The sequence below is a fragment of the Flammeovirga sp. MY04 genome (genome assembly GCF_001682195.2).
In the GTDB taxonomy this organism is placed as follows: Bacteria; Bacteroidota; Bacteroidia; order Cytophagales; family Flammeovirgaceae; genus Flammeovirga; species Flammeovirga yaeyamensis.
On record NZ_CP003560.2, the window covers coordinates 4762844 to 4993529 of the forward strand.

The window sequence follows — 230686 nt, forward strand, 5'->3', positions numbered from 1 at the left end:
GGTAACACGTTTTAGTATTGAATTTAATTTAACAATGAACAAATATCTTATTTCGTTCGCTATCATCTTATTAACTACTGCAGCTACTTTTGCGCAAAAGGGAATCGTAAAAGGTACTGTAAAAGATGCCGATACCGGTGAAGAGGTTATCGGGGCAAGTGTTTCTCTAGAAGGAACAACAACAGGTGCATCTTCAGATGTATTTGGTAATTTCCAATTTACTGCTCCTGCAGGAACGTACAATGTCATTGCATCGTTCATTGGATACAAAAAAACAACGCAAGAAATTACAGTTGTTGAGGGACAAGAAACTGTATTAAACTTAACTCTTGCAATTGATGCTCAAGAATTAGAAGCAGTAGAGATTGTTGGTAAGGCCAACACAGAATCTGCTGGAGCATTAATGGTAGAAAGACAAAAAGCAGATGTAATGATCCAAGCAATTGGTGCTGAAGAAATGTCGGTAAAAGGTATTTCTGATGCGGAAGATGCAGTGGCAAACATTACAGGTGTAACAAAGGTAGAAGGTCAAGGTCTATTCGTTAGGGGTCTTGGTGATAGATATAACAACGCCTTTGTAAACGGTTTAGTAGTTCCATCTACAGATCCAAACAAAAAAGTAATCGATTTAGGTCTGTTTTCTTCAGATCTAGTAAGAAATATTGATATCAACAAAACATTTTCACCTTCTTTATATGGTGATTTCGCAGGTGCAACTGTTGATATTGTAACGAAAGATTATCCTGAAGAAGGATTCTTTAATGTAGGTTTATCTACTGGTGTCAACTCAATTGCTACAGGTAGCAACTTCAAAACTTTCCAAGATGGTGATGCTGAGTTCTTCGGTTTCACAGGAAATGGTAGAACTTTGCCAGACGAAATGAGAAACAGAGAAGTGCCTGATTCTTATGCAAACTCTTTCTCTCCATCATATATTACTGCAGGTCCAAACCTTAACGGTAAAATCTCAGGAGGTAATCTTTATGATGTTGGATCAGAATCTCAATTTGGTTTCATTGCTGCAGCTTCATTCTCTAACGATTACAGAATCGAAGAAGGTGTGAAAAACACTTACAGAGCACAAGGAACAACAATTAACAGTTATGCTTCTAAAGAGTATATCTACAGTACAAATACTACTTTAATGGGTAACGCTTTCTATAAGATCAACGATAAAAACACGATCTCATTCAACAACATCTTAATCAATGAATCTGAAAACTCAGTGTTAGATCTTCAAGGTAAGCACGAGGAGAAAAACAATAGAGAAGCACCAGTATTTAAAGAAAGAAATACATACCGTCAGAACACTGTGAATATTCACCAATTAGTAGGTGATCATAAATTTATGGAGGATGACAGATTGAAATTAACTTGGGGTGCAGGTATCTCAATGTCACGCAGCCAAGAGCCAGATAGACGTCAGATTACATATGATGAAATTGACTATACTGACGGAAAATTCACAGGTCAAATCTTTACAAACTCACCAGATGATTCACATAGATTCTGGAGTGATATGAGTGAGCAAACGTTATCATCAAGAATTGGTTTGCAGTACGGATTAGGTAATGCAGATGAAAATGGTAACTTCAGACATAACGTTTCAGTAGGTTACAACGGGTTCAATAAAGATAGAGATTTTGAATGGTGGATGTCATCATTAGTAGTATCAGGTCCAAGACCAAGAATTGATATCGACAATCCTCAACCAGATCTTGATCAGAACTTTGCTGACGGAGTGTTATCGTATGATCCTATCGTTAGATACGATACAAAATTCAATGCTCAGATGGGTGTGAATGCTTTCTATGGTGATTATGGTGTAGATATCATTCCAAACAAGTTCAAAGCAAACATTGGTGTTCGTTACGAAATTGGTCGTCAACAAGTAACTTACAAGCCTGAGAATACTACAGATCCTAATGTAGCTGATATTGTGAATGAGAAAAACTCAGAAAACGTATTGCCTTCATTAAGCTTGAAATACTCGTTAAACGAAAAGTCGAACATCAGATTCGCCGCTTCAAAGACATTAATTAGACCTATGATGTCGGAATTGATTCCATTCCGTTTCACATTCGCTAACGGACAGAAAATCGTAGGTAACCCAGACTTGGAGAACTCGGAAGTATATAACTTAGATTTGAAATACGAAATCTTCCCTAACGCAGGTGAATTATTCTCGGTAGGTGTTTTCGCTAAGCAAATTGATAATACAATCGAGTTAGTGACAAGAGCATCAGCAATTACAGAATTCTCTTATGTGAATGCAGGAGTTTCTCAAGTAGCCGGTGTGGAGATGGAAATCAACAAAAACTTAGGTAATATCTTCCAATCAGGTGGTAATTGGTTAAGCAGATCAAATGTTGGATTGAATGCAACATTATTAGCTTCCCAAACAGACTTATCAGGTTCTGAAGGAATGTTTACTAACGAGAAAAGAGCAATGTTTGGAGCATCACCTTATATGGTAAACGCTAACGTTTCTCACGAAGCCAACTTATTCTCACCAAATGTACAATCAATATTCACAGTAACTTACAATACTTTCGGCGACAGAATTGTAGCTGCAGGTTCTCAAGGAGCTGGTGATATCTACGAAAGATCTTATGGAACTTTAAATTTTGTTTTCAAGAACAGAATTGGAGAAAAAATTAGCCTTGATCTAACTATTAAAAACATCTTAAACCCGGACATCACTTTAGAACAAGAGTTTACAAACGGCACTACAGGTGTAGTTGAAACTTACAAGAAAGGGGTGAACGCTAAGATTGGATTTAAATATACTTTTTAGGTAAAAAAAGAAAAGAGCGATCAGAATAAATCCTGATCACTCTCTTCAAATTCAAATTTTCAAAAACAAATTACAACAATTAATCATGAAAAAGCAATTACGTCTAGTAGCTTTAGCAATTTTAGCTTCAATTTATTTCACATCTTGTGACTCAAACGAGGCAACTGGCCCAATCGTAGATTTAAACCCTGGTGATTCTACTGGTACAAATCCTGACGGTGACTTAAGATTAGAAGACGAAGCTTATGCTGCTGGTAAGATTGTAGCTAATGGTGCTGCTGTTGGTGCTGGCAATTTCCCTGCTTGGGCAAAAGGCTTAGATTATGAAGGTACTTCTGTTTCAGGTGGTTTCGATTTAACATTAACTGCTGGAGAATTAACAGATAGCCAATTGAATTGGTCGGGTAATGTTTCTATTTCTGGTGCTATTAAGGTTCCAGCAAATAAGACGTTAACAATTGCTGCAGGTACAATTATAGAAGCACAAACTACAGATTCTTATTTAATGGTACTTCAAGATGCTAAAATTATGGCTGAAGGTACTGCTGAAGATATGATTGTTTTTACTTCTGTTGTAAAAGAACCTAAGCAATGGGGTGGTTTACTTGTAAATGGTAGAGCAACTATTAATAACGGCGACAGTAACGGTGAAGCTTCTCCAGAAATCGACTCTAGCGTTAAGTACGGTGGTACTGTAGATAACGATGATTCTGGTGTTCTAAAATATGTAAGAGTTGAGTTCTCTGGTTATAAATTCAATGACGAGTCTGAGCACAACGGATTTACTTTCTCTGCAGTGGGTTCTGAAACGGAATTATCACACTTACAAGCGTTCAAAGGTACTGATGACGGGCTTGAGTGGTTCGGTGGTACTGTAAACGGAACTGATTTAGTTTCTGTAGGTTGTGAAGATGATTCTTTCGACTGGGCACACGGTTTCAGAGGTACATTGACTAACCTTTGGGTAATTCAAGATGCTTCAAGACCATTTGATAAAGGTTTCGAAATTGACAACAACTCAAGAAATAACTCAGCTGAACCTTATACTGAAGTAAGAGCAAGCAATATTACTATTACTGGTATCGATGGCGAAACTACTGCTTTAAGAGTTCGTGAAGGTGCTAAAGGTCACTTCACAAACGTAAAAGTAATCAACGCTAAGAAAGGTTTTGATATCGTAAACGACGTAACTGTTCAAAACGTTCTTGATAATAACTTAACAGTTTCTGCATACACAGTAGAAAACGTAGGCGAAGAAGTAGTTTACGTAGACGATTGCGAAACTTGTAACTAAAAAATAAAAATTAATATTAGCTCTCACTTCCCAAAACAGAGCTAATACTAAAACTCACGCTCACCAAATCGCGAGTACCCTAGGTAGTTTGATCTGCCTAGGGTTTTTTATTTTTAGGTAGCAGGTAGCAGGTAGCAGGTAGCAGGTAGTAGGTAGGAGTTGCTGAGTTTATGCTCGTTTTTAACTAATAACTTATAATTAATAACTAATAGGGATGACTTTCATATCATAAGAGAGGTGGTGAAACCCCTCGAACTAACGACAAAAAGTTATCGTTTCTTGAAGTGCCTTTTCTTTTCCATACTCCAAAAGCGACCATCTTCCCCAACGAGGCGGTGGAACCCCTCGTGAAAAGACTAATTACTTAAATGATATAAGGTAGTATACAGAATTGCCTAAAAAGAAAAACATAAACAACGTAATGAGGAGCAAACTATTAGAAAACCTATTAGTTATTACCTATTACTTATTACTTAAAATATCTTTTTGCAAACATTACTTCATCTGTCAATAAAAATCTCTCTACAACAAAAAAAGGCCCCTCATAAAAAATGAGAAGCCCAATATCTATTAAGTAGTTTGCAGACTACAATTTTCTACCTGCTACCTGAATCTAGCTCTTCATACCACCGTGGATCTCAAGAGTTTGAGCAGTGATATAAGTTGACATATCTGAGATTAAGAAGATACATAGATCAGCTACCTCTTCAGGTCTACCACCACGTTTCATTGGGATATCTGCTAACCATACGTCTTTTACTTTTTGATCTAGAGTTTCAGTCATTTCTGTCTCGATAAAGCCTGGAGCAACTGCGTTACAACGAACACCTCTTGCTGCCAATTCTTTTGCGACAGATTTAGTGAAACCTAATATACCTGCTTTTGATGCTGCGTAGTTTGCTTGTCCAGCGTTACCGTGAACACCTACTACAGAACTCATGTTAACGATAGAACCGCTACGTTGCTTTAAGAAAGTTCTAGTAGCTGCTTTTGTTAAGTTGAATACAGAGTTCAAGTTCACACGAATTACATCGTTGAATTGCTCTTCTGACATTCTCATCAATAGTGTATCTTTAGTAATACCAGCATTGTTGATTAAACCGTCTAGTGAATCGAAGTCAGTTGTAAAGTCTGCGATAAGTTTTTCTGCTGCTTCAAAGTTCGATGCATCAGAACGATAACCTTTTGCTTTAACACCGTAAGCTTCCAATTCAGCTACTAGTGCTTCTCCTTTTTCAACACTTGAAAGATAAGTGAATCCTATATTTGCGCCATGCTCCGCGCAACGAATTGCGATTGAACGTCCAATACCTTTAGACGCACCTGTGATCAATACGTTTTTGCCTTCCAGCAGTTTCATGGTGTGTGTTTTCTAATTATTGAAAAAATTTTTCAGGTTGCAAGTTACAAAAAAGATGCTAGTCACAAGTTTTATTCACATTTATCATCGAATTAATTAAACTTTTTTTACTTATTTATCGTCAACAAGTTATAGTAATAACTTTTAAATGAGTAAGATCCTCTTTTTGAGAATATCAATTACTATCTAAATCAGCATTAAAAGTTTATAATTGTATCTTTGAAAGATCATTTATAAGCATAAAAGACAATTAAACATATATAACATATCATTCATGGAAAACCTATTGGATAGATTTTTACGTTACGTGAAAATCGATACAGAATCTGTTCCGGGCATTGAGCAAATACCAAGTACAAAAAAACAATTTGATTTAGCGAACTTACTAGTAGACGAATTAAAAGCGATGGGCATGCAGGATGTCAGCATCGACGAGAACTGCTATGTAATGGCTACGCTTCCTTCTAATATCGATAAAGAAGTTCCAACTATTGGGTTTATCGCCCATGTGGATACCACTCCAGATCTAACAGGTAAAGATGTGAAGCCTCAGGTGTGGGAAAATTATGATGGTGAGGATATCGTTTTAAATAAGGAACAAAACATCGTTTTAACGACAGAGGAATTTCCTGAAATCAAGAAATATAAAGGACAAACGATCGTCACGACAGACGGTACTACGCTTTTAGGAGCTGATGATAAAGCAGGTGTGGCTGAGATCATGGAAGCAATGGATTATCTGATTAAGCATCCTGAAATTAAGCACGGTACCATTAAAGTAGGCTTCACTCCAGACGAAGAAGTGGGGAAAGGTGCCAACTTATTTGATGTTGAAAAGTTTGGTGCTGAGTGGGCGTATACTATGGACGGAGGTCCAATGGGAGAGTTCGAGTACGAAAACTTTAACGCTGCTTATGCTGAGGTGACTTTCAAGGGACAAAATGTTCATCCTGGTACAGCTAAGGGTAAAATGGTGAACTCTATGAATATTGCTGCGAAATTTGCCACAAAATTCCCTCAAAGCGAAACGCCAGAGCAAACAGAAAAGTACGAAGGTTTCTATCACTTATTGACTATGACTGGGTCTGTAGAGGAAACGAAATTACAATATATTATCCGTGATCACGATCATAATTTATTTATTTCAAGAAAAGATCATATGGAATCTTTGGTGAAAACTTTCCAAAGTGAATATGGTGAAGATAGAGTGAAATTAGAGTTGGTAGATCAGTATTACAATATGAAGGAGAAAGTTGCTCCAAATATGCATATTGTAGATTTCGCTTTAGAGGCGATGAAGGAATTAAATATTGAGCCAGACGTAAAAGCCATTCGTGGGGGTACTGATGGCGCTCAATTATCATTTAAAGGGTTACCTTGTCCAAATATCTTTGCAGGTGGACATAATATGCATGCTCGTTACGAATATGTGCCGGTACCAACTATGGAAGCAGCAACAAATGTAATCATTAAGATTGCGGAATTAGTGGCTAAGAAATAGTAAAGAAAAAAGTATAATTAAGGAGATTGTTGCAGTGAAATGTAGCAATCTCTTTTTATTTTAAATACTTTTTCCAATCGATTTTCGGACAAAAAGGAAGCAAACGATCATATTCCATAATTGACTCAATTTCGTTATCGTAAGATGTATTGTTTTTGTACAAAACCTCAATGTATGTACCGTCGTAATTGTACAATTCGATTTTCTTGCCTAGCCTAGTGATCGTACTAAGAAAATCTGAAAAGTATTGAACGATCTCAGCTTTCTGCACCAAGCTCAATTTGTTGAATGTAATGTGTTGTAAGTGTATCATTTGATAAGGTAATAGTTACGAAAATTATAAATACTCGGTTGGTATTTAAAGTTAAATGATATATTATTAAATAGTAAAAATATTATGTTATTTTTTAGTTATGGGTAGGTTACTATTATTGAGAGGGTTACCGGGTTCAGGTAAAACAACACTAGCACAATCGTTAGGAGGTTCCATCGAAGCAGACGATTTTATGGTAAACGATAGAGGCGAATATGAGTTTGATGTCCGCAAATTAGATTATGCACACAAAAGTTGTTTGGAGATGGCCGAAATGTGTATTCGAAGAGGACAGGAGTTGGTAATTGTTTCCAATACCTTTACCACCGAAGAGGAAATGATTCCTTATTTTAAAGTAGCTGAAAAATATAATTATCAAGTAAGTTCGGTGATTGTAGAAAACAGACATGACGGTATTTCCGTACATAATGTTCCCGATGAAAAAGTGGTGAATATGATGAGAAGGTTTGAGGTCAGGTTATAATTAAAAAGCCGAATGCGTAATGCATCCGGCCAAAACAAAACCAGTTCTATTTTGATAACTATTCAAATCAAAATACACTTATTAAAATTATAGCGGAACTACTAACTCAATACTGTTTGCTTTGATATAAAAAAGAAATCTTACTGAAACGAATAATAGTTAAATTCAGGTTTCGGATAATTATTTACTTAATTGATTCATAATTGCTGAAACTCCAAGACCCGTTCCCTTTTGTCTAGAAGGATATTCTTCCATACTTTTAGCGAACTTCATCAATGGTGCTGCGATTGTTGGTAAAATCCAAGTTTTTTCCTTCATCCATAAGAAGTGACCAGGTGTATCTAAAGACCTTTCGTAAGGATCTAGTTTGAGGTTGCAAATTAATCCTGCAGGCAGCTTTTCCGATTCTTTTAACCACTCATCTTTGATGGCTAAATAGATTTTCCAATGATCCACACGAATGGCCTGAAGTTCATTTTCGGCATAATAGAAGAACTCTCTTCTTCTCGATTTTTCCCCTTTAGTGAGCATCCCTAATTGATTGTAACCATCGATATGTACTTTATATTCTTTATCATTTACTATGGTCCAATCAAGTAAATCTTCTTTTACAGTAGTGTCTCCCACTGCTGCCATTAATGTTGGTAACCAGTCTTCAGCTGTGAATAACTCACCACTATATTCTCCTGCAGGAATGTGCTTAGGCCATCTTACCAACATTGGCACTCTGAAACCACCTTCGTAAGTTGTTCCTTTTTCACCTCTAAAAGAAGCAGATCCACCACTCGGCCAATGCGATAAGTTTACACCATTATCAGAAGTAAACATGACGATGGTATTCTCTGCTTCTCCTGTTTTTTCTAAAGTGGATAATAATTCGCCTACTAGATAATCTAAGTGAAGTAAACCGTCAGCATACGTGCTGTGCCCACTTTTTCCTCTCCACTTCTCAGACACATAGATTTCTTGATGCATCCTCGAAGGATTGAAAAACAAGAAATAAGGTTCATCTTTTTTACTTTTCTCTTTCATCCATTTTTGAGACGCTTCCAACACTTCATCATCAAATGTTTCCTGACGAAGTTTACCCAATTCGCCTCTATCCTCGATGACTTGTTTGCCTACCTTTCCCCATCTAGGATCTACAGTTTGATCATCTTTATCAGTGGCTTTACTGTAGATGACATTTCTTGGTCGACCGACAAAGTTTTTGTCCTTTGGGAATTCAGGTTGTTCCGGCATATCCATCATATTTAAATGATAAAGGAACCCGAAGAACTCGTCGAAACCATGGACCGTCGGAAGGTGTTCGTTTCTATCGCCTAAATGACTTTTCCCAAAATGAGCAGTATTGTACCCTTTGTCTTTTAGTAATTCGGCAATCGTTACATCTTCTGCTTGTAAGCCTAGCTTCGATCCGGGCTGACCTACCGAGGTTAAACCAGTACGAATAGGATATTGACCAGTTAAAAATGATGATCGACCAGCGGTACAACTTGGTTGAGCGTAATAATCGGTCAGCATCATACCATCTTTACCAATTTGATCGATATTTGGAGTATTCACCGCTCCGATTCCTCGATGATAAATCGAGATATCTTGTGGAGCGACGTCATCCGTCATAATCATAATAATGTTAGGTTTTTTCTGTCCGAAACAGTGTAAACCAAATAGCAATAATAAAAAGGTGTATGTTATTTTTTTCATCTCTTGTGTTATTTGATATGTACAAATGTAGACGCTCCACTCGATGAAATTCTCTGTAAAAACAGCATTTTGAGAATCTACGTGAATCACGTAGTTTTTATATGGCACAAAAAAAGTCCTCAAGACAAACTGCCTCAAGGACTTTATTTCTTTACCCTAATTTGTTATTGTTCTAATGGAGTAGGTATTGGGTTAACAATTGGATGTTCCGGTTTTTCTTCTGGCCCAACTTCTTGATTATTGTTGTCACACGATCCTAGTGTAAATAACGATAGTAGCAATGCGAATCCAATTACTACAGTAGACTTTAATGTTTTCATCCTCTTAAATTTTAAGTTAGTAATCTAATAGGGACTTATTCCCCTTTTGTGATGTTACAAATATCAAGGATGTTCTTTGCATTAAGCTACGCGGACCACTGACCTTCAAAAAATACGTGAATCCCTTAGTTTATAAATCATCGAATAATTTCCTTTCGATGGCGTATAAAACCAACCCAGCAATATTCTTTACTCCCGTTTTTTCCAATAGATTTCGCTTGTGGGTTTCCACTGTTCTTGCAGAGATAAAAAGTGCCTCTGCTATTTCTGTATTGGAATATTCTTTACATATCAAATGTAGGATTTCTGTTTCTCTGTTGGTCAACGGAATTTCTGTTGCCACTCTTTTCTTCAGAGTAGGCTGAGCGGTTAATCCCTGCATGATCGTCTCCGTCACTTCATCTGAGAAGAAAGTCTGACCATTCGCCACATTTTCGATGGCCTTTCGGAGATCATTTTGGGTACAATCTTTTAACACATATCCTTTCGCCCCCGCTGCCAACATTTTTTTAATATTGTGTCCCTCGTTCATCATGGTTAAAGCCAATACATTTAATGAAGGATATTTTTTAATAGCTTCTTTTGTTAAGTCGATACCATCCATTTCAGGCATGGTGATGTCAGTAACCAAAACGTCTACCTCTATATCTGATAAGAGTGATAATGCCTCTGTTCCGTTATTGGCCTCACCGACAATTTGATAATGCTCCTGATCAAGAAAAGACTTCAATCCCTCCCTTACCATTTGATGATCATCGACTAAAAGTATTTTTATAGTGGTTTCCATATTATAATGCTAATTCTAAGAAAATTTCTGTCCCTTTACCCAAATTCGAAGAGACTTGTAGGTAGGCACCGATCGCCGAAGCACGCGTTTTTAAACTATTGATTCCAAACGACTGATCCGTTTTTGAAGTATCAAAACCAACTCCATTGTCTTCAATAGTAAGCACCAAAAGGTCTGGATATTTCATAAGTTGTAGGGTACATTCTGATGCCTTCGAATGCTTCATCATATTATTGATACTCTCTTGAACAATCCGGTAGATACTAATTTCATAACTCAGCTTTAAACGTTCTTCGCCGATGTTTTCAAAAAATGAAATCTGAGTATCCGTAGATCCTTTCATTGCTGCAATTAAGGATTGAAGGGCAGGGACGATGCCATTTTCTTCAACGACTTTCGGCATAAGATTATGTGCCAAAGATCGACTTTCCTTTATCGATTTTTTTAAAAGGGAATACCCCAACTGAAAATGTTCTTCCGTATTTAATTCCGGTTGATGATGCCTCACTTTTTCTAAATGAAGCAGGGCAGTCGACATTGTTTGTTGCAAGCTATCGTGAATATCTCTAGCAATTCGACTTCTTTCCTTGTCCTCTGTTTCTAGTACTGCATTCACGATTTTTTCCTCCGCTTTTAATTCATCGGTGATATCCACAAACGTACCCACAATACGATTCAAAGCTTTGGTGTTTTCATCAAATACCGGCAGACCTTGACACCTTAGCCACCTAAGTTCTTTATTTTTTGAATAGAATCGAGCATCAAAAGCAATGGGTTTTCTCGTTTCTTTATGTTCTTTGATTTCCTTTTCAAAAAGGGATACATCGTCTTTATGGATATGGTCTTTTAAGAATTGAAGATCAGTTCCTAATTCCTCAGCATCATAGTCAAGAAAATCCTTTCCCTTCGGAAACCATTTGATTTTCTTCTGCTGAGTATCAAAATCCCATATTAATGCCTTACTTCCTTTTATGGCCAATTGAAAACGTTCATCGCTCTTTTCCAACTCATTCTTGGTTGCTTTTATCTCTTCAATATTTTCTTGAAGTTGAAGGTCTAATTGTTCCTGTCTCTTTACTCTTTTTCGAATTAAGATAAATGATATACAAGAGAACAAAAGGATCGACAGCAATAATGAAAGGGATACATAGAAGTAAAAATAGCCCTCTTCCGAACTTTTATTCCACTTGTTAGTGCTTTCATTTTCGATGTGATCATCAAAATCTTCGAGATGTTGTAAGAGTTGTTTTCTAGCTATTTGATATTCCTCTTCATTATCAGAAAATCGTTCTATAGCTGATGTTGGTGATTTTTCTTTGAATACATCAGCCTCTAGCTGACGCAAAAAATTATCTTTTTCTTGGGCAAGTTGAAGCAGTTGAATTTCACTTTCAGTTAAGCGGAACACCGTATCTTTGAGGTGATACTTTTGGTAATCGACCAATGCTTCTGAAGGCTCATTTTTAAGTTGTTGATATTGACTTTTCCAGTCAGCTTCTTGGGTGAGCAGGTATTGAGAAAACAAATAGGAGAGATCGTTATTCTTTTCGGCTATTTGATGACTCAGTTGTAGCTTCGCATGTTTTGTAAACTGCATTCTGCCAAAGCCTTTTCTGTTATCGAGTAACTTTAGAAAGACCGTGGTAGTAATTATTAGGGAGACGATAATCACTCCAAATAATAGTGTAAATGCAGTGCGTACTTTTATCATGGAAATACGTTTTGTGTATTACTCAATTTAATACGTAATAATTTGATAATGGTTAGATATCGTAACGAATATACATCTGCCATCTTTGTGCACCTCCTCTTTGTTGATCTTTATTGAATCGCTCACCATGAACGATACTTGTGCCAAACCTCATACGATCGAAAGGAAACCAAAATAAGTTTAAACTGGTGTAATAACTTCTTTCGAAAGTACTTCCCGGTTGGAAATCGGCATTGTCTATCCAAGAGAAACCTGTTACAAAATTGACGAATATATTCTTTCTGAAATAGTGTTCTAAAGCTAAATAACCACCCACGGTATAAGGAATAAAAAGATCGCCACTTGGGTTAGGGACAGCATCCAATTGATAATTAGAAAAAGCAGATATGTATCGAGTAATTCCTTTTCCTCCGATAGCTTGAAGGTAAATATGATTTCGAGTCTCTTTAATATCCAAATCGATCAACATACTGAGCATGGCTCCAAATCCCACATCAGTCACCACCTGCTCATCGCTATTATAACTTGATATAAATCGAAGCAAACCTGCCGATTGTAAGCTCAAATTATCGCGGACAAATTTATAACGACAAGCAAAATCAGGAATAAACTGTCTTCTGTCGATCGACACAGAATCGGTAAATGCCCGTGTGGGAGTTTCTATACTTACACCGAATTCATTTTCTGTATTGGCAATCTTTTTTTCATAACGGATTAACCCTTGCCTTGTGGATGAACCACTACTTGGTCCTTCATTATCTACCGTTAGTGGAGTAGTGGCTAAGTCGTTAAACGTCGTCCATGTCTGACCAACCGTTAGGTATCCGTAACTCACATAAGCATGTCGTAAACGGAAATTGTTGATCCCCGTTCCGCCTCCAGCAAAATCACTTTCTACATAGAATCTGATAAACCCTTCCTCAGTTTCTATTCGTGACGACCAGCCAATTCTCGACTGTCGAGCATCCATATGATACCCCACTTGATCATTTCTTTCACCCACGGGAATATTGTAAGGAGCAAAACCTCCTGTGGCTGTCAATCCGTTAAAATCTACCAACGTATTCATTTTAACATAGCCACGTATCCCTAAGAATGTGGATGCTTGAGCGATATCTTGTGGATGGACTTGTTCAACAATCTTTGTGGTATCGACCTTAATAATCTCTTTTAAATTGACGACCTCATTATGATGTTGCTCCAATACCACCGTATCTCTTTGATGCACGATCGGTTCAAGTTGAGCAATAATAACACTGTCTTGAATATCTATCTGAAGAATATTTTCGGAATGTGCTGGTAACCTTAACTCGCCCCAAAATGGAAAAGCACCATCTCGAGTCGTCCAAAATCCATGAGACCCCGGTTGTAGATTCAGTTTAATCGATTCATATGCTCTTAGATTATACGCATGCTGATTGATCTCCACCATAATGGATTGGTTCGCTTCATTTTCTATCCTTAAAATCGCCTCATCTCTCATAGAGTTATGGTCAGTCGTATCGGCCGTCAGCACCCCTTTCACCAACACATCTACAATCTGAATATCTTTTCGGGCCACATATCCTCTTTTCCCGGAAAGGTAATCCCAAGCACGAACATACAGAGAAGTCGAGTCCAAAGGCAGGGTAAGAATATCCCGACCAGGCTCAATCCTCATCAATACCGGACTATTGTAATCGCCACCACTTCGAAGGTAGGTGACACGGTCGACGTCGGTACGCATCCATTGGGCAGAAGAGAATAAGGGGAGGAGGAGGAAAAGAGGTAGTAGGTAGAAGGTAGAAGGTAGCAGGTTTTTTTTAGGTAGTAGGTAGCAGGTAGTAGGTAGCAGGTTTTGATGCTTTGGAGTATCAAAACTTGCGGGTTTACCGTGGTTTATACTATTTCTGCTACTTTTATTCATTTTATGTTTTTACTGCTTACCTAATGATCTGTTTAAAGAGTAGATCGACTCCATTTCGTGTAGCGAGGGGCCAATGCCATCTCGTTGAAGACGGAGAAATAACAAGTTTAAGGTTGAAGAAAATAACTCAAAAGAATAATTTTCATTAGTTATTACTTAAAAACGAGCGTTAACTTTGCTACCTGCTACCTGCTACCTGCTACCTGCTACCTGCTACCTGCTACCTGCTACCTGCTAATAGTTCGTGTATCGAGGAGTTTCACCCCTCGCTGTGGAAGATGAGAAAACCGAGAGATATGGAAAAGAAAAGGTTTTTAAGAGAACGATAACTTTTTGAGATTACTTCGAGGGGTTTCACCACCTCTCTTTAGTTAATAAAGTAATCTCCCCTTAGTTTCTTAGTTACTTAGTTCCTTAGTTTTAAACTCAGGTCGTTATCTCAGCAACTTATTAGTTATTACCTATTACTTCTTCCTTCTTCCCTTATATATCATATCGTATATACATCTGCAATCTCGACGCATACCCATGTTCCAAATTCTTATTCCTCCTTACTCCATAGATGTAGCCAACACCGAGTTGCATTCTGTCGAAAGCAAACCAGTAGCTATTCAGCGATCCATAGTAACTTGCTTGATAACTATCTTCGGGTTGCCACTCTGCAGTTTGCAGCCAAGTGATTCCCCCTGTGATGTTACTAAATAATTTTTCTGACCAATGATGTTCTAGAGAGAGGTATCCTCCGGCTGTTTGAGGAATAAAGATATCTCCGTTAGGACTTTCGAAAGCATCATAATTGTGATTTCTAAATCCTCTTACATATCGGCTGATGCCTTTTCCAAAGATACCTTGGAAGTAGAGAAGGTTATCTTCGCTACCTAATTCTCTTTTGCCACTAATGTTGAGACCAAAGCCGACATTATGAGATATTGAGTTCATGTTATTGTTGTAGGATAACACTCTGAACAACCCAGCTACCTGAAAGTGTCCATCTTTATAAGTGAGTTTATATCTTGAGATCACATCAGGAACAGGTTGTCGTTCGCTGATGTAAACGGAGTCTGAAAATCCTATGGTGGGAGTTTCTACAGAAACGGCAAATTCGTTATCGCCTTCTCCCACTTTTTTCTCGTATCGAATCATCCCTTGTCGGATGAGGACGGAACTGTTGGGTCCTTCTCGATCGACCGTAAGTGGAGTGGCTTCTAAGTCGGAAAAAGTAGACCATGTTTGTCCGACGGTGAGGTAGCCATAATCGGCGTACGCTTGCCTTAATCGGAAAAACATTTGGTTGGTTTCCCCTCCAGCAAAATCACCTTCTACGTATAGATTGAGGTAGCCTGTCTTGGCTTTTATTCGAGATGAAAAACCGATTCTCGATTGTCTGGCTCCCAGGTAGAAACCTCTATCGGTAGTGTTTCTCATATCACCAACAGGGATTTCTACAGGAATAAATCGATCGACATCAGACAGTCCATTAAAATCAAATATTCCGTTGAGTTGAACAAAGCCTCTAAGACCTACTTTCGACTTGGCTCTTTCTAAATCCTGAGGGTGTTTATTTTCAACAATTTTTGCTGTATCAATCCTCACTTTAGGAGTGACATTTACGGTATCTACATGATGATATTCCATGCGAACCGTATCTTGAGTGGTGATAATTGGAGTAAGGTGAGCAGTGAGTGTTTCATCAACAGAACCCACTTTAAATACATACTCAGCAGAATCGGCTAATTCGATATTGCCCCAAAAAGGGTAGGCACCGTCTCGACTGATCCACAGTCCGTGTTTCCCTTTCTTAATTCTTAAAGTAATTTCCTGATAAGGCTGAAGATGATAAGGAATCTGATCAATTTCCACATTGATATTTTGTGGATGTTCGTTTTCTATATGTAGGGTAGTTCCTCCTCGATGTAGCGTTCCAGCATTCGACAATTCAGTAATCTCGGCCTTTATCAAAGTATCTTGCAAGGTGATGAACCCGCGATAGGCGTATCCTCTCTTGCCCGTCTGAAAATCCCAAATTCGGATATACGTTTCTTCACCAATAGGTAAAGCCAACACCTGACGCCCCTTTTCCATTGACATGATAATTCTGGAGTTTTGATCAGCATAATCACGTAAATAGACATCTTTATTTACTTCGGCATTCATCCATTGGGCGGAGACCGAAGAAGTAAAAAGTAAGAGTGAAAAAATGAAAAAGTATTTTATTGAAGCAGACGTCATGTAAAGAGTTATAGTTCGAAGACGAAAGATTTAATAAAAATACATCATATTATTCTTAAATAGAAAATTTTGAGGTTGATAGATTGCGCTACAAATGGTATATTCGCAAAATCTTAAAAAATGGCTCCATAGTACAACGGATTAGTACGTAAGCTTCCGGCGCTTGAGATCTGGGTTCGATTCCCGGTGGGGCTACTGTTTTTTAAAAGGAAGAAGTAAGAGGTAATAACTAATAATTAATAGGATACTGAATTAATGACCTTTTTTTTGAGCTAAGGAACTAAGGAACTAAGGAACTAAGGAACTAAGGAACTAAGGGGAGATTCCTTCCTTATCCAAAGAGAGGAGGTGAAGCCCCTCGAAGCAATCATACAAAATTCTCGTTTTCATAATAATTTGTTCTTTTACATACCCTATCATTTACTCATCTTCTTCAAAGAGGGGTGGAACCCCTTGTTACAAGGATCTCATCATTTACATTTTATTAAATACTACTTTTTCTTTCACTAAAAAAAAAGCTATTTCCTATCCAACTAAATCAGTATTAGTTTGTATGGGACACCTATTCCACTATTATTTCTATTTTCATTGGTTGGATGATCAACATGTAATATGTTGGCCGAAGTTTTTTTTAATTGAGTTGTGGAGAAAATTTTAATTCGTAATTGTTAGTCTAAAGTATAAAATTGAAGAGTATAAGTTGGTATTCAATATAAAACGTATTACTTTTCAAGTTGCAAACAGCGGTTAAACTATTACTCAACTTATGTACGAATTCTTAGAAAGAAACAAAACTAGCCATACAAGAGATTACGAATCTTCTAACATAGAAATAATAAAAGATCCATACGAAGAACAACGTCCTAAACAACTAATTGAAGGTTATTTTTTCTTTGTAGACACATGTCTTTATTATGTAAGACAACAAGGGGAAGAAGAACTTTATTTCTCTAGTGCACTTAAAGTTCCTGTTCAAGTGAATAAGTACAGAAAAGATGTTAAAGTAGGAGAATTATCTAATTTTAACCAAGTCCCAATGTTTATATATAGGGAATTACTTTTTCATAGCTTAAAGGATCAAGAAACTTTTGAGAATGAACTAAAACAAGAGTTCGAAGGAGTGGGTGAAGAACTTGAACTGCTTAAAAAAAGAGCCCCAGAAGAGATTCCGAATAAACTTTATATCAAAAATGATAAGGTGTATGTTTCTGTTTTAGATAAAGAGGGGTTACATAATTCTCTTGAAATTACAGGTAAATTCTTGGAAGATATTACCCCGTTTAACCCTAATTTGGAGCGTCTATTTTTGGGTGATGAGACGTCTATTAAAGTCTGTTTAGGTGATTTGGACCACTTTTGTATGGAACAGGATTCTCCTTTATTACCTGTTCAAATTTTCAGTAGAGAGGAATTTTTTGAAAGGTGGAGTAGAATTCGAGATCAAAAAAAGATTACTCGAAAGAAAGAGGTTGCAGCATTACGTGAAACTCTTAAAGAACAGAAAGAGATTAATAATAGTGCAGGTCAGGTTCTAGTAGCCCCGAAGCTCAATGAAAATATATTTATTCATTTTGACTTTACAGAGGCCGACCTAGAAACATTAAAGGTAACAGTTGGTATAGGGTATCTCTCGGGTAAAAATAAAGGAAGTATTCTTACAAAGGATTTACAACATAAGATAGAGGATTTACTATTTAAAAAAATAGAGGAATGGGAGTTGTATCTATTGAATAATACTTTTTACTTTTTAGGAAATACAGCACAGTTACGTAGGGATGTTCCTATTGAAAATATAGACTTTGGTCGTCATTTACCTGAAAGGATATCTCTTGATTATTCTCTTCTCAAGAAATTTGAAAGCAGTTTATTCGATGGCAATCAAAGAGAAAATACACTTCTTCTAGAAGAAGAGTTTATGTTAAAACCGATGGTTCTAGACTATGGTAAATTAGTTGATGAAATTATTCAGCTTGACAAGGAGTTTAGTGAAATGAACCCTATTAAACACTTGACTAATATAGGTGCGACTGCTTTTGTTTATGAGTTTGCATACTTATACTACACCTTTGGGGAAGAAAATGGTCTTTTGTTTGGTAAGCAACATGCAGAACAATTTCTTCTTGATCTTGAACTGGAAAGGCTTCCTGATCTTAAAAAGATAAGAAAGCATTCCCCTTCCCTTGAAAAGCTAAAGAAGGTATATTCTGAAAAAGTAGGGGGCGATAGTGATCTGGTTTCTATACTTAAAAAACGGATGTATCAAAAAGCCTTTTTAATGAATCACCTACTGAGTGACAGTAACCTTTCCTCTACTGATTTTGATAAAGAAACAGTAGGTTCAGAAATCTATAAAATATCTTGTCAGGCCTACTATGACATTAATCATATCACGTTACCGAGTTCCAAGGCTATGGTCTATGATCGTGAAAAGTATTTAAGTACAAGTAAATCTTTGATTTTATATAGAGCGGCAGGTAAGGTACAAAAAGAATTAGAAAAGTTATCTTTAAATCCTGAAAAATTCAAACAACTGGATGAATATTGTATTGAGAAATATGATGAAAGTCTACAGGCATTATTGAAGAGAACCAGAGTATGGGATGAAGATATCATCTTATTTCCTGAGGGCGATTATGAGTTTGAATGGGTAACGGTGGACTGGAAGTCGGACTCCCTTCTTAGTCAGGAAGAATTTGATCAGGAGGAAAAAGAGAAAGACTCAAAACTGAATGGTTGGCTTGTGCAGGAGAAAGATGGGACGTTCTGTTACAAGCTGGGTAGTGGAGACACTGTTGATCTAGTAGCTAAATATCTGGAAGTTGATGCAGGAGAATTTCGGACAAAGAACGCTCTTTTGTCTGATAATACTTTTTCTCCCACAGGTGATAAATTTCAGGAGCATGCAGGGGAGTACCTTTTGTTACCCTCAGGTTATATTCCAGCAATTGGTAAGGAGTACTATCAGGTAACAAACTCAATTGAAGAGAAGGAGTATAGAAAGGTGGAAAGGGTGAAGGGTCAGTGGGTTCAGAAAATACACCTTAATTATGATAATCAAAGCAGTTTGTATGATGCCTTTTTAAATTATTTGCCCGGCAACTTTTTTGAGGATACCCTTCATACCAATTCTGTAGAGATGGAGTTGAAGATTCAAATCACCCCCTTTATAGTCGCCTCGATTCGTTTTGGGGTAGGTTTTGGTGAACATTTTTCTTTGGAAAGGGGTGACGATAGAAAAGTAAATGTTCGTCTTTCCCATTCTGTTGTTGCTGTTTTTAAAACCACAGGTCCTTCTAGCGAATTAGGAGCAACAGTGGAAGCAGGAAGAGAAGTTTCCTCAGATGTATTTAAAACTCTGAATGGGTCTTATGATTCTTACCGTCATTTTTTTGCATACTTGCAACTGGAAATCTTCAAAAAATTCGGATCACCTGATCCTGGGGAGGATACAGCAAACTTTCTTTTGCAACCGGTATTGTGGGACGAGAGTGTAAAAAGGGAGTTACTCAAGGGGTATCATCAAATAGACTCGGTGAAAGACAAGGTAAATGCCAATGTGAGTTTAGGTGATACGGCTAGTATTTCTGGGGAATTTTATGATATGGAGCAAACGACGACTTTTATTGAAGGTTTAAAAAGCAGTGATTTAAATAGTGGGAAAAGGCATTTGTATTATAATTCAAATGGAAAAGCAGTAAAAGAAACCTCAATAGAGAATAAGATCACTTATGCAGAGATAGATGTCAGTGGTTTTGACGGTGCCTTTGGCGTAGAGGGAGTTTATCAGAATATCGATTTCCATAGTGGCAAAGACAATATTGGAGAATATGCCACTCTTTCAATTATTTGTGGTTCAGGGATAAGTTTAGAAGGTATTTTAGCAAACAGGGAGTCTCATGTTCAAGATTTGGGTACGAAGTGTGTAGGTCTTGTTGAAGGAGTGAAAAATATTCCCTCCACAGATAGGCAATTAACGAAAGGTTCAGGATTAACGAAGTATCTTAATGGATGGTTCAAGAATATCAGCAAGGGTAATTCCTCAGAAGCGACCTCAAAAGGATATTTAAAGTTTACTTTTCAAATGATTTTTGAAGAAGACGGTCTCAATATTCAGTACCTTAGGGTTTTGGCGGGAGGTTCTTTTGAAGCAAAAGCCGATGCAGGCGTTGTCAGTGTGGAAGGGGGTGCTAAAATAGAAAAAGAGCTTTTTGAGATCTCTGGTAATTCCACTTTGAGTTATGTGAGTACTGTCTTTAATGCGATCGCCCAAAAGAAGTTGAAACAAAGCACGGAAAATGAGAAACTATCAGCCGTGATCGCTTCCCTTTCCGAAAGCGTCATTAAAGAAAAAGGTAAGCCTAAAAGGAATACGATACCCACTACAACAAAGTTCTTAACAACCTATGGGAAAAAGGGGAGCAATGATCGTTTTTTAGAGTTGAAAAATGAACTTTTTGATATCACCTATGAGCAATGGATGAGTCATATCAAAGGCAGTAAAGTATTTATGATCAATGCCCATAAGCAAATACAAGTACTGACAGAAACTATTCAGGGTGGCTTTAATAAGTATAAAATGGAAGGAGTCTATCCAGAATCGGCGACCTGGAAAGGCATGGGAGTGCAATGGTTAAGTGAGGAGCAGTGTAAAAATTATTTAGGAGATTTGAAGAAAGTACTTGAAGCTTATTATCTTAATTCTGAGCAGCCCTTTGGGGATAATGCCGGTGAAATAGCTTCTCAGTATCTGCAAAGTATCTTCAATGAAGAAGCGGATACAGATAGAATCCAAAAAGATTTTTTTGAAGACATATTATTTCCATTATTTATAGAAAGTCAAATTCATGAGACACTTACTTATTCTAATTTTTAGTTTTTGTACCTTATTTTCCTGTAGAGAAATGCCATCAAATCAAACACCAACAGAAGAAATCGCTTTAAGTGAAGCGTTCAAAAAGAAATACACTTACTTTGCGGTCTCAATAGATTCTAATGGGTATGTTAAAAGTATAGCATATAATGAATCAAATCATCCTCGATATAGATCTTTGGGAGAATTAATCACAGAAGTACCAGATGAGTTTCTTCAATTTAAACACGTTAAGCGTTTATATCTAGATCAAAACCAATTAACGTCTCTACCGGATTTTATTCAGGAGTTTGACAGTTTGGAAGAGCTTGATTTTCATGATAATCCCTTAGATGAATTACCTGAATGGGTAGGGAAATTAAAGAACTTAAAAAGGTTAGATCTCTCCAAAACAAATATTAAGACTCTTCCTAAGAGTCTCACTTCCTTGAAGCATTTGGAAGCGATTCGTTTTCGTCACACGCCCATAAAAGGCTTTCCGGAGGAATTATATTCATTTAAATCGACCTTGCAAGAATTATATATAGATGAATTGGAAGAGCTTCCGGAGGCGATTAGTGATTTTAAAAAATTAAAGTTCATCGGAGGTAAAATACATAGTTTTAAACATCTGGATAAAATACCTCAATTAGAAAAAATTTATATCAATGATAGCAAAGCTAAAAATTTCCCTGCAAACTTTGGTCCATTCACCACTTGTCTCATTTGCATCTATATGATTGTAAATACCTTACTAAGTTACCGATGAGTTTGGGAAAAGGAGAACACTTAGGTGCTAAACATTTTTTTTCGAGGTTGTCATTGTGGTTTGATGGCTGTGAAAAATTACAGGGTTTACCGATGAGCTTTCAGGGAAAAAAACTGAGTGGGCTTCATATAAATGGTTGTAAAAGCTTTAATTACATGCCATCAGATATGTATATAAGCACCTTTCAAGCACATGGTAATTTTTGGCACAATATGCCGAAAAATTTTTATAAGAATGATGTGAAGGATTTTGAAATGTATGACCACAATATCATAAGTCTGAGAGGTATAGGCAATTTTAAAAGTTTAAGGTTTCTAAAGCTAGCCAGTGGAAAAATACATAGGCTTCCTGATGAGATCTGTAACTGTAAGAAGCTTATGGTATAGATGTAAGTGGGAATCCTATAAAATATATCCCTGATTGTTTAGAAGACTTAGAAGAGTTGGAAAAAGTGTATGTAGAGAAGACTCCTTATTGGGATGAGCTTCAGAAATGATTGAAATAGCCTCGTACAGAACGTTGTGGGGCTTTTCCATTTTAAGTGCTGTAACAAAATATTTAATGCAAAAGAAAATACAGGAACTGACAGAAACTATTTGATAAAAGCAAATGAAATAGCTTCTAAGTATCTTCAATGAAAGAGAGGTTTTGATTTACAAGAAAAATACTTTTTTGCAGATATATTATTTCCATTATTTATAGAAAGCCAAATTCATGAGACACTTACTTATTCTAATTTTTAGTTTTTGTACCCTATTTTCTTGTAGAGAAATGCCATCAAACCAAATAACAACAGAAGAAATCGCTTTAAGTGAAGCGTTCAAAAAGAAAACACCTTATTTTGTTACCAAAATAGATTCTAATGGACATGTAGAAATGATAGCATACACTAAATCTAACGCACCAATTGTGAAAGGTTTAGGAGAATTAATCACAGAAGTTCCAAAGGAGTTTCGTCAATTTAAACACGTTAAGCGTTTATATCTAGATCAAAATCAATTAACGTCTCTACCGGATTTTATTCAGGAGTTTGACAGTTTAGAGGAGCTTGAATTCCATGATAACCCCATAGACAAATTACCGGAATGGGTGGGAAAATTAAAGAACTTAAAAAGGTTAAATCTTTCTAAAACAAACATTAAGACTCTTCCCAAGAGTCTGACTTCCTTGAAACATTTAGAAGTGATTTATTTTGATCATACACTCATACAAGGCTTTCCTGAGGAATTATATTCATTTAAATCGACCTTGCAGGAGTTGTATGTAGATGAATTGGAAGAGCTTCCAGAGGCGATTAGTGATTTTAAAAAATTAAAGTTAATAGGAGGTAAAATACATAGTTTTAAGCATCTGGATAAAATACCTCAATTAGAAAGAATTTATATCAATGATAGCAAAGCTAAAAACTTCCCTGCAGACTTTGGTCCCATTCACCATTTGTCTCATTTACACCTATATGATTGTAAATACCTTACGAAGTTACCGATGACTTTGGGAAAAGGAGAACATTTAGGTGCTAAACACTTTTTTTCGTTTGTGTCATTGAGGTTTGATGGCTGTGAAAAATTACAGGGCTTGCCGATGAGCTTTCAGGGAAAAAAACTGCTAGGTCTTCATATAAGTGGTTGTAAAAGCTTTAATTACATGCCATCAGATATGTATATTGATACTTTTCAAGCACATGGTAATTTTTGGCACAATATGCCTAAAAATTTTTACAAGAATGATATGGAAGCTTTTGAAATGTATGACCACAATATCATAAGTTTGAGGGGTATAGGTAACTTTAAAAGTTTAAGGTTTCTAAAGCTAGCCAGTGGAAAAATACATAGGCTTCCCGATGAGATCTGCAACTGTAAGAAGCTTATCAGTATAGATGTGAGTGGGAATCCTATAAAATATATCCCTGATTGTTTAGAAGATTTGGAAGAGTTGGAAAAAGTGTATGTAGAGAAGACCCCTTATTGGGATGAGCTTCAGAAATGATTGAAATAGCCTCGTACAGAACGTTGTGGGGCTTTTCCATTTTAAGTGCTGTAACAAAATATTTAATGCAAAAGAAAATACAGGAACTGACAGAAACTATTTGATAAAAAGCAAATGAAATAGCTTCTAAGTATCTTCAATAAAAGAGATGGTTTTGATTTACAAGAAAAATACTTTTTTGAAGACATATTATTTCCATTATTTATAGAAAGTCAAATTCATGAGACACTTACTTATTCTAATTTTTAGTTTTTGTACCCTATTTTCCTGTAGAGAAATGCCATCAAATCAAAGACCAACAAAAGAAATCGCTTTAAGTGAAGCGTTCAAAAAGAAATACACTTATTTAGCTACCAAAATAGATTCTAATGGACATGTAGAAATGGTAGCATACACTAAATCTAATGATCCAAGCCTAAGATCTTTAGGAGAATTAATAACAAAGGTTCCAGAGGAGTTTCGTCAATTTAAACACGTTAAGCGTTTATATCTAGATCAAAACCAATTAACGTCTCTACCTGATTTTATTCAAGAGTTTGACAGTTTAGAGGAGCTTGAATTCCATGATAACCCCATAGATGAATTACCTGAATGGGTGGGAAAATTAAAGAACTTAAAAAGGTTAGATCTTTCTAAAACAAATATTAAAACTCTTCCCAAGAGTCTTACTTCCTTGAAACATTTGGAAGCGATTCGTTTTCGTCACACGCCCATACAAGGCTTTCCTGAGGAGTTATATTCATTTAAATCGACCTTGCAGGAGTTGTATGTAGATGAATTGGAAGAGCTTCCGGAGGCGATTAGTGATTTTAAAAAATTAAAGTTAATAGGAGGTAAAATACATAGCTTTAAGTATTTGGATAAAATACCTCAATTAGAAGTAATTTATATCAATGATAGCAAAGCTAAAAACTTCCCTGCAGGCTTTGGTCCCATTCACCATTTGTCTGATTTGCACCTATATGATTGTAAATACCTTACGAAGTTACCGATGACATTGGGAAAAGGAGAGCACTTAGGAAGTAGATACTATCCATTTACATCGTCGATGTCATTGTGGTTTAATGGCTGTGAAAAATTACAGGGCTTACCAATGAGCTTTCAGGGAAAAAAACTGACTACCCTTAACATAAGTGGTTGTAAAAGCTTTAATTACATGCCATCAGATATGTATATAGGCAATTTTGAAGCACATGATAACTATTGGCACAATATGCCGAAAAATTTTTATAAGAATGATGTGAGGGATTTTGAAATGTATGACCACAATATTATAAGTTTGAGAGGTATAGGTAATTTTAAAAATTTAAGGTTTTTAAAGCTAGCCAGTGGAAAAATACATAGGCTTCCCGATGAGATCTGCAACTGTAAGAAGCTTATGGTTATAGATGTAAGTGGGAATCCTATAAAATATATCCCTGATTGTTTAGAAGACTTGGAAGATTTGGAAAAAGTGTATGTAGAGAAGACCCCTTATTGGGATGAGCTTCAGAAATGATTGAAAAAGCTTGGTACAGAACAATGTGTGACTTTACCAATTTGAGTTCTTAACGTAATATTTAATACAAAAGAAAATACAGGAACTGACAGAAACTATTTGATAAAAAGCAAATGAAATAGCTTCTAAGTATCTTCAATAAAAGAGACGGTTTTGATTTACAAGAAAAATACTTTTTTGCAGATATATTATTTCCACTATTTATAGAAAGTCAAATCCATGAAACACTTACTTATTCTAATTTTTAGTTTTTGTACCCTATTTTCCTGTAGAGAAATGCCATCAAATCAAACACCAACAGAAGAAATCGCTTTAAGTGAAGCGTTCAAAAAGAAATACACTTATTTTGCTGTCTCAATAGATTCTAATGGGTATGTTAAAAGTATAGCATATAGAGAATCAAATCATCCTAGTTTAAGGTCTTTAGGGGAATTAATAACAGAAGTACCAGAGGAGTTTCTTCGATTTAAACGCCTTAAAAAATTAAAGTTATATCAAAACCAATTAACGTCTCTACCTGATTTTATTCAAGAGTTTGACAGTTTAGAAGTACTTGATTTTCATGATAACCCCATAGACGAATTACCTGAATGGGTGGGGAGGTTAAAACACTTAAAATACTTAGACCTCTCCAAAACAAACATTAAGACTCTTCCCAAGAGTCTCACTTCCTTGAAACATTTGGAAGCGATTCGTTTTCGTCACACGCCCATACAAGGCTTTCCCGAGGAATTATTTTCATTTAAATCGACCTTGCAGGAGTTATATGTAGATGAATTGGAAGAACTTCCGGAGGAGATTAGTGATTTTAAAAAATTAAAGTTAATAGGGGGGGAAATACATAGCTTTAAGCATCTGGATAAAATACCTCAATTAGAAGTAATTTATATCAATGATAGTAAAGCTAAAAACTTCCCTGCAGACTTTGGTCCCATTCATCACTTATCTAATTTGCACCTATATGATTGTAAATACCTAACTAAGTTACCGTTGACTTTGGGAAAAGGAAAACACTTAGGAAGTAGATACGATCCATTTCCATCGATAACATTGAAGTTTTCTGGCTGTGAAAAATTACAGGGTTTACCGATGAGCTTTCAGGGAAAAAAACTGACTACCTTTAACATAAGTGGTTGTAAAAGCTTTAATTACATGCCATCAGATATGTATATAGGCAATTTTGAAGCACATGGTAATTTTTGGCACAATATGCCTAAAAATTTTTATAAGAATGATGTGAGGGATTTTGAAATGTATGACCACAATATTATAAGTTTGAGAGGTATAGGCAATTTTAAAAATTTAAGGTTTTTAAAGCTAGCCAGTGGAAAAATACACAGGCTTCCTGATGAGATCTGTAACTGTAAGAAGCTTATGGTTATAGATGTAAGTGGGAATCCTATAAAATATATCCCTGATTGTTTAGAAGACTTAGAAGAGTTGGAAAAAGTGTATGTAGAGAAGACACCATATTGGGATGAGCTTCAGAAATGATTGCAATACTTTCTTACAGAACAAAAGGCGTTGGGCTTTTATCACTTTGAGTTATTTAATGCAAAAGCAAATACAGGCACTGACAGAAACCATTTGGAAATAATTCTGGTGAAATAGCTTCTAAGTATCTGCAAAGTATCCTCCATAAAAAAAGGATACAGATAGAATCCAAAAATTCTTTTTTGAAGATATATTATTTCCACTTTTTTTATAGAAAGTCAAATACATGAGACACTTACTTATTATATTTTTTAGTTTTTGTACCCTATTTTTCTGTAGAGAAATGCCACCAAACCAAACAACAACAGAAGAAATCGCTTTAAGTGAAGCGTTCAAAAAGAAATACATTTACAGTATAATCTTAGATTCTATAAACACTAACTTTCATAAAAAATAAGTTATGAATAACGTTAAAAAACAACATTTTGTACCACGAGTTTATTTAAGAAAGTTCACCAATAGGAATAAGAGAATATTTGTGTATGACAAAGAGAAAAAAGATGTGTATTCTAGTAGTGTTGATAATGTTGCTTTTCATAAATTTTTTTACGATAATCCTGATAATAAGCAAGATACTGAAAAGAGTCTAGGGAAGATAGAATCTTCTTTTGGGCAAATCTTGATTAACTTATTTGACAAACTTAAATTTAAACACAATGTTCTAAAACTTAATGAAAAGAAAATAATGTTTGAGTTTGTATTTATTCAAATGATAAGAACAACCAGTTTTAGAAAAAGACTACCCTCTCAACATAAAGTACTTGTTCAGGCATTAAAAGAGAAGGTAAATATTGATTTATCCGATCCTGATTTTGATGCTAAACAAACTCAAAAATCTTTAATTTTAAGTGATAATTTACAAGAAATTTTATCATCAGTTTTTGACGATAAAATTTTTCTTTTTTGGAAAAATAATACTGATATACCTTTTCTAAGTTCAGACAATCCATCTATTGGGATATTCAACGACAATAGTATTGTTGACAATAAATATGAGATATATATGCCTTTATCACCTTATTATTCTTTGAGCATAGTAAGTAAAAGGTCATATCCTGAATTATTAGAATTAGATAATTCAGTTTTAGAAGTCAACCCTGAAAATGTGAAACATTATAATTATCAGATCATAAAAAAAAGTGTTAGACATATTTTTAGTAATAACAGAGATTTTCATACGATTCAAAACCTTTTTCAAAAATACCCTGATGGAAGATTTTTACTTTCTAGCATATAGAAAAAACAAGATTTAGAAAATAAATTCTTTTAACCCCAAAAGTTAATTATCACTTTGATATAATGGGTAAACAGTTTTAATAATATTATTTTTAATCACAAAGTTGACTTTTATACCACAATCAGTTATTGAATGAAAGATACTGGAGTCTGATTTGCATTGTTGTTTAACCCTATAAGCAGTGAATATTTTGAACATAAAAGTTGTTGGACACCATGATTTAGGAAACATTGAAGAGTTTTGTTTTAGATATAATTTATCTCTTTCCTTAGAATAATATTCAACATCAGCTATCCAAACACCATTTTTATCTTCATGTGATTTTTGAGTAATAGTTTTTATGTGAGGGTTTAAATCCGAAATAAGGTGAATTCCTGTTATTTCTTTTTTTAATTCTCCAAATATTGTGTGTTTAAGAAGTTTATAACTTATTTCATTAAACTCATTATCTAAAGGAGTCATAATAAAATGTTTTGAATAAATAATGAATTTTTTTTCACAAATTTTCATAGCAGATTTTTTATCTATTTGTGAATATTTTATCCAAGTTTCATCATGTTTTCTTAATTCTTTTAGAGTATTATGACCTTTTGCTCCTTTTACAATAGATGCAGTAAACGGGAAATTAATATCCAAGAATATAATTCTATACGGTTTACTTATATGTTCATTTTTGTTATCAGAACCTATACCTTCAACGCAATAGTATTTTCCTAAATTCGTCATTTTTTAGAATTTTAATGCCCAATGTTGATTCTCCAAGTGTCTTTTTTTAGTTCCTCATTTTCTTTACAAAAATCTCTAATTTAGTTTAAGAGTGTAACTCACCTTCGTTTTAATACACATAATTACTCCTAAGCTGTCTTCATAGGTTATTAATTTTCTTGTGATTATTCCATATTGTCTACAAAACTTCTGAACATGATAGTCCTGATCTTTCATAGGATTCAACAATTACAGCTTTTTGATCTGAAGAAAATTATCTTCTACCTCTTGAGGACAATCTAGCATTTTTAAAGATTTCTTCTACCATTTTCTTTCGTTTTTTTGCTGAAAAGTGGTCCAACTTTTAAATCAAGTAGAATCATAAAATTTCATTAAGGAAAAAACTTCTGTGATTATTCTTTCTTAGAATGTAGCAGAAATTGATTCTAAATAATAGGTAAATACCAATATTTAGTAGATATCAAACTTCCATCATTTATGATAGTCGAAATTTTATATATTTACTTTTGTAACATATTATTATTGACTTTATGCTAGTACCTACCGATTTCATAAAAGACCTCAAGAAACAAATATTACAAAGTAGATATGCTGTAGCAAAAATTGCTAATGCTGAGATGTTACGTCTATATTTTACTGTTGGGGAATTGGTAGAGATAGAGTTTCAAAATAATAAATGGGGAGCAAAAGTATTGGAGGATATTTCTTCTAAGCTTCAGCAAGAAGTACCTGGTTTAAGAGGGTTTTCTGCAGAGAATATTAAGAAGATGCGTCGTTTTTTTAATGAATGGAATATATCACCTTCAATTCGGTCGTCACTGACGACCAAATTGGAAAATAAAGAAAATGTGATTAGTTCGTCACTGACGACCGAATTGAGTGAACTCGATATAAAAGCATTTTTATCTATCTCATTTACACATCATTTTGAGCTTTTAAAACTTAAAGATGACAAAGAAAAATGGTACTACATCCACAAAACAGCACAAAACTTTTGGTCTGTTCGTCATCTTCGTACTGAAATAAAGAATCAATCCCATTTACAAAATGAACTACCCAATAATTTTGAACAAACCATGACGCAAGATTTGTCTAATAAAGCATTAAGGTCATTTAAAGATCAGTACTTATTAGATTTTGTGAATGTGGAAGATGCAGATGATGAAATTGACGAAAGGGTTTTAGAAGGAGAAATTGTTCAGAACATCAGAAAGTTTTTAATGTCTTTAGGTGCTGATTTTACCTTTATGGGAAATCAATACAGGTTAGTGGTTGAGGAGGATGAATATTTTATAGATTTACTTTTTTATCACAGAAGTTTACAGGCTTTGGTCGCCTTTGAATTGAAAAAAGGAAAGTTCAAGCCCGAATATGTAGGGAAAATGAATTTCTATTTATCGGCTTTAGATGATTTGGTGAAACAACCTCACGAAAATCCATCAATAGGGATTATACTCTGTTAAGAAAAAGAAAATAAAAAAGTAGAATACAGCTTTAGAGATTTATCAAAACCAATGGGTGTATCTACTTTCATAACATCAGAAACACTTCCTCAAAAATTCAAAGAAGCACTTCCTGATGCTGAAACTCTGAAAAAGCTTTTGTAAAAAACTAATACCCAACACAATTAATATCAACTCCGTAGTAAAAGAAGGAGGTTTAATAAATTGTATAACTTGGGTGAATTAAAAGAAATTATTGAAAATATATTAAATACAAAAAGTATAAATACCCCCCCAACAACATTATTTGTATTATATTAAACAATATATAGTACCATTTATATTTTGATATATTAAAATACAAAGGGAGAGGTATGTATATGTTAAAGCACCAAAATAATGTACTTAAAATTTCAATCGACGAACTATAAGGGAGAAGTAAAGTCCTTAGAAAATCTTCCTCACTAGTATATACAATTCCTTTATCACGTAAAATTTTCCAGAGTAGTTGGGCCCGTACTCCTGTAAATATGTAAATGATTGATAGTAATAGTAAACCCGTTAAAATATCTCCTATTTCTAAGTCCATTATTGGTAGAATATTAGTTTATTAAATTATTAATATACCATGTTCTTCCAACACTTCCTTCAATCTCCCAGGATAATCCGAAATAATGCCATTCACTTTTAGATCAATCATAGCTTCCATGTCTTGTGTTTCATTCACCGTCCAAGGAATAATCAGCATATTTTTCGCTTTGCATTTTTCGACCAATTCTTGATCAACCAATTCGAAATACGGACTATACACTTCTGGTATATAACCTAAAGTTTTCATGTTTTCTTCGAATGATTTCTCGTTTTCTATCAAGTAGACTGTTTTGTATTCGGGAGCAATTTTTCTGACTTCTTGTAAAGATTCCACATCAAAAGATTGAATGAAAATACGTTCTTTAAATGGATACTTTTTGATTTCATCCATCACCAACTGAGCAAATTCTTCAACACCGGGATGATAGATAGAATCATACTTTGGTTGCCTTTTGATTTCAATATTATAATAAGGTTTTTTCAATTGATGTTCTTTCGCATATGATTCAGCGTTTTCGATCACCTCACTTAATAAGGGTTTGTAAGTCGCGAACTTTTTTTGATGTGGGAAACGATCATGAGGTCTCGACCCGACATCATATTTTTTGATGTCCTCATAGTTGAGCGCATAAATATTGTGGTCGTGTTCTGAATCTTTTGTAATTGTGTCTCCTTGTGGGGAAATCGCTATTTCGTGAGAGAAAAACGGCTCATGAGACACCACTACTTTTTTATCTTTTGAGATCACCACATCCATTTCTAAAGTGGTTACACCAATTTCTAAGGCCTTTAAAAACGCCTCATTCGTGTTTTCAGGATAAATGCCTCTACAGCCTCTATGACCTTGTAAATCGATGGTCTGAGGTTGTTTTTTCTGACAACCAAATACGGTAAGGAGGATCAAAAGATAAGGGAATACGTTTTTCATGGAGTTTAGTCAAAAGGTTTAAATTGATGTAAAAGTAGAAAGAAGAATTGATGAATTTTGTAGATGGGGATCATGTTGATGTAAAATTAATATTGAAGTGTTTAATATATGATTGGAATTTAAATATGATCAGTTTTAAAAAACAACTTTAATAGTTAATATATTAACTATTTCATGTATATTTATACTATAATAGATAATATATTAGCTATGTATTCATTAAGCGATACCCCCAATTCCGTCATCAAAAAAATTGCAGATCGACATAAAAATCTTCGAAAAAGCATGAAAATTTCACAAGAAGAAATGGCCAAAAGGTCTGGTGTCTCTTTGGGAAGTTTGAAGCGATTTGAGCGAACAGGACAAATTTCTTTGGAATCTTTACTAAAGCTTGCTCATGTTTTAAATCGTTTAGATGAGTTTAATCAGGTACTTCTAGAAAAAGAAGATCTGAATGATATTATGAACCTATTTAGTGATGATGTAAAATGAAAAAGATCGACAAAATTAGAGTTCAACTTTCCTTTGATAAGGAGAATATCTTAGATGTAGGGGAGATTGTTACCCAAAATCAAAAATTCTACTTTAAATATCATACAGCATTTAAAAAATACCAACTTCAATTATCTCCATTCAAGTTACCTTTAACGGATAGTATTGTGGATATGTCTGCATTTCCTTTTGATGGAATGGCAGGTGTATTCAATGATTCACTACCTGACGGTTGGGGGAGGTTATTGTTGGATAGAATGTTGACAACAAAAGGGATCAATATTAATGATATTACTTTACTGGATCGCTTGGCTTATGTTGGAAATTTTGGTGCTGGAGCATTAGTTTATCAACCTGAGCTAGGGGAAGAGGAAGAATATTCAAATATTAGATTGGATGAGTTATTTCATCAATCAGAAAAAGTTTTGGAAGGTGCTTCTGAGGAAGTGATCGATGAATTATTTGATCTAGGTGGATCTTCTGGAGGGGCTCGACCGAAAGTGAATGTTATTCATAATCCTATCACAAATACATTATCTTCAGGAAATCAATTAGATGAAAATGACGAGCATTGGATCATTAAATTTCCTTCCTCTTTTGATGCCAACGATATTGCGAATATTGAATATGCATATTATAAAATGGCATTGGATTGTGGTATTGAAATGAGTGAATGTAAGTTGTTTTATGGTGCTTCTGGGAAAGCGTATTTTGGAACCAAACGATTTGATAGAATTGGACAAAATCAACGTTTGCACATGCATTCGGCTAGTGGTATAATGCATGATAATTTCCGATTAAGTAATATGGATTACGGTCATTTATTAGATTGTGCTTTTCAGTTGGAGAGGGATGTAGCAGCTTACAATAAAGTATTCCGATTGGCTTGTTTCAATATGTTTACGCACAATAGAGACGATCACAGTAAAAACTTTGCATTCTTGATGGATAAAGAGGGACAATGGAAATTTGCTCCAGCATATGATTTAACGTACTCCACCTCATCACATGGTTTTCATAGTACAATGGTCGCCGGCGAAAGTCAGCACCCTACATCAAAAGACCTTTTGAAGCTAGCAGCACATTTTAATATACAAGAAGCCAAGAATATAATTGATGAGGTGAAATCAGTAGTTGAAAAGTGGAGTAATTATGCTGACAAATATTCTGTTTCATCAGGTTCGAAAAATAAAATACAGAAATCGATAATCAAATTGATTGATAGCTAATATATTAACCAAAATACCCTAAATAAACTAGAAATAGTTAATATATTAGCTACTTTTTTATTTCTGTAAACATCAAATACTCATCTTCTACCTTATTGTATTATCTAAAGATGTTGTTGCGACTGTGTTGCATAAATTTTGATATTCACTCCTTTTTACTAAATTCATGAATACTAGATTAAAACATCACTAAATCCATTATTATGAAACAAAGACTATACGATGAAATTGTCCAAAAACATTTTCCAAATGCGAAAGACGCTAAGGATACTTCTATTCATTATTTAGGGAAGATGCAACTTGAACATCACTTAGATATTTCGAAAGTATTAATGGCCACATCGGTGTGTTCTGACGATATTAATGTTCCATCAACCACTTTCTTTAATGTGCTTTTTGGTCCGTTTAATATGGGTGGATTAGGTGGAATTCCGTTTGTAGGAAAAACAGGGATGACTGCATTTGCACATCATGTACCTGACGGTGGTAGTGCTTTTATTTTTTATGGACCACATATCGGAATTACGTTAGAGGGAGAGACAGGAAAGATGTACAGACCTCGTATGGAAGAAAAAGGAAATTCTTGTGGTGCTCTGATGTTGGCGTTAAATCGACTACAAGACGAAAATTACAAGCCTGTTAGAGCAGACGATGATATTCAGCAAATGTTGTTAGAGGAAAACCTCTTGCCTTATAGAGATAGAATTTTAGAAAGTAGTGATCAGGCAAAAGCCATTACCGAAGTGACTTACGAGATCATCGATCAAAAAATTCATGAATACATTAAAGCGTGTAAATCTGAATTCCATGTAGATAAGATTACTTTATTAGGTGGTATTGTTATTAATACAGAATTAGGAACAGACGATTATTTTGTCGCCAAAAACTTCGAAGTAATCGACTTAAATAATATAGTGTAGAACGTTATTAGAATATAAAGAAGAGGCTGTCTCAACATCCGATTAAATGGATAATGGAGACAGCCTCTTTTCATATATGGAGTTAAAAGTTAAAAATGAAGAATGAAAAACGTGAAATGTTAAGTTAACGCTCGTTTTACTCAGAAAGGTACACGAACTATTCACTAACTACGTTTTTCATTTTTAACTTTTCATTTTTCATTTAGATAAGTTTTAAAAACTCATTTCTAAGGGACAAATCATTAAACTCCCCACCATACTCCAACGTTACCGTCGAGCTTGTTTTGTCTTTTACACCACGAGAAGAAACACATAAATGTTCGGCATCAACTACTACGATTACACTGTCTGTTTGTAGTGCATTTTTTAGTTCGTTATAGACTTGAAGCGTCATGCGTTCTTGTACCTGTGGACGTTTTCCGTAATATTCAACGATGCGATTAATCTTGGAAATACCAATCACTTTCCCCGAAGAAATATAGCCTACATGTGCTTTACCAACGATAGGTAAGAAATGATGTTCGCAAGCAGAAGAGAAGGTAATGTTCTTTTCTACCAGCATTTTATTGTACTGATATTTGTTATCAAAAACGGAAAGGTTCGGTTTATTTTTAGGGTCAAGACCTGCGAATAATTCTTTCACGTACATTTTAGCAAAACGGTAAGGCGTTCCTTTCAAACTATTGTCTGATAAGTCCAAGCCTAATGTTTTCATAATACCCGCAAAATACTCCTGAATAATCTCGATTTTTTCCTCCTCTGATTTATCAAATGCATCGGGTAGCATTGGAGTATCCACACTCGTCATGATATGATTATCTCCCTCTGATTCTATTCTTAGTTTTTCTTCCTTTTTCATTTACTCCATTCCTTCTATAAATGACAATTTATTTTCTTCTTGATCGTAATTTCTGTAGAAACAGGCTTTACGATTTTCTCCATTTTTATCGAAAGTATGGCAAACGCCACTTCCCATTAATTCCACTTGATAAATGATGGCATCTTGATCGCAATCCACCATAATATTTTCAATTTTGAGATAGTTGCCAGAGGTTTCCCCTTTGGTCCATAATTCTTGTCTCGATGTGGACCAGAAAGTAGCTTTCTGAGTACGAAGTGTTTTATCAAATGCTTCTTGATTGGCGTACCCTAACATTAATATTTGTCCTGTAGATTTCTCTTGAACAATAACAGGTAGTAATCCACCTCTTTTATCAAATTGAAGTTGTGCCGATAAGCCTTCTTCTAATTCTATCTTAAAATTGTTTTCCATGCTCTTGGATAATTGATTCAATCGCTTTTCTATTACAATACATATGGTTGTATACGTATTTTACTTAAATGCGATGGTGTCGCAAAAATGAAAAATCAATTTGATTAATTCAAAATAAATAGAGAATACTTTGAGCATTTTGTAGAATGTTACTTTCGTTTTGTAAGCAAATAATAAAGCTCTATTCAAGACATTGCTTCCCGAATAGAGCTTTAAAGCATAAATGTTATTTACTTTTTACTGGAAAAAATCTACAAATTCATCGGAAAGAATAAAGTCTAATTTTTTGCCTGTATATAGTTGAGCTACTTTATTTTTATCTATTTTATTGTTGTTATTATCGGTATAAGTATCGTCAACACTTTCAATCACATTTCCTTCTTCATCTGTGACTTTGTACCCCGTTTTATGGATATTGAACAATAGCTCACCAGAAGTAGAATAAACACTATAGGTTTGAACTGGCACACTATCTAAAACCCAGATTGACTTTTCAATTTTACTTATTGGTGTTTGAGTATTGAGATCAGCTAAATCATCGAATTCAATCAGTTGATCAAATTTATTTTCTTCTTTATTGTAGACGAATTGAAACTCATCACATTCTTTAAATTGAAAGTTGGAAAAATGATCTTTATACACAAAACAGTGTTTGTAGGCCGGATTGGCTTGAGTGCCTTCGTACTTTGTCTTTAGGTAACCATCCTTATAGATATAGTGCTTCTTTTCGATACTAGGGAAAGTACCCGAAGATTTTAATATTAGGTTTCCTTCTGAGTCGTACACATAATCTGATGTATCGGGAGCATATCTGAAGTAATAAAATGGATCACCTTTTTGATGGAAAAAAGTACCAATATGAATACTTTCTCCTGTTCTTGCCTGATATCCACCACGTGCATCAATGGTATAATTAAGTTGTGTCGATTCTCCATCTTCTTTCGTAACCACAACTGACGTTATTTTGCCATTGAAATTGTAATCATAGTCAATTCTAAAGTTTAGAATTGTTTCCAGATCTTTCACTGGGTCATGATCATCAAAATAATACATATAGTATTCGTCTATTACATTCACGGCTGTAACTTCTGAATGCGTAATGACTCCCTGACTATTTTTTACATGATTAAATACAATTACTGAGTCGGCAAAGCCATTATAATTCGTGTATGACAAATAACTTTTCTCAACGTTTCCATCCTTTAATTGATGATCATATTTAATTTCCCAAAGGTCGTGCACATTAAATAATTTCTCTAAAGAATGTTGAAAATGCGACATGCTGAAACGTGTGGAGTCATTAATCTCAATATATTTTGTACTAGGTATTTCGATATCAAAATCTTCATTACAGCTAAGCATGAAGAATAGAAACAGGCTACTCATTACGAAAATATGTACACGGAATAATAGTTTGTTAATGTTGTGAGTTCTCATTGTTAATTGGAGTTATTGGAAGAAAGATAGGTAGTATACCTTGCCTTGCTTTAGTTATCTTTTGATTTCAATTTACTGAAACTGAGTCTTTGTTAATAGGAGAGAGGTTTAAATAAATCTTAATATATCTTTTGATAAATAAAAAACACTCTCCTAAAAAATTAAGAGAGTGTTTGTCGATCAGCTTATTTCAATGACTTATTACTGTTTGATAATCTTGAAGCTGTTTGTATAGTCACCTCCAATTACAGAGATGAAATATATTCCAGATTTTAAATGCGATACATCTATTTGAGATTGTCCCAAACCTAAGGTCATCGTTGCCATTTCTTTTCCTTCAACATTTCTGATAATCACAGTTTGTTGAGCGGTTGGCAAATCAATAGTTAAACTATTTGTAACAGGGTTAGGGAAGTAGTTTACTTGGTAATGATCTGTATCTAGTGAAGTCGGTGCATCTTCTACTAAAGTGATGTTTATTTCATCTGAAGCAGTGCCTCCATCATTATCGGTCACCATTGCTTTCACCACATACTCACCTGATGTTGCCGAAGACCATTTCATTTCAAACGGAGCTTCTGATACGCTTCCAATCGATTCGTTATTGATGAAGAATTCTACTTTAGCAATCGTTCCATCTGTATCTGCAACAGCAGTTTCAAATGTAATCTCATCATTTACTGTGTAGGAAGTAGCATTGTCCGAGGTACTCAATGTAATTGTTGGTAATTCGTTTTCAGGAATCACTTCATTCAATTGAATATTCATTTCATCAGATGCCTCACCACCTTCATTGTCGGTCGCCACAGCTTTTACTGTAAAAGTGCCTGCATTGCTTGATGACCATTTCATTTCATAAGGTGCTTCAGTTACGCTTCCAATCGATGCATTATTGACGAAGAACTCTACTTGGGCAATTGTTCCATCTGTATCAGAGGCTGAGGCTACAAAAGTAATTTCTGTGTTTACATCATAAGCAGTCTCACTATCTGATGTTGCAATAGACACTGTCGGAAGTTCGTTTTCTTCTTCATTTGCACAGTCACCAACAACGAAAGATTGAATGTCATCTGCTGTATTTCTTTCGCCTCCTTCAGGATGAGAATAGGTATAGTAAAAAGTGACAGTACTTCCATTCGGAGCATTCAATTCGAAAGGCTCGTTAGGTTTTGCAAGGTGACCAGGATAAACGCCTTCTTCTGTTGTTTTGTAATGTAGAATCAAGATCACATCACCAAGTCCAGGAATATTCGGAACAAAGGTTAAGGTAGGATTACTCGATGCATCCGATACAATATATCTAAAGTGACCATTGCTTACTTCGCCCTCTAAACATGATGTCGCAGATCGACCAATAACAGAAATTACTTTCGAAGTGGTTCTGTTACCATCATTATCAGTAGCTACTGCTTTGAGCTGAGAACCTCCTGTGGCTACCGTCCAATTCACCTCGTATGGTGCTTGTGAAACAACTCCAATAGAACTATTATCCACAAAGAACTCAACTTGTGCAACGGTACCATCCACATCAGAAGCATTCGCAGAAATAGTAATTTCAGTACCTTCTACTAACAAGTCGCCATCTTGTGGAGAAGTGATTTCTACAGACGGATAAGTGTTTTCAACATCGCTATTATCGCAAGTACCGATCACGTAGGTATTTGGATCTTCTGATGTATTTCTTTCTCCTCCTTCCGGATGAGAATAAGTGTAATAGAACGATACCATCTGACCTTCCGCGGCATTCACTTGGAAAGGAACATCAGCAGTCACAGAATAGCCTCCGTATCCGCCACCATCAACAGATAGATATAAAATACAAACCGATGCTCCCATACCTACTTGATTAGGAATAAAAGTAAGCGTTGGATTTGAGGCATCTTCTGAAAACTGATAATCATAATCGCCATTAACACTTGTCCCTCTACACGAAGGAATTGATTTTGACTCTAAAGTAATCACTGTAGATTCAGCCGTTTTATCGTCATTATCTGTGGCTACAACGTGAATACTGTATATTTTTTCTTCAGTAGGATTCCAAGCCAATTCAAATGGAGCTTGAGTAACTGAACCTATTGATTGATCGTCTACAAAGAACTCGACTTTGGCGATCGTTCCATCCTGATCGGTAGGATTCGTTTGGATGATGACCTCGTTGCCAATGTAAACTGTCGATTGATTTTCTGGTGAAGTGATGGATACTTTTGGAGGAATTTTGCCATCCTCTGTTACGGTAATTTTTACTTGATCTTTCCCCGTATATTCTCCATTGCTCACGCTTAATTCGAATAAATATTCTCCACCAATTAGATTTCCTAAAGTAGGAGAGACGCTCGATGTTTCTTGAATTGTCGCTACTGTTGGTCCGTACAATTGAACCCAAGTATAGGTCAATGCTCCATTGTCGGGATCATAACTGTTCGATCCATCCAAGACTACGGCCCCATCGGCTAATGCAATCACACGATCTTCACCAGCATCTGCGAAAGGTTGACTGTAAGGTAATTCTCCCGTCTTGGCAAATGTCATTTTACCAATATTGAAACCTCCATTATCAAAGGCTAAGCGAAGTATATGTTTTCCGGCGGTAAGGGGAACATTGTTGACAGTTGCGGTTTGCCATGTTCCCCATCCACCAGTAGAATTAACTAATATATTGTCTACGATTACTTCACCATCGGATAATAATTTAAAAGGACCTCCGCCTTCTCCAATACCCGATGCGTAGCGATACGAAAGATCGTACAATCCAGAAGTAGTAACCTGAACAGTGTATTCTAACCATTCTCCACCGTTGGTCCAACCTACAGTAGCTCCTTCTGTATTGTCTAAAACGTTGTCGACATATTCGTCTTTTCTGTAATTTCCTTCGTTGTATGTACTATTATCGTGGTAGGTGATTCCTTGACCTAAACCACCTTCGAAAACATCGTAATGACCCGCTTCGATAGTACCCGGAATTTCTGGAGTAACATCACCAAAAGCTACTTGGAAACCAGCTGTTACCGAAACAATGTTGGTAACATCAAATTTATCTCCATCATACATCTTAGCATAAAACTGATTTTGCCCTGCCGTGAGGTTATCCGCTTTAGCGGTGAATGGTGCAGTATCGATACTTCCAAGTAAAGTGCTTCCGTTATAAATTTCTACTTTAGTGGGAGTGATGTCCTTTACTTCAACTGTTAGATCAACTGATCCACCTACAGGTGCTTGAGAAAAGCTTGAAGTGATCGTTCCTTCAATTGAAATATCTTTATTGGTCGCCATTTTCCCTGCCGGAACCACTAACTGATAACCATCCGAGAAAGTCACCGTCTGTTCTGTATTGCTGTAGTTGTGTGCTACATAAGTCTTGTTCCCATCCTTATTAAAAGCAGCAGCTAAAGGAGAGTCAGCGGTAATGGAAATATCTACTTTACCTAGAGCATTCATGGCATGTAACCAATGATAAGTTTGTGCATCCGATACACCAAACTTAATGTTTCTACCCGGGTGGTCGTCGTATAATTCGATGGCTTTTGCGGGGTCAGAAAAAGCCAGATAACTCCACATCACATCATACCAAAGGTTAGGATTGTCCACTTTATCCAACACCTGAGTATTTTGAGTTATCTCTGCCCATAGCTTTTCTACATAAGCCACGTTATGTCCTAGATACAACGATCCACCATGAATTGGGTATAATTCAATATTGTAAGAAGCAGCAATGTCGGCCGTCCAGAATGTTCCATTATCGTAGCTATTTCCCCAAACTCTAGATACCAAGCTGTACTGTTGGTCGGGTTTGAAATTTCTTTCGTACATATCGAACCAGTATTCTTCTACCGCCGCCTGTTCCGTAGTGTATAAGTAAATACCTAAATCTCTAATTTCTTTATTACCTGATATTTCTCCCCAATGGATCAATGAGGAGTGGAATTGCATACTTTCTGAAGTCGATTCTTGATCGTTACCTTGTGGGAATGATGCGAATCCGTTGGCCCAACAGTGTCCTGCATACGGACTGAAGTTTCTTAAATAAGGGAATGTATCATCGTCTCGATTAGGTGATGATGCATCTCGAACTAACAAGTTGACCATATCTCCATATTGAGCGGCCCAACCAGGTTCGTATTGTTCCATAAATGCTGCAGCATGGATAAAATATCCCCAATGGAAGTGGTGATCGTTTAAGTTAGAATCTTGACCATGACCGGCAGGGTAGCCCAGCATCGCTGTCCAATCGCTATTGTAATAGAACAAGAAGGCAACCTCTCCGCTTTCTGCAGTTAACCAATCTTCCAATCGTTCTTTAACAGTGGCAATCATTAAATCTCTGGCTTCAATGTTTCCTGTTTGATCGGCGATTCTTGCCGTCTGAATCAAGCGGTTCATGACCTGACCTTCGTTATAGGAATCGGTCCAAGAAGATAAGGATTCGTTCTTCAATGCTTCGACTTTCTGATTTAAAGCCGAAGGATCAAAACTATCACTATAATTAGTCACATACGGAAGGTTCGGTAGAATACCGTGGAAAGTGTTTTCCGTAGTGAATGTGTTTCCTTCCAACATTTTTAGTGTACCTCTCACCGAAGTGTAAGAAACATCGTTGGGTTGTAATGAGGAAGCCGACAAGTTATCCCATTGGTGAGGCAATAACCCTAAAAGCATGGCATCTTCTGTACCTTCTTTTACGTCGACTTCCACATTGTACACTGTGGATAGGATGGAAGTTGATTCGTTATATGTCCAATCTGCAGTCGTATTCGTTGGGAATACGTAGGCGTACTTTTGGTAAGTAGTTGCTGCTGCAGCCACGTTGCTTGTCGATTGAGGCAACATGATTAAAGACCAATAATTTTTTCCGTTTAATGTGGAAGTATAAGTGGTTCCGTTTTGCTCCCAAACACTACCTGTTGGGGCGTAAATCACGAAACTAGCCCCATTACGAGCATTTTCCACCGTAATAATTTCGTCGGTTACAGTAACGGTACCCTGACTGATATCTACTTTTGCAACATCAGTATCTTGTTTATCAAAATAGACAAACGGCATACCTATACCCGATACTGCTTGGAAATGTCTTGTGCCATCATTCCAGTCCATAGTAACGGTCCAATCGGAATGATCGGCAATAGTGGTTTTAGTGGCATTTAGACTTTCTACTCCAACCGTAATTGGAGAAACATCATCAAGGACTCCCCATGGAATGTAAGTAACGACCAAACCTTCGTTGGTGGTTTTCATCGCCAAAGGATAATTGAATAAGTTGTTTGCGTGATCGCTTTGTAATAAAGTCGACCACCAATCGTTCGTAGGGACAGGTTTTCCTATAGCATTTTCGCTTAATTGAGGCGTTCCAGCGGGATAGGCATTTCTACCTGCCGCATCGGTACCGGGGAATGTAGTGGTATAGCTTCCATTTCCGACACCAACAAATTGAGCATAAGTTTTTAGTGGAAGAGAAAAAGTCAATAATGTCCATAGAACAACTATTAGCTTTGTAGTTGTTTTTTTCATCTTAAATGTAAAAGTTGGTTTCAAAAAAACTGAATAGGGACAGTTATTATTGATTGCCTACTTTCTACGTCTTGTGCACGAGTCGATAGAGTGTTAGTCAATGTAATAATCCATTCATTTGACAGACTGAGTATAGATTGAATACTGAGTCGCAATTCAAACATAGGTAAAGTAAGATGCTGAACCAAAAAGACTATTTGGGTGGTTATCATTTAAATAAAAAAATACAACACACTTAAAATGAGTGTGTTGTATACGTTGTTCTGAAAAGTGATTTTATATACAATCATTTAAAAAAACTCACTTTTAACATTATTCACGATGTATTTTGCTTTTATCTATCAGACTTTCTGATTTGAAATCACCATAGCCACGATACTTTGTTGAGGTAAAATGACCTTCTTTGTTTTTCCATTGATATGAATTCTGTAGACTGCTTCTTGCTGATCTGTATTCTGAATGATCACCTTCATATTCCCCGATTTATCTTTTACAGTAATCATTGGTCGCTGACTATTTGATGCCACTCGTACATCTCCCGGTTGGATAAACTTACTGATAATGTACATCGCATTATAGTCCGGATTGTATCGAATGGTTTTCTGTTTTCTATCGATATTGATCAGAGAGTTTTGAGGCCAATCCCAGCCACTTTCTGTCGTTTCATTCAAAATCATATTCCAATAGCAGAAATTGGAAACGCCACTGTTAATGTATTTCGCCACTTCCTCTAAACGGTGACCTGCTTCTTCTATACTGTTTTTACCATTGTAACAGTGCCCTTCGGTATGGAACATCATTAAAGAAGGGTTCATTTTAATGGCATCAGTAATTACCGAGGGATTTGTGTATTGAATACCCACACCTGCTAACTTATTGGCCTCTTTTAAAGTGAGGAACTCGATCAGATCCAATTGTTCAGCCGTTCTAAATGTACCCGCAAACACTTTGGTTTTCACTTTTTCCTTTTTGAAAGTAGGCAAGATGTATTTTGTGGATAACTCTATCATTTGTTGAGAAGGCATCACACAACTAGGATATTTAGTGTTGGCATCGTTCTCGTTTTGTACACAAATTCGATCGATATTTACCCCTGCCTGTTGATAACTCTTAATGTATTTCACAAAGTAGTTGGCATACGCCTGATATACTTTTTTATCTTCTTTCAGGTGATTCGGTGTTTTGGTCAGACCGGTCATCGACGCATTGGTTTTCATCCAAGCCGGAGGTGACCAAGGTGAGGCGAAGACTAATAAGTCCGGTTGAACATCAAGTGCTTTTTTGATATACGGAAGCACATATTTTTGATCTCTTTCGATGGAGAAATCTTTCATCTCAATATCGTTAGGAGTATTAGAATAGCTGTAAGCATCCAATCCGAAATCACTTGATCCTATGGCTGTACGACAAAAAGTGAATCCTGCATTTTTAGGATGGAAGAGATTTTCCATCACTTCTTGTTGTTGTTCTTCTGATAAACTCGATAATGCTTCCCCACCGATTTCATTAAAAGCACCTCCAATGCCCTCGATCGTTTGATATTCAATTTCGGGATAAATCGTAATCTCGTGTCCCCATTTTACTTTTTGATCTGTGTCTATTACCTCAAGGTTTTTGAGAGGTTGGGCTGTTCCTTGTTCTAAAGTCACATAATACATCTCTAAAGAATTGAGGTCTTGTGCCGACGCCAGAGAAGAGTATAATGCGAGGATTAGTACTATTATTTTTTTGTTCATTTCATTAATACTTTTTGTAAATCATCTTGTATCGAAAATCATCAAAAAGTTGGTGGAATGACGAATTTTGAATTCGTCATCAGTTAGCATGGGAATTTCTCCCTTCTATTTGGGAAGATTTAGACCTCATCAAATACAGAAAATCCCCACCCAGAAAATATCTGATGTGGGGAGTAGAAGGTAGTAATGCACTTACGAAAATTTATTTTATGAAAGGAAGTGGAGTCGCTTTTGTGAAATGTTCAGATACTTCGCCTGCATAAATTGCATCTGTATCACAATCCAAAGCTTTCACTTCTGCATTTTCTGAGAAATCAACTTTATCGAGATCCACCCAGAATATAGATGGTTTTAAAGCCGATTCGAAATAATATCTATTGGTTTGATTATCCGAAATTGTTCTCCAAAGTGTGGCAGAAATATTCGGACGGTCGGGATCTTCCATTCCTAAAGGCACACCAATAGCTCTCATCTGTGACATTACGGATGCAGTGGCCATATCATGATCTGTATATTTTGGCGATGATTCTAATGCATAGCTCAATCGTACAAAACGGTCGGCAGCGTTAATCGTACCTGGAAGCATTTTACTACCTCCAATTAGTTTCCAATATTTATCGATTGCGATTTGTTCCGAGTAAATCGGAGAGTTGGTCATTACTCTGTATTCTCTACTGTGGTTGATCACCAATTCCCCATCTAAAAATTCAAGAATTGCCGAGTCGCCCGAACGATCAGATATCGATAAGTGAACTGTTGCTCCTCTACCGTTTGGTAACATTGGAGCTGAGATAATAAAAGGAACATCTTGCATAGCATCTACTGCCTCTTGAACATTAGCAAAGTTATCTAAGAAGTATTGTGCCCAAGCACCAACAGATAAAGTAGGTTTGTTACTTGTTGCTACATCGCCATAATCTGATTCTGCTAAGTAAAGTAAGTTGGTAGTTAAACCTGCTTCGTTTAAACCATCAGCCGAACCTGCATTATAAAAGCTTGCAGCTACCGAACCATATTTTGATGTCCAATGAATAGGATTCTCACCAACACCTCCATCTTTTTTCATACCTCTAGGGTAGATCCATAATGATGTTTGTGCTGTTGGATCGTTCCAGTCCATTCCACGACCTACAATAAATTCTTGATTTCCTGTTTCATAAATAATTCTTGAACACATAATGATACTATTTTGAATGATAAATAATTAATTTTTGTAATCGTGGAGTTTTAGTAATTTTCTTTATTTCCGATTGATTACAATACAAAAGTAGGTGGTTTAATGTCGAACTATATTCAAGATTTGGTAAAGTAGTTACAAAATATCGGCAACTCGTTTTTCATCAAAAAAAGACCCCATTAATGAAAACTCATCAATGGGGTGAAAGAAGGATGTAATAAAAATCTTACATTCTATTATAGAAATGGAAATGCTGCTTTTGGAGTAAAGCTTTCCGATACTTCGCCTGCATAAATGGCATCAGAACAACAATCTAAAGCTTTCACCTCAGTGTTTTCGAAATCGATGTTATCCAAGTCAACCCAGAAGATAGAAGGTTTCACTGCAGATTCGAAGTAATATCTGTTGGTTTGATTATCTGCAATTGTTCTCCAAAGTGTGGCAGAGATATTTGGATGCTCAGGGTCTTCCATACCTAGAGGAACACCAATAGATCTCATTTGTGAAATAACTGAAGCTGTCGCCATATCTTTATCAGTATATTTAGGAGAAGATTCCAACGAGTAGTTTAATCTTACAAAACGGTCAGCGGCACTAATTGTACCCGGCAACATTTTGCTACCACCAATAAGCTCCCAATATTTATTGATGGCTATTTGCTCAGAATATACTGGTGAGTTAGTCATTACTTTGTAATCTCTGCTATGATGAATTACTAATTCTCCATTGTTTAAGTATTCAAGAATGGCAGAATCACCAGTTGAATCAGATAATGATAAATGTACTGTTGCTCCTCTTCCGTTAGGTAATAATGGAGCAGAAATAATAAAAGGAGCATCTTGCATTGCTTCTACCGCCTCAGCTACTGAAGCATAGTTATCTAAGAAATATTGCACCCATGCACCAACTGAAAGTGTTAGTTTATCACTTTTTGTGACATCACCATATTCAGATTCTGCTAAGTAAAGAGCATTTACAATAAATCCTTTTTCGTTCATACCGTCAGATGAAGCGATGTCGTAGAAACTAGCGACAATAGAACCGTACTTTGAAGTCCATTGGATTGAATGTTCGTCGGCACCACCATCTCTTTTCATGTTTCTTGGGAATACCCACAATGAAGTTTGGGCGTTTGGATCGTTCCAGTCCATTCCACGTCCTGTAATATACTCTTGGTTACCAGTTTCATAAATAATTCTTGAACACATAATTGTACTATTTTAAATGATAAATAATTAATTTTTGTAATCGCTAAGTCAAGCAGCAAAGATTGTTTTTTTATTGATTACATGACAAAAGTAGTTGGTTTAATATCGAACTAGTTTCACGAATTGTGCATTAGGTTGTACGTTTTCGTTAACTTAAAATCCTGTCGATTTTTTGATATAAAAAAAGACCAAAGTGAAAATTCACCTTGATCTTAATAGTGGATAAAACTGATTTACCTGAATACACTAAAACGTTATCTTTTAGAACTTACCTGATGAAAGCTATCGTACTTACTTTCGTTGGTAATGATATCAAATCGTTTTGCTAAGTCTTCTGTCTGTCTTTTTCTTACTGGACTTGCCAACCATTCATCAAAGTCTTCTTCTGAATTCCAGCCACAGATTACTACTAATTTGGAATCATCATTAGAAGAAAGCATTAATTCACCGTATTGGAAACCATCTATAGTATCAGCACATTCTTCAATAGCACGATGCTGTGTATGATAATCTGCCGCTTCTTTTGCAGAGGCATTCAATACTTTTACTTCTAATTTTGACCAGAAATTAATTAGTTTTTCGTTCACCATAATATTATTTATTTAAATGATTATGTCGCAAAACTAAAGATTGAAATATGGAATGATTAGTAAGATTTGGTACACCGTTTACACATTCTGATCAAATTTTATTGATCAGTTACTGTCTTGTATTTATAAATTTATTTGCTGTGTTTTTTTGAGTTTCTTAAATTAGAATAATCACATTGTTATATTAAACTCTTAAGCTCAATATCAATCAGAATGAAGCAAAAAGAAAAATATGTTTTTGATCCACACGGAGCACATCCTCACGATGCTTATGCACAGTTTGCAAAAGAATTAGGTGGAACTTGGGATGGACAAGAACTTAAGATTAAAACAGATTGGTGTAAAATAGAAGGATATTCCTTCGAATTCTTAAATGAGTTTATTATTGCCATTTTGGGCATGGAGTCTGATCGGCCTATAATGACTAGACATTCTAGTTTATCAAAAGAAAAAACCATCACTATTCGTTTAGGATTAGGAGCTACTTATAAAAGTAATGGAACAGTTAAAAAATTTAATAATGCGGGTATATTAATTTTGAACTCCACCCAAATACACGATTTTGAATTTCCAGCTGGAGAATGGAGTCAATGGGTTTCAATTCGTTTTTCGTTAAACTTCTTCAGAAAGTTTGCTGGCGATAAGAAGTTTAAATTAAAAGAACTTTTCGAGAACGATAGTCCATGGATCAATTACTATTCTCAGAATGCAGAGATTGAAAGTAGAGTAAGGGCATTAATCAAAAACTTAGATAAAGAAAATAGAAAGCACACTTTCTTTTTTACAAAAGCGATGGAGATTGTCGAATTGCTAAAAGGTAAGATTGAAAATGATGCAGATAAATTTAAAAGCAATATTCATCCGGAAGATTTAAAACTGATGTTGGAATTGAGAGATACGCATCTATCTGACTTTACAGAAATTCCGAACCTCACAGAGTTAAGTGATAAATACGGTATGAGCGTTTCCAAACTTAACCGACTCTTTAAATCGATATTCGATAAACCTATTCTTCAATTCTATAATCAGCAGAAATTAGAAGAAGCCCATAGACAAATTGTCTATACGAATAAAAGCCTTACGGAAATTGCGATAGATCTTAATTTCAGTCATGTTGGGCATATGAGTTCTTCTTTTAAAAATCACTTTGGATATGCACCTTCAGCATTAAAGGGGAAGCATATGGATTATTTGAGTTGATTATAACGTCACAATACGACACTTTTCGAAATCCTCTTCTTCAAAAGTATCTACAGTCCATTCACTTAGGGATTTTAATATAGGAAGCAGCCCTTCACCTTTTTTCGAAAGAGAATATTCTACTCTTGGAGGCAATTCTTTAAACTCTTCTCTAATGATCAACCCATCTTCTACTAACTCCTTTAATTGGTCTGTAAGTACCTTTTTAGAGATACTAGGGATAAACATCAATAACTTACCAAATCGCATACTGCCGTTGGCTAATAAGTAAATGATGATTGGTTTCCATTTCCCTCCAATAAGGTTCATTGCAAATACTAATGAGCACATATTGGGGTTTTCTATAATCTTTCTGGCCATAGGTTACCTTTTTGTTACCACTATTTTTACGAGTAAATCCACTAATAGTTTCTTTTTTAAACTAATATTAGTCTCTTTGTGTAACAAATATAAAACAAAAGAAAAAATGAAGAAAGTATTAGTTATTAACGGTCATCAATATTACCCATTTTCGGAGGGGAAATTGACAAAAACGTTTATTGATAAAGCAGTATCAATGTTCGAGGGAGAAGAGTTTGAAGTAAAGATGACCAATGCTCAAGAAGCATATGATGTTGAAGAGGAAGTTGAGAAATTCTTTTGGGCAGATGTTGTGTTTCTTCAGACACCTTTAAACTGGATGGGTGTTACATGGTCTTTCAAGAAATATATGGACGATGTATTTACTGCCGGAATGATGGGGAAATTATCAAATGGTGATGGTCGTAAAGAAGAAGCTCCAAAGAAAAATTATGGATTGGGAGGCTTACTTGATGGCAAGTACATGATTTCAGTATCAGCCAACGCTCCAAAAGAGGCTTTCAATAATAAAAACGAAACATTCTTTGATGGTATTAGCGAAGACGATTTACTTCTACCAATGCATCTTAACTTTAAATGGTTTGGTTTAAAACCTTTAAAGACATTTTTCAGTTACGATGTCATGAAGAACCCAGAAATCGATAATGATTTAGCACGTTTCGAACAACATATTCAACAAGAATTCATTTCAAAAATCTAATTATGAAACTTTCAGACGCATTAGCCCGCTTAAAAGATCAAATTGAAGGTAAAATGTCTTCAGAGTTTACATCAGTAATGCACCAAGCAACTGCTGATCTCATTGCTTCAGGTATTGGAGATCAAATTCTAAAAGAAGGTGATAAAGCACCGGAATTTTCTCTTCCCAATCAAGACTGTAAAGTAGTTGCTTTATCAGAACTAATTAAAGACGGTCCCGCTGTTGTTACTTTCTACAGAGGGGTATGGTGTCCTTACTGTAACACCGATTTAGGATATCTAAAACGTTATCAAAAAGAATTGGAGAAGTACAATGCAAAGCTGATCAGCATTTCACCTCAGATAGCAGAGAAAAACCAAGAGATCATCGATCGTCAACGTTTGGATTTCGACTTACTATCTGATAAAGGAAATGATGTAGCTGCAAAGTTTGGTCTTCGTTGGACAATGGAAGGTGCTCTGAAAGATTTATATGATAATAATTTCAATATTCATCTTCCATCTTATAATGGTGATGATTCTTGGACATTGCCTGTCCCTGCAAGATTCATTATCGGCACAGACGGAATTATAAAATACGCTGAGTTTTCAATTGATTATACTCAACGTCCTGATCCAGAAGTATTGGAAGGAGTATTGAAAACAATATAGATGAATTTATCATCGTGATAGAGTAAGAAGCATCGGACGAGAGTTCGGTGCTTTTTTTTGTATGGAAAGGTATATACGTTGTCTCATTCTTTTTCCAGTCCCATACTTTTCCCCATGGTTGAAACCATGGGTTTTTGAAGTGGATCTCTTACCCGAATGAATTCGGGCAAGAATGAAACCCTTACCTCTTACCTTTTCCCTCTTACTTTCAAATCCCAGCGTCAATTCAGAATCTCCTACTTCCTAATTCCTCACTCCTAACTCCCCCTTATATTAACACCTTAACATACCCATAACATACTGTAATATACAATCCCTCCTAAAATCAGCAACTTACCTATAACGAATAGACGTTTTAACATTAACAAACTTAATTCTATGTTGAGAACATTGTGTAGAATGGTGTTGATTTTTCATCTAAGATTCATTTTCTACTAAAATTCATGTGATTTATGGTGCCTACTTTTGCAATGCTAAAAAACAAAACCAACCAACTAATTAATGATGAAAAGAATAGTACTACTATCGTTGCTATTCATCACTTACTTTTCTTTGAACACACTAGCAGGAGGAATTAAAGGATCGGCATTCGGAGCGGATGGAGAGCCATTAATTGGTGCTGTAGTAACACTCGAACCAAGTCATACTCAATCGGTAATAGGCATGGATGGAAAGTTTAGTATGAATAATGTAGACAATGGAAACTATATTATACAGATACAATACATGGGGTATAAAACACTCCAAAGAGAAGTAGCTGTAAATAATGAAACAGTCTCATTAGAGTTAATACTTGAGTTAGACGCTGTCCAATTAGATGAAGCAGTTGTTTATGGTGCAAGAGAGCGTAAAACTTCTGAAAGTGCTCGTGCCACAGAACAAATGTCGTCTCAAGTAATGACAGTGATGTCCGCTCAGGATATCGAATTATCTCCAGATTTAAACGTGGCCAATGTAGTGCAACGTGTAGCAGGTGTATCTTTAGAAAGAAACAACTCTGGCGATGGACAGTTTGCTATTGTTCGTGGTATGGACAAGCGTTATAATTATACATTGGTGAATGGTGTGAAAATCCCATCTCCAGATAATAAAAACCGTTATGTGCCATTAGATTTATTCCCTTCTGACCTTTTGGATCGCTTGGAAGTAACCAAAGCATTAACTCCAGATATGGAAGGTGATGCCGTTGGTGGTGTAATTAATATGGAGATGAAAGACGCTCCAGAAAGTTACTCAGGCCAACTAAATCTTTCTATTGGTAATAACTTTTTATTTGGTGATGGTAATCCGTTTATGTCTTGGAATACTTCAGGTAACATGAACACACCACCAAGTTGGAATGGAGTGAATAATGCACAAGCAGGTGATTTTTCTGTGAATCATTTAGTGAATAATTATAAGAACTATGTTCCTAATATTGTGGGTGGCTTATCAATAGGTAACCGATTTGCTGATGATAAAATTGGAGTTATCGTTGCAGGTAGCTATCAACAAACAGCAAGAGGATCTAACAGTACTTGGTTTAGTACGGGTATGTTATCAGATGGTTCGACTTCTTTGGATAATATGGAAGATAGAAATTACTATCAATTGCAAAGAAGAGCAGGTTTGCATGCAAAGATGGATTATAGAATCAATGCAAATCATAACATCGATTGGTACAATGCTTATGTGTACTTAAGCAACGATCAGGTACGTGATGTAACAAGAACACGTACTTGGGGTAGCTACGATCCGATTAATGGAAATGCAGGAGAAATGAGTTACATTACTCGTTACCGTTCGACTATCCAACAGATCTTTAACTCTACGTTGAAAGGTACTCACCATTTGAATACTTGGATGAAAGCAGATTGGTCGGCAGTGTACTCAAAAGCATCGAACAATGTTCCTGATAACGCAAAGTTTACTCGTTCGGGAAGTATGACAAATTGGGAACATGCTCCAGAACGTATTGCAGGTAGATCGGCACTTACCAGAAGATGGGATTATAACGACGATCAAGACTTGGCTTTTTATACCAACTTTACTTTCTCTCCTGAATTGAACTTTGTATACGATTCAGAATTTAAAGCAGGTGGTTTGGTAAGGTTCAAAAACAGAAGTAACGATTTTGAAAATTACCGTTTTAATGCAGGAAACAGTGCTTTGGTAAAAGGTGAAGACTGGAATGATATTACAGATGTAAACTGGATTTTGGAAAACCCGACAGGGGTAAATTACTCTCCAAACAGATATACATCTCACGAAAATATTACAGCGGCTTATGGTCAGTTTAAACTGAATTTTAATCAGAAGTTAGAGATGGTAGGTGGTGTTCGTATGGAACACACTGATATCGGTTACTTCTTGCCTCAACCTACAAATGATTTGGCAGATGCAGGCTTGGACGAAATGAGTCAGACATATGTTGACTTCCTACCAAGTTTACATTTCAAATATATGCTCAATCCGAAAGCTAACTTAAGAGCGTCCTATTTTAAATCGGTAATACGACCTGGTTTCTCTGAGTTTGTACCAATTCAGAATGGAGATACAGAAGACGATTGGACGGAAATGGGTAATCCCAATGTAGAAAGAACTATCGGTCATAACCTCGACCTTCGTTACGAATTTTTCCCAAGAGGAATGGACAAGTTTATGATCGGTGGTTTCTACAAAAAGTTACACAATCCAATCGAATACTCATTGAACAGAGAAGCAGGTTACATTATGCCTGATAATTATGGTGATGCTGAAAATATGGGTATTGAGATTGATATGGTGAAGTACTTTAACAAGTTCGGTATTAGTGCCAACTACACCTATACTCACTCCAGAGTAACTACAGAAAAAGCCTACTACGAGAGAGAAATACCAGGTGATGATACTTCAGACATCGTTATCAAGTCGGCTTTAGAAGACCGTCCGTTGCAAGGTCAGGCAGCACATATCGCTAACTTATCCTTCTTATATAAGAATTCAGAAAAGGGTATCGATATGCAATTGGCTACTGTGTATACAGGCGATAGAATCCACAGTTTATCGGCATTCTACGGAAACGATATGTGGCAAAAAGGATTCTTCCAAATGGACTTCTCAGCAGAGAAGAGAATCAATAAAAGTACGTTGATCTACCTAAAAGTGTACAACTTATTAGACAATGCTTATGAGGTAGAGATTCGTCAGCCGATAACTTACGCACAGTCTTTCTATCCTAAACAAGGGAACGAAGGAGACAATGTGTTAGTCCGTCAAGATTTTTACAGACGCCAATTTTTAGTGGGTCTTAAATATAATTTTTAAGCTTCAACAGAAGCAACCATTATTGAACTACAACTTAATTAAATATTAAAACCAAAATCATGAAACGTAATTTATTACTAAGATTATTAGCATTAACAATGCTTGTATCAGGTGCATTTTTCGCTACTTCTTGTAACAAAGAAGAAGTTGAATCAGGTAATGATACAGATAGACCAATTAACGAAGGTCAGCCAGAAGGATCTATCAGAATTGGTGGTAATATGGAAGAAGACCTTACTTTAGAAAAAGGAAACGAGTATTGGTTAGAAGCTAACCTAAACATGAGACCGGGTACTACTTTAACGATCGAAGAAGGTGTTACAGTTTGGGTAAGCCCTTACAATAATCCGGAAATCGTTATCCACGGTAATATGTTTGCATGGGGTACAGAAGCAGCTCCAATCCTTTTCACATTACCTGAAGCACAACCAGAATTCTTCCAGTATGGTACTGTAAACTGGGGTGGTATTAACGGAGCAGAGGTACCAGAAGGTAGCGAGCGTCCTGATCAAGAAATTGGTATGACTTACGTAACAATCCAATACGCAGGTGGTCCAATGAACGAAAACTCAGAAGCAGTAAGAGTAGATAAATTAGAGCCAGGTGAGTTGGGATATTCTGTATTCTTCAACAATAACAAAGGTAAATTGTATATGGAGAACTGTACTGTAGAGCACTCAGGTGGCGACGCAATTTATATCGAAAGAGGTCAGATTGCTTTATTCCATAATACGGTAGCTTATGCAGGTACTACAGAAGACGAAGCATTTAACTTCAAGCAAGGAACAGTGGGTGACTGTGGTTTTAACTTGATGTACTCAGCAGCAACAAACGGTATCAAAATCAACAACTCTAAGCCAACAGGTTCAGATTCTCAGACAAACGTGAACATGTATAACAATACAATGGCGTACTGTGGCTGGAGACGTGATGGCGAAAGAGGCGGATCGATCAACATCGAGAAAAATGCCAAAGGTCGTATCTTAAACAACCTTATTGTTAACTCTAAATTTGGTACGAAAGTAGATCCATCTACAGATATCGCAGGTGAAAATACAATCGTAAAAGGTAACTACTACTTCGGTCATGTAGAATCTAACGCTACACAAGGTAATGGTTACTTACCTCACCACGGTATCCAACCATACGATGGAGAGGAAGATGATACTCACGTAGGTCATGAAACATTCTGGAGAGTATTCAAAGGTACTTGTAACTTCTTTACAGAAGCAGGTGTAAACGAGTGGACAGACGAATTAGAAGATCCTCAATTTGCAGAGTTTGCAGATGTAACTCCAAATGTAGATGGTACTCCTTCACAAGAATTGGATTACAAGCAGATGGACTTCCGTTTAAAGTCAACTTCTCCAGGTGTTGATTTCGGAACAGACGACGAAACTTTATTGATTCCTCAAGTAGTTACTCAAGTTGGTGAAGTGACAGTAAATCGTCCTCAACCATCAGCAACAGTGGGTGCATTTGGATCAAACTAAGAGACATATTTTCAAGTTTTTAGTATTATGATAATATCTGCCCATATCTTTTGGTATGGGCAGTTTTAAACCTGAAATGAAAATGAAACAAAAGACGTCCTTACTTGCACTATTTATTATTGGTTTATTGTTTTCGTGTCAGAAACAAATTGCCTATCAAGAAACAGATCAATTTAATCCATATTTAGGTTCTAAGCAGCAGTACCTATCACCCGAAAAAATTACCCCACTACCAAACAATAGTAAGTTATTATTTGTGAGTACAGTAAACAGACATGGTTCTAGGTTTATGAGTTCTCAGAAAGATGATATTGCCGTTTGGACATTACTAAAGCAAGCTAAAAAACAAAACTCCCTCACTCGAGAAGGGAGAGTGTTGTATGTTCAAATCAATAAATTGATTGAACTTCAAAAAGGGAACTACGGATTATTGACTACGACAGGTAAGAATGAATTGAAAGGTATGGGTGAACGTATGTATCAGCTCAATCCTCAATTCTTTGATGAAAATAGGGACATACAAGCCAATGCAACTTTCAAAGAAAGAACTCAAGATTCAAGAGATAATTTTTTAAGTGGCTTGAACAAAAAGAATAGTTTAAAGATCGAATTGTATAATGGCGAAAAAGGGTCGGATTATTTATTACGCTTCCATAAATCAACGCCAAGTTATTCGATGTATTTAAAAGAAAAAGGATGGGAGGCTCAGTACAACGAGGTATGGAATAGTAAAAGTATGCAAGAAATGGAAGACAGAATTCTGAACAAACTATTTGATAAAGAATTTGTCCTGCATTTACAAAGCAAGGACTTTGAGCCGATTCCAACAGAAGGAGGTTACACCATGTATCACTCAAAAGATTTTGTCAACAGCTTATTCGAATGTTATAAAATCTCTAAAGCTTTTACACCACAATTACAGCCAAAATTAGATAACATCTTTACGGTATCAGAAAAGTCGACTTTATCTTATTTGGCAGATATAAAAGCTTTTTATCAAAAAGGACCTGGTTTCGAAGGGGAGTCGATGAGTTATTCCAATGCAGTATCACTTTTATCGAAAGTTACATTGGAGCTAGAAAAAGCAGTAAATGGAGAACAAAATAAAAGTGGATATTTAAATTTTGCTCATGCGGAAACGACTTTGCCGTTAATCACTTTATTGAATATCAATGACTGTAACGAAGCGCAAGACGAGTTGAAAAAAGGAAGTTGGAGAGCTTCGAAATGGGCATCGATGGGAACCAACATTCAATGGTTTGTATTAGAGATTGATAGTAAAAAATATATTCACCTTCGATTCAACGAACAACCTGCATCATTACCAATCGACTCGAAATCGAAAGGTACTTTTCTGTGGGAAGATTATAGTAACTATGTTAAAACATTGGTAGCTGATTATGATGTGGACTACAAAGACACCAATTATAAAAAGATGTTACTTCAGCTATAATGAATTTAGCTGTTTTTAGATCTTGGTTTTTTTTATTAGCAATATACCATCTTGGGTATAGTTTTTTTAACTAATAGAGGCTGATACATTTTTGTATCAGCCTTCTTTCTTCTATTAAAGTTATAGTGAATGTGTATTATTTTAAGTGATTAACGATAGCATAAAACCCATTCAAGTCCATCGCATTCAACACATCATCTTTAGATACAGGTTGAGAAGATTGTTTGATAATGGCAATTTGATGTTCGATATCAAGGTATATCCACTGACCGTGAATACCGATAGCCATTACTGCTTCCTGACCTTTTGTATGTTTGATCCACCACTGAGCTCTGTAACTCCATTCGCCTTTTGGCATAATAGTATCATGAGATTCCGATCCGTTATCAAACGCTTTGATGTTACCACCTTCCTGCAACTTTTTGATGACTGATGGAGCAACTACTTGTTGACCGTTAAATTTACCATCGTTAATCATCATCGTTGCAAAACGAGCCAAGTTATATGGAGTAGCATTTAAACCACCACCAGCAACTAAAGTAGCATTGTTGTCTAACAACACATAGGTATCGCCTTCAGTACCTACTTTCGACCATAATTGGTCATGCATTGCTTCTTGGAACGATTGATTGTTTACACGGTTCGTTACCCAATTGACTACATCTGTTTTAGGCGTGTTGTAATTGAATTGAGCACCATGTACTAATCCTTCTTTCTTTTCAAGAGTCTGTAAATAATCATATAAATTGTCTTTGTATTTTATTCCCTCTACTTTTTCTGTCCAACCTAATACCGCTCCATATTGACGAATACCAGAATAAGGATCGGCATAGTCTTCATTAAAATCCATTGAGTTGGTCATATCCAATACATGTTGAAAAGTAGCATCGGCAAAAGAAGATGATTTTTTTAATTCAGGGATGTGATCAGAGACCAAATCATTTTCTGAAAGTTTACCTTCTTCAACAGCCAATAAACCTAACAATCCACCAAAAGATTTGGTTACTGACATCATTTGATGAGGTTGATTGGGATGCATTTCGTTATCGTATCTTTCGTAAACAATTTGATCACCTTTTACCACCACTAGGGCATCTGTGTAGGTGTGTTTTAGGAAAGTATCCATAGAAATGTGCTCTTCAGTTTCTGGATGAATGACTTGAATTTCATCTAAGCTCATATCAATATTCGATTTTAAATCGATACCTTTTTCTGCGGCTTTAATTGGAGCTGAAGGGTAGATTTCTCTCATATGTAAATACGACCATCTATTGTATGGGGGAGTTAATAAAGCATTCTTTTTTGTGACTTGTTTTTCTACTGCCGTAGGGAAACCTTCCATTAAACCAATTTCCTTAGCCGTAGCATATTTTTCGTATTGAAGTGTTGGTTTAGTTTCCACTTTTGGATCAACACCTTTGAAACTAGCATTAAGAATAAATAATGAAGTAACTGCTGATGCAATGAAACCGATAGATTTTACGTGCTTTTTCATATTCGTACTTTTTTGTAATTGATGATTCACTCATAGTAGGGCAAAAGCAAAATGAAACCCCTATACCATTGATAATTTTTTTTATACAACTATTGAATTGAGTAATGTCTTAAGGAAAGATTGTTTGAGTTTAAATTTTTTTGATGCCGTGAATAGGGTTTTACATGATTATCATCCCTTGTAAAAGTGAAGTACGAAAAAACAAATACGAATATGATCTTATTTAACATCAACCCTAGGCATGCCTATGGAAGTAGGCGTTGGCCTACCACACTTTTATTTCTTTTTATTCCTTTATTTTTGTTACAAAATAAAAGCTACGCTCAAGAGGAAGAAAAGATAGATAACTCAAAACCTACCAATCTCTACCGAAGGTTAAATGCGGTGGTAGAATCTAATGAAGACGGCAGGGTAGGTGCTCGATTAATTTACAACGGCACCGTAGGGAGTAACATTCTCTATAGTGTAGAATTACCCGTCTTCTCCACAGAAAATAAAGAAACAGGACAACGGTCTTATGGAATTGGAGATGTAAGAGCTCGATTTTTCCATGTGACACATAAGAATTATGAAAAAACACTTGGAACATTTGGTTACTCTGTAGATGTTTTTGTGCCAGGTCAGTCTGGTATAGGAAGCGATCGATGGATGATCTCTCCAGGTGTTTTAGTAGGTGTTATTGCTACGGATTGGATACAGTTTTTCCCCATTGTTTCTTATCAATACCGACATCATATGACTACAGGGGCCGTAAGTCATGGAGCTAGTTTCCAAGTGATCACTCCAATTAAATTTAGTGATAAAAGCTTCATGAGAATCACTCCAATCTGGCAGATGCCCGATTTCAGAAACCCAGAGGTCTCTACTGCTTTAGAGACTCAGTTTAACTATTTCATCAGTAAGAAAGTACAATTGCAGCTTTTCCATATGGCTCACGAAAAATATGGTAATACAGTACGAATAGGAACAACTATCTTTTTTTAAAACATGAAAAACATTTTAATCACACTATTTATTTTAGGGGCTGTGGCCTTTAACTCATTGGCACAAGATCATCCTAAAGGATATTTATCGATCACCACTTCTGGGTCGGGAGTGCTACAAAGAAATGCTCATTCATTTGTCATGAGTGCCGATTATAATCACTATGTTTCCGACCGATTTATGATTGGTATGTCGGTGATTGGCGATTGGGAAAAAGAGTACGCAAAACTAGAAGGAGGTACACAAGTAAACGACAGCTTTAAGAGTTCAGTCGCTTTCTATGGCACTTACCTATTTGGAAAAAATAGACAATGGGGCCTTGGAGGAGGGTATTCTAAAGACATTCTAAAAGGCGATACATTTAAATTAGGAAACGATTATGTAGATGCCTTTGTCATGTACTTTATACCTGTAGGAAATTTAGGTTATATCTGTCCTAGAGTAGGATATATACATGATTTTCAAGGGAAGGAACAGAGTATTTCTGCTGGATTTAGCTTTTCCGTCCCTATTAACTAAAGGCGTAATATTTCTTCATTTATAAGCTATTGTGAAGTCATCGTTTCCTAGATTCGATGACTTTTTTATGTATTATTTCTATCGGTTTGTATCAGAAAATTAATTACGAATTCGGAAAATTCTTTAGTTAAGTGATTTCAATTCCCAAGCAGTATTTTCTTTTTATAGATCTTTGCTGCATCAGGTTAATCAACTAATTCACTAGTAAAAACTATCACCTAATAATGACGAATCATCCAAAGGAAATACAGAAGCACTATTATAAAAAGCAATGGTACAAAGACATCGAATTTAATATTGAACCTATAGAAGATGTATTTGATAAAGTAGGGGAAAAGCTATTCCATCCACATCGATTGGATTTTCATCAATTTATTTTGGTGACCGAAGGAGGTGGAGATCACGAAGTAGATTTCAATCATTTAAAATTAAAAAAGAACTCTATCGTTCCGTTGATCATTGGTCAGATTCAATCCTTTAAAAAGCAGCAAAACATTAAAGGTTATGTGATTGTATTTACATCAAATTTTCTGGTACATGAAAAGGTGGATCAGAAATATTTGTACGACTTCCTTACTTTCAACACACTCATCCAACCTTTTTTACTTGATAGTACCTCGGAGATCAATCAGTTGGTCGAAATCTGTTATCAGACTTTTCAGAATAAGGAGGTATTCGAATACGAAGAGAGTTTAAGGTCTTTATTGAAAACCATTATTTTAAAAATAGAGCAAGAAAAAAGAAGATTTGTAAAGTTCCAACAATCTGAATTGGTTGGTCTTAGCATGAAGTTTAATAAAACATTAGAAGAAAAAATCAGTTATAAAACAAAAGTAAGTGATGTATTTCGTGAGCTAACGGAAGATCCTAAGAAAATATCGTTAGCAGTGAAAGAAACCACTTTGAAAACACCAAAACAACTATTAGATGAACGGATTGTATTAGAACTAAAAAGACTGTTGTCATATACAGATTTATCCATTAAGGAAATTGCCTTTCAATTAGGATTTGATGAGACTTCCAACTTTACTAATTATTTCAAAAAACATACTGATCTCACTCCTTCTGAGTTTAGAAACATGATGGTAAAATCCTGAAATTTATAAGTATTATCCCATTATTTATAAGTCGTTTTTTCTGTTTAATACCCTCCTTTGCATTTACAGTATTTGTATTTATATTGTTGATGTAAGCACCCTGATACAAAAGTCAATCATCCTATTATCAAAGAAGTAAACATCAACATAACCCCATAAATAAACATTTTATCTAATTAACATGGAACACAATTCACAAAGCTCAGGCGAATGCCCATTTCATTCTACATCCAGCAAAGAAGCCCACGGAGGTGGAGGCACACAGAATGCAGATTGGTGGCCAAATCAATTAAAATTAAGTATCCTTAGACAACATTCCTCTTTATCGAATCCCATGGATGAAGGCTTCAATTATAAAGAAGCTTTCGAAAGCCTAGATTACGACGTCTTGAAGAAAGATCTTCATGAGGTAATGACAGATTCCCAAGAGTGGTGGCCAGCAGATTTTGGTCATTACGGTCCTTTCTTTATTCGTATGGCTTGGCACAGTGCAGGTACCTATCGTATTGGAGATGGTAGAGGAGGAGCAGGTGCAGGACAGCAACGTTTTGCTCCATTGAATAGTTGGCCTGATAATGCCAACTTGGACAAAGCGAGAAGGTTACTTTGGCCTGTGAAACAGAAATATGGTCAGAAGATTTCTTGGGCTGACCTGATGATCTTAGCAGGAAATGTTGCCCTGGAATCTATGGGTTTTAAAACTTTTGGTTTTGGCGGTGGACGTGAAGATGTATGGGAACCAGAAATTGATGTATTCTGGGGAGAAGAAACAGAATGGTTAACCGATAAAAAGCGATATGATAATCCATCAAAAGATTTAGACAATCCTTTGGCTGCGGTGGAAATGGGATTGATTTACGTCAACCCAGAAGGTCCAGGCGGAAATCCAGATCCATTAGCTGCTGCAAAAGATATTCGTGAGACCTTTGCTCGTATGGGGATGAACGATGAAGAAACTGTTGCTTTAATTGCAGGCGGACATACTTTTGGTAAATGTCATGGTGCCGGCGATGCTGCCAATGTGGGGCCTGAACCAGAAGCAGCAGCAGTAGAAGAGCAAGGTTTAGGTTGGAAAAGTACATTTGGTTCGGGTATAGGAAAAGATGCCATTACCAGTGGTATTGAAGTGATTTGGACACAAACACCAACTAAATGGAGTTACTATTTCTTCGATAACTTGTTTAAATACGATTGGGAATTAACCAAAAGTCCGGCAGGGGCAAACATGTGGGTAGCGAAAGATGCAGAGGAAGTAATGCCTGATGCCCACGAGCAAGGAGTAAAACACAAACCTACTATGTTGACTACAGATTTGTCTCTGAAGTTCGACCCTGCTTACGAGAAAATTTCTAAAAGATTTCACGAATATCCATTAGAATTTGCTGATGCTTTTGCAAAAGCTTGGTTTAAATTGACACATAGAGACATGGGGCCAAAATCAAATTATTTGGGACCTGAAGTACCAAGTGATGATCTAATTTGGCAAGATCCAGTACCCACTGTAGATCATGATCTAGTGAAAGAGGAGGATATTGCATCATTAAAATCTCAAATTTTATCATCTGGCTTGAGCCTATCTGAATTAATCAGTACGGCTTGGTCATCTGCTGCTACCTACAGAGGATCTGATAAAAGAGGAGGAACAAATGGAGCAAGAATCGCTTTAGTACCTCAAAAAGATTGGGCAGTTCATCAGCCGGAACAATTAGATAAAGTTCTAGGAAAGCTAAAAGAGATTCAAGAACAATTTAATGGCAGTGGCAAAAAAGTATCTTTGGCCGATTTAATTGTGATTGCAGGCAATGCAGGAATTGAAAAAGCAGCAAGTAATGCTGGTAAATCTGTGAAGATCGATTTCTGCCCAGGAAGAACTGATGCACTTCAAGAACATACAGAGGTGAATATGATTTCTTTAATGGAACCGGGTGCCGATGCTTTCATTAATTATTATAATCCAGAAGTACCTGCTTCTCCAGAGAATCTATTATTGGATAAAGCTAATTTGCTGACTTTAACGCCTCCAGAAATGACAGTTTTATTGGGTGGTTTACGTTCTATGGGTGTCATTCATGGAGGTAAAAAGCACGGTGTCTTTACTACCAAAGAAGATACTCTTAGCAATGATTTCTTTAAAAACTTATTAGACATGAACATCATTTGGCAGAAAGACAAAGAAGATGAAAACGTGTTTTTAGGTTATGATAGAACTCAACATAAAATTGTTCGTTCGGCTACAATCGTTGATCTAATCTTTGGATCAAATTCTGAGTTGAGAGCACTAGCGGAGGTTTATGGATCTGCAGATGCGGAAGATAAATTTATCAACGATTTCCTTAAAGTTTGGACGAAAGTAATTCATTTAGGACTATAATTTCATCAGCTATAGATTTATAAATTAAGCCATCTTAATGATTGAATTAGGATGGCTTTTTTATTTTCTGAAATGTTAATTCTGAGATTGAGTCAACTATTTTTTTCTCTTTTGTGTTAAGGTGATAAGTTAATTATAAAGAACTGATTTTTTTTTCTTTAATTATCTAATATTATGTTGTAACAAATTGATATTGAGACTCTAAAACCAATTCAGATCATTTGATTTTAAATCATTTTTTTTAAATTCTAGATGATAAATTAAAGCTCAAGATTCAACAATTATCCCAAAAACTTGTAACTGATTTTACCCTGATTAGCTATGTACTCACTGCGATCTATTAAAATCCTCACTACCCTATTTTTAATAAGTAATGTAGTGTTTGCCAATTCAGAACGACCATCCAAAGTAGAAATTGCTAAAAAAGTCTACTCACTCGACGTTGTGTCTAAACTTAAAGAATTGGAAATGTATATGCCCGAAGAATTAAAGGGGCATACGGAGCATATTATTAACGATGTCCTTTCTTCTTATGCCCGCCTGTCTGAACATCAAAAAGATCTTTTGGTGCAGATGAAATGCAGTATGCGTGTTTTATCAAAAGAACAAAATACGACAGACTATGAGTTGGTGCATCAGAAGTTAAGCAAAGCTTTAAAGTATTTACGATCAAAATCCACAGAAGAAAAACAGTTTGCCTTTGTCGGGAATTTATCACGATCCAATGTTGGTGGCCAAAAAGGTTATTTGGTAGACATGAAAACGGGTACATTAGTAGAAGTGGATATATCTTCAGCTTGGAAAGGTATCGGTTTTAAGAACGAATCAGAAAAAAGTCCTTTAGGCTATTTTGAGGTGGTAAACCATTACGATTTAGAAGGATGGCAAGCCAAGACCATTACCTCACCTTTCTATAAAGTATTCCACAAAATCAAAGGGCAATCCTATAAAGGTGAAGTGAAATACCTGTATAGAAAATCGACTAAAATTGAGCGAGCGTTTATCACTTCCAATCAATTTGGTTTGATAGGTAAGAATGATGGAAATGAATACATCGATTTATCGGCAAGAGATTATTTACGTAACCATCGAGAGAATTTAAACTATATCGACAACAGTAATTCAAGCAAGCGCTTGATATACATTCATGGAACCAATAGAGAAGATCAATTGGGGTATGAGTTGTCTGGAGGCTGTATTCGTGTATCCAATATATTTTCTTTTCTGTTTAAAGAGGTCTTGGAAAGTCAACAAAGCATTGATGTGTTTTTAGATGCCGCTGCATTGTACGAACCTCAACCTATAGATATTCCTGGTTTTGATCCTATGGACTTAGAATCGATTTATAGAATACAGACCATACAGTTGAACCGTTGGAATTTGATGGATTCCATGAAACTCAACAAAAGGTTATTCCAACATATCCTGCCTAAGGTTTCACATCAGTTAGCCGATAAGATGACGAAGGTGAAGGACAGTCAGGTGAAAGTTTCGATTACCATGACAGTTCCATTTCCTGAATCTGCTATGAAATATTGGATTCCTATCATGCAGAATGATTTACACGAGTCGAAAGCGATTTTTCAGAACCGATTTGGATTAAAAGGTCAGTATGTCAATTCCTTAAAAGAATCCATGCATAGCTCGTTTTATGGAGCATATTCACCGGAGTTTTTAGATATCTATTTTCAGTCGCGGATGCAAGAGTTTCGAAGAGTACTTACCGGAACATTGGCGTATTCTATGAAGCAAAAAGAAATGGATACCGACTCTTTAGAGAACATTTTAGAAATTACAGAACAAGAATATACCGATCATTATTTCACAGAGAAAACGAAGTCTGAATTATTTAAATTTTATTCTATTTCTGATGAACGAAAACGGGTACTGCACTATATGGAAGTGTTGGATTCGGTAATTGTGCATCATCCGGAAATGATTGAGGAATTAGAACATTTGAGTTGGATGAAAGAATTTGTGAACCAAAGGGAACACGGTATTTTCGAAAATTCTGATGTGCCCGATTATTATGATGCCTTGTTGGTGCAATCTTATTTATATGCTTTAGGTGAAGAAGAATTGTATCATATTCAATTGAGGTTACACGAAAATTCTTCCATGAATGAGAGTAAGATTGAGGGCGACCTGTTAAGTAAGTATGGGTTATCAAAGACACTGAATATATTGGATGAACAGGGTCTTTGGTATCTGTTTGAATTTTCAAGATCATCTGAAAATTATATTAAGATGGGAATGGAAAGTGCACATCAACCCAAAAGAGATATGATGAGGGGTATACTGTTGTTAGCAGAATCGTATTATAGTCAGTTTAAATGGCAATCGAATACCTACATGATTACCACTGAGGTAGATGGCGATTATGCCGTACTGTCTGATTAAAAATATATAAAGAGAAATGGAGGTGACTATAAAGCCACCTCTCTAGTTAGATGAATAGAGTTAAAAAAGATCAGGAAATATTCTTGGTCTTTTTTTTATGATTGAGTGTCAATTTGTAATTGGTACCAGTTGATTTTTCGGGTATAGAACATGGTTGCACCAAGTATTATTGTAAGACCAATTCCTCCTAACAGTAAAGCATAATCCACCATTTGTAGCGTAGTGAATAGGAAACAATAAATGCCAATTAGAATAAGGGAGAGCATTAAGCTTAGTTTTTTGTTTTTAAATAGGGTGAGGGAGTAAAGGGAAATCATACCAATAATGCCTACACTAGAAATTCCAAAAGCAAAATTGAAATTACTGTGCTCTGAAATGGAAACTAAAAGGATATAAAACAGGCATAAGGCCAAGCCAACCATAGCATATTGCAAAGGGTGGATTCTCGTTTTATTCATGATTTCCACAAGGAAGAAAATAAGGAAAGTCAGGGCGATCGTCATAATTCCATATTTAGAAGAACGCATGGCTTTTTGGTAGTCGTCCAAAGGCACAATTAAGTCCATTCCAAAACGCGATTGATCCATGTACAATTGATGATTATTGGCTCTATCGTCCAACCATTCCTGAGGGAAATTTCTATTCAATTGAAGCACCTTCCATGAAGCAGTAAATCCTTCGCTGCTGATTTCTCTGTTATCCGGAAGGAAGTTTCCGACAAAACTAGGTGCTGTCCAATTGGAAGTAATGTCAACGTTGGTTGTTGCTCCCAAAGGAATAAACGAGAGATTCTGACTTCCCTGAAGATCCATTTTTAGTTTGAAATTGTAATCCTCTCCCTGTTGTATTTTTACAGGAACAGTTACCCCTTTCTTCACTACACCTTGAATCTGACTACCCGGTTGCGCTAAAATAGCCTCATCATTCCAGTTTAGTTTTAATTGATTTTTGATCCCTTTTAAATCTGATACTCCGATGGTAAGAAAGGCATTGTCATAATGTATTTCTTTAATCTGAGGTTCATTTAAGTGCTTGTTCAGATCAAAATGTCCATTCAATTCAATGATGGAACCATAAACAATCACCTCGTAAATACTTTTCTCTAGCGACTTAGAAGAAACGTTCCCTTTAATATTTAATTGATCCGGAAGGATGTACCAATTTTTCTCATAATTGAATACTTGTCCTTCTTTATCTATGGTTTGAAAAGAAACAGGAATGGTTAGAATCGGTCCTTTAATTTCTTGCTTATCTGCCCACTTGGAAGAAACATGTTCGGTCACCAATTCATTTTGTGATTCCCTTTCAATGATGATCGATTTGATCATGGATACAGGGATCAAAAGCAAGAGTATCATGACTATAATGATAGCTAATTTGACCATAACCGGATTAAAGTTCGAGTTTTTCATTTTATCTATTTGTTCCATTTTGATGAATTTTAAAAGTACTTTGAATTTCAAAGTGATTGAGTAAATTTTTTTAGATTAAAGCGTTTTTAATATCAAGTCGATGCTTTTATTGATAATTCTAGATTTTAGTCTCAGGTATTTTCTTTCGATAAAATAGAAGGACTGATAGACTAAATAGAAAACGAGATGCATATATAACTTCATAGTATTTGATGTTTAAGAGGCTTTATACTCCTCATTTAACTTTTTGATAATAGGACGAGCATTGATTTTCTTTTCTCCTTGAATGACGCTCTTTACAGTCTCATCATCTGCTTTAGAATAATTGACTTTCGATAAAATGGATTCAAGGAGAGGAAGCATATTGTTGAGACTTCTTGATTTAATAATGAAGTTCCAAAGTGGCTCAAACTTTTTCCAGCCTCCACTGTACATAAGATGTTTTACCTTGTGTTTAATAGAGTCGTGACTCATGCTAGCCGTGTAAATATTCGACCATGAATAGAATTCTTTGTAGGCCCAATCGTACCCATCTTTTAATTCTTGTGCCGTTAATTTGTTGGTTTTGTACACTACATTTCGGGTATCGTATAAGTCCCAATTTTTGGTCATTATTCTTCCTTGGGATTCCATATCAGAAAATAGTTTTGTTCCCGGATAAGGAGTAAGTACATGATAGGTCGAAGTGGTGATTCCATTTTCAACGCCCCAATCCACTGTACGTTTAAAAACATCCTGATCATCATCGTCCAAACCAAAAACGAAACTTCCGTTAATCATTATGCCCAAGGAATGTAGACGATTTACTGCTTTGATATAGTCTTTTTGAAGGTTCTGTTTTTTATTACTTTGCTTTAAGTTTTCTGGGGAAAAGGTTTCAAAACCAACAAAAACACTTCGTAAACCCGCTTCTGCTGCTTTTTCTATCAAATTGCCTCTAAGAATTGAATCGACAGTGGCTGCTCCTTGAAAGACACGATTCATTCCTTTCATGCCATCAAAAAGTTGGGTAGCAAACTTGGTATTCCCTAAAAGATGATCGTCGAGAAAGTACAAATGCTTACCAGGAAGTCGATCAATTTCGGAAAGGGCATCATCCACTCGTTGGGTATAAAACCCTTTACCACCTTGGAAAAAAGCATCTTTATAACAGAAGTCGCAGTGATGCGGACACCCTCGAGTAACCACAATAGAGTTAGGCACTAAGTAGCGTTCTCTCTTAATTAAATCTCTACGAATGGGAGGGATGGTTTCCAGCGTTCTTATAGAGGAACTATACCTTTTTTTCGGTCGCTTATTCTTAAAGTCCTTAAGAAATTGTGGGAAGGTTTCTTCACCAGGACCCAAGAAAATAGTATCGGCATGTGGTGCCGCTTCTTCAGGTAGGGAAGTGACATGTAGCCCACCCAATAACACATAAGCTCCTTTTGCTTTATAATGGTCGGCTATTTTATAAGCACGATAAGCATTGGTGATGTACACTTGTATGATCACTAAATCTGGAGAATCATTTAAATCTAATGTTTCTACATGTTGATCCTGTAAATCAATTTCGTCATCATCCGATAAATAAGCAGCTAAAGTAGCCAAACCCAATGGAGGAAATAGAGAGTATTTGATAGGTCTCCAGAAAGGACTTTCTGCTTCCGCTAAAGCAGGTAGGATCATTTTTACTTTCATAGTATTTCTATTTTTTGATTTGCAACAATTATAAGATCTTCATGTTTTTTAAAAGTACTTTGTATTTCAAAGTGAATGAATAAAAAAATTATTTCAATAAATCTTCAATGGCCTTGATATGCCTTTTAAAGGCAATTTTACCCATATCAGTGGCAGAATATTTTGTATTGGGTTTACGGTTTAAAAACTCTTTTTTGACAGAGACATATTCCACTTTCTCCAAGTTTTTTAGGTGTGAGGCCAAATTCCCGTCTGTTACACCCAGTAGTTCTTTTAGGGAATTAAAGTCCAAGTACTCATTGACAACAAGAGCGGCCATAATCCCCATTCGAACCTTATTTTCGAAAGCTTTATCTAAATTATTTAATAAGTCTTTCACTATCTGTTATTTGTAAAGTACATGTATATCCCGTAAGCGATGTGCAATACACCGAATCCGACAGCCCAAAAATAGATACCAAAACCTATAAATTGAGTAGCTAACAAACCTAATACAATTTCGAGAATTCCTAAGCTTTTTATATCAGAAAATGTGTACTTGCTTCCGTTAACTAAAGCTAATCCGTAAAAGATTAATGTCAGCGGAGCGGCCAACCCTACAAAACCCTTTGCTACCAGAATTAAGGTTAAAATACCTCCAGTTCCCAAAGGAATCAAGAAACTACCTACGAGACGTTTTACCTGCATATCCCACAGCTTCTGTCCATTTTTCTTTGCTTCAATATGTGTAAAGAAAAAAGAGGAAACCACAGCAGACGTAAAAGTAAGTGCACCAATTAAAATAAGATAATTGACATTAATCGATGCCAATTCGTTTCGCTCATAGCCAATCTTATACAAATGCTCATAAGCAAAATAAGCCCCAATTAAAGCACAAATCCCTGCACTTACGCCAGACAAACCACTCAAAGACATAAATCGAGTAGAACGATTCATAATGTCTTTGATCTCCTTAAGGTCGTTGATATATTCTTGTTGATTCTCCATTTGAAAAGTACTTTGTATCTCAAAGTAAGTGAAATAAATTAAAAGTTAAAAATGAAAAATGAAAAACTTGAAATGTTGAGCTAACGCAAGTGCCAAAAATAAATCTCCTTAATACTCCAAATCTACCCTAACTAACTACGTTTTTCATTTTTAACTTTTAATTTTTCATTTCCCCCTAAAAATTCGTCCTCATCTGATTCGGCGTCAGCCCCGTATTCTTTTTAAAGGCATAAGAAAAGTGAGAAGCATGTTGATACCCTACTTTTTCAGAAATATAGGAGATACTAAAATTGGTGGTAGTGAGTAGTTTTTTGGCCAATTCCATTCGTTTTCTATTGGCATATTCGAATATGGTTTCTTCGTAGGTTTCCTTAAAGTACTTTTTTAGATAGGAGGTATTGATGCCTACAGATTTGGCTAAATCTGAAATGGAGTATTGTATGTGTAATTCTTCGTCTATGGTCTGTTTTACTTTTTCTATTTGTGCTTTATATTGATGCGTACTTTTACTCTCTGTGTTGATCAATTGATCTGAAATGATAGAGAGTAATTCGAATAATTTTCCATTTAAAAACATCAACTGACAAACGCCTCTTTTACTGGTAGAAAAGATTTCTTCGATCAGCTTTTCAATATCTTTTTTGATTTGAAAAGTAGGGGGAAAGTTAGATTTGAATAAGGACATCATCATACTTTTTAATGCAGGATGAAAGATGCCTTGATCAAAATATTGATCATCAAAAAATAGAAAAATTAGAGAATGTTGACCTTGTTTTAAGTTCAATAGACAATCATCTTTACCAAGAAATATACCTTGATTGATAAGCGGAGAAGAGTAATTAATAATCATAGAATTTGATGAAGGATGAAAAAGAACACCCATTTTCCCTTTTGGTATTTCTAATGTCAAAGGAGCATCAAGATCTAAGATAAATTGATGAATACTAAAGTGTGTAAACCTAATTTTTTGATAATTATTTAATCGGTCTTCGATGAAAAGAGTAGATTTTAGAATATGTAATCCAAACTCCTCTTTGTCGTATATAACACTTGAGAATTGACTAATAAATTGATTTAATGCGATAGATGTTTGACTATCGACCATAGATATTGTTGATAAGTTAAATTGGAAAAATATGCTCAAATTTATGTTTATTTAGATTGAATAAAAATAATATTCAACCATATTTTTAAATTTTTCCGATTTCGATAAATGTTTCTCTTTTCGTAATTATTGATTTACAGTTAATTATGTTTTTTCCTTATTCGTAACAATCATTTCCGATTTCGATAAACTTTCTTGAAACGATGCCTCTACATTTGTGATGTTATTTAGATTAATTACAAATAAGAAGATGAAACTTTTCAACACACTAATACTTTCACTTATCCTTTCGCTAGCATTTTTTTCATGCTCAGAAAATAAAAAGAAAAACACTGAAACAGCAGAAAACGTTGCTGGAGAAAAAATCGGAGTTTTACTAGTGAACCATGGTTCTCACTCAAAACAATGGAGAACGATGTTAACAGATATCGAAATGGATGTTAGAAGTGATATCATGAAAAGCGGTGAGATTACAGATGTAAGAACTGCTTTTATGGAGTACACGGAACCTTCTATTGCGACGCAGATGAAGAAATTTGATGAGGAAAACTACGATAGAGTTATTGTGGTGCCTATCTTTTTAACGATCTCATCGCACACAAGTAACGATATTCCTAACATTGTAGGACTAACAAATGATCCTAAAGTAAAGGAATCTTTAAAGGAAGAAGGAATTGAAACTTATGCCTCTAAAGCTAGAGTGACGGTAACTCCATTATTGGATTACCCTACTGTATTGAAGAAAAATATTACGCGTAGAGCAAAAGCATTATCAAATGGTTCGGGCGACGAAGGTGTGGCACTAATTGCTTACGGAGATGCTGAATTCAACCAGCAATGGGAGAAAATGGTAGAAGATATTGGTCGTTACCTCAAAGCACAAACAGGTATTGGTTCTATCTCTTACGGATGGTGTGGTCACTTGGTAAGATACTCATCAGAACCAACGAAAAAGGCGATTGATCAGATTCTGGAGTTAGAAGAAAGAGCAATAGTGATCCCAGTATTGGTAGCAAACGATGAGCATTTCCAAGGAGAAATTATCCAAAATGGTGTTGATATGGTAGAAGATCAAAAGAGAGTGGTGTACAAGCAAGATGCTATTCTTCCAGATGCCAATATCAATAAGTGGGTAGTTAAAATTGTAGAAGAAACAATGGCTGACCTTAGAGGAGATAAGGAAGTCGCTACAAAATAATATACATCTCAGGTAATTAGTACGGAGAAAGATCACGACATCATTTCAGAATGAAATTAAAAATAGACTACCGTAAAACTTCCATCACTTTAGTGATTCTATCGGCCTTCCTATATTTTGCTATTGAAGGACCGTTGGAAAGAAACGATCTACACCAGAATATTTCTACTATCGAAAATGAATTTTTTGCTCCTAAATTGGTGACTGATTTTGTGAAGTCAACTACTAAGGAATCAGGTTTAATTTCGGAAGGGAAAAGCTATGTGTTGGGAGAATATGGATTGGTGAGAGCTATTCCTAAAAAAGTAGTGAAAGCATCTGGAATGATCTCATTTTCTAATAATATGGGCGAATCCCTTCATAATAAAGAATGGGCTGAAGCCATGTCGAAACGATTAAAAGCATCGCATGAAGATGCAGAAATCGTGATCAAAATGCAGGAAGAACTATGTTATGCGGAGATTTATCAAAGCGGTCGATTATCGTCTTTATATTTCGAAAACATGATGCATAACACCGTACAAGGTTTCTCCGGACCGATTTATATGGGAATGGAAACTTCTCTTGGAGGAAGTCTTAGAGAAGTTTCTTACATCACTTCTAAAGAAACAGAAAGTTATTTGAGAAAGATTTTAAGAAGTGGATATCTGGACCAATATCAAGGACTTTCTTTAGAGGAAACAGCACAAACTATCGACGCTATTTCTGGTGCTACTATTACGACTAGAGCAATGGCTGAGGGGGTAACAGAAGCATTTCATACTACTGCCCCTCAGATTTTAGCGAGTTATTATGATAAAAATATTGAAGCTTTTAGTGTTAAAGCTGAGCTGACATATTGGTGGATTTTTAACCTATTTGTGATTGCTTGCATCTTTGGTTATGCTATGATTCCACAGATCAAAAAGACAAAGAAGAACAGATTGTTTGTCTCACTATTTACAATGGCCTATATCGGGTTTGGGATGAATAGTTCTTTTACCTACATCACTTTCTTGATGCCGTTTATGGGAACTGAACTTTCTTTGTTCTTAGCATTATATGCCTTACTAACATTATTCTCGGCAATTTGGGGAAAGAACGCTTACTGTTCTTATGTGTGTCCTTTTGGAGCAGCCCAAATGCTTACTTTAAAATACTCTCCCTTCAAATCAAAGAAATTGATAATCACAAACAAACAAGCAGAGTATATCAGATATGCAATTACTGTTGTATTGTTTGGGGGATTCGTATATGGTTATAAGAAATTCGGAAACTTTGAATTGTTTCCCGATTTGTTCAGCATGGAGCTCTCTTCTTATTGGCTGTACATCTCGATTGCTTTTGTCATCATCTCAATGCGATTCCCTATGTTATGGTGCCGTATGGCCTGTCCGACCGGTTGTGTTTTGGATAGTTTAAAAATGGCATCAGAAGGCAAACTAAAGAAGACAAAAACGAAAAAAATAAATCAAAAGCCGAAAGTAGTTCGTGCTTAAAACCTATCAATGAGAAAATTAATTTACATACTATTTTTCATCTTCCCATATAACCTATGGGCACAACAGAATATTGAAATTACTGTAGTAGATGATGATCGATTACCATTGCCTGGAGCCAATGTTTGTTTGCTGACAGAGTCTGGTGCTAAATCGTATTTTGTCACCAACGTGGATGGTCAGACGAAAGTGTCATTATCAGAAAAAACGTTCTGTACGGTATCTTATATGGGATTTAAAACTGCAGAAGTAGAATTAGGCCCATCCTCTCAGAATACCACGGTGAAGATGAAGTTGGATTTACTGATGTTGGATCAGGTGGTGAAAACCGCTTCGGTACAACCTCAAACAGTGGACGAGTCTATCTATAGAATTCAAGTAATTGATGGTAAACAGTTAGAAAAAATTGGCGCCCAAACAGTGCAGGATGCGTTAAGATTTCAACCGAATATCAACCTTGCTCAAGACGGCGTATTAGGATCGAAAATCATCATGCAAGGATTGGAAGGTCAGCATGTAAAAATACTGATTGATGGAATGCCCGTAGTGGGTCGACAAGGTGGTGACATCGATTTAGGTCAGTTAGATGTATCTTCTGTAGATCATATTGAAGTGATTGAAGGGCCGATGTCTGTGATCTACGGATCCAATGCTTTGGCGGGAACAATCAATATCATCACTAAAGAAAATAAGTACAAGACGCTGAATGCATCGGCTAAAACTTACTACGAATCGGTAGGGTTATTTAGTGTGGATGCCAATGTTTCTGGAGCAAAAAATCAACATAAATGGGGAGTGAATACAGGAACCAGATTGTTCAATGGTTTTAATCCTGATGAGTCGACAAGAGCGATGTCTTTCAATCCAAAAGACCAGTACAATGCAGATGTCTATTATGGATATAAATGGAAAGGATGGAACACAAAAGTAGGTGGTCGTTTCAGTAGAGAAGACCTTCAGATTGTTGGAAATTATACCAATAATGCCAATCCGATTCGAGCATTCGACAACTATTATACAACAGATCGAGGAACAGTGTATGGTCAGTTTAACAAGAACTTTTCGAACGGAGATGCTTTCCAAGGGATGATCTCTTACAATATTTACGATCGTACCGGTCAAACTTATTTCCTAAAGTTAGATGAAGGTATAAAAGAACAACAAGGTGATGATACCTACGACGCTTTCCAAACTTGGAATGCCCGAATGTCTTACGAAAAACGATTAAATGATTGGTTTAAGTTTGATGCAGGTTACGAATTCACCGACGAAACGGGGCAGGGTTCTAAAATGAAAGGGGACGAGCGTTTGACAGAAAACTCTTTATGGACGCAATTAAATATTGAGTTGAATGAAAATTGGTCACTACAACCCGGAGCAAGATTTATTCATCACAATCAATTTGATGCTCCTTTGATTTATTCTGCCCACGTAAAGTATCAAAATGAAGCTCGTTGGACAGGTCGCCTTTCTTTCGCAAAAGGTTTTAGAGCTCCATCACTTAAAGAAATGTACATGCATTTTGTGGATGCTAACCATGAAATCTACGGTAATCCAGATCTAATTCCAGAGACGTCTTACAGTGCAACTGCCAACCTGAATAAAGATCTTGATCTATCATCAAAGTCTGTTTTGAGATTTGAAGCAACAGGGTTTTACAACCACTTATTTGATGTGATTGATATGGCCCAAGGAGAAGGCAATTCTTTTGTGTACATGAACATCTCACAGAAGAAAACACAGGGAGGAACATTTAAAGTATCCTACAATTTTAATAATCAATTGAAAGTAGATGGAGGGGTGACGTTAACGGGAATCAGCTATGATTTGGAAAACAACCGAAACTTCGATTTTAGATATTCTACCGATTTTGTTTCCTCACTTTCTTACTTCTGGCCATCGATTGATTTATCGACTAGACTGGATTACAAATACACCGGAAAACGTACGCAGTTGTTATTGGGAACAGACGAAGACAATAATTCAGTGGTGAATGAAGGGTATACAGATGCCTACAGTATGCTGAACTTCTCTACTACCAAAAACTTTAAGAATAAAAGGTACTCGGTTTCTGCCGGGGTGAAAAATATTTTGGATGTCACCAATGTAAATAACTCTGCTAGTGGAGGTGCACATTCAGGAGGATCATCTTCTTTGATCGCATGGGGGAGAACGTATTTCGTCTCTCTAAAAATCAATTTAAACAAAAAGTAAACGAGGCCAACACCTCACTAAAATTAAACTTATAACAATGAAAAAGTTCATTACATTCCTATCAGCTATTGCTATCTTATCTTCTTGTAACAGCGATGACCATACAGAAGCAATCGTTCCTGAAGATACATCTTCTCACGATTTACAAGTATCACTTTATGGAATGCCAGTAGTTGAAATTGAGAAAGAACAATATCCAGGAGGACCGGTAGTTACTACTGAGTTAGATTACAACCGTCAGGTATATATAAACTTGGATGCAGCTTCTGCAGATGCTAACGCCGATACAACAGGGGTACATTGGAACGACGTAGAGTATTATACATTTGATATTCCAGAAGAGAACACAACAGGAGCAGGTCCAGAAGGTTGGGATATCGTAATGACCTATTACCACGGTATCACTTATGATGACCAAGGAACAGCCACTCCTTATTATATGACAGGTGGTTTAATCAATACATCAAATGTGAAAGCTATTCGATTAAATAAAGAAGAAATTGAAGGTGAAGGTCAGACTTTCGTGTCTTATGATGATATTACATTCGAAGAAGCATCAGCTATTACTTTATCATCAGATGCAGCATCAATTGGTTCAGATTGGAAAGCGTTGGACTTCGCAACATTTACTTATAAGATTGTAGAAGATCAGTATTACATCATCGAATCATCTGATAAAAAATTATACAAATTAGTATTCACTGACTTCTACGATTTGGACTCAGGAACGAAAGGTTTCCCTATGTTCAAATTCCAAAGAATCATCGCCGAATAATTAAAAGCATGATGTGGTTATATGAATCGAATCAGTGTATATTGATGGTATATAAAAAAATAACTGGCGCAGGTCTCCCGACCTGTGCCCGCGTCATGAGGAGCGAACCATAAGAAGGCCAGAATAGAATCATACCAATTCATTTTTTTTTGAATTATAAATTATTTCACGACATTCATAAAAGTGAAGCACATCACTTCACCATAAAACACTTTTAATTCTACTAAATTCAATGAAACAACTTCTTTTATCAGTAATTCTCATCATAAGTTCTTTTACGGTGAATGCACAATTAAAAGCCTATCAAATTTTTGATAAAGAGGGAAAAGAGGTAACATTCGAAGAGATGTCGGCTCAATTGGAAAGTTATAACGTGGTTTTCTTTGGAGAATTGCACAATAACCCGATTGCCCATTGGTTACAATTCGAATTATCTAAGTCTCTAGCCAAAGCAAAAGACAACCAAGTGATTTTCGGGGCAGAGATGTTCGAAAAAGACAATCAGTTGGTATTGGATGAGTATTTAAAAGGGTTAGTAAAGGAAGCCGTTTTAATTAAAGACGGAAAAGCATGGGACAACTATAAAACAGACTATGCACCTTTAGTAGATTTTGCCAAAGAAATTAACGCTCCATTTTTTGCAACCAATGTGCCAAGAAGATATGCTAGTCTAGTCGCAAAACAAGGCTTGGATACATTAAAGACATTGGATAAGAAAGCACAAAAATTAATGGCTCCACTACCTATCGAAGTGCCGTTCGATTTACCATCTTACAAAGAGATGGAACAAATGATGGCCGGTCATGGAATGAAAGGAAAAGCCAAAAACTTTGTTTGTGCACAAGCCATCAAGGACGCAACAATGGGATATAGTATTGCTAAAGCAGTAAAGAAAAATAAGAATAAAATGATGATTCATTTCAACGGTAACTTCCACTCAAAAGATCACGAAGGAACAGTTTGGTATGTGAATCAATACTATAAAAAAGCCAATTGTGCAGTCATTTCTTTTGTTCAGCAAGCTGATTTATCGAAGTTAGACGAAGCGAACAAAGGAAAGAATGAGTTTACGATTGTCTGTAACGAGAACATGACAAAAACATTCTAAATGTTATTTGACTGATTATAGAAATTGGATCAATATAATCACAAAAGATGGGTGTAACCCATCCGATAATACAGTAATTACTTACTCAAAATAAAAAGTATTATTTATAAAGTGATTAAACACATCCAAGACTATAAACTCAAAATATACCACCATACACAAGGAGGGGTGCAACCCCTCCGAATTGCATGTGGATAAATAACTCTAACCACACATAAGCAAAGAACAACCTCTCCTAATCCCCAAACTCCCATGAGCTTCGAATTCTATAATTTTGAAATGATCGGCAAACCCATGATTGGAACCTCTCTATTCCAACCGCCCTTTAAAGCCAATGCGACTTTACAGGATGAGGCCCGTTTTGTCAAAATTATTAATGGTTCGACGAATTTATATGTTCCCGATCATCACCTCTCGTTATCATCAGGTGATATGTTTATCATGAAGTGCGATAACTTCGTAAATATTTGGGACGAGAATGAAGATGCTTCCAAATCACAGGTTTTTGTTGCGAACTTATCACCAGAATTTCTAAAGGAGATTTACGATGATGATATTCCATCCATCTTTCATCAAAAAGAAAGTAAAGACCACAAGGCTATACTGAGTATTGAGCCTAACAACGCTATAGAGTTGTTTATCTCTTCTATGTTATTCTATTTCGAAAATAAAGAAATGATGACGGAGGAATTACTCAAACTCAAGATGAGGGAATTGATCATGATTCTTTTAAATTCAGATCAAGACGGAAGTATCAAATTGATGTTGAAAAGCTTATTCCAAACCAAGGAATATGACTTTAAGGAAGTGATTCACGCCCATCTTTACGAAGATTTGAGCATACAAGATTTGGCCTTCTTTACGGGATTGAGTTTATCCACTTTTAAAAGAAAGTTCAAGACTGTTTTCAATACAAGTCCAAATCAATACATCAAAACAAAGCGTTTGATGAAGGCTGAGAATTTACTTCGTGTGACTGATCAACGTATCTCAGACATTGCTTACGATTGCGGTTTTAACGATATCGGGTACTTCTCTAAATTATTTAAATCGGAATACAATATCTCTCCTTCCGATTTCAGAAAGTCACTAACGGTTTAGAATTTCCTTAGCCGTAATCGATGGATTTTCTAAAGGAAGTAAATGCCCATAATCGGTAATTTCCACAAGGTTTAGATTAGGATTTAGCGACTTCCAATACTTTCTCACTTTCTCAGATAAGAAGAGAGAAGGTTTGCCTGCAATAATCTTCAATGGGACTTTTACGTTTTTAATAATTTGATCTAGGTTGACAGGAAGTCCATAATTCAACATCTCCCAAGAAGCAGGAAACACCAATTCTGAATTGGTATTTAAGCTACGTTGTGCCAATAAAAACAACTGTTGATCGTCGAATCTTTTGTACCCTTGATTTTCTCTCAAGTATTCAAAAAATGTGAGCGTATCTTCCCATTTTTCTTTTTTAGCTAAAGTAGCAATCATGGGTTTCATCTTCTTTTTGATCCATAATGGAAGAGGATGAAAAAGAAGTTGAATTAATTTTGATACCGAAGCAGGTTCAATTAATATCAACTCTTTAAACAATTCCGGCTTTTTGATGTAGGCCAATAAAGTAGCCGTCGCCCCTTGAGAATGACCAATGCCAACAATGGGTTCATCATAATTTTGTTCGATAAATTCAATCAAATCGTCTGCATACACTTGCCATTTTACCTGACCTTTTGGAGTAGGAATATCATCCCAACAAGCTCTGAGCAGAAGACTTTTTAATGCAAAAGTTCCGCTTAATTCATTCAGCAATTCTTCATAAACATGAGAGGGGAAACCGTTCGCTCCATAAAAATGAGCAGGAGTACCTTCAGAAGAGATATCAAAAAAAGAAGCCGTTTGATTTTGTAGTGTTGTTTTATGTATCATATAGGTGGCAGGGCCAGAAGAATAAAGTAAAAAATGTGTTGTTGATTGTTATGTATCAAAAGTTTATCCAAACTTAACAGAGGAGGCTAAAACCATTTTTTGATGAACTTTTTTATTATTCTGTTTACCAGGAATCCATTTTCCTTTCATCAATTTTATGAATTCTTTTATGCTTTCTTCAGTTATTGATTCAGAGCAACATAAATTCCTAACTTCACCATTTTTATCAATAATAAAGCTGAAATAGAATTTTACAGCCCCTCGTTGTTTCATTTCATCAGGGAAGGTTAAAGTTTGTCCTATTATTTTATAAAAACTTCGCATACCACCTTCAAAAGAAGCAGGTGCTTCTACAATGTCATACACAGGTTCACCATCTAAAGAATCAAGGTTACAGGGATATCCTTCTTGTTCATAGTTTATAACCATTATGTCATAAAGTCCTTGACTAAACGAATAGAATGGTAATAGAATTAGGGAGATGTGGATTAGAAGTTTCATATTTTGTAAATTATTGATCATCTACAATTTAAATAATCCAATTAATATTTTCTGTATTTCGTTGATAAAGCTTTAGCTATTCTTTACATTAGAGATAATTCTAAACAAGCAAACAAAAAACTTCTGATTGATTCATGAAAAACATAACCATACTCTTAGGTGGACTATTTTTAATTATAATTATATCACATTTTCCCAATATATATGCTTACTTTACTTCAGATGAAACTACAGCAGAAGTTGTTAATTATGAACTTTATAGTGGTGGAGGAGGAACTAGTAGATATCGCAAAGGTACTGTTTACTATATAACAGTTAAACTAAACGAAAATTATAATTCTCGAAAAGAGACATTGATGGAGTACGTGCCTTATTATGAAGGAACACAACTTGATGTATTAGTTAATAGTTCTTCAGGAAGGGTTACAATTTTTAGCTTTTGGTCTTTTTGGTGGAAAAATACAATTTTTGCTATTATCGTTGGATCATTATGGTTTGTTGGGTTTGTAAAGGTGGTTTATCTAAAGGATTAATAGATTTTATTGATTCCAGTTTTCTCAATCCCGGATCCTAGATCATAGTCCCCAATCACAAGTTCCCAGAATAAATTCTGGGGCTAGTGATAATTATGCCTTTTCAGGACTAAAGTCCTGAAGGCTTGGACGAGTAATTTTTCAACACTAAATTGTTGCTTTGTGAATAGCAGTACACATCAAAATTGGTAAAGACTTCAGTCTTTACCAATCTAATTATTTCCAGCCCCATACTTCAGTATGGGGAGAAGATATTTGTTATAAATCAAAGACACATCAACAATGAAAAAAACAATAACTTTCTCTCTAATTTTTATTTTCTCTTGCGTCCTTTTAACAGCTTACCTCGTAAAGCTTTATCTCCAAATTCCTAGTGACTGGACAAGCGAGGGTATAATAAAAAGGGAACTTCATTCAGAAAAATTAGTTACCAAATTTCATATTGATGAAAAGGCAATTCACCCATATTCTAGGGAATTAATCATGAAGGGAAATATTGACGGTAAGGGGCTATTGTATATTGGAGTTCCTGAAACTTATGTCAAAATGGACACCATCCAAAATGAGTTCGAGATAAAATATCATGGAGACTGGTATGGAGATACTTGTTATGTAAGCTTTGAGCCAATAGACATGACGAAAGGGGAATTATTGATAGATTACAAAATTCATTCAAGTAAAAAATGAGTTGTTGATTCTTATTTTTCAAAGAGTTAACAAAGAAATTAGGAAATATTATTTGATCTTGCATAAGATAAAATATAACATAATACATTTTGTTTTCATTAGCTTACAGGCTAAATTTGTGATATGCAAACACCAACTAACTTTTCGATTCAAAAAACTAAAGAGTTTGAAAAATGGTTTTCTAAACTTGAAAAAAAATCACTAAGAGCTTTTGTCGCTATTGATTTAAGAATACGGAAGTTAGAAAGAGGAATGTTTGGTGATGTTAAACCTATTGGAAATGGATTACATGAGCTAAGATTATCAATTGAAAAAGGTTATAGAATATACTTTACAAATGATAATGGTAAAATCATCATATTACTTGTAGGTGGTGATAAAGGTTCACAAAAAGCCGATATCAAAAAGGCATTTGAATTAAAACAAAATCTTTGAATGATGAAAACAGAGGTAACCCCATATAAATCACATGAACAAATCTCCAATGTAAAAACAGCTATTTACATGTTAAGGTACGCCATGGCTGAAGGGGATAGCATCGACATTATTCATGCCGTGGAAACACTTGTAAAATACATTGGCGTAAAGAAGGTTTCTGAATTAACAGGTTTACATAAAAATAGTTTGTATAAAACAATATCTGGAAAGACTAGTCCTAAAATCGAAACCATCATTAAAATAATTCGTGCAATTGAAGCGGAAACGAATATGAAAACTATTGAGGTTTAATACATTTTTTTAATTAAACTTTAGTATAATTAAAAACCTACTCCAATTGTAATTGAAGTAGGTTTTTACTTTTAAAGAGTAATACATCAATCACTCGCCGCCTTAAACGCATTCCAAGCCTCATCCACCTGCACCAACTGATGGTCTTTTTCGTATTGTTTATAAATACCCAACATCTCTTTATAGCGACCCGGCATTTCTTTTTCCAAAGGTTTACTTTCTGATGGATCTTTTACGACATCGTATAAATGCCACTCTCCATCCCCAAACATACCTTTACGGACTTTAATCAATTTATAATTTCCTTTCATGATATAGGCGTTACCGAACAATTCGAAAGCATACCATTGATTATCATTTCTAACAATATCCGATGACCCATCTAAGAAAGCACGAGCACTGATCCCACTTGGAGCCTGTACTTTTTTGCCTTTATAAGTATCCCCAGGGTGTTTGATACCGGCATAATCTAAAATAGTCATAGGAAGATCTTTTACAGACATCACTGCATTCGACATTTCTCCTGCACGTTTATAATTTTCTTTTGTAGCACCTGGAGGAACGATAATCATTGGTACCCGAACACCACCTTCACCGATAAACCATTTCCACCAAGAAAGTCCACCTGTTGCCGCATTGGCCCAAGCCGTACCGATGTAATTACTAGAATTGGCTGTACCGATACCTTCAAAAGAGGTGTCGTAATTATTGGCAATCCACTCACCAAATACCTGATTTCCTGTATTCGGATTTTCGGCTTCCATTCCTTCAGGCCCATTATCAGAAAGGTAGACGATCATGGTATTTTCTAACTGTCCAGATGACTGTAGGTAATCTAAAATCTGACCAATTCTATTGTCTTGATCTTCAATTTCAGCAGCATAAGTAGCAAATACTTTCGCTTGGTATTTCTTTTCATCATCAGAAAGTTGATTCCATTTTTTTACCAAATCATTTTCAGGTGCAGGAGATGCATCATGAGAGATCAATCCTTTTTCTTTTAATCTTTTATACCTGAACTGCTTCAAGCCTTCATAACCATGTTTTAAGTAAAAGTCGAAATGTTTATCCACTAATTCTGGTGGTGCTTGAATTGGGAAATGAGCTGTAGTAAACGCCATCCAAGAGAACCATGGTTTCCCATTTTGATGTGCCTCCTTAATAAAATCAAGCATCTGATTAGTATATAACTCTCCTGAATATACACCTTCGGGACGGTCATATTTCTTACCATTCAGTGTCCAATGTTCTTCAAATTTTTTGTGCATGAAATCAGGATCAGAGAAAATAGGCGTCATTCTCAAATTATTCCAGTGGTTTGATCCACCCGATAGGATACCAAACTCTTTGGTAAATCCCCAATGTAAAGGTCCGTAACCACCTGCTTCTTCACCTCCTAAATGCCATTTTCCTACTTTAATGACTTCGTAGCCCTCATCATTAAATAGTTGAGACATGGTCACTGCATTTTCGGTAAGGTAGCCTTCATATCCAGGTTTTCCTTTTGAGGCAGGGTAGAAAGAGTAATCAAAAGATCCCAAACCAATTTCGATATTATTACAACCTGTCATGAGCATCGATCGGGTCACAGAACAAACAGGAGAGGCGTGGAAATTGGTAAATCGAACACCCGATTCTGCCAAACGATTAAAATTAGGAGTATTGATTTCAGAGCCATAAATACCTAAATCACCAAAGGCAATATCATCACCAATGAGTAATAATACATTAGGTTTTACATCAGCTTCTTTTTTTTCATTTGATGGGGATGAACAACTAAATGTAATCATCAACATCAGTAGAATGCTTATATATTTCATAGTTAAGTAATGGGTTTCTCATATAAATTAATCAATCTTTTCAGGCTATTTGATGACGTTTGGAGGTTTCTTTCTCAGATTCATCAATAAATCCCTAAAATTCTTGAAATAAAAAAAGAGCCCAACAAAGTTCGGCCCCTTAATAGCTTAATCTTAACAAATATACTATATCTTTTACCTTGTAGTTTTGTGTTTTACAAGGTTTTAGTCAGTAAACCTGACTTTTCATTTTTAATTAAAATGATTAATAATGGTGATCTTCTTTATTTTCTACTCTGCCTTAACGGTCAAGTAGACTTTATAAAAGCTCTATATTTTTATTACTGTTTTGATTAAACAGTAAGATGTTTCTTTATAAAAGGATTGTATGGTGTTATGAGTATAACACAACGATCAGTTAAAGTAGGTTTATTATAAACTATACTCTTTTTGACCCATTTTTTGAATTAAACTGATAGTGGTAGAGATGATGAATATTAATAACATAACAATGAATTTTTTCGAGTGAGATTAATTATTTATACGGAGACCTTTTTAAGAAAGATTAAGTTTTAATGAGAACAAATGTTAACGTTGGTAGGGTGAGCTACTTTTCGATTGTTGAACCAATTTTCCAATTCTTTGAACCAATCGACCAATTGATAGTAAGGCGAATACATCACCTTTGTATTAGACAAAAACAAAACATGTACTCTGGCTTAGGCCATTAAATTCTAATACTATGAAATCAATATTTTTCGCATTGGCTATTTTATACACATTCATCACTTTAGGCCAAGATAAAAAAACACAACACATACAAGTTTCAAGAGAAATTAAAGCTCCAGCGGCGGCTGTTTGGAAAGTGGTTGGGGAAGAGTTCGGTGATGTTCACAAATCACATCCATTCGTTGTCGATTCCAAATATTCTCAAGAAGGAGTATCAGAAGGGTGTGAAGGAGCAGAAAGAATTTGTTCGATTACATTGGATGGAAAGAAATATGTAAAAGAGAAGCAAGTGAATTACGATCCTGAAAACATGAAGTTTAAAGTGCAAATAACTCATATCCAAGGTTTACCACTCATTCCTGAATACTCATATGGAGTATATCATGTAGTAAAAGTGGATGATAAAACCTCAAAATTGGTGTTCACTTTCGATTATAGAACCAAGCCTGCTTTTATGGGAAGCTTGGCTAAAGGAAAATTCAGAAAGCAGTTAGCTGATTACATGTTAGCCGTTGATCATTATGTGATAACAGGGGAGGAAGTTAACGGAGAAAATTTCAAAGAAATCAAGAAACAATACGAAACAAAGTAAAGTAGAGGAGGGTAAAATAGAACAGTAGTTCCATTATCAATCAAGGTCACCTATTTAGGTGGCCTTTTTGGTGTTGTAAATAATGCTAAATCGCTGACGATCATCATCAAAAGTACTTGATACAACTAACTAATTTTGCATTTATAAACAGACAACTGAACGTAGTAATCATCAAAAATTGATATACAATACTACTAATCAATTACAAATGAAACACACTTATACCGTCTTCTCAATAGTACTCATACTATTATCATTTTCATCAATTACCTCAAAAGCATCTGATGATAAACCAAAAAAAGAAAAGGACGAAGTTGTACAGACGGAGTACAAGCCTTTAAAATTAGACCTTTCAGATGATGGTCAAAAATACATCCGTTTTATCTTATGGAATCAATTCCAAATTGCGGATAACAATATGGCCGATGATTCTGGGTTTGGTCTAAATATTCGTCGTACACGTATGTTGGCTTACGCCCAAATTTCAGAGCGTTTTATGGTATTGACTCACTTTGGTGTCAATAATGTAAATGCCTACAATATGGATCCATTGGGAAATAGAAATACAACTGATGGTACGGTAAATACAACCCAGATTTTCTTACACGATGCTTGGGGTGAATTTAAAGTATCCAATAACGAAACTTTGTTTATTGGTGCAGGTCTTCACTACTGGAACGGTCTAAGTAGAATGTCCAATTCTGGAACGTTAAACTTTATGACGATGGACAATTATCGTCAGTCATGGGCATCATTAGGTTTGTCAGATCAATTCGGTCGTCATGTAGGTGTGTATGCGAAAGGTTTTTTGGGTCGTTTAAGATACCAAGTATCTATTAACGAACCTATAAGTAATGCATTAGGATCTGCCGAGCAAGATGATTTGGAAAACGGATCAGTGACTTACTCTGGTCGAAGAGTTTTAGGTAATGATGCGAAACTAGTTTTACAAGGATATTTTGAATATAACTTCTTGGATAAAGAATCGAACAAACTTCCATTTAGAACAGGTTCTTATTTAGGAAAAAAGAAAGTATTTAATATCGGTGCAGGTTTCTTCAATCATAATAATGGTGTAGTGAAAATGCAAAATGACCTTCCTGAAGGAGGAGATGTGAATCACTTCGCAGTGGACTCGTATTATGATGCACCTGTAGGAAATGGAGCCATTAATGCTTATGTAGCTTACTATAATTTTAATTATGGTTTTGATGAGTATCACTACGGAACAACATACGGTACAGGTAACTCGTTCTATGGACAATTTGGTTACTTATTACCTTTCACAACAAAGCAAGGTAGAATGATGCCTTACGTTGCATACAGTACTAGAAATTTCAAAGCGTTTGATAATGCCGGCGACGGTGTGCAATTGGGTGTCAATTGGTTTATCAACGGACATAATGCGAAGTTGACTTTAGAATATGCTAATACACAACCAAACTGGTCGGGTGAACGTCCGGATCGTGTACATGGTTTGGTTTTGCAGACACATATATTCTTATAAAAAGTACTTTATAAAAATAAAAAAGGTGAAGAGAGGGTTAACTTTCTTCACCTTTTTTTATTTACTATGAGATTTTGACATCAATAGGTGTACTTTCTTTGGGTATATATGTTTTGGTAAAAGTATTCTTAGCCCTTTTAGAATAAAATATATATGGAATCCAAATTGTACAGGCACTTAAAGATTTAATAACTTGTGATGACAGTTCTTTACGGTCAGCATCAGTGAATTCTTCGAAAATTAAATAATAAAATCCATTATCGATAAGTGGGAAAATTAATCCTGTTATTAATAATGCGGAGTAAAAATACTTTGTGCTTGTTCTTTTATTGAAAGCTAAAAACAAGGTTAATATACTTAGAACAAGAGTAAAAGAATTGATAGCAAACTCCAATATAACTAATAAAAATAATTGAATACTGTTGTCAGATGATTGTAAGTTACTCCAGAAAAAAGGTGAAAAATAATCTGTTGAAACGACATCATATAATACTCTTAATGGGGAGAATAAGATGGCGAATAAAGGTAGTATCAACCAGCCTCCAAACTCCCAACTTTCTCCAGAACCCAAAGATGGAGGATTAAAATTGAAATAGATCTTTCTAGCAAAATAAGCAAAGATCATAGAAAAGAAGAGGAATAGAAAAATACTTGCATAGCTTACTTTACTATCACTTTCAACCTCGACATTATCATTATCCTGTCCTACATTATAAGTAATTGTGTATTCAGCATTATCAAATGCATTTTCTCCATCTTTTATTACTTTCTTAGCAATCTCTGCATTCACATAATTAGAGTCCTGCTTATAATCATAAATAACAGAATATTGATTGCTTTTATTTCCTTCTTTGACCACGTAACGGTAACTAAAGAACTCATTCTCTACAGGGGTATCGTATTCATTCAAGCCCCATTCTATAGGTAAATTTACCTTAGTTTCTTGATGATAATCTATAGGTTCGCTTATATAATAAGGCGTTTTTCGTTGATGTACTTTATCAAAAGAGACTTCACTATATAAAAGAAAAGGAGAAACCCTGAAAAGAATTGTCATACTGTCAGTAGTTCCTTCCCAAACACTATCTGTATGATAAAATTCCTCAATGATGATCTTTCCAGTAGTATTTTTATCGTTATCTAAGAATTTTACAGGTTTAACTGCGGTAACTCCTTCATATAAATTGGCATAATACTTTTCATATTTATCAGTGATAAATTCACGGTCATTTCTTGAGAAATACGCTCTCATATCATCTGCTTTTGGCCCATAATATTCTGATCGAATAGTAATGTCAGCACCTCCTCCAATAGAATCGAGATCAATTAATTCTTGAACATCCATTTTCGATATGATACTCCTAGGAAGCTTCGTTAATGTGTCATTTCCTTCCTTAATTACTAAACCCCAATAATAATTTGGAGTTGCAAAATTAGGAAGGTCACCCCCTTGATTATTCATAGTAGGATCGATATAATACTCTTTTCCTTTATAAATTAACTGAACAATACAATGGTTAAATCGGTTAGGAGCAGGAATTTTTTGATGCATCAATTTACCTCTAGTATTGACTAACATTGGGTAAGCTTCCACACCTTCCTCTCGAAGTAAGGCTGTAAGTAAAAGAGATTTATCTTTACAGTCGCCATAACGCTGATTATACACTTGAGTGGGGCTATGAGGTTGAAAAGCGTTAATGCCATTTTCAATACCCATATATCGAATTTCATCTTGTATGAAATGTATCCAAGAAAGAATTTTATACTGTTTTGTAGTGCCTTTTAATTTAGTTTTTTCCTTCTCCCAGATCTTTCTTATTTCATTTTTATTGTATTTATACTTTGGTAAAGCCCAATTTACTACTTCATTCCAGTTTTGATACGTAGAAAATTGAACATATTTAAATCCATTGAACCAAGCAGTTTCATTATCTTCATAAGTGTAATCTTCCATACCACTTCCTCTTTGAGTTAATATCTGCAAGTTCCCTTTTACTTCCTTTTTAAATGGAGTAGCTTGATTATATACTTTTTCAATAATTTTTTCATCCTTTGAGAGGATAAGCTTTGTGTAAATTGTAGCTACAGGGGTGGAGTGATTTTGATAAAAGGTATATCCAAATTTCAGCCTATGGAACGGATGAAATCCTTTTCGAGTATAAGCATAAGAAATGATATCACCTTTTCTAACATCTTGCAATTGATGTATCGCCGACATTGTGCCGTTGTAAAGGTAATTTTTTAAATCCGTTTCCTGTCGGATCACTTCAAACTTACGAACATCAAGTTTATTGATTGTTTTACCATTTCGAATAATCTCCAACTTGTGGATATGAATAGATTCATATGAAGGATCGAAAGAAATGTTGAAATTGGAAGAAGATTGTACTGCTTCAATATCAACCACCTTATAAGCTTGTTCGTAATATGATTCTTGTGTAAGTCGGTTGGTTTGATCAGAGATTAATAAATACTGAGTACTGATACCTTTTTTATCTTTAAAAGCATCATCACTAAATTCGATCTTATCCACCCAATTAGGAATAGGTGTTTTCTTAAAGTGTTTATTTTGGCTGTGTAACGAATAACTAAGTAAAAAAAATAAGCCAATTAAAAGTTTGCGCATGAAATTGATTGTTGAAGTTTACCTTGAATTGTAAATATATAGTAAAAGAGTAGATTATAAATATTTTTAGACCTTTTTCCGGTATCAAAAACGCTAAAGTTATTTTGATTTAAACAATTGTCAATCCATTTAAAATTTATAAATTCGCACTCAAATTCATGATGACTCAAATAAATGCCTACTTTCAAAAAATACATTTTAAACCTAATTCTACTGCTAAATTTTATTTCCTTTTCTGTTGATGCTCAAGAAAAACATCCAGTAAAAAAAGATGTGGTCAATCAGCAACTGTGGATGGATCTTTATTTTCACCTTCAAACTTCCGAACGTTTCAATTGGTTATTTGATTTTGGATATGAAACCATTTTCTCTGATAATTATTGGAATAAAATCTATCATGAAACATCAGTAAATTATCATTTAAGCAAAACGTTTGATATAAAAGGAGGAGTAGCTTTTTATTATCATTTTGATCAAGCAATCGATAACCGGTTTGAACTTAGACCATGGCAAGCAGTAGTCATCAAATTCATAAAAACTGATTTTTACTCTTTAAACTTTCAAATTAAAAACGAACAAAGACTTTCATGGCTACTCGATAAATCTTATAATTTTGATTTTAGATTAAGATCAAAATTATTTGGTTCATTTACACCTTTTCGAAAACATAAAAATGTTTACTTACCTTTTGTAGCAGAGTATTTTTATCCAATTAGAGATAATATCCCAGAAGTTTTCCATAATGTATCAAAAGTGGGTATTGGTGTAGGGAAAAGATTTAATGATCAAATGGATGGGTCTTTCATGGCCAATTGGCAATATTCGAGATCGGGTCCGAATGATGAGTATAGAGTGTCGGATTTTGCGTATCAGTTTCAAATCACGAGGTTTTTTTAAATTAAAAATGAAAAGCGATTTATAAATTAAAAATGAAAAGTTAAAAATGAAAAACGTGATTAGTGATGCTAACGCTCGTTGGGGAAATTGGAAATTTCCAGTGAAGAGTGAAAAATGAATTGTGAAGAGCGATTAAAAAAACTCCTAGTTCCTAGTTCCTCACTCCAAACCTATAAGTTATTCCTTATTAGTTATAACTTAAAAAAACAAACGTCAACTTTGCTACCTGCTACCTGCTACCTGCTACCTGCTACCTCAAATCCCCCCCCTCTTCTTGTTATCAAAAAATATTTTTCCCAACTTTAAGAAATCATCGTTTTCTTCATCAAACACACAAACGATTCATGGAAGACTATTCATTACCTGAGTTGGTTTCTCGGTATGTAAATACCACAAATTGTAACTTATTTCTCACAGGAAAAGCCGGAACGGGCAAAACAACTTTACTAAGATCATTAAGAGAAAATACACATAAGAATGTGTTGGTTTGTGCACCTACAGGCATTGCTGCGATCAATGCAGGAGGGGTGACTGTGCATTCTTTATTTCAATTGCCTTTTGGGGCTTTTATTCCTGATGAGCAATTGGAATTACCCGAAAATGTGACAACTGTAGCACATATAAATACGTCGAAATCTTTATTTAAAGGCTTTAAAATGAACTCCAAGAAGAGAGATATTCTTCGTAGTATGGAGCTGTTGGTGATTGATGAAGTCAGTATGCTAAGAGCAGATATGCTCGATGCCATCGATAGAGTTTTGAGGCATGTTAGAATTCGAAAGGATTTACCTTTTGGAGGTGCACAGGTATTGTTTATTGGAGATATGCTTCAGTTGCCTCCAGTAATTAAGCAAGATGAGTGGATGTATTTAAGAAATTACTATCAGAATGGTTATTTCTTTAATGCACAAGTGCTACGACAATTCCCACCAGTGCATGTGGAATTACAGAAAGTCTATCGTCAGTCGGATCCTGTTTTCGTCGATATTTTAAATCATTTTAGGGAAAACAAGGTGACTACTAACGATGTGAAAGTTTTGAATACGCATTATGATGCAGATTTTGAGCAATCATCAGACGATGGGTACATCCACCTCACAACACATAATAAAACCGCCGATGAGAAGAATCAAAAGTGGTTGAAAGAGTTAAAAACAAAGGAATTTACCTATTCAGCAGATATAGAAGGCGATTTTCCAGAACATCAATATCCCAATGCAGAACATCTAAAAATTAAAGAAGGCGCACAGGTGATGTTCATTAAAAATGATTACTCCGGTGAATCGAAATATTTTAATGGTAAAATAGGGAAGGTCACACAATGTGATTCTAAAGATGTTTGGGTAAAATTTGATGATGGCACTCCAGAATTTAAAGTAGAAGATTACGAGTGGGAAAATAAAAAATACGTCCTCAATAAGGCTACAGGAGAAGTAGAAGAGCAATTGATAGGTCGATTTATTCAATATCCTATCAAGTTGGCTTGGGCGATTACGGTACATAAGAGTCAGGGTTTAACCTTCGAAAAAGCCATTTTAGATGTTGGAAAAGCCTTTGCTCCCGGACAGGTGTATGTGGCATTATCAAGATTAACTTCTTTAGATGGGTTGGTTTTGTCGACGCCAATTAATGAAAGAGGAGTACCGATTGATGCCACATTAAGTCAGTTTACAAAATCATCCATGAGTATTGAGCAACTGACGCCTCACTTACAACAAGAAGCACATACCTTTATATATAACACTTTATTATCTGCTTTTAATCTTAGTTTTCTTGTTCAGCATTTAGAAGAGCATTTGATGACTTACGATAAAACAGAGAATCTATCCTCAAAGCAACGATTTAAGCCTTGGGGTAAAGAGATTTTAGAGCAGGTGAGAACATTAAAGAAAGTAGGTGATGGTTTTAGAAATCAGGTGGCTTCTATTTTATCAAAACAAGAAGAAGGATATATCGACTTTTTATACGAGCGTACTCAGAAGGCACAACAATATTTTGATGCAGAACTAAAGAAGGTACATAAAAACGCGACAGATCATTTGGAAGATCTGAAAGGCGAACGTTTTGTTTTAGGCTATACCGCAGAGGTAAAAGATATTGCTGCTCGTGTTTATGCTACCGCTCAGAAAATGATAAGAGGGGAGAAGTTAGTGGAAAGCTACATCAAAAAGTCTGATTTGAAGAAGGATGAAATTGGAAAGCCTAGCTTTAAAACAGATCATATTAAGGAAGAAAAAATCAGTTTAACGGCAAAACCAAAATCAGAAGAGAAGAAGAAATATTCACCTCAGACTACAGCATATGTTTTATTTAGACAAGGTAAAGAGCCTATTGCTATTGCAAGAGAGATGGGGGTATCCAAAGTTAAAGTTGAAACATTTTTGGCAAAATACATTGCTCAAGGTAGAATTGATGTGAAAGAGTTAGTTGATTCTGAAAATCAAAATAAAATTAAAAAAGTAATTGAAAGTCTTCAGACTAAATCGATTACAACTATTAAAAAACAAGTAAAAGGAGTTACAGATACAGATATTAGATATGTTTTAGCAGCTTTAGAAGCACAATACATATAAACATCATTAAGTATTTTTAAATGTGGGGATTATTTGTTTATTTTCGTATGACTAATTTTTTAATCTTTACTATAAAATGAAAAGCTTAAGACTAATCTCTTTCTCACTATTCTTAGTATTAGTGACACTTGCGTATAATGCATACGCAGCAGTATCTGTTCGTTATGAGAACAAGGATTCACAAGACCATACTTACACTGTAGAAATCGGTGGAAGTACTAAAAAGGTAACTTTTGGTAAAAGTAGAACAGCCACTTACACAATTCAAGGTGGCGGAAGCTCAGCTGTAATTCACACAAGTTGTGGGAAAGTTACTGTAAGAGATGGTGCTAGAATCACTATTAAAAATGGGTGTATCTCATTTAATTAATCTCTAAAAAATGTACCTCAAGAAGTAATTTTCTTGAGGTATATTTTTGCCTAAACTTTAGTATTTAAGATAATTTAATATATATCAATTAAATGAAAACAACGATCACCTTTTAAAATCCTTAATTCTTAATTCTTGTTTCTCAATTTTTTATAACTTTGCCATCTGAATTTGACAAATCAATATTTAAAACGTCTTTTTGAAACAACTTAAAAGACATAAATAGGAATAGAGATGATTATCGAACCTAGAACAAGAGGTTTTATCTGTTTGACGGCTCACCCAACTGGTTGTGAGCAAAATGTAATCAATCAGATTGAATATGTAAAGTCGAAAGGTGCTATCGATGGTGCTAAAAAAGTATTAGTTATTGGTGCATCAACTGGCTTTGGTTTAGCTTCAAGAATTACATCTGCTTTTGGATGTGGAGCATCAACTATCGGTGTATTTTTAGAAAAAGGACCATCAGCAGGTCGTCCAGCTTCTCCAGGTTATTACAACTCAGCAGCATTCGAAAAGCATGCAGCAGAAGCGGGTCTTTACGCAAAAAGTATCAATGGCGATGCTTTCTCAAAAGAGATCAAGCAACAAACTATTGATATGATCAAAGAAGATTTAGGTCAGGTAGACTTAGCGATCTATTCTTTGGCATCTCCAGTGAGAACAAATCCTAACACAGGAAAAAGACATAAATCAGTATTAAAGCCAATCGGTGGTGTTTTCTCAAACAAAACAGTTGACTTCCATACTGGTAACGTAACTGAGGTTTCTATCGACCCAGCAAACGAGGACGATATCGCTAACACTGTTGAAGTAATGGGTGGCGACGATTGGGAAATGTGGATCGACGAGATGAAAGCTGCTGGCGTTTTAGCCGACGGTGCTCAGACTTTCGCTTACTCTTATATCGGACCAAAATTAACGGAGCCTGTTTACAGAAAAGGTACTATTGGTGCTGCGAAAGATCACTTGGAAGCAACTGCTTTCAAAATCCAAGACAAGTTAGCTGATATCAACGGTAAAGCGGTTGTATCTGTAAACAAAGCATTGGTTACTCAAGCTTCATCTGCAATTCCTGTTATTCCATTGTACATCTCTTTATTGTACAAGATTATGAAAGCAGAAGGTATCCACGAAGGTTGTATAGAGCAAATCCAACGTTTGTATGCTGACAGAATTTATGCTGACGACATGCAATTGGATGAGAAAGGTAGAATCAGAATCGACGATTGGGAAATGAGAGAGGATGTTCAAGCTAAAGTTGATGAGCTTTGGGCAATCGCTACTACAGAAAATCTTTCTGAAATCGGTGATTTAAAAGGTTATTCTGATGATTTCTTCAACTTATTTGGTTTCAAAGTGGAAGGCGTAGATTACGCTGCAGACGTGAACGAAATCGTTGAGGTTCCTTCATTAAAAAGCTAATTTGATGATCTACGAGAGTGGGTCAATCTAAATAAAATAAAGGCTTATCATATCATTAATAACCCAGGAATGAATTCCAGGGCTGATGATACGATAAGCCTTTTCATTTATTAAAATACTTTTTCAAAGCAATCAAATTGTCCTTTTCGGAAAGTCACCTCTCCAAGAACTTTGTACCCCAACTTTTGATACAATTTTCCTGAAATAGGGTTCTTTTTAAATGCATCAAACCGTAAGGATTTAATATTTTGTTTCTTACATAATTCCTCTCCAAAAGCAACAAACTGTTTAGCAATTCCTTTTCCTTGATGCTTTGGAGAAACACATAATCGGTGCATCACTATAAAACTATCAGAAGTATTTAACCATTCTATAGTATTGTATTCAACATCAAATAGTTGATTGAAAACAGCATAACCTACAAGTTCTTCTTTTTCGAAATAACCATAAGCACTATTGTCCTCTATATCTTTCTGAAGATCGGTTCGATGTGGGTATTTTTCATCCCATTGATCTAGACCCAATGCGGTTAAACCGATTTTCACTTCATCAAATAAAGAAACTAATTGATTAAGATGTTGGATCGACAGTTGTTGAATCATTTTCCGATACGATTAAGTGGTCTTTATCCAATTCCAATTTGATAGGCATAATGTATTTGTGATAATCACCTAACAGAGAATCTGGTAGAGGATCTGAAGAAGGAATTTCTTGTCTTCTAGGATCCACTTGTTTGCCATTTTTCCAGAATCGGAAACACAAGTGAGGACCTGTGGCTAATCCGGTTTTTCCAACAAAGCCAATCACATCTCCTTGCTTGACCATAACGCCACGACGAATACCCTTTTTAATTTTATTCATATGCAGGTATTGAGTGGTGTACACAGAGTTATGTCTTACTTTAACATAATTGCCATTGTACTTGGAATAGCCTGCGGCAACAATTTCACCGTCGCCAACGGTATGTATAGGAGTGCCAATAGGAGCTGCGTAATCGGTACCTAAGTGGGCTTTATATCTTTTTTGTACAGGATGAAATCTTTTGTACGAGAAAGAAGAAGATATTCTTGAAAAATGAAGTGGTGCCTTTAAAAATTCTTTTCTTAAGCTATTTCCAAACTCATCGAAATACTCATTTTTATCATTATATAAGTAGTCGAATGCATAATAATCTTTTCCTTGATGGGTAAATAGCCCTGCTTCGATATGATCAATACCTATTACTTTTTCATCAACAATTTTTTCATAAAAGATCACTTTAAAAGCATCTCCTTTTTGAATATGGAAAAAGTCGATTTGCCAAGCGTAAACATCAGATAGTAAGTTGACCAATAAAGGAGATTCTTCTTGGTCGACTAATGTTTGATACAGAGAAGCTGTAATCACACCTTCTACCTCTCGCTTGTTTAATGTTACGGGCTTTTCGCCAGTAAATACATTATTACTGTCAGCTAAATTAAAGACCACATAATTGATATCGTCGATATCATATATAAAGTAGTCGAGGGTCTTTGTACTATCCTGTTTAAACAGAAGAGTGTAATTGTTCCCCACTTTAATCTTGCGAACATCAAATATTCCTTTGGATTGATTGGCTAACTCAAAAATTTGAACGTTGGATACTCCTTCATCTTTTAAGATATCGGATAAATTCTGATTTCGTTTTACCTTATTCTGTTCTACCTCAAGGGTATCAATATTAATGTTATATAGGTAATTTGTTGTATCAACTTCGTAGCTTATTTCCTCACCAACTTCTTCTGTGTTAGCGTCTTTGTTTTTCTGTTGATCGCAAGACGCAAAAACAGAAAATAGCGCTAATGCACATCCTAATTTTAAAAACTTCATCTAGGCTAATTTCTTTTTGTAAAATCACACTTGATTTACATAAGGCATAAATGTAATAGCTAATGATTTGAATCCGAAATTTTTAAAAAACAATTTAAAAGATTTAAGAAGTAGTTTTTTATTACTTAAATGGGTTTTTAACAATATAATGAAAGATTTAAGGTGAAAATGAACTATTATGATGAATAATTTGTTAAATTTCTTTCGTAAATACATTTATTTATAAATATTTTATAAATTCGACCTTATTATGCTGTTTACTTAAGAAGTAATTTTACTGATTGATTGTTACATTTTCTCTGTGTTTATTTACCTGGTTCATAAGTACCTAACTTATTACTACTAATATTTATTGAACTAAACTTCACTCGAAAATACGCTCCCACAATCTTTAATTTTCTTAAATAAACATGTACTCTACTAAATAATGAACTATAAACCTGTTTGTATGTACCGACATATTACTTCAATTTACAATTTCTGTTTGCTAATTACTTTACTATTTCTATCCCAAACATTAATAGGGCAAACAAAGTGGTACACCGTTAATAATGGTGTAGCAGTAAAAAACTGGAACGATCCCACCTCTTGGACTTTAGAGTTTGATGGATCCGTGAATAATCCAAGCAACAAAATTCCAGAAGATGGAGACGAGGTATTTATCAAATTTGATAATACCATTATCTTCAACACCGATGTTGTTGACAAAGATTATCTATTACTAGATTTATCTTTGGGATCTTCTTTATCTATTCCTGCAGCTCAAACTGGAATTAATTTTGACGAAATTAAAGGAGAAGGAGATCTTATAGTAGAGATTGAAGAAAGTATCCCAACAGGTAGCTATACCAATGTGGATAGAGGATTTTCTAATCAAGGTCAAGGTACTTTGATTATGAATAACGCTTCTGATATCACTTTTGCAAGTGTTTATACTTTTTCTTCATTTACCAAAAGAGGAGCAGGAGATTTAACTGTTTTAGGCCTTACACTTTTAGATCATTTAAAAATTGAAGAAGGGCAAGTTAAACTGGATAATACCTCTCCTTTAGTTATAAACGGTGATATTTATATTGCAAATGGAGCCTCACTTATGGATAATGGTAGTGATCAAGAAATTATCACACTATATGGTAATTTAGAAAACAGAGGTACATTTGATTTAGGAAGCTCAACTCTACGATTCCGAGGAAGTAAGTCACAGACAATTCAAGTAAACGTTTTTGAAGGAGGTGTTTCGTACGGATATTTTGAGTTGAATTACTTTGATACTGAAAAAGATTTAAAGCAACATGAAGTAAGAATTAATGGTGGTGAAGGAGGATTAACTAACTTCATTTTAAACCAAACGAGCACTGACTTTATTCCTCATTTTAAAAAGGGAACTTTTATCATTGGTGACTATATTCAATTTGATCTAAATACTACTCAAACAACTAATAGAGATCTAGATGGAGATGCCATTTTAATTTTGGATAGCCCTACTTGTAATGTATTCATGAAGCAAGGAAATGCATTGACATTATATGGTGAAATCATCGTAAGAGAAGGTAATTTCTTTATAAATCAGGGTATGGATGGGACAGGTGTGGGACCTCAAAATGGTGTTACACTTAGAGAAACTGGTAAATTCAGTATCGAAAAAGGTCGTGCTGAAATGAGACAATTTAGAACGTCTATTTTAGGAGTTGGACATCAGGGGGCCTTTTCGATGACAGGTGGAGAATTATATATTAAAAACTTTAATAATAAATATCAACCATTCAGTTTACCATATTCTACTACTTCATTTACAATGACAGGTGGGACGATTACATTAGATGGCACGGGTTCTTCTAGCCCTGATTCAGGCGTTGGAATGTTAATTGAATCTGGAGATGGTAATTATAATGTTAGTGATAATGGTAAAGTAGTATTTATTACAGATGTCGGACAAGAACTTCATATTGCATCTAATGCCCCTTTACCAAATGTTGAGGTGAAAGGTAATGGAGCAGTAAGTTTAAGACCACTTACATTTACTAGTATTACTGCAGAACACGATTTAAAGGTAAACGGAACTCTAACAATTGATGCTCCATTTTATGCAGGAACACATAAAGTAGACATCGGTCATGATTTATTTATTAATAAAGAAGATGCATTTTTCTATGACCAATCAGTCTCAGGGTATAAGAAAAATGATTGCACAATAACTTTCAACGGAGAAAAAACGAGTACAATTCATGTTGATTATTCTTTAGCAGGTATTGATGATGCAGAAGATGATGAATTGATTTTTTATAATGTGATCATTGATAAAGATGAAATTTACGACTTCTCTCCTTCGACAAGTAAAGCTATTGTAAGGGTTACTTCAGGTAATGATACTCACGTTAAAGCTTCTGATACATCTTACAGTGGATCAGATGCTGTAGATCAAAACGATAGTAATATCCTTAGAATTGCCAATGAACTTCATATCAATAATGGTTTATTTTATCAAGGCGATTATTCGATTAGAGCTTTTGGACCTACCGTAAATATTGGAGCTACAGGACAATTTGGTTACTACGCTGAAGGAGGAACACCAAGAAGTGCATTAATCAAATTAAAATCAGATGCCCAAACAATTTATGTCGAAGATGGCGGACGATTTGGTAACCTAAAACTAAATGCAGACGAGAATCAACTGACTTTCATAGGGAATACTCATATTGAAAGAGGGTACTATAGACATGGAACGATCTATATTGGTCGTTATCAAATGAAGTTTGATAAATTAGAGTTAGATGGTAGTTTTGGATCTTATAATGATGGAGGAATTGATTACAATAACTTCTTCATGACAGATGGTAACGATTCTGATGGGGGTGTAGCTATAAAAATTGACCAATATACTGTGAATAACAATAGCAGTAATGTAAATGTAGAAATAGATTACCCTATTGGTTTTCTGAATGATTTAGGAGAGAAAAAATACACACCTTTTAAAACTGTAGTCGGTTTAGATGGAGGTAATAGTATGCCATCAGTAGAAGATGGAGGATATATTTCTGTTGCACCTGTAAATTCTATTTTATCCACTGCAAATACAGTAGCGGGTACTTTAATAGATTTGTATTGGAATGTACGTCGAATCGATTTGGATGATTTAAGTATTCCAAATTACCCGTTAATGAAGTTTAGAGGATATTTACCAAAATCTGATTACACTGTAGATACTGGAGCATTGTTCCCCGGTAAAGTATTGAACGGTGATCAATTAACTGTAGATCGTCTGAACCCTACATTGGATCCTGATATTTCAATTTATGAAAGAAAGGCGTTGACGTTCGGAATTACTGAGACAAACCCTAGTAATTCAGGTAATTATTCAAGTGGATCATTCTACGAAGTAAAATATGTTGAAGATTGGGATTTAAATAATACGTTTATCCACCCTGAAAATGCCAGTTTAACCGTAGGTAACGCAGCAGCGTTTAGTGGAGAAACTAGAGTATTCTATTGGAAACTTGCAGGTACAAATGAAGATGGAGATAAATGGAACAATCCAGACAATTGGCTTTTGGTTGAAGGTACAAATAGAACAGACCCTGCTCCAGATTATCCAAAAGCAGGAGATGTAGTTTATTTTGATGATAGCGAAATGACAGGAGACTTATCTAAAGTTTCTGGTATTCATATCGACGCCAATGAAGATATGGCTTGTAGTAGAATTGTATTTGCAGAAACGAATACTGCTCGTCATAGAATTCATGTAAAAGAGAATGCAACTTTAACGGCAGATGCGGTTATTGGAGAAGGTATCTTTATGGTGTATTTTTACGAAAATGATGCTAAAAATGCCAACTTATTAGGAGATTTTGGTGATTGGGCAAAAAATACTGGCTCTCAATTAAATGTTCGTTTAGCAGAGAATACTAGTAAACTTATTAAGTTCACAGAGTTAGACGGTGTTAACTTCTACCCTAATGTTTATATCAATTCTCAGGGAGATGAAAGCTATACTTATTTAGGTTTTGATAATTTTAAAGCCTATTCATTTACGGTGGCTAATACAACTAACTTTATTGTTGGAGAAACAAATGAAAACACTTCAATTGAGGTTGAAAAGACTTTTCAATTAGGAGCTTACAGATATGGTACTCTTATTTTCAAAAACAAAGGAGGTGTTAGTGTAGATATTTCTTGTGAGAACTTTGTGATTAATAATTCAAACACACCATATGATGATGGCGGTTATAGTACTTTTGTTTATGATAATGCTCTAGCAGATGTTGATCATACTATGACAATATCAAATGATATTACTGTAAATAAAAATACGGGAAATGCATCGAATACTTATATCGATTGGAGTTCTGCAAATGTTAGAGTAAACACTTCTTTTGTTGGTAATGAGAATTCAGTAATTTCTCATGATTTAGGAGATGCTAATCAATCTATCAAATTAGGGAAGGTAGTTGTTGAAAAAGACAATTTGACTGACTTAGTTGATTTTGAGTCTAACATTGGTTTCTTAAATCCAACAGCTACTGACTTAACAAGCTCAGAAAAGTACTTCTTATTAAATAAAGGTACTGTTCGATTATTAAATGCAAACATTGATCTAAATGTAAATAATGCCAGTGATGTAAAAGGATATGAATTTGTCATTCCAACAACTGGTAAATTACAGGTAGCAAATGGAGCTACAGTAAGAGTAACGGGTACTAGAGCAGGTATTCAATTAAAAGGTGAATTGGAAATTATTGGAGGTAATGTGTTATTAAATGCTGATCCTTCATATTATAATTTCTTAGAATATGGTACATCAGGAGATGCAGTAATTTCTATTGAGAATGTTTACAGTGGAGATGGTTCAACTGTCATAAATCTAGCAACATTGGATATTGGTTCTCATTTAAGAACGGATAACTTCTCCAACGTAGGTATATTAGAATTTAATCATAATTCAGGCGTAGTAAGTATTGGTGGTCAAACAATCATTTCTGATTTTAATGATCAAGGAGTACTTTACTTATTTGGTTCTGCAGATTCAGAGTTTAACTTAAACTTCGAATATATTGATGGAGTAAATAGTTTCACTTTAAAAGGAGGTAAAGGCTTAGCCTCAGATGCTTACTTTATTAATGCCGATAAATTCAATGTCAACCGTTTTGTTTACAATGAGAACGCAAGAATAATTATTGATACTCAGGAAACAACAGACTTCCAAGCTTATATCACTCACTTACCATATTTAGATCTACGCGATGGGTCGATTGAATTTGTAGTAGATACAGAGATTAAAGGTGGTGCAAGTTTAGCTTCAGGAACTATTTTAGATCAAGGAGCAACTCAGATCGCAATGTTCGATGCGGAAGAGTTGATCAATAACGGAGAATGGAAAGCAAGTGCAGGAGCAACTTTTGCTGTAGATTACACAGAAGGTTCTGAATCTACTTTAGTTTACTCAGGTAATGATGTTAACCACGAGTTTAGAAACTTTTCTATCCTAAGTGGTAATATGCAATTTGATGACAACTTTGTAAGTTCAAATGTAAATATTGAAGAAATGCTTTCTATTGACGCTAACAGTACATTAGACTTAGATGGAGCAACTGGCGGAATAAGTATCAATCTAATTGGAGCCAACCAGGATATCTCTGGTAAAGTAACTTCTCAAAGTGGTTATTATGTTGTTTTTGATGCTCCTGTGGGAATTACTCAATACTTAACCACAGATGTTGTTGAATTCGATTACATGGAAGTAAGTTCACCAAATGGACTTTACTTAGATGATAAAACCAACTCAAGTGTTTTCTATTCTGTTAGAATTAATAATGATCTAAAACTAACAGACGGTTTATTCCATATTCAAGAAAAGACACTTTATTTGTCTTCTGCTTCAACTATTACAGATGGATCAATGGGTGGTGGATTTGGAACAACAAGAATGATTGTAGCTAATGGTCAACAAAGAGATGGTGGCATTATCAAACAATTTGTAGGAACGGATGTCGCTTCTTACACTTTCCCAATCGGTACTAATATCGAAGGAAATCCAAAATACTCACCGGTTGAATTAGACTTCACAGGAAATGCAGTAGCAGGAGGTACAGAATACTTTATCAAAGTTCTTCCATTGGATTATTATTACCCAAGTTTGATTAAGTCAGATGTTGTAGGTACACCAAGAGTATTAGATTATACTTGGTTCCTAAGTTCATTGGATGCAAACGGTAATGATGTAGAAGTACCTGATGGTTTTGATGCAACATTGATTCTGAATTATCATGATGAAGATATCCTTCAAACCACTGCTGATGAAGTAGATTATACAAGTGTTGTATTCTACGAAGGAACATTAGCTTGGCAACAAAAAACAGGTATTATCACTCTCGCAGATAACAATGTAGCTTTCGATATATCTAAAGCGAATGTATTAAGTAAATTAAATGGTGGTCAATTAAGTGGTATTTATACTATTGGCAATCCAGATGATATGGCCACCGGAATCAAGAAATTTTATACTGCATCTGCACTTTCAACATCAACTGAACATGAGTGGGAAGATGATATTTGGGAAGTAGTAACTTTAGTAGCAGATGGAACTGAAGATATCGTAATCGGTTCTGAGACCATTACTTTTACTAAATACAAAGAAGGAGCAAGAGTTGATGCTCTTGGTGAATTCCCAGAAGATGGTGCTATTGCTATTATTGAATCTAATAAAAAAGTATTAGCAGGAGATGCAAGAGACCGTGAATTATCAGAAGTTCAAATTAACGGTACTGTGATTTTAGATACTAGAACAGGAAATGATTATTCTCAAGGTGACTTTGGTATAGTTTCAGGTGTTGGTATTTTAGAGATGAGAGCAACTGCTCAAAAACCTTCTGGAAATTGGTCTGCTTTCTTTAATAAAACAACAGGTGGCGAAGTAATGGTTAAGTTACCAAATGACGATACCAACTTTACCGGGTCAAGTGAGGCTGCTGCTTTATTAGCTTCAATTTTAGAAGGAGGAACAGAACTTAAGGCATTAACGCTAACCGTAGATGATAAAGGTAGTGGAGATCCAATCAAGTATATCTTGAAGAACTTAAATTATTCTTTTGGTTCTTTCATTGCAGAAAATGGTGCTGAAGTTTATTTCGAAAACAATATCATTACAGTTGATAGAGATATTTTAATCAATAATGCTTACTTATCAACGGATGCGAATTGTACATTAACTACATCGAAATCTTTTGTTGTCGATGGCGGTAGTACTGTAGATTTAGGAGGTAACTTAATTATCTATGAAAACATTGAAGTGGATAATGGAGAAGCCAATAAAATTGTCGCAACAAATTCATCTAAGGTAACATTTACTGGTGCTACTTATCCAACTCAAAATGTATTTTTGAATGGAAGTAAGTTAGCTAATGTATATATAGATAAACCTAATGTGGATGATGTAGTTGATTTCAGAGATGCATCTTATATTACAGAGTCTCTTGAATTTAATTATGATGCTTACGGTAAAGTGAGATCAGGTTCTAGAAGTAAAAAAGGGGCTAAAGTAACAGGTAACCTTACAATCGAAAGACCAAGAAATATCTACAACTACTCTTTTGATCGCTACATTTATGGTCATACTAAGTTTGTGATGAAACAAGGTGCAGCTACTGAAGTTGTCTTCCCAATTGGTAACGAAGATCACATCTATCCAATCGGTTTAAGTACAACTAATTTGGAACACGATGTAGTTTGGATGGCCGATTATGTAGACCATGAAGATAACACAGATCCAACGACAACATTACCAGAAGTTGGTGGTGAGTTTATCCAAGATGCCGAGAAAAAGAAAATCATTGGTATGCAAAAGAATGGTCGTTGGTTATTAGAACCAATATTAAATGATGCCGAAGAAATTAATGTGAAAATTTTACAGTTTGTCAATAAAGCACAGTTAGAAAATACAGATTTTGATAATGCCTCTTTATTTAGAACTATGTTAGAATCTTCAACTATTAGTTCAGACGAACAACATTCTTTTGGTATCATTGGTGGTAGTACAGAACAAAGAGAAGTAAGAGATTCTAAAGATATTGTTCAGTTCTACATGTATGAGTCATCTGAGGCAATAACTTATCAAGGTAAAGGAGTTTTTGATGCTGAAATTGTGATAGATTCAGATCGTTTTAGCAGTGGTAGAATGAATATGACTTCAGGTAGAATTGCTACACCAACTAATTTTGCAAACGGTGGTTTCCGTTGGGCATATGTAGATGATGAAGCAATTACACCTCCAGAATTACCTGTTGAGCTAATCTCTTTCACAGCAGAAGTGACACCAACTAACGAAGTGGAACTAGAGTGGATCACTGCTTCAGAAGAAAACAACGACTTCTTCTTAATCGAAAAATCAATCGACGGAAGAGTGTGGTCACAAGTAGCAGAAGTTGAAGGGGCAGGGAATTCAAACGTATTATTAAAATATAATCATACAGATTCTAGACCTTTCAACGGAACATCTTACTACAGATTAACGCAAATCGATTTTGATGGTCAATTCGAAATTTTCGAACCTGTATCAGTAACTGTCAATGGTCAAGGTCAAGCGTTTGATGTAGTTGTTTATCCTAACCCTGCTTTAGATTCTGATTTGAATATTCAAGTCATTGGATCAGAAGGAAGAATCCAAGCTGTATTGTACGACCAATTCGGTAAAGTATTGAAATCATCTATTGAAGATGCACAATTCTTCAAGTATGAAACACAAAACTTGCCAAGTGGAATGTACTTCTTAAAAGTGATTCAAGGATCGCAACAGCAAATAGAAAAGGTAATTATTAAGTAATATCAGTTACTTAAGATATATAAAGGGTTGTTTCTTCATTGGAACAACCCTTTTTCTTAATTTTGCGTTTGGAGTGTTTCCTCAAAATCAAAAAGTTATATGAGTCTCATCAATGTAGATAAATTCGAGCAACATCTTCAGGATAGCTTGAAAAACAATACTTTCGTCAAAATCACTTTATCGAATAAAAGAGATAAGCAAAAGGACCTTAAGACAATCAATGGTAAATTGGTAGAGTTGAAAAAAGGTATGCACTTATCTTGTTTGTATCGTTACCCAACAAACGATATCACCAAGAATTATCCTGTAGATGAAGTGGTAACAAGAATAAGTAAGTATTTGGAGAATGATTTCTTCAATGCTGATTTATATACATTAGAGGCAGATTATCATTTATTGATTACCCCAAAAGGTTCTGCAAAATTAAGAGTGAAAGCGGCTACTACTAAGGATAAACCAAAGCTATCTCACGATAAGCAAAAGAATCGTTTGATAGACACGAAAGACAAGGTATATCTGCAGGAATTGGGTGTAACGACTAAAGAGTTCAAAGTAAAGAACAACATGCAGGACAAGTACCGTCAACTGAACAAATATGTTGAGATTATTGATGGTATTTTGAAGAATGTGAATTTTGATAGCTCATACAATGTCGTAGACATGGGCGCAGGAAAAGGCTACCTTACTTTTGGTTTGTATGATTACCTCACCAATGTTGCTCAACAAAAACCGCATGTTATCGGTGTGGAAATGCGTAAAGAGTTGGTGAAGAAATGTAATGGTATTGCCGAGCGTTCTAGCTTTAATGATTTGGAGTTTGTAGAAGGAACGATCAAAGAAGCAGAACTTCCACATATCGACCTTTTGATTGCACTTCATGCATGTGATACAGCCACAGACGATGCTATTTATAGAGGAATTCAGTCCAAATCTAAAGTGATTATTTGTGCACCTTGTTGCCATAAACAAATCAGAAAACAATTATCTCCTGATGATGCTTTGGGAAAAATCACACAGTTTGGCATTCTTAAAGAACGTCAGGCAGAGTTGCTTACCGATGGTATCCGAGCATTAATCATGGAAGCTTACGGGTATAAAACGAAAGTCTTCGAATTTATCACAACAGAACATACACCGAAGAATGTACTGGTAGTAGGAGTTCAAGACGAGGTAAGAGATACGCCTAAGCAAGAAGTAGTAGATCAGATCAATGAAATTAAGAAAATACATGGTATTAAAACACATCATCTAGAGCATCTTTTAGAGATGAATGCGATTAATTCTTAATTTTGTAGCGACCGATCAGAATAGACATTTAAAATATAATTTCTTGAAAAAAGAATTTCATCATATTAAAGCAGAAAGTGATAAAGCACCAAGAGCCGTTTTGGTAGGGGTATCACTTAAAGATCAAAAGATAGAAAAAGCTGAGGAATACCTAGATGAATTGGCATTCTTGGCTTCTACTTTAGGGATCAAAACAGAAAAAACTTTCATCCAACGTTTAGACCATCCCGATAAAAGAACATTTGTTGGTAAAGGTAAGTTGGAGGAAATTCTCACTTATGTGAAAGCGGAAGGTATCGATACCATCATTTTTGATGATGATTTATCGTCTGCCCACGCGAGAAACTTAGATAGAGAAATTGAAGATGTAATGATTATCGATAGATCGTTATTGATTCTTCAAATTTTCGCAATGAGAGCCAAATCTGCTCAAGCAAAAACTCAGGTAGAATTGGCACAGTATCAATACATGCTTCCTCGTCTGACCAATCTTTGGACTCACCACTCGAGACAAAGAGGTGGTGTAGGTATGAAAGGTCCTGGTGAAACAGAATTGGAAACGGATAAGCGTATCATTCGTGATAAGATTTCCTTATTACGTAAGAAGCTGAAGAAGATTGAAACACAGTCGGATCTAAGAAGAAAGAATCGTGATAGAGAAGTACGTGCCGCCTTGGTAGGTTATACCAACGTTGGTAAGTCGACGATTATGCGATTACTTTCTAAGGCGGATGTATTTGCAGAAAACAAGCTTTTCGCCACAGTAGATTCTACGGTGAGAAAGATTACCATGAACAATGTGCCTTTCTTGATGACCGATACAGTAGGTTTTATCAGAAAGTTACCAACAACTTTGATCGAATCTTTTAAATCTACCTTGGATGAGATCGTCGAAGCAGATATTTTGATTCATGTTGTTGATATCTCACACGAATCTTTCGAAGAACACATCGAAGTTGTGAATAAAACGTTGCTAGAGATCAAAGCAACGGATAAACCAACATTATTAGTGTTCAATAAAGTGGATAACTATGTGGATAAAGAGTATCCTCCGTTCGAGGATCATCCACCGGCCACTTTAGAAGAGTGGAAGGAAAGTTATTTAGCGAAAGAATACAATCACATTTTCCTTTCTGCAATTAAGAAAGAAGGAGTGGATGAGTTAAAAAGAAAGATTTTCGAATTGGTATCCGATCGATTCTATAAGATTTATCCAAACCACCATTCTTTCGCTTATAACCAATTATGGTTAGAACATGGAGGAGAATGGCCAATGTCTGAAGAAACAGGTGATGATGATGAATAGTTTCGTCAAATCCTTTTAAAATATAATTTAGGTGATGTGAATTTTTATAGATTTGCATCACTTTCATTTTTTATGGAGTTTCATCAAATGGTCTTTTGGATGCAGAATTCTACCCCACTTTTTGATGTTGAACTCTTTTTATTTTAACCAATTCAAACTCATGAAAAATCTTTTTATCATCATCGCTTTATTTATTACTCAATTTACTTTTGCTCAAAAAGTAGATAAGGATTTAGAAGCCATCAAAGAGACTTTATCACGTCAGGAAAAGGCGTGGAATACCGGAAACTTGGATGACTTTATGAACGGCTATTGGGAGTCGGATAATTTACTTTTTATAGGTAAGAGTGGAGTGACCAATGGTTGGCAAGCGACTTTGGATAATTATAAAAAATCTTATCCTAATACCGATGCCATGGGGAAGTTGACATTCACTCTAATTAAAGTGGAAAAACTCTCTAAAAATGTAGCTTTGGTCATAGGAAAATGGCATCTTAGTAGAACAAAAGGCGATTTACAAGGACATTTTTCGCTGACTTGGAAGAAAATTAATGGTAAGTGGGTGATTATTGCTGACCACTCCTCATAACAAAAATAGATAAGACTTTAAGAGCTAATGAAATTAGATATTTTAGCCATTGTGGCACACCCAGATGATGTAGAATTAAGCTGTTCTGGTACCCTTATTAAAGCGATTCAACAAGGAAAAAAAGTAGGGATAGTAGATATGACTCGTGGCGAAATGGGAACGAGAGGAACACCCGAACTAAGAATGGAAGAAGCGGCAAAAGCCTCTGAAATTATGGGTTTATCGGTAAGAGAAAATTTAGGGTTTGCTGACTTTTATTTCACAAACGATTCTAAGCACCAAGAAGAAGTTTCGAGAGTGATAAGAAAATATCAGCCTGAAATTATCATTACCAATGCCATAGAAGACCGTCATCCAGACCATGGAAAAGCTGCACAGTTGGTAGTAGATGCCTGTTTTATGAGTGGTTTAAGAAAGGTGATTACTAAAGAAGACGGTATTGATCAACAAGCTTGGCGACCTCAGAATGTATTTCATATGATTCAGTCAAATTTTATGACTCCTGACTTTGTAGTGGATGTAACTGAACAATGGCCAACAAAAGTAGAATCGATCAAAGCTTTTGCTTCTCAATTCTTTGTAGGTGAGAAGGATGCTGCTCCGGGAGAACCTCAAACTTTTATTTCTACCCCTCAGTTTATGCAGTTTTTAGAGGCCCGAGCACGAGAGTATGGTCAAAGAGTAGGAGCACAGTTTGCAGAAGGATTTGTGAAATCTGCACCTATCAAAGTAGAAGACTTATTTCATCTAATTTAGAATAATTCAATATAAGAATTAGTGTTAGTGTTATTTGTTGATTATTAGTGAGTTAAAGTTTGATTTTTAGAGTATATAACTAAATATTATTTAGTCTTAGATATTATCAATAGGACAATTCGTTAATAATTAACTACATTTGTAATGAGAGAAAATGTTCAAACCTTATTATGCAGCGTTTAGAATCTTCTATAAAGAACTTATTAAATCAATCACAGACAAAACCTTTATCGGGTTTATGTCCTTATCATAGACAAAGAATTTCAAAGTCTTCACAAGATGCCTTATCTGAAGTGAAAGAGATTTTGATGACTTTTGTTACTGGTGAGATGGATCGATTTAAAAAACAGATACCAGAAGAATCAAAAGGTAAAATTCAAGAGATTGCTGAGCAATATGTATTATCTGTTTTAAATGTTATCGAAGAAAACATGATGAACGGAGGAGAGCATTATAATACGGAAGAACTAATTAATGGAGCAGTGAGAATCTTTAATGTTGAGGATTGTCCTGTTTTCCATACAAAGTAGAGATACATATTCTAACAATATTTTAATACAATATATTTAACGAAATAAGGAGTTAAGTATATTGTATTTTTTTATACACACTAACTAATTTTTATTATTTCATATAAACCTTTTTACTCTTTCATCAATGCTATAATACCATCCATTTATACAACATTTTTTTCATTCAACTTTAAGTAGTCATTTGTATAAAATTAAATCAAAATGATAATTTTATTATCAATGATTTTTATTTAAACATTTATTTGTTTACTTTTGATACATCATAAAAACAAAGATACACATGAAAACTATTCTACATGGAAAGCTATATGATGTAAGGAATGAAGGGGAGTATGCTCAAGCAATTTTAAAATCTGATGATGGATTAGTCACTCTATTGTATTTAAAACCAGTAGGTTTAAATATTTTAAAAGGCTATGAAGAACGCTCTTATACAGTAAGGGTAAAAGGATGGAATGCGGAAAGTGTTCAAAAGGGAAATAGTTTTTATGTCACAAATCTTACCGGATACTTTAAAGTATCTGCTTAAAATTTAATCAAAGAAAAGTAGTATGTTCTTAGGGGATAAGAATATATACCTATATAGAAAAAGCGGATCATGTTATGATACCGCTTTTCTTTTTATGATGTGTATTAATATAATTTTTAGATCGTTTTTCTATGATCAAAAAGATCTATTACAATCTAAACGTCAATCCAAATTGACCACCAGAAACGGTACCTCCACCAAATTGAAGATTAAGACCTATCACATCTGTAATAAACCATCGACCTCCAATCTGTATTCCTCCACCGAAGCCGGTAGAAGCGTGACTGTACCCGTAGAATCCTACATTAGCACCTGCATAGACATCCCATTCTGAGGTTAAGTTAAGTAACCTATTGAAATGATAATTACCTATGGCAGACACAGTCCAAGCGGTACGGTGTTTTGTATTGTCCCAACGGTTATGGTAAGAAAATACACCACCCACTGAAATATCAGGATGAAATCCATTGTATTCACCTCCAATATAAAAAGGAACACCATGGTTACTAAAGCCAAATCCTGTATTTAAAAACCATGCATGGTTTCCTGAATGACTTCCACCACTTTTAGATTTAGTGTTTTGTGTATTTTTCTCTTGAGAAAAACAAAGTGATGAAATAAATAAACCAGATAATAATAGCAGTACATATCTGATATTTGTTAGTTGAGTTTTCATAATAGGTTTAATTGTTGAAATTGGATACAAAGAAAAGGCTAAAGAAGACAAGTTTATGTTAATTGAGTCATAAGAAAATAAAAAAACAGTGATGAAAAAATATCACCACTGTTTTACATATATAAATAAATGAGAAATAAATCGAAAAAGTATTGTATTACAATTGGAAATGTAGACCTAATTGAGCTCCAGATCCAATGATTAATTGTAAACCGATTTTTTGGTTAAAGTGGAATTTACCGCCAATACCTAAACCAATCCAAAGTGGAGAGGTAGATGAATGACTATTTGGGTCACTACCAGGACCTGTGTATCTATGGCTCCAGATTGAAAAACCAATATCACCATTGGCAAAAACATCCCACTTAGGGTGAGAGATGTTTAAAACTCTATCAGCATACCATCTAAAACGGGCACCAACTCCAAAAACTGAATAATTGTACCAACTATCACTGTAACCTGCATAGCTTAAGGATGGACCCACGGTAAAATCTCGACCGAGATTAAATTCATAATCAGCTTGAAAACCTAAAGAACTATTGTACGACCAATAAGTACTTAAACCAACATTTAAGTTACCTGGACCAAGGTAGTTACCACCACCTCCTCCGCCTTTTTTGTCACTTTGACTGTAGGCAGAAAGAGAGAAGACTAATAATAGACAAGTAAAAAGACTTGCGAAATAATTGATTTTGGATTTCATTTTTGAGTATTAAATAGATTGTTGTAAAGGATAATAAATGTGTAGTAAATCTATAGTATTGTTAAAATTAAAAAAAAAAATCCTCTTTATTATCTATAAAATAGAAGACATTCTTTTTATAATACAAAAAAGTCTGAGGATTTCTCCACAGACTTTTTTAATGAATATATCGTTATTATTCTATAATTGGAAAGTTACACCAAGTTGTGCACCAGATCCAATGATTGCTTGTAAACCAAAAGCTTCACTGATGTGGAATTTACCACCAATACCAATACCCCACCATAAACCGTTAGGACCATTAATATTGAAGCCGATATCACCGTTTGCAAAAACATCCCACTTAGGGTGAGAGATGTTTAAAACTCTATCAGCATACCATCTAAAACGGGCACCAACAGCGAAAGAAGTATCACCATTATCGTTTTTACCATCATTCCAAGATTGGAATGCAACTGAAGCACCAACAGTAAAATCTTGGCCAAGTTGAGCAATTTCATAATCGGCTTGTACACCAAGGTAGTCGCCAAAACCAGAAGTAAGACCAATGTTTAATACACCTGGACCTTGATAATTACCTCCACCTCCAGATTGTGCAAATGCTGAAGTACCAAAAGTTAAAGCGGCGATCGTTAGGAATAGACTAAATAGCTTTTTCATTAATTAAGAATGAGTTGTGTTAAATTTATTTTGATGAATTTAACGAATTTTAAATTGTAATAAGCTATTTAATTGTGTTAAATAATGTTAATTAAAGTCTGATGGTCAAACCAAAGTTACCTGCAGTATACTGAGTTCCCCCACCAAACTGAAGATTAAGTCCAACTTTTTCAGTAAAGAACCAACGTCCACCTACTTGGATTCCAATACCTATACCATTATGATATTTTCTAATATCATCATAATATATATCGCCTTTTTTCTCGGTATAGTTGTAGTATCCAATATTAGCTCCAGCATAGAAGTCGAAATTATTAGGAATATTCATGATTTTGTTAAAGTGATAATTCACATTAAATGTCACGTTCCAAGAACTATACTTATGGTAGTGATTGTGATGTGTTTCTTCCCAATTGTTAATACCGAATGATCCTCCTAAAGAAACATCTGGGTGAACTGCATTATAATCAAGTCCTAAGTAGAAAGGAACACCTCTACCATTAAATCCTACACCTCCGTTTAAATAAAAATCAGAACCGTTTGAAAAATTACTACTTACTGAATTAGCCTTTTTAGTTTGAGCAGAAAGGCTAAATACAGAAAGAGTGAATAGTGAAACTAAAAATAGAAATTTGTTCAATTTCTTCATAATATGAGTTTGTTAAGTTCAAGTACAATACCAATCGAATGATTGAAAATTGAGGCAAATATATAAATATTTCATGATTGAATATAAAAAAGGGACAACTTTTAATTGCCCCTTATTGTACTTAGTATATCTGATAAAACAGATTAATATCCATACTTATGAAATTTCTTATAGACCAAAAGTAATCCCGATTTGTGCTCCTGTACCTATAATTGCATGTAAACCAATTTTATCATTAAAGTGGTATTTTGTACCAATACCTAACCCCCAATAAATTGGAGAAACAGAACTCCCGGAAGGATGGTGATCGTACCCATTATGATAATTTGAATTTGTAATTCCAAAACCAACATCACCTGAAGCAAATACATCCCATTTATTACTTGTAATACCTAAAACTCTATCAGCATACCATCTAAAACGAACACCTACACCAAAAGTATTGTATTTAGCATAATAGGTATCCCAACCATAGTATGAAACTGCTGCTGCCATTGTGAAGTCCTGACCAAGTTGTAAGAATTCGTAATCAGCCATAAATCCAGCACTTCCATAGTTAAAGCCAACTCCTAAGCCAACATTTAGTTGACCAACTCCTTTATAGTGTCCACTATTACCATTAGAAGTATTCGTGTTGTCTTGGGCAAGAACCATTGTGGAGAATGATATAGTAATTAATAATAGTAGTGTTTGAATGAAATTTTTCATTTTGATTTAAATTAATTGTTTAATATTGAACATTTAATTCAGACGACAACTTTATAATTTGGTTATTGAATCAGTGAAGTGATATGTTAATGACTTTTCATAGGTAGTTTGATTTAGGAAGAAGTTTAAAAAGAATTGATCTAGGATAATAAAAACCACTATTTGATGTCAATCTTAGGCATAAAAAAACTCTCTGAATCCTTAAATATAAAATTCAGAGAGTCTATTTGATGTATGATATAACTTATTGCATCCCCTTAAATGTTCTTACTAATTTGTTAGAGAATAAGAAATCTCTTAACTCTTTAGGTTCGGCATCAAGGATAGTATCTTTATTTCCTTCCCAAATTTTTAGACCTTTATACATAAACATGATATACTCTCCAATTTCCATTACTGAGTTCATATCATGAGAAACAATCACGGTAGTTAAATTGTACTCTTGTGTGATTTCATGAATCAACTGATCAATCATCCAAGCGGTTTGAGGATCTAAACCAGAGTTGGGTTCATCACAGAATAAATATTGTGAGTTCATAACTATCGCTCTTGCAATACCCACACGCTTTTGCATACCACCACTAATCTCAGAAGGCATTTTATGAGCAGCTTGTTCTAATCCTACTCTTTTAAGACAAAAGTTTACACGGTCATCTTTTTCACTTTCAGACATATCAGAATGTACATTCAATGGAAAACGTACATTATCTGCTACTGTAAGTGAATCGAAAAGGGCACTGCCTTGAAAAAGCATTCCAATTTCGCTTCTAATTATTTTTTGTTCTCTTCTATTGGAGGTGTGAAAGTTTCTACCGTCATATAAAACAGCACCAGCATCAGGTTCAAATAGACCTACAATAGTTTTAAGAAGTACACTTTTACCTGTACCACTTGCCCCAATAATCATATTCGTTCTTCCCGGCTCGAATGTCGCACTAATATCAGATAGTACTGTTTTACCCTGAAAAGTCTTTTGTATATTTTTTATTTCAATCATTTCAATTAACTCAATAGGGTTTGTGCAAGAATAAAGTCGGCAGCAAGAATAGCAATACAAGAAGTGGTTACTGCATCTGTACTTGCCTTACCTACTTCTAAAGCTCCTCCTTTAACATTATATCCTTTAAAGGCAGAAATTGAAGTAACAATAAAGCCAAAAACAAAGGCTTTAATAATGGCAAAATTGACTTCAAAAGGAACGAACTCAGTCTGTATACCATAGATGTAATCTTCCAAAGGAGACAAATTTCCAAAGATTGTAGCTAGCCAACCACCCCAAATACCTAGGGCTCCAGATAGAATTGCTAATGCGGGAAGCATCGTCATACCAGCAAATATTTTTGGCAAAACTAGATAAGAAGCAGAGTTAATACCCATTACTTCGAGTGCATCAATTTGTTCTGTAATACGCATTGTTCCAATTCCGCCTGAGATTTGTGAACCTACTTTACCCGCAAATACAATCGCTGATAATGTTGGGGCCATTTCTAAAATCATCATTTCCCTTGTTGCCAAGCCAATGATGTATTTTGGTAAAAGAGGACTAACAATATTGTATGCCATCTGAAGGGCAATTACTGCTCCTACGAAAAGTGAGACAAAACCAATTAAGAATAAAGAATTGATTCCTATGGTGACACACTCTTGAAAAAACAGTTTGAAATATGTGGAAAATGATTCTCTGTTGGAAAACATTTTCCATAAAAAGATGAGGTATTCGCCTAAACGTCTCATTAAATAATTTTATATCAAAAAAATATAGTTCTAATCTAAATACTTGATGTTGACATCAAACTTTCTTGCTTACATCAAGCCCGTAAGTACATTTTCTATTATAGAAAAGCGATACTTATCTACAAATATAAAGAAGTTGATCACTTATTATACCGATCCTAAAAAATACACTAAATATGATGTTAAATTTTTCCAAATAAATAGTTTTTTAAAGGTCATTTACGTTTAAATAAATATATCAATCTAAAGCGACTATGGGATTTATGGACAGTGCAACCAAGGTGTTGCAAAATAATAGACGAGAATTAAAGCATGCTACCTCACCAAAGTTTAAATCAGATACTAAACACATTAGGCATTATTCTTTGGAAAAAATAGCCAAGAAACGATCACAAAAAGAAATTGATCAATACAGAAAAAAACTAATTGGCTATAAAATAGTAGAGCATATCAAAGAGAAAATTGTGTATATAGTTATTATAGCCTTGTTAGTATGGGGTATTGATTTTATAATGCACTTTTAAAAAAGAAAAACGAGGTAAACTCAAATTAAATTGAGCTTACCTCATTTTTTATATTTATAAATACAGTAAGTCAGTATCGAATTATAATTTCTCTCCGAAACATAAATCGCCTGCATCTCCTAAACCAGGAATGATATACGATTTATCATTCATTTCAGGATCAACAGCTCCAATCCATAAAGTACTAGGAACATTAATGTTTTCTAAAACATAATCTACACCTTGCTGACTACTAATTGCAGCTAAAATATGAACATGTTTTGGTGTGCCATTTTTTAGTAATCCTTCTAAAGCTAAAAGTAAAGATTTACCTGTAGCAAGCATTGGATCTGCTAAAATAACTACTTTACCATCCAAATTTCCAGATGCTACATATTCCATATTGATCTCTACTTCATCGGTTCCAGAACTAGAACGGTAAGAAGCAACAAAACCACTATCTGCGTGATCGAATACATTTAATACCCCTTGGTACATTGGTAATCCTGCTCTAAGAATAGTAGTGACTACTAATTCATCTTTTACTCTTCTAGATGGAGAAGTGCCTAATGGAGTAGTAATATCTACAGACTCATAGTCTAATGTTTTACTTAATTCATAGCTAAGTAACTCACCAATACGCTCAAGGTTTCTTCTAAATCGGGCACGGTCTGTTTGAATATTTACATCACGTAGCTCGTTAATATAGGTTGAAGCAACATTTGCTTCTTGATTTAGGATAAATGTATTAGACATATATAATTCTCATTAAAATTGATCTGAATTTGATGTTGTCCCCCTGTAAATTAATCACATAGGATCCTAAAATGTGAAAGTAGTGAATAATCTGTTAGGGACTTCTCTAAAATACTTAATAATAAATAATTGTGGGAAAAAGTGATGAAATAATAATAGAAAAGAAAAGTCTATAAAAACAAAAAAGCAAACATCAAATGATATTTGCCTTTTCCAACCAATTCAATTATTTAAACTTTATCTTTACGTTGAGGTGAAAACCTCACGATATTGATCACTTTTGTCTTTAGTTATGCCAAAAATACCCCAAATATTGTAACTAACTGTTTTGTAGTAAGTTATATATTTTGTTGGTTTTTTGATATTGTGCGAAAATGAACAAATAAGGGGTTTTGTGTCCGATAAAAGAAAAATTACTCTTCTAATCTTGGTGTAGAGGTAGAATCTCCGTCCCCTAAAGTGCGTTTGATGTCCCAATCGGGTTCTGTAACAATGGTTTCAATGTTCTCTACACGATCTTTGAGTTGTTTATTCTCGATTTTAAGATTTTCTAACTCTTCAAGTAATCTTTGATAATCTTTTTTCTTGAGTTTTCCTTTACTGTTAGCTAAGATGGCAACAATTGGTATACTCAATGCCATTAAAGGTATTAAAATAGCGAAATCCATAATTTTTTATTTATATGATATATTTTTTGCTCCTAAAATCAAGCTCCTCATTCCTGTTAGAATACTTGTACTAGGAATATCTCCTCCTAATAATTCTCCTTTTTTAGAAAACACATAGTAAGAAGGAATCTTTTCTTGTTGAAAGTGAGAGGTCATAAAACAGTCTTTGCAATAAGGGGAGGAGATCGGTAGGATGTAGGTGTTATTCAAGCTGTTATCTAGTTTTGGAGCTCCGTATTCTCTTAGAAAGTTCTCCCAATTATTCTGTACATCTGCAACAGCATAGATAAAAGTGACTTCTTTTCCCCATGTTTCTTTTTGTAAAGATTTCAGTTGATCAAAATCTTCTAGAAACTTTAAACTCCACGAACTGCTGATGACTAAAACGAGTACCTTTCCTCTAAAATCAATCTTTCTTATTTTCTCCCCTTTTTTATTGATAAGTAAGAAGTCCGACTTTATATCCCCACTTGTTTCATTCTGTGCAAAAGAGGTGTGCACGAAAATGAACATCATTAGAATCAAGAGTAAGCTATATTTCTTTTTTTGATACATTATATCAAATATCATTTATTGAGATTACATAAACCCAAACGGTTTATCACCCGATGTTTTCTGAGAAGCTTTTGACAATGAACTTCCTTTTCCATCCATCATCATCATATCCAATCCATTTGGAGGAATAGCAAATTCAATTTCCAATTCATTGGCTGTTTTGATTACACTACGGATAATCTCATGTCTAAAATGAAGTTCATCACCCCATGTAGGCGCCTCGAAGAAAATATAGAATAAAATATCGAATGAATAGAGCCCTATGTTATTTAGATTAACCACATAGAAATCTTTTCTGGTATGAGGATGCTTTCTAACTAATTCTTTTAATCGATCCACAAACTCATCGATTTTTTCTGGGTTAGTATCGTACTTGATTCTAATGTATGTTTTGTATCTTCTAAAAACACGCATACCCATGTTATCAATGGTAAAATCGGCCATTCTGGAATTTGGTATAGAAACCAATGAATTTTCGAATGTTCTGATTCTCGTTGATCGAAGTCCAATTTGTTCGACTGATCCACTAACGCCATCTGCCTTCACCCAATCGCCAATAACAAAAGGTCGGTCCATGAAAATCATGATCGATCCAAATAAGTTTTTGATAGTATCTTGGGCAGCTAAGGCTACGGCAACACCACCAATAGAAAGACCGGTTAATAAGCCACTAATTTCATATCCTAAAGCACTTACCGTAAAAACAATGCCTACTAAAATAACAATCAGCTTGGCAGTCATACCAAAGAATGGAGCGAAACCTCTTTGTATTTGATCTTCCCTTTCATTGGCCTTTCTCAACCAAATCGCCACCCAAAGGTCAGTTAAACTGTAGAAGAAACGGACCACTTGGAAGATACTGTACACTTTTAGTACAATGATCACAAATTGAAGTTCCTGAATGGAGAGTTCCAAACTCGGAGAAATCATTCTGTACCAATAGCATATGGCAATGGTTAATGCAGAACTAAACATTCCTCTTATATAGCGTCTTTCTTCTTTTGATCGAGAAACAAACCCCATAATGAACATGATCGTTCTGGAAAGAAGTATAATGGAGAACCATGCCCCTAAGAACATCACTGTTAAACTGGTTACCTGCCACAGTTCAAGGCCTAAAAATTCTTTTCGAGCATATTTACCCAAAGGTTTTCTCAAGATGCTACCTACAGTTTCTAAGCCTTCCGTACCAATAGGGAAAACTTGTCGGTGTTTGTTTTCAATTAGTTGAATACTAGCCTCAGAGAACATCCATTTTTTTCCGAATTTCTCTAAGTAAAAATCTGGTAGCTGACGGTCAAGGACATAAATTTCTTTATTGTGTCGAGTGGTATCAATAAAGTTTTCCTCTTCTGGAATATCTTCTAATTCAATCCAAAGTCCAAGTCCATCGTAAATTTGCTTTAGCTTCATGGCCAAAGTAATACGATCTTCAAGGCTCAATTGATTTAAAGATTCTAATGTTTTCGCTGCTAACTCAGGGTGGTAATTATCATCTTGTTGAAAAACAAAAAAAGTAGTCACTGCTGCCTTAGGGTTACTTAAATCTACTTTTGCTTGTTCTTTAACAACGATAGGTTTTTCTGAGGGAGCCGTTTTTTTAGGAGCAGGCTTTTTAACAACCACTTCTTTACCCGATGAATCCTTCTCAACAACATCTATGGAATCGGGATTTACATTGACATCTTCTTCTTTTTTAGGTCGTTTTGGAGGTAAAGCGGCTGGGTAATAACGTCTAAAAACTACATTAATTTCGCGAACAGATTTGGGTGAATAGACCCAGTTTGAGTTTTCACGAATCATGTATATTTCTGGAATATCTTCGAAAACGGTGAAAATATAATCGCCATCCTCATTTCTATAATTTCTTCTATTCGAAATATCGTCAACATCCAATCCTCCATGTTTATCAAATACTTGTTTTAGTTTGATAGCCAAAGCAATTTTTTGTTCTATCGAATAATCATCACCTCCTAAAGTTCTTGCCGCAAGTTCAGGATTATAAGAACCGGAAGCAGGGCTCAAAAAACCTATGTGAGAGACCATTGTCTTATAAGGTGTTTTTGTGCTAAACTTTATATTCGAATATTGTGCGCTTACCTGTGAATAAGTAAGGAAAATTACAATACCTAATAGTATCGAAGTTATATTTGTATGTGAAAAACGACTTTTAAAGTTCATAAAGAATGTCTAATACTCCTTTGTTGACAGTAATATGTTTGTGTTTTAATCATGAAGGGTTCGTAGAAGAAGCATTGAAATCGATTAAACAACAAACTTATACTAATATAGAAATAATTATTGTAGATGATGCTAGTAATGACCGATCTGTTGATCGTATTAAAGAATCATTACAAAAATATAGAATTGAGGCTACTTTTTTAGCATTAAAAAACAACATAGGAAACTGTAAGGCATTCAATAAAGCATTAGCAATTGCAAAGGGTGAATTTGTGATTGATTTTGCTGCTGATGATGTATTGCTACCTCATAGAGTTGAAGACGATGTAGCGTGTTTTATAAAGTATGGTAAGGAATACGCCTGTGTTTTTTCTGATGTTGAGATGATAAATGAACAAGGGCAGAGCATTAAAAAATCTTATTTCAAAAGAGACCTTGATGGTAAATTATTAGAAACAGTAATCACCGGAGATGTTTATGAAAGAGTATTGAGTAATCCACCTTTATTTTCTGCACCAACTATTACTTTTAGAACATCGGCATTACGTCAAATAAGAGGGTATGACGAAACGCTAGCTTACGAAGATTTTGATGTGTGGATACGTCTATCAAGAAACAATAAGTTCGCATTTTACGATAAGATAAATACTCTAAAACGAGATTTGCCTAGGTCTTTGGGAAAACAATTTTATTATCAGAGAGGGAATCAATTACTCAAATCAACATTAAAAATATGTTTGAAGGCACATCAAATGAATACCAAAAAATCGGAAGATATTTCTTTGAGTAATTCGGTGCGTTATCATGGTAGGATAGCGGCTTTTACCGGAAATAATTTTTTGGCCAAAGGTTATTATCAGTTATATAAAAAACTAAACAAACTCTCCTTTTTAGATAAACTGTTATTATGTTCCATTCGATTCAATATAGATTGGTCGAGGCTATATATTTGGTGGTTACAGCAACGAAAAATCAGTTAAGGGAAAAATATTTTTATCTTATTTTCGAGAAGGGGAAATTTCAAAAAAGTATTTCTATTTTTGCAGCATGAAACACAAACAAAACATCACTTTATTCGCCCTTATTATCTCAGGATTATCTTTCTTTTCTTGCTCACCATCATCGCAAGAATTAACCAATCAGGGAAAACAGAAGCTTTCTGATAGTAAATTTAAAGAAGCGATTTCATTATTTGATGCCGCCTTAAAAGAAGACAACCAAAATGCCGATGCCTACAATGCGAGAGGTGTCGCTTTTATGTCGTTAGAAGAATATAGTCAGGCCAAAAAATCGTTTACCTTGGCCATTAATGTATATGAGAATTCTGAAAAGGATTTTCCTAAAGCATATCAATATTTTTATAACAGAGGGAATGCCAACCGTTTTCAAAGAGATCATGAAGAGGCTATTCTAGATTATACAAAAGCGATTCAATTGGATGATACAATAGCTGATATCTATTTGAACAGAGCCCTTGAAAATGCGGAAATCAATGGAGTAGATCAGGCACTTACAGATTTTGATAAAGCCATAGAATTATCCAAAGGAAAAGACAAAAGAGCGTTCTTACATAAGGCTAAGGTACTTATTGCAGTGAAACAGTTCGATGCAGCCTTGAAAACCATTGAAAATGCTATTAACTTAGACAAAAAATATGGCGAAGCTTATTATTTTAAAGCATTGGCTTTAAGTGGTAAGATTGGGAAAGCCAACGATGAAGTGTGTGACTTATTAGCTTCTGCGGAAGTTTTTGGTTATCCATATGCTGCTACTGAAATACAAAAACATTGTGAATAAAAAGGGTCTATGAGTACATCCAAAAGGTTTAAAATATTTGCTTTGGAGGACAATGCGGTGTTCTCAAAAATGCTGAATTATATATTAAGCATGGATGATGAACATGAAGTGGTAATGTTTGAGAAAGGAAGGGATTTATTAAACTCTTTGGACCAAAAACCTACTTTAATTACCGTCGATTACTCTTTGCCTGATATGACAGGAGAAGAGGTGATCCAAAAAATTTCTATGCGAATGCCTAATGTTCCTGTGATTGTTATCTCAGGACAGACGGATGTGAAAATAGCCGTAAAACTATTTAAATATGGAGTTTACGATTACATCACGAAAGATGAGGACATTCGAGAGCGTTTATTAAATGCTATCAATAAGATAAAAGTAAACGAATCTTTAATTGAAGAAGTAGAACATTTAAGGGAAGAGCTTTCTCATAAATATGAATTTGATAATTCTATTATAGGGAACAGTTTGCCAATGAAAAAAGTGTTTCAACTTCTTCATAAAACATCTGATAATGCCATTAATGTTTCGATCACAGGAGAGACAGGAACAGGTAAAGAAGTAGTAGCAAAAGCAATTCATTATAATTCTAATAGAGCAAAGAAACCTTTTGTCGCCGTCAACATTGCTGCTATTCCTACATCACTTTTAGAAAGTGAGTTATTTGGTCACGAAAAAGGAGCATTTACTGGAGCAATCTCTAAACGAATTGGAAAGTTTGAGGAAGCCAATGGAGGGACGATTTTTCTTGATGAAATTGGAGAAATGGAAATGAGCTTACAAGCCAAGCTTCTAAGAGTAATCCAAGAAAGGGAAGTAGTACGAATTGGAGGGAATCAGATTGTAAAATTAGATGTAAGAATAATTACAGCTACGCATAGGGATTTATCAAAAGAAATGATGGCGAATAAATTCAGAGAAGATTTATTCTACAGATTAATGGGAGTGCCAATTTACCTTCCTCCTCTAAGAGAAAGGGGGAATGATGTAATTCTCTTAGCTAAACACTTATTAGAACAATTTATAGCACAAAATCAGTTAGAAAAAGTAACGATAACATCAGAAGCAAAGCAAAAATTGCTTGACTATCAATATCCAGGAAATATCCGTGAATTGAAGGCCATTATAGAATTAGCTGCAGTAATGTGCGAAGGAAATAAAATCCAAGCAGATGATCTTCAGTTTTCTACTTCGTCTGATTTAGAATCGGTGATGTCAAAAGAAATGACACTTAAAGAATATAATTTTGAAATTATTCAGCGATTTTTAAAACGATATGATGATAATGTGGCAAAAGTGGCAAAAAAGTTAGACATTGGAAAAGTGACAATTTACCGATATCTGAAAGAAATAGAATTGTCCAATAAAGTAAACTAACATTCTGTAGAAATAGATCTTGTTCAAATGGAAAAAACTAGAATTGACTTAACCTATCTAGAAACTTTCTCAGGCGGTGATAAAACCTTTATTGCCGAAATGATGGAACGTTTTTTAATTGATGCTCCTATTCAACTTAAAGAGATAAAAGAAGGAATTGATAGAGCAGAATGGAAAGCGGTTTATAAAAGTTTGCATAGTTTTAAATCATCTGTCAATTTTATTGCGATACAAAAAATTAAAGATAAAGTTCTTTCGATGGAAAAAATGGCGAAAGAAGAAAACCAAGTTGAAAAACTACCACTTGAGTTTGAAGAGTTATCTACTGAAATTGACTTTCTAATTAGTGAATTAAAAATAAATCTGGTTTAATTGAAATTTCTAGGTTGGGGAAATCCCATGATGGACATCATGGGTTGAAAATATGTTCAACCTAATTTTGAGAACACTTTAGTGTTTTCAAAATCAGCCTATCACAAACCCACGATTTTAATCGTGGGAAGTTCGAATGACGTTCAAGTGACATTTCGTTCGTAGATCGTTCAAGTGGCATTCTTTAGTGAAGCCTTTCATTGATGTTTCAATAGTCTTCATCAAGTATGATGAAACAACAACCTACACCGGATAATCATCCCCAATCGTCAACATCGATTTCTCCTGAATCACTTCTTGAACCGTTCGTTTCTCAATTTTTCCTTCTAGCCAGGAGATAATATCAAAGTACATGAAAGGGTGAGACTCAAACTTATCTTTTTCTAGAGGCTTCAATACTTCTTTCAATTGAATAAAGGCTTCCATAAGTTCACTATCATTCATATTTCTAGACAGCTTCTTCAAGAATGCCATAATGTATTTCTGGAACTTGAATAGGTTGTCTTTTCTCAGCATGAAACGATAGGTTGATTTCACATAGTAATCGACCAAGTCGGTATTTCCCATTTCATAATGACAAATCAGATTGACGATTCTAGCATAGACGTGAACATCCTCTCTCACATCCATTTCCAAAGCATCAGAATTGATAATTCTATTGAGCCATCTCGATGAAAGTCTAAAATCACCTGCTCCAAAATAGAGACAAGCAATTTTGTAATATAAAATAAGTCTAGAGTGCTTGTTTAATTTAGTGATGAAGAACTCGATATTACTTAATAGAGCATTGAGTCGTTGAATACCACCCGTGAAATTACCTAACATGAATAGACGGTTAAACTCATGTATGTAGGAGTATTTCAACAATTTCATTTTGATATTCTCACTTAGTTCTACTTTCTTCATTGTTCTTATTTTCCTAAACAATGATTTAGTTTTCACAAAGTCTTTATATAAATGAAGTTTGTATTGTCCGTGGAGTACATTATTAATTACACTAATGTATAAGTCCAGTTTTGGAGGAATAATATCAGGTTGTTCCTCAAATACACTTAAACATTTGAGTGCATAGCTTAATCCCTTTTCTACTTCGTGAGTAAAGTAGTAATAGCCAACGTATAAATTGTATAAACTTAATTTCTCTTGAACTGATAATTTAGTTTCATCTATATCAAAAACATCATCCTTAACCAACGCTTCTGCTTTAGAGAGGTCTTTTGGACTTTTTACATATCCTGTTTTTAAATAGAAAGCATTCAGCTTAACACTAATGTTAGTTAGTCTGTTGATTAAGTTGATTCTATCATTAACATCTTGAACTTCTTGAATGAGTTTATTTACTCTTTTCTGATTGTGTTTATCCAAGGTGTGAGAAAGTAAGCTTTTCTCCCATCTTAAGATTTCCAATAGAAGTTCTAGGTGATCATTTTTTTGCGCTTTCTTTTTACACTTTCTAAGAATATCTGCACACTGATCGTACAATCCTCTGTTGTAGAGCAGCTCAGAATGATCAATCATTTCTCGAATTTCAGCATCTTCCATTTTTGTTAAATGAAACTGTCTAAGCGACTGTAAAATACGCTTATACAAATGTGCTTTCATGTTCGAAAACTGAGACGGTTTTAACTCAGGGGTCGAGCTTAATAAGATATCTTCATCAAATTCTTCCTGCTTATCGATTAAGTCAAAAAGCAACATAAATTTTTTGGAGGAAGCATTCGTTGATTCGGTAGATACCAACTTAAAATACCGCTTCTCACTCCTTGACATTGATTTGATTAACTGATATAAGTGATTCGATCTTTCTTTAGGCATCGTAATTATCCTTGCGTTTGAATGTGTAATTATCCTATAAATTTACGTTCTAATCCGAATAAATCTAAATTAAACATCGTAAAATGTATATTTTTTAGTTTTTGATGCTCTAAGTCACCATTTACATTTGAAGATACATTACAAATGTAATGAGGTATTATTCTAATTATTAGTTATTCAAACACCTAGAGTGTTTAAGCTTATGAGTGATAAAGTATATATTTTCGACACGACTTTACGAGATGGAGAACAAGTGCCAGGTTGCCGCTTGAATACAGAACAAAAGCTAACAATAGCTCGTGCTCTCGAAAGTCTAGGCGTAGATATTATTGAAGCAGGTTTCCCTATTTCGAGTCCAGGTGATTTCGAAGCAGTAAACCGTATCGCTAAGGAAATTAGAAATACTACAGTTTGTGGACTGACTAGAGCCGTAAAAAAAGATATTGAAGTTGCTGCAGATGCTTTGAAGCCAGCTGCTAAACCAAGAATCCATACAGGTATTGGTACTTCTGATCAACATATTTTCACAAAGCTTCGATTGGATAGAGACCAAGTACTAGAAAGAGGTACTGAAGCAGTGAAGTTTGCAAAGAAATTTGTTGAAGACGTTGAGTTCTACGCTGAAGATGCAGGTAGAACAGATAACGAATACTTGGCACGAGTCATTGAGTCGGTGATTGCTGCTGGAGCCACAGTAGTAAATATTCCCGACACCACAGGCTATTGTATTCCTCAAGAGTACGGTGCGAAGATTCAATATTTAAAAGAAAACGTTAAAAATATTGATAAAGCAATCATTTCTACACACTGTCATAACGATTTGGGTATGGCCACAGCCAACTCACTTTCTGGTGTAGCAAATGGAGCAAGACAAATTGAGTGTACAGTAAATGGCATTGGCGAAAGAGCCGGAAACACTTCTATGGAAGAAGTAGTTATGGCAATGAAAAAGCATGGAATGCTTGACTTCGAAACAGCTATACATACTCAAAAAATTTATGAGATCAGCCGTTTGGTTTCTGAAACAATGAACATGCCTGTTCAACCTAACAAAGCTATTGTAGGTGACAATGCATTCTCTCATTCATCAGGAATACACCAAGATGGTGTGATTAAAAACAGAGACAATTACGAAATTATTGATCCTGCTGAAGTAGGAGTTTCAGAATCTTCGATTGTCTTAACTGCAAGAAGTGGTAGAGCAGCATTGTTCTACAGATTGCAAAAATTAGGTGTTACTCTAGATCATGATGCTTTAGAAGTAGCCTACCAAGAGTTCTTAAAAATGGCAGATAAACTACAAACTGTAGAAGATCCGCACCTAAAAGAACTACTTCAGTTTGTGAAAGTTGCATAACTCGTTCACAATTGTTACATTGAATTTATGTTTATATGTGTTTATATATGGTTTAAAACCATTTATGGTTAGTATGTGGTAAGTGCGGCTTCCGTTTGGAGGCCGTTCTTTTTTTGTCCACACTTTTTTGACAGCTAAAAATCAGTCAATAAAATCAAAAAATAGGTCAATAAATAGGGTTAGTGAAAACCTGCGAAATCGCAGGTCATTTTATGGTGTAAAAAAATAGGTTTGTGTGGTATATACCATAAAACAACTATTTAAAACGTACTACATTTGTAATGTAGATAATAAAAAATAAACAATTTTCATTTCATACTTACTAAAGTCAAGTCATAATAGACATTTATTTAAACTACTTCATCAATAAATAATTATTCTAACCTAATTATTTTACATACTGGGAATCTCGATTCCTACAACCAATTCAATATTTGAGACACATTGAACATTGTTCCAACATAAGTATTACCAAATAACAATGACATCCCCTTTTCTGAAGAGGATGTCATTTTTTTATGTTATAAAAGTGGTTTAATTAAACATTCAACCAAGTTTTGGCTCTACTACTATCATTATAGTTAAAGTATTCCATGTTGACGCCAGGTGTAAAAATGTCACTTATACGAGTAAGTACATCTGCCCAAACATTGTCTTTGCCAACAATGGCCACCTTCTTAATTTTTCCGTAATACTTTAATCCTGTCTTTAAATCATCTTTCACAGCAGCGATGTTACTGTAACCCTTAAAGTCCTCAAACTCAAGGTATAAATTGATCTGCATTTTGTCAGCTGATAAACGGAAGAAATCATTGTTTATCATAGAAAATTCCTGTGATGCAATTTTTCCTTTTAGTCTGTATGCCAGGAATTTATCATTGTGATCTGTTTCAATTTTGAAGACACCAGGGTCTAAAATTTCATTTTGTTTTAATAGCCATTCAAGCGCTTGATCTCTATCCTGAAGTGTAAAGCTTTTAATAGGAATAGAAGAAACCATAAAATCGGCAAACCCACTTAAATGTTTCAACCATGTGTAATCGGCCACAATAGCATATCGCTCAATTTTTTTAGAGATGATATACTTTTCTTTCATCAATTGATAGAATTTTTTGTAGTGCTCAAAGCCTTGAATGTTTTCAATTTCTCCGAGTAAACGTACAGGGCCATTTTGAGCTTTTGCTTCAATAGCTGCAGTTAATTGATCGATTTCTGCTAGATCGATTTTTTGGGATAATGTGAATCCTATAATTTGACTTCCTAGTGTGTTATTAATGTTAATCATAAGTTGTTTTTAATTAGTTATACTTCTGAGTTCAAAGAATAAAGAACTATCAGTTTAGGTAGATTTTTATTTTCGGTTTACTCAGTGAATGATTTTATTTTTTGTAATTGTTATTTAACAATATACGAGATTTTAAGTATTAAGGATTTGAAAAAAGGTGTTTTTTGCTTCTTGTTTTTGTAATTTCAGCAGTCAATAAACGTAAATCAGAAAATGAGAATTGGAATTGTTGGAGGAGGAATCTCCGGTTTGTATGCAGGTAGTATTTTAAAAGAACTAGGACACGAGGTGATGATCTTCGAAGCATCAGATCGTTTAGGAGGGAGGATACATACCCATACAATAAAAGGAAAGAAAAAGTTTGTTGAACTTGGAGCAGCAGAAATACATGGGCGTAACGCGCTCAACTATGAAATGTTATCCCATTTAGGTCATCGTTTAGAACCTATTAACGGGAATGAATATTTGTGGTTGGATCAAAAGCTTAAAGACTTAGATAAAAAAGAAGAACTACCAGAGAATATACATTCTTTATTTACCTATTTTGCCAATATACAAAGGGAAGAATTTGATGGGAATATCACTAGATCTCTAAAGAATCTTGGGATGTACGACCTTTCAATTCGCTCTATTTTAGATGGTATTACAAGTGAATATTCAGCCTCTCCAGATAAAATACATGCATCATCTTTAGGAGAGGAAGAGTGGAGGTGGACTTCGGGGCATCGTAATTTTTTCTCTTATGGAAAATATGCTGATGCTATCGATTTTTTTGAAGAAAAACTTAAAGATAGTATCACTTTAAATGCTCCGATTATGGATGTTAATTATAGTGATGATGGGGTGATCTTACTTTCTCGTGATGGAAAAAAGAATCAATTTGATAAGGTAATTCTAACGACATCATTAGGTGTATTGAAAAAAGAAAAAATCAATTTTACACCCTCATTACCTGATACACATTTAGAGGCTATTCAAAAATTAGGTTTTGGGAAAGGTAGAAAATTATTTATTCGATTTGATAAAATCTTCTGGGAACCTGAAACAAGTGAAATCATTGGTGGAAAGAAATGTCCATTGTACTTAATTCGTCCTGCACAACCTAAAACTATTTGTGCTTATGTAATGGCAGATGCCGCTAAAGATTTTAATCAAATGTTAGATGAAGAAGTGGCAGAAATTCTTTTACATGAATTGGATGAAATGTTTCCTGATGTTAATGTAATGATGCATTATAAAGATCATTACGGTAAAGATTGGACCTCTGATCCCTATTTTTGTGGTACTTATTCCTATTCTAAAAAAGATAGCTTAAAGTATAGAAAACAATTAAAGCAGCCTATACAAGATAAGGTGTTTTTTATTGGTGAAGCATTAAATGATAATGGACATGCTTCTACAGTACACGGGGCAATGGAAACAGCAGAAGAATTAGCTAGACTTTATTTTAACGATAAATAATGTTTAAAATTAAAGAATAGTATAATTTTTGAACACTAAGCGATAAGCATTAGCAAGCATTCATTCTATTAATTAACGAACACATGAGAAAAGCATTTTTATATATCTGTTTGATTTTGGTTTGCCTAGCTATAGGTGGATTTATTTTTAAAGAGGTAATGATTACACAAACTAAAAAACATAGTCCTCAAGTCGAGGAAGTGTATAAAGAGGATGGTAATTATATAACAATCAATTATTCTTCTCCTTATAAAAAAGGAAGGGTGATTTTTGGTAATCTTGTTCCCTACGGTCATGTTTGGAGAACAGGTGCGAATGAACCGACTGTGTTTAATACAAGTACAGATTTAGAAATTGATGGAAAGACTTTGCCTAAGGGGAAATACACATTGTGGACAATTCCAGAATCGGACAATTGGACTATCATTTTTAATAAAGAATTAAACGATTGGGGAGTTAGTTTTGGTGGAAAAGCAAGCAGAGTTATAGAGCAGGATGTATTAAAAGTGAAGGTACCCGTAGAACATCTCTCTAAAGCTGTTGAAAGCTTCTTAATTGATGTTTCCAAAGGAGAAGAAAGTAAGAGTATGTTCTTAGTATTTGAATGGGATAACGTACGAACTAAATTAAAAATGAAGACCAAAGAATAAGTGGTAAACTTATGTTTGTGTCAGCTTTTAGGAGTAATTGTTCTTTTTTTTAACATAAATGAGGAACAATTACTCTTTTTTTGTGTTTTTAATGAAGTTATGTTTATATTATTTCATGATTTTAAGCCGAAAATACCGTATGGACGAACTTTCAATTGTATTTTTGGAACTTAGAGTTTGATGTTAGTATCAAAAGTCAAAAACTTTTTGATACAATAACGCAAACTAATAGACAATTAAACCAACGTATATAATATAAAGATGACGAATTCTAAGGTGACACTTGAAGAGTACCTAGAAAATCACGAGTGCAAATTTATGCGCTTACCAAGATTTTTTAAGGAAGGGGCGAGAGTTCTTGGATGTATGTGGGAGGCTATTGAAGGCCCAGAAGAGTTTCAAGTAAAAGGAGATCCTGATCAGATCTTTATAACGTTGTTTTTTGTCGAAGAAGAGAAAAGCATCCTAATTCAAGAAACAAGGTACGCCATGTCGATGATGTTTCCTGTACAGATTGAAGATGGATGTGTTCTAATTGACACATTAGATCTTATTTCTACTTTAAGGAAGTTCTACAACAAACTACCTGTAGAAAAAGAGCCATTACCTGAAATATTGGAGTTTCTTCTATATTCCAGCTATTATGGTTATAACACCCAACAAGCGCAAACATTATCCGAATTGATAGTGAATGCAACCTATTTAAGTGGTAGAGGAGAAGTAGATGAAGAGGAGTTTAATACAATTGTAGATTCGCTCTACAATCCTCCAAAGTCATTCTACACCGATAAATATATTGATCAAGAAGTAATTGATACAATTGAGGTACAAGAAACAGTATACGATTTACTACCAACAGTACTTTATTTGTTGAGAAAACATCTTGTTCAAGACCAACATCAACATAAATAAATGCTTATGCTAGAATTTTCTAAGAGAGAAAAACATCTGAGTTTAACGATTGCTGATCATTTAATTAATCATCAGGGAGTGACATCTGAAGAAGATGTCGATCAACTTTCTGAAGAGTATTTAAGTAATGTAATTACCGAAATTGCTTCTAATTATGATGGTCCAATCAATACATCAGATGTTTTTATAAAGACCTTTAGAGGCATACTTAAATTTGACGTTGCTTACTTATTACGTTCGAACAGGTGCTGTTCGTAAATTAAATTAAAGTTTAATCCATTACACTAATTACTGTAGTATCAGACGTGATGTTTGAATACTATTGTTGCTATCTACGGCCCTAATAAAATATACCCCTCTGCTCCATTGTTGGGTATTTTCTACTTTTATACTTTCACCTTTTATAGTAAACCTATCAACGTATTGCCCTAGATGATTATATATAGTAATCTGTAAATCATTATTGGTTGTGTTTCTTAGTTTCACCTCTTGTGAAGCAGGATTGGGATAAACAGATAGCACACTTTCATTAAAACTGTTGTCTGGAATGGATAAGGGCTGATCGTATTCATCAAGGGTTGCTATTGTGATACCACCACTTTCTGAACCTGTTATCAAATAGTTATTTAGTATTACACTATTTAATCTATTTCCATATGTGTAGGCATTAAATTCGTTATCAATCGGAGAGAAAAAAGCACGACCTTGGTACTCGGGAGAGTCACTTTTAAAGTCTCTCCAAATTCTAGGAGTACCGGAATCATCCCAAACCAAGAGGTCTAAATTTCCATCATTGTTAAGGTCATAAATGAATGCCGATGGATACTTTCTAAGAATATCACCCGATACCCCTAAATAGGCCTCATCTTCTAACTGAAATGACCCATTTCCTTGTTGTTGATGATACTCTAGGCTACCCGAAAATTTACCATGCAATAGATCTGCTTTACCATCTTGGTTGATGTCATAAAAATAGACAACATCGTCTGGACGATGAGCATAAATAAGTTGCGGTGTCTTATCGGAAGAATAATCAGTAGCAAAATCAAATAGATAGGCTCCGGCTTGATTGCTGTTAGGTACTGCACCACTGATAATGAGGTTCAACTTTCCATCTCCATTCCAATCGACTATTTGAGGATAAATATCAATCATTCCCCACTCGATAATATTTAAATAATTATCGGTCACCCATTCGAAAGATGGATTTTCGTTACTTCCAATGTTTTTATAGTAAGTAATTCCTCCACCAATTGGATTTTCATCAACATCATAAGCATTTCTGTAACCTATGAGTAAATCGAGTGTCCCATTTTGATCTACATCATATAGAGCTGGACGGGAACGTTGCCCAACATCAATGCCTGTATTTTGTAAGAAATCCTCTTCTTGAAGCGTCCATACCGTGCTAGAAGGAGTACCTGTATTGGTATATCGCCAAATGTATTTTGAGAAATCAGTCAGGTTTAATTCGTTTTCATCCACATTCGGAGCGATGATCATGTCCTGAACTTGATCGTTGTTTGTATCTATGAAATAAGCGGCAGGGAAATCAGGAAATAGTATAGGATGATTATCAGGGAAATTAACTGTTACTTCATCAAATACTGCTTCTGAGGCAGTGCCTTTGTTGGGAAGAAACACCAAGTTGTTACACTCTTTTTCTCCAATTATTAAGTCGTATAAGCCATTACCGTTTACATCATGCAATGTTATAGAAGCACCCAAGTGCATTATTTTCTGATTAGAAGGACACTGTTCGTTGCCAAATATATAGGTAGCACAATCTCCACATTCTTGGAAGTTCCCCCAAAAGTCGGTGGTCTTCTTAAAGGTAGGAACGCCATTTTCAATTCCTTGATTGATGTGTGATTCCACTGTTCCACCCAATCCTTGTACAAAGGTGACAAAGTCTACAAGGCCATCGTTATTGACATCTACGATAGCCGGGGTATCTGATAAGGATGAGGATAGAGGAGTAGAGTTACCCGAGAAGGTCGTGGAGAATAATTGCTGAGGAGTTTTATCAAAAGCTACTTTACTCCCAGTAGAAGTGTTTTTGTATAAATAGATGCCATCCTCTTCTCCAATAATTAAATCTTTTGTTCCATCTTGATTAAAATCAATCAATTGCATCCAAAAGCGAACGTTTTGAGGAAAGATCAATTCATATTCTGGAGCATGTATCCAATCGTCCGATTTCCATAAAAAAGTGTAGACTTTTCTTGAGGTACGATCGAATATTACTAAATCGTTGTTGCCATCTAAATCTAGGTCTAGATTAGAAAATTGAGGAGCATTCAATCCACCAAAGAAGGGATTGATGAACTCCTTTCCATCTTTTGATACCTTTATTCCTTCAGTAGAAGGAACAATTCCAATGTTTTGGGCTGAGATTGATAAGGTATTAAATAAAATAAGCAGTGTTAGTATATAGTCTTTCATTCACATAAGGTTTATTCTACTATAAATCTACTTGAAAATCCAAGTAAAAAGCAATAGCCTCGCGAATAATCTCATTTTCAGTACGTCCTTCTTTCTCTGCCAACGCCTTAATTTTACTTTTTTGCTTATCTGTAAGTGCATTTAGCTGAGAAGAATTTTGAGGTATGACCTTTGCTGCAGGTGTTGCTTCTTTTTTTGGAACTTCCTTTTTTTCTTCGTTTTGATTATTTGATGAAGGTGCTCCCCCTAAAAGAGAGTCAAGTCCTCCAGAAAAACTTTTTTTAGCCATGATAAAGAGATTTCGGTGTAAATTTAAGGTAGTCTTTGAGATACTTCTTGGGCAAGCTCCCAATAATCTAACGCTCCATTACTCTTAGAATTGTATCTAAAGATGTTTGTTTGCTTAGAAGGAGCTTCTGCAAGTGCCACATTATCACGTATTACGGTATTGAAGAGCGCATCACCAAAATGTTTTTGAATCGCCTCTCTAACGTTTCTATTCAATACTTTTCTTTTATCGAATTGTGTGATAAAAACACCACCAATTTGCAGATCTCTATTTAATCGTTGTTGAACTTTCTCAATTACTTCCAATAGCTTTTTAAGCCCTTGAGTGGCTAAGAACTGTGCTTGAAGAGGGAAGAAAACTTGAGTGGAGGCAGTAAAAGCATTAATCGTTAACAGGCCAAGACTTGGAGGACAATCAATTAGAATATAATCAAACTGATCGCCAACTTTTTCCAAATGATCTTTTAAAATAAACTCTCTTCCTGCTTCCATACTTAATTCCAATTCAGCTCCAGATAAATCTAATTCTGATGGAATTAAACATAAATCCATTTCGAGTTCATTCATTGCCTCATCTATAGTACAGAAACCTCTTAAAAGAGAGTATACAGATTTTTCGGGTTCGAAAACACCTAAAGACTGACTCAAATTTGCTTGAGGGTCCATATCGACCATCAAAACACGTTTGCCCATTTGATGTAGCGCCGCACCTAAATTGACCACAGATGTGGTTTTGCCTACTCCTCCTTTATGATTACTGATAGATATGACTTGTGCCATTGTTAGTATAATTAAAAAAATTAATGCTTTTAGTAAGAACGTTTTTATCTGTATTTTATTTAGCAATTAGCGTGCTTTCTTCCTTTTTTCCATCCACTTTATGCTTAAACCATATAAGATTGGTACTAAAATAAAGGGAAGTTGTGTGTATTCGACAAAGAAATAACCTAAGCACAATGAGAATAAAGAAATACAGGGTTCCATCCAACTATCGCTACTAATTTTATCTGCAATGTCTTTATCAATATGTTCTTTTAATAAATGGTCGTTTTTACTTGCATGTCGCCAAGCAAAGAATGCTGTAGAACCAATAAGAAATACATTGATACAATAGGCCGCTTGAGCAATATAATACTCAGGAAAAGCGGTTGCTAAACTATTGGAAAAAGGTAATAAAGCCACAAAAGCAAGCATAAAAAGGTCGGTCCACATATAAGTAGCATCCGCACCTTTCATTAATCGCGTTGTGGCAGTATGCTTTAACCAATAAACAGCTAAAAGAACAAATGTGGATAGAAAAATACCAAGTATAGGTAGTTGATCAGAAAAGCCTTTGATTAACTCTTTATTTGAATTGATATCTTCCACTCTAGGTAAGTCGATTGCTAATAAAAGCATCGTCATAGAAGTAGCAAATATAATATCAGCTAATCGGCATATTCTCCCCAACCAACTTTTTGATATAATCACATTGTTCTTTTTACTTGTCATTTTATTCTACTTAATTCGATAACATCGTTTTTAAATAATGATCAGAAAAGTCCAGCAAGCGTTGTTGTGCAGCTTCACTGTAAGGATCTTTTAGGGTGTTAAAATATACCCTTTCCTCTCTGATGATGTAATCGTTTAAAGTATTGATCAAAAAGGAAACTATTAATTCTGAATCAGCATTTTTATTAAATGTGCCATTTTTCTTCCCTTCCTCTATTTTATCGACAAAAATATTGGTAATAGATGATCCAACCTCATCAGATTGAGAGATGACTTCTTGTCTCATCTCCATCATTTCTTCTACCATTAAAACACGTGCTAAATCTCTATTTCGCATTCCTATATCAAAAAATTTACGACTAGCTAGAGATAAAAATTCTAATCCCTCCAAATTTGAATGCACAATGCTCTTTATCGTATTGTTTATTTGTTCCTGATAATCGTTGATAATTTCCTTCAATAATGCCTCTTTAGAACCAAAGTAATAGTTAATCATTCCTTGACTTACTTTGGCTGTCTGAGCTATTTCTCTAGTAGATGCACCATCAAAACCTCTTTGTGATATTAATTTGGTAGCGACTTTTAAAACGTGTTCTCTGTTATTTTTCATGGATTATTATTTGATCGAATGAATAATGCAATTTAAATATACACAAGATCGTCGAAAACCGTTGTTCGAAATCAAATATTTTCCTTTAATGCCCATCATATTTGATAAAAATTAAAAGTAGATTTTATGATTTAGGAAATTTTTGATTCGCTTTTTTATCCATTTCTTTTTATTGTGGCAACTTAGAAATAGACTATTATTTTTTGTCAAAAAAGGCTTTAAATGTAAATAGAAGTAAAGATTGAAAAGTAAAGAGTTATATTTGTACGATTATGATAATCTAATTGATTTAACCATGAAAAACTTTTTATCAAGTGCGCTTACTTTTCTACTTTTAATTACATTTATGGGTTCTTTTTCTGCATTTGCTCAAGAAGCACAGGAAAAGCCATTAACTGAAAAAGAACAACGTAAATTAGCAAGAAAGAAAGCCAAGGAAGAAAGAAAAAAAGCAAAAGAATTAGCTAAACAACAAGCAAAAGCCGAAGAGCAAGCACGTTTAGCAATGGCAAAACAAGCAATGCAAGATCAGCAATTTGTTTTGCAGGCCAATCAGGTATACGACCGTTATGGTAATGTTGCCCAAGTAACCAACAACATCAACTTTATTAAAATGGAGAAAGAAAACTGTGTTGTACAGTTGGGTTTTGAAGGTATTGTTGGCTACAACGGAGTAGGAGGTATTACTTTAGATGGTAAAATTTCTGAGTTGGAAGTTAAAGAAAATGAATATGGTGGTTTGAGCATGGTTTTTAATGTTCAAGGATCAATAATGCAAGCAAGAGTAAGAATTAATTTAAATGGTGGAGATAACTGGGCAGATGCTTCGGTACGTTCTCAAACAGAAAATATTGAGATTAAGTTTAGAGGAAATATAGTTCCAACAAACTTGTCTAGTGTTTTCCAAGGGGCAACTCCATACTAGTCAGTAGCGTCGAATATGTGGCAAATTTTTTCAAAAGAATTAAATAGTTTTTTCAGTGCCGTTTTAGGGTATTTAGTAGTTTCTGTCTTCTTAGTGATGATGGGATTGTTTGTATGGGTTTTCCCTCAAACAAGTGTTTTAGAAGGGAGTTATGCTTCTCTAGATACACTTTTTAATATAGCACCTTATGTGTTTATGTTCTTATTGCCAGCGATTACCATGAGGGGATTGGCAGAGGAAAAGAAAACAGGTACATTAGAATTGTTATTTACCAGACCCTTAACGGATACTCAGATTGTAGTTGGTAAATTTTTAGCAGCTTGGGCTACAGCATTAATTGCTTTGATCCCCACAATAGTTTATTACTACTCGGTGTATGAATTAGGTGCACCAAAAGGAAATATAGATACGGCAGGGGTATTAGGATCTTACGTTGGATTAGCCTTTTTAGCTGGAGGTTTTGCAGCTATTGGTACATTTGCTTCCTCGATCACTTCAAGTCAAATTATCTCCTTTATTGTAGCTGTAATGATCTGCTTTGCCTGCTACGATGGTATATCTTCTGTGGCTTCTATTCCAGCTTTATCCGACTATGCTTACAGTATAGGATTGTGGGGAGTAGACTTTCATTACAGATCATTAAGTAGAGGATTAATAGACTCTAGAGATATTCTGTATTTTTGCAGTCTGATAATTGTGGCATTAAGCATGGCAAGGTTATCAATTAGTAGCAGAAAATGGTAATTTGTCCCTTCTGAAAACAAAATATTTTTTTGATAGTTGTAGAAAAGTTGGTCATGACCTTCTTATAAAACATATACAATGGCATCATTCGACTTAAAAGAGGCAGGTCTTTTACTTGCAAACAAACTAGAAGAACAACGTTTTGGCGAAGCACCCGAAACACTTTATGAACCCCTTCGCTATATTCTAAAAATTGGAGGCAAACGTTTGCGTCCGGCTTTAACCCTATTGGGAGCCTATCTTTTCGATGAAGATTTCAAGAAAGCTTTATCACCTGCAATGGGTGTGGAGATTTTCCACAATTTTACCCTTATGCACGACGATATAATGGATGAGGCACCACTTCGAAGAGGACAGGTAACTGTTCACGAAAAGTGGAACCCTAATGTTGCAATTCTTTCTGGTGATGTGATGTTGGTGAAAGCCTACGAGTACATCATGCAAGTAGATGATAAAATCCTGCGTCAAGCCATTAACCTTTTTAATAAATGTGCTGCAGAAGTCTGCGAAGGACAGCAGTTTGATATGGACTTTGAGGAAAGAGATACAGTGGGAGAGGAAGAATATGTAGAAATGATTCGCCTAAAAACAGCTGTACTCATTGGCTTTGCTTTACGTCTTGGTGCTTTAATCGGAGGTGCTTCTGATGAACAATCTTTAGTAGTTGAAGAGTTCGGTGTAAATGTTGGTTTAGGTTTCCAACTTAAAGACGATATCCTAGATGTTTATGCTGATCCAGAAAAGTTCGGTAAACAAGTAGGAGGAGATATCATATCCAACAAAAAGACTTTGATGTTGATTAATGCTTTACAGCAAGCACAAGGAGATGATGCTAAAGAACTGAATGCTTGGATTGAGGCAACTAATTTCGATAAATCTGAAAAGGTGAAAGCAGTGACTGATATCTACAATAGATTAGGCATTAAAGAATTGGCTACAGCAAAATCCAACGAATACTTTGATAAAGGATTTGCAGCTTTAGATCGTTTAGATGTTCCTGAAGAAAAGAAACAATTATTGAGAGAATTTGGGGTGTATCTTTTGAATAGAGATCACTAAAAAAATTCTTGATACGATATAAAAAATGAGGGAAGCAATGTGCAACACACATTGCTTCCCTTTTTAGTAGGAATTTGTAATAGATAAATAGCAATGAGAAATAGCTATGAAATCCTGTCTGTGTAATTTTTAATCATGAATTCTTCGCAGTTTTTTTAGTAAACATATTTTTAACCTATTTGTACTTTTCTTATAATCGAGTTGGGAGTTTATTTCTTTTTTTTAATTGTCTTAGTAAATGCTGAGGGAACCCTACCCCCAGCATTTGTTTACCTTAACTAGTACTGAAAAAAAATAGTACTCATAAAAAAATAGTAGTTAGTTATCATGTAATTATTAAAGCCTACAAGAAATTATAAAAGTTTGTATATAGTAGTTCAAGTACCCCATCATAAATACGAAGTTGAAAGTTTATTTCTGCTTAGAAGATATATTTTATCAATGGAAATTTAAATAATTGAACTGGCTAACTATACCATTATGTTATTCTATAACAATGTTGTGCAATGGCACTGTATAAATCATTTTGGATGAATTTTTTGTCATAATAAAGTAGCGTAATAATCTCTGTTTTTTTGGGATCGACCTTTGTTGTCGACTGATACAAATGTGAGGGATTGTTGACTGAAAACCTCAAAAACAGGGGGGACAATGGGGGGACAAGCAGAAAAAAGTGGCTTTTTTTTTAAAGATCATTTAAAATATTTAGATTCATAACACTTTTTACTATGACATTACCACATCTATTTTATGAACTTTATTTCTAAGCTGTTTTTTACTTTTGCTTTTTTATTTATTTCAAGTGTTCCTAAAAGTGTTTCTGCTTCTAATACATCAGATACTACTAACATAGAAAAACTATGGTTGTTGGATTCATTACAAAAAAATAATGAAAACGAAAAGGTAGATAAAGGATTGAATGAACTTCGGTCAACTATAAATGATCAGACTCCTAACACTGAGCAGGTATTATTTTATGCTCTAGAAGGTGAACGCTTTTCGAATCAATTGGATATGAAGGGGGCCATTCGCTCTTTTGAGAAATTATTGGATATTCCATCCAATAGTCTAGATCGAAAAGTTGCACTTATCCAAGCGAAAGGCATAAATGATTTAGGAATAGAATATATGCACAATGGTGAATTAGAAAAAGCTAAAAAAGCACATTTCAAAAGTCTGGAAATTTATCAAGCCTATGATGATCCTCAAGGAGGTTCATTTAATTATGGTAACCTTTCTATTATTTATAAGGAACAAAAACAAATAGATTCTGCCATGTATTACCTCAGCGAGGCGACAAAAATGGCGATTCTAGCAAAAGATACTTTGGGAATAGCTTATCATTCTTTAAGTCATGGAATTTTATTGATCGATAACCACGAACCGATAAAGGGTTTGAAGGAGTTGAGTAAATCAAAATATCTTTTTCAAAATTTGAATAATGATCATATGATTCATTATACCAATAGAATAATGGCCGGTGGATATAAATCGATAAAAGATTATACCAAAGCAAAAGAACTATTAGCTACCTCAAAAGATTATTACGAACAGACAAAAGATTTAAAGCGATTAGGTCAAACCAATTTAACTATTGGTGAAATGTATTTCGAACTTGATCAATTAGATAGTGGGTATTCTTTTATTAAAGAAGGTATTATTTGTTTTGAAACTTCACGTTATGTAAAAGGTTTAGTCAAAGCGTTTCATTTGTCTGGAGAGTATTTCGCGGAGAAAGGAGAATATGATAAAGCTATCGATTTATATCAACGATCATTATCACTTTCAAAGGGGAAATATAAAGGAATGACCTCCAATTCAAAGTTAGCTTTAGCGAGAATAAATTATCATCAAAAGGATTATCAAAAAGCTTATCAGTTAACGGAGGAGGCTTATAAAATATCTAATGGTAGTCTGAATGAGGGTACGGAAATGTCCTATTTTAAATTGATGTATGAACTAAATGCACAATTTGGTAACTACAAAAAGGCCTTGTATTATTTAGAACAACTTGATAAAAAGAAATCAGAAAGTTTTATACAAGAAAGAGCAAATGAGGTCGCACGAATAGAATACAATGCTAAATTGATGTACGAACAAGAACGTTTTCTACTGAAACAAGAGCAAGAAAGAGCATTATTTCAGAATCAGTTAGAAAACGAGCGATTGATAAAGTATGTGGCTATTTTGATCACGGCATTAGTTTTAGTGATATTGCTTGCTCTTTATCGTTCTTATCAGCAAAGAAAAAGAACAAACGTTGAGTTGTTGAAAAAGAATAATGAAATAAGTGAACTACGTTTATCTGAAAAAGAGTTAGCGGAAGAAACACTAGCTTTAAAAGAAAGAGAATTAACAACTATCACAATGTTATCACACGAACGTAACACTTTATTGGATCAACTAAATAATCAAATTAGTGAGCTTTCTGGAAAAGTAGATGACGAAGTGATTCCAGATATTAAAGACATAAAAAAGACCATCAAACTCAATTTAAGTGATGATAGTTGGTCGGATTTTACCTATCAATTCGAAAAAGTGCATCCGAGATTCTTTGAGAAATTGAAAACAAAATACCCATCACTTACACAAAGAGATCATAAGATATGTGCTTATTTGAGAGTAGGTATGGAAAGAAAAGAAATTGCTACAGTTTCCAACATGACGCCAGAAGCGGTGAAGAAAACACTTTACAGAATTAAGAAGAAAATGGACTTAACCGCAGACGATAACTTGAGAGAGTTAGTCATGGGGTTATAAAACGAAAAGGAGGCTATCTCATTCTAAATGAGATAGCCTCCTTTATTATATTGAAAGTTTCCTTTCTAATTATTTCGCAGCTGCAAAACGCTTAGATACTTCTTCCCAGTTTACTACGTTCCAGAATGCTGAGATGTAATCCGGACGACGGTTTTGGTAGTTTAAGTAGTATGCGTGCTCCCAAACGTCAAGACCTAGAATTGGAGTTCCGCCACACTCACCTTTCATAAGTGGGTTATCTTGGTTTGCTGTAGAACATACTGAAACAGCACCGTCTTTTACGCAAAGCCATGCCCAACCTGAACCGAAACGAGTCGCTGCAGCGTTAGCAAATTCTTCTTTAAATTTATCGAAAGAACCAAATGCAGAGTCGATAGCTGCAGCAAGATCACCTGTTGGAGCTCCACCACCATTTGGAGATAAAATAGTCCAGAATAAGTTGTGGTTGTAGAATCCTCCACCGTTATTTCTTACGCCACCTGCAAGGTTGTCAGCAGATAATAGGTCTTCGATAGACTTATCAGCATCTGCAGTTCCTTCGATTGCTGCGTTTAATTTTGAAGTATAAGCAGCGTGGTGCTTAGAGTGGTGGATTTCCATTGTGCGAGCGTCGAAATGTGGCTCTAATGCGTCGTACGCATACGGTAATGATGGTAATTCGAATGCCATTTTAAAAAGTATTTTTATTGTTTAAAGATTATGTTTAAAAGCCGGATAAAGCGATAAAAGCTAAATGATGAGCTAGATCACTTTTTTGATATCGCAATTAACACAATTCAAATCAAAAAGCGAATCTTTTACCCCATGAAAAAATCTATTGATGTATAATTTTTAGTTATATATAAATAAATATGTAAAGACTTTGCATGTGTACGTACATTGCTAAAGAATGTACATACATATGCTAAATGTCAATTTAAATGATCGGTTTGTAATTTTCTTTCTCTACTAATTCTACAATCTCAGAAGTACCAGACGATAAATCGCCATTGGTCCATTGCCATTCTTCTTTTAATCGTATTGCACCATCGGGGTCGATACTAGGTGTAGATTTACAGAAACCAGTCATGATTTCTTTGTTTAAGTTGACGTGTTGATAATTAAACTCCAACGTTCCGTCTTCTTTTATCAGACCTGTTAGTGTTCCCATTCGGATATTAGGTCCGTGATAAGTGGCCCAAATCACGTCTCCACCTTGTCGGTAGTGAAAAAAAGTTTGATCGTCTACTTCTCCATTGTCAGAGTTAACTACTGCTCGAAATCGTTTGTTGTGGTAATGTATTTTTTTCATAGTGCTGAGTTTGTTTCACGATTTACTTAAATAATTATTCAAAATCAGTAACTCTCTAACCATAAGTTTATTACAGTGAATAATCATTCAGTATTCTCATCGCGAAAAGTATAATTCATCTTAAGTGTAAATTAAGACGAATATACTATTTGCCCTGATTTTTTACCTATCAGAATGCTATTTTTTAACTCACCACCTACTGCATCTGGGTATTGACTTGCAGTTTTGAAAATATATCTAGCTTCTCTAAGTCTTTGGTTTACAGCTTCCCAAACAGAACTTTTTGTTTCTGTTGGAGGATCTTCCTCATAATACGATTGGAAATCTTTTTGTTGATAAAAGATAGGGAACAACATCAAATTGGTATTTTTACTAATCTGATTTCTTCTCACGTAAGTGAAGGAGTGTCCAGAATGTAGCCATAGATAGTTGGTGATAATGTTTCTATCATGGTTTTTATTACTTTCCGTTTTTACCACACAAACTTCAATCTCATACGATCGTTTCAGCTTATTTTTCAATTCCCACTCAATGTACTTTTTCATCGATGCAGGTTTATCTCTTAAATCCACTCCAACCAGTGTTAACTGATATGTTCTAGCATCTAGTTTTTCTGGAAGTAATGCATCTAACATTGGAATTAAGTTCTCTTCCATCTCTCCCAAATCTTTCAAAAGATAGTTATCGATCACAATCATCGAATTGTGAGGGTGACGGAAGCGTTCCAACTGCGACCATTTTTCGAATCGTTTTACGGCACCACGGTCTTTTGTGACATTGTACAATGACCAATTGAACATGAATCCCGCTTTGTAACGTACTCTTGTTGGGTTTAAAGTGATTAATCCATATTGATTTTCAATCTCCTCACATTCCTTATTACTCTTATCTAAGAAGAATAAAGTTTGAGGCATACTTTGTTCACTTACTTTATCTAAGTGATCGAATGCCTCTTTTTCACATCGTAAAGACGATCCTCCGGAAGAAGCATTTTTCAACATCTTTTTAATATAGGGGTTGGTCTTACTCATCATTGAAAGTTGAGTAGGATCTACATCTAATCTTAAATCAGCTTGTTTGTTGATAAACGAATAGAAATCCATCCACGATCGGCTCCACTCCATATCGTCCAATTCATCTTCAATAGATGGTCTCTTTGCAAAAAAAGCAGTCAGTGAATTTATATTTGCGTAGGTTGTTATTCTTTCCATGTTAATCTTGTTTTGGATAAAAAGTTTAGAAAACTCTTCTCCTTTCTACATTTGTTTTAAGTGGAAAAGCTCGATAGCAATGTTGTCCGCCTCATCGAAGAATCCTTCTCCGAACTCGTTATCCAACTCTCCGTCTTGCTGTATGTTGAGCAATTGCACTTGAGATTTCCCTTCCGGTACTTTCTCCGGGTTATATAAGTAGTACACCTTCGACTCGTAAGGGGTAATCTTACGTTTAGCCGTCCAGTATTGTAATTTTCTAATTAAATATTCTGAATGAGTTTCCAATAGGAAGCTCGTTTGATATCTGTAAGAAGCGTCGATAATTAAATCGGCCAATTTCGATTGCATCTTCGGATGAAGATTGGTCTCCGGTTCTTCTATCAGTAGCGATCGGTGATTGTTTAAGGCAATTTTTAAAAGAATGGGTAGTAACTGAGAAATACCGTACCCTAAATCGGCCAAATCCAAGGCATGCCCTTTTTTATTTTTAATGACCACATCAGAAGCAATACCTTTTACAGAGTTGATTTCGATTTCATTACCAATCTCAAACTCACGAATCCAGAAGTTCACAAAGTCTTTGGCTTTTTGATCGGCATCTTTGGCAAAATCAAATAGTAACTGACTGAGAACACTCGATTCTGTATGTAACATAATTCGTTTTGTGCTACCTCTTTGTGCTTCTAACAGCCCAAAATTAAAGAGCTTTCCACAGCTTTTAAAGATGTGTTTTACTCCTTTCATTCCTTCCTCAATAAAGTGGAGGAATCCCTTTTCAAGTACTTCATCGATATTAATTTCAAACAGCTGATGAAACTCTTGTGAACTCAATGGTAGTTCTGGCAATTGATCCAATGCCTCCATGTTATTTTCTGAAGGTGAGATCGCCAAAAGTTTGCGATCTTCTGTATTGAGTAATGGAACATCTCTTAATAAAAAGCCAAGTGAGGCTAATTTAAAGCCTGAACCATCTTCTTTTCTTTCACCAAAAAACTTTATCAATTGGTCTGCTGAGAAGAGATTTATTTTTTTGATTTTGGATTGATGTTCCGTCATATAGGCATTCAAGCGAGTACCCAAAAGCAATAATACTCTCTTATGAATCACTTCTTCTATAGCCGAAACTTTAGCTTCATCTTCCCAACCTGTCTTTTCCTTTAGTTTTTTTCTATCAATACTAAAGAACTTTTTGATAGGACTATCCAAATGAAGCATTGCCCCATATTCATATAAATTCTGAATGTCGAAGAAACTTGTGAATACAGGAATCTCTCCATCGGTTTTATAGTATTCTCCTCTTTGTCCGGCAGCTAAAAGATAGGAGTTACCGTTTTCGCTACCTACATAGTGTAAGGCACCGTTACTTAAAGGAGTATATAGTAATTTTCTTTTTCCGGTAAATCGTTCTGAATAGGATAAACTAATGTTACAAAGTTTTCCTTCTACACTATCGTATTTAATTTCTAAGAATAAGCGTTCAGTAGTATTTACCCCAACAGGTTTTACAGAATAAACAATGTCTTTGTCTTTGATATTTAGAATATCTCTAACTAAAGAAGACATAGGAATATCCATTTCCAACCATGAAACTAAAGCAGATTTTAACTCTTCTACATCAGTGACATTATTCTTATCGATAAGGTTTCTCCAACGTTCGTTATTGATCCTTGTTTCTTCTTCGTTTCTTTTAGGTGTTGGTTTAGCATCTGTTAAGTGTACCAACTTTCTAATACCAATAAGTTCGTGTGCTCTATGCTTTTTGTACCATGCTTTTTTGATGATATCCGAGAAAAAAGCTCTGTCTATGGTTGGGGGAATGTGTTGTGCTACATCAATTGGAATATCCAAGTTCTGTAAGTGATTCACCACCTTGGCCGCCTCTCCAAATAGCTTTTCGATATTATCAACAGTAATTCTATGCTCGAAAGCAATGTTTAGAAGCTTATGAAGAATTGCTTTTATAGTTCCCGAATACTCAATTTCACCATTTCTTGTTAAGTGCTGAATGTGGCGAATCATATCTTGGGAACGGTTGATAAGTACCCCTCTTAGGAAGTACATCCAATTTTTCCAATTGGGTTTTTGCATTAAATCAGAGAAGGATTCTACACCTTCCAGATCTGTGTATGCAATAGAAATTTCCCTTTGACCTAATTCAAACTTTTTAAATGGGGCTACTCCAGGTTGAGGAGCAAACTCCAAAGTAAAACTTATTGGTTTAGAAGGATCAGTATCGTGGTTTCTAGCTTTATCGATATTACCTAAGTTATGGTAAGGTCCTCTAAAGTCTAGTTCCTCTAAACGGTTCTTTTTCCCATTGTCCTGAAGCAATAACAATGCTTTAAACAAAGAACTTTTACCGCTACTATTTGTACCAGTAAGTACATTGATAGGGGAAAAATTAAACGTAGTACTTTCCTTAAAAACCCTGAAGTTCTCTAAAGTAAGACTTTTTATATTGGCCATAGGTTGGTTTATTAAATCAGTTTAAAAGATATGCCTATTTGGGTTTGTAAGGCATACAACGTGAAAAAAGATCTGCAGCTATATTCTATTGCATTAGGTTTCTTCAGACCTCAAAGATAACTGAATAACACATGTTAAACAAATGTAAATCTTTAATTAATTCAATAAATTATACCTGCAGTATTCTCTCTTTTAATCTGCTGTAAATCCAATCTTTGTGTGGCTTCCGTCACAATAAGGTTTGTTTTCTGATGCTCCACATCTGCAAAGTGCAATTTGCTTATTTGACATGTTTTCTGTTTTTCCTGCAATTGATACCTCTAAGTTTCCTTTTACAAGTACAGGTCCATCTTTAAGTACAGTAATCTTTACATCACCTTCCTTAGATTCTTCTTCCTCTCCAACCAAAGTTAAAGCTCCCGAAGGACAGGTCTTGACTGTTTTAATGATTTCTTCTGTGGCTGCTAAAGACAAATCAATCCAAGGTCGGTTATTTGGATTGAACACTTCGGGTAGTGCCTGACATTTTTTTGCATGAATACACGCATCAGGTTTCCAACGTACTTTTACTTCGTCGGTACTATAAATTTTACTTTTTGATGATTCGCTCATAGTAGTTTTTGTGTTGTTTTAAAATAATTTATGTTTATTTGATGTCGAAATGATTCATCTACATAATTTAACTGATAATAATTTCTTATTCAAGCTATTTAATGACTAGAGTTTTTTGAAACTATTCCTCTAGACAAACGTATCAAACACAAAATTTTGACTAAAAATTAATGAGCGAAAACAATCTCAATGGGTTCGTCAATGCTTTTAGAAAACTAGCTGTTGACACTCTAAGTATCAGAGAAGGATCCGACCCTGCTGCCACTATTGAAGGTATCAAGAAAGATATGACGTTTAAAGGTCCTGGAGCATGGATTTTAATTTTTTCCATTCTAATCGCTTCTATCGGATTAAACGCCAACTCTACTGCAGTAATTATTGGAGCCATGTTAATTTCTCCATTAATGGGACCTATTCTAGCTATAGGAACTGCCATTGGAATTAACGATTTGGAGATGATGCGTCGTGCCCTCAAAAACTTAATGATAGCCGTTGTTATTAGTTTAATTACTTCAACAATCTACTTTTACCTTACCCCCCTTAATGTAGAACAATCCGAATTATTGGCTAGAACTAAGCCCACAATTTTGGATGTCTTTGTAGCTATTTTAGGTGGTTTCTCGGGTATTATTGCGGGTTCACGAAGAGAGAAAACTAATGTAATTCCAGGGGTAGCAATTGCCACTGCTTTAATGCCTCCTTTGTGTACTGCGGGCTTTGGTTTGGCTAATGGAATGTATCACTATTTCTTTGGCGCATTTTACTTGTTCTTTATCAACTCGGTATTTATCACTTTATCGACCTATATCGTAGTAAAGTTCTTACGTTTTCCTGTCAAGAGTTTCATCGATAGAAGAAAGTACAGACGATATCAGTTTTTCTTTGCTGTATTTATTGCAGTAGTCATCATGCCATCTGCAGTTATTTTTTATCAAATGATTCAAGAGACTCGCTTTAAAATATCGTCAGAGAAATTTATTCGTGAGAACACTGAATTCAAGGGTAGTGAATTGATTACTCAAAAGATTATTTATACCGACTCTCTATCCACAATAGATCTTTATTATATGGGTAATCCTATCTCAGAGGATATGGAAATTTTCCTAAATGATAAAATCAAAAGCTATGGTTTAACGGCCAATATTGATGATTACTTCCCAATGACCAGAAAGACAGTGGTGAAAATTCATCAACAAAATATAGGTTCTGATTTTGATGAAGGGGACGCGTCTAAAATGATGGAGGCCTACACCAAAGATCTTCATATTCAATTATTGAAGGACATCTACACTAAAAATGAAAAGGTGATTGAAGACAAGGATGCTAAGATCAAAATTTTAGAAAAAGAGATTTTTCATTTGACTCAATCAAAAGGAGATACCTTACCAATACATCAAATTTCTAAAGAAGTAAAGACTTTATATCCTGAGATTTCATCATATGGTATCTCCAAAGTTCAGGTACAAGAGTGGAAAGCAGATTCTCTGATGATGAAGGAAAAGCCTATCTGTTTTGTGAAATTACCAAGAAGATTACCGAAAAAGAGATCCACTTACTTGAACGATTTTGAGAAATGGATTCGAGTAAGATTAGATAATAAAGATATAGATGTGAAGGAGATTTAGGTCTCCTTACAATTTTTTCACCTTCAATTTTTTAATTAAGATGGACTATTTCATGATCGCTTTTATAGTGATGATCATGGCCTACTATTTTGCTAGAATCATCATTGACAAAGCCAATAAAAAACTGGATCCAGAAAAAAGGGCAGAATTATTCGATATCTTTTCTTCTGGCAATAAACTGACAATGATAACCACAGTGATTATTATTGGAGGGTTCTTTTTGTCACTTCGTTTTCAAGTATTAGACCCTTTGGTCACCTATATTATTTATATGTTAGCTTTATTTTCATTTATGATATTTAAGGTGATTAACGGACATAAAAAGCTTCAAGAGTTTGCTTACCCTAAGGAATATATCTATTCATTTTTATTCTCTTCTGGAATTAGATTCTTTGGAATCCTATTCTTTTGTGGATTAATCATGATGGATGTGTTGGGGTAAGTTTATAGTGTTATTAAATAGAGAAACTCTCTATCATCAATATTTTAATTGATCATAGAGAGTTTTTAATACATCATTATTGGATAAACTAATCTTTATTGGCCATCAACTTCTTTTTGTAATCAATTTGATTGATCATGTAATCTTTGTCTTTTTCGTTGGCCACTAAGTGAAAGAGGTTTGAAAAACGGTTCATGTGACTGGGTAATTCACTATGAGGTTTAATCCTAATAGTAGAAGGAAAATGCCACACAGAAAAATTGATAGATAGATATTTGATCATCTGAACGTTATCTTTTTGTTCATAGAAATGTTCAAACACATCTGGCTGATTGAAAAGAAATGCATATTTCTTTGACATCCAGTAAAAATAATCCGCCCAACTCTCGATGGGGTAATACTTACCTTTGGCTTCATAGTAATCGAATACCATATTACTGTGTGATAAAGAGTCGCTTAATGGACCTCTGCCAGTAATATGAGGAGATGCACTTTTCGAAAAAGCTTCATAACTCCCAAATTCTTTTACGTCTATTTCTACTAAATCATATTTTTCTTGAGCGTAGATAGTAGTAACAGTAGCCATCAGTAACAATAGAGATGATAGTAATCGCATGAGATAGTTAATTGTAAATTGTTAATGACTTTTAACAATATCGTAAATAATTGAGATATTTAATAGAGAAATGTGAAAAAAAAAGAAAACATCCTATTGATAATGAAATCATTAGGATGTTTTCTGGAATTATTTTTAAAAGTTGTGTTTAATGTTAAGCTACTTGATAGCCGTTTTAGATATCTTTAGGAAGTACCTTGTTCAACAAAACACCAACAAAAGCGGCAATACTTAAACCTGAGATACTTATTGTATTCCAAACTGCTACTTCTTTTATTCCAATACCCAATACAAAAATTAACGCAGTAATGATTAGATTTCTAGAATGAGCGAAATCTAATTTTGCTGAAATCAAAGTTCTCACACCAACTGCGGCAATCATACCAAAAAGAATAATTGATATACCTCCCATCACAGGCACTGGGATAGTTTGTAAAATAGCACCTACTTTTCCTATCATGCTTAGTAGAATGGCAAATACGGCAGCGATTCTAATAACGGATGGATCATATACTTTAGTTACGGCAAGTACACCTGTGTTTTCACCGTATGTTGTATTGGCAGGGCCACCAAATAAACCTGCAAACATCGTTGCCAATCCATCGCCTAACATCGTTCTGTGGATTCCCGGATTTTTTAAAAAGTTCTTACCCACAACGGCTCCATTAGTTGTGATATCACCAATATGCTCAATAAATACAACCAAGGCTACAGGAGCAATGGCAAAAAATCCTGAAGCAGTAAACTTAGGAATAGTAAGTACCTGATCGATGACCTCTCCAGAAAAACCAAACCAATGAGCATTTACAACCGGATCGAAATTGACCATCCCCATAAAATAAGCAGAAATGTATCCTACAGTCACCGCAATCAAAATAGGCATCATTTTAAAGAATGAATGCTGAATGATAGAGGAGATTACCATGGTGGAAATAACGATTAATGCTATAATTAAGCTTTTAGAATCGAATGCCCCGTCAGAATATCCTGCCATTTCTAAAGCAATAGGGCTTAGTCGAAGACCAATGACCATAATTGTTGGGCCAATAACTATAGGAGGAAAGAAAGATTGTACACTCTTTACTCCAAACTTTTTTATCACGCCGGCCATGATTACATACACCAAACCAGCTCCAATAATCCCTGCTTTTACTTCTGCTAATCCTTCATTTTTTAATACAAATGAAATTGCACCAATAAAGGCAAATGAAGATCCTAAAAATACAGGGACGATTTTCTTAGTAACAGAATGAAAAATTAATGTGCCGGCTCCAGCAGCGAATAATGCAATAAGAGGATGAAGTCCGGTAAGAAATGGAACTAGCACAGTCGCACCAAACATGGCCAAGACATGTTGCATTCCTAGTAGGTATTTTGTTTTACCAGTGATTTTTTCCATGTGGATAATGAATATTGAATTTTGGCAAAATTAATATTCAGGTTGTTGTATTAAACTGTCGAAAGTCAGTGTTTTAGAATTATTTTAAGATTTGCTGTGCTTTCTAATTATTTGATGTTATCATTGAGGAATGAGTGAATTAAAAAATATCTCTACATTGTTATCTTAAGCTAACTTTTATGCATAGACTATGAAACTAAACAAGTATGAAATTAATCTATTTATGTATCCTCTTTTTATGTAATTCTTTTGGATCTTTAATTCTTTTAGATAATCCATTAGATAAAATGAATCATCTAAAAGAATTGATCCTTTACAGCAAGATGAAATCTTCTGTGATAGAAGAAGAAAGATATACCTTCACAGTTTACTCTCATTCTGAAGGTTTTGTTGTGGAACATTATAATAAAACCCAATCGTTCGATGATTATGAATATTTTTATCAACTATTTTATTCTTCAGAAAGTGAATTGATTGGGTATTGGAAGTACATCAATATTTTTACTAATGACTGCATGAGTGAAGATGTTCATATTATCATGAAATATTCATTACCTCAAAATATATTATTGGAAGAATCCATTTTAGATGAATCTGGAAAAGTTTATAAAAAAGAGAATTGTTTAGATAAATTCGAATATTTGGAGAGTATGGATACAGTGATTTTAAAGTGTAAGGAAACGCTACAAAATAGCTTCGATTAATATGAAAAATAGAAGAAGAAACAAGCAAGCTATACCATTCTATTTTTTCATTATCGTTTTATTATTGGGATGTGAACAGCGAGAGAGAATTAATAATGATCTATTATTTCAACATGATTGGTATTACTATTTGGAGAATGAGAATTCTAATGATTTCTTATTTAACGGGGGTATTCTTAAACCTCAAGTAGATGAAGATAACTATAGCATAACATTTCTGAACGATCAGAATCAATTATTCATTAAAGAAATTAATGAGAATGATGGGGATCAAAATAATTGTGAGGTTTTGAGGTTATCAGAGGATACTTTAATTCTTAAATTGAATACTCCGTTAGTATTATATCTTAACAATACACATCTACCAATAGCTTTAGATACGCTTAGATTTTCAAAAGAAGCCTACTTTGGCGTAATAGATGAGTTAGATGAAAATGATCTTTATGACTTTAATTATATAAATATACATTATGCTTCACGTATAAATAATCATACAATTGAAGTTCAAAAAGATGGTACCTTTCTGGTTAAAAGTATTGAATTTGGAGTTAAGGATGATGTTTTAAAGAAAGGAAAACTATCGAATGATCAACTATTAAAACTTAAGCGAAAATTATATATAGCTACTTTTGATAGAATAGGTCGTGAAAGAGTATTTTATCAACCCACCCAAAGTTTTTATTCAGAACATACGGAAAAACTAAAGGTGAATATCGATTTTTTTGATGATCAATTAAATCCAGAAAGTTTGAAAAGTCATTTGAATAAGGTGAAAGTGGTTGGAGGAAAACCTTTCTTAGATTATAATTTAATTCAATTGTCTGATTATATAGATCAATTATCAACTGAAATTGAATTAAAAAAATACGGATAGAATTAAATACCAATATCAAAAAAACTAATTTATTTCTTACTCAGTAAAAAATTAGTTTCAACTAAATAAGCAACTATACCCCCAACTGTATAACTCACCATATCACTCCATAAAAATCCATGTCCAAGAGTTAAACTACCGATCTTCGTATTTCTAAAAGCAACTAACCAATCATAGGAGAGCAATTGCTGAAATTCTATCAAATAGCAAATGGAGACGCTAATTATTAAAATGAGTTTTGGTGATTGATCGTTCAATAGAAAAGCGATGATAAAATAGAACATGACGGCGTAGAAAAAATCACCTAAATAAGGGTAGATGAACTCAGGGATAAATCGAGTCCTTGATGCTAAACCGAGACATATCACCAATAGGATATAGAATAAATAAGTCAGTCGACGACGAGGCATAGGTGGGATAGTTTGTTTTAAGTTCATTTCATAAAGATAAAAAATAGGCCCATTAATTATAATAATAACTATTGGGCCTATTTTTATTTTTAAGCATTTTGCTCCTTAGATCTCAGAACGATTTCTGTAATCTCAGGATCCATTCCAATACGACCGGCATAAGCATGGTAACCAAAACCTCTGTTGACGTACAGCTTTTGTTTACCTTCTTCATATAAACCTGCCCATCTTGGATATTTATACTGTACAGGACTCCATTTAATACCCGGAATCTCAATACCGAATTGCATACCATGAGTGTGGCCCGCAAGTGTAAGGTCAATATCTTTATGATTTCTCACCTCAGCATCCCAATGCGATGGATCGTGGGAAAGAAGAATCTTGAAAGGTACATCACTTAAGTTGGCTTTGGCAGCATTGATATTCCCATGCTGAGGGAATGGAGGTAAGCCCCAGTTTTCAACACCTACAATACCCAACTTCTGACCGTCTTTTTCAATGACTCTATTTTCATTCAATAAAAGATCAAAACCGATCGCTCTATTGGCATTTTTTACATTGTCTAAATTGGCTACTTTTTCGGTCTGACTGTTCCATTGTACGTAGTCACCATAATCATGATTACCTAAAATAGAGTACATGCCATGTTTCGCTTTCAATTTCTTAAAGACCTCAATCCATCCGTCTGTTTCTGCTGCATAGTTATTGACTAAATCACCTGTAAAGAAAATCACGTCAGGATTCTTGCTGTTGATGAGCTCAACTGCTTTTTCTACCGATCCATGACCTTTAGGGAAACTTCCTATGTGGATGTCAGAAATATGAATCACCTTTAAACCATCGAATGCCGATGGAAGATTATCAAAAGCCAATTCTTTTCTGATAACTCTAAAGTTGAAACGCCCTCTAGTAAATCCGTAAGCAAATGCTCCTAAAGGAATAGTAGCTAAACCTGCTCCAACCAAAGTCAGGAACTTCGCTCTACTGATTCCTTCACCAGGAAAAGTAGTTTTTGATCCAAATACTTTTGAAATCAAATAGGTGATATCATCAGCACCATGGAAGATATTAAATACCAACTTGGTCACGAACGACATCAATATTAAAGCATTAATGGAGAAAATGATATTGGTGTACTCCGGTAATCTGAACTTATCAATATTGAAAATGAGCCAAACCAATGCGGCATAGACAGCTACATTGAATACCCAAAAACTACCAATGGAAATTTGTCTGTATAATGGTCTAATATTTTCGGTGATTAATCGAATCCCTTTAAATGCATAGAGGTCGATGGCAATCACAAGGGAGATCAAAACTCCCATAAAAATCAGCAATCTACTGTTCATCGTATATTTTTTTAATTGACACGTGTCGTTGTTGAAACAACTATTGTGCGAAAAGGTTTTTGCTGACAGATTGTCGTGAAAGTAGAAATTGTTTAAGATTCCTTAGCATTTGATGGCGTAGTAATATGTGTTTTATTACCATACACCCTCTTGAAATACTGTTTGAAATAATCCAAACCTTGTACTTTTTTATAGCTCTTTTGAGTGAAAACCTGAAGTTTTTTTGATGGATTATTGGGATCATTTTCTAGTTTCATTTCATAAACGAAAACTATTTTTCCTTCTCCTTTGCCTTTCCATCCATCAAAGCTACCAAATCGTAGATCGTTGATGTTATACGTGTGGTCATCCACTTTTTCAATAGTGTAATATCCTTTAGTGATATACAATAGATCTTTTAATTTTTCGGTTTGTTCCACTTCTTGCAGGAGTTCGTGATGTTTCTCCAAGGATTGAAAATTGACGTTTTTATCTCTATCAAAAATGGAATAGAAACCTGTATAGTATTTATCTTGGGAGTCAATACTTGCTGACCAAAGGAAAATATTCAAAGGAGTGGTTTTTACGATCATTCGGTCCTCACTAAAAGGAATACCTTGTTCCGTTAGGGCTTCGGTAAAGACTGTTCGAGCATGTTGTTGAAATATAAACCCTAATAATAAATAAGAAGTACTTACAATAATTCCTATATAGTTTAAGAGCGTTCTTTTGTAATTATCTTTTGGTAAAAACATGGCCCAGATCAGACAAACCATAAATGGAAGTGTATAGTGTGGGTCGACGACAAACACGGAATAAGTAGCAAAGCCATAATGACTAAAAGGCCAAAATAGTTGAGTTCCCCATGTAGTACAGGTGTCCAATAAAGAATGGGTAGTGAAGCCCAAGAAAACAAGTAACGTCCAATCTTTAAATGTATCTTTATTTTTACCATTCATCTTGTAAAAAAGATAACCAAAAAGTGGAGATATAAGTAGTTGTATGATTAATGAATGAGAGATACTTCTATGAAAATGAAGCTGTTGTACGGCATCTAAAAAAGGGTTAGCAAGTACATCTAAGTCAGGAATTGTTCCTGCAATTGCTCCATAAATAGGTGCTTTATTACCAATTTTTTTACCTAATACAGCTTCTCCGACAGCGGCTCCAAGTACAATTTGTGTGAGTGAATCCATTAATTCAGTTAAATAATATTAAAAAATAAGACGAAAAATAGGCAAAAATCTAATAACACATTGCACTTGTACTACATCAATAAATTGGATAAATTATTGTATAAATGTAATTATTAAAAGTCAATTTGATCTGTTTCCATCTTTAACCAAAAGTAATAAGAACAGGCAATTTTTTCAATCTAACTATAACTAATAAGTCATGAAAATTCGTCACATCATTTTAGCATCAGTATTTTCTTTCGCAGTAATTTCTTGTGCTCAAGAGCAAAAGAAAGAGCAAGCAGAGGAAGTTGCACAAGAAGTAGTAGTAGAAGAAGAGGTAGTAGTTGCTGCTGATTCTACTGTTGCTGTTGAGGTAACTGAAGAGGTTGTTGAAGTAGAGGCTCCAGCTGAAGGAGAAGCTACAGAAGCTAAAGAAGAAACTGTTACTGAGTAATCTTAACAAATTTCCAAAAAAAAGAGGTGATTTCATTGAAGTATGGAATCACCTTTTTTTATTTCAATTGATTTATATCGTATCGAAATTACCATTCGATTTTTTCTTTATTTAAAAAAGCAGCAATACCTTTTTTGCAGTCTTCAGAACTTCGAGCCTTTGCATTTGCTTCGACCGCTTTGTCTAAAGCTTCATCAATGGGTAAGTGCCAAGTGGAATGTACTAAATTTTTTGTGTTGGCTTTGGCTTCAACAGAAGTTTCTTTTATCAATTTCTTCGCAAAAGAAAGCACTTCCTCTTCCAATAGTTCTTCCTCAGTAATTCCATTTATTAAACCATAGTCCAAAGCCTGTTTGGCTTTAATTATTTGACCAGATAATAATAATTGCAATGCTTTACCCTCCCCAATTTTTCTTGTCAAGAAAATGCTTACAATAGCGGGAATAAAACCAATTTTTACTTCAGAGTAACTAAACTTTGTACTGTCTGATGCAAAAGCAAAATCGCATAAAGTAGCCAAACCACAACCTCCTGCTATAGCGGCCCCGTGAATTTGGGAGATGATAATTTTAGGAAAAGTATAGATCAAATAAAACAATTCTTTAAGTTGATTGGAATCGGCTAAATTTTCCTCGTAAGTGTTCTTTTGAAGTTGCTGAATATATTGTAAATCTGCTCCAGCGCAAAATACTTTTCCGTTTCCTTTTAAGATGATCGCTTTAACTTCTGCATCTTCTTTAATTTGAAGAAGAAGTTGCGTTAATTCTTTGACCATATGATCGTTAAGTGCATTTCGTTTATCGGGTCGATTTAATTGTATTATACCTAGTTGTTCTATTTTATTATAAATAATTGTTTGGTATTCATTCATGTCTTTGAGTAGATTTGAGTGTATTATTTTTGACTAAAATCACATACACAATATCAATTATTTGAAGACATAATCAAAGTATATTTCGTCAGATTATTGGTAACCTATACATACTAATCGTTCACATGAAAACAGATATCCAAATTGCTCGCGAAACAGAATTAAAAAAGATCAGAGAAATTGCTGCATCGGTAGGAATTTCAGAAGACGATTTAATTCCATACGGTCACTATATGGCAAAATTGCCTTATGATGTGATCGACGAGAAGAAAGCAAGCAATAGTAAACTAATTTTAGTAACTGCTATTACTCCAACGAGAGCTGGAATTGGTAAAACGACTACCTCGGTGGGTTTAGCATTAGGTCTACAAGAATTAGGTAAAAATGCCATTCCTGCATTGAGAGAACCATCATTGGGAGTGTGTTTCGGTCTTAAAGGTGGAGCTGCCGGTGGAGGATACGCTCAAGTATTACCTATGGAGGATATCAATCTTCATTTTACAGGTGATTTTCATGCCGTGACTTCTGCGAATAACATGATCTCTGCTTTGGTCGACAATCACCAACACTTTAACAGAGCGGAAGGTAAGCAACTAAAAAATGTACTTTGGAGAAGAGTACTTGATGTAAACGATAGATCCCTTCGTTCTGTTGTAACAGGTTTAGGTGGTTTCGTTAACGGAAAAGTATCTGAAGCAGGATTTGATATTACTCCTGCATCAGAGTTAATGGCCATCCTTTGTTTGGCTAAAGACAGAGAAGACCTACAAAAAAGAGTAGGTGATATCTATCTTGGTTACGATTACCAAAATGAACCTGTTTATGTTAGGGATCTAGGTATCGAAGGAGCAATTGCTGTATTAATGAAAGATGCAATTCACCCGAATTTAGTACAAACTACAGAAAATACTCCAGCTTTTGTACACGGAGGTCCTTTTGCCAATATTGCTCACGGTTGTAACTCAGTTTTAGCGACTAAGATGTGTATGAACTATGCTGATTACACGATTACTGAAGCAGGTTTTGGAGCTGATTTAGGAGCAGAAAAATTCTTCAATATCAAATGTCGTAATGCAGGTTTAAACCCGGCATTAACGGTAATTGTAGCGACTTCTCAAGCATTAAAATTACATGGTGGTGTTGAACTAGAAGACATCAAAGAGCCAAATCTTGAAGGTTTGAAAGCAGGTTTACCGAACTTGAAACGTCATATCGAGAACATGAAAAACTTTGGTCAGACAGTAATGGTTACTTTCAACCAATACGCATTTGATACCAAAGAGGAAATGGATTTTGTTGCAGGATGGTGTAAAGAGCAAGGTGTTGAATTTGCCGTAAACAATAGTTTTGTTGAAGGTGGAAAAGGTGCTACTGAATTAGCACAAAAAGTAGTTGATTTGGTAGAGACTAATCCTTCTAAACCTTTAGAGTTTACCTACGATCTTGAAGATTGTATCGAAACTAAACTAGAGAAAATCGCCAAGAAAGTATATCGTGCCGATGGAATCAAATTAGATAACAAAGCAAGATTGCAACTGAAGCGAATTAAACGTTACGGTTTAGATCACTTACCTGTTTGTGTTGCGAAAACACAGAGCTCATTTACAGATGATGCTAAGGTTTTAAATGCTCCTGAAGGAGGATATGATATTCATTTCGAAGATTTGATTATCAACTCAGGCGCTGGATTTATTGTCGCTAGAGCAGGTAGTATCATGAGAATGCCAGGCTTACCAAAAGTGCCTCAAGCAAACAAAATTAAGTTTGTGGATGGTGAGATTGAAGGCTTGTCGTAATGAGATAAAACTTCCTTTTTGAAGGAGAAAATATAGATGGAGTTTAACTCAAAAGAAAACCCACGATGTTTGTCGTGGGTTTTTATTTTTAGAGAGTATTTGTTGACTCTTCATTAAAATCAAATAGCTTATGGCTGTTGCTTAGTTGCTGCTAAAACAATTTCTCTTACATTCACCCCTTGCGGCTGATTGAAAGCATACCAAATTGCATTGGCAATATCTTCAGCTTTTAAAATACTACCCATTTCGTCTTTCCAAGATTCATATCCATCTTTGATTTCTTGATTTGTAGTGTGCGATAAAAGTTCGGTTTCTACAGCACCAGGAGCGATTGTTACCATTCTAACGTTATCTAAAGCGGCTTCTTCTCTGGCATTTTCAGTAATGGCATGTACCCCAAATTTAGTACCGCAGTAAGCCGCATGATTACCAAATGTCTTTCTACCTGCAATTGAACTGATGTTGATGATTGTTCCGCCTTTTCTTGCTCTCATCTGAGGTAAAACGATTTGCATACCGTTCAACACGCCCATGATGTTTACATCAAACATTTTTTTCCATTCTTGAGGATCTTGAACTGCCATATCACCTAAAAGCATCATACCTGCATTGTTCACGATAGCTTCTGTTGGACCGAATTGTTTTTCAGCTTCAGCGACAGCATTTTTAAAAGCATCGTAATCTGTTACATCCACTTTTTTAATTAAAGTATTTGGAAGGTTTAATGCTTCCATTTTTTCTACTCGTCTACCTAAAAGCAAAAGAGGAAAACCTTGGTTCGAAAACAGTTGAGCTGTAGCAGCGCCAATTCCAGAACTTGCACCTGTGATAACAATCAGACCTTTATTTGTTGATTTCATAATGAGAAGTATTAGATTTATTTATGATTGATATGTTTTATTTAACTGTTGATACAAAGGTATTTACTGTGTTATTGTGATCAAAATACTATTTTTGTATCGTTATCATAAGTTTTTATTATGGATGAAAGATTACTCCGTTTTTTTGTAGCGGTATACGAAGAAAAAAATATTTCTAGAGCAGCTGAAAAGTGCTTTGTTTCTCAACCAAATATCTCCAATGGTATCAAAAACATTGAGGAATTATTGGGGAAAGAACTTTTTGTGCGACATAAAAAAGGAGTAACAATAAAGGAAGAAGGTCATCAATTATACCCTATTGCGAAAAGAATATTAGGTGAGTTAAATGAGATTCCTGAACTGTTTAAGCAAAGGGATTTTAAGCAAAAAGTAATTCTTGGTGTAGCCGATAGCTTGCCTCAATCTCTAAAAAAGAAGTTCTTTCTTCAGATTGATGAGGAGGTATCAAATATCGAATGGGATATCAGGGAGATTGGTCGTGATTGTGATCTGAATCTGTTGGTAAGGGAATGGAAGTTCGAAGAACATTTATTTCTACCGCTATGGAAGGAAGATTATGTTTTATGTATTCCAGATCATCATCCATTATGTGATAAAGACGAAATAGAAATAACAGATCTAGAAGGCGAACCGTTTATTCATTGTCCTCCTTGTGAGGCGCATCAGCAAAGTTTATCGATTCTGAATGATTTAGGAGGGAAGTGGAAAACAGTAGCGAATTGTGCCACAAAAAACGATGTGCTTACGCTATTGGTATCTGGGCTTGGAATTACATTTTTACCAGAATCTTTTGTTCGAGAGTGGAATGGGTTTCAGATCAAGAAATACAAGGGACCTGTATCTTACCGGGAAGTGGGATTATCCTATCCGAAAGACAGTTTGAGTAATCCTGCTGTGGCCGAAATAGTGAAGTTGTTTTCAAATAATAATCAGATCAACACTACCGAATAATCTTATCATTTCTATTGCTCATCTCTTTAAACTATCTAATCAAATGCACGAATTACTAAAAGAAAATATTGACAAGCATGTTTCATTTTCAGCAGCTGAATTAGAAACATTTGGTCAATATTTTCATCAAAAGACCATTCAGAAGAAGGAATTCTTATTGAGGCAGGGGGAGACTTGCAAGTTCGAAGGGTTTGTATTGGATGGCTGTTTTCGGATCTTCACTTTTGATCAAAAAGGAAATGATAATACGCTTTACTTTGCTGCAAGGGATTGGTGGTTGATGGATAATGATAGTTTTATGCATCAGAATCCTTCTCATCTTAACATGCAAGCTTTAGAAGATAGCGAAGTCTTGCTCATCAAAAGAACAGATAAATTGATGTTGTACGAGACTTTACCAATTGTAGAAAAGTTGTTTAGGGTAATGTCCCAGAAAGCATTGGTGGCTTGGCAACGTCGATTAATTCGAAATCATTGCGAGACGGCCAAAGAGAGATATCAAAACTTTATTGATACATACCCTTCGATCGCTTTAAAAATAACGGATAAGCAGTTGGCAAGTTATCTTGGTATCACTCACGAATTTTTGAGTAAGATAAAAAAGCGATAGTTTTTTGGGAGAATTGAACTAGTTCAACTTTTTTTAGAAAAAGGTTATTGAACTTTGTCATTAAGTTGAATAACCAAACTACGATGAACAAATTATTACTCTCTTTAATCGTCTCTATCTTTCTTTCAGGAGAATTGTATGCTCAAAATGCCTATGATATCACTGATGAAGAAGCCCTTAAAGTTTTATTATCTGCCAAAACAAAAGCAGAGGAAATGGATGTGCTTGTAAATATAGCTGTTACCGATGCTGGAGCAAATTTGAAAGCATTTATTCGTATGGATGCTTCTTATTTGGGAAGTATAGATGTTGCCATTAAGAAGGCAAAAACAGCAAGATATTTTAATATTGATACAGGTGAATTGGGTGAAATGACTCAGCCTGGAGGAATAGTTTATAATATTGAGTTATCCAATGGGGGATTAATAACCTTTCCCGGTGGATTGCCCATTAGAAACAAAGATAATGTGATTATTGGGGCGATAGGTATAAGCGGTGGAACTATTGAACAAGACAGAGTTATTGCGATTGCCGCAGCTCAATCCATTTTAGAATTATAATGTACGAGTGAAATGAAAAACAAACGATATATACTATTACTCTTATTCTCGATTTTTCATCAGATACTCTGGGCACAAGAGGAGCAAAGCTTGATGCTTGAGAGACAAGATTTCAAAAGTATTTCAGCAAAAAATACAGTAACGATCACTTCTTATCAAAAAGGAGAAAAGCACTTTGTATATGTTGGTGGATTCGGAAATATTGATGTTTTTGGCTTAGCAAAAAGTGGACAACTAACTCCTATCAGTAACCATGAATTGTACAAACAAAAAGGGCCTGCTAGAGGAATGGTGGCCGATCGGATTGATGGAACGGACTTCTTGTTTGTGGCAAACAAATATGGGAACGTTATCGAAACGCATAAGATTTTAAACAATGGTGCTTTGGAAAGAGTGGCGATAGTAGAAGATACGGAAGAAACACATATTGGAGTGGCCATCACTTTGCAGGTGGTACATATGAAAAAAGCAGCTTATCTATTTGTTGGTGGTCTGGAGGAAACTCCTGGTTTAAGTTGTTTTAAAATCGAAAGTGATGGGAAGCTCACCCATATTCAATCGTTAAAAGACAATGATGAAATTCATACCGATGGCATAATTGGAATCTATACTCATAAAATTGATGGGAAGACGTATTTATATACGGGCGGTTTTCAAGACAATGGCGTAAGTAGTTTTAGAGTTTATGAAAACGGACATTTCAAGAATATCAACAATATAGATGATAATGATACGGACCGCTATTTAACGGGTACTTATCCAGTTACTGGGGTGCAATTGGGAGAGAACAACTATGTGATTGTAGGACATCGACATCATAAATATTACAAGCGAAAAGGGTTTATTAAAAAGACCGATTTTGTGTATCATGGAGACGGGGTATCTGTGTTTAAGGTCGATAAAAAAGGTGCTTTAATTCCCCATTTCACTTTAAAAGATACGGAAGAAACTAAGTTAAAAGGACAAACAAGAATAGAAGTGGTTTCATCAAATAGTGAGGAAGCAATTATAGCTGTAGGAACTAGAGACGATGAAAGCATTCAGCTGTGTCGATTAAATAAAGAGGGCGAGCTTTCTCCCATCAATTATCTAGGAACAGGTTATTCTATTTATTATGGATTAAGAGCTCATGAAATTGAAGGAGAACATATTTTGATTGCAGGATCTTTCAGGTTTGATTTAGGAAAAGTGGTGACGTATAAATTGCTGCCACAAGTGGAAAGAAGCAACAAACAAATACAACATATTGTAAGCATAAAATACAAGTCTGATGCCACTAAAGAACAGATTGATTTGGCAGTGAAAACATTCGAAAACTTAAAAAATAAAATTCCTGAAATATCTCGTCTGGAATGGGGCGTAAATGATAGTACAGAAGGGTTAAGTAAAGGTTTTACACATTGTTTTACGCTCACTTTTAAAGATGCTTCAGCTAGGGAAATATATCTTTTTCATAAAGCACATTTAGATTTGGTAGATAAGATAGGTCCAATAATAGAAGACGTTTTTGTGATGGATTATTGGGTGAAAAATAATAATTATGAGTTTGAAAAATAAAAAAGCGATCATTACCGGTGGAGGTAGAGGGCTAGGAAAAGCTACGGCTCTAGAATTCGCTAAAAAAGGAATTGATGTTGCAATTACCGGTAGAAATGAGGAAGTATTAAAAGCGACCATTTCGGAATTAACAGCTCTTGGAGTTAAAGCTATTTACGAAGTCTTTGATGTATCAAATTATAATGATGTTCAAAGAAGTATCAAGAAGATCGTTGAACAGTTAGGTACTGTAGATATTCTAGTAAATAATGCCGGCATTGCAGCAGTAGGTTCATTTAATGAAATGGAGGTGGCCGAATGGGAAAGAGTCATTCAAACCAATGTTATGGGAATGTACTACGTCACCAAAGAAGTATTACCCTATTTAATTGAAAAAAAACAAGGCGATATTTTTAATGTAGCTTCTACAGCAGGTCTAAATGGCAATCCAAATATTTCAGCCTATTCGGCTTCCAAATTTGCAGTTATAGGGATGTCGGAGTCGTTAATGAAAGAAGTAAGAAAGAATAATATTAGGGTGATAACACTAACTCCAAGTACTATAGAAACAGATATGACGGTTGGGTTGGGGATTACCAAAGAAAACTCAGAAGAACACGTATTACAACCAGAAGATTTTGCACAATTGATTTCATCAGCTTTAGAACTACCCAGAAGAGCAATGCTAAAAAGTGCAGCATTGTGGTCAACAAACCCAATTTAGGGTTTTAAAAAAGGCAGTTTCTTCATATTCTTATGATAGAAACTGCCTCATTGTTAAACTATAGTTTAATTCTACAGCGTCTAACTATATTTTATTTGAAGGTAAGTAATCGTACCTTCAATATCTTTTGCGTGTATAGGTTCTCCTAAAGCTTCAAATTTCCAGTTACCTTCAATTTTATATAATCTTCCCATAATCATGGATACATAACCCGAATAGTCATTATTAGAAGACATATTAAATGTGGCTAAAACATCATCTTTAGTGTAGATTCTCACCTCAGAAAAAGGGATATCAGAAAAATCTTGCTTTTTGTAAGAGTTCAAATAAAGGAATATTTGATCGATATCATCTTGCACCTCATTCAAGTGAATTTGAATAATTTCATTATCTAACCCATCATCTTCTCCTTGGTCACCTGCTAAATCATCACCTGTATGCGTAACGGCTCCATCGGGAGATTCTAAGGCGTTGTAATAGACAGTATAAATCTCATTCATTTCTTTGTCAAAAGCACTCATCGAGGCATCTAAATCAACATTGATGTTTCTGTCAATTAACCCAAATAAAGCTTTAGAATGAATAGCCCCCCAGTTAACACCTACTCTGATGTAATCTAAGCTACCACCATCATCTTTTAGCAAAGAGATTTTACTACCTTTTTGAAGAGAAATACCAGTTCCTTTACTTAAATTCATGTATTTGCTATTGTTTATTTACCCTGTATACTGATCAACATAACCTTGTAGACCAATATTCGATCCAATACCTGAAGCTTCGAACGTCCATTCATTATTTATTCTTTTCAGGCGTCCAAATTCCATATCTGTAGATTTGTCGAAATTCTTTTTGTCGAGATCGAAGCGACAAATTTCTGTTTGAGTATCAATATCTACAATTCTGATATAGGCATTTTTCAACATCCCGAAATGATGTCTTAATACTTCGGCATTATGGATAGTAGCTACAAAAATCAGTTCATTAACAAAGTCAGAAATTTTGGATAAATGTGCTAAAATCATTTCATCATCACCATCACCCTTGCCTGTTCTGTTATCACCGGTATGTTCTATGCTATTGTCAGGTGATTTTAAGTTATTGAAAAAGACGAAAAATTCATCTGCTGGAATTTTATTATTATCTCCAATCATAAATACAGATGCATCGAGATCCAAAGAGTTACCAGGAATTAAATCCCATCCTAATCCTAGCATTATTTTGTCTAAAGAATTAGCGCTTTTTGTTAGATTAATTTTTCCGCCTTTCGTTAGATTGATTCCCATGAGTGTCAATTAATTTTTGATATTCGATTTTTAAACGTTTGTGAGTAAGAACTTATTGTAATATAATACTTTACGACCCTTTAAAAAAGCGATCTATTTTGGATTTGTTTTCTTTATTAAAAAATTCTTTCTTTTTTTCTTCAGTTGATTTCTCTTCCGAAAAGAAACGATCAAATGTCTCTTTTTGATTGGAAGAGATCACATTATTGTTATCAGATTGTTTGTCTTTTTTAAAGAAACTCTTCACATCTTCTTTCTGTTGTTCTTTGTCATCTACATAAGAAAGCAAATGATCAATTTTTTGAGTTAACATTTCATCTTCATGATTTGTCTGTTCGATTGCTTCGTGATGAATATCAATCAGAAAGTGTTCCACATCGAAAGAATCGGTGGTTAAAGTTGGAGAAAGAAGTAGGATTTTTGTTCTTATTTTTTCAATCTGATAAGCCATCTGAGAAGCTTGAAGTTCAGAGTGAAGCATTTCTTGTTTTAGTTCCTGCATCATCTCTGTATACGCTTTCAGTTCCTTTTGCAAAGAAGAAATATATTTTTGATGTTGAAGCGTTTTCAATTCATCGTCTTTGAAATTATCGTGTTCAAAGTGTAGCTTTTTTAGATGAATTTCTAACTGCTTGATCTTCTCGTTTAAATTATTCCATTGAGATTTGAACCTAAAAAAATGATCGTGTAGCACTTCTTTTTCAAGCTCTAATTGTTCCACAGCTTCTTTGAGCAATGGAATAGCTAAAGTATGATTTTGAAAGTGCAACAGTTTTTTCAGGGATTCAAACATAGTTTAAACAGTAAGTTTTTTTCTTAGAGCATATAAAGCTTCTTTGTGTTTATCAGCTTCTCGATAACCAATATCAACAATGTCATATAGTTTGTCGGGCTGAGTATCAAAAGTACTAAATTTAGTCAATTCTTGAGGGAAAATTGCAATATCACATTGATTTAATTTCTGAAGTTCAGCTTTATCACCTTTTAAAGACATGGCTCTATAGGCTATTTGTTGTGCATTTTGTAAATCTTCTTTTCCATAAGTACGGATAGGAGAAACATAAACACCTATCACATATTCGCATTGATCCCTGATCACATCTAATGGAAAATGGTTTAAAATACCTCCATCACTGTAAGTTATACCATCGATTTCTACGGGGGTAAAGATAAACGGATAAGCACTTGATGCTAATACTGCTTGAGAAATACTACCGGAATGAAACACTTTTTCTTTGGCGTTTTCCATATCTGTAGCCACGACAAATAAATCCATTTTAGTTTTAGAGAAATCATCATGAATCAATTTCTCTTTAAGCTTTGGAGCAAAATTTATCGTATCTACAATCCCTTTAAATTTTATAATATGTTTCCAGAAAGAGGAGTTATTCCATTGAAATAAATCAGTATCATGAAAGAAATCTTGAATTTTTCCTAAAGAGGTACCCGAAGCATACATACCTCCAACCATAGAACCTCCGCTTGTTGCAGCAACAACATCGGGTTGAATACCTAATTCTTTTAAATAGTACAGCACACCAATATGAGCAAGACATTTTGCTCCACCTCCAGATAAGACTAATCCTAGTTTATATTTTTTGTCCACAGTTGCTTTGGATTTAAATAGATTATTCCATTTTACTTTCTCAAACATATCAACAAGTTGTGAATAAATGAATGGTTTCTCACTTATAATTTAATAAAATTATCAACAATTAAGTTGTTGTGAGTAGGTTTTTGAGAATTTTTAGTGTTTAATCAAGAATAATAAATAGAGTTATTCACAAATAAATAAACAAATTATAATTAATGTTGATAAGTGAGGTAATGTATTAATGCTGTACATTCAGTATTTCAAAGATTTCTTTAATTTCAATTTCATTTAGCTTTTGAATGTATTTACCATTCGCGTTAAACTGATCAATTTTTTTGAGTTTGCTAGGACCTGGATCGCTACCAACCATGACCATATTGGTTTGACCAGAGATATTGGTATTGATTTTTGCCCCCAATCTTTTGAGAATGCCTGCCAATTCATAACGTTCCCATTGGTTAAATAGACCAGTAATGACTACTTTCTGTCTAAAAAATGGACTTTCTGGATCTGCATTTTCGTAATCAGGTTTAAGAATATCACCGGTGAGTTGAGTCCTAAAGGGAGACCCACCTTTTTTCTTTTTATTGGGGTTTTTAAGTATTTCGGGAAATACTCTTTCACGATGAAGTTCTACATATACCTTAGCACAAGCTTCAGCATCTGCAAGGGCATCATGGTGTTTTAAAGGCCATCCAAATGTATAACACAAATCGTCTAGAGCAGCATTTGTCGCTTTGTATGTACAATCGTATTCAAAAAATGGAACATTTAGATCGTACAATTCCAAAGCTTGTTGCATGGCTCCAATATCAAATTGTGCATTGTGAGCTACGACTAACTGACCTTCGATAAATGGGAGAATATCGTCCCATACTTGGTGAAAACTTGGAGAATTCTCAGTCATATCAGCAGTAATACCATGTATAGTGGTATTAAAACTATTGTATCTATTATCAGGAGGGCGTACCAAAGACTCATAACGATCGACAATCTGACCGTTCTTAACTTTAACAATACCTACCTGACATATACTCCAACGTGCATTGTGTGCCGTTTCAAAGTCTATTGCTGTGAATTCCATATTTAGTTTTTACTGAACTTACAAAGATGTATATTGTCTATGGAAAAATAAAATGATATGGATTCTCTAATTCTTATTGATCGTTAAGAAGAAAAAAAAGACCCTTATTTCTAAGGGCCTTTCTTTCTTTATCATAATTTCTCAGTTCTTATAAATAGAACTAAGGAAAAATTATGTTATTGTTTTACAAATCTAGTAGATACTTTTTGAGAGCCTGAGCGAATCATCAAGAAGTAATTACCCGGTTGAACATCTAAGTGTCTATTCAAGTCGTAGATAAATGAATTATTTTCAGAAATTGAGTTTTCTGCAAATACTACTTTACCTAATTTATCCAATACTGTGATCTCAAATTCCATACCTTCTGATATTCCAGATAACTGAAGGTTTAATTTGTCAACAGAAGGGTTAGGGAAAATCATAACCTCTAAATTTCTTTGTAATCCTTTAGGATACACAGTTAATGGTCCAAAGATTTCTGATTTTCCATCAAAATCTACTTGTACTAAACGATAGTAACTTACTGCATTTCCGAATTCATTATCGGTGAAAGCATAACTTTTGATAGTAGTAGAGTTTCCAGCAGCATCAATTTTACCAATTTCTTCCCAATTTGAGTTGTCTGAAGATTTTTCAATAATAAAATGTGATGCATTAAATTCTGATGCTGTAGACCAATTTAAATCAACACTATTATCATTTACTTTGGAAGTAAAAGAGATTAGTTCTACTGGTAAGTCTGCACCATTTTTAATAGCGTCTACGATTGTTGCAATATTATCAGGTAAATTAGAAACAGATTCAACGCCATCTGTCCCTGAATCATCTACAGCGTCATCGACTAAATTACCTGTAATTTGTGGACTAACATTTCCACTTTCAACATAAATTGGTACATTTTGGCTACCATTACCTGTTTTGGTATTTGTTGTAATAGAACCAACTCCATTTACATTACCTAAAACAACCAAGTAAACTGGTTTGGATGTTCCATTTCCAGAACTGTAGGTATAATTAATACTTCCATGATCTAAGATTAAATCACCTGTAATTATTAGTACTGAAAACTCACTAATATTAATTGAAGCGTTTGAAACAGTTAAGTTTCCTTGAATCACAGAATAAGATTCTGGAACTTCGTCTTTGGTGTTTCCAGTGTTGTTAATAGTCACAACAGGATCACCACCAATAGCACCTTCATTGGTTATTTCACTATTATTTACACTGTATTCAATATCACAAGTTTCACCATGAGTTTGAGATGAATTAATAGTCTCTTGGTAAGTGTCACATTGTGCTTTTGCTTTTGAAAAAGTGAAAAAAGTTGCAGCAAGCAATAAAAAGGTATAAAGAATGTTTTTTTTCATAATTTTATTAGTAGAGCAGTAAAAGCGAGGATGTAATGTTTTTTTTAGTTATTACGGTAAAATTAGAAATTATGTTTGTTAATATTATAAAATAGTGGATTATTGAAATAATATTATAAGAATAATGCAATTTATGAATGAACTTTTTATTAAACAATGTTGTTTAACGAAAAAAATCCAAAATGTAATAAAAAGTTATTTATTTATCATTTAAAGTAAATAAATAAAAAAAGGCTCTAGTTACTAGAGCCTTTTGAGTCAAACTAAAATTTGATTTATTGAATGATAAACCGTGAAGTTTTTGTTTGATTACCTGATTTTATATGTATAAAGTATTTTCCTGTATTTAGATTTGCTTTACTATTCAAATCGTAAAGCATTGCATTTTCATCTGATATAAATGCATCTTTAAAGACAACCCTTCCTAATTTATCTAATACTGTAATCTCTAATTCAGTTGATAAACTTAATCCATTGATTTGTAAATTTACTTTTTCAGAGGAAGGGTTTGGAAAGATAGCTAAATCCATAAAAGGTACATTTAGTGACACTTGCAAAGGTCCAAATATCTCAGATTGACCATCAAAATCAATTTGTACCAATCTATAATATACTACTGATTGAACAGTGTTATCATCAGTAAACTCATATTCTTTTAATGTATTAGAGTTACCATGCGCTTCAACCGTACCTATTTTTTGCCAATCGTTTTTATCAAATGACTTCTCAATATCAAAATGAGATGCATTAATTTCTGTAGCTGTAGACCAATTTAATTCAACATTATTATTGTTGATTTTTGATGTGAAAGAGATTAGTTCTACGGGTAAGTCAGTTTCCCAATTTGTGACTTCATAATCTAGAATAGATCGGACATCAGCTTCACCTATATTAAGTGGGGTATCGATAGATCCTGTACCTGTAACTGTTACATTAGGGTCAAAAGAACCTCCAATGTAAGCAGGTAAAGCAATTGAGCCAGTACCAGTATTTACATTTCCAGTTCCTACAACGCTTCCCATTACCACAAAATATCCTTGGTTTTTAAATGTAATGTCACCCGTTACATAAACATCTCCCTCCACTATAAATAGAACACCTTGCTCTATGTCAATTTCTGTATTGGCATCAATATATAAATCGCCTGCCACAACCACATAATCTGAATTACTTGGATCAATAGCATCATAGACATAATCTAACCTAACATCTAATAATGGATTATTTCCACCTGTGTTGTCGAGTCTAACATCACCTAAACTTTTGTGAAGTCCATTATCTGTGGATTTAATAACATAATCTGAACTAATATTAGCAGGGAGAGTAATTAATGCTGCATATAAAGAAAGATTACATGTAAAAAGGATTGTAATAAGCAGTAGAAATTTTTTCATTTAAGCAATAGGATTTATAGAGTGAATAATGTAAGATTTATTTTAGGTTCACACTTTCAAGGATTAGGTTATTAACAATTTTAGTAGATCCTTACAATTTTCTTATTTGTTTCTGAGAAAAATACAATGTTTGAGTGAACTAACTTTAGAACAACAATGTTGGGTGTAAAAGTTCTTAAGAGTAAGTTAATATACTTAAAGTCAGATAAATAAAAAACAAATCACCTTAATTACATGTGATATTAGGGTGATTTGTAAATATTTAGATTGTTTTTTTATTATAATTAATGAATTACAAAGCGGTTAGTAATGGATTCACTAGCTGATGAAATGATTAAGAAATAGTTACCATTATGCAGGTTACCTTTTTCTTTAAGATTGATTAATAAAGATTGATCTGTGGGTTGAATGATTTCTTTATAAATTACTTTTCCTAATTTATCAAGAATAACAATTTCTAAAGTGGACTCTAACTTTATGTTGTTAAGCTGTAAATTCAATTTATTATATGAAGGATTAGGAAACACATTTGCTCTTAAGTTTGAACTTAAAGAAGAATTATTTACTAGTAATGGACCAAATATTTCTTTTTGGCCATCAAAATCTTCTTGAACTAATCTGTAATAAATAGCTGATTGAACTGTGTTATAATCAGTAAACTGATATTCTTTTATTGTATTTGAATTACCATTTGCCTCAACCTTACCAATATTTTCCCAATTGGTTTTGTCAGTTGATTTTTCAATGGAAAAATGTGAAGCATTTATTTCTGTTGCTGTCGACCATTTTAAAACTATTGCATTATTATTTGTGTGTGCAGAAAAGGAAATAAGTTCTACAGGTAAATCTGTTTCCCAACCATTTACTTCATAATCTAAAATTGAACGAATTTCTGAATCGCTAATATTTAAAGGGGTGTCACTTGTGCCATCTCCAACAACAGTAATTGTTGGATCAATTGATCCACCTATGTAAGCGGGTGTTGCAATTCCTCCTGAACCGGTATCAATAGTTCCGGTACCTGTTACACTTCCCATAACCACAAAATAACCTTGATTTTTAAAAGAAATATCACCATTTATTTGAACGTCTCCTTCAACAATAAATAAGACACCTTGTTCGATATTCAGTTCAGAATTTTCATCAATTATTAAATTACCTGCAACAACAACATAGTCGGAATTACTTGGATCTAAAGAGTCGTAACTAAAATCCAATCTAACATCTAAAAGGGGATTATTTAAATTAGTATTATCAATTGTCACATCCCCAGAACTTTTATGAATACCAAAATCAGTAGATTTTATTGTGTAATCAGAATTTATAGTTGTGCTGAGAGGAACTAAGCCAGCATAAACAGAAAGATTACATACGTATAGAAGTGTAATAAGTAGTAGAAAATTTTTCATTTAAGCAATAGGATTTATAGAGTGATTAATGTAAGATTTATAAAAGGTTCACACTTTCAAAGATTAGGTTATTAACATTATTAGTAGTTTCCTTTTAATTTTCTTATTCGTTTCTAAGAAAAGTACAATGCTTTTGTGAACTAACCTTATAACATTTTTGTACGGATCAATAGTTCAAGTAAGTAAGTTAATATGTTTAAAATCAATTAAATAAAATAAAAAATCACCTTAATTAAATGTGTTATTAAGGTGATTTTGTCAATTTTAAGACTGTTTTTTGTATTAAATTAATGAATTACGAAACGACTAGTGATAGATTCCATACCTGACGAAATGATTAAGAAATAGGTACCATTATGAAGATTGCCTTTTTCTTTTAGGTTAATTAATAATGAAGGATCTGTGGGTTGGATGATTTCTTTATAGACCACTTTTCCTAATTTATCTATGATAACAAATTCCAGTGATTTCTCTAGCTTTACATTGTTAAGTTGTAAATTCAGTTTATTGTAAGATGGGTTTGGAAATAAATGTACACTTATGTTTGAATTAGAAGAAGAACCATTGACTAGGATAGGGCCGAATATTTCTGTTTGGCCATCAAAATCCTCTTGAACTAATCTGTAATAAGTAGAGGTTTGTATTGTGTTATAATCAATAAACTGATATTCTATTGTAGTAGTCGAATTTCCATTTGCTTCAACTTTACCAATATTATCCCAATTGGTTTTGTCTGTTGACTTTTCAATTGAAAAATGTGAAGCATTAATCTCTGTTGCTGTAGACCACTTCAATACAATATTATTATTAATAATATGTGCTGTGAAAGAAACTAATTCAACTGGGAGGTCATTCTCCCAACCACTTATTTCATAATCTAATATTGCACGAACTTCTGGCTCGGTAATATTTAGTGGTGTATCACTCGATCCATCTCCTACAACAGATATGGTTGAATCAATGGACCCTCCTATATAAGCAGGAGTAGCAATAATTCCAGATCCTGTATCTACTGTACCACTTCCGATTACACTTCCCATGACCACAAAATAGCCTTGGTTTTTAAAAGAAATATCTCCTAAAATAATAACATCTCCCTCGACAATAAATAAAACACCTTGTTCAATGTTAAGTTCGGAATTTTCATCAATTATTAAATCACCTTCAACAATCACATAATTAGAATTAGTTGGATCTAAAGAGTCGTAACTAAAATCTAACCTGACATCAAATATGGGATTATTTAAATTGGTATTATCGATTGTCACATCAGTAGTGCTTTTGTGAATACCATAATCAGTAGACTTTATTGTGTAATTGACATCTATAATAGAATCAAGTGGTACTATGCCTGCGAAAACAGAAAAATGTGTGAAAATAATAGTAACGAGTAGTATATATCTTTTCATAAAGTAAGTTATTAGGTATGGGTAAATAATAAATAAATGTTTTATTTAAAACATTTAGATTAATCTATTTGAGTTATAATAAGCTGTAAACGAGTGCTTTCATATAGCTGTATAATTTAAATATACCCAATTTTGTACTTGATGATAAACTGAGTGAGGTTACCTATGAAAATTAGACGTTTATTAATATTGATATATGTGATTTTCTATCTTTTTTCTCAAATTACATTTTTTAGATAATGGTGAAAACGAATAAAAAATAAAAATATTCATGAATAAAATTGCATTATTTTTAGTTGTTTTGCCTTTTCATATCAATTTGATAATTAGTTTTTAAAAGTAAGCTTTAAGGAATTTTTTAATTTATTTAGCTGTAATGAAAATCGAGAAATTTTCTAAAATTAAATGAAATAATTGTTTTTCAGTATTTTCTAAATATCAAGTTTTATGGATCAAGAGCAAAAAAAACTCTGTACCGAAATACAGAGTCTCTTTAGTAAAAATGTATTTTATCCTAAGCTTCATCATAAGCCCATTCAACACCTTTTTTAGTATCCTTAGCTACAACTCCCATATCTTTCAATTGAGCTCGAATAGCATCTACTTTATCATAATCTCTTACTTCTTTTGCTGAAGCATAATCTTTAAGGATATATTCTAAAGCAGGAATAAAGTGGTTTGGAACTTCTTCTTTTAAGCCTAAAACATCTTCAATAAATGTGATATAAGCATTGATCATATCGTTGAATGCTTTTTCACCCAATTGAGCAGCAGGAATATTTCCAGCATGAACAGCATTGATTTTCTTTAAAAGATTGAAAATACCTGCCATTGCAACTGCTGTATTGAAGTCATCATTCATACCTCTGTAAATAGAGTTGATAATGCTTTCAATATTTTTGGCTTGTTTTTCATTTACTTCAATGCTATCGTCTGCAACGAACTTCATACTTTTTGCCAAACGTAGACCGTTCATCACTTTTCTGTATCCTTTACGAGCAGCTTTTAAAGCATCATTAGAGAAGTCTAAAGTTGATCTATATTGCGCTTGAAGAATAAAGAAACGGATAGTCATAGGTGAGTAGGCCTCTTCTAGTAACTCGTGCTTACCCTCAAAAAGTTCTTCGAGTGTAATGAAGTTACCAAGAGATTTACCCATTTTCTGACCATTAATAGTGATCAGGTTGTTGTGCATCCAGTATTTTGCTGGAGTAACATGATTACATGCATGTGACTGAGCAATTTCTGCTTCGTGGTGAGGGAATTTTAAATCCATACCACCTCCATGAATATCAAAATGTTCACCCAAATATTTGGCTGACATTGCAGAACATTCAAGGTGCCATCCAGGGAAACCTACCGACCAAGGAGAATTCCATCGCATGATATGCTCAGGTTCTGCTTTTTTCCAAAGTGCAAAGTCTACTTGGTTTTTCTTGTCACTCATCCCGTCAAGGTCGCGAGTTCCCTCAAGCATTTCTTCAATGTTACGACCAGATAGAATACCATATTCTTTGTCATTGTTGTATTTTACAACATCAAAATAAACTGATCCGTTACTTTCATATCCGTAGCCAGCTTCAATGATTTTTTCAATCATTTCAATTTGCTCTACAATATGTCCGGTAGCTCTTGGTTCTATGCTTGGAGGCAATACATTCAGGGCATTCATATCATTATGATAGCGATCAGTATAAAACTGTACCACTTCCATAGGTTCGATCTGCTCTAATTTGGCTTTTTTAGCAATTTTATCTTCACCTTCATCAGCATCACCTACAAGGTGACCAACATCGGTGATATTACGTACATAACGCACCTTGAAATCTTGGTGCTTTAGATATCTAAAAATGACATCAAAAGTAATAGCAGGACGTGCATGACCTAAGTGAGCATCACCATAAACGGTTGGTCCACAGACATACATTCCTACGAAAGGAGGATTAAGAGGTTCAAAAAGTTCTTTCTTTCTCGAAAGTGTATTGTAGACTTTTAGTTGTTTTCTTAAATCTGGTTGCATGTTCGCAATATTTATAAAATTGATTTTACCAAGATGACGCAAATATGCAAAGAAAGATGCACATTAAGACATACTTCCTCCATCATCTAGAGTAAAAATTAATAACAAAATAAAATTTTTAGGGAATAGGTAATTTATCCTGCACAGAAAGTGAGGATTATGGTAATCAACAACATCGAGTGGAGTTGATATTGATTATAGCGGTATGTAAAATGCTTTTCATAAATTACCTTTGATTAGATAACCAAAATTAGAAATAATAAATAGGAATTGAAAATGAATAAAGCACTATTTCAGTGGAGTGGTGGAAAAGATTCTTCTTTTGCCCTTTATAAGGCATTAAAAGAGTGGGAAATTACTGGACTCTTTACTTCTTTGTCTAAAGAATACAAAAGAATAAGTATGCATGGAGTGCGTGAGGAATTATTAGATCTTCAGGCAGAATCAATTAGTTTGCCATTGCATAAAATGTATTTAGAAGAAGATGCAACACACGACACTTATGATAGAGAGTTGGGCAAACACCTTCAACCTTTTGTAAATGAGGGAATCAAAGATTTAGTTCTTGGCGATATCTTTTTGGAAGATTTACGAAAGTATAGAGAAGACCAAATGGATAAAGTAGGGCTGAAATGTCATTTTCCTTTGTGGGGAGGAGATACACATCAATTGTACAAAGATTTTGTTGCTGCAGGATTTAAAGCCATTACTGTTGCAGTAAATGAAAAATTAGGGGATGACTTTAATGGCCGTATCTTGGATATGGACTTTTATAATGATTTACCTGAAGGAGTTGATCCATGTGGAGAAAATGGAGAATTCCACACTTTTGTATTTGATGGACCTATTTTTAAAAATCCAGTACCTTTTACGGTAGGAAATAAATTAGTGAGAGAATACGAATTTAAAGATGCCGATGGCAATATGATTCATTCTAAATTTCATTTCTGCGATTTAGAATTAAAGTAATTTAGGTCAAAGAATTTCCCAATTTAAATTAAAAGGTATTCTTTGCTTGATCGGGCATTAATACAGAGAGATTACGCATTATAAATTCGTTTAATCGCCTGGGTGGTCTCCCTGTTAATGCTTCGAAAGTATTCGTAGGAGTGGGGGCACCCAAAATAAAGTAATAAATAGATAGAATAGTAAATACTAAACGATCTATTACAGGTAACTTTTTGATAAACTTAGGTAACCCAACTTTGTACTGAAAATCCTGATTGGTCGAGGCACTCAATTTTGCAGTAACTTCCATAAAATCACGATTTTCTAAACCTGTAATTTCTACTGTTTTATTTAATAAGAAGTCGATATCATGCATCGCATTTAATAGGACCTTAGCAACATCAGAAGCATCAATCCAATTCACCTTTACATTAAAGTTGGGGATATTGACTTTTTTTTGGGTCTCAATATCTACTTGATAGTACCTTAATATATTTTGCATGAAAATAGTACTACGGACAATAGAGTAATTTAGAGTACTATTTATAAGTAACTTTTCAACTTGTTGCAAAGGCATAAACCAAATGGAATTGGCTTTATGTACTGACAATAGAACTACTTTTTTTACACCTGATAATTTACAAGCTTGTAAAAAGTTCTCATAGTTTTCTTTTTTGAATGTCGAAAAATTTTCTGGGACTGTTAGGAAAACAAAATCAATATTTTTTAGGGCATCCTTAAACGTAAATGTCTGATGAAAATCTAATGTTCTGTACATCACATTTTCTCTAGACATATAGTTACGTTGGCCAACATATACATTGAACAACTCCTCATTGCGAAGAGCTCTATGAATCATATTTCGGCCAATGATACTTGAAGGTGCAGTTATCAGTATATTTTTTTTGTCTCGAACCATTATTACAGTTGTGTCAGTCAATTGTTAATGCAAAAGTAAGAGATACTTTCATTAAAAAATCAATGTATTAACGCATATATACAAAACCTTTTCAGTCTTTTAAGTAAATAAATATCAACACTATATTTTTGATATTTATTTTATAATAATATGTTCAATTCTTAACTAGTTTGTTGTTTTTCAGGTAAAAGAAAGAGGAACAAGTCCTCTTTCTTTTATATAAATATTATGTAATATGTTATTTAATAGCATTTAATAAAACCTCGACAGGGTGTAAGGCATCTCTGTCTGTTCCATCTTTAATTTGATGTCTACAACTTGTTCCTGATGCTGCAACAATCACATCATTATCCAAAGCTCTAACCGTAGGGAAAAGTACTAACTCTCCAACATTCATAGATACTTCGTAATGTTCTTTCTCATATCCAAAAGAACCTGCCATACCACAACATCCCGTCGGGATAATTTGTACTTTATAGTTTTTAGGTAAACTCAACATTTGTTTACCCGTGACTTGAGTACCCGTTGCTTTTTGCTGACAGTGTGTATGTAGCTTAATTAGTTTTTCTTCATCAGTAAACTGATCTTCTGAGATACGACCTGCTTTCATTTCTTTGGCAATAAACTCGTCAATCATCAACGCATGTTTTGCTAATTCATTTGCCGCAGGCTTTAAGTGGTCATGTACGATATCCGGATACTCGTCTCTAAAGGCCATAATAGTTGATGGTTCGATACCTATTAATGGAGTTTCCTCAGAGATGTAATCTTTCAACATCGATACGTTTTTACAAGCTAGGTCTTGAGCTTCATCCAAGAAACCTTTTGATATGAAAGTACGACCACTATCTACGTGTGGCTGATAATGTACTTCATAACCTAGTTTTTCTAATAATTCTATCGTTTTTAAACCAATCTTTGTATCATTAAAGTTGGTAAACTCATCACAGAAAATATAGACTTTTCCTTTTGCTGCAGGTTTAGAAACGTATTTCTTCAACCAGCTTTTAAAAGTAAACTTATGTACTTTAGGTACTGATCTTTCTTGTGCAAAGCCAGTAAACGATTTAAAGATGCTTCCTGTAAGTGGATTACTGATCATTAAATTGAATAAACCAGGAGTTAACATCGCCATTTGCGTTAACTTAGGGAAGTAAGCAATTAATTTTGAACGTAAAGGCGCACCATTCGCTTTATAATATTGATGTAGGAATTCTGCTTTTAGCTTGGCAATATCAACATTAGAAGGACATTCTGATTTACAACCCTTACAAGAAAGACAAAGGTCCATTACTTCGTAGATCTCCTTATGATTAAAACGGTTAATTTGATAAGGTGCTCTTAAGTATTCTCTTAATATGTTTGCTCTAGCGCGAGTTGTGTTTTTCTCGTTTCTAGTAGCCATATATGAAGGACACATTGTTCCACCTGTCACCTCTGTTTTACGACAAGCACCCGCTCCATTACAAAACTCTGCCGCACGTAAAACACCATGTGCTGCACTAAAGTCTAGGGTCGTTTTAATTTCAGGAGTATCGATACCCGGCATAAAACGAAGACTTTCGTTCATTGGAGGCGTATCGACAATCTTGTTAGGGTTAAAGATATTATTTCCATCCCAAGATCGTTTTACCGCTTCGATAAGTTTAAAGTTTTTCTCACCTACCATAAATTCGATAAACTCACCTCTCAATCGACCGTCACCGTGTTCACCACTTAGTGATCCTCTATATTTCTTTACCAAATGAGCAATCTCATCGGCAATTGTTTTAAACATTTTATTTCCTTCTTCCGTCTTTAAATCAAGAATTGGACGAAGGTGAAGTTCACCTGAACCAGCATGTGCATAATGCACACATGTCAGATCATATTTTTTAAGAGTGATATTGAATTCTTCGATATAAGCAGGAAGATCTTCAACATCAACAGCGGTGTCTTCAATCACAGGAGCAGCTTTTGGGTCGCCAGGAACATTTGATAATAAACCAAGTCCTGCTTTTCTAAGGTCCCAAACACGTTTTACATCAGCACCTTCCACTAGCTTAAAGAAAGTACCCATTCCTGCTTCTTTATAAGCAGCTTCTAAATCTGCGGCGGCTTGTCGCATTTCTTCCTGAGTATCTCTAGCAATTTCTGTCACCAAAACTGCAGCAGGATCGCCATTTAAGAAAAATCTATTCTGACTGTGCTCAATACTATTTTTAGTACAATCCAAAATGTATTTGTCCATCAACTCAACCGCAGTTGGATTAAATTTTAGGGAAATCAAATTGGCTTTTAATGATTCATCAATTGAATCGAACTGTGCACAAAGCACACCTTTATATTTAGGAGGAGTTGGATTACAGTGAAGTTTAATTTCTGTAATGAAGATCAAAGTACCTTCAGAACCGGCAATCAATTCACAGAAGTTGAAAGGTTTTCCATTAGGGTTGAATGGCTGCATCAGTGCAAGCAAATCGATGGCATAACCAGTATTTCTTCTCGGAATAGATGGTTTAGGAAACTCTTTAGCAATTTCTTCACGCACCTCTTCAGGAAGAAGCATTTCTTCCACTTCTTTATATAAACGACCTTCCAAGTTATCTTGGGCAGCTTTAAGTTTGAATTCTTCAGGAGTAACCTCTTTAAAAACAGCCTCGCTACCGTCACTTAGGAAACCTCTAACTTCTATTAAATGATCTCTAGTCGATCCATACAATACAGAGTTCGATCCGCAAGAGTTGTTACCAACCATACCACCAATCATTGCACGGTTAGCAGTAGATGTTTCAGGTCCAAAGAATAAATCGTATTCCTTAAGGTGTTTATTCAATTCATCTCGAATAACACCCGGCTGTACTTTTACCCAACCTTCTTCCTTATTAGTTTCTAAAATTTTGGTGAATGTTCTCGATACATCCACAACGATGCCGCTACCTACTACTTGTCCTGCCAAAGAAGTACCTGCAGTTCTAGGAATAAGTGAGGTATTATATTCGTTAGCAAATTGAATAAGTGTTTTAATATCTTCCTCATCTCTCGGGAAAGCTACTGCTAAAGGAAGTTCTTTATATGCAGACGCATCAGTAGAGTAGAGTGTTTTCATCACATCATCAAAATGTAATTCCCCTTTTAGCTTTTTTTGGAGATTTTGAAGATGCCTGCTGTTTATATTCAATTTTGCTGTCATTCTAAAAATATTATTGGTGTAATCGCACCGGATCGACAAATATTGTAATAGTATAATTCCTTGTTTGCAAATATAATAGTCACAACCGAATATTGATTCACATTATTCAGTGATTTTTTATCTATTTAAAAAAAAGATGGTTGTATATTTGGCATAGTTTTTCGATTTTTTGTTTATTAGGTGAAGTGACATTGAAACACTTTATCTTATATACAAGTATAATAACTTATAAGCGTAGTATTATTTTTTTAAACTTTATGGGATTGAATGTCAAAATATTAAGGTATTTATTTTTCATGTTCCTTTTATTTGGATCCACCTTAGCCCATGCTCAATATTATGATGATGAGCAGATGATTGAAGATCCATTAGTTAAACCTCACATATGGTCTCAACTAAAAGAAAACCCAACGGATGAAAATTTATGGGTAATGTATTTTGGTAAAGATTTGTTTGATATCACTGCTGAAGAATATCAACTTTATGAAATTCTTAAAAAAGATCTATTAAATGCTGATAAAGATTTTCAAGCACAACAAGAGCAAGCTAAAATAAACAGAGCATTATCTCGTGCTCAGGTAACACAAACTGAATACGAAGATTGGACAAGAAATATAAATCTTAATTTCGGTCAAATTGAACTGTACTTTACCGATAAGTTTTCAGAACTCGGTAGTGAATACGTTCCTTACTCTGAACTCTACGAAGAAGGAGAATATAATCTAACTCAGTGGGTAGATGAACACGAATCCAGACTCAAAGAGTTGCAAGATCTACAAGCCATCAATAACGGTGATTATTAAACTATCGGTATTGATAAAAAAATCCCATCAGTTGATAAGCTGATGGGATTTTTTATTTATTGTTTGATGATTCTCTTCTTCATCACTTCTCCTTTTACATATACGTGGAGGATATATACTCCAGATTCAATATCAGATAGTTGAATGCTATTGGTAAATCCGTTAATAACACACTTTCCATACATATCAAACAGTTTAAATTGCTCTATTTCAGTAGTACTTCTAATAGTCAATCGATTTGATGTGGGATTGGGAAATATAGAAATATCTTGATGTTCCAAACGATCCACAGAAGTAATATCTTGAGTTTCTCCTACAATATAAAATTCAGCAGCCGCTGTAAATGGTATATCAGGATCGTTTTGGGCTTCTGATAATGCCACCAATTTCATGTAACGTCCAGTAGCAGGTTCATCCAAAATAATTTTTTGAAGAATTTTATAATTCTCAACTAAATTATCTCCCCAGACGAGAGTTCCTTTTGCAACAGGATCTCCCCATTCAGAAGAAGAATTACTGATGTAGACCTCATAATCTCCAATCGCTCCATTTGGACCATAAACATCTTGTCGGTTGTAATAATGTACTTCTTCAATGTGATACTCCTGCTTCATATCAATTTGAATTTCGTGAGGAAGTGCCGTTTTTTGATCTCTCCATTCCGTATGCCAAAAGGTTTCCATATCATCATCAATTGCATTTTCAGCAATACCATTGGTGTCTTCGCTGTCAACATAAATAATTTCCCAACCTGTTTTAAAAGGATAATTATATGTTTTTTGATCAAGTTGTATGGTACCGAATTTTCTTGTGTCTTCTTTGGCTAGATTTTTACCAGTACTGTTTGCCCAGTTTAACTCATTTTCTATAAGAAGATTGGCATCTCTATCGATAACAGAGATTTCAAATCCCATTTTTCTAAGTTCAAGATTAGATACATCAGTAAGAATTCCATTCCAAGGAATTTTAGCTTCCAATAAATAACCAGAGGCATTCGTGGTACTTGTATATTGAATGTTGTCGTCATTTTCGGCTTTCCAATTCCCAATTTTGAAGTTTTCGTTGTTTTCTGCTCCATATTGTAAGCGAATCATTAGATCATCGTCATATACACCGTTTTCTTGATGTGTATTATTAGGGTTGAAGTACAGTTCAATAGCATCTCCATTTTCTTTATCCGATGAAGGGTTAAATACTTTAGGGAAATCATCGGTGACTTCTGCCAAGAGATACAAGTATTCTAAATCATAAGCTAATTTGAAAGTGTAATTTAGATCGCTTACAGTAGAAATTGCATTTCCATTTACTTCGTAATTTCCTTTTTCTGCTTCTACATAATCCCAAAGGGTCTCTACTTCACCATCAATTGTAATAGGAGTTTCTAATTGCTTGATTTTATATTCCCTTTTGGCCGCATAATCTTTAAAAGACTCATCTTCACATTCCAATTCAGCTGCAGGTGTGTTAATGTTCATAGCGACATTACCTTTGTCAGCTTGGTACAAAGCGATTCTATCGATTGGATGAAATTTAGATCGGCCGGCTACTTGAATTTCGTAAATTCCAGGGACTTCAAAATATGCATAAACATTCATGCCGTTGACTCCATGATGTTCCCCGAAACTATTCCAAGACCATTTATCAAGATCTTGAATCCACATTTTAATAAAATGATTACCATTCACCACTTTAGCACCAGTGCTGGCTTTAATACCGTAATATTCTGTGGCTTCCACTTTTATCCAACTGTCGTTTTCTTCATCAAATTTAACGGCATTTTTACCATTTCTAGATCGCCATTTTACTTGATAAGTTCCCGGATTAGAGATTTGAATTTTGTATGTGATAATACTTTCTTCAACAACACTGCCGTAACTATTTTGCCCTTGAAATTCTATATGGCCATCACCCAATGCGTCTTCATCAAAGGAGTTGGTAAGTAGCCAATAGTCGTTTAGAGTGGTGTTTTCTGCCTCAAAGACAACATATCCGTCTCGTTCAACGAATACGTTTTTTTCGCATTCTTGAATAGTGGTTTGAGCATGAAGAGGAGTGGACAAAAAAGCGAATACCATGCATCCCCAAAAGATGAATTGTAGTTTTTTATTCATAAAGTTAAGATTGAAGTAGCTGTAGTTAAGTAAGCAATTATCTGATTAGTTAAGTTAGTTCAAATGCTTCATTTACAGCTTTTTTAATAATTCATTTCGGTGATAAATTTAATAGGGTAATGAGGGTATTTGCGGAAAATTTTATCGCTAAATAGTGGGGGATAAAAATTTATATTTCTACAGGAAAAGAGGGGGAAACAATGATACGTCCCCCATTTGGATCCATAAAAAAAGGATGAAATTTTTCAACTTCATCCTTTTTAATTATCTCCATTCGACTACACTTCCCCTTTCACGGGTGAGCATTTCTTTAGGAACATTTTCTTTTATAGTTTCTTCTAAAACTTTGATTAAACTGGCTTTGGCAAAGTTTCTAGCATACACTAAACTGACTTCTCGCATTGGTCGTTCCTCTGCAAAAGTCCTGATCTGATCTTTTCCATCTTCAGGAAGTAAATCAACGGCCAATTCAGGAAGTAATGTAAAACCTCCTTCTTTATCGACCAATCGAATTAATGTCTCCAAAGATCCGCTTTCATAAGAAATAGGTAACGAACTGTTCATTTTATTTGTACGCTGATAAGAACAAAGATTAATCATTTGATCTCTAAAACAGTGTCCCGCCGAAAGTAGCCATATATCTGGAGAAGCCACATCGTTTAAGCTGACTTCTAACTGCCCCTCAAATTTGTAATGTGGATTGGTGTACACCATAATTTCCTCATATAATAGAGGAAGCTCATGTATCCCATTTTCGTTGATAGGAGTGACTAACAATCCGACATCAATTAAGTCTTTATTTAACTGACTTATGATTTCTTCTGTTTGAAGTTCCTTAACGATTAATTTGAGGTTAGGGTATTTTCTGGATATATCACCTACAAATAAAGGTAAGAGATATGGTGCTAGCGTTGGGATAACACCCAATTTTAGTTCACCACTAATTTCACCTTTGTGCTGAAGAATTATATCATCAATTTTTTTAGATTCTTGAAGTACAATTTTTCCTTGTTCGATAATTTTTTTTCCTATCTCGGTAGGTATAATGGGCTGTTTACCTCTATCAAATATGACAACATCAAGCAGTTCTTCGAGCTTTTTGATTTGCATACTTAAAGTAGGTTGAGTGACAAAGCAAGCTTCGGCTGCAGCCGAAAAACTTTGGTACTGATCAACAGCTATTATATATTCTATTTGTGTGATTGTCATATGATCATTAATTTGTCATAAAAATACCAACTTAAACACTTCAATTGAAAAAATTAAAAAGTCATTTTTTAAAAACATTTTATTTTTTTGCTTGTTATGCTTTATGTGAAGAGGATTTAACAATCATTTAGATCAGTTTCTAATTACTAACCCCTGTTGCAACATCATTTGTGATAATGTTCGTAAACTTATCACATTTGAATTTAGGTAATTAAAGCTACTCTTGTAACTTTGTGACTTCCTTTATGGTACGCTTTTGAAATTGGTCAGAAACGATCTAACATACTAATTAATGAAAGTAACAGTATCAAGGACTGCACATTTTAATGCGGCTCATCGCTTACACAATCCAAACTTGTCGGATGAATTAAACAAAAAGATATTCGGCAAATGTAATAACCCGTATTATCATGGACATAACTATAACCTTACCGTTAAGGTAACAGGTGAGATCGATGAAGTAACAGGCTATGTTATTGACATGAAAATTCTTAGAGATATCATTCAAAAACATGTTCTTGATAAATTCGATCATAAAAATTTAAATGAAGAGGTGGAAGAATTTTCTTCTTTGAATCCAACGGCAGAAAATATTTGTGTTGTGATTTGGCAACTACTGAGAAATCAGTTGGAAGAAAAATTTGACCTAAAAGTAATATTATATGAAACAGAAAGAAACTTCGTGGAGTACCCATCAATCTAAGGCAATTGCCCAGAATGGTATGGAGGTCTACAGAGAATCAGATATAGATGAAATTGGGGATAATCATGTTGGTACATCTTACGATACACCAATGAAAGAAGATGCCTTTGAATTGTCTGATGAAGAGAAAATAAATAAAATTTCAGGTCATTTTCGTGAGATTATGGATACACTTGGACTAGATCTAACGGATGATAGTTTAAGTGGAACTCCTAATAGAGTTGCGAAGATGTATGTGAAGGAAATATTTAGTGGTCTTAACCCAGAAAATAAACCTGACATCAAGCTGTTTGACAATAAGTACAAATATGATGAGATGTTGATAGAAAAGAATATTCATTTCTATTCTAACTGTGAACATCACTTTGTACCTATTATTGGATTCGCACATGTTGCTTACATTTCTAATGGTAAAGTGATAGGACTTTCTAAAATCAATAGAATTGTTCAGCATTATGCCAAACGTCCTCAAGTACAAGAGCGTTTAACAGTACAAATTGCGGAGGAATTGAAAAGAACATTAGGAACAGAAGATGTTGCGGTATTAATTGATGCGAAACATTTATGCGTTTCTATGAGAGGTATTGAGGATACTTACAGTGCTACTGTAACATCTCATTTCTCTGGCAAATTTAAAGAAGCTGATACTAGGAAGGAGTTTTTAAGTTTAGTACCAAAAACTTCTGAATAAAATATATCAAATAATAGAAGAAGAGATGATTACAATAGTGGTCATCTCTTTTCTTTTTAATGAAATCCTATTAATTTGTATAACACAATAATTCTATACTAAAAACTTAGTGCTCTTCATAAACCTATGAAAAAATTCCTGTTACTTATATCGTTTCTATTTTTGTCTACTTTATCATTTGCTCAATTCCATTTTGGAATAGGAGGAGGTGGTAGTCAAGGAGTAGGAGATCTATCGCCCTTTTCTAACTTAGGTTACAGTGCCTATTTGGAGTTAGGTTATAATGCAGGTGAGAAATGGGATGGAATACTTTCTGGACACGTAAATGCTTTTGCAGCAGTTCCAGTCGACCCTTCACTTACTCATGTATGGTATCAAGTTCCTATTATGGCATCTGGTAGATATTATATTATCGGAAAAGAGGGTACTTTGTTTCACCCTTATGTCCAAGGAGGAATTGGAGGTGTAAAAACTTATTTTTTAAATATACGAGGAACAGGTCAAGATCCTGAGCTTATCGATGACTTTTGGAGTTTTGGTATAAGAGGAGGTGTAGGAGCAACTGTAGCCATATTTAATCTTCAGTTAAACTATTTGTATTCGGGGCAATATCAAGGATATACTCTAGGTGCTGTAGATTTTACAGTTGGATTTTATTTCTAATAAAAAAACAGTCCCTATAGAATAGAAACTGTTTCAAATTTTCAGTTCAATATGTAAAACTCTTTTAATAATGGGCTGAGAATAAATCTCAATATCTTGAGTTCGCTTTTCAAGTAATTTTAATATATATCACGTATTATATTTATTTGAGTTCATTGCGTTAAGGAATATTTAAAAAAAGCTTCATTCATAAATTGAATGAAGCTTTTTTTGATGAACTATTAATGTTGGATAATCACCTCTTTTTTAAAAATGGACTTCCCATCTTCATTTACTAAAAGTACATATATTCCATTTTCTAATTCTCTTACATTAAGTTGCTTATGGTACTCATTTGATTCCCGTTCATGAGTGACCGGAATTTTTTGTCCTGTTGATATGTGAACTAGTTCAACATCCATTTGTTCATTTTCAGCCAGGTCATCAATTTCTATATGTAAAACATCAGCACAAGGAACGGGGTACACATTCAGTATTCGTTCATCATTAATATGAGAGGAGATATGAATTATTTGTGACCAGCTTTGTTCTTTGCCATCTAAATCTGTTTCAATTAACCTGTAAGTCGCAGTACCAAATTTTACATTTTTATCAGTGTAATTGTATTTAATACTAGTATCAGAATTACCAGCAGCCTTAATTACAGTTACATTTTTAAACTTCTTTCCATCATAAGAACGGGTAATTTTAAATGATTTAGAATTGATTTCGGTAGCTGTTTCCCATTCTAAAATAACGTTATTTTCCTCAACTTTTGTTTTGAAATAACTCAATTCAACAGGTAAAGCTATGCCTGCCATAGAGTTTGGAGCATGGGTTTGGATAAGTTGTTGAATATTGGGTGGTACTTGATTTACATTGTCAGGAGTGATTTTTACCACATGATTTTTATTAAAAAAAAGTTCTTTTACTTGAGTAGAGGGACCATAGTAACTGTTACCATTATTTGAACCACCTACTTTATTATCTATTGAAGCCCAACCATGTCTTCCTCCAAAAATATTATTTGATGAAATAATATTACCTAATACTATTAAATTAGAATTAGGACCAGAATGGTAATTAACGGCACCTTTAGTTTGAAGGTTATTTTCAACTAAAAGATCACCATCAACATGAAATGGTAATTTTTTATAGTTATTACTTGGAGGTCCATGTTTACTAACGTAAGTGACATACCCATTAATTGTTAAAGTGCCATGTATAATAAGAGTACCTTTATTCTCAATAATAAAATCTTGATGTGGTTTGCCATTTGAATAAAAACTTTGGAAGTGACCATGGCTTCCTTCAATAGTTAGATCTCCATTTACAATTACTTTATCTCCACTAGCTACATAGAAATTCCTATAATGTCCACCAGCAATTGTTCTTTCAGTAGTAAACCCCTCTAAATATATAAATGATATTATGAGAGTAATAATTATTCTTAAGTGCATAGTATTTCTTTTAGGTTGTTTATAATCAATTATTTAATTCTTGATAAAGAATTGTTGTTATTTAATATATTAACTGATAACCGAGTACAATAATTCTTTCTACTTCATTAGTTGACTAGAATGATAGTAAGGATAAAGTAGAAAAGATAGCTTTTAGGTTCATGTCAATTTATTCTTCTTCGATAATTATAGCTTGACTATTCTTTAAGTTGCCTTTGCTGTTGGTAGCATAAATAACCACATTTCCAGAATAGATCAATTGTTCTTTATTTTTTACTTTAAGTATATAGTTTCCGGCAGGGTAGTGATGTACATTAAAAATTCCTTTGTTGCCTTCTATAGTAGGTTTAATATCCCAAATACTTTCATTTTGAGTATGATGTAATTTAATATCTAAAGACTTTGGATCTTCAAACTCTAGTTGAAGGATTAATTTAAAGTTGGTAGGGTTGGGTGAAACTTTTGCGACACCAAACTCTTCTCTATCATTTTTTCCTGCTGGAAGATGTCTTACCCAAATAAATTCTTCTAAATCTTGTTGTACAGTTCTAAGGCGATAATAATTTTCTTTGTTGGTATCAAAATTCTTGTCTTGTAGTTCGTATGGAGATATTTCTCTAACATTTACCGCTGCGGGAATTTCTCCAATTGAAACATAGTCTACTCCATTTTCAGATTTTTCGACAATGAACTTTGAGCAATTTTTTTCCCTGAGCGTTTCCCAATAAATAAATGCTGTTTGATTGTTCACTTCGATATCAAAAAAGTCGACAATCGTAGGCCTTCTCAGTCTATTAGATTTAATTCCTTTACATATTGCTTCATTTCCTTCACATTCAAAAGAAGAAATCTTTTTGATATCTCCAGTAATATTGTCTTTGAACTTATTTCTTATGTAAAACTTACTTTGAACATCAATAGAAGCATTATTCCCAAGAAGTAGACTTCCTTTTTTACTCACAAAGCCAATATCGATATATGTACTTGAAATCTGACCTCTGATATCTGCAGTATAATCATCAATTTTTAAAAATATTTCGTGAGCATCTATAGTACCTGTTTCCTCTAAAGTAAACTCTCCTTGATGTGCAAAAATATTTATCTTCTGAGCAGTTAATTTACCTTCAATGATTAATGCAGCTTTATTGTTAATGGTTAATACATTGTTGACTAGTAAATTACCTTGGTTGGTAATCGTTAATTCACTCCCTGCAGGGACGTCAATACTACCTACAGAAACATGATAAGATCTTGTATTAAAATCGATTATAAAGAATTTTTCTTTTACTGAAATAAAGCTGTTTTTATCAGGAACTACTTTTGGGGACCAATTATTTGGATTTTCCCAATCATCGATTGAAGTATAGCGTTCTAGTACTGGTTTTATATTTTGAAATGTGCTCTCAGCAAACCCTTCAAAAGCAAAGTATAAGAGAATAGAGAGTAGGAAAGTAAATCTCATATTTAAAGCAATAATAGTATTTGGTAGTTCGAATATTTTATAACAATAAGATACTAAAATATTACTAATAAATTTAGGATAGCTATAAAATTCCCTCGTCAGCAAAGCTAAAATATTTCTCGTTCCCAAAAATTAGGTGATCGAGTACGGGTAATTCCATAAACTGACCTGCAGCTTTTACTTTTTTTGTGAGTGAAATGTCTGCCTGACTTGGCTTTACATTTCCAGAAGGATGATTATGTGAAAGAATTATAGAACAGGCATTTTTCTCCAAAGCTTTTTTGAATATTATTTTAGGGTCAGCCACTGTACCTGTCATTCCCCCCATAGAGACCTTTTCAGTTCCTAATACTTGATTACCACGGTTAAGGAGTACAATCCATAATTCCTCGTGATTAAGATCTAATAGGTGTTCGGAGAGTAACTCGTAAATATCTTTCGAACAGGTAATTCTAACTTTTTCTTTGGTTTCCTGAAGTTTTCTACGCCTTCCCAGCTCCAATGCTGCTGTAATTGTTACCGCTTTTGCATCTCCAATACCTTGAATTTGTTTAAGGTCTTTAATACTAAACCCCGCTAAAGTGTTTAATTGATTGTTGGCAGCATTTAATAAAAGCTGAGCTACGGTAATTGCAGACATTTTTGGTGTTCCTGAGCCAATTAATAAGGCAATAAGTTCTGCGTCGGATAAAGCTTGACGCCCTTTTAATAGCAGCTTTTCTCTTGGACGGTCTTCTTCTGCTAAGTTTTTGATACTTAGATGTAAGTCAGTTTCTGTGTACATAGTATTAAATCGTTAAGTTGAGCAATAAGAATGTAATAATAGGAAAGTTTCTTATAAAACAAAAGAGGTTAGCACTGTATGCTAACCTCTCCAATAAAGTATGAAATGAAATGAATTATTACTTATATTTTTAACTATTTGATGATTGAGAATGAATCTGAGTAAGAAACACCGTCGATAACCATCTCTGTAGTATATGTACCTTGAGGCAATGTTGATAAGTCAAAACGCTTTACATTTTTAGCACCTGCTAAGAATTTTGTAGAGTAAACTGACTCACCATCTTCTGTTCTAAGGTTTAATTTTACAAAACCTTCTACATCATTACCGATGATCAAGTTTAATTGATCTTCAACGATTGATGCTTTGAACTTTTGATCTGAAGTAGCTAATTGATAGTTCATCATTACTGCTGTTTTATTTGAAGTAATGTAAAACTCTCTAACTAACATTTTGTCTTCGAACTTTAATTTGAAGTTATATTTTCCTTCTGGTAATGATCTAAAGTTGATATCCTCTTTTACTTTTCCAGAAGCAATAACTGTTTTTTGCATAAATACTTTGCCTTCTGCATTAGCTATTGAGAAATTAACTTCTTCACCTTCTAAATTTTCTAACATTAATGTAGCTGAAGTTCCATTTGTTGAAGCTTTGAAGAAATAAGAGATTCCGTTAAATGGTAAGTAAACTTCAGTAGCAAATGAACTTAAACTTAATAATAACGCTGCAATGATTAATGATAACTTTTTCATGTTTTGATATATTTTGTTGTGTGTATATAAGTTTCAAATTTTTGTTGTACTTCCCGATTGAGTACATGACAAAGGTGTAGGATTATTTTCTTTTGTCAAAACTAAAATCAAAGAAATTTTATAAGTGTATTTTGCCTATTTAATAATTTAATATTTCGTTCTAAATACACTTTATTCTTTTTTATTCATTAAGTGTACTTTGATCCTATTAGAATCTATTACATATCCTTTCTATATCAGCTTATAATTTTAAAAGTGTACGCGCTTACACTTAAAAGAAAAAAATAAAATTTTATTGTTAATGAGTGTTAATGGTATTTTTTATTTCAATTTTCATCTAGAAAGTCGACTAAAAAATGAAAAAAGAAGAGATTTAAATCTTCAGTAAATCTTATAAAAACACTGTTTTTAAGGGTTTTAACCTGCGTTTTGACAGTTTTTTAATAGTTTGTAATACATTTATTGATTTTACTGGAAATGATTGTGAACTAATATTCATTTTTAGTTTTTAAACAGTTCACACTAGGTTAATATTGTAAATTGTTTGAAAATGACCATGAATAGAATATAGGGTGTTTTGAAATTTGATAAAAAATACATGGGGTATTTTGACACTTTTTATTTTGCCATAAGGAAAAAGTGATAACAGAAAATAAAGAGGAAATATAATTCTGATATAAATGGAGTATTTTTAAGTTTAACTGAGAAATAAAAAATGAATTATAAAAAATATGGACAACAAAAAAGAGGTTACCACTGAATGATAACCTCTCCCAATAAAGTATGAAATGAAATGAATTATTACTTATATTTTTATCAGTCTTAAAGACTGTTGATATCTTAATCTTTGTTTGTGAGCAACTCTTTTCCGTTGATCACATTACAAATATGGGGTATTAATTTATTTTGTCAAAATTATTTACCACAAAATTTTATAAGTGTATTTTAACACTTAATATCTATTTATTTTGTATTGACTACACTTAATACATTTTGATTCATTAAGTGTAAGTTTATCCTATCTGATTATTTTTATATTGATGAATATCTCTTCATCTTTATTCGGTAAGGTTATAATCTACACTTATTAATTTTTTTTCATTTTTTTTAAAAAAAACTTTTATTTGTCTCTATATCTTTGACAAAAGTCATTGATTTATCCTTACTTACTCATAATAAATGCATTATAAACATAACTCTTCTAACCATATTTTAATGGTAAGACCTGCATCCTTTGGTTTTAATAAGGATACAGCTGTGGATAACAAATTTCAGAACTTCGACGAGATTAAAAATCTGGATAACCTTGAAGAAAAAGCACTATCTGAATTTGATAACTATGTGAACTACTTAAGAGAAAATGATCTTGATGTTGTTGTTGTAGACGATACTCCAGATCCTTATACTCCAGATGCTTTGTTTCCTAATAATTGGTTTACAACTCATAAAGACGGAAGAATCTGTCTTTATCCAATGAAACCGCTAAATAGAAGGTTAGAGCGAAGAACAGATGTGATCGAAATGCTAGAAATGTGCTTTCATGTTTCTGAGGTGATCGATTTATCGAAAAACGAAGAAAATGATATTTTTCTAGAAGGAACAGGTAGTATAATTTTCGATAGGGTGAATAAAGTAGCTTTTGCTTGTCGTTCTCATAGGACAGATGAAGTTTTATTTCGTGATCATATGGATAATTTGGGTTATGAACCCGTATTATTTGATTCGGTCGACGAAGAAGGTACTCCAATTTATCATACCAATGTGATGTTGTCGATTGCATCAGATTTTGTGGTGGTATGTGGTGAATCTATGCCAGATCCAAAGGAAAAAGAACAGCTTTTTGAAAAGTTCAGGAGTTTAGGGAAAGAAATAATTGATGTTACCTACGAACAGTTAAAAGGTTTTACCTGTAATGTACTGGAAGTGACTAATTTAAAAGGAGAAAAAACATTAACGATGTCAACAAAGGCGTATCATGCCTTTACTGATCAACAAAAAGAAGCAATGTCTAAATATGTAAAACTTCTGCATTCCTCATTAGATACTATTGAAATAGTTTGTGGAGGTGGTAGCCGTTGTATGATGGCTGAAATATATTTAGATGAGCAACTTTATGTCTAATCAACTTTTCTTCTTTGTTCTAGTATTATAAGTGATATATGTGTTAGTGTACTTAAAAATAAAATTTTGTAACGACTTAAAGATCCAAGATTAGGACTAGCAATACCCATAATACCTATAAAGAAAAGAGTACATAAAATTGAAAATATAAACGCTCCTATCAAAAAGGGGCGTTTTTTTATGTTTTCTATTTTTGTGAATTGGAAGATAGCAGAAGCAAATACGATCAAGACAATCAAATTTTCTATCAAAGAATACCATTGAAATAGTGTTTTTGATGAATTCCAATTACTTAATTCAAAAGCACCTATTAATGCAGAAGGAAAGGAGATGATAAAACCACTTAAACTGCCATCAAAATAAGGAAGTTCAATAGCAGTACCGTCTTTAGAAGTACTATATAATTTAATGTAATTTGTTTCTAACGTCGTTAAAAGTCTCTGATAATCAAAATGATAATGAATTTTAGGTAATAGTAGTAGTATAAAAATGATAAGAACAATAAAAGCAAAATATGTTTTTATGTTCACTTTACTATTTGATGTATTATTTCTAAACATAAATTGATTTACACTTAGCATCAAGAATAGATATAAGAAATAATAAAACTTGATTTGCAATAATAAAAAGGCAAAAAGTAAGTGAATAAAAAGTAGAGGCCAATTGATTCGTTTTTCTTTTTCAGTTTTCACCCAAAATCCTGCAATTGAAAAACAAATACCCATACAAATGGATTCTTTTATAATACCGCTGCTCCAAAAAGCAAACGATGGAAGAACGATAAAGGGAAGAATTAAACTAAAATGTAATTTTGGGTTATACTTTTTAAGGGTATTTATATAGAACCATATTCCCATAAACGAAAAAGTGCTGAAGAATAAACCACTAATCCAATAATTATTATTGGTGAATATATTTATCAAACTGAGCAGAATACAAAAGATAGAAGTAGAGGCATTACTTTTTAAAAGTTGACTTTGTATATGTTCAGGGTAGTGGTAGGGTCTACTAAAAATATAATTGATATACTCCGAGGGCTGGTTTATTGCTAATTCAGAAAGAAATTTGGCGTCATTAAACAAAGCAAACGTATCTCCCCCTTGATAATAATAGGTATAAATAATACCGACCATACTACCTAATAAGAGTTTAGTCAGTAAAAATGGAAAATATAATTTACGAAAAGCCGATTTACTTGTGAATTCCGATTTCCAATGAAAGTAAATCAGTATAATGAATAGAAGTATGCCAATCCAAGTCATAAAAAAAGCAATCACCCCTTTATGGAATGATTGCTGAAATATAGTGATATTTTGATATTCTAGAATATAGCTTCTGCAATATCTTTTACAGAAGTAGATCTACCCATAGAATAATAATGCATACTAGGTACACCAAATTCCATTAGTTCTTTGGCTTGCTGAATACCGAATTCTATACCCAATTGCTTTATAGCTTTATTGTCTTTACACTTTTCGGCTTCTTTAATCAGTTCCTGAGGGAAATCTAACTTAAAGATATTAGGTAAAAGTGTTAACTGTCTTTTTGTCGTCAATGGTTTTAGACCTGGAATAATAGGGACTGTAATACCAGCCTCACGACACCTTTTTACAAAATCAAAGTATTTTTGATTATCAAAGAACATCTGAGTGACGATGTACTCAGCACCTAAATCAACTTTTTGCTTTAAGTATTTTATATCCGTATCTAGGTTACTTGCATCCATATGTTTTTCAGGATAACCCGCAACACCCATACAGAATCCACCTTTAAAACCAGATTCAGCATACATGAATTCACCTTTATTCAATTGATCTACATGTTCTACCAATTCAGAAGCGTATTTATATCCTTTTGGATGAGGAGTAAATGCAGCTTCTCCTTTAGCAGCATCACCTCTAAGTGCAAGGATATTTTCAATTCCTAAGAAATTCAATTCAATAAGAATATTTTCCGTTTCTTCCTTAGAAAAACCACCACAAATAATATGAGGTACGGTGTCTACATTGTATTTGTGCATAATTGCAGCACAAACAGCAACTGTTCCGGGACGGTGTCTCTGAACAGATTTTTCAAACAATCCGTTAGGAAGTTCTTTATAAACATACTCCTCACGGTGATAAGTTACGTCCACGAACGCTGGATTGAATTCCATTAGAGGATCAATAGCATCAAATAATGATTGTATACTTTTACCTCTAACAGGTGGGAGTAACTCGAACGAGAACAAAGTTTTCTTCTCCCTTTCAGCTTGAATTAAACGATCTATAACTTTCAAAGGCCCTTTATTTAATGTTTGTTTGAAACAGTAAGTAGAAGTTACATAGTATGTATAAAATGTTTTCTACTCAATCGGACCGTAAATTTATTTTTAACATTCGCTATTCCCAAATAGATGGTGATAAATTTCATCAAAAGCATCAATTATTTTAAGAAATTCACAAAAAAGGATAGTATTTCTTGAAATATGTTATAAAAAAAGAGAAGCATAAATGGCTTCTCTCTAAGTATCTTATATAAACTATAGATCATCAAATACCTATTTGATAGAATATAAATAGCGTTTTATTCAAAAGGATTAGAAGGAATGAATTCCCCTTTATCATTTTTAAAATATTTTGTTTCTATCTGCTGTCTTAGGTTGATATAAGTGGCATAATCTCCTTCAAATTCGACTCTTTTATCGATGGTTTCATCAAATCGATCTAAAAGGCATAAAGCCACTTCAGAAATTTCTCTCACTGCATTGTTGTTGCCTGGATTTCCTGTGATATAATCACAATGTCCATTCATTCTACAGTATTCAGTAAAGAGAGGACTGCCGTCACGGCCAATCATAAATCGAGCACCTACTGCTTTTGCTAAAGATATATCCAAAATATCATCAAAAGTAAACATAATTTCTTCTGGCTGAACACCAGAAAGTTCGTCTACCAATGGCAATACTTTTACTTTATCTTTTACTAGATAGCAAACAGCATCCAAATGTTCTCTTTTTGCCCATTTAAAAGCCGCTTCGTTGTATTCTCCTGTAACAACGGCTGTGAAAGGTATTTTACCATGTTCCAAAAAATAGCCGAAACGTAGCATATTTACACCCATAGAGTCCACTTCGGAGAAAGGACTTGGCATATTTCCACCTTTAACGCCATTATTAAAAACGCCATCCCAATCGAAAATTAGGCCTTTTACGTTTTTCAATTGCTCTAAAAGAGAAGAGGAGGGTGCTACGAACACTCCTCCTCCTTCAACAAATAATTCTTCTCTCATAAGAGATTATATTATTTTACGATATCTTGAACGTCTAACATACCAATAGCTTTACCGTCTAAAGTAACTACTAGTTCGTCAACTTGCTTTTCTTTAATCAAGTTATGCGCAGCGAATAACAATTCGTGAGCATCGATAGAAATAGGAGCAGTAAGTCCTAATTCGTTTACTTTGATACCAGAAACGTCACCACCTTTCTCAGTTACTAAACGACGAAGATCGCCATCAGTAAAGATTCCGATAGGGTTTTTCTCAGCATCAATTACTGTAACTGCACCAGTTTTGTAAGTAGTCATAGCTACTAAACAATCAGCAACTGTAGTTTCAGCAGTTACCGTAGGGTTTGTTTCAGAAATCGCATCACCTACGCGTTCAGTCATTAAACGAGTATCGTTGATGAACTGATCAGTACCGATTTTCGTGAAGTGGTTATCAGTTAACTGTTTCATGATTTTCCAAGGTACAGTAATCGTGTGAACACCAAGTTCTACAGCATCACGGATGTGTTGGATTGTACGAACTGATGAGAACATGATTTTAGTATTGTAACCGTAGTAGTTTACAGCTTCAACACATTGCTCTACTAAACCAAGAGCGTCGTGACCTTGATCTTGAAGACGACCTACAAGTGGACAAACGTAAGTTGCACCAGCTTGCATAGCCATATATGCTTGTTGTAAAGTATATACTAAGTGAATATTTACTTTAAAGCCTTCTTTAACCAACATAGAACAAGCTTTCAAACCTTCCATTGATACTGGAATTTTGTAAACTGTTTTGTCGCGGTCAAGACCTAAAGCTTCTTGTCTTTTTGCTTCTGCAACAATTTCCTCAGCTGTATCACCTAAAGCTTCGATTTGAAGTACAGGTACAATTTTAGAAAGTTCTACAATAGTTCCATCGATGTCTGTAATACCATGACGCGCCATGAAAGTAGGTGTCGTAGTTAATCCAGTCATGAAAGGTAACTGTTGGAAACTTGATTTGATCTCGTTGATCTCAGCAGAATCTAAATATAATTCCATTCTATAAGTATTTTACTATTATTTTATCTTAATGATTAGGGCTATTTCTATAGCTTAATTCAATATTATGAATTTCAATTAGTGGCTTTAAGAATTCCTCTAATTGTGTTACTTCTAATTGAGAAGCGGCATCACAAAGTGCTTCTGAAGGACATGGGTGAGTTTCGATAAATAAACCATCAACACCTGCAGCCACACCTGCTCTTGCCAAAGTACCTAAGTATTGACGAGCTCCTCCGTTAGGATCCGCAGAAGGAATACCATATTTACGGATAGAGTGAGTTACATCAAAAACAACTGGGTAATCTGTTTTTCTCATTTCGTAGAAAGAACGAGGGTCAACGACCATATCGTTGTAACCGAAAGTGAAACCTCTTTCTGTTAAGATGATATTTTTGTTACCTGTAGATTCTACTTTTTGAGCTGGCTTGATCATGTTCTCAGGAGCCAAGAATTGACCATGCTTGATATTCACTACTTTACCTGTTTCCGCTGCAGACACTACTAGGTCTGTTTGCATACATAAGTAAGCAGGGATTTGAATGATATCCAATACTTCAGCAGCAGGTTTCACCTGATCTGGGTAGTGAACATCTGATACCAATGAAAAACCGAATTCGTCTTTTACTTTTTGAAGTATACGAAGACCTTCCTCAATACCAGGACCCCTGTAGAAATCTACAGAAGAACGGTTATCTTTTTGGAAAGATGCCTTGTAGATCATAGGAATGTTTAGGCGTTCCGTTACTTCTTTTAACTTTTCAGCAGTTTTTAACATGATGCTCTCGTCCTCGATAACACAAGGTCCAGAGATCAGAAATAATTCGTCGGCTCCACAATTGATATCGCCAACTTTTACTATGTTTTTACTCATTTGTATTCGATTGCTATTTATAGTGGAATACCCAAAAAAAAGAGGTGTATTCCAACAAGCCGCAATTTAAAATTTTTTTGAATTAACGACCAATGATTAACGTTAGGTATTTGTAAATTTTATACTAACTCTTGCATAATATTCCTCACTCGTTCCAAATCTTCTTTTGTATCCACAGGAATACTGTCGTGTTCTGTAATTCCGACCTTAATTTGGTAACCGTGTTCTACCCAACGAAGTTGTTCTAAACTCTCTAATTTCTCCAATGTTGTAGGAGTTAAAGTAGAGAACAGTTTTAGGGCTTCATCGGTATAGGCATATAATCCTAAGTGCTTGTAAAAAGTAGTATGTTGCATCCACTCACTACGTTTTTTCCCTCTAACCGTAGGAATGACTGCTCTACTAAAATAAAGTGCATTTTTATTGTGATCGAAAGTCACAAATACTTCACTATCGTTTTCTAAATCTTGCTGATGTACCACAGGAGTTACCAAAGTGGCAAAGTTGGTTTCATCATCAAAACTATTGACTAATTCTGTTAAAGTAGAAGGTTCCAATAGTGGTTCATCACCTTGGATATTGACTACGGCATTGAATCCCGCAGAAGTTTGTTTGTTCACTAGTTCAAGCGCTTCAAGACATCTTGATGTTCCATTTTCGTGATTTGCCGAAGTCATAATCACTTTACCGCCAAAAGACTCTACAGCATCAACGATTCTGTGATCATCAGTGGCTACATACACATCTTCAATCGCGACTTTAGCTCGTTCATACACGTGTTGAATCATCGGTTTACCGCAAATATCTGCTAGAGGTTTTCCCTCTAAACGCGATGAACCGTAACGTGCAGGAATAAGTCCTAAAAACTTACGCATACTAAATATTTGGTTCTTATTCTATTAGGCTACAAAGGTAGCACTTTTGCAATAAGTGATATCATTTAGGTTGTAAATAATAACACTATTTTAATCAATGGAGATCTTCCAGGTGTAACTGCCTCCATTTGCTTGCCCTCTGAGTAGATAGGTTTTTGAAGATAGATGCTGAGGAAGATAAACAGTATATTTACTTCCATCCATCACATAAGGTACATGGGCCTGAATAAGTGAACCATCAACTTGAAGTAGATCAAAGGTAATTTGACCAATACTTGATGGAACAGTAATATTCACCCAACCGTTTTTAATTGGATTTGGATATAAAATACTATTCTCCAATAAAGAGACCACTGAAGAATTAGGGTTGTCAAGAAAAACTTCAATTTCTTTTGTGACAAAATAAGTACACCCTGCTTCGTTGGTAGCAGAGAGTCGGATTTCGTGAGTACCCTGTCTACTAAAGTTGATGTCTACACTTGCTTGATCGTTGGCATTTAGTAACTCTCCATTATGATACCACTGCCAAGAAACGGCATCGTCTGTTTGTGCTAGAGTGGCAGTAACAGCACCTCCAACATAAGAGGAATTCTCTGATAATAGGAAGTTATTAATACTATTTTTAACAAGTACATCAATACGTAATGAATTATCTATACTGTTATTGACTGCACAAGTTACATAGAAAGTGGTGTCTCTTTCTAAATCTTCGAGAATAAGAGATGAACCTGTATATACCGGCGAAATCATAAGTGGGTTATCGTAGAAATTAAATGTACTACAACCATTAGGGGAAACAATTACTTTAGTATTTCTACAAACATTCATTGGAGTAGTTGCAGAAAGATAAGGGATAGCATCTCCAGTTAGTTGAACTAAGTCACCATCATATACAAAGCGTCCCTGTGATTGTACATAATAATAATCGATACTATCAATAAGTACTTGGAAAAGTCGGCCTCTACCTTTTAACACTTTAGTATTGCCTTCCAATTTGTATAAAGCTAAAGAATCGAATGTTGTCGTTCTAATGTTCACCATTTCACCTTCATTCGCTACTTGATGAGCTATTGAAGGAGAAGGTCCTTTTAGCCAATATTCAGATGCTTTTTGTGCGGAATCTAATTGTGTTCTTATTACATCAATACTTTCTCCAACAACAAATAAAAATCCTACATGTACAGTTTCATTTAGTTTCACATCTGCTAATGCTGTTCCTAGAGCGGTGGCAATATTTGTCCCTCCAATAGTACTGTATCCAAGTACTTCGGTACCAATGCCGTTGGATAGAGTGGTTATTTTTTCTGCGTCTGTATAATCATTACTAATATCGATTTCAGAGTTGATAGGACGCATAATATCCATATTTTGAAGATGGACAGTCTCATTTCTATTTAATAAACGAATGGCACCATTCAAGAAATTATTAGAATGAAAGGCGTAAACTGTTTGCGTTACCGGATCATAATAACATCTGGAACTGTCTTCCTGGAAAGGTAGATCATTACCTTGATAACTAAAATTCCAGTCTGTAAATAGCCCGATTGCTAAAGAGTCTAAATCCCCAGTACCATTATTGGTAATTTGATACTCGGTAAAAATGGCTCTATCACGGTTGGTTTCGAATTTGCCAAATAATCTTTGAGTGATATTTAATCCAATAGGATCAGTCGCATTACCATCTTCATATTGAAATAGATATTCAGAATAAGGATAAACAGGATCTGTAGACGATGTTGTTACTTGTTGTATGGTATTAGTTCCTCTAAAATCAGACGATCGAATATTGTTATCACTATCAGTATAAGCTACATCAACTACTTTGTTGTTAGCTACTACCATAAGACCTGTAGATTTAGTCATTGGATGAGAACCAAAGTTTAATCCATGAGCAGTACCTAAAGTACCGTCAGGTCTAAAATAACCGTTGATATTATTGAGACTGATGTATTGCTGTAACGTGAGGTTGATTTCTATATTTTGCCAATCGTAATAGTTATTTGCTTCATCATAAAATTCTATTTTGAAATAATGATTTTCATGAAGATTGGTTAAGAGTCCTAACTTAAATACAAAAGGATTAGGGTTGTTGGTTATTTGGGATTCTAATATTTGGCCAATTGTAACTTCATTAGAAACTGCAGTAATATTTGGGTCGTATGGAGTGAGTTTTACTTTGAGGTTGCTATTCCCATTGAATATATTTTGAATATCCATGTTGATTTCCATGGAGTCTCCAGCAGCTAAAAAGATATCACTAGAGTTCAATTTGTTGTAACGAATATTACTTGCTCGAGCTACGTGTATATTATCTTTTCCGGTTAAAGCTCGATGAGCATCAACAACTCCATAACCTTGTAAATATTTTAGACCATTATTCGCAGCAACATCGTAAAAAGTAGTATCTGAGGTATATCGAATTAACTCAGCCACTTGATAAGCCTTTAGATCAGGAAATTCTGAACGAATCAATCCTGCAATACCTGCAACCGTAGGAGAGGCGTAAGATGTTCCAAATTGATTGGCATAGCCAGAATTATGTGTTGATAAGGACCCATCAGCAGCTGCAACATCGATTAAATACCCTCTAGTTCTACCTGTATTTTCTCTATTTTGATTGACTCCTGTTACTGATAAAACATTTTCATAAGAAGCAGGGTAATAATCAGAAGGGACATTACCATGAGGGTCATTACCTGCAGCAGCAATAAAGAGAATGTCATATTCAGGTGTTTCAGAATAATAATTAATCACTTCTTGATAAGAAATTTGATTACTACCTCTACTACCCCAAGACATATTGACAATCTTGACATTGTTTTGCTCACAAGTGTATACTAGACTACTTAGGCGGCTTCTAACGACGGGTAAATACGTACAGTTAAAACCACTACCAATAACACCTAGATTATTATCGCCAGTAGCAGATGCACTTCCAGATACATAAATACCATGTGCGGTACCAGTTAAATCATTGGAGTTTCTTTTAAAGTTCCATCCATGTATATCATCAATATAGCCATTATTATCATCATCAACTCCATCAAAACCATTTGCTTCTGCTTCATTTACATAAAGATTACCCATGAGATCCTCATGCGAAGTATTAAAACCGGAATCATGAATACCAATGACTACATTTTCATCACCTCTACTAATGTCCCACGCTTCTGTAAGATTATGTAATGGTATAGAAAACTGTTCACCACTTCTAGTATCATTAGGAGTATATAAATCGTTTACATATTCTTCTATTTCTACATATTCAACTAGTGGATGTTCTTTTAATTTTTTTATAGCGTTTTCTACACTGCTTCCCGGCTGTAATTCAATTTCTAAAATATCAGGATAGGGTCTTGGAAAAAAATGTTCAGTAGAAAGGTTTCTTACTCTTCTTTGAATAAGGTGCATGTAAAACTTAGGTTTAAGCATTTTGGCGGGCTCATCTTTATCCGATAAATAAGATCGAGACCATGGACCTAAAACTTCATTTTGATCGCTTTTAAGCTTTACATAAAGGACTGTATTTAGATTATCTTCAGAATTTTGTGCAGATAGAATAGTAGGAAACAATGTGACTCCTATAAAAAATAAGAAGATATGTAGAAATCTCAATAATTTCATAAATGGGTTCTATAGATAGTGATAAGCAGTTTTACAACTGGGTGTTATTGAAAAAATATATGTATAAAGTAGCGTCTATCAATCCATTAACCAATTGATAGCTTCACAAATATACTATAATTTATGTTGTTCTTAAAAATAGAAGAAGTCTACAGATTGATGAAGTAACCTATTTTTGGTTTTTAAACTTTCTTAGCTGAATAACTTTTTCGATCAATTCAGTATCATCCGCTAATTTTTTTAAAAGAATGTCTGCTTTTTGACGTCCATTTTTTAGATATTCATCTTCTCTTTCCCAGTCTAAACGAAACAATTTTCCTTTAGATATTTTACTTACACCAATTACTCTAGCTATTGGAGCTTGAATAGGAATATTATAAAAAGAAATCTGACGATCGAAATCATTTCTTAATACTTGATTTTCGAAGGCTCCTTTAATAGTTCTAGAAGTAGTTTTTAGGTCCATTACGACTTCTCCCTCAATAAATAGATCGGGTTTAGCTTTACACTCTAAACCTGTAACGGGATCTTTCCAGAAAATACACTTTTCTACCTGAGCATTTGGGTGAGAAAGCATTTCTTGCATTAACGGATAGTTTCTAGCTGTTTGAGCGATTCTATTGATTCGATTGGCTTGTTTTTCGGGTACTTTTCTTTGAATTCTTACCCATTCTTCAGGTTCTAAAATTGCTGAATGAAGGTAAGTTCCTTCTCTTAGCGCTTTTTTGGGAGTGTGAGGTTGTTTTCCTAATAAAATAAGTTGAGCATTTCGAATATCTGTATTGGCAAGGGCAGGGTGGTTTCTGTAATCCGTTTCCTCCATTTCAACAATATCAAAATTAACTTTACTCATCTTATTTTATTAAATGTATTTGAACAATAAAACACAAAGATGCAATAGTTAAAAAGGAGGTGCAACTTTGATTGAGATATGTTCAATGAATATTTCTACGGTTTGATGATCTTTCTCTTATTTATCATCAAATGATGAATATCTTTTTAATAGGGTACAAAAAATATGTAATTTTAAGCAGAGATTTAATTATCTATTCGATAGAACACACAGAATATCTCAAACTTATCACTTAGACCGAATTGTAGCGTATGGCCATTATCAGTAAGAAAAAAGTACCTTATCCTGTCACTGAACCATTAGAATATTTTTTAGATCAGTACGATCGATTATCGCCTATATCCATAGATTATAATGACCTTTTGCGCTTTAATACTGCAGTTCCATTATATGATTCACAAGGGGAGGATACTTTATGGGTAACTGTGTATTATCCGCAAGACGATATGGAGCATATTTACTCTACGCTGAAAGAGTTGTATGCGTCTTTAAGAGCCGATGGTAACCTAACTGTAATGGAACACCTTTTTGTGGAGAGGGTGGATATGTGTACATATGGTAATACAAAGCCTTTTAGAATTCGAATTGTAAACCGTGTAAACGATAACTTTGACTATTTCTATATTAAAGTGGCCGATGCTTCACGTATTTATGGTTTAGAGTTAGAGGATATATTATCGCCCAATAAGGTAAGTTACTTAGTGACTGAACAAACGCTTATTGAAGAGCATATTCCGGGTATTCCAGGTGATATGTTTATTAATAATTATCTAGAAGATGGGCATCAGAATAAAACACGTTTGGCGAAAGAGTTTATTAAGTTTAATGAGAGATGTTTTGTGCAATTATTGGGAGATATGCACTCTTCCAACTGGGTAGTATTAATGGTGCCAGATTTTGATGAAATCAACTATAGAATTCGCCCAATTGATTTTGATCAGCAAAGTTATGAAGGGAGAAGGAATATCTACATGCCTCAGTTCTATAGACAAAATAACCCGGTGATTCAATTGGGTATGGGTAAGATTTCATGGGAATCAGTAAGACAATATCAAGCAGAAGAAAGATTTATGATTGCTACCCGTGTTATGGGTTTCCGTCATAGAGCAAAAGATATATTAAAAACAATGAGGAAAGATATCATAGCACCTCATAAAAATGTAGAAACACTTAGAGATGAGCTGACTTTACATTATAAAAACAATCGTTTTTCTAAGTGTGAAAACATGGGTGAAATAGTCACAGAATCAATAGAACATGTCTTAAAACAGCAAGAAAAGTATAAAGATATGTTCAATTTTGAATCGCCTTATTAAAAGCTCAAATTAAGTGATAAAAAAAGAGGTATTGTTTATAGCAATACCTCTTTTTGTTATTTAGAATGTTCTATTCGATAACCTACTCCAATAATTCCTTCCAAAGAATCCTGTCGCATATAATGTTGGATTTCTAAGGAGTAATTTCCTTCTTTTGGGAATGAAATGTCTTTCTTTAATAGTAAAGGGTGATTGTAAATCGCACCAGTGCTACTATTACCTAAAGATGTTTCCATTTCTCCAAAAGGTTTACCCGATTTTACTTCGAATAACTGAAAATCACTTAATGTATTATTGATAATGGTATCATTATTTTCCTCTCCATTGTATATCAAAGAGTATTTGATATAGATGTTTTGGTAAGGATAATCATTCGTGTTTCTTATGTATGTGATAAGGTTGTAATCTTCATTGGGGTTTTCGATATCAAAATCAAAACTTGCCAATGAATCTACTGGCCACATACCTTCTGTAAAATCAATGTATTTTTCATCTACTCTTTTACTATCACAGCTGTAGAATGATAGAGCGACCAATAGACAGCTTAACTTGATAAAAAATGGATAGATTTTATTCATCATTATTATTTGGTCTTTTACGTCTTTTGTTCCCTTTGAAATTAGGTTTAAAAGGACGTTTTGGTCCATCTTTCTTTTTCTGAGCAGGGTTAGAATTTCCTTGAGGGGCATTCTTCTTAGGTGCACCTTTTTGTGGAGAATTGCCTTTTTTAGGAGCATTCTTTTGTTGTGGTGTTCCTTGTCCTCCTTTTTGATTTTGCTTTCTGTTAGAAGGTTGATTCTTTTTGCGATTTTGGTTTTGACCAGTATTTCCTTGTTGGTTCTGTCCACCTTTCGCTCTATTATCAGCTTTTTTCTTCTTCTTCTTTTGAGGAAGTGGCTGCTTATCAAGAATACTACTTAGCTTTTGTTCTTGGAATGCAGGTGCTTTTTCTTCGATATCTTCCTCTAATGTTTCAGGGAATTTACCTTTAGCATTCATTTTAGAAATTTCTTCTACTCTTTCTGTAGAAATGACATGCCAAGTAGTTTCACCTTGGAAACTAAACCACATACGCTTTCTGAAAATATCTACCTTTTGAAGGTGAGCTTCTCCTTTCTGAGTACGTAAATTTTTATCGATCATTGGAATATCTACCAAAGCATCAATATACGTTTCCAACTCATAGTTTAAACAACATTTTAGTCGCCCGCACTGTCCAGAAAGTTTCGAAGGATTTAAAGAAAGGTTTTGATAACGTGCAGCAGAAGTAGAAACACTTTTAAATTCCGTTAACCATGTAGAACAACATAATTCTCTACCACAAGATCCAATACCACCTAAGCGGCTTGCCTCTTGTCTTAAAGAGATTTGTCTCATTTCTACACGAATCTTAAACTCACTTGCCAATACTTTAATCAGCTGACGGAAATCGACTCTATCGTCTGCTGAGTAATAGAAGGTAGCTTTAGAATTGTCTGCTTGGAAATCAACATCAGAAAGTTTCATATCAAGCTTAAGATCTTGAATGATTTCTCTGGTCTTGTAAAGTGTAGGAATTTCTCTATTCTTCACCATAGCTAACTTCTCTAAATCTTTAGGAGTAGCATGACGTAGAATAGAAAGTATACTTTCGTCGTCTTCAACGTTCTTTTTCAACATTTGAAGACGTACTAAGTCGCCTTGAAGGCTAACATGACCTATATGATGTCCATTTCCTGTATCAACTACAAGAGGATCACCGATATAAGTTTCCAGGTGGTTGGTATTTCTAAAATACCCTTTGCGTCCACCTTTAAATTTTATTTCAATTATATTGAAGCGTTGTGAGGATGGCAGATCCATATCTCCAAGCCAATCGAAAGCATTTAATTTACTGCAACCGCCTGATTGGCAATCGCCGTTACTTCCGCAACCTGTAGGTACACCACATGCCATCGTCGAACACGATTGACATCCCATAATATATATATTTAAGCTATCCGATAGATAGGGTCGGCAAACTGGCCGTTGATCCAATGCTATTTAATTAAGCGAGGGATCAGAGATAAAAATGTTTATCTAAAAATTAGATTATTTATTTAAATAACCGTTCCTAAAACCTTAGTAATAATTCTATTATTAAGGATTAGGTGCAATTTAGCATTAAAAAATTTAAGTTGATTAGTCTGCTCTTAAACTTTTTAAATCTAATGATATTATTCTCTGGGTGATAAAGATTATTTGGGTACTTCTAAAGAAAATGGAACAAACTCATCAACGGTATGTCCGAATTTATGTAACTCTCTGATTATAGAAGAACTTAGGTGAGAGAATTCTGGAGAAGTGTATATGAAAACAGTATCTAATCCGTTAATGTGTCTATTGGCTTGTGCAATACTGTTTTCATATTCAAAATCTGTTGTATTTCTTAGTCCTCTAAGAAGTACAGTAGCGCCTAATTCTTTAGCTACTTTTGCCGTTAAATCTTGATACAAGATCACTTTTATTTGAGGGTTATCCTTAAAGTGCTCTTCGATAAGGGTTTTCATGGCCTCAGCAGGAAAAAATCTCTTTTTCTTAGTATTGTGACCTATTCCAATAATGATTTCGTCAAAAAGTTCAGCACCACGAAGAGCAATGTCTTCATGACCTCTTGTAAACGGATCAAAAGTGCCAGGGAAAAAAGCTATTCTTTTCATTTATTTAATTTCATATTTCCAATTATGTCAATAGCCGTTTGTTCTTGAGGTTCTTGATCAAATTGGTAAGCGAAACGAACATCTGTTGGTCTTGTGCCAGCAGATACTTTGTTTATAAACTTTTTAAGTGTTTTAATACTTTCTCCGTGGAAATCGACTTCACCCCAAATAACTACTTCAGCTTCTTGTTGGTCAATATTTAATTCTTCTAAAACAAAAAGAACAAAATACAGAAGGTCTTGAGGAGTTTTGTATTTGAAAGTGTTCGCAAAACGGACTTTTTCATCATCCGATTTTGTGATCAAAATCGTGTCCACGTCGATGTAACAGTGCAATACATTACCAAATAATGCATTTGCTTCGACAATAAAACTTTCGGTAGTGTGGTTGTAACTAACCTGAGAGTTACTATACATATCCGAAAGCCACTCTTCTAATTCTTTAGGGATAGCAAAACAAAGCTCAGTTTCTCCAGATTTAGGATGAACATGAATATTGTCTTTCTTCTGATGGAATTTAGAAATGAGTGATAAGATATTCTGTTTGCTTTCTTCATCATGAATTCCTTCAGGAACAAATGCAAAAGAAGGTAGAGCAGAAATAATGTGAACGTTCTTCCAAAATGCCGCATTTAGGAAAGAATGTTTTTGCACTATATTATGCAAATTCACAATTAGAGCAGTAGTGTTTTGTGCTGTGTCGTAGTGGTAAGATTCCAGTACGAGACATTCGTTGTTTTCGGCATCAAATACCCCTATAGTCAAACAGCTTTGATGTATTCTCAAATGCAAGCTGTAATTAGCAAGTTGAGCAACATCAAAGCTGTCTGAATGTACGGAGTATCTGACTGATTCAAATAGCAGATCTTCCAATGTTATTCCCAGTTACCTGCAGTAGTAGCTTCAGTTAAAGAACCAAACTTAAGTAATCTCTTTGTAGGAGAAGGGTTAGATTCTTTACGGTGAGGGTCACGAGGGTATTTGTCAACAACTTCGACAACCGCTACAGTAGCGTTACCTTTTTTGACCGTACTTGCAGAAAGTGTAAATTCTTTTCCTTTCTTACCTGGAATTCTTTTTAGCCTTGTAGCATCAAAGTCTTCACCAGGGAAGATTTTTTCTCTTACTTGTACTGCGTCGATTGTATCATATTCGATACGAACTGAGTCAGTACGAGTATAGTAAAGAGGGTCATTTTTCTTACGAGGTTGAATGATCTCTCTTTTCTGAACGTTGTAAATTGAATCATTGTCGATAAACATTGCTAGCGTATCCCATGATCCAGTATACTCTTTATAACGTTGGAAGTAAGCTGTTTCAGCTTCACGTATCAATTTCAAACGAAGGATTACATTTTTTTCTGAAATGCGGATCTCCTCTGATTCTTGAATGGTGTCAAAAACACTATGATATAATGAATAACTTAGTAAAAATACTACAGGTATCATTAAAATTGTAAGTATTGTTGTTTTTGTCATTTCTCTAAGAGTTTCTTTAATCTTGCTGCGAACTAAATACTTTATAAAACAAAATATGTGATATAGAAACTAAAAACATTTCAGTAATAAACATCCCAAATTTTGAACAAGGCAAATTTAATTAGAAAACTGATAAAAAATAATTTCGATTCCCTAAAACTTGTTACTGAATGTTGATAATCACCTATTTTTTCTACATATCGATCTAAAAATTATCTAATTCGTACGTTTTTACAATATCCTTCTTCTTAAGTTTAACAACTTTTATATTTATTTCATGTCTTTTGAAAGGAATTGCCTCCGAATTTATTTCCAAATCAGCGATTTTTTCAGCGACTTCCATCCCTTTTATCACTCGACCAAAGACGGTATAGTCACTATCTAAATGATGTGCTCCATCTCTAGCTACAATAATAAAAAACTGTGATCCACTTGATGATTTACTTGGGTTAATCTCATCACTTTGACGAGCCATGCCAATTGTACCATAATCGAACTTTAGTTCATCGGTAAATTCACTATTTAAAGTATAGCCAGGAGATCCAATACCAATTCTTGTAGAGTCTCCATCGGTGCGTGTATTAGGGTCGCCTCCTTGAATCATAAATCCTTTTAGCACCCTGTGAAATATCGTCCCATCATAAAAGCCTTCTTTGGCCAGTTTGATAAAGTTCTCTTTGTGTTCTGGTGTTTTATCTGAAAGTAAAAAAACAATCTCTCCAAAATCGGTAGAAACAATCGCTATTTCATCTTTACCTTTTAATTTTTTCTTTTTTTGAGCCTGTGCATTAAAAAATACACTGATAGATAACAATATGGTTATATATAATGAGGTATATCGCATACTTTTGTGACTTAATGAATCAAATTTATGACGAAAATAATGAACAAGAACGGAATAGGAAAAGATATACTGTGGTTACTTCCATCAGTTTTGTGGTTTTTAGTGACAATTAAGTTGTTATTAACAGTACAGCCTGTAGATCCTGACAGTTTTTTCTCTAAAATACCACATTTCGATAAAGTAGCACATTTCGGAATTTTTGGAATATTTACTGCTTGTTTGATGTTTTCTTTTTGTGGTGGTCGATTTTTTAATAATCAAAAAGGAAAAATAGTGAGAACAGTACTCATTATTGTTTGTTCTTGGGGGGCATTGACAGAAATATTACAAGGTTTGATGCTTGCTGCAAGGGAAGGTGATGTACTAGACTTTTTTGCTGATGCACTCGGTGGATTTCTGGGTGTCTATTGTTATGGTATTTTACATCAGATAGTCCCTATTGTACCTATTTATGATATAAAAAATAAAGAGTTGGAAACTGATCAGATTTAATGATTTTTTTTAAAACCCATAAAAAAAGAGTTCGATATATAAATATCGAACTCTTTTTTATTTCTGATGTAAATTATAGCTGACAGTGGTCGCCATCACAGAATTTCTCTGCCTCTACATCTTGACCTTGTCCCATCTCATCGAAGTTCAAAGGCTTGATATGTTTTGCTAACTCATCATACTTGTCCTTAGAAATCTCTTCGTAAGGCATTTGAGGATAGACTGTATTACCTAATTCTAATTTTGGTAAGAAACTGATCGACTTCAAGTGATACTGGAAGTAGTTCAAGATAGGCTCAATTTGGTTGGCCTCGTCTTTCTTGAATGTTACAGTAACTGATACTTGGTTGTCAGCCCAATAACGTTGAAGGAAAGCAGCCAAGTGAACTTGTTCCCAAATTCCTACTTGATTGACTGTTCTAACACCTGGGATTTCAACTGGAATGGATACTACCATAGTATCTGATTCAGATACTGAAGGCTCTACGTGATAATTCGCCGCGATACACTTTTCAATTAGAGGAGATTTTTTCGATAAACGAATACGTCTAATGTAGTGGTTGCTTTCAGGATAGTGCATACCTGGAGTAACACCTGGTAGTAAAGATACTGTTCCAGAAGGTTTTACCGAAGTTGTTTTTACAGAAGGAGTAACACACAACCACTCAGCATAGATAGTATCCCAGTTTTGGATAGTGTTGTATCCTTCGTCACACCACTCTCTGAATGTATCGATACCGTGTTTCTCAACAAACTGAGCTATACCTGACATAGAAGTACCAATACGTCTGTTTCTTAATAATACACGGTTGGTTTCAGGCCAGTGTGTATTTGTAAGCGTTACTGTTTTAGCGTATAAGTAAGCAAACTTCAATGTTCTTAAGTAATCTTCTTTAGAAGTTGCTCTTGTAGGGAAAGTCTCTACTAAACAGCACAACTCATAAGATTCTAGTGTTTGCTCAGCACATGGGTTAGTACCCATTGAGCGATTATCTTTATTGTCTGGAGCGTCACCCATACGTCCAAACTTTCTCATGTTATCTAACCAAATGTAGCCAGGCTCACCATTCACAGCAGTTTGTCCTGCTACTTTACTGTAATCCATACCTACAGTAGAGAATACTGAGTTATTAGAAGACCATCCGTACTCAGAACGGTGTGCTGAAGATCCTTCCATCTGTTGAGACTCAGGATTCCAACGGTAGTCTTTTAATTTTAAGTATTCGTCATCGTTAGGATCACCGAATACAATCTCTGCAGAACGTCTTACGTTACCTGCAACTACACAACAACCGATCATGTTCATGATGTCAACAATATCAGTTACTGTAATTGTAGCTGCTTCCGGTCTACCCGTAAACATTGTTCTGATCTGATCATGAAGTTTCATTAAAGGTCCAGGTCCAGATGACATACCACCGAATCCTTTAATAGGAAGACCTGCTTCACGAATCTTAGAATAATCGAATTCTACATTTACTCTTCCAGCGTGGAAGAATGAATCCAATAACATTCCTGTACTGTTTACCCAACCTTCTCTGGAGTCAGGTATAACATAAGTAACTTTATCTTCATTGTTTGGTTGGTAAATAGTTACCGTACCAGCACCCTTTGTATCAAAACCAACACCTACTCCCAACATCGACATATCCATAAGAAATTCGAATGGTTTAGTAGGATCTTCAGCCATTGTCTCTGTACTTACAAAAGAACAGTTGTTCAATGCAGCAAAAAGGTTACGCTTTGTAGTTAGTTCAGAACCCATTGCCCAAAGACCACGACCTGGAGGTAAGAATTTCATGTTAAACATGCGGTCGAACATCTCTTGAGCAGAAAGTTGTGCTTTATTGTCATCCCATCCTAATTGGTACTTTAAGATGTGATTTTTTTGAATAGTGTAAGTTCCTTCAACAACTCTTTTTACAGTTTCCCACCATACTTCGTTCGTACCATCTTCTTTAAGACGAGAGTACGTACGCATGTACACTAACTCTCCAAGACCATTGAAGCCAAATGGAGGTTTTACGTTCTTGTATTTATCAAGAAAACTGTTTTCGAGGGTGAATTTATATGTCATCATTTTTTAGAAAAGTTTGAACCGTTTACCGTGGGATAAACAGATGTATGGTATGTCTTCTTTTTTCGTTTCTAATTACAGTTTGAATACCTTTTAAGTTAGTAGAAAAAAACAACTTATAAAAATGTATTCATTTGAAAATGAATGTAATGAGGTGTGAAGTGAGTGAAATTTTAATTGATTGCTTTGTTAATGTTTGTTCTAACGACAAAAGGATAGGTTATTAAAATTTTATAGGCACTTTACACACGCCACTTCTACAAAGTAAGGTCTGAATTTCTTTAAAAACAATATTGCTTTTTAGATAATTTTTTCATCCTAATTATATGATTTAGAATTAAACTGATAATGTTCGTTTTTTATTATGATTTGAGGGTTTCATTGATTAAATTTTTTATTGATTAAAATGTTAATTGACATCAAAGCACTCTAAGATTAATTGATTTGAGAATTTTTACTAAAAAAATATTCATACTTTATCTAAATCTGATATTCTTATGCTACTGTTCCCATCGAACTTTTGCTCAATGGAATGTTTCCACTTACAACGAATTGAAGGGGCTTCAAAATCCATTGGTAAAATCTATTGCAAAAGATAGTCTAGGATTTGTGTGGGCAGCTACAGATGAGGGTATCATTCGATTTGATGGTAAAAACTTCCTTCAAATTAAAAAGGGGTTGCCCAGTCCTTACGTAAAAAATATTTTTACTACATCAAGTGGTGTGACTTTAGCAACAACAGATTTAGGGTTGATAAAGGTGAAAACTTCAGCAGCACATCCCGACATAGAATTACTTATTGAAGGGGATGCCTATGCTTCTGATTCTTTGTTATGGTTCCCAAAGCAAATATTCGAATCTAAGAATAATGACATTTGGGTTGCCGATAATCACTCCATTAATTTACTGGATTCTTCATTTAAAATTAAGCAACGCTACCAATTCTCCGAAAAAGATATCCCAACAAATTTTCAAAGATCATTTACCATTCTAGAGGATAGAAGACTTGGTATTTATGCTTTTTCTGAAGCAGGTTACTTTTATCGGTACAATAAAATACATGATCAGTTTGAAGAAATTTCTTTATTAAGTCAATTAGATAGAGTGAATCATGCCTTCTTTAAAGATGGTTTGATCTATGTTTCTACAGATTCGGGTTTTTTTTCCATTTGGTTGAATAAATCGGGTGATGAAGTTTTGTCGCAGACTATTCTAATTAATAATTTTTCTCCTTCATGGGTAGTACCATTTACCGAAGACCTTTGGTTAGTGACTACTTGGAACAATGGGTTCTTTGTTATCGATACTTCTGAAAAAGAGTTTAAGATCACGAAAATGAAAGAAGTGTCCTCTAGAGTAATCAACTCTATCTATTTGGAAGGACTTTCTGAAATATGGTTGAGTACAGATAATGGAATTACTTTATTAAAGGAGCAATACTTTACTAAACCTTTTAAAGATATAAGCAGCGGATACGTTCAGGATATTATTGAAGAAGGAGACGAGGTGGTTTATACCGATGGACACGCCGTATATTTTACAAATGTGATTCATGAGGGAGTGGAGAAAAGTTGGCAAATACCAAGTAATTATGGAATAGTTCTTCGTCTATTAAAAAGAGGAAAAGAGTATTGGATGTCAACTAATATAGGCTATATCCTAGTATATTCTGTTGATGGCGAATTGCTTAAGAAATTAGATTTGTCGGAAGGAGGAGGTGCAATATATAACCTTGTAGAAAGGAAAGGAGAGATTTGGTACGTCCAAGATCATGGAGGTGTTTACCGATTGAAGGATAATAGTATTCCTATAAGTTACGGCAGAGAAAAGGGGTTATTAAGTAAAGTAAACGTTTTAAAAGTAGAAAAAGGGACATTATACGCTGGAGGAAGTGATAATCATTCTTATATATTTAGCTACAGAAAAAGGTTAGATCGTTTCGTTAATCTATCTGTCCCATTAGGTTTTGAGAAGGTAAATAAACTAAGTGTCAATGATTTTATTATCGACCGAAAACAAATAGTTATGGCTACTAATTTGGGCTTGGCTATTCTTGATGAAGATGAGCTGAACTTAAAACAAGTCGATAATCTTGATTTAGGTGAAGTGAAAACAATAAAGCATGATAAAAGACACGAAAAAGTGTATTGGATTTCCAATAGCAGAGGTGTGATTAGAATTGAGGATTGGAAAAACTACTTAATCTTTGATGAACTATCGGGATTACCGAGTAAAACACTAGGATTCCGTTCTATGTTAATTAGTGATGATGGAGAAGTTTGGGCTGGAACAACTGCTGGTATTGGAATCTCAAGCGGAGATATGAACCTTAAGAAAACACCTAAACCAATTTTTACAAAAATTAGTAATGCCACATTCGATTTTATAAATATAGATAACCCCGAAATATCTTCTTCATCTTATATAGATTTTGAGTTTAGTAGTCTCTGCTACCCTGGTGCAATGGTAGAATTTAAGTACAGATATAATGATGGTCCATGGAAATCTTTGGGATGGAATAATAGTTTAATTGCTTCGGGTTTAGAGACGGGTGAATATGTATTACAAATAAAAGCCAAGCAAATAGGAGAGTTTGATTGGAGCGATTCCACTAATTTTTCTTTTGTAGTTGAAGAGAAATGGTACAAAACTGTATATGGATTAGCAGGTATAATATTATTCCTGTTAGGGTTGGGTTATGTAGCTTTTAAACTTTATGATGAAAAGGTGCAATACGATAAAGAAATTTTGGAGAAACTTATTTTAGAAAGAACCAATCAAGTGGCAAGTCAGAATAAAGTATTATCCAATAGAGAGGAGATTCTTAAAAAGCAAATTGATAAATTTAAATCTGTAAACGATAAGCTGAAGTATCAACAAAAAGAAATGACACAAAGATTGTATTATGCACGTTCGCTACAGTCTATCGTACTACCTCCAAACGAAAAGATAAATAGTTATTTTATTGATTCTTTTGTGATGTTTAAAGCAAAAGAAAAAGTATCCGGAGATTTTTATTGGATGAAGACCTTTAAAGAAAGGGATGAAGAAATATGTTATTTCGTTCTTTCCGATTGTATTGGTCATGGCACAGCAGGGGGGATACAGTCTTTATTTGGGATGCAGCTATTAGAACAAATTGTAGTAGATAAAAATATTACTGTACCTAATATTTTAGAACAAATGGATGAACTGTTGAGGGAAAAGTCAACAAAAGATCCAACTTTAGTAGGTATGGATATGATGGTGCTTCGTTTTAAAAAGTATGATGATGGATGTGAATTATCTTTTGCAAGTGCAAAAAGACCATTGTTTTATGTTTCTGAAAATAAATTTCATGAAGTAAAAGGCACAAGAAGAGCTATAGGTAATGAGCCAGAGCATGTTCGACAAAAGGGCTTTACCGAACACAAAATAAATTTACATAAAGGAAATACAATTTATCTTACTTCAAACGGTTTTTATGACCAATTTAATGGAGAGAAAAAACGTATTGGGATTGCGAAATTTAGAAAAATTTTACACGAAATATCTCAAGACCAATCTTTTGAAACTCAAAAAGTTTGGTTGGAAAATTATTTTACGATGTGGAAGGCATCTGCAGAGCAGATTGATGATGTTACAATAGTAGGCCTAAATGTTTAAAAAATAGACTGTTTGCTTATTAATAAGGTATTTTATTATTCTTGGTAAAGAGATTAATAAAAAACTTAAAGAAAGAATCTTTTTCTTTTTTGTATCGCTTTAATTCTCTTAGTAGTGTTCTACCTTGAGATTCAGATGTGATAATCATATCAAAAGAATCTGCAGGAAAATCTCTATAAGTAATTACTTTTCCTGAGTGTTTTCCTCTTTTGTATGAAACTTGAAGAATATTGTCTTGTTTATTGTAGATCAAAAACTCAATTAAAGAGGATTTTTTAGGTACTATTTTCTCTACGAGAACTTCTCTCATGTCTTTATAACTTTTTTTGTAGTCAATTTGAAAATCCTATTCACTTAAAAAGTGATATGAAAAAAATATTTCAGATTGTACTATGGGTATAACGATCAAAGTTAATTTTTATTTTCTATTATCATCACCTTCTAACATACTTAAATAACTTAAGTAGCGTGAAGTGGCAATTTTTCCTTCGTCGACTAAATCTCTGACTGCACACTGTGGTTCATGAACGTGAGTACAATTATTGTATTTGCATTCATTCATTACCTCACGAATTTCAGGGAAAAAATGACCAATTTCATTTTCTTCTATTCCCATGATACCAAGTTCTTTAATGCCCGGGGTATCTATTAAATGACCATTTTGTTCTGCAAGGGTGAACATTTCGGCGAAAGTAGTAGTATGTTTACCTTTCATGGCGAATAAAGAGATCTCATCAGTTTTTTGATGCATTTTTGATGCCAATTTATTCAAAAGAGTAGATTTGCCTACACCAGAATGACCAACCAATAGCGAAGTTTTATCTTTTATGATTTCATTTAGCTCTTGAAGGTTCTGATTTTCGGTCGCTGAAACACGTAAGCATTTGTAACCTAGCGGTTCATAGATTGATTTTAGGTAGTCTAAATATTCCCTGTCCTCATCCTCCAATAAATCATCTTTATTGAAAACAATATAGGTAGGAACATCATAAGATTCTGCTGCTACTAGAAAACGATCTATAAAACCAAGAGAGGTTTTGGGAAGGGCAAGTGTGGCAATTAAGATAGCTTGATCAATATTGGCAGCGATAATATGGCCGTGCCATTTTTTACGGGTAGACTGTCTTAGAATAATGTTCTTTCTATCGATAATATCATGAATGATTACCGTATTTTCAACTTCATCTTCTAATGTGTAATTCACAAAATCACCAACAGCAACAGGGTTAGTCACTTTCATACCTTTGAGTTTTAATTTTCCTCTAAGGCGACCTTTAAAGAATTGTCGAGTTTCCTTATCCTCAACTTCATACCATAAGCCAGTAGATTTGGTAATGATTCCTACTTTAACATCTCCACTAACCTCTTTTTCTTTATTTTTTTTCTTCCCTTTTTTTGCCATTCTAATGTGATTTCACCTCTATAAACTTTTCTTTACAGAAGGATTATGTCTTTTCGTAAACTTAATTTGAATTATTGATTTTCTGAAATAATCTTTTGACAATAACTGATAATTTTTTCAGTACTGCCTAAATTCTCATTAACATATTGTTTGGTAATTCTGCCGGTAGTAGTTCTAAACTCAACATCATCTACTAACTTTTTGATAATAGACAGACATTCTTCAGAGGATTGTATACTTAACACTCCTTTCCTTTCTACTAGCGCTATCGCCTCAATAAATTTACTGAATTCTGCACCAATAACAATAGGAATACCAAATGTAGCAGGCTCTAAAATATTGTGTAAACCTTCTTTGAATGCTCCTCCAACATAGGCAAAATCAGCAAATTGATACAAGGAAGACAACATTCCAATATTATCGATAATTAGAATATCGTACTGATTTATATTTTCAGTTGTTGCTTTTGAATAACGAATACACTTTCTACTAAAAAATGTATCTATAATAAATTGGATTTTTTTATCGGATATTTCATGAGGAGCGATGATCCATTTTAGAGAAGAAATACTATTGACACTTTTGCTCAATGCTTCGATGTCAAGAGGCCAACTACTTCCCACAACGGCTACTTGATTTCCTTCCGAAAATTGTTGGGCTAAGGGTATTTGTTTAGGAGACGCACAGATTTCGGCAACACGATCAAAGCGAGTGTCGCCAGCTATCTCTTTACAATTAATATTGATCTGACTCAACAGATCAAATGAACGCTGATCTTGAGTAAAAAAGAAGTCAAACTTCTTAAGCATATTTTGTTGAAATCCTCCCCCTTTCTTAAAGAAAGCTTGATCAGGACGAAAAATCGTCGAGAAGGATATTATTCTGGATGAATTCTTTTTTAATGCATTCAAGTAGTTATGCCAAAATTCATATTTGACAAAGAATGCAATTTTAGGTTGAATAGTTTCGACAAATTTTGTCGCGTTAGATTTGGTGTCTATTGGTAAGTAATATACAAAATCAGCTTGATCATACTCTTTTTGAACTTCATATCCACTAGGTGAATAGAATGTGAGTACAATTAGATAATCGGTAAATGCAGTTCTAAAAGCTTCGATAACAGGACGCCCTTGCTCAAATTCGCCTAGGGATGCACAATGAAACCATGCTACTGGACGTGTGTTATTCTTAAAATCGGAAGATATTTTTGATAGTAAACCTTTCCTTCCATCAATAAATAATTTGGCTTTTGGATGAAGAAAAGATGCAATTTTCATAGCACCACCGAAGGCAACATTGCCCATATTATAAAGCTGTTCTTGTATCATTTTACAAAAATAACAGCATTATTTAAGTAGTACTAAAAAGATTCATTAATATCTATCAGCGTACACTGCTAATACCTCTTTTAATTCTTTTCTAGCTAAAAAGATTCTGTTTTTTACTGTACCAATTGGAATGTTTAATCTATCTGAAATTTCATGGTATTTAAATCCTCTAAAATACATCATGAATGGTTCAGAGTACGTATCATCTAAATTCTCAATAGCCGTTTGGATATCATCCATTGCAAACTGACCCATAGCTTTATTTTCTTGTTTGGTAGAAGTGCTATTGATAAAATGCAGATTATCAGAAGTATCAATAAACGTTTTCTGACGTGCATTTTTTTGGTAATTCGTTAAGAATGTGTTTCTCATGATAGTAAACACCCATGCTTTCATGTTTGTACCTACCATAAACTTCTCCTTATTAGAGAAAGCTTTAAGCATTGTCTCCTGAATTAGATCTTTTGCATTCGCAGTGTCCTTTGTCAGTTTGTAAGCGAATGGCTCCAATGCTGGGATTAAATACTGCAATTTGTGATTGAATTCTATAGCTGTCATAATAATAGAGTTAAAGGTGTTTTGTTTAATGTTTCTCATTGTTGTTGAAACAAATATATAGGTTATTAAAACTCTTTGCAAATTTTGTTTAATATATTTTACTTATAGTTAAACAGAAAAAATCTATAGCAAATGCCTTTTTGTTCTGAAAAAAGCTATTATTAATAAGGTTGTAAATGATTGATTTTCTTATAAATATTGCTTTTTGATGATGTTTTGGAGGTTTTGTTGAAATTTGAGTTCTAGTCATTGGTCGTTATAGAATCGGAAAACTGACAGAAACAAGTTGAAAATATTTTGTTTATTATTTTTTAATTTTCTTTAAACAAAATAGATTTTCGAGTTTTTACTTATTTTGTTTAAGCTTTTCTTTAAAGATATATTCAAATACAACTCAAAGAATCATTCTACAACTCAAAAGAAAATATGACGCTTCCCAAGAAATGAAAATGCTTTGATGTGAGTAAAAAGTAGGTTTGCAGTGATATAAATGGAAATCACATCAATTTATGGGAACATCAGACAACAACTTTATTTTAATTACTGGAGCGAGTCAGGGTTTGGGAAAAGAGTTTGCTCGAACTTGTGCACAAAAAGGGAAGGATCTAATTCTAATTTCTTTACCCAAAGAAAACATCAAAAACTTAGCATTAGAGTTGAGTTTTAAATTTAAAGTATCCGTTTACTATTATGAGACTGATTTAACGAATCAAGTCGAATTAGATCAATTGATAGAAAAGATCAATCAGAAACACCAAATAGAAGTTTTGATTAATAATGCTGGAATTGGAGGTAGTCGTCGATTTGAAGAAGCATCGGAAGAATACATTCAAAACATTATTAATCTGAACGTATTGGCATTGGTAAAATTGACAAGAGGTCTATTACCTAATTTAAAAAATAAAAGAGAGGCGCACATTTTAAATATTTCGAGTGTGGCCGCTTTTGGGGCAATGCCATTTAAAACTGTATATCCTGCTTCCAAGGCTTTTGTTGAATCTTTTTCACTTGGGTTAAATGAAGAATTAAAAGATTCTTGTGTTAAAGTGAGTGTTGCCCACCCTGGAGGGATGCCTACAAATGAAATTGTGGCTCAACGCATAAAACAACATTCCAATATCTTAATTAGGAACACCATTTTATCTCCTTCTGAGGTGGCCGAAATATGTTTAGAAGAAATGTATAATGGTAAAGCTAGAATTATCCCGGGGCTAATGAATAGAGTATGTAGGTATCTTATCCGAATGTGTCCAGATAAAATTAGACTCCCAATGGTGAGAAGAAATCTATTACAGGAAATTAATATGGCATGAGTAAAATGAATAAGGTTTTAGTAACAGGAGCCAATGGCTTATTAGGTGCTAATATTGTAGAATCTCTATTAGCATTTAACTATCGAGTAGTGGCTTTGGTAAGAAAAGGGGCCAATCTGCAAGGTCTAAATGATCTTGATTGTGATATGTTCTACGGAGATATATCAAATAAAAAGGATCTGATAGAAGCAATAAAAGGATGTGATATTGTGATTCATAGTGCGGCTAAAACACAAAGTAATATCAATACCTTAGATGCGTTTTATCCCATCAATGTAGAGGTAACAAAGAATTTGATAGACATTTCGAAAGCTTCTGGTGTAAAGAGATTTTTGTTTATTGGTACGGCCAATACATTAACCAACGGGACAAAAGAAAAACCAGGGAATGAGTCGTCTTCATTTATGCCATGGTTGTATAAATCGGGTTATGCTTACAGTAAATACTTAGCACAAGAATATGTCTTATCTCAAAATGAAGATGGAATGTTCGAAACCATGGTATTGTCGCCTACATTTATGATTGGTCCTAGAGATGCAAATCACTCAAGTGGGCAACTGTTATTATTCGCTCTAAAAAATAAAGTGATTTTCTGTCCTCCTGGCGGGAAAAGTTTTGTTGATGTACAATATGTAGCACATGCAGTGGTCAATGCTATTACAAAAGGAAAACCTAAGAATGTATATCTTCTTTCTGGGGAGAATCTTACTTTCAAACAATTCTTTGATAAGGTACGCTATCAAATTCCACAAAGTAAGATAATTGTACCTATTCCAAAGAGTTTATTAATCCTTGGGAGTCGAGTGGTAGAATTATCAAATAAGTTTTTATCCACCTCATTTCCGTTTGATAGAGTGACCCAACGTTTGTTTTGTTTGGATAATTATTTTGATAATCAAAAAGCAAGATATGAGTTAGGGATGCATCAAACAGATACATCAAAATCGATTCGAAAAGCAAATAAATGGTTCTCAGAAAACCAACATATTTGATGATATGACTGGGTAAATCAAATTTTCTTATTAATATTGTTAAGCTTTAACACTTAACGATTTATGAAAACTTTTACTCTCTTATTCTCTTTCTGGGGATTCTTTGCACATCAAGAAATCAATCTTCAAGCCACCTTCTTATTACCTGATGAAATGTTCTTTTTCTTTAAATCTCATATTAATGAGTTAAAGAAAGGAGGGATAAGGCCTGATCAACGTAAAGGGTTATTAGACAACGAAGGAAGTAAACACTATATTGATATTGAGTTTTACGATTCTTTGTTACAACAACCCATAAAATTTGATGATGCTTTGCTGAAATATTCCAACGATTCATTATTAGTGAATGGTATGGCACCTTGGGTAGTTACAAAGTACTATTTTCTGTTGAGAAAAGCTTTTGAAGAAAAGGATGCTTATCTAATCATAAAATATGCCGGAGAGGTGGGACATTATTATGGCGATTTACACGTACCCCTTCATACCACTCATAATTACAATGGACAATTAACCAATCAAGTAGGAATTCATGCATTTTGGGAATCTACTTTGCCAGAAAACTATTATCCTCAATATAATATTCAATTAGAGAATGCCCATTATATAGACAATATTCAGGAGACGGTATGGGAAGCCATGAGAGAATCCCATTCTTTGGTAAAAACAGTCTTAAATGAAGAAAAGAAAGTAAGTGCTGCTTTTGGTGATAGAGGGAAGTATGTAGTAAAACGTCGAGGGGCTACTTTACAGTTGCAACCGTCAAAAAAGTATGCGGAAAAATACAATGAAGCAGTGGGAGGGATGGTGAGTGCAAGAATGCAGTTATCTATACAAAGAATTGCCAACTTATGGTTTACCTGTTGGGTAGATGCAGGACAACCCGATCTTAAAGACTTGAAATATAAAGTTGAATGATTTAAAGTATTTCATTGGACAATTAGTAGAGTAAAATAACATAGGAACTTAGTCTAAAATGTGATAGTTAAAGTTTTAGATAAACATCCCATATCATGAAAAACTTTTTACAATTTGCATCAATTCTACTGTTAATTTATTTTTCTTCATGTAAAAACAACAATGAAGAACAACCTACAGCCGAAAAGTCAGGGTTTGAAACATTACAGGTAGACAATTCCTTTAACTATTCCACAACCGTAGATTTTGATATCAACATCATGCAAGAATATGTTTCTTCAAATCTACCAATTGAAATTTATTCGTCAACAGATTTTGATGAAACTTCATTGTTGGGAAGTGTTGTTTTAAAAGGTAGTTCAACTTTTACATCCAGTATCAACATAGAAAGAGGGACGAAAAAACTATATATCAAAGCATTAAAAGCAGGTGTACCTCAATTTTTTGAATTTGATGTTAGTGAAGGTGTTAACTATTTATCATTAAGCGAAAATTTTATTTATAATAATATTGATGAAATTGATAATTCATCTTCATCAAGAACTGCATATACAGGACAGTTACATAGCATTTATGGTAATTGGGATAATCAAGGTTTGCCAGATTATTTGATAGACCCCGATACTGTATCACAAGCTCTTATGGATGATATTGATGCCTCCTTACCAGAGAGAAGACCAGTTCCAACGTATAATTCTTCATATTTAAAAGATATTAATTATGATACCAAAATAATTCAAGACGCAGATGTGTGGATTACTTTTGTTCATGAAGGGGCAGGTTACAGAAATACTTTGGCTTATTACACGTATCCTACAGGTAATCCACCACAGTCAACAAATGATATTGATAGTATCAAAGTGGTCTTTCCAAATGTATCTTATTTGTATGCTGGTGGCAAATTAAAAACTGGAGATAAAGTATTTTTAGGACGATTCGATGCAAATACTTCAATAGGATGGGTACTAATTCCAAATGGTTGGGACACTTCTATAGAACAACCAGTATATAAAAATCAAGTAAAGTATAGTAACTATTTATTAAATAACGACTCACCTGAAGGCTATAAACAACATATGGTCGCCTTAAAAGATACGGATAGAAATATCGTTGTTTTAGGTTTTGAAGATCTAACTCGTCCGGGAGGTGATAACGACTTCAACGATTGTATGTTTTATCTAACAGCTAATCCTTTTACAATTAGCGTAGATGATTATGATGATTTATCTGAAGCTGTAGATACGGATGGAGACGGTTTATTTGATCATGAAGAAGATTACCCTAACGATTCAGAAAGAGCATTTAATTTATATATCAATAATAAATCAAGTTTTTCTACCTATGGTTTTGAAGATTTATGGCCAGCAAAAGGTGATTACGATTTCAACGATTTAGTCATTGGGGTGAAATACAAAAAGGTATTGAATGCGAATTATTTCATTAGAGAGATTGTAATGGATACCAAAGTTTTTGCCATTGGTGGTTATTATCGTAACGGTTTTGGAATTGAATTTCCTTTCAATGCTTCGCTTGTAAATAATACTACAGGTCAGGTATTGGATCAAGGTGTGGTAACTACATCTGCAAATGGAACCGAAGTAGGAAGTGCAAAAGCTAGCGTTATCTTTTTCGAAAACGCCTACTCTCTGATGTCATCAGATGAAATTTTAGTGAATGTAAAACCATCTAGTACTTATGTTACACCTCATGAATTTACCGTTACATTAAGTTTTAATGCAGGACAATTAGCAAATTCATCATTTACCAATTACCCGAATCCATTTATTTTTGTAGATCAGGAAAGAGGTCGAGAGGTACATTTACCTAATTATGAACCTACGGCATTGGCTAATCAAGATTATTTTAAAACAAGTGATGATAACACAGATTCAGGTCAAAATATCTATTATAAAACAAATGCAAACCATCCTTGGGCGATCAATGTGGTAGCCAACGAATTTAAATATCCATATGAAAACGTAGAGATCACTTCTGCTTATAATCACTTTAAAACTTGGGCAGAATCAAGTGGTGGTAATTATTCAGATTGGTATAAAACCAAATCGGGTTATAAAAATGATGACATGATTTTTCAGCGACCCTAATCGTTAAAAATAATATATAAGCCTCAAGACACGTTCTTGAGGCTTTTTTTATATCATATATATGTGTTTTTTTGTAGTTGAAAAGAATCTGAAATTAAAATAAATACTCTCAAATTGATACTGAAATCTGTAAGAGAGTGGAGAAAAAGATGTTCAATAATTATTATTTCCTTAGACAACTTAGTCAGGCACTAAAAGAAAGATTAGTAGGGATGACCCTTGGGGCGTGTTTTAGTCAAAGTAAAGACGAGTTGATGATCGGCTTCTATAAAGGAGCACGCGAGCAATGGATTCGAGCATCTTTGATACCTAATTTTAATTTATTGACTTTCCCACTCGATTATCAAAGAAAGAAAGTCAATAGCATCGATTTATTTAAAGAAGCAATCGATCAGGAAGTATTGGATATCATTCAATATAAAAATGAGAGGGCCTTTTTAATTCAAATGACGGATGATTGGGGATTGTTATTTAAAATGTACGGCAATCGTTCCAATATTCTATTAACCCAAGGAGAAGAGGTGTATGCTATCTTTCAGAAAAGACACATTGATGATCAAAACATGGATATCAGTTCGTTGGATAGAGATATTGATCAATCGAAAGAAGCATTTTATGAAGGTGGAATAAAAGCTACTTTCCCCACTTTAGGTAGGGAAGCAAATGCCTATCTTGAGAATCAAGGATTTGATAAATGCTCTCCCGATGAACAATGGACTAGACTTTCTAATTTGGTGAAGCAACTTGAATCGCCTAATTATTATGTGGAGGAATTAGACGAACAAGTTCAGTTTTTATTGTTTCAATTAGAGGGAGCGAATACACTCCTAGAATCTGATGATCCCATCGATGCGGCCAACGAGTTTTATTACCGATTCTCGAAAAGGTATTTTGTAGAAAGAGAAAAAGGGCCACTTATCAAAGAGATTGATAAAAGGTTGAAGCAATCAAAAAGCTACTTGAAAAAGCATTATGCTCGATATGAAGAACTGACGGAGAATGCACGTTTTGAAGAAATCGCCAATATCATCATGGCCAACCTTCATGCAATTCCTCCTCGATCAAAAAAAGTGACTTTGTTTGATTTCTACAATGAGGAGGATATCAAAATAAAGTTGAACGAACTACATACTCCACAGAAAAATGCGGAGACGTATTATCGTAAAGCTAAAAATCAAAAGTTAGAAGTAAAGAATCTTGAAGCCAATATTCAGCAAAAAGAAACTGAAATGGAAGAATTGAAAAAACACAGAGAGGCGTTGGATCAATTTGAAATGGTAAGAGAGATCAGAAAATATATTAAGGCCAACGAATTACAGAAACTACAAAAAAATGAACCTGTATTCCCTTTTAGGAAATTCGAGTTCAAAGGTTTCGAGATTTGGGTAGGTAAAAATGCTGTAAATAATGATTTGCTCACGCAACGTTATGCCCATAAAAGAGATTTGTGGTTACATGCCCGGGACGTGGCAGGGTCGCATGTGGTGGTGAAATGGAAGTCGAAGCAACCAAATTTCCCCATAAATGTGATTGAGAAAGCAGCATCGATTGCCGCCTATTATTCTCAGAGAAAAACAGATACATTGTGTCCGGTAATTTATACTCCTAAAAAGTTTGTGAGAAAGAGAAAAGGAGATCCGGCAGGGTTGGTAGTAGTTGATAAAGAAAAAGTAGTACTAATAGAACCTGCTCCTTTTTCAGAGACTTTAACGTAATATATTCGCGTTTTTTTTCATATACTATAGAACCTTATAACTTTGTAAGTTGTAAAATCTGAATTTGAGTACATCAAGTAAAAAATATAATAAGGAAATGAGTAATAATAAAGAACATTTGGCTTTCGGTAAGAAGAACTTCGTTTGGATGTTGATTGGTATTTTCACTATCGTCATCGGTTTTGCAATTATGTCTATGGAGACTGCTGCAATGGGATTCGGTTCATTAGGTCTTACTGTAGGTCCAATTATCGTAGTAGCAGGATTTGGTATTAATTTCTATGCTATTCTTTTAAAAACTCCTAGCGCTCCAGAAGAGTAAAAACAAACCAATTATAAATATCAATTAGAATTAATGAGCATTTTTGAGGCGATTGTCTTAGGTATTATCCAAGGACTGACGGAGTTCCTGCCGGTAAGTAGCAGTGGACATTTGGAGTTAGCTAAAGCAATTTTTAATAATCAGGATCTGGATCCGGAAGGAAGTATGATGATGACGGTAATGTTGCACTTCGCAACGGCACTTTCTACCGTGGTTATTTTTAGAAAAGATATTTTGGAAATCCTAAAAGGACTTTTCCAATTTAAGTGGAATGAGGAAACACAGTTCTCTCTAAAGATTATTATCTCTATGGTACCTGCAGCTTTAGTTGGGGTATTATTAAATAAGCAAATAGAACAATTTTTTGGTGGAGCAGTATTGCTAGTAGGCTGTATGCTTTTAGTGACTGCAGTATTGTTATTGTTGGCAGATAAAGCCAAGAATACCACTAAACCTGTTGGATATATGGAAGCAGTAATTATTGGTGTTGCCCAAGCAATTGCTATTCTTCCAGGTATTTCTCGTTCAGGAGCTACAATTTCTACCTCTGTATTATTGGGTATCGACCGAGCAAAATCTGCTAGATTTTCGTTCTTAATGGTAGTGCCTTTAATCTTTGGTAAGATTGCTAAAGATATGTTAGATTCTAAAGAAGCAATTATGGATGGTACTTTTGCCGATGGCATTGGTGCTTTACCATTAACTTTAGGATTTATTGCAGCATTTGTAACTGGTATGTTGGCATGTCAGTGGATGATTGCTTTGGTGAAGAAAGCCAAACTGCAATGGTTCTCTATTTGGTGTGCTTCTGTGGGTACAATTGCGATAGTTTACTCATTATTCTTTTCGAATTAATCTGATAGAATGAAAGATTTTGATTTTGCTGCTGGTGAAACAGTATTGGTAGATAAACCCTTGGAATGGACTTCTTTTGGCGTGGTCAAGAAGTTAAGGTGGGAAATGAAGGTGAAGAAAGTGGGGCATGCTGGTACTTTGGATCCTTTGGCAACAGGTCTTTTAATTTTATGTACAGGTAAGAGTACAAAAACGATTGACCAAATTCAAGGGAAAATCAAAGAGTATGAAGGGGAAATGGTCATTGGACAAACGAGACCGTCTCACGATATGGAAACAGAAGTGGATAGCGAAACGGATATTTCCCATATCACCGAAGAAAATATTCATGCACTTTTACCTCAATTTACGGGTAAAATCATGCAAGTTCCTCCTATGCACTCAGCTATAAAAATAGATGGTGTTAGGGTATATAAACATGCTAGAAAGGGGAAAGAAGTAAAAATCGACCCTCGAGAAATTGAAATAAAGGAATTGGAAATCACAAAGATCGAATTTCCTAAAATTCAATTTAGAATGGTTTGTTCAAAAGGGACGTATGTCCGTAGTTTTGTACGCGATTTTGGTAAAGAATTAGGGGTAGGTGCTTACATGAGTGCCCTAAGAAGAACCAAAATTGGTGAATACTCTGTGAAAGATGCAAAATCTGTGGAGGAATGGATTGAAGTGATCCGTGCCTGGAGAGCATCGAAAGAAGAAGAGGAGAATAAATAATCGAAGAAATAAAGAATGAAAGTACATTACGGGATAGAAAATTTTAAGCCTCTCGAAAAAGCTACAGTGACTAGTGGGACATTTGATGGTGTGCATTTTGGGCATCAACAGATTTTGTCGCATCTAAGAAAAACAGCTGAAGAGGATGGTTCTGAAACCGTATTGATTACTTTCTGGCCTCACCCGAGGTTTACACTTCAACCCGAAGTGGCAAAAAAAGAATTAAAGCTAATCACTAATTTAGAAGAGAAAATCGATCGCTTAAAAGAAGAAGGGATCGATCATCTTATTGTATTGAAGTTTGATAAGAAGTTTTCTCAGATGACCTCTTTAGAGTTTGTACAGGAAATCTTGATCAATAAAATTAATACCACAAAATTAGTGATTGGCTATGATCATCGCTTTGGAAGAAACCGCGAAGGAGGTTTCGATTATCTCAAGCAACATCAAAAAGATTTTGGTTTTGAGGTAGAAGAAATAACAAAGCAGGAAATCGAAGATGCCGCTGTTAGTTCTACAGCTATCAGAAAAGCAATTCTTGATGATGGGAACGTAGAAACAGCCGAAAAATACCTAGGTTATCATTATTCCTTCAAAGGCAAAGTAGTGAGTGGAAACCGTATTGGTCGTAAAATCGGTTTTCCAACAGCAAACATTGAATTATTAGATTCCTTTAAATTGCTCCCTAAAATTGGCGTTTACGCTGTAACCGTTGATGTAGAGGGGAAAGAAAGAAAAGGAATGATGAACATCGGTAACCGACCAACAGTAACTGACGGAATACTAAAAACGATAGAAGTAAACATCTTCGATTTCGAAGGTGATATTTACGATCAAGAAGTAAAAGTATCACTAATCCATAGAATCCGATCAGAAATGAAGTTCGATGGAGTAGAGGCGTTAATTGCCCAACTGCATGAAGATAAAAAAGCAGCCCTATCGGTTTTAGGTTAAAACTTTTATTCCTTCACCTTAACCACCTCCACCAACCAACTACTCACCTTCTCTAAAAAAACAGGCGATAACGTCTGATCTAAAAGACCATATTCAGCAGGTAACCCAGAAGTACTTTCTTGGAACAGGTGATTCAATCCCTCTAACTTTTCAGTTTTAAAATTAGGATTCTCATTATTAGTCAATACATCATTCACCACTTGTAGGTTTTCATCAGCAATTACTTGCACATCGTTACTACCGTTAAGGGCATATAAAGGTGTTTTTATTTTCTCAAGGTATTTTTTAGGATCTAGCTTTACAAATTCTATAAACCATTTATTGGTCATGCCTTGCACAATGGAATTTAATTGCTGATTACTGATGTTATTTTGGTATTGATGCTTAAAGTATTCTCTCAATCGAGTATCCAAAGGTTGTTCGTTATTGATAATAATATTGTAAGCATTCTCAAAAATCTCTTGATTGGCCGCTACTGCTTTATCAGGAACACCACTCAGAATTTCAATTTGTCTTTTTTGATGTAACAGAAGATCTCTACCTAATATAGTAGGAGAGGCCATGAGTACAGTATAAGCTATGTCGCTACTTTCTGATGCAATCATTTGAGCGATTATGCCTCCCTCACTATGTCCAATTAACCCAATTTTACTTGGATCAACTTCAGTTCGTTTTTTAAGAAATGAGATGGCCGCTTCTACATCTTTTTTGAAGTCATAAGTAGTGGCTTTAGAAAAATCACCTTGTGATTGACCCACTCCTCTTTCATCAAACCTTAAAACAGCAAAGCCTTTTTTAGTGAGTACATCCGCTAATAGTAAAAAAGGCTTATGTCCTAAAATAGTTTGATCTCTATCAGAAGGGCCACTTCCAGCAATTAAGATAACAGTAGGGTATCTTTTTAGATCTGTAGGACGAGTAAAAGTACCCGAAAGCATTATACCGTCTTCTTGATTGTAAAATTCAATATCCTTGACCACATACTTAAAAGGAGGTTTAGGTTCTTGAGGTTTAGCCAAAGGAGTTTCTTCTGAAAGGTTTTTGACCAGATTCATACTAAACTTTTGCCCGCCTTGTTTAAAATGTCCCTCAATATTATCATCGTCCATAACACTACCTACATATTCTATTCCTAGATTAGGTAAATTGATTTGAATGATAGGATGATGATATTTGATTTCATGTATCGGAAGACCTTTTACACCTTGAGCTGGAATATCCATAATTCCCTTCAACTCATTGTTCTTAGTAGAAATCTTAAAGATGATATCCAGCTTGCCATTAGGTAAATTAAGTGTCCCTTTCCATGGACCTGCAAGGTTTTGTGCATGTATCATAGAAATTGATGAAAACAGAAGAGTAAGAAGTAATAGTTTTATTTTCATAATTGGTCACTTTTGGTAAAAGGATATCTTGATATAGAAATTACAACAAAAAGTAG

190 protein-coding genes and 1 tRNA gene are annotated in these 230686 nt (G+C 34.4%); 92 read left to right on the plus strand and 99 right to left on the minus strand.

Going from position 1 to position 230686, the window contains the following annotated elements:
• Positions 1–34: 34 nt before the first annotated feature.
• Complete coding sequence (locus MY04_RS19120) at positions 35–2797, plus strand: TonB-dependent receptor (protein WP_066212333.1); 2763 nt, start codon at positions 35–37, stop codon at positions 2795–2797.
• Between the two features lie 85 nt (positions 2798–2882).
• Complete coding sequence (locus tag MY04_RS19125; protein WP_066212336.1) at positions 2883–4091, plus strand: hypothetical protein; 1209 nt, start codon at positions 2883–2885, stop codon at positions 4089–4091.
• 613 nt (positions 4092–4704) lie between these two features.
• Here the strand turns inward: MY04_RS19125 and fabG are convergent.
• The gene (fabG, locus tag MY04_RS19130; RefSeq protein ID WP_066212337.1) at positions 4705–5451 is read right to left on the minus strand and encodes a 3-oxoacyl-[acyl-carrier-protein] reductase; all 747 of its coding nucleotides are present in this window, start codon (positions 5449–5451) and stop codon (positions 4705–4707) included.
• A gap of 274 nt (positions 5452–5725) precedes the next feature.
• On the opposite strand from fabG, the gene pepT reads away from it, so the two are divergent.
• Positions 5726–6952, plus strand: coding sequence for a peptidase T (gene pepT / locus MY04_RS19135; protein WP_066212339.1), 1227 nt, complete (start codon positions 5726–5728; stop codon positions 6950–6952).
• A 55-nt stretch (positions 6953–7007) separates the two neighbouring features.
• On the opposite strand, the gene MY04_RS19140 is transcribed toward pepT, so the two are convergent.
• The gene (locus MY04_RS19140; protein ID WP_158297776.1) at positions 7008–7265 is read right to left on the minus strand and encodes a hypothetical protein; all 258 of its coding nucleotides are present in this window, start codon (positions 7263–7265) and stop codon (positions 7008–7010) included.
• Positions 7266–7365: 100 nt separating this feature from the next.
• On the opposite strand from MY04_RS19140, the gene MY04_RS19145 reads away from it, so the two are divergent.
• Complete coding sequence (locus MY04_RS19145; protein ID WP_066212343.1) at positions 7366–7749, plus strand: AAA family ATPase; 384 nt, start codon at positions 7366–7368, stop codon at positions 7747–7749.
• Positions 7750–7929: 180 nt separating this feature from the next.
• On the opposite strand, the gene MY04_RS19150 is transcribed toward MY04_RS19145, so the two are convergent.
• The 6 genes from MY04_RS19150 to MY04_RS19175 form a co-directional block, all read right to left on the minus strand.
• Positions 7930–9456: an arylsulfatase gene (locus MY04_RS19150; protein ID WP_066212344.1), complete on the minus strand. Its 1527-nt coding sequence runs from the start codon at positions 9454–9456 to the stop codon at positions 7930–7932.
• Positions 9457–9620: 164 nt separating this feature from the next.
• On the minus strand, positions 9621–9776 hold the full coding sequence (locus MY04_RS19155; protein ID WP_158297777.1) for a hypothetical protein: 156 nt from the start codon (positions 9774–9776) through the stop codon (positions 9621–9623).
• A 130-nt stretch (positions 9777–9906) separates the two neighbouring features.
• Positions 9907–10563: a response regulator gene (locus tag MY04_RS19160; RefSeq protein ID WP_066212345.1), complete on the minus strand. Its 657-nt coding sequence runs from the start codon at positions 10561–10563 to the stop codon at positions 9907–9909.
• A 1-nt stretch (position 10564) separates the two neighbouring features.
• Positions 10565–12274: a sensor histidine kinase gene (locus MY04_RS19165; RefSeq protein WP_066212347.1), complete on the minus strand. Its 1710-nt coding sequence runs from the start codon at positions 12272–12274 to the stop codon at positions 10565–10567.
• Between the two features lie 52 nt (positions 12275–12326).
• Entirely contained in the window at positions 12327–14180 is a 1854-nt protein-coding gene (locus MY04_RS19170) for a DcaP family trimeric outer membrane transporter (RefSeq protein WP_158297778.1), read from the minus strand.
• Between the two features lie 483 nt (positions 14181–14663).
• Positions 14664–16409 carry a DcaP family trimeric outer membrane transporter gene (locus tag MY04_RS19175; RefSeq protein WP_066212350.1) on the minus strand — a complete coding sequence of 582 codons (1746 nt, stop codon included), beginning with the start codon at positions 16407–16409 and terminating at the stop codon, positions 14664–14666.
• Positions 16410–16531: 122 nt separating this feature from the next.
• Here MY04_RS19175 and MY04_RS19180 point away from each other — a divergent pair.
• The 7 genes from MY04_RS19180 to MY04_RS19210 all read left to right on the plus strand — a co-directional run bounded on the left by MY04_RS19180 (position 16532) and on the right by MY04_RS19210 (position 28242).
• A tRNA-Arg gene (locus tag MY04_RS19180) sits at positions 16532–16604 on the plus strand.
• Between the two features lie 571 nt (positions 16605–17175).
• Entirely contained in the window at positions 17176–21282 is a 4107-nt protein-coding gene (locus tag MY04_RS19185; RefSeq protein WP_066212351.1) for a hypothetical protein, read from the plus strand.
• 28 nt (positions 21283–21310) lie between these two features.
• Positions 21311–22027, plus strand: a complete 717-nt coding sequence (locus MY04_RS19190) for a leucine-rich repeat domain-containing protein (protein ID WP_158297779.1) — start codon at positions 21311–21313, stop codon at positions 22025–22027.
• Between the two features lie 771 nt (positions 22028–22798).
• Entirely contained in the window at positions 22799–24013 is a 1215-nt protein-coding gene (locus MY04_RS19195; RefSeq protein WP_158297780.1) for a hypothetical protein, read from the plus strand.
• Positions 24014–24290: 277 nt separating this feature from the next.
• Positions 24291–25511, plus strand: coding sequence for a leucine-rich repeat domain-containing protein (locus MY04_RS19200; RefSeq protein WP_158297781.1), 1221 nt, complete (start codon positions 24291–24293; stop codon positions 25509–25511).
• Positions 25512–25730: 219 nt separating this feature from the next.
• Complete coding sequence (locus MY04_RS19205; RefSeq protein ID WP_066212360.1) at positions 25731–27005, plus strand: leucine-rich repeat domain-containing protein; 1275 nt, start codon at positions 25731–25733, stop codon at positions 27003–27005.
• A 400-nt stretch (positions 27006–27405) separates the two neighbouring features.
• Positions 27406–28242, plus strand: coding sequence for a DUF4238 domain-containing protein (locus MY04_RS19210; protein WP_066212363.1), 837 nt, complete (start codon positions 27406–27408; stop codon positions 28240–28242).
• 42 nt (positions 28243–28284) lie between these two features.
• On the opposite strand, the gene MY04_RS19215 is transcribed toward MY04_RS19210, so the two are convergent.
• Positions 28285–28968, minus strand: coding sequence for an EndoU domain-containing protein (locus MY04_RS19215; RefSeq protein WP_066212365.1), 684 nt, complete (start codon positions 28966–28968; stop codon positions 28285–28287).
• Positions 28969–29498: 530 nt separating this feature from the next.
• On the opposite strand from MY04_RS19215, the gene MY04_RS19220 reads away from it, so the two are divergent.
• Positions 29499–30431, plus strand: coding sequence for a PDDEXK nuclease domain-containing protein (locus tag MY04_RS19220; RefSeq protein WP_236941083.1), 933 nt, complete (start codon positions 29499–29501; stop codon positions 30429–30431).
• Between the two features lie 589 nt (positions 30432–31020).
• Here the strand turns inward: MY04_RS19220 and MY04_RS19225 are convergent.
• Complete coding sequence (locus MY04_RS19225; protein ID WP_066212366.1) at positions 31021–31929, minus strand: glycerophosphodiester phosphodiesterase; 909 nt, start codon at positions 31927–31929, stop codon at positions 31021–31023.
• Between the two features lie 210 nt (positions 31930–32139).
• On the opposite strand from MY04_RS19225, the gene MY04_RS19230 reads away from it, so the two are divergent.
• The 3 genes from MY04_RS19230 to MY04_RS19240 all read left to right on the plus strand — a co-directional run bounded on the left by MY04_RS19230 (position 32140) and on the right by MY04_RS19240 (position 34570).
• Positions 32140–32421, plus strand: coding sequence for a helix-turn-helix domain-containing protein (locus tag MY04_RS19230; protein WP_066213460.1), 282 nt, complete (start codon positions 32140–32142; stop codon positions 32419–32421).
• Entirely contained in the window at positions 32418–33650 is a 1233-nt protein-coding gene (locus MY04_RS19235; protein ID WP_066212369.1) for a type II toxin-antitoxin system HipA family toxin, read from the plus strand. The genes MY04_RS19230 and MY04_RS19235 overlap by 4 nt, the downstream gene beginning before the upstream one ends.
• Before the next feature lie 203 nt (positions 33651–33853).
• On the plus strand, positions 33854–34570 hold the full coding sequence (locus MY04_RS19240; protein WP_066212370.1) for a hypothetical protein: 717 nt from the start codon (positions 33854–33856) through the stop codon (positions 34568–34570).
• Between the two features lie 202 nt (positions 34571–34772).
• Here the strand turns inward: MY04_RS19240 and folE (MY04_RS19245) are convergent, their stop codons facing one another.
• From folE (MY04_RS19245) to MY04_RS19280, 8 genes are all read right to left on the minus strand, one after another.
• On the minus strand, positions 34773–35429 hold the full coding sequence (gene folE, locus MY04_RS19245; RefSeq protein ID WP_066212371.1) for a GTP cyclohydrolase I FolE: 657 nt from the start codon (positions 35427–35429) through the stop codon (positions 34773–34775).
• Positions 35430–35843, minus strand: a complete 414-nt coding sequence (gene hisI / locus MY04_RS19250; RefSeq protein ID WP_066212373.1) for a phosphoribosyl-AMP cyclohydrolase — start codon at positions 35841–35843, stop codon at positions 35430–35432.
• A 237-nt stretch (positions 35844–36080) separates the two neighbouring features.
• Positions 36081–37280: a hypothetical protein gene (locus MY04_RS19255; RefSeq protein ID WP_158297783.1), complete on the minus strand. Its 1200-nt coding sequence runs from the start codon at positions 37278–37280 to the stop codon at positions 36081–36083.
• 201 nt (positions 37281–37481) lie between these two features.
• Positions 37482–42782: an Ig-like domain-containing protein gene (locus MY04_RS19260; protein ID WP_066212377.1), complete on the minus strand. Its 5301-nt coding sequence runs from the start codon at positions 42780–42782 to the stop codon at positions 37482–37484.
• Between the two features lie 341 nt (positions 42783–43123).
• Positions 43124–44518: a glycoside hydrolase family 30 protein gene (locus tag MY04_RS19265; protein ID WP_066212379.1), complete on the minus strand. Its 1395-nt coding sequence runs from the start codon at positions 44516–44518 to the stop codon at positions 43124–43126.
• A 202-nt stretch (positions 44519–44720) separates the two neighbouring features.
• Positions 44721–45695, minus strand: a complete 975-nt coding sequence (locus MY04_RS19270) for a linear amide C-N hydrolase (RefSeq protein WP_084005971.1) — start codon at positions 45693–45695, stop codon at positions 44721–44723.
• A 236-nt stretch (positions 45696–45931) separates the two neighbouring features.
• Positions 45932–46903, minus strand: coding sequence for a linear amide C-N hydrolase (locus MY04_RS19275; RefSeq protein ID WP_066212381.1), 972 nt, complete (start codon positions 46901–46903; stop codon positions 45932–45934).
• Positions 46904–47157: 254 nt separating this feature from the next.
• Positions 47158–47493, minus strand: coding sequence for an antibiotic biosynthesis monooxygenase family protein (locus tag MY04_RS19280; protein ID WP_066212383.1), 336 nt, complete (start codon positions 47491–47493; stop codon positions 47158–47160).
• Between the two features lie 213 nt (positions 47494–47706).
• Here MY04_RS19280 and MY04_RS19285 point away from each other — a divergent pair, with 213 nt between their 5' ends.
• On the plus strand, positions 47707–48693 hold the full coding sequence (locus MY04_RS19285; protein ID WP_066212384.1) for a helix-turn-helix transcriptional regulator: 987 nt from the start codon (positions 47707–47709) through the stop codon (positions 48691–48693).
• Here MY04_RS19285 and MY04_RS19290 read toward each other — a convergent pair whose 3' ends face one another.
• Positions 48694–49053, minus strand: a complete 360-nt coding sequence (locus MY04_RS19290; protein WP_066212386.1) for a winged helix-turn-helix transcriptional regulator — start codon at positions 49051–49053, stop codon at positions 48694–48696.
• Between the two features lie 106 nt (positions 49054–49159).
• Here MY04_RS19290 and MY04_RS19295 point away from each other — a divergent pair, with 106 nt between their 5' ends.
• The 5 genes from MY04_RS19295 to MY04_RS19315 all read left to right on the plus strand — a co-directional run bounded on the left by MY04_RS19295 (position 49160) and on the right by MY04_RS19315 (position 56634).
• The gene (locus tag MY04_RS19295) at positions 49160–49753 is read left to right on the plus strand and encodes an NAD(P)H-dependent oxidoreductase (protein ID WP_066212390.1); all 594 of its coding nucleotides are present in this window, start codon (positions 49160–49162) and stop codon (positions 49751–49753) included.
• A 2-nt stretch (positions 49754–49755) separates the two neighbouring features.
• Entirely contained in the window at positions 49756–50403 is a 648-nt protein-coding gene (locus MY04_RS19300) for a peroxiredoxin-like family protein (protein ID WP_066212392.1), read from the plus strand.
• A 501-nt stretch (positions 50404–50904) separates the two neighbouring features.
• Positions 50905–53688 carry a TonB-dependent receptor gene (locus tag MY04_RS19305; protein WP_084005972.1) on the plus strand — a complete coding sequence of 928 codons (2784 nt, stop codon included), beginning with the start codon at positions 50905–50907 and terminating at the stop codon, positions 53686–53688.
• A gap of 59 nt (positions 53689–53747) precedes the next feature.
• Positions 53748–55181: a hypothetical protein gene (locus MY04_RS19310; RefSeq protein ID WP_066212394.1), complete on the plus strand. Its 1434-nt coding sequence runs from the start codon at positions 53748–53750 to the stop codon at positions 55179–55181.
• Between the two features lie 82 nt (positions 55182–55263).
• Positions 55264–56634 carry a histidine-type phosphatase gene (locus MY04_RS19315; RefSeq protein WP_066212397.1) on the plus strand — a complete coding sequence of 457 codons (1371 nt, stop codon included), beginning with the start codon at positions 55264–55266 and terminating at the stop codon, positions 56632–56634.
• Positions 56635–56770: 136 nt separating this feature from the next.
• On the opposite strand, the gene MY04_RS19320 is transcribed toward MY04_RS19315, so the two are convergent.
• Complete coding sequence (locus MY04_RS19320) at positions 56771–58129, minus strand: serine hydrolase domain-containing protein (RefSeq protein ID WP_066212401.1); 1359 nt, start codon at positions 58127–58129, stop codon at positions 56771–56773.
• 213 nt (positions 58130–58342) lie between these two features.
• On the opposite strand from MY04_RS19320, the gene MY04_RS19325 reads away from it, so the two are divergent.
• The 5 genes from MY04_RS19325 (at position 58343) to MY04_RS19345 (ending at position 65500) form a co-directional block, all read left to right on the plus strand.
• Positions 58343–59113 carry a hypothetical protein gene (locus tag MY04_RS19325; RefSeq protein ID WP_066212403.1) on the plus strand — a complete coding sequence of 257 codons (771 nt, stop codon included), beginning with the start codon at positions 58343–58345 and terminating at the stop codon, positions 59111–59113.
• A 3-nt stretch (positions 59114–59116) separates the two neighbouring features.
• The gene (locus MY04_RS19330; protein ID WP_066212405.1) at positions 59117–59632 is read left to right on the plus strand and encodes a hypothetical protein; all 516 of its coding nucleotides are present in this window, start codon (positions 59117–59119) and stop codon (positions 59630–59632) included.
• Positions 59633–59856: 224 nt separating this feature from the next.
• On the plus strand, positions 59857–60729 hold the full coding sequence (locus MY04_RS19335; RefSeq protein WP_066212407.1) for a helix-turn-helix domain-containing protein: 873 nt from the start codon (positions 59857–59859) through the stop codon (positions 60727–60729).
• Positions 60730–60910: 181 nt separating this feature from the next.
• Positions 60911–63100, plus strand: a complete 2190-nt coding sequence (gene katG / locus MY04_RS19340; RefSeq protein WP_066212409.1) for a catalase/peroxidase HPI — start codon at positions 60911–60913, stop codon at positions 63098–63100.
• 321 nt (positions 63101–63421) lie between these two features.
• The gene (locus MY04_RS19345; protein ID WP_084005974.1) at positions 63422–65500 is read left to right on the plus strand and encodes a L,D-transpeptidase; all 2079 of its coding nucleotides are present in this window, start codon (positions 63422–63424) and stop codon (positions 65498–65500) included.
• A gap of 95 nt (positions 65501–65595) precedes the next feature.
• Here MY04_RS19345 and creD read toward each other — a convergent pair whose 3' ends face one another.
• The 5 genes from creD to MY04_RS19370 all read right to left on the minus strand — a co-directional run bounded on the left by creD (position 65596) and on the right by MY04_RS19370 (position 70684).
• Positions 65596–66912, minus strand: a complete 1317-nt coding sequence (gene creD / locus MY04_RS19350) for a cell envelope integrity protein CreD (RefSeq protein WP_066213469.1) — start codon at positions 66910–66912, stop codon at positions 65596–65598.
• A 216-nt stretch (positions 66913–67128) separates the two neighbouring features.
• Positions 67129–68592, minus strand: coding sequence for a B12-binding domain-containing radical SAM protein (locus MY04_RS19355; RefSeq protein WP_084005976.1), 1464 nt, complete (start codon positions 68590–68592; stop codon positions 67129–67131).
• Positions 68593–68680: 88 nt separating this feature from the next.
• On the minus strand, positions 68681–68971 hold the full coding sequence (locus MY04_RS19360) for a winged helix-turn-helix domain-containing protein (protein ID WP_066212414.1): 291 nt from the start codon (positions 68969–68971) through the stop codon (positions 68681–68683).
• Complete coding sequence (locus tag MY04_RS19365; RefSeq protein WP_066212418.1) at positions 68971–69579, minus strand: hypothetical protein; 609 nt, start codon at positions 69577–69579, stop codon at positions 68971–68973. Before MY04_RS19365 ends, MY04_RS19360 begins: the two co-directional genes overlap by 1 nt.
• 175 nt (positions 69580–69754) lie before the next feature.
• Positions 69755–70684: a helix-turn-helix domain-containing protein gene (locus MY04_RS19370; protein WP_066212420.1), complete on the minus strand. Its 930-nt coding sequence runs from the start codon at positions 70682–70684 to the stop codon at positions 69755–69757.
• 250 nt (positions 70685–70934) lie between these two features.
• Here MY04_RS19370 and MY04_RS19375 point away from each other — a divergent pair, with 250 nt between their 5' ends.
• The 6 genes from MY04_RS19375 to MY04_RS19400 all read left to right on the plus strand — a co-directional run bounded on the left by MY04_RS19375 (position 70935) and on the right by MY04_RS19400 (position 78558).
• Positions 70935–71882: a sirohydrochlorin chelatase gene (locus MY04_RS19375; RefSeq protein WP_066213471.1), complete on the plus strand. Its 948-nt coding sequence runs from the start codon at positions 70935–70937 to the stop codon at positions 71880–71882.
• A 50-nt stretch (positions 71883–71932) separates the two neighbouring features.
• A complete protein-coding gene (locus MY04_RS19380; protein WP_066212424.1) occupies positions 71933–73360 on the plus strand; it encodes an FMN-binding protein in 1428 nt (475 codons plus the stop codon).
• A gap of 9 nt (positions 73361–73369) precedes the next feature.
• Positions 73370–75574, plus strand: coding sequence for a TonB-dependent receptor (locus tag MY04_RS19385; protein ID WP_066212426.1), 2205 nt, complete (start codon positions 73370–73372; stop codon positions 75572–75574).
• A 37-nt stretch (positions 75575–75611) separates the two neighbouring features.
• Positions 75612–76349, plus strand: a complete 738-nt coding sequence (locus MY04_RS19390; RefSeq protein WP_066212428.1) for an HmuY family protein — start codon at positions 75612–75614, stop codon at positions 76347–76349.
• A 232-nt stretch (positions 76350–76581) separates the two neighbouring features.
• Positions 76582–77457 carry a ChaN family lipoprotein gene (locus tag MY04_RS19395; protein WP_066212430.1) on the plus strand — a complete coding sequence of 292 codons (876 nt, stop codon included), beginning with the start codon at positions 76582–76584 and terminating at the stop codon, positions 77455–77457.
• A gap of 252 nt (positions 77458–77709) precedes the next feature.
• Positions 77710–78558: a helix-turn-helix domain-containing protein gene (locus MY04_RS19400; RefSeq protein ID WP_066212432.1), complete on the plus strand. Its 849-nt coding sequence runs from the start codon at positions 77710–77712 to the stop codon at positions 78556–78558.
• On the opposite strand, the gene MY04_RS19405 is transcribed toward MY04_RS19400, so the two are convergent.
• Both MY04_RS19405 and MY04_RS19410 read right to left on the minus strand, forming a co-directional pair.
• The gene (locus MY04_RS19405) at positions 78547–79374 is read right to left on the minus strand and encodes an alpha/beta fold hydrolase (protein WP_066212434.1); all 828 of its coding nucleotides are present in this window, start codon (positions 79372–79374) and stop codon (positions 78547–78549) included. The two genes, MY04_RS19400 and MY04_RS19405, sit on opposite strands and share 12 nt — an antisense overlap.
• A 63-nt stretch (positions 79375–79437) precedes the next feature.
• Complete coding sequence (locus MY04_RS19410) at positions 79438–79875, minus strand: hypothetical protein (protein WP_158297784.1); 438 nt, start codon at positions 79873–79875, stop codon at positions 79438–79440.
• 134 nt (positions 79876–80009) lie between these two features.
• Between MY04_RS19410 and MY04_RS19415 the strand changes: the two genes are divergently transcribed.
• From MY04_RS19415 to MY04_RS19430, 4 genes are all read left to right on the plus strand, one after another.
• Positions 80010–80408: a hypothetical protein gene (locus tag MY04_RS19415; protein WP_066212437.1), complete on the plus strand. Its 399-nt coding sequence runs from the start codon at positions 80010–80012 to the stop codon at positions 80406–80408.
• A gap of 282 nt (positions 80409–80690) precedes the next feature.
• Entirely contained in the window at positions 80691–81095 is a 405-nt protein-coding gene (locus MY04_RS19420) for a hypothetical protein (RefSeq protein ID WP_066212441.1), read from the plus strand.
• A gap of 123 nt (positions 81096–81218) precedes the next feature.
• The gene (locus MY04_RS19425) at positions 81219–81530 is read left to right on the plus strand and encodes a type II toxin-antitoxin system RelE/ParE family toxin (protein WP_066212443.1); all 312 of its coding nucleotides are present in this window, start codon (positions 81219–81221) and stop codon (positions 81528–81530) included.
• The gene (locus MY04_RS19430; RefSeq protein WP_066212445.1) at positions 81531–81824 is read left to right on the plus strand and encodes a helix-turn-helix domain-containing transcriptional regulator; all 294 of its coding nucleotides are present in this window, start codon (positions 81531–81533) and stop codon (positions 81822–81824) included.
• A gap of 86 nt (positions 81825–81910) precedes the next feature.
• Here the strand turns inward: MY04_RS19430 and MY04_RS19435 are convergent, their stop codons facing one another.
• The gene (locus MY04_RS19435; RefSeq protein WP_066212447.1) at positions 81911–83644 is read right to left on the minus strand and encodes an arylsulfatase; all 1734 of its coding nucleotides are present in this window, start codon (positions 83642–83644) and stop codon (positions 81911–81913) included.
• 721 nt (positions 83645–84365) lie between these two features.
• On the opposite strand from MY04_RS19435, the gene MY04_RS19440 reads away from it, so the two are divergent.
• Both MY04_RS19440 and MY04_RS19445 read left to right on the plus strand, forming a co-directional pair.
• Positions 84366–84944, plus strand: a complete 579-nt coding sequence (locus MY04_RS19440; RefSeq protein WP_066212450.1) for an SRPBCC family protein — start codon at positions 84366–84368, stop codon at positions 84942–84944.
• A gap of 208 nt (positions 84945–85152) precedes the next feature.
• A complete protein-coding gene (locus MY04_RS19445; protein ID WP_066212451.1) occupies positions 85153–86451 on the plus strand; it encodes a hypothetical protein in 1299 nt (432 codons plus the stop codon).
• A 64-nt stretch (positions 86452–86515) separates the two neighbouring features.
• Here the strand turns inward: MY04_RS19445 and MY04_RS19450 are convergent, their stop codons facing one another.
• Positions 86516–89077, minus strand: a complete 2562-nt coding sequence (locus MY04_RS19450) for a DUF3857 domain-containing protein (RefSeq protein ID WP_066212455.1) — start codon at positions 89075–89077, stop codon at positions 86516–86518.
• A gap of 174 nt (positions 89078–89251) precedes the next feature.
• Here MY04_RS19450 and MY04_RS19455 point away from each other — a divergent pair, with 174 nt between their 5' ends.
• From MY04_RS19455 to fabV, 4 genes are all read left to right on the plus strand, one after another.
• The gene (locus MY04_RS19455) at positions 89252–89974 is read left to right on the plus strand and encodes a DUF2490 domain-containing protein (protein WP_066212457.1); all 723 of its coding nucleotides are present in this window, start codon (positions 89252–89254) and stop codon (positions 89972–89974) included.
• 344 nt (positions 89975–90318) lie between these two features.
• Positions 90319–92547 carry an AAA family ATPase gene (locus MY04_RS19460; RefSeq protein WP_066212459.1) on the plus strand — a complete coding sequence of 743 codons (2229 nt, stop codon included), beginning with the start codon at positions 90319–90321 and terminating at the stop codon, positions 92545–92547.
• Between the two features lie 76 nt (positions 92548–92623).
• Complete coding sequence (locus tag MY04_RS19465; RefSeq protein ID WP_066212460.1) at positions 92624–92917, plus strand: hypothetical protein; 294 nt, start codon at positions 92624–92626, stop codon at positions 92915–92917.
• 234 nt (positions 92918–93151) lie between these two features.
• The gene (fabV, locus tag MY04_RS19470) at positions 93152–94342 is read left to right on the plus strand and encodes an enoyl-ACP reductase FabV (RefSeq protein ID WP_066212462.1); all 1191 of its coding nucleotides are present in this window, start codon (positions 93152–93154) and stop codon (positions 94340–94342) included.
• 110 nt (positions 94343–94452) lie between these two features.
• Here fabV and MY04_RS19475 read toward each other — a convergent pair whose 3' ends face one another.
• Together MY04_RS19475 and MY04_RS19480 are read right to left on the minus strand one after the other, a co-directional pair.
• Positions 94453–94944 (minus strand): GNAT family N-acetyltransferase, encoded by a 492-nt coding sequence (locus MY04_RS19475; RefSeq protein ID WP_066212463.1) that lies wholly within the window; start codon positions 94942–94944, stop codon positions 94453–94455.
• A complete protein-coding gene (locus tag MY04_RS19480) occupies positions 94913–96190 on the minus strand; it encodes a peptidoglycan DD-metalloendopeptidase family protein (protein ID WP_066212465.1) in 1278 nt (425 codons plus the stop codon). Before MY04_RS19480 ends, MY04_RS19475 begins: the two co-directional genes overlap by 32 nt.
• 427 nt (positions 96191–96617) lie before the next feature.
• Between MY04_RS19480 and MY04_RS19485 the strand changes: the two genes are divergently transcribed.
• The 7 genes from MY04_RS19485 (at position 96618) to MY04_RS19515 (ending at position 110002) form a co-directional block, all read left to right on the plus strand.
• The gene (locus MY04_RS19485) at positions 96618–105002 is read left to right on the plus strand and encodes a T9SS type A sorting domain-containing protein (RefSeq protein ID WP_158297785.1); all 8385 of its coding nucleotides are present in this window, start codon (positions 96618–96620) and stop codon (positions 105000–105002) included.
• Positions 105003–105101: 99 nt separating this feature from the next.
• Positions 105102–106289 (plus strand): class I SAM-dependent methyltransferase, encoded by a 1188-nt coding sequence (locus MY04_RS19490; protein WP_066212470.1) that lies wholly within the window; start codon positions 105102–105104, stop codon positions 106287–106289.
• A 43-nt stretch (positions 106290–106332) separates the two neighbouring features.
• Complete coding sequence (hflX, locus tag MY04_RS19495) at positions 106333–107595, plus strand: GTPase HflX (RefSeq protein ID WP_066213474.1); 1263 nt, start codon at positions 106333–106335, stop codon at positions 107593–107595.
• Positions 107596–107755: 160 nt separating this feature from the next.
• Positions 107756–108184, plus strand: coding sequence for a YybH family protein (locus MY04_RS19500; RefSeq protein ID WP_066212472.1), 429 nt, complete (start codon positions 107756–107758; stop codon positions 108182–108184).
• 27 nt (positions 108185–108211) lie between these two features.
• Positions 108212–108940 (plus strand): bacillithiol biosynthesis deacetylase BshB1, encoded by a 729-nt coding sequence (gene bshB1, locus MY04_RS19505; protein WP_066212474.1) that lies wholly within the window; start codon positions 108212–108214, stop codon positions 108938–108940.
• A gap of 170 nt (positions 108941–109110) precedes the next feature.
• Positions 109111–109470, plus strand: a complete 360-nt coding sequence (locus MY04_RS19510) for a hypothetical protein (protein ID WP_066212478.1) — start codon at positions 109111–109113, stop codon at positions 109468–109470.
• Between the two features lie 283 nt (positions 109471–109753).
• Positions 109754–110002 (plus strand): hypothetical protein, encoded by a 249-nt coding sequence (locus MY04_RS19515; RefSeq protein ID WP_066212480.1) that lies wholly within the window; start codon positions 109754–109756, stop codon positions 110000–110002.
• 148 nt (positions 110003–110150) lie between these two features.
• Here the strand turns inward: MY04_RS19515 and MY04_RS19520 are convergent, their stop codons facing one another.
• From MY04_RS19520 to MY04_RS19550, 7 genes are all read right to left on the minus strand, one after another.
• Positions 110151–110678, minus strand: a complete 528-nt coding sequence (locus MY04_RS19520; RefSeq protein WP_066212482.1) for a hypothetical protein — start codon at positions 110676–110678, stop codon at positions 110151–110153.
• A 157-nt stretch (positions 110679–110835) separates the two neighbouring features.
• Positions 110836–111381 carry an outer membrane beta-barrel protein gene (locus MY04_RS19525; RefSeq protein ID WP_066212484.1) on the minus strand — a complete coding sequence of 182 codons (546 nt, stop codon included), beginning with the start codon at positions 111379–111381 and terminating at the stop codon, positions 110836–110838.
• A 180-nt stretch (positions 111382–111561) separates the two neighbouring features.
• On the minus strand, positions 111562–112041 hold the full coding sequence (locus MY04_RS19530) for a hypothetical protein (protein WP_066212486.1): 480 nt from the start codon (positions 112039–112041) through the stop codon (positions 111562–111564).
• A 91-nt stretch (positions 112042–112132) separates the two neighbouring features.
• Positions 112133–112690 (minus strand): DUF3575 domain-containing protein, encoded by a 558-nt coding sequence (locus MY04_RS19535; protein ID WP_084005978.1) that lies wholly within the window; start codon positions 112688–112690, stop codon positions 112133–112135.
• A gap of 168 nt (positions 112691–112858) precedes the next feature.
• A complete protein-coding gene (locus MY04_RS19540; protein ID WP_066212490.1) occupies positions 112859–113398 on the minus strand; it encodes a hypothetical protein in 540 nt (179 codons plus the stop codon).
• A 244-nt stretch (positions 113399–113642) separates the two neighbouring features.
• Entirely contained in the window at positions 113643–114395 is a 753-nt protein-coding gene (locus MY04_RS19545) for an ABC transporter ATP-binding protein (RefSeq protein WP_066212491.1), read from the minus strand.
• A 5-nt stretch (positions 114396–114400) separates the two neighbouring features.
• Positions 114401–115132 (minus strand): MlaE family ABC transporter permease, encoded by a 732-nt coding sequence (locus MY04_RS19550; protein ID WP_066212493.1) that lies wholly within the window; start codon positions 115130–115132, stop codon positions 114401–114403.
• A gap of 254 nt (positions 115133–115386) precedes the next feature.
• Here MY04_RS19550 and MY04_RS19555 point away from each other — a divergent pair, with 254 nt between their 5' ends.
• A complete protein-coding gene (locus MY04_RS19555; protein WP_066212494.1) occupies positions 115387–115656 on the plus strand; it encodes a hypothetical protein in 270 nt (89 codons plus the stop codon).
• A gap of 81 nt (positions 115657–115737) precedes the next feature.
• Here the strand turns inward: MY04_RS19555 and upp are convergent, their stop codons facing one another.
• The 4 genes from upp to MY04_RS19575 all read right to left on the minus strand — a co-directional run bounded on the left by upp (position 115738) and on the right by MY04_RS19575 (position 119660).
• Complete coding sequence (gene upp / locus MY04_RS19560) at positions 115738–116391, minus strand: uracil phosphoribosyltransferase (RefSeq protein WP_066212497.1); 654 nt, start codon at positions 116389–116391, stop codon at positions 115738–115740.
• A gap of 413 nt (positions 116392–116804) precedes the next feature.
• Positions 116805–117059, minus strand: a complete 255-nt coding sequence (locus MY04_RS19565; RefSeq protein ID WP_066212498.1) for a hypothetical protein — start codon at positions 117057–117059, stop codon at positions 116805–116807.
• A 6-nt stretch (positions 117060–117065) separates the two neighbouring features.
• Positions 117066–117575 (minus strand): TlpA family protein disulfide reductase, encoded by a 510-nt coding sequence (locus MY04_RS19570; protein ID WP_158297786.1) that lies wholly within the window; start codon positions 117573–117575, stop codon positions 117066–117068.
• 63 nt (positions 117576–117638) lie between these two features.
• A complete protein-coding gene (locus MY04_RS19575) occupies positions 117639–119660 on the minus strand; it encodes a mechanosensitive ion channel family protein (protein ID WP_158297787.1) in 2022 nt (673 codons plus the stop codon).
• A gap of 140 nt (positions 119661–119800) precedes the next feature.
• On the opposite strand from MY04_RS19575, the gene MY04_RS19580 reads away from it, so the two are divergent.
• The 4 genes from MY04_RS19580 to MY04_RS19595 all read left to right on the plus strand — a co-directional run bounded on the left by MY04_RS19580 (position 119801) and on the right by MY04_RS19595 (position 123341).
• Complete coding sequence (locus MY04_RS19580; RefSeq protein WP_066212504.1) at positions 119801–120775, plus strand: glycosyltransferase; 975 nt, start codon at positions 119801–119803, stop codon at positions 120773–120775.
• Between the two features lie 67 nt (positions 120776–120842).
• Positions 120843–121592: a tetratricopeptide repeat protein gene (locus MY04_RS19585; protein ID WP_066212505.1), complete on the plus strand. Its 750-nt coding sequence runs from the start codon at positions 120843–120845 to the stop codon at positions 121590–121592.
• A 9-nt stretch (positions 121593–121601) separates the two neighbouring features.
• Positions 121602–122969, plus strand: a complete 1368-nt coding sequence (locus MY04_RS19590) for a sigma-54-dependent transcriptional regulator (protein WP_066212506.1) — start codon at positions 121602–121604, stop codon at positions 122967–122969.
• A gap of 27 nt (positions 122970–122996) precedes the next feature.
• On the plus strand, positions 122997–123341 hold the full coding sequence (locus tag MY04_RS19595) for an Hpt domain-containing protein (RefSeq protein ID WP_066212508.1): 345 nt from the start codon (positions 122997–122999) through the stop codon (positions 123339–123341).
• Positions 123342–123584: 243 nt separating this feature from the next.
• Here the strand turns inward: MY04_RS19595 and MY04_RS19600 are convergent, their stop codons facing one another.
• Complete coding sequence (locus MY04_RS19600; RefSeq protein ID WP_066212509.1) at positions 123585–125156, minus strand: hypothetical protein; 1572 nt, start codon at positions 125154–125156, stop codon at positions 123585–123587.
• 202 nt (positions 125157–125358) lie between these two features.
• On the opposite strand from MY04_RS19600, the gene MY04_RS19605 reads away from it, so the two are divergent.
• Positions 125359–126513, plus strand: coding sequence for a 2-isopropylmalate synthase (locus tag MY04_RS19605; RefSeq protein WP_084005979.1), 1155 nt, complete (start codon positions 125359–125361; stop codon positions 126511–126513).
• Positions 126514–127051: 538 nt separating this feature from the next.
• Here MY04_RS19605 and MY04_RS19610 read toward each other — a convergent pair.
• Entirely contained in the window at positions 127052–127798 is a 747-nt protein-coding gene (locus MY04_RS19610) for an STAS/SEC14 domain-containing protein (RefSeq protein ID WP_066212510.1), read from the minus strand.
• Positions 127799–128011: 213 nt separating this feature from the next.
• On the opposite strand from MY04_RS19610, the gene MY04_RS19615 reads away from it, so the two are divergent.
• The 4 genes from MY04_RS19615 to MY04_RS19630 all read left to right on the plus strand — a co-directional run bounded on the left by MY04_RS19615 (position 128012) and on the right by MY04_RS19630 (position 131079).
• Positions 128012–129259: a flavin monoamine oxidase family protein gene (locus tag MY04_RS19615; RefSeq protein WP_066212512.1), complete on the plus strand. Its 1248-nt coding sequence runs from the start codon at positions 128012–128014 to the stop codon at positions 129257–129259.
• An 83-nt stretch (positions 129260–129342) separates the two neighbouring features.
• Positions 129343–129909, plus strand: coding sequence for a DUF2911 domain-containing protein (locus MY04_RS19620; protein ID WP_066212513.1), 567 nt, complete (start codon positions 129343–129345; stop codon positions 129907–129909).
• Between the two features lie 261 nt (positions 129910–130170).
• Positions 130171–130821 (plus strand): hypothetical protein, encoded by a 651-nt coding sequence (locus tag MY04_RS19625; RefSeq protein ID WP_066212514.1) that lies wholly within the window; start codon positions 130171–130173, stop codon positions 130819–130821.
• Positions 130822–131079: a hypothetical protein gene (locus MY04_RS19630; RefSeq protein WP_066212515.1), complete on the plus strand. Its 258-nt coding sequence runs from the start codon at positions 130822–130824 to the stop codon at positions 131077–131079.
• A 30-nt stretch (positions 131080–131109) separates the two neighbouring features.
• On the opposite strand, the gene MY04_RS19635 is transcribed toward MY04_RS19630, so the two are convergent.
• From MY04_RS19635 to MY04_RS19655, 5 genes are all read right to left on the minus strand, one after another.
• Complete coding sequence (locus MY04_RS19635; protein ID WP_066212517.1) at positions 131110–133266, minus strand: FG-GAP-like repeat-containing protein; 2157 nt, start codon at positions 133264–133266, stop codon at positions 131110–131112.
• 19 nt (positions 133267–133285) lie between these two features.
• Entirely contained in the window at positions 133286–133555 is a 270-nt protein-coding gene (locus MY04_RS19640; protein ID WP_066212519.1) for a ribbon-helix-helix domain-containing protein, read from the minus strand.
• Positions 133556–133578: 23 nt separating this feature from the next.
• Complete coding sequence (locus MY04_RS19645) at positions 133579–134334, minus strand: ParA family protein (RefSeq protein ID WP_066212520.1); 756 nt, start codon at positions 134332–134334, stop codon at positions 133579–133581.
• A 66-nt stretch (positions 134335–134400) separates the two neighbouring features.
• Entirely contained in the window at positions 134401–135045 is a 645-nt protein-coding gene (locus tag MY04_RS19650) for a TMEM175 family protein (RefSeq protein WP_066212522.1), read from the minus strand.
• 10 nt (positions 135046–135055) lie between these two features.
• A complete protein-coding gene (locus tag MY04_RS19655) occupies positions 135056–135655 on the minus strand; it encodes a TetR/AcrR family transcriptional regulator (protein ID WP_066212523.1) in 600 nt (199 codons plus the stop codon).
• 295 nt (positions 135656–135950) lie between these two features.
• Here MY04_RS19655 and MY04_RS19660 point away from each other — a divergent pair, with 295 nt between their 5' ends.
• The 4 genes from MY04_RS19660 (at position 135951) to MY04_RS19675 (ending at position 141143) form a co-directional block, all read left to right on the plus strand.
• Positions 135951–136580, plus strand: coding sequence for a DUF4251 domain-containing protein (locus tag MY04_RS19660; RefSeq protein ID WP_158297788.1), 630 nt, complete (start codon positions 135951–135953; stop codon positions 136578–136580).
• 15 nt (positions 136581–136595) lie between these two features.
• Positions 136596–137324 (plus strand): gliding motility-associated ABC transporter permease subunit GldF, encoded by a 729-nt coding sequence (gene gldF / locus MY04_RS19665; RefSeq protein ID WP_066212527.1) that lies wholly within the window; start codon positions 136596–136598, stop codon positions 137322–137324.
• A gap of 78 nt (positions 137325–137402) precedes the next feature.
• A complete protein-coding gene (locus tag MY04_RS19670; protein WP_066212529.1) occupies positions 137403–138383 on the plus strand; it encodes a polyprenyl synthetase family protein in 981 nt (326 codons plus the stop codon).
• 750 nt (positions 138384–139133) lie between these two features.
• Positions 139134–141143: a tetratricopeptide repeat protein gene (locus MY04_RS19675; protein ID WP_066212531.1), complete on the plus strand. Its 2010-nt coding sequence runs from the start codon at positions 139134–139136 to the stop codon at positions 141141–141143.
• A 69-nt stretch (positions 141144–141212) separates the two neighbouring features.
• Here MY04_RS19675 and MY04_RS19680 read toward each other — a convergent pair whose 3' ends face one another.
• The 5 genes from MY04_RS19680 to MY04_RS19700 all read right to left on the minus strand — a co-directional run bounded on the left by MY04_RS19680 (position 141213) and on the right by MY04_RS19700 (position 146726).
• A complete protein-coding gene (locus MY04_RS19680; RefSeq protein ID WP_066212533.1) occupies positions 141213–141812 on the minus strand; it encodes a superoxide dismutase in 600 nt (199 codons plus the stop codon).
• Positions 141813–142059: 247 nt separating this feature from the next.
• Positions 142060–142434 carry a n-acetylglutamate synthase gene (locus MY04_RS19685; RefSeq protein ID WP_066212535.1) on the minus strand — a complete coding sequence of 125 codons (375 nt, stop codon included), beginning with the start codon at positions 142432–142434 and terminating at the stop codon, positions 142060–142062.
• Between the two features lie 131 nt (positions 142435–142565).
• Positions 142566–143645 (minus strand): hypothetical protein, encoded by a 1080-nt coding sequence (locus MY04_RS19690; protein ID WP_066212539.1) that lies wholly within the window; start codon positions 143643–143645, stop codon positions 142566–142568.
• Positions 143646–143690: 45 nt separating this feature from the next.
• Positions 143691–146114, minus strand: a complete 2424-nt coding sequence (locus MY04_RS19695) for an AAA family ATPase (protein WP_066212541.1) — start codon at positions 146112–146114, stop codon at positions 143691–143693.
• A 192-nt stretch (positions 146115–146306) separates the two neighbouring features.
• Positions 146307–146726, minus strand: coding sequence for a (4Fe-4S)-binding protein (locus MY04_RS19700; RefSeq protein WP_066212543.1), 420 nt, complete (start codon positions 146724–146726; stop codon positions 146307–146309).
• A 170-nt stretch (positions 146727–146896) separates the two neighbouring features.
• Between MY04_RS19700 and MY04_RS19705 the strand changes: the two genes are divergently transcribed.
• The gene (locus tag MY04_RS19705; RefSeq protein ID WP_066212545.1) at positions 146897–148351 is read left to right on the plus strand and encodes a TIGR00341 family protein; all 1455 of its coding nucleotides are present in this window, start codon (positions 146897–146899) and stop codon (positions 148349–148351) included.
• A 40-nt stretch (positions 148352–148391) separates the two neighbouring features.
• Positions 148392–148793, plus strand: a complete 402-nt coding sequence (locus MY04_RS19710) for a hypothetical protein (protein WP_066212547.1) — start codon at positions 148392–148394, stop codon at positions 148791–148793.
• Positions 148794–148881: 88 nt separating this feature from the next.
• Here MY04_RS19710 and MY04_RS19715 read toward each other — a convergent pair whose 3' ends face one another.
• On the minus strand, positions 148882–149409 hold the full coding sequence (locus tag MY04_RS19715; protein ID WP_066212550.1) for a hypothetical protein: 528 nt from the start codon (positions 149407–149409) through the stop codon (positions 148882–148884).
• Between the two features lie 175 nt (positions 149410–149584).
• Complete coding sequence (locus MY04_RS19720; protein ID WP_066212553.1) at positions 149585–150808, minus strand: uracil-xanthine permease family protein; 1224 nt, start codon at positions 150806–150808, stop codon at positions 149585–149587.
• 206 nt (positions 150809–151014) lie between these two features.
• Between MY04_RS19720 and MY04_RS19725 the strand changes: the two genes are divergently transcribed.
• Positions 151015–151512 carry a hypothetical protein gene (locus MY04_RS19725; protein ID WP_066212560.1) on the plus strand — a complete coding sequence of 166 codons (498 nt, stop codon included), beginning with the start codon at positions 151015–151017 and terminating at the stop codon, positions 151510–151512.
• Position 151513: 1 nt separating this feature from the next.
• A complete protein-coding gene (locus tag MY04_RS19730) occupies positions 151514–152386 on the plus strand; it encodes a hypothetical protein (RefSeq protein ID WP_066212562.1) in 873 nt (290 codons plus the stop codon).
• A 29-nt stretch (positions 152387–152415) separates the two neighbouring features.
• On the opposite strand, the gene MY04_RS19735 is transcribed toward MY04_RS19730, so the two are convergent.
• The 3 genes from MY04_RS19735 to MY04_RS19745 all read right to left on the minus strand — a co-directional run bounded on the left by MY04_RS19735 (position 152416) and on the right by MY04_RS19745 (position 155320).
• Entirely contained in the window at positions 152416–152823 is a 408-nt protein-coding gene (locus tag MY04_RS19735) for a ribosomal maturation YjgA family protein (protein ID WP_205960487.1), read from the minus strand.
• Positions 152824–152885: 62 nt separating this feature from the next.
• Positions 152886–154145, minus strand: a complete 1260-nt coding sequence (locus MY04_RS19740; protein ID WP_066212568.1) for a metallophosphoesterase — start codon at positions 154143–154145, stop codon at positions 152886–152888.
• Positions 154146–154237: 92 nt separating this feature from the next.
• The gene (locus MY04_RS19745; RefSeq protein ID WP_066212570.1) at positions 154238–155320 is read right to left on the minus strand and encodes a metal-dependent hydrolase; all 1083 of its coding nucleotides are present in this window, start codon (positions 155318–155320) and stop codon (positions 154238–154240) included.
• Positions 155321–155519: 199 nt separating this feature from the next.
• On the opposite strand from MY04_RS19745, the gene MY04_RS19750 reads away from it, so the two are divergent.
• Positions 155520–155756, plus strand: coding sequence for a hypothetical protein (locus MY04_RS19750; RefSeq protein WP_066212573.1), 237 nt, complete (start codon positions 155520–155522; stop codon positions 155754–155756).
• Positions 155757–155844: 88 nt separating this feature from the next.
• Here the strand turns inward: MY04_RS19750 and MY04_RS19755 are convergent, their stop codons facing one another.
• Positions 155845–156627 carry an enoyl-CoA hydratase/isomerase family protein gene (locus MY04_RS19755; protein WP_066212575.1) on the minus strand — a complete coding sequence of 261 codons (783 nt, stop codon included), beginning with the start codon at positions 156625–156627 and terminating at the stop codon, positions 155845–155847.
• A 125-nt stretch (positions 156628–156752) separates the two neighbouring features.
• On the opposite strand from MY04_RS19755, the gene MY04_RS19760 reads away from it, so the two are divergent.
• On the plus strand, positions 156753–158423 hold the full coding sequence (locus tag MY04_RS19760) for a formate--tetrahydrofolate ligase (RefSeq protein WP_066212578.1): 1671 nt from the start codon (positions 156753–156755) through the stop codon (positions 158421–158423).
• Positions 158424–158551: 128 nt separating this feature from the next.
• On the opposite strand, the gene MY04_RS19765 is transcribed toward MY04_RS19760, so the two are convergent.
• The gene (locus tag MY04_RS19765; RefSeq protein ID WP_066212581.1) at positions 158552–159283 is read right to left on the minus strand and encodes an SDR family oxidoreductase; all 732 of its coding nucleotides are present in this window, start codon (positions 159281–159283) and stop codon (positions 158552–158554) included.
• 120 nt (positions 159284–159403) lie between these two features.
• Here MY04_RS19765 and MY04_RS19770 point away from each other — a divergent pair, with 120 nt between their 5' ends.
• The 5 genes from MY04_RS19770 (at position 159404) to MY04_RS19790 (ending at position 163685) form a co-directional block, all read left to right on the plus strand.
• Complete coding sequence (locus tag MY04_RS19770; RefSeq protein WP_066212584.1) at positions 159404–160255, plus strand: LysR family transcriptional regulator; 852 nt, start codon at positions 159404–159406, stop codon at positions 160253–160255.
• A 43-nt stretch (positions 160256–160298) separates the two neighbouring features.
• Complete coding sequence (locus MY04_RS19775; protein ID WP_066212587.1) at positions 160299–160865, plus strand: Crp/Fnr family transcriptional regulator; 567 nt, start codon at positions 160299–160301, stop codon at positions 160863–160865.
• A gap of 65 nt (positions 160866–160930) precedes the next feature.
• Positions 160931–161425 carry a GlcG/HbpS family heme-binding protein gene (locus MY04_RS19780; protein ID WP_236941084.1) on the plus strand — a complete coding sequence of 165 codons (495 nt, stop codon included), beginning with the start codon at positions 160931–160933 and terminating at the stop codon, positions 161423–161425.
• 12 nt (positions 161426–161437) lie between these two features.
• The gene (locus tag MY04_RS19785; RefSeq protein ID WP_066212592.1) at positions 161438–162982 is read left to right on the plus strand and encodes a Dabb family protein; all 1545 of its coding nucleotides are present in this window, start codon (positions 161438–161440) and stop codon (positions 162980–162982) included.
• Positions 162966–163685, plus strand: a complete 720-nt coding sequence (locus MY04_RS19790; protein ID WP_236941085.1) for a 3-ketoacyl-ACP reductase — start codon at positions 162966–162968, stop codon at positions 163683–163685. Before MY04_RS19785 ends, MY04_RS19790 begins: the two co-directional genes overlap by 17 nt.
• 80 nt (positions 163686–163765) lie before the next feature.
• Here the strand turns inward: MY04_RS19790 and MY04_RS19795 are convergent, their stop codons facing one another.
• From MY04_RS19795 to cysS, 10 genes are all read right to left on the minus strand, one after another.
• Positions 163766–164383 carry a TerD family protein gene (locus MY04_RS19795; RefSeq protein ID WP_066212596.1) on the minus strand — a complete coding sequence of 206 codons (618 nt, stop codon included), beginning with the start codon at positions 164381–164383 and terminating at the stop codon, positions 163766–163768.
• 18 nt (positions 164384–164401) lie between these two features.
• Positions 164402–164968, minus strand: coding sequence for a TerD family protein (locus MY04_RS19800; RefSeq protein ID WP_066212598.1), 567 nt, complete (start codon positions 164966–164968; stop codon positions 164402–164404).
• Between the two features lie 70 nt (positions 164969–165038).
• A complete protein-coding gene (locus MY04_RS19805) occupies positions 165039–165761 on the minus strand; it encodes a hypothetical protein (RefSeq protein WP_066212602.1) in 723 nt (240 codons plus the stop codon).
• Between the two features lie 3 nt (positions 165762–165764).
• On the minus strand, positions 165765–166622 hold the full coding sequence (locus MY04_RS19810) for a patatin-like phospholipase family protein (protein ID WP_084005981.1): 858 nt from the start codon (positions 166620–166622) through the stop codon (positions 165765–165767).
• Between the two features lie 178 nt (positions 166623–166800).
• A complete protein-coding gene (locus tag MY04_RS19815) occupies positions 166801–167646 on the minus strand; it encodes an exonuclease domain-containing protein (RefSeq protein WP_066212604.1) in 846 nt (281 codons plus the stop codon).
• Between the two features lie 176 nt (positions 167647–167822).
• Positions 167823–169013, minus strand: coding sequence for a T9SS type A sorting domain-containing protein (locus MY04_RS19820; protein WP_066212606.1), 1191 nt, complete (start codon positions 169011–169013; stop codon positions 167823–167825).
• A gap of 275 nt (positions 169014–169288) precedes the next feature.
• Entirely contained in the window at positions 169289–170407 is a 1119-nt protein-coding gene (locus MY04_RS19825) for a T9SS type A sorting domain-containing protein (RefSeq protein WP_066212608.1), read from the minus strand.
• Between the two features lie 284 nt (positions 170408–170691).
• Complete coding sequence (locus MY04_RS19830; protein ID WP_066212611.1) at positions 170692–171816, minus strand: T9SS type A sorting domain-containing protein; 1125 nt, start codon at positions 171814–171816, stop codon at positions 170692–170694.
• A gap of 287 nt (positions 171817–172103) precedes the next feature.
• Complete coding sequence (locus MY04_RS19835; protein ID WP_066212616.1) at positions 172104–173225, minus strand: T9SS type A sorting domain-containing protein; 1122 nt, start codon at positions 173223–173225, stop codon at positions 172104–172106.
• A 514-nt stretch (positions 173226–173739) separates the two neighbouring features.
• Entirely contained in the window at positions 173740–175245 is a 1506-nt protein-coding gene (cysS, locus tag MY04_RS19840; RefSeq protein WP_066212618.1) for a cysteine--tRNA ligase, read from the minus strand.
• A gap of 276 nt (positions 175246–175521) precedes the next feature.
• On the opposite strand from cysS, the gene MY04_RS19845 reads away from it, so the two are divergent.
• Positions 175522–176214 (plus strand): diphthine--ammonia ligase, encoded by a 693-nt coding sequence (locus MY04_RS19845; RefSeq protein WP_066212621.1) that lies wholly within the window; start codon positions 175522–175524, stop codon positions 176212–176214.
• A 28-nt stretch (positions 176215–176242) separates the two neighbouring features.
• Here the strand turns inward: MY04_RS19845 and MY04_RS19850 are convergent, their stop codons facing one another.
• Positions 176243–177052: an SDR family oxidoreductase gene (locus MY04_RS19850; RefSeq protein WP_158297789.1), complete on the minus strand. Its 810-nt coding sequence runs from the start codon at positions 177050–177052 to the stop codon at positions 176243–176245.
• Positions 177053–177350: 298 nt separating this feature from the next.
• Entirely contained in the window at positions 177351–180284 is a 2934-nt protein-coding gene (locus tag MY04_RS19855; protein ID WP_066212628.1) for an FAD-binding and (Fe-S)-binding domain-containing protein, read from the minus strand.
• A gap of 257 nt (positions 180285–180541) precedes the next feature.
• Between MY04_RS19855 and MY04_RS19860 the strand changes: the two genes are divergently transcribed.
• The gene (locus MY04_RS19860; protein WP_169662798.1) at positions 180542–181087 is read left to right on the plus strand and encodes a hypothetical protein; all 546 of its coding nucleotides are present in this window, start codon (positions 180542–180544) and stop codon (positions 181085–181087) included.
• A 56-nt stretch (positions 181088–181143) separates the two neighbouring features.
• On the opposite strand, the gene MY04_RS19865 is transcribed toward MY04_RS19860, so the two are convergent.
• Both MY04_RS19865 and MY04_RS19870 read right to left on the minus strand, forming a co-directional pair.
• Positions 181144–183198 carry a sugar-binding protein gene (locus tag MY04_RS19865; protein WP_084005982.1) on the minus strand — a complete coding sequence of 685 codons (2055 nt, stop codon included), beginning with the start codon at positions 183196–183198 and terminating at the stop codon, positions 181144–181146.
• A gap of 264 nt (positions 183199–183462) precedes the next feature.
• Positions 183463–184407: a hydrogen peroxide-inducible genes activator gene (locus MY04_RS19870; protein ID WP_066212639.1), complete on the minus strand. Its 945-nt coding sequence runs from the start codon at positions 184405–184407 to the stop codon at positions 183463–183465.
• Between the two features lie 292 nt (positions 184408–184699).
• Between MY04_RS19870 and MY04_RS19875 the strand changes: the two genes are divergently transcribed.
• From MY04_RS19875 to MY04_RS19885, 3 genes are all read left to right on the plus strand, one after another.
• Positions 184700–185110 carry a 6-pyruvoyl trahydropterin synthase family protein gene (locus MY04_RS19875; protein ID WP_066212641.1) on the plus strand — a complete coding sequence of 137 codons (411 nt, stop codon included), beginning with the start codon at positions 184700–184702 and terminating at the stop codon, positions 185108–185110.
• Entirely contained in the window at positions 185070–185801 is a 732-nt protein-coding gene (gene folE, locus MY04_RS19880) for a GTP cyclohydrolase I FolE (RefSeq protein ID WP_084005983.1), read from the plus strand. Before MY04_RS19875 ends, folE (MY04_RS19880) begins: the two co-directional genes overlap by 41 nt.
• A 126-nt stretch (positions 185802–185927) precedes the next feature.
• The gene (locus MY04_RS19885) at positions 185928–186464 is read left to right on the plus strand and encodes a hypothetical protein (RefSeq protein WP_158297790.1); all 537 of its coding nucleotides are present in this window, start codon (positions 185928–185930) and stop codon (positions 186462–186464) included.
• 221 nt (positions 186465–186685) lie between these two features.
• On the opposite strand, the gene MY04_RS19890 is transcribed toward MY04_RS19885, so the two are convergent.
• From MY04_RS19890 to MY04_RS19905, 4 genes are all read right to left on the minus strand, one after another.
• The gene (locus MY04_RS19890) at positions 186686–187903 is read right to left on the minus strand and encodes a T9SS type A sorting domain-containing protein (RefSeq protein WP_066212647.1); all 1218 of its coding nucleotides are present in this window, start codon (positions 187901–187903) and stop codon (positions 186686–186688) included.
• 169 nt (positions 187904–188072) lie between these two features.
• The gene (locus MY04_RS19895) at positions 188073–189365 is read right to left on the minus strand and encodes a hypothetical protein (RefSeq protein ID WP_066212650.1); all 1293 of its coding nucleotides are present in this window, start codon (positions 189363–189365) and stop codon (positions 188073–188075) included.
• Between the two features lie 82 nt (positions 189366–189447).
• Positions 189448–190149, minus strand: coding sequence for a RadC family protein (gene radC / locus MY04_RS19900; protein ID WP_066212653.1), 702 nt, complete (start codon positions 190147–190149; stop codon positions 189448–189450).
• A gap of 134 nt (positions 190150–190283) precedes the next feature.
• Positions 190284–190901: a hypothetical protein gene (locus MY04_RS19905; RefSeq protein ID WP_066212656.1), complete on the minus strand. Its 618-nt coding sequence runs from the start codon at positions 190899–190901 to the stop codon at positions 190284–190286.
• A 1179-nt stretch (positions 190902–192080) separates the two neighbouring features.
• Between MY04_RS19905 and ctlX the strand changes: the two genes are divergently transcribed.
• Complete coding sequence (gene ctlX, locus MY04_RS19910) at positions 192081–193022, plus strand: citrulline utilization hydrolase CtlX (protein WP_066212660.1); 942 nt, start codon at positions 192081–192083, stop codon at positions 193020–193022.
• Here the strand turns inward: ctlX and MY04_RS19915 are convergent.
• The 8 genes from MY04_RS19915 to MY04_RS19950 form a co-directional block, all read right to left on the minus strand.
• Positions 193019–194155, minus strand: coding sequence for a hypothetical protein (locus tag MY04_RS19915; protein ID WP_158297791.1), 1137 nt, complete (start codon positions 194153–194155; stop codon positions 193019–193021). The two genes, ctlX and MY04_RS19915, sit on opposite strands and share 4 nt — an antisense overlap.
• A 188-nt stretch (positions 194156–194343) precedes the next feature.
• Entirely contained in the window at positions 194344–195300 is a 957-nt protein-coding gene (metF, locus tag MY04_RS19920) for a methylenetetrahydrofolate reductase [NAD(P)H] (protein WP_084005984.1), read from the minus strand.
• A 287-nt stretch (positions 195301–195587) separates the two neighbouring features.
• Positions 195588–196292, minus strand: coding sequence for a hypothetical protein (locus MY04_RS19925; protein ID WP_066212665.1), 705 nt, complete (start codon positions 196290–196292; stop codon positions 195588–195590).
• Positions 196293–196303: 11 nt separating this feature from the next.
• A complete protein-coding gene (locus tag MY04_RS19930; RefSeq protein WP_066212670.1) occupies positions 196304–197317 on the minus strand; it encodes a transaldolase family protein in 1014 nt (337 codons plus the stop codon).
• 28 nt (positions 197318–197345) lie between these two features.
• Positions 197346–198191 carry a 3-deoxy-8-phosphooctulonate synthase gene (gene kdsA / locus MY04_RS19935; protein ID WP_066212673.1) on the minus strand — a complete coding sequence of 282 codons (846 nt, stop codon included), beginning with the start codon at positions 198189–198191 and terminating at the stop codon, positions 197346–197348.
• Between the two features lie 119 nt (positions 198192–198310).
• Positions 198311–199066, minus strand: coding sequence for a 3-deoxy-manno-octulosonate cytidylyltransferase (gene kdsB, locus MY04_RS19940; protein ID WP_066212676.1), 756 nt, complete (start codon positions 199064–199066; stop codon positions 198311–198313).
• Between the two features lie 90 nt (positions 199067–199156).
• A complete protein-coding gene (locus MY04_RS19945; RefSeq protein WP_066212678.1) occupies positions 199157–202690 on the minus strand; it encodes a S8 family serine peptidase in 3534 nt (1177 codons plus the stop codon).
• 169 nt (positions 202691–202859) lie between these two features.
• On the minus strand, positions 202860–203543 hold the full coding sequence (locus tag MY04_RS19950; RefSeq protein WP_066212681.1) for a PD-(D/E)XK nuclease-like domain-containing protein: 684 nt from the start codon (positions 203541–203543) through the stop codon (positions 202860–202862).
• A 251-nt stretch (positions 203544–203794) separates the two neighbouring features.
• On the opposite strand from MY04_RS19950, the gene MY04_RS19955 reads away from it, so the two are divergent.
• Positions 203795–204859, plus strand: coding sequence for a hypothetical protein (locus MY04_RS19955; protein WP_066212684.1), 1065 nt, complete (start codon positions 203795–203797; stop codon positions 204857–204859).
• 56 nt (positions 204860–204915) lie between these two features.
• On the opposite strand, the gene MY04_RS19960 is transcribed toward MY04_RS19955, so the two are convergent.
• The 6 genes from MY04_RS19960 to MY04_RS19985 all read right to left on the minus strand — a co-directional run bounded on the left by MY04_RS19960 (position 204916) and on the right by MY04_RS19985 (position 209828).
• Positions 204916–205440: a gliding motility lipoprotein GldH gene (locus MY04_RS19960; RefSeq protein WP_066212686.1), complete on the minus strand. Its 525-nt coding sequence runs from the start codon at positions 205438–205440 to the stop codon at positions 204916–204918.
• Positions 205430–206818 carry a regulatory iron-sulfur-containing complex subunit RicT gene (gene ricT / locus MY04_RS19965; RefSeq protein ID WP_084005986.1) on the minus strand — a complete coding sequence of 463 codons (1389 nt, stop codon included), beginning with the start codon at positions 206816–206818 and terminating at the stop codon, positions 205430–205432. The genes MY04_RS19960 and ricT overlap by 11 nt, the downstream gene beginning before the upstream one ends.
• A gap of 257 nt (positions 206819–207075) precedes the next feature.
• Positions 207076–207537 (minus strand): pantetheine-phosphate adenylyltransferase, encoded by a 462-nt coding sequence (gene coaD, locus MY04_RS19970; protein WP_066212689.1) that lies wholly within the window; start codon positions 207535–207537, stop codon positions 207076–207078.
• Positions 207534–208409, minus strand: a complete 876-nt coding sequence (locus tag MY04_RS19975) for a DUF3822 family protein (protein WP_158297792.1) — start codon at positions 208407–208409, stop codon at positions 207534–207536. The genes coaD and MY04_RS19975 overlap by 4 nt, the downstream gene beginning before the upstream one ends.
• Before the next feature lie 2 nt (positions 208410–208411).
• Positions 208412–209014 carry a hypothetical protein gene (locus MY04_RS19980; RefSeq protein WP_066212695.1) on the minus strand — a complete coding sequence of 201 codons (603 nt, stop codon included), beginning with the start codon at positions 209012–209014 and terminating at the stop codon, positions 208412–208414.
• Positions 209015–209219: 205 nt separating this feature from the next.
• Entirely contained in the window at positions 209220–209828 is a 609-nt protein-coding gene (locus tag MY04_RS19985; protein ID WP_158297793.1) for a peptidylprolyl isomerase, read from the minus strand.
• A 69-nt stretch (positions 209829–209897) separates the two neighbouring features.
• On the opposite strand from MY04_RS19985, the gene MY04_RS19990 reads away from it, so the two are divergent.
• Positions 209898–210350, plus strand: coding sequence for a VanZ family protein (locus MY04_RS19990; protein WP_158297794.1), 453 nt, complete (start codon positions 209898–209900; stop codon positions 210348–210350).
• Positions 210351–210423: 73 nt separating this feature from the next.
• Here the strand turns inward: MY04_RS19990 and MY04_RS19995 are convergent, their stop codons facing one another.
• On the minus strand, positions 210424–212430 hold the full coding sequence (locus MY04_RS19995) for a hypothetical protein (RefSeq protein WP_066212702.1): 2007 nt from the start codon (positions 212428–212430) through the stop codon (positions 210424–210426).
• Between the two features lie 441 nt (positions 212431–212871).
• On the opposite strand from MY04_RS19995, the gene MY04_RS20000 reads away from it, so the two are divergent.
• A complete protein-coding gene (locus tag MY04_RS20000; protein ID WP_169055543.1) occupies positions 212872–216072 on the plus strand; it encodes a SpoIIE family protein phosphatase in 3201 nt (1066 codons plus the stop codon).
• Between the two features lie 19 nt (positions 216073–216091).
• Here MY04_RS20000 and MY04_RS20005 read toward each other — a convergent pair whose 3' ends face one another.
• The 4 genes from MY04_RS20005 to MY04_RS20020 form a co-directional block, all read right to left on the minus strand.
• Positions 216092–216382, minus strand: a complete 291-nt coding sequence (locus tag MY04_RS20005; RefSeq protein ID WP_066212708.1) for a KTSC domain-containing protein — start codon at positions 216380–216382, stop codon at positions 216092–216094.
• 108 nt (positions 216383–216490) lie between these two features.
• Complete coding sequence (rsgA, locus tag MY04_RS20010) at positions 216491–217474, minus strand: ribosome small subunit-dependent GTPase A (RefSeq protein WP_066212714.1); 984 nt, start codon at positions 217472–217474, stop codon at positions 216491–216493.
• A 71-nt stretch (positions 217475–217545) separates the two neighbouring features.
• Complete coding sequence (locus MY04_RS20015; protein WP_066212719.1) at positions 217546–218802, minus strand: 3-deoxy-D-manno-octulosonic acid transferase; 1257 nt, start codon at positions 218800–218802, stop codon at positions 217546–217548.
• 45 nt (positions 218803–218847) lie between these two features.
• A complete protein-coding gene (locus MY04_RS20020) occupies positions 218848–219360 on the minus strand; it encodes an RNA polymerase sigma factor (protein WP_066213495.1) in 513 nt (170 codons plus the stop codon).
• 509 nt (positions 219361–219869) lie between these two features.
• Between MY04_RS20020 and MY04_RS20025 the strand changes: the two genes are divergently transcribed.
• The 9 genes from MY04_RS20025 (at position 219870) to MY04_RS20065 (ending at position 229245) form a co-directional block, all read left to right on the plus strand.
• Positions 219870–220673, plus strand: a complete 804-nt coding sequence (locus tag MY04_RS20025) for an SDR family NAD(P)-dependent oxidoreductase (RefSeq protein WP_066212722.1) — start codon at positions 219870–219872, stop codon at positions 220671–220673.
• A 5-nt stretch (positions 220674–220678) separates the two neighbouring features.
• A complete protein-coding gene (locus MY04_RS20030) occupies positions 220679–221665 on the plus strand; it encodes an NAD-dependent epimerase/dehydratase family protein (RefSeq protein ID WP_158297796.1) in 987 nt (328 codons plus the stop codon).
• Between the two features lie 63 nt (positions 221666–221728).
• A complete protein-coding gene (locus MY04_RS20035) occupies positions 221729–222580 on the plus strand; it encodes a zinc dependent phospholipase C family protein (RefSeq protein ID WP_066212728.1) in 852 nt (283 codons plus the stop codon).
• Between the two features lie 95 nt (positions 222581–222675).
• Complete coding sequence (locus MY04_RS20040) at positions 222676–224685, plus strand: LruC domain-containing protein (protein WP_066212731.1); 2010 nt, start codon at positions 222676–222678, stop codon at positions 224683–224685.
• A gap of 149 nt (positions 224686–224834) precedes the next feature.
• The gene (locus tag MY04_RS20045; RefSeq protein WP_066212734.1) at positions 224835–226400 is read left to right on the plus strand and encodes an NFACT RNA binding domain-containing protein; all 1566 of its coding nucleotides are present in this window, start codon (positions 224835–224837) and stop codon (positions 226398–226400) included.
• Between the two features lie 97 nt (positions 226401–226497).
• Positions 226498–226722, plus strand: a complete 225-nt coding sequence (locus MY04_RS20050; protein ID WP_066212737.1) for a DUF3098 domain-containing protein — start codon at positions 226498–226500, stop codon at positions 226720–226722.
• A 33-nt stretch (positions 226723–226755) separates the two neighbouring features.
• Positions 226756–227577, plus strand: a complete 822-nt coding sequence (locus MY04_RS20055) for an undecaprenyl-diphosphate phosphatase (protein ID WP_066212741.1) — start codon at positions 226756–226758, stop codon at positions 227575–227577.
• Between the two features lie 9 nt (positions 227578–227586).
• The gene (gene truB / locus MY04_RS20060; protein ID WP_066212750.1) at positions 227587–228291 is read left to right on the plus strand and encodes a tRNA pseudouridine(55) synthase TruB; all 705 of its coding nucleotides are present in this window, start codon (positions 227587–227589) and stop codon (positions 228289–228291) included.
• Between the two features lie 15 nt (positions 228292–228306).
• Positions 228307–229245 (plus strand): bifunctional riboflavin kinase/FAD synthetase, encoded by a 939-nt coding sequence (locus tag MY04_RS20065; protein ID WP_066212753.1) that lies wholly within the window; start codon positions 228307–228309, stop codon positions 229243–229245.
• Between the two features lie 5 nt (positions 229246–229250).
• On the opposite strand, the gene MY04_RS20070 is transcribed toward MY04_RS20065, so the two are convergent.
• Positions 229251–230630: an alpha/beta hydrolase family protein gene (locus MY04_RS20070; RefSeq protein ID WP_066212756.1), complete on the minus strand. Its 1380-nt coding sequence runs from the start codon at positions 230628–230630 to the stop codon at positions 229251–229253.
• Between the last annotated feature and the right edge of the window lie 56 nt (positions 230631–230686).

Excerpts from the sequence above, each read along its gene's own strand:
- MY04_RS19690 (WP_066212539.1), bottom strand. The coding sequence starts at position 143,645 with ATGGAAAGAATAACAACCTACGCAAATATAAATTCACTGACTGCTTTT.
- rsgA (WP_066212714.1), bottom strand. The coding sequence starts at position 217,474 with ATGGCAAAAAAAGGGAAGAAAAAAAATAAAGAAAAAGAGGTTAGTGGA.
- MY04_RS19600 (WP_066212509.1), bottom strand. The coding sequence starts at position 125,156 with ATGCCTAAAGAAAGATCGAATCACTTATATCAGTTAATCAAATCAATG.
- MY04_RS19205 (WP_066212360.1), top strand. The coding sequence starts at position 25,731 with ATGAAACACTTACTTATTCTAATTTTTAGTTTTTGTACCCTATTTTCC.
- MY04_RS19595 (WP_066212508.1), top strand. The coding sequence starts at position 122,997 with ATGGAAAAAACTAGAATTGACTTAACCTATCTAGAAACTTTCTCAGGC.
- MY04_RS19535 (WP_084005978.1), bottom strand. The coding sequence starts at position 112,690 with ATGAAGAAATTGAACAAATTTCTATTTTTAGTTTCACTATTCACTCTT.
- MY04_RS19520 (WP_066212482.1), bottom strand. The coding sequence starts at position 110,678 with ATGAAAACTCAACTAACAAATATCAGATATGTACTGCTATTATTATCT.
- kdsB (WP_066212676.1), bottom strand. The coding sequence starts at position 199,066 with ATGCGTAAGTTTTTAGGACTTATTCCTGCACGTTACGGTTCATCGCGT.
- MY04_RS19945 (WP_066212678.1), bottom strand. The coding sequence starts at position 202,690 with ATGAAATTATTGAGATTTCTACATATCTTCTTATTTTTTATAGGAGTC.
- fabV (WP_066212462.1), top strand. The coding sequence starts at position 93,152 with ATGATTATCGAACCTAGAACAAGAGGTTTTATCTGTTTGACGGCTCAC.
- truB (WP_066212750.1), top strand. The coding sequence starts at position 227,587 with ATGAAAGATTTTGATTTTGCTGCTGGTGAAACAGTATTGGTAGATAAA.
- MY04_RS19570 (WP_158297786.1), bottom strand. The coding sequence starts at position 117,575 with ATGATGTTCATTTTCGTGCACACCTCTTTTGCACAGAATGAAACAAGT.
- MY04_RS19510 (WP_066212478.1), top strand. The coding sequence starts at position 109,111 with ATGCAGCGTTTAGAATCTTCTATAAAGAACTTATTAAATCAATCACAG.
- MY04_RS19765 (WP_066212581.1), bottom strand. The coding sequence starts at position 159,283 with ATGAAATCAACAAATAAAGGTCTGATTGTTATCACAGGTGCAAGTTCT.
- MY04_RS19745 (WP_066212570.1), bottom strand. The coding sequence starts at position 155,320 with ATGGATTCACTCACACAAATTGTACTTGGAGCCGCTGTCGGAGAAGCT.
- MY04_RS19885 (WP_158297790.1), top strand. The coding sequence starts at position 185,928 with ATGAAAAAATTCCTGTTACTTATATCGTTTCTATTTTTGTCTACTTTA.
- MY04_RS19145 (WP_066212343.1), top strand. The coding sequence starts at position 7,366 with ATGGGTAGGTTACTATTATTGAGAGGGTTACCGGGTTCAGGTAAAACA.
- MY04_RS19465 (WP_066212460.1), top strand. The coding sequence starts at position 92,624 with ATGAAAAGCTTAAGACTAATCTCTTTCTCACTATTCTTAGTATTAGTG.
- upp (WP_066212497.1), bottom strand. The coding sequence starts at position 116,391 with ATGTCTAATACATTTATCCTAAATCAAGAAGCAAATGTTGCTTCAACC.
- MY04_RS19475 (WP_066212463.1), bottom strand. The coding sequence starts at position 94,944 with ATGATTCAACAACTGTCGATCCAACATCTTAATCAATTAGTTTCTTTA.
- MY04_RS19280 (WP_066212383.1), bottom strand. The coding sequence starts at position 47,493 with ATGGTGAACGAAAAACTAATTAATTTCTGGTCAAAATTAGAAGTAAAA.
- MY04_RS20025 (WP_066212722.1), top strand. The coding sequence starts at position 219,870 with ATGGGAACATCAGACAACAACTTTATTTTAATTACTGGAGCGAGTCAG.
- MY04_RS19670 (WP_066212529.1), top strand. The coding sequence starts at position 137,403 with ATGGCATCATTCGACTTAAAAGAGGCAGGTCTTTTACTTGCAAACAAA.
- MY04_RS19125 (WP_066212336.1), top strand. The coding sequence starts at position 2,883 with ATGAAAAAGCAATTACGTCTAGTAGCTTTAGCAATTTTAGCTTCAATT.
- MY04_RS19645 (WP_066212520.1), bottom strand. The coding sequence starts at position 134,334 with ATGGCACAAGTCATATCTATCAGTAATCATAAAGGAGGAGTAGGCAAA.
- MY04_RS20045 (WP_066212734.1), top strand. The coding sequence starts at position 224,835 with ATGTTCAATAATTATTATTTCCTTAGACAACTTAGTCAGGCACTAAAA.
- kdsA (WP_066212673.1), bottom strand. The coding sequence starts at position 198,191 with ATGAGTAAAAACATAGTAAAAGTTGGCGATATCAATTGTGGAGCCGAC.
- MY04_RS19420 (WP_066212441.1), top strand. The coding sequence starts at position 80,691 with ATGAAAAAAACAATAACTTTCTCTCTAATTTTTATTTTCTCTTGCGTC.
- MY04_RS19925 (WP_066212665.1), bottom strand. The coding sequence starts at position 196,292 with ATGAGAGAAGAATTATTTGTTGAAGGAGGAGGAGTGTTCGTAGCACCC.
- MY04_RS19735 (WP_205960487.1), bottom strand. The coding sequence starts at position 152,823 with ATGAACTTAAAACAAACTATCCCACCTATGCCTCGTCGTCGACTGACT.
- MY04_RS19850 (WP_158297789.1), bottom strand. The coding sequence starts at position 177,052 with ATGATTCATAGAGCTCTTCGCAATGAGGAGTTGTTCAATGTATATGTT.
- MY04_RS19240 (WP_066212370.1), top strand. The coding sequence starts at position 33,854 with ATGAAACAAAGACTATACGATGAAATTGTCCAAAAACATTTTCCAAAT.
- MY04_RS19260 (WP_066212377.1), bottom strand. The coding sequence starts at position 42,782 with ATGAAAAAAACAACTACAAAGCTAATAGTTGTTCTATGGACATTATTG.
- MY04_RS19795 (WP_066212596.1), bottom strand. The coding sequence starts at position 164,383 with ATGAATTTAAGTAAAGGAACTGGTATTTCTCTTCAAAAAGGTAGTAAA.
- MY04_RS19530 (WP_066212486.1), bottom strand. The coding sequence starts at position 112,041 with ATGAAAAAGCTATTTAGTCTATTCCTAACGATCGCCGCTTTAACTTTT.
- MY04_RS19345 (WP_084005974.1), top strand. The coding sequence starts at position 63,422 with ATGTACTCACTGCGATCTATTAAAATCCTCACTACCCTATTTTTAATA.
- folE (WP_066212371.1), bottom strand. The coding sequence starts at position 35,429 with ATGAAAAAGGAAGAAAAACTAAGAATAGAATCAGAGGGAGATAATCAT.
- MY04_RS19640 (WP_066212519.1), bottom strand. The coding sequence starts at position 133,555 with ATGGCTAAAAAAAGTTTTTCTGGAGGACTTGACTCTCTTTTAGGGGGA.
- MY04_RS19275 (WP_066212381.1), bottom strand. The coding sequence starts at position 46,903 with ATGTGTTCAAGAATTATTTATGAAACTGGTAACCAAGAGTATATTACA.
- MY04_RS19950 (WP_066212681.1), bottom strand. The coding sequence starts at position 203,543 with ATGAGTAAAGTTAATTTTGATATTGTTGAAATGGAGGAAACGGATTAC.
- MY04_RS19775 (WP_066212587.1), top strand. The coding sequence starts at position 160,299 with ATGCACGAATTACTAAAAGAAAATATTGACAAGCATGTTTCATTTTCA.
- MY04_RS19625 (WP_066212514.1), top strand. The coding sequence starts at position 130,171 with ATGACGAATTCTAAGGTGACACTTGAAGAGTACCTAGAAAATCACGAG.
- MY04_RS19870 (WP_066212639.1), bottom strand. The coding sequence starts at position 184,407 with ATGACAATCACACAAATAGAATATATAATAGCTGTTGATCAGTACCAA.
- MY04_RS19760 (WP_066212578.1), top strand. The coding sequence starts at position 156,753 with ATGAAAACAGATATCCAAATTGCTCGCGAAACAGAATTAAAAAAGATC.
- MY04_RS19700 (WP_066212543.1), bottom strand. The coding sequence starts at position 146,726 with ATGAGCGAATCATCAAAAAGTAAAATTTATAGTACCGACGAAGTAAAA.
- MY04_RS20030 (WP_158297796.1), top strand. The coding sequence starts at position 220,679 with ATGAATAAGGTTTTAGTAACAGGAGCCAATGGCTTATTAGGTGCTAAT.
- MY04_RS19230 (WP_066213460.1), top strand. The coding sequence starts at position 32,140 with ATGTATTCATTAAGCGATACCCCCAATTCCGTCATCAAAAAAATTGCA.
- MY04_RS19390 (WP_066212428.1), top strand. The coding sequence starts at position 75,612 with ATGAAAAAGTTCATTACATTCCTATCAGCTATTGCTATCTTATCTTCT.
- MY04_RS19365 (WP_066212418.1), bottom strand. The coding sequence starts at position 69,579 with ATGGAGAATCAACAAGAATATATCAACGACCTTAAGGAGATCAAAGAC.
- katG (WP_066212409.1), top strand. The coding sequence starts at position 60,911 with ATGGAACACAATTCACAAAGCTCAGGCGAATGCCCATTTCATTCTACA.
- MY04_RS19450 (WP_066212455.1), bottom strand. The coding sequence starts at position 89,077 with ATGCGCAAACTTTTAATTGGCTTATTTTTTTTACTTAGTTATTCGTTA.
- MY04_RS19285 (WP_066212384.1), top strand. The coding sequence starts at position 47,707 with ATGAAGCAAAAAGAAAAATATGTTTTTGATCCACACGGAGCACATCCT.
- MY04_RS19265 (WP_066212379.1), bottom strand. The coding sequence starts at position 44,518 with ATGAACAAAAAAATAATAGTACTAATCCTCGCATTATACTCTTCTCTG.
- MY04_RS19555 (WP_066212494.1), top strand. The coding sequence starts at position 115,387 with ATGGGATTTATGGACAGTGCAACCAAGGTGTTGCAAAATAATAGACGA.
- MY04_RS19435 (WP_066212447.1), bottom strand. The coding sequence starts at position 83,644 with ATGAAATATATAAGCATTCTACTGATGTTGATGATTACATTTAGTTGT.
- MY04_RS19590 (WP_066212506.1), top strand. The coding sequence starts at position 121,602 with ATGAGTACATCCAAAAGGTTTAAAATATTTGCTTTGGAGGACAATGCG.
- MY04_RS19185 (WP_066212351.1), top strand. The coding sequence starts at position 17,176 with ATGTACGAATTCTTAGAAAGAAACAAAACTAGCCATACAAGAGATTAC.
- MY04_RS19525 (WP_066212484.1), bottom strand. The coding sequence starts at position 111,381 with ATGAAATCCAAAATCAATTATTTCGCAAGTCTTTTTACTTGTCTATTA.
- MY04_RS19540 (WP_066212490.1), bottom strand. The coding sequence starts at position 113,398 with ATGAAAAATTTCATTCAAACACTACTATTATTAATTACTATATCATTC.
- MY04_RS19835 (WP_066212616.1), bottom strand. The coding sequence starts at position 173,225 with ATGAAAAGATATATACTACTCGTTACTATTATTTTCACACATTTTTCT.
- MY04_RS19320 (WP_066212401.1), bottom strand. The coding sequence starts at position 58,129 with ATGAAAAAGCACGTAAAATCTATCGGTTTCATTGCATCAGCAGTTACT.
- MY04_RS19160 (WP_066212345.1), bottom strand. The coding sequence starts at position 10,563 with ATGGAAACCACTATAAAAATACTTTTAGTCGATGATCATCAAATGGTA.
- MY04_RS19225 (WP_066212366.1), bottom strand. The coding sequence starts at position 31,929 with ATGAAAAACGTATTCCCTTATCTTTTGATCCTCCTTACCGTATTTGGT.
- MY04_RS20005 (WP_066212708.1), bottom strand. The coding sequence starts at position 216,382 with ATGAGAGAAGTTCTCGTAGAGAAAATAGTACCTAAAAAATCCTCTTTA.
- MY04_RS19905 (WP_066212656.1), bottom strand. The coding sequence starts at position 190,901 with ATGAAAAAGTTATCATTAATCATTGCAGCGTTATTATTAAGTTTAAGT.
- MY04_RS19845 (WP_066212621.1), top strand. The coding sequence starts at position 175,522 with ATGAATAAAGCACTATTTCAGTGGAGTGGTGGAAAAGATTCTTCTTTT.
- MY04_RS19930 (WP_066212670.1), bottom strand. The coding sequence starts at position 197,317 with ATGGAATTATATTTAGATTCTGCTGAGATCAACGAGATCAAATCAAGT.
- bshB1 (WP_066212474.1), top strand. The coding sequence starts at position 108,212 with ATGAAATTAGATATTTTAGCCATTGTGGCACACCCAGATGATGTAGAA.
- MY04_RS19995 (WP_066212702.1), bottom strand. The coding sequence starts at position 212,430 with ATGATGACATATAAATTCACCCTCGAAAACAGTTTTCTTGATAAATAC.
- MY04_RS19550 (WP_066212493.1), bottom strand. The coding sequence starts at position 115,132 with ATGAGACGTTTAGGCGAATACCTCATCTTTTTATGGAAAATGTTTTCC.
- MY04_RS19210 (WP_066212363.1), top strand. The coding sequence starts at position 27,406 with ATGAATAACGTTAAAAAACAACATTTTGTACCACGAGTTTATTTAAGA.
- MY04_RS19295 (WP_066212390.1), top strand. The coding sequence starts at position 49,160 with ATGAAGAAAGTATTAGTTATTAACGGTCATCAATATTACCCATTTTCG.
- MY04_RS19725 (WP_066212560.1), top strand. The coding sequence starts at position 151,015 with ATGAAATTAATCTATTTATGTATCCTCTTTTTATGTAATTCTTTTGGA.
- MY04_RS19650 (WP_066212522.1), bottom strand. The coding sequence starts at position 135,045 with ATGACAAGTAAAAAGAACAATGTGATTATATCAAAAAGTTGGTTGGGG.
- MY04_RS20035 (WP_066212728.1), top strand. The coding sequence starts at position 221,729 with ATGAAAACTTTTACTCTCTTATTCTCTTTCTGGGGATTCTTTGCACAT.
- MY04_RS19605 (WP_084005979.1), top strand. The coding sequence starts at position 125,359 with ATGAGTGATAAAGTATATATTTTCGACACGACTTTACGAGATGGAGAA.
- coaD (WP_066212689.1), bottom strand. The coding sequence starts at position 207,537 with ATGAAAAGAATAGCTTTTTTCCCTGGCACTTTTGATCCGTTTACAAGA.
- MY04_RS19375 (WP_066213471.1), top strand. The coding sequence starts at position 70,935 with ATGAAACTTTTCAACACACTAATACTTTCACTTATCCTTTCGCTAGCA.
- MY04_RS19170 (WP_158297778.1), bottom strand. The coding sequence starts at position 14,180 with ATGAATAAAAGTAGCAGAAATAGTATAAACCACGGTAAACCCGCAAGT.
- MY04_RS19355 (WP_084005976.1), bottom strand. The coding sequence starts at position 68,592 with ATGAAAGTAAAAATGATCCTACCTGCTTTAGCGGAAGCAGAAAGTCCT.
- MY04_RS19825 (WP_066212608.1), bottom strand. The coding sequence starts at position 170,407 with ATGAAAAAATTTCTACTGCTTATTACAATCCTTTTTACATGTAATCTT.
- MY04_RS19235 (WP_066212369.1), top strand. The coding sequence starts at position 32,418 with ATGAAAAAGATCGACAAAATTAGAGTTCAACTTTCCTTTGATAAGGAG.
- MY04_RS19895 (WP_066212650.1), bottom strand. The coding sequence starts at position 189,365 with ATGAGATTTACTTTCCTACTCTCTATTCTCTTATACTTTGCTTTTGAA.
- MY04_RS19890 (WP_066212647.1), bottom strand. The coding sequence starts at position 187,903 with ATGCACTTAAGAATAATTATTACTCTCATAATATCATTTATATATTTA.
- MY04_RS19490 (WP_066212470.1), top strand. The coding sequence starts at position 105,102 with ATGAGTCTCATCAATGTAGATAAATTCGAGCAACATCTTCAGGATAGC.
- MY04_RS19545 (WP_066212491.1), bottom strand. The coding sequence starts at position 114,395 with ATGATTGAAATAAAAAATATACAAAAGACTTTTCAGGGTAAAACAGTA.
- MY04_RS19955 (WP_066212684.1), top strand. The coding sequence starts at position 203,795 with ATGGCCATTATCAGTAAGAAAAAAGTACCTTATCCTGTCACTGAACCA.
- MY04_RS19305 (WP_084005972.1), top strand. The coding sequence starts at position 50,905 with ATGATGAAAAGAATAGTACTACTATCGTTGCTATTCATCACTTACTTT.
- pepT (WP_066212339.1), top strand. The coding sequence starts at position 5,726 with ATGGAAAACCTATTGGATAGATTTTTACGTTACGTGAAAATCGATACA.
- MY04_RS19715 (WP_066212550.1), bottom strand. The coding sequence starts at position 149,409 with ATGCGATTACTATCATCTCTATTGTTACTGATGGCTACTGTTACTACT.
- MY04_RS19400 (WP_066212432.1), top strand. The coding sequence starts at position 77,710 with ATGAGCTTCGAATTCTATAATTTTGAAATGATCGGCAAACCCATGATT.
- MY04_RS19800 (WP_066212598.1), bottom strand. The coding sequence starts at position 164,968 with ATGGGAATCAATCTAACGAAAGGCGGAAAAATTAATCTAACAAAAAGC.
- MY04_RS19415 (WP_066212437.1), top strand. The coding sequence starts at position 80,010 with ATGAAAAACATAACCATACTCTTAGGTGGACTATTTTTAATTATAATT.
- MY04_RS19310 (WP_066212394.1), top strand. The coding sequence starts at position 53,748 with ATGAAACGTAATTTATTACTAAGATTATTAGCATTAACAATGCTTGTA.
- MY04_RS19215 (WP_066212365.1), bottom strand. The coding sequence starts at position 28,968 with ATGACGAATTTAGGAAAATACTATTGCGTTGAAGGTATAGGTTCTGAT.
- MY04_RS19855 (WP_066212628.1), bottom strand. The coding sequence starts at position 180,284 with ATGACAGCAAAATTGAATATAAACAGCAGGCATCTTCAAAATCTCCAA.
- MY04_RS19615 (WP_066212512.1), top strand. The coding sequence starts at position 128,012 with ATGAGAATTGGAATTGTTGGAGGAGGAATCTCCGGTTTGTATGCAGGT.
- MY04_RS19515 (WP_066212480.1), top strand. The coding sequence starts at position 109,754 with ATGAAAACTATTCTACATGGAAAGCTATATGATGTAAGGAATGAAGGG.
- MY04_RS19190 (WP_158297779.1), top strand. The coding sequence starts at position 21,311 with ATGCCATCAAATCAAACACCAACAGAAGAAATCGCTTTAAGTGAAGCG.
- MY04_RS19740 (WP_066212568.1), bottom strand. The coding sequence starts at position 154,145 with ATGAACAGTAGATTGCTGATTTTTATGGGAGTTTTGATCTCCCTTGTG.
- MY04_RS19425 (WP_066212443.1), top strand. The coding sequence starts at position 81,219 with ATGCAAACACCAACTAACTTTTCGATTCAAAAAACTAAAGAGTTTGAA.
- MY04_RS19335 (WP_066212407.1), top strand. The coding sequence starts at position 59,857 with ATGACGAATCATCCAAAGGAAATACAGAAGCACTATTATAAAAAGCAA.
- MY04_RS19120 (WP_066212333.1), top strand. The coding sequence starts at position 35 with ATGAACAAATATCTTATTTCGTTCGCTATCATCTTATTAACTACTGCA.
- MY04_RS19270 (WP_084005971.1), bottom strand. The coding sequence starts at position 45,695 with ATGTGTTCAAGAATTATTTATGAAACAGGAAATCAAGAATTTATTGTA.
- MY04_RS19865 (WP_084005982.1), bottom strand. The coding sequence starts at position 183,198 with ATGAATAAAAAACTACAATTCATCTTTTGGGGATGCATGGTATTCGCT.
- MY04_RS20070 (WP_066212756.1), bottom strand. The coding sequence starts at position 230,630 with ATGAAAATAAAACTATTACTTCTTACTCTTCTGTTTTCATCAATTTCT.
- MY04_RS19195 (WP_158297780.1), top strand. The coding sequence starts at position 22,799 with ATGCCATCAAACCAAATAACAACAGAAGAAATCGCTTTAAGTGAAGCG.
- MY04_RS19750 (WP_066212573.1), top strand. The coding sequence starts at position 155,520 with ATGAAAATTCGTCACATCATTTTAGCATCAGTATTTTCTTTCGCAGTA.
- MY04_RS19990 (WP_158297794.1), top strand. The coding sequence starts at position 209,898 with ATGAACAAGAACGGAATAGGAAAAGATATACTGTGGTTACTTCCATCA.
- MY04_RS19635 (WP_066212517.1), bottom strand. The coding sequence starts at position 133,266 with ATGAAAGACTATATACTAACACTGCTTATTTTATTTAATACCTTATCA.
- MY04_RS19960 (WP_066212686.1), bottom strand. The coding sequence starts at position 205,440 with ATGATGAATAAAATCTATCCATTTTTTATCAAGTTAAGCTGTCTATTG.
- MY04_RS19875 (WP_066212641.1), top strand. The coding sequence starts at position 184,700 with ATGAAAGTAACAGTATCAAGGACTGCACATTTTAATGCGGCTCATCGC.
- MY04_RS19140 (WP_158297776.1), bottom strand. The coding sequence starts at position 7,265 with ATGATACACTTACAACACATTACATTCAACAAATTGAGCTTGGTGCAG.
- MY04_RS19220 (WP_236941083.1), top strand. The coding sequence starts at position 29,499 with ATGCTAGTACCTACCGATTTCATAAAAGACCTCAAGAAACAAATATTA.
- MY04_RS19580 (WP_066212504.1), top strand. The coding sequence starts at position 119,801 with ATGTCTAATACTCCTTTGTTGACAGTAATATGTTTGTGTTTTAATCAT.
- MY04_RS19610 (WP_066212510.1), bottom strand. The coding sequence starts at position 127,798 with ATGATTAACATTAATAACACACTAGGAAGTCAAATTATAGGATTCACA.
- MY04_RS19485 (WP_158297785.1), top strand. The coding sequence starts at position 96,618 with ATGAACTATAAACCTGTTTGTATGTACCGACATATTACTTCAATTTAC.
- MY04_RS19565 (WP_066212498.1), bottom strand. The coding sequence starts at position 117,059 with ATGGATTTCGCTATTTTAATACCTTTAATGGCATTGAGTATACCAATT.
- MY04_RS19255 (WP_158297783.1), bottom strand. The coding sequence starts at position 37,280 with ATGAGAACTCACAACATTAACAAACTATTATTCCGTGTACATATTTTC.
- MY04_RS19290 (WP_066212386.1), bottom strand. The coding sequence starts at position 49,053 with ATGGCCAGAAAGATTATAGAAAACCCCAATATGTGCTCATTAGTATTT.
- fabG (WP_066212337.1), bottom strand. The coding sequence starts at position 5,451 with ATGAAACTGCTGGAAGGCAAAAACGTATTGATCACAGGTGCGTCTAAA.
- MY04_RS19695 (WP_066212541.1), bottom strand. The coding sequence starts at position 146,114 with ATGGCCAATATAAAAAGTCTTACTTTAGAGAACTTCAGGGTTTTTAAG.
- MY04_RS20055 (WP_066212741.1), top strand. The coding sequence starts at position 226,756 with ATGAGCATTTTTGAGGCGATTGTCTTAGGTATTATCCAAGGACTGACG.
- cysS (WP_066212618.1), bottom strand. The coding sequence starts at position 175,245 with ATGCAACCAGATTTAAGAAAACAACTAAAAGTCTACAATACACTTTCG.
- MY04_RS19455 (WP_066212457.1), top strand. The coding sequence starts at position 89,252 with ATGCCTACTTTCAAAAAATACATTTTAAACCTAATTCTACTGCTAAAT.
- MY04_RS19655 (WP_066212523.1), bottom strand. The coding sequence starts at position 135,655 with ATGAAAAATAACAGAGAACACGTTTTAAAAGTCGCTACCAAATTAATA.
- MY04_RS19300 (WP_066212392.1), top strand. The coding sequence starts at position 49,756 with ATGAAACTTTCAGACGCATTAGCCCGCTTAAAAGATCAAATTGAAGGT.
- MY04_RS19315 (WP_066212397.1), top strand. The coding sequence starts at position 55,264 with ATGAAACAAAAGACGTCCTTACTTGCACTATTTATTATTGGTTTATTG.
- hisI (WP_066212373.1), bottom strand. The coding sequence starts at position 35,843 with ATGGAAAACAATTTTAAGATAGAATTAGAAGAAGGCTTATCGGCACAA.
- MY04_RS19410 (WP_158297784.1), bottom strand. The coding sequence starts at position 79,875 with ATGAAACTTCTAATCCACATCTCCCTAATTCTATTACCATTCTATTCG.
- MY04_RS19385 (WP_066212426.1), top strand. The coding sequence starts at position 73,370 with ATGAGAAAATTAATTTACATACTATTTTTCATCTTCCCATATAACCTA.
- MY04_RS19395 (WP_066212430.1), top strand. The coding sequence starts at position 76,582 with ATGAAACAACTTCTTTTATCAGTAATTCTCATCATAAGTTCTTTTACG.
- MY04_RS19150 (WP_066212344.1), bottom strand. The coding sequence starts at position 9,456 with ATGAAAAAAATAACATACACCTTTTTATTATTGCTATTTGGTTTACAC.
- MY04_RS19585 (WP_066212505.1), top strand. The coding sequence starts at position 120,843 with ATGAAACACAAACAAAACATCACTTTATTCGCCCTTATTATCTCAGGA.
- MY04_RS19915 (WP_158297791.1), bottom strand. The coding sequence starts at position 194,155 with ATGGTCGGTATTATTTATACCTATTATTATCAAGGGGGAGATACGTTT.
- MY04_RS20050 (WP_066212737.1), top strand. The coding sequence starts at position 226,498 with ATGAGTAATAATAAAGAACATTTGGCTTTCGGTAAGAAGAACTTCGTT.
- ricT (WP_084005986.1), bottom strand. The coding sequence starts at position 206,818 with ATGGGATGTCAATCGTGTTCGACGATGGCATGTGGTGTACCTACAGGT.
- MY04_RS19575 (WP_158297787.1), bottom strand. The coding sequence starts at position 119,660 with ATGGTCTCTCACATAGGTTTTTTGAGCCCTGCTTCCGGTTCTTATAAT.
- MY04_RS19710 (WP_066212547.1), top strand. The coding sequence starts at position 148,392 with ATGGACTATTTCATGATCGCTTTTATAGTGATGATCATGGCCTACTAT.
- MY04_RS19660 (WP_158297788.1), top strand. The coding sequence starts at position 135,951 with ATGAAAAACTTTTTATCAAGTGCGCTTACTTTTCTACTTTTAATTACA.
- MY04_RS19680 (WP_066212533.1), bottom strand. The coding sequence starts at position 141,812 with ATGGCATTCGAATTACCATCATTACCGTATGCGTACGACGCATTAGAG.
- MY04_RS20020 (WP_066213495.1), bottom strand. The coding sequence starts at position 219,360 with ATGACAGCTATAGAATTCAATCACAAATTGCAGTATTTAATCCCAGCA.
- MY04_RS19820 (WP_066212606.1), bottom strand. The coding sequence starts at position 169,013 with ATGAAAAAAAACATTCTTTATACCTTTTTATTGCTTGCTGCAACTTTT.
- MY04_RS19785 (WP_066212592.1), top strand. The coding sequence starts at position 161,438 with ATGAAAAACAAACGATATATACTATTACTCTTATTCTCGATTTTTCAT.
- MY04_RS19685 (WP_066212535.1), bottom strand. The coding sequence starts at position 142,434 with ATGAAAAAAATACATTACCACAACAAACGATTTCGAGCAGTAGTTAAC.
- MY04_RS19405 (WP_066212434.1), bottom strand. The coding sequence starts at position 79,374 with ATGATACATAAAACAACACTACAAAATCAAACGGCTTCTTTTTTTGAT.
- MY04_RS19790 (WP_236941085.1), top strand. The coding sequence starts at position 162,966 with ATGAGTTTGAAAAATAAAAAAGCGATCATTACCGGTGGAGGTAGAGGG.
- MY04_RS20015 (WP_066212719.1), bottom strand. The coding sequence starts at position 218,802 with ATGATACAAGAACAGCTTTATAATATGGGCAATGTTGCCTTCGGTGGT.
- MY04_RS19720 (WP_066212553.1), bottom strand. The coding sequence starts at position 150,808 with ATGGAAAAAATCACTGGTAAAACAAAATACCTACTAGGAATGCAACAT.
- MY04_RS19675 (WP_066212531.1), top strand. The coding sequence starts at position 139,134 with ATGAACTTTATTTCTAAGCTGTTTTTTACTTTTGCTTTTTTATTTATT.
- MY04_RS19860 (WP_169662798.1), top strand. The coding sequence starts at position 180,542 with ATGGGATTGAATGTCAAAATATTAAGGTATTTATTTTTCATGTTCCTT.
- MY04_RS19630 (WP_066212515.1), top strand. The coding sequence starts at position 130,822 with ATGCTTATGCTAGAATTTTCTAAGAGAGAAAAACATCTGAGTTTAACG.
- MY04_RS19430 (WP_066212445.1), top strand. The coding sequence starts at position 81,531 with ATGATGAAAACAGAGGTAACCCCATATAAATCACATGAACAAATCTCC.
- MY04_RS19730 (WP_066212562.1), top strand. The coding sequence starts at position 151,514 with ATGAAAAATAGAAGAAGAAACAAGCAAGCTATACCATTCTATTTTTTC.
- MY04_RS19500 (WP_066212472.1), top strand. The coding sequence starts at position 107,756 with ATGAAAAATCTTTTTATCATCATCGCTTTATTTATTACTCAATTTACT.
- MY04_RS19980 (WP_066212695.1), bottom strand. The coding sequence starts at position 209,014 with ATGACAAAAACAACAATACTTACAATTTTAATGATACCTGTAGTATTT.
- MY04_RS19830 (WP_066212611.1), bottom strand. The coding sequence starts at position 171,816 with ATGAAAAATTTTCTACTACTTATTACACTTCTATACGTATGTAATCTT.
- MY04_RS19815 (WP_066212604.1), bottom strand. The coding sequence starts at position 167,646 with ATGGAATTCACAGCAATAGACTTTGAAACGGCACACAATGCACGTTGG.
- MY04_RS19755 (WP_066212575.1), bottom strand. The coding sequence starts at position 156,627 with ATGAATGAATACCAAACAATTATTTATAATAAAATAGAACAACTAGGT.
- MY04_RS19805 (WP_066212602.1), bottom strand. The coding sequence starts at position 165,761 with ATGTTTGAATCCCTGAAAAAACTGTTGCACTTTCAAAATCATACTTTA.
- ctlX (WP_066212660.1), top strand. The coding sequence starts at position 192,081 with ATGCATTATAAACATAACTCTTCTAACCATATTTTAATGGTAAGACCT.
- MY04_RS19200 (WP_158297781.1), top strand. The coding sequence starts at position 24,291 with ATGCCATCAAATCAAAGACCAACAAAAGAAATCGCTTTAAGTGAAGCG.
- creD (WP_066213469.1), bottom strand. The coding sequence starts at position 66,912 with ATGAAAAACTCGAACTTTAATCCGGTTATGGTCAAATTAGCTATCATT.
- MY04_RS19165 (WP_066212347.1), bottom strand. The coding sequence starts at position 12,274 with ATGATAAAAGTACGCACTGCATTTACACTATTATTTGGAGTGATTATC.
- MY04_RS19175 (WP_066212350.1), bottom strand. The coding sequence starts at position 16,409 with ATGACGTCTGCTTCAATAAAATACTTTTTCATTTTTTCACTCTTACTT.
- MY04_RS19330 (WP_066212405.1), top strand. The coding sequence starts at position 59,117 with ATGAAAAACATTTTAATCACACTATTTATTTTAGGGGCTGTGGCCTTT.
- MY04_RS19155 (WP_158297777.1), bottom strand. The coding sequence starts at position 9,776 with ATGAAAACATTAAAGTCTACTGTAGTAATTGGATTCGCATTGCTACTA.
- MY04_RS19460 (WP_066212459.1), top strand. The coding sequence starts at position 90,319 with ATGGAAGACTATTCATTACCTGAGTTGGTTTCTCGGTATGTAAATACC.
- MY04_RS19620 (WP_066212513.1), top strand. The coding sequence starts at position 129,343 with ATGAGAAAAGCATTTTTATATATCTGTTTGATTTTGGTTTGCCTAGCT.
- MY04_RS19370 (WP_066212420.1), bottom strand. The coding sequence starts at position 70,684 with ATGGTCGATAGTCAAACATCTATCGCATTAAATCAATTTATTAGTCAA.
- MY04_RS19705 (WP_066212545.1), top strand. The coding sequence starts at position 146,897 with ATGAGCGAAAACAATCTCAATGGGTTCGTCAATGCTTTTAGAAAACTA.
- radC (WP_066212653.1), bottom strand. The coding sequence starts at position 190,149 with ATGTACACAGAAACTGACTTACATCTAAGTATCAAAAACTTAGCAGAA.
- MY04_RS19810 (WP_084005981.1), bottom strand. The coding sequence starts at position 166,622 with ATGTTTGAGAAAGTAAAATGGAATAATCTATTTAAATCCAAAGCAACT.
- MY04_RS20065 (WP_066212753.1), top strand. The coding sequence starts at position 228,307 with ATGAAAGTACATTACGGGATAGAAAATTTTAAGCCTCTCGAAAAAGCT.
- gldF (WP_066212527.1), top strand. The coding sequence starts at position 136,596 with ATGTGGCAAATTTTTTCAAAAGAATTAAATAGTTTTTTCAGTGCCGTT.
- MY04_RS19480 (WP_066212465.1), bottom strand. The coding sequence starts at position 96,190 with ATGAAGTTTTTAAAATTAGGATGTGCATTAGCGCTATTTTCTGTTTTT.
- MY04_RS20040 (WP_066212731.1), top strand. The coding sequence starts at position 222,676 with ATGAAAAACTTTTTACAATTTGCATCAATTCTACTGTTAATTTATTTT.
- folE (WP_084005983.1), top strand. The coding sequence starts at position 185,070 with ATGAAACAGAAAGAAACTTCGTGGAGTACCCATCAATCTAAGGCAATT.
- MY04_RS19440 (WP_066212450.1), top strand. The coding sequence starts at position 84,366 with ATGAAATCAATATTTTTCGCATTGGCTATTTTATACACATTCATCACT.
- MY04_RS19325 (WP_066212403.1), top strand. The coding sequence starts at position 58,343 with ATGATCTTATTTAACATCAACCCTAGGCATGCCTATGGAAGTAGGCGT.
- MY04_RS19445 (WP_066212451.1), top strand. The coding sequence starts at position 85,153 with ATGAAACACACTTATACCGTCTTCTCAATAGTACTCATACTATTATCA.
- MY04_RS19770 (WP_066212584.1), top strand. The coding sequence starts at position 159,404 with ATGGATGAAAGATTACTCCGTTTTTTTGTAGCGGTATACGAAGAAAAA.
- MY04_RS19380 (WP_066212424.1), top strand. The coding sequence starts at position 71,933 with ATGAAATTAAAAATAGACTACCGTAAAACTTCCATCACTTTAGTGATT.